Source organism: Alteromonas sp. 009811495, assembly GCF_028865455.1.
GTDB lineage: Bacteria > Pseudomonadota > Gammaproteobacteria > Enterobacterales > Alteromonadaceae > Alteromonas.
In genome coordinates this window covers 1,152,494-1,383,179 of the sequence record NZ_CP113972.1, presented here as the reverse complement: position 1 = coordinate 1,383,179, position 230,686 = coordinate 1,152,494, and the positions used below count along the sequence as shown (strand labels likewise).

Genomic DNA, 230,686 nt, shown 5'->3' with positions numbered 1-230,686 from the left:
TGCGCACCACATTACCTTGCCTAACGGTATGCGTGCAATGTTATGTCACACCCCATCCGCCACTGAGTCCTACGTTTCCATGGCGGTTAGAGCAGGCCATTTTTATGACCCCCAAGACTGTCAGGGGCTTGCACACCTGCTTGAACATATGTTGTTTATGGGCAGCCGACACTTACCTAAACCTAACGCAATTAACGGTTTTATTGAGCAGCACGGTGGCACAATAAACGCCTGGACAGGCACGGAGTATACAAACTACCATTACAGCTGCACTGGCGATGCCCTTGCGCAAACGTTGCCAGCATTTGCCGACATGCTTCGGCAACCTTTGTTTGAGGAAGACTCGCTAAGCAAAGAAATTAACAACATTCACGCTGAATTTGAGTTTAAGAAAAAAGATGATCTACGCAGGCTTTATCAAATTCATAAAGAAACGTGTAACCCTGCCCACCCATTTTCTAAGTTTTCAGTGGGCAATAGCGACACCTTTTCAAAACACTCTGCAACTGAACTTAAGCAACGTCTAAAAGCACTCCATTCAACATATTATTGTGCTAACAATATGTGCCTGTGTATTGCCAGTCCCATGCCGTTTGACCAACTATCATCATTAGTAAACCAGTGTTTTGGTTCTTTAGAGTCAGGAGCGTTGGCGAATGATGACTGGCCCGCCCTTTACACAGAAAATGAACTTGGCATTCAAATAAACATCCATCCTTTGCAGGATGCCAAGCGAATGATCGTCACCTTTGCGTTACCAGCGCTGCAAAATGACTTTAGAAGTAAACCATTAAATTACATTAGTCATCTAATTGGTGATGAAGGAGAAGGTAGCTTACTGGCTTATTTGAAAGAGCAAGACTGGGCACTTAACTTAATTGCGGGTTCCGGCATAGAAGGCGATCACTTCAAAGACTTTAATGTTAGCTTTCAACTCACTCAAAAAGGACTAGAAAACAAGACTGAAATACTACGTGCGCTATTTTGCTATATTGAGCTTATAAAAAAAGCAGTGGATGAAGCATGGCGTTACGACGAAAAAGCCAAGCTAAATGCACTTGCGTTGGAATATGAGGAAAATGTCAAACCGCTGGGCTTAGTTGCAGAATACGCTCAACATTTATTCGTTTTCAGTGCCGATGAAGTTAACATTTTACGCTCAACAATAGGCAGTTATGACAAAAGCGTATTGGTGCACGCTCTGTCATATTTTACTGGTCAAAATGTTCGAATAAAAGTTATTTCAAAAAGTGAGAAAACAACCAAAGTCTGCGCATTTTACATGGCAGAATATCACGTTGAAAAAATAGACCCCGCCGTATTGGATAGTCTTGCGACACCGCCGTTAATTGAGGCTTTAAGACTTCCCCCCCCAAACCCTTATCTTGGCGATGAATATCAGTTAATACTCCCCGAGCAAGGCTATAACGTGCCAAATAAGCTAATTGATGATTCAGGCTATCGCTTTTGGTTTGCACAAGATCAGCAATTTCACAGCCCTAAGGGCGACATTTATGTTTCATATGATGCCGACAGTTTTTCTAACACCCTTGAGTCGGTTGCTGCGAAACGAATTTGGCTAGGTGCACTTAATGACTATCTTCAAGCAAAATACTATCGCGCAGAAATAGCAGGGTTACATTACCGAATTTACGGCCATCAAGCGGGTTTTACGCTTCATACTCGTGGTTTTACGAACCAACAAACGCTGTTAGCCAATCAGTTGTTAAATGCAGTAAAAACCTATATTCCCGATGAACGTGCTTTTAATCACCACAAAGCGCTTCAAACCCAGAGCTTACAGAATTCATTGCTCAACAAGCCTACTAACAGATTATTTTCACGTTTAAGTGTTTTGATTCAAAGAAATACACAAGCGCCGGTTGAGTTACTGGATGTAGTAGGAAATATTAGCTATGAGCAAATGCTCCAGTGCAGAGAGCAGGCCTTTAGTCATTATTTTGTTGAAACCTTTATGCATGGCAATTGGGCTAGTGACGAAGCGAAGCGGTTTGCCAACAATGTGCGCGAACTCAATGACAGAGCAAATGGTAGCCCCCTATCGCGCGCGGTCTCTAAACTGCCAGTTGGTAAAGGCCTGTATCATGAAGTTTGCTGCGACCATGACGACTCTGCGATTGTACTTTACTTGCAAGCGCCGTCGTCAAGCTTAACGGACACAGCCTTGTGCATGGTATTAGAGCAAATGCTAGCAGCGCCTTTCTTTAACGCACTTAGAACAGAGCAACAGTTAGGTTATATCGTGGGTACCGGCTATGTGCCGCACAATCAGCACCCTGGCATGGCTTTTTATATTCAAAGTCCTCAGTGCAGTCCAAAGCACTTGTTAGACGCCACAACAGAATTTTTGTATCAACAATTGCAAGAAATTGAATTTTATCGTTTTTATTGGCCCAACATTCAGCAAAATCTTATAAAACAATTGGAAGAACGCGATCTTACCTTATCCATGAAATCACAACGACTATGGGTGAGCTTGGGAACTCAGGATTTCGGTTTTAACAGAAATGTGAAACTAGCGGAGCGTGTTAAAGCGTTGAGTTTTGAAGAAATTCAGGCCTTTGCAGAAAAATTAGCAAATCGCGAGTATTGCGGTGAATTGGTTCTTTATTCTCGCGGCAAATATGAAGATATTCCCAATCTAGAAAAACGTACAATCAACAGTATTTCCGAGTTCAAGCAAAAGATACCGTACTATTAAAGCGTGTTCACTTTTCCGCTATGCTTTTCGTTCATTCCAAGCGTGTTTCTGGCAATGAACGAGACGCGCGGGTTGTTTAATCCACTTAAGTACAGATAAAGCAGCAAACCCGACCTACTCGTCGTGAACGCATACTTTTCTCAATATTTACAACTTTTGGCCGATAGAATGAATCGAGAGAAAAGGATCTTTGATTAAGAAGTAAACCATCATTCCCTTAAACTTAAAAAATCCTTGTAGCGATGCGGTTAATTCGGCATATTTATTATTCTGGCTGTTAGGGAAGCCGCCAGTTAAAAACAAAAAATAATAAATGGCGTTTGCCAAAGGTGTGTAGGTGCGCTCAACCCTAATTTTTTCATTTTCGCTAATTTGGTTGGTTTTGTCGGGACTGTATGTTCATCCCGCAAAAGCGACTGAGGTTTCTGATCTTCATTTTACCGAAGTAAATAAAAAGCACGGTTTATCCAATACCGCTGTATTAGATATTGTCGAAGATAAACTCGGATATATTTGGCTCGCTACATCCAATGGATTGAATCGATACTCTGGCTACAATGTAAAGCAGTACCATCCCTCAGACATTGACACCCATTCAATACCTTCGGGCTACATACAGACTCTTTTCGTCGACTCCGACGGAAAACTGTGGATAGGTACTCAATCAGGCCTGGCGTTGTACCGCGCCGAAAGCGATGATTTCGAAGTTTTTGATAAAACCAATTCCGTTATAAAAAACGATTTTATAAGTGCCATTTCTGAGGCGAAAAACGGCGACATTCTATTCAGCGACACAAAGTTCCTCTATCGATTTTCGAAAGACACTTCCAAAATCAGCGTTGTAACTAGAGTTTTTGAAGAAGATAGCTTCATAAAAGTAATATTTGAGGAAGCTAATAGGATATGGGTAGGCTCAAATAAATTTGGTGCGAGAATCATAGACTCGTCAAGCAACGAGGTTTTCAGCCTAAGAAAAGTTAACCCATGGGCTATCTCATTAGATGTAAGAGCTCTCCATGATCTGCAGGTTATAAATGGAAATTATTGGCTGGCGACAAACGAAGGTATAAAAATCTACGCATCCAACGGCTTAATGGTCAAAGAACTTTTGGGTGAAGACTTAGGTATTGAAGGCGAGTTAAATTCGTTTTCAATGACGTTGGTTGATGGCGATATTTGGCTGGGGACTTTCAAAGGTCTATTTGTGTTTCCAGAAGCTGCAAAAATTGATATTCAGCGCTCTACATCTCTCGATTTTGTTCACTTAAACTCTGAAAACTATGACGTTACTGGACTTCCTTCTGCAATTCTAATGAAAGTTATGAAAGACAGAACAGGTGTAGTGTGGGCAGCAACATTTAAGCAAGGTGCATTTAGATATCACCCCGAATATGCCAGTGTCAATTTTCAACCGGTTTACAATTCCAATAGACGAGATGATGACAACTACTCAACGGTGTGGGGATTTGCTGAGTCAAAAGAAGGGGAAGTCTACCTAATCTCTCAACAACGCGGTGTGGGGAAAATTTCAAACGAGAATGGAGATGTTGAATTCTATAATATCTTCAGTTCATATGGCGATTCGCTTTCGTTTTGGGATTTAGAAATAGATGAATATGGTCGGTTTTGGGTAGCAACTTCTAATGGTCTAATGTTGCTGGAAAAATCTGGCAACGATCTAAGGAATGTAAGAACTTTCTTTGAAGGCGCTTTTATCGACCACATTTTTAAGAGCAAATCGGCAATTTGGCTTCAGCTTGGTGAAAGAAAAGTTTATTCAGTTAATTTAGGGTATGAGAGCTACACGAATATCCCTGATGACAACTTTGAAGTTAACTTAGAGGGTGATTTCGGAAGAATCTACGCGATTTATTCAGATGATAAACAAAGAGTCTGGTTTCGAAGCAGCGAAAAGTTAATCGTGTATTCTATTGACACTAACGAAATTGAAAAAGTCTTGGACGCTAAAGCCGGCGTGAAATCTATGGTATACGGCGTTCATGAAACAGATGACGGTATCTGGCTCACAACTCGTTCTGATGGTGTCCTAAAGTTAGACAAAACTACGCTTGAGGTAGTAAAAAAGCAGGACAGAAATAACAATAATGGATTTATCACCTCTACAACAGCAGTCGGGAATAGCATTTGGTATTCGGATACTGCGGGTATTCACAAAGTGTCACTCCCCTCGCTTACTCAATCAGATAGTATATCGAATGACCAATTAGAGTATAATTCGCTCGGTGAAGGTTCTGTCATTGCAACGTCCAACGATATTATTTATTTTGGTGGTAACAAGGGTATAAATAAAATTGCGACAACGCGTCAAGGCGCGGTAAGTAAACAACCTAGAACACTAAGTCCACAATTATATCGGTTCAGTATATTTGGCTCAAATCCTCAGAAGACGTTTGGTCTTTCTGAAATTTCAAGTGAAAACGCACTCGGTTTTAAGCCCCCTATTTCCAATATTTCGTATCAAGATCTTGTAGAACTAGATTATTTTGAATCTCGATTCAGTATCACTTTTGAACTTGTGAACCCAGTTTATCCAGACCAAGTCAACTATCGCTACAAGCTATCTAACATCGATAATGAATGGGTTTACATTGGCAATGAACGTACAGCTCAATTCAATAATATTTCATTCGGTGATTACCAATTCGAAGTACAGGCAAAGGAGCCTGGTAAATTGTGGTCGGAAAGTCGTTCTTTAAGAGTGAAGTTAGCTCGTCCACCCTGGCTACACTCTGTTGCTCTTGTATTCTACTGCATAATCGCGATGGCGGTTTTTGGTTTCATTATCCGTCAATATCAATTGCGCAAAGCAAACCAACAAGCCATTAAGGAGTCAGAGGAGCGTCTTAAGCTAACGCTGTGGAGTTCTGGCGATGAACTGTGGGATTGGGACGTGTATCGAGGACAAGTTTACCGTGCTAACACATGGGGAACACTCGATTTTCCGCAAGACGATATACGAACCACGGGCGCATATGATGCAAACATTCACCCGAATGATATCAATCGCGTTCAAGACGCATTGCGCGAGCATCTAGAGGGTAAAAGCGAATTCTACGAGCTTGCATACCGAGCGAAAACATTTAAAAACCAATGGGTGTGGATTCTGGACCGCGGAAAAGTAGTAGAGCGCGACCACAATTCACAACCGGTTCGAATGACAGGTACGCTTAAAAATATTCATCATCTTAAAGAAGCAGAAGAGCAACTAAACCTCTTTAAGCGCTCTATAGAGAATATTTCAGAAGGTGTATTTATTACCAATACACAGTTTAAATTCATCAGCGTAAACTACGCTTATTGCACTTACACAGGTGAAACACGAGATCAAGCGCTTGCCAGCTATATGCACTTTCATTTGTATCCTGATGCATTTACCGAAGAAATTAAAAAGACCTTGAAATCAAAAGGCAACTGGTCGGGTGAAGTTGAAAGCGTTCGTGTAAATGGCGAACGCTATGAAATGGAACTAAATATCGATGCAGTACACGATGAAGATGGCAAAATCAGCCATTTTGTTGGCGTATTTAGTGATATTACATCGCGCAAAAGTACCGAAAAAGAGCTACTTAAGCTTGCGAACACCGATCCGCTTACCGAGTTACCAAACCGCTCATTTTTCCAAGCAAGCCACCAAAACTTAGTACGTAAGGGAACACAGCATACCCTACTTTGCTTAGACATGGATAACTTCAAGAAGATTAATGATTCGTTAGGCCATCAAACGGGTGATATCCTCATTAAACAAATTGCCAAGCGTCTTCAACGTATAACTGGCAAGAGCGCTACATGTTATCGCCTAGGTGGTGATGAATTCAGTATTTTAATGGAAGATAATGCCGATATTCATACTGTTACCCATTACGCACAAAACTTGCTAGACACGCTATCTAGACCATTCATTATTAATAAGCAAGAGTTTGTCTTAGGGGCAAGCATAGGGATTGCATTTTTCCCTGACGATGGCACCTCACCACAAGAAATGCTAAAGAACGCTGATACTGCTATGTATTTTGCCAAAAATAATGGTGGTAATAGCTATCAGTTCTTTAGTGGTGAGATGAATCAAAACGCAGTGCGACAATTGCAAATTGAGAACCTTATTCGACAGGGCATAAAAGACGACCTTTTCACTGTCTACTACCAACCTAAGGTAGATATAGCATCGGGCAAACTAGTCAGTATGGAAGCCCTAGTGCGTTTCGAGCACCCTCAAAAAGGTATTGTCAGCCCCGGCCAATTTATCCCCCTAGCTGAACAAACTGGGCAAATTATAGAAATTGGCGAACAAGTATTGCGCAAGGCCTGTGCTGATACAAAACGTTGGGTTAACCAAGGTATGTTTAGTGGCCGTGTTGCTGTCAATATCTCGGCTAAACAATTTGAATTGCCAGATTTAGACGAGCGCATTAATAAGATATTAAACGAAGTAGGTTTGTCGCCGCTGCACTTAGAGTGCGAAATTACCGAAGGCACCTTGATGGAAAGCCCCGAAAATGGGCTTAGAATGATGAACCGTCTACGCGAACGAGGCATCCATCTTGCTCTTGATGATTTTGGTACAGGCTACTCATCGTTGGCGTACTTAAAACGCTTCCCACTTAATACGCTTAAAATTGATAAGGCCTTTATCGACGACATTGCAAAGAGCAATGTAGATAGGCATATGGCAGCAGCCATCATTAATATTGCACACAATCTCGGCCTTAAAGTGGTAGCTGAAGGTGTAGAAGAGGAAGCACAGCTTAATATTCTTCGTCGCTACGATTGTGAAATGCTGCAGGGCTTTTTGTACAGCCGCCCGTTAAACGCGGAGCGTTTCGAAAAGCTGCTCTCAGAAAACCAGAAACTTCACACACTGTTAGGCCAATCAAATTTCTAACTTTTAGTTATGCGGGCAGTTGATAACACCACTGCCCTTTCCCTTTGAACTTTAGATGACTAGGCACAGTTTTTCCCCTGCTATTCAAATATTTGGCACCTCATTGCCTAGCGTAACCCTACCATTTCTCTAGACACCGTCAAAACTGTGACAAATCAACAGCAATACAATACAAGCAATTGATTTAAAAACACTTTTTGAAACTGGCACAATAATAGCTTTAATAGAAATACCGAGTATAAAAACAATATATCGGTTTTGTTTGTTCGTTCAAAAAAATTAGAGGAATTTATTATGTTGAAAGAGTACGCGGTTGCACTAGTACTTTCTACCACCACGCCAGTAGCAGCAGATAAGCAAGAAGGTGCTAAACCTGTAAGCGACTCTCAAAAAGAGACTATTACTCAGCCACAAAATATTAAGCCAAAGTCAGGCGGTGGCGTTGGTGTTGGCTGGTAAGTCTACCCATTCCGAATTCTAAAAAAGAGAGCAAAGCTCTCTTTTTTTTCGTCTGCAATTTAACGGACTTTGATAAGAGGCTACAAAAGCCTAGGCGGCGATATAAAGGTTATTAAAGCCTACTGCATTGCGCCAATGAATATGTCGCGATATAGAGAACATAGGGAGTAATATAGGCCCTAGTATAAGGCCACCTAAAGCCCACTTTTTAGCATGCATTCCCCACTTGAACGCTTCCACGTAGAAATAGACAGAGCATATTGCGCTAAGTACAACAAGTGATATCACAGCGTCTCCTGAAACTTCAAATACACCCAAACTTATCAATTTAATTGATAGGTGCCTGATTAAGGTGCCAACAATTTGACTACTCAAAATTTAAACAGCGCGAATTTTACCCAAAAATGAACAATAAACCAGCGAAAACGAGCATTACATACAAAAAAACCGGGCAAAGCCCGGTTTTTAACACTATCTTTACTATTTAGTAAAAAGATTGATCAGATTCAGCCATCTTCACTAAAATGTCCGCAGGCGCAAATTTACCGCCTACTGCAGTTGCGTAATGATTTAATCTTGCGACCACATGCTTAATGCCAAGGGTATCCATGTAACGGAAAGGACCACCTAAGAATGGCGGGAAGCCAATACCGAAAATGGCACCTATGTCTCCGTCTCGCGCATTGCGAATCACGCCTTCATCAAGGCAACGAGCTGCTTCATTTAGCATCATAAGCACGCAGCGCTCTGCAACTTCTTTTTCGCTTAATTTAGCAGAAGGCGACAACCCAAGAAGCGAATAAATGCTTTCATCAACTTCTTTGCCCGGCTTTTTACCCTCGTAAGAATAAAAACCTTTTTGGTTTTTCTTACCCTTGCGGCCATCAGCTAACACCTTGTCAAACGCACTAGGTGCAGTAAAACGGTCGCCAAACGCTTCAACCAAGAAAGGAATAATCTTAGTGCCTACGTCAATACCTACTTCATCAAGCAGTTTTACTGGGCCCACTGGGAAACCGAACTTAACCAAAGACTTGTCAATATGTTCAATTGGCTCACCGTCTAGAATAAGGTTTGCGGCCTCGTTCATGTATGGGGCAAGTATGCGGTTAACATAAAAACCGGCACCGTCCTTAACAACCACAGGGGTTTTGCCCTGTTTCTTAGCAAATTCAACAGTTGAAGAAATAACTTGGTCTGAGGTTTTGTCATGAGCAATAACTTCAGCCAAAGGCATCTTATCAACTGGCGAGAAATAGTGAAGACCAATCACATTTTCAGGTCGCGCTGCTTTCGCCGCAATTTGCGTAATGGGAATAGACGAGGTGTTTGATGCGAAAATCGTACTTTCTTTGCAGTTAGTTTCGATATCATCAACCATCTTTTGCTTAAGATCTAGATCTTCAAACACCGCTTCAACCACGATATCAGCATCTTGATATCCACTGTAATCAAGCGTACCTGTTAATAAGGCTAGCTGCTTTTGCATCTCGCTATTGCGCATGAAGCGCTTTTTAACTTTCTTATTAAGAATGTCGTAGCTGTACTTCATAGCATTAGCTATGCCTTCGGCACGTACGTCTTTTATACGTACTGGCACACCCGCTTTAGTCGAGGTTACATAGGCAATCCCACCGCCCATTAAGCCGCCACCAAGAACACCAACTTTCTTCATTTTTTCTGGTTTTACGCCCTCAACGCCGTTTTCTTTCTTCATTTCTGTAGTTGCAAAGAAAATTTGACGAAGTTGGAATGACTCTGGCGTCATTACTAGCTTACCAAAAGCTTCTGCTTCAGCTTTCAGGCCCGCTTTCATACCATCATTCATGCCCGTTTCAATTACATCAATGATGTAACCTGGCGCAGGATAGTTGCCTTTAGTTTTTGCAAATGTAGCTTCGCGTGCCTTCTTGAATAACATGCCTCGGCCTGGACCTGTATTTTCCAGCATTTTATTCATAACGCCTTTTTGAGGCGCTTCGCGTTCAGGTTTGCGCTTAAGCGCAAATTGCTCAGCAACTTTTAATAGCACGCTGTGTGGAACCACATCATCAACAATACCGTACTTCTTCGCTTGCTTTGCTCGTGCTGGCGCACCAGTAAGCATCATTTTCATAGCTTGCTGAATACCAATAAGACGCGGCAGTCGCTGAGTACCACCACTGCCAGGTAAAAGCCCTAGCTGTACTTCTGGCAAACCTAATTGCGTGCTTGGTGAATCGGTACAAACACGATAGTGACAAGCAAGAGCTAACTCTAAGCCACCACCAAGCGCTGGACCATGAATGGCCGCAACAAATGTTGCTTTCATGCTTTCAATTCTATCGAATATGGCTTGGCCGCCTGCTGCGATAGTTGTGGCATCTTCAGCGGTCTTACACGCCGCCAGCATAGTAATATCAGCACCTGCAACAAATGAACTAGGCTTGCCACTGGTCAATACAACACCTTTAATGCTGCTGTCGCTCTCGATGTCATCTAGCATGGCTGATATTTCGTCACCGAACTCAGCCTTTAACGTGTTCATGCTTTCGCCAGGCACATCCATGCTAAGAATAGCAACACCATTGTCTTGCTTAGTAAGAGTAAAAGCGCCTGAAGCGGGTTGTGCTTCATTTGTCATGTCTTGTTCCTGACTCATCTTATTCTGTCTCCACAATCATTGCGGCACCAAGACCACCTGCCGCACATGCAGTCAGTAGACCTGTACCACCGCCACGACGGTTTAATTCATTCAACATCTGCGTGATCATACGCGTACCGGTTGCGGCAAATGGGTGGCCATAGGCAATTGAGCTTCCCATTACGTTGAATTTATCCATATCAATCTCGCCAGTTGCTTTACTTCTGCCCAGTTTCTCTTGAGCAAATTTGTCACTCGCGAACATTTTTACGTTAGCCAGTGTTTGCGCAGCGAAAGCTTCGTGCATTTCGATAAGCGTTAAGTCGTTAAGGGTCATACCCGCACGGTCTAATGCGATTGGCGTAGCATAAGACGGCCCCATCAGCATATCTTCCCATACATCGATAGCAGAAAACGCATAGCTCTTGATGTAGCCCAATGGCGTGTAACCCAGTTCTTTAGCGCGACTTTCTGTCATCATCAGCACCGCTGATGCGCCGTCGGTAAGTGGTGTAGCGTTAGCCGCAGTTACCGAGCCGTACTTTTTATCAAATACAGGACGAAGCTTCGCATACCCTTCTAGCTTAGAATCGAAACGCACGTTATTGTCGCGCTCAAGTGCACCTTTATATGGTTCTGCATAAGCCGTCATTACTTCACTAGACAGCTTTCCAGCTTCCCAACTTTCGGCCGCAAGACTATGAGAGCGGTGTGCTAGTTTGTCTTGATCTTCACGAGAAATTTGATGGGTTTTAGCCATTTGCTCTGCAGTTTGGCCCATTGAAAGGCCTGTTGAATATTCTGCTACTGCCGGAGGCACTGGCGCCAAGTCTTTTAACTTAAGACGCTTAAAAATATTGAGCTTCTGACCCAACGTTTTGGTCTTTTGAAGATCAACTAGTGCGCGAGCTAAGTTTTTTGAAACACCAATCGGCGATACCGATGTTGAATCTGCACCACCTGCGATACCGACTTGTACTGTACCTGCCATCATACTTTCAGCGATATTCACTGCAGATTGAAAGCTGGTCGCACACGCGCGAGAAACACTATACGCATCGGTATGTACGTTCATGCCGGTACCAAGCACGATTTCACGCGCAATATTTGGAGCTTCAGGCATTTGAACAACTTGACCATAAACAACTTGGTCAACCCACTCTTTTTGAACACCATGGCGAACGAGTAGTTCGTTTACGACCATTTTACCTAAATCAACAGCGGGTACGCCGTGGAAATATGTCGCCATTTTTGCAAACGGAGTACGTAACCCCGCGACAATGGCGATGCGATCACCCTCTCGGGTAGTAACTGATTGTTTTGTTGCCATAATGCACCTAAATTAATGACCTAATTGAGTTGAGCGATAGCACTCACATTAAGTGGTCAGACCTGTAATACACCCGATTTTTACAAACAATGAACAAAATAGCAAATTATGCCGTTAAGGTGTCATGATAAATGTAACATTTGTTAGATGGGTATACGTGCTTTCTGTTCATTGTTGATCAGCGTAATACGTCGCAGATTTATTGCGATTAAACGACTTGAAGAAAGATAGAATGAACCTTATATGGAAAACATAGTCTGTTTTGTGTCATTGTGAATGGTGTTTTAAACGTTTTCTTTAGAACATAAACCCATCGACTGACACTTCCTTAATAAAGATAACTCAAACGGAATTTTGCAAAATGGCAGCAGAGCAGTTTCAACAGTTACATGCTTATTTAAATCAACAAATCATTGGCCAACACGCGCTGACTAAAAGTCTTCTTATCGCACTTCTCGCCGATGGGCATCTACTTGTTGAAGGGCCTCCGGGACTTGCTAAAACACGCGCAATTAATGCACTTGCAAACGGTGTCGATGGCGACTTTCACCGTGTCCAATTCACACCAGATTTGTTACCCGCTGATTTGACGGGTACGGATATTTACCGTCCTGAAACGGGCGAATTCGTATTTCAAAAAGGCCCACTTTTTCACAATCTGGTATTAGCGGATGAAATAAACCGCGCGCCAGCAAAGGTTCAATCAGCGTTACTTGAAGCGATGGCAGAAAGACAAATAACGGTGGGTAGTAAAACGTACCCGTTACCTCCCTTGTTTCTAGTAATGGCTACGCAAAACCCACTGGAGCAAGAAGGTACTTACCCCCTTCCAGAAGCACAATTAGATCGCTTCTTGATGCATGTCGATATTGATTATCCAGGAGCGGAAACTGAACTTGAAATTTTACGCTTAACGCGCGGAGAGGCACTATCAGAGCCGCCAGTGACACCGCCTACCCTGACTCAAGACGACATTTTTACGTCGCGAAAAGAAGCCCTTTCGCTATACATGGCACCTGAGTTAGAGCAATACCTCGTTCAGCTCATTGTTGCCACAAGACAACCTGAAAAGTTTGACGCTAACTTGGCACAATGGATTGCAATGGGTACAAGCCCTCGAGCAACGATAAGCCTTGACCGCTGTGCCCGCGCCCATGCATGGCTAAGTGGGAGAGACTTTGTAGGTCCAGATGATATTCAAGCGGTGGTTCACAATGTGTTGCGCCACAGAATTATTCTGTCGTATCAAGCAGAGGCTGAAGGCGTAACGGTAAATGATGTTTTGGACAAAATTGTCACCACTGTAGCAGTACCGTAAATTATGATAAATGTTCAAGCACAGCTTCAGAAGTTGCTGAGCGATGGGGTGAATTTATCTACTGGTGAATTGTTGCGATATCAACAGCTCGCTAAACTGTTCAGTCTTGCGCCTAAACGAGCCCCTCAAGCTCGACTTGCTGGTAGCTATTTAACGAAGCACAAAGGCCGTGGTATGGAGTTTGATGAAGCTCGTCACTACCAGAGCGGCGATGATATTCGTGCAATTGACTGGCGCGTGACTGCGCGAACAGGAAAAACGCACACTAAGGTTTATCGCGAAGAGCGGGAACGTCCGGTTTTCTTGTTTTGCGATTACCTGCCTTCGATGACGTTTGGTACGCAACTGCTGACTAAAGCCGTACAAGCTTCACACGTGTGCTCACTGATAAGTTGGTCAGCTGCTGCACGCGGAGACAAAGTAGGCGCGCTTATTTTCAATGCCACACAGCATAAGGAAATTAAGCCACTAACCCGAAAAAAAGCAGTGCTTCGTGTATGTCATGAACTTCTTGAGCTACACCAGCAAAGCCAACAAAATAAGCCAAACAAGAAAAATGATGATGATGCGTTCGCGCAAGCCTGTGCCAGAGCACGTCGTCTCGCCCGCCCTGGCAGTTTGGTCTATTTAGTGTCTGATTTTCAACATCTAAGTACACAAGCTATTGGCCACTTAAATCATCTTACGCGACATTGTGAAGTGCGTGCGGTTGTGATCAATGATCCTATAGAATACAGCCTACCTTCTCTTACAAGTACGCAAGCTGTGAGTGTTTCTGATGGGAACACCCAGCAGCGATGGTTGCTTGGTGATGCAACCGAGCATGAACAATACAAGCAATGGCGAAATGAGCAAAATACGTTTATCAACGACATCCTGAAAAAAAATAATATCTCCCGTTTTACCGTTTCATCTGGTATTCCCCTTGATGACCAACTTCAAAGTATGCAAAGGGAGCAATTGTGATGCAGTCGCAGCAAATACCAAACGCTAACATATCTCCCCAGGCAACTATGCCAAATAGCTTACCGACTAATATCGCGCCAGTGGACGATCCTTTAGCACAGCTAAAAGATATTCACGTTCCAAGTGACGTAAACGCCTGGCCTCTTGATTGGGGGTGGTGGGCACTAGGTGCAATAATAATTGGCATTTTATACTGCCTAACTCGATGGGTACTAAACTACATTCGGTTTAATAAACCTCGTAAGCAAGCGCTCGCATTACTAAAAGAAATAAAACCTACTGATGATGATTGGCCGCTTGCGCTTAATGGCTTGTTAAAACGTACTGCCCTGACGTATTACGACCCACAACGCGTTTGTGCACTTCACGGTAACGCGTGGTATGCCTTTTTGCTGGAAAAAAGTTCAAAAGCCCACGATGATATTGCACAAGGCTTTGACTTACTTGCAAAAAACGCATACCAGAAGAGCTCTTTTGAAAGTGATTTCGAGCGCTGTTCTCAAGCAGTAAAACTGTGGCTGCTAAATGCTCGCTTTGAAAAAGCTGGTAAAGAAGCCGAAAAAGCAAGTTCAAGTAGCGACACTATGGAGGCTACCAATGCTTGAGTTTTCTTGGTGGTGGGTATTTTTTGCGCTCCCCCTCCCTTTTATTGTTCGATTGATTGTGCCAAAAACAGCAGATACTCAGCTAGCAGCGCTAAGAGTTCCTGCGCTTCGCCCACATGAAGCGGTATCTGATAATGTCATCGCCAAACGCACACTCCCGATGGTGTTAAGCGCGCTAATTTGGCTCTTGTTAGTTACTGCTGCCGCTCGGCCACAGTGGTTAGGTGAACCCATTAGTATTCCCAATGAAGGCCGTGAAATGATGCTGGCAGTCGATTTATCAGGGAGTATGAAAATAGATGACATGCAACTCAACGGCCGTCAGGTTAATCGACTAACTATGACGAAGTCAGTTGTTTATGACTTTATTCAACGACGTGTTGGCGACCGTATTGGTCTAATACTCTTCGCAGACACGGCGTACGTTCAAGCGCCTTTGACATACGACAGAGACACGGTATCAACCCTATTGAGTGAGGCCGTAATAGGCCTGGTCGGTGAGCAAACCGCTATTGGTGATGCAATTGGTCTAGCAGTGAAGCGTTTTGACGAACGAGAAGAGTCAAATAATGTACTGATATTACTGACCGATGGTCAAAATACCGCTGGTAATATCACGCCTGAACAGGCCAAAGAACTGGCAATCAACAAAGGCGTGAAAGTGTACACCATTGGTGTAGGGGCAGATAAAATGCTGATACAAAGTTTTTTTGGCAGCAGACAAATCAACCCGTCTCAAGAGCTTGACGAAGACATGCTAACCGATATTGCAACATCAACAGGTGGTCAATACTTCAGAGCTCGCAACGCACAAGAACTGCAGGCTATTTATCAACAGCTCGATGAATTAGAACCGATAGAGGGTGAAGCGAGAAAAATGCGCCCGCTAACAGCACTCTTTTACTACCCATTAGCGTTAGCACTTTTCCTGTCTTTATGCTGGGTTTTTGGCGCAATAGCAGCAAGCACTTTTCACTCTATAAACCAAAAGCGTGGATTGCGTAACGATAAGTCCATGGACAGTGAGGTGACAAGATAATGGATTTTTCGGTTTTACCTTCGTTTTTACAATTAGGTGACTTTCACTTTTTACGACCGGTCTGGTTTCTCGCATTGATACCTTTGTTATTATTGCTTATCTGGTTAAAGCGTAATGTTGCTACGCAGTCGGGTTGGCAAGCGGTCATCCCCCCCCATTTGTACCAACATATGATTATTGGCAAAACAGAGAAAGGACAGCGCCCCCCGCTTTGGATGCTCGCCTTGGTGTGGTTTATAAGCGTAGTTGCATTGGCAGGCCCTACGTGGGAACGACTTCCACAGCCTGTTTATCAATTAAAAATGGGGCATGTGATAGTGCTAGATATGTCACTATCGATGCGCGCCACTGACATGACACCCGACAGACTCACGCGTGCAAAGTACAAAGCCATAGATCTCGTCAATGCGCTTGGCGAGGGAGAAATGGGGCTTGTTGCTTACGCGGGTGATGCCTTCGTTATTTCACCCCTAACTGAAGATGCGAATAACATAACAGCACTATTGCCTAGTCTATCGCCAGAGATCATGCCAGTACCGGGCAGTGATCCTTTATTAGGCATTGAAAGCGCAGCACAACTGCTAACTAACGCAGGCTATAACTCAGGAATGATTTACTGGATTACAGACGGTATCGACTTTCAGCAACAAAAAGAGTTACAAGAGTATGTCTCGTCTATTCCCTTCACTGTAAATGCACTTACAGTGGGAACCTCACAAGGTGCTCCAATACGTCAATTAAGTGGTGAGCTACTAAAAGACGCCTCGGGCAGTATTGTCATTCCTAAACTCAACAATAGTGCGGTAAGTGGCGTTGTTAAGGCAAGCGGCGGTTCATTTGAAACATTCACGTCCAACGACAATGATATAAACGCCCTAGCCTCACTTTCTCTATCGCAGAGAAAAGCGTCAGATGAAGAAAAGCAAGAAGACAATAACCAAGGAGATCAATGGAAAGAAGTGGGCGCCTATTTGGTACTCGCGATGCTTCCGTTTGCAGCGTTGGCGTTTAGAAAAGGGCTACTGTTTGTTCTGCTAGTGGGAATACTTAGTCCAACATTACCAGTGCCCGCGCATGCGCAGCAAAATACGAACGTTGAAAACTCCCTTCCGGATCGCAAAGCAGAGACCTCGCTTTCTTGGTGGCAAAAACCTTTTTTGAACGACGACCAAGAAGCGCATTCTTATTATGAAAATGAACGCTTTGAGGATGCTTCGAGCCAATTTAACGATCCTTCTTGGAAAGCCTCTGCACTATACAAGTCTGGCGAGTACGAAAAAGCGCTTGATGCGTATGACGCTATTGAGGGCGCAGACAGCTTGTATAACCAGGGCAACGCGTTGGCTAAATTAGGGCGCTTTGGAGAGGCAATTAAGAAATACAGTGAAGCATTGTCTCTTGCACCAGATATGCAAGATGCAGCATCGAACAAGGCGCTTCTTGAAGAGCTTTTAAAGCAGCAAGAACAGCAGAATCAAGACAATCAGCAATCTGATGATCAACAACAAGATAGCGATGACAGTCAGTCAAGTGAGCAAAATGGTGAAAATGACCAATCTAAGGATGGGAGCGAGCAACAACAGAACCAAAATAGTGATGGGCAAAATCAACAAGATAATAATGACGATGCTCAACAAGATAATGGTCAAGACCAGAATCAACAAAAAGAGCAATCACAATCGCAAGAGAGTGAACAGCAGGATCAGGATGATAAAGATGCCTCGCAACAACAAGCAGAAAATCGTGAGTCTCAGCAAGACCAAAACGCGAATGCTGAGGCAATGCAAGCACAGCAAGGCGAACTAACGGATGCCGAAAAAGAAGAACTACAACGAATGGAAAGTTTAATGCGACGCGTGCCAGACGACCCTGCCTTTTTACTTAAACGCAAGATGCAATTAGAAGCACAAAAACGTCAACGACAGCGCATGCCTTCAAACCGGAGTGATTGGTAAATGAGAGTACTCTCACTATCTACTTATTTGATTTTATTTTTTGCCGTATTCGGTAACTCATCATACGCGGATGTTAACGCAGTTGAGGCCACTATCGATAGAAACCCTGTGATGTTGGATGAAGCAATTCGACTTACCATCACGGCCGATGGAAGCGTTGAACGAGACGCGTTTGATAGCTCTCCTTTGTTAAAAGATTTTGTTGTAGGTCGAACCTCTGTAAGCAGTCAAACGTCAATAGTGAATTTTGATACAAAGCGCACAACAGTCTGGACTACAACCCTTTTCCCTCGAAAGGAAGGCGTATTTACCATACCCGCGCTAACGATTGAGGGTAAACGTACAAAACCTATTGAAGTACAAGTTATTCCCGTCCAAGAACAAAGTGGTGTAGCTAGAGACTACTTCGTTACAACCGATATCGATTTAACTGAAGCGTATTTGAATCAACAACTGCTCTACACGGTAAAGCTCTATCTATCGAGCAATATCGAGCGCGGTAGTTTGCAAGCCCCCGAAATGCAAAATGCTGAAATCACTCAGCTCGGTGAAGATAAGCAATACACAGATATTGTCAATGGTAGGCGTTATCAAATCATTGAGCGTCAATTTGCTGTCGTGCCTCAGGCATCCGGAGAGTTTATTCTTCGCGGCCCAATCTTCACAGGTGAAGTCATGGCAGCAAATACAAATCAGCGCTTTGGTTTCTTTAATCGAACCCAGCAGATTAATCGCGTTGGTCCAGACATTACGGTAAATATAAAACCGATACCGTCAGACATTGATTATCCATGGTTGCCTTCTGAGATGGTGAGAGTAGATGAAGAATGGCCCCAAGGTGACGTTTTCGTTGCTGGTGAACCTGTCACGCGCATTGTGACGCTTACCGCGTTAGGTGTAGTAGAAGAGCAACTACCAGACATTCCTGAATTCTACCCGCCTAACTTTAAGTTGTATCCAGAACAGTCGAATACGACTACCGTCGAGCGCGACCAAAACCTTATATCTCAGCGTCAAACATCATTAGCTATTATTCCAACTGAAGCTGGCTCGTTTGTATTGCCAGAAATCACTATTCCGTGGTTTAACACGCTAACCGAGCAAACCGAATACGCCACTATTCCAGCGCGAACTATTACCGTTGCAGCCGCCAACACAAATAGCACTGCACTGCCGCAAGTACCTGATACTTCAAGCAACAAAAACGCCACCGACAACCCAACGTTGCAAACCGATACGAGTGCTCCTGTAACAGGTGAAGAAAAGCTAAACAATCAAACTGCGCACATTGAGGAAAGCGGCCAAAATAATTCCGTTTATTTTTACTTAATGCTGGTAATTGCCGTACTTTGGGCCCTTACACTAATCGCCTGGATGATAACTTATAAGAAATTAAAGCTCGCGAGTGTGGCTCCAATTAGCGCCGCAAGCTATAGCACGAATACGTTTCAGCATGGCGATGAGAAAAGTGCCTATAACCACCTAATATCTGTCGCTAAACAGGGAAAAGTGAGAGAACTCGACAATGCATTGCAGCAATGGCTAGCAACGCTTAATGATGGCAAAAGCCAACGAGCGATGCCTGGTGATATTGCTGAGTCAGCGCCTCTAAAGTCGCATATGGAACGAATTCACAAATTGCGCTTTTCTTCATCTGCTAAAAACAATAACAATGAACACAAAGAGTTGTCTGAAAACCTGAAATCGCTAGTACAAGACATTAAAGATACGAGGACAGCTTGGCTAAAGAGAACTAAAAAAGCGACGAACACGTTATCTAACTTATATCCGGCGTCATAAACCGCAATTCTATTGCACAGGGAATTGACGCCTCGTTATAACAGAAACGTCATAAATAAGTTGCGCGCCTTTGGCTTTGCTTAATGACAAAGCCAAATAAAGAACGCAGCGAAACGCACAGGGAAATTACATGAAAAAAATAATCACAACGTTAACGCCAATTGCCTTAGCAATCGCAACGCTGTCAGCTTGCAGTCCAGCGAGCGAGACGGCGAAAGTTGAAACGCCATCACAAGAAACTCAGCAAACCGCTGGTCAATCTGAATCACAAAGACTAAATGCTTTTTTCGAGCGAACGTTTGAAGAGGACTTAAAACGTTCGCCACTATTTCAAAGTTACTTAGGAAAAAAGTGGGATTACGATAAGTGGGATGATATTAGCGATGAAGAAGCTGATGCTAGTATCGCTATTGCAAAGAACCGATTGGAGACGCTGAATGGTTTTGATACCTCTAAGTTAAGCGAGCAAGAAAAACTAAGCTTGCGGTTATATAAACTCGGTATCGAACGCGACCTCGCCAACGACAAATTTCGTCATCATAGGTACATTGTTCATCAATTTCGCGCAGCTCATACTCAGGTACCAAGCTTCTTAATTAATATCCACCGAGTAACAAATAAAGACGATGCTATGGCGTACATCGGAAGATTGGACAATGTACGTACTTATTTTGATCAAGTCATCGATCAGATGAAGACGCGCGAAAAGCTGGGCGTATTCCCGCCTGCGTGGGCCTACGATCAAATGATAGATGCATCAAAGAACGTCATTAGCGGCGCTCCTTTTGATAACAGCGATTCACCATCCACCATTTGGGAAGACTTTCAAAACAAAGTCGAAAAACTCAATATTGACGACGCCGAAAAAGAGACGCTTTTAGGAGAAGCAAAAGCCGCACTAGTAACGTCGGTAAAGCCAGCTTATGAAAAATTTATTAACGAACTGGCTCACCAAAGAGAAGTAACACCTGAAGGCGACGGTGTATGGCGCTTACCTGATGGCGATAAATGGTACCAAAACCGCTTAAATTGGTTTACTACAACCGACCTCACAGCAGACGAAATTCACCAAATTGGTCTAGATAATGTTGAGCGAATTCACAGTGCAATGCGCTCAATCATGGAGAAAGTGGGATTTGAAGGCACCCTTCAAGAGTTTTTCGTGTTCATGCGAGAAGATGACCAATTTTATCTACCATCGACTGATACTGGCCGTCAGCAGTACCTTGATGATGCCAAAAAAGCCATCGACGAAATGCGAGAAGCTATTCCTGATTATTTCGGCATTCTGCCTGAAGCACCAATGGTTGTTAAACGCGTAGAAGCGTTCAGAGAGCAATCGGCAGGTAAAGCCTTCTATCAAAGTCCGGCCCAAGACGGAAGCCGTCCTGGTATATACTACGCAAACCTTTACGATATGAAGGCAATGCCAACCTATCAACTTGAAGCGTTAGCCTATCACGAAGGGATCCCTGGACATCACATGCAGCGTACCATCGCGCAAGAACTTGAGGGCGTACCGCAGTTTCAGAAGTTCCTTAGCTTCACAGCTTACACCGAGGGTTGGGGTCTTTATACAGAAGAGCTTGCGAAAGATATGGGCTTTTATCAAGACCCGTACTCCGATTTTGGCCGTTTGGCAATGGAGCTTTGGCGCGCATGTCGACTAGTGGTAGACACGGGCATTCATGCTAAGCAGTGGTCTAGAGAAAAAGCGGTAAACTACTTAGTGGAGAATACCCCAAACCCACAATACGATGCGCAGAAGGCAATTGAACGCTACATTGCGATGCCAGGACAAGCCACTGCTTATATGATTGGTAAGCTAAAAATTATGGAACTACGCGACAAAGCCATGACCGAATTGGGTGATAGTTTTGACTGGAAAGGTTTTCATGATGAGATTTTGAAATACGGTCCAGTGCCCCTTTCTATTCTTGAAGAAAATATAAACACTTGGATTGACTCACAAAAAATGGATAGCTAGTCCTCCTACCTGTGAAGTTAGTTTTAAAAACGCGCCTTTCGGATAACGAAAAGGCGCGTTTTTTATGTCATAGTGGAAAAAAGCGGAAATTTTGGATTTTTTTATGTTTGCGCGAAATAAAACCGATAATGCGCAGGTCTTATCGGGTATGAAAGCAAAACATCAAAGATATGAAGCACTGGTAAAGGCATTTCATGCCGATATTTATCGCTATGCGTATTGGTTAGTGAAAGACCAAAGTGTGGCGGAAGATATTGTGCAGGAAACCTTTTTGCGAGCATGGCGCTCACTTGACGCTCTAAATGACGAGAAAGCGGCAAAATCTTGGTTAATCACAATATTACGTCGTGAGAATGCCCGCCGCTTTGAGCGCAAGCAATTCGACACGGTGGATATTGATGATGTGAGCATTCACGACGATACGCAACAAGCAGACGGTGATATTAAAGACCGAGAGCTTCAGCGGTTGCTGGGCGGACTTAGCGTTGAATACCGTGAACCACTAATTTTGCAGCTTATTTTCGGCTTCAGTGGTGAAGAAATTGCGAACCAACTTGGACTTAACAAAAACACCGTTATGACTCGTCTATTTAGGGCGAGAAACCAGCTTAAAGAGGCGTTAGAGAAGCAGAATGAACAGAGAGGTCGTATAAATGGATGAGTTAGAATTTAGGCGAAGAATTTACGCCGATCCAGAAACGACTGACAGTGATGTTGTAGAAGCGGCGAAGGCAGACGAAAGTAAGCGCAGTTTCTGGAATGAACAAAAGCAGTTAGACAAACAGCTTAAACAAGCATTGAAAGTTGATGTTCCTGAAGATTTAGCGAGTAAGTTAATTTGGCAACAGTCAGCCGATGAATTTACACGATACAAGCGCAGAAGCCGCTGGTATTTAGCCATGGCAGCCTCAGTGGCATTTTCTGTGGGTATCGGCTTAACCATGTGGTATCACCAGCCTCTTAGCATTGGTGGTCAGGCGCTAGCGCACATGCAGTACGCTGAAATGGAGCATGCGCATTCGCTTTTACCAGTAGATCTCAATATGGTTAACGCGAAACTAGCAAGCTTCGGAGCGAGTTTTAACGAAATGCTGGATGGCGTTGAAGTGGCCAATTACTGCCACTTGAGCACGGTTAGAAGCCTTCATCTTATTGTTGATACTCCGCAAGGAAAAATGTCAGTGTTTGTTGTGCCAGAGCGCGGCGATGTGAGTGTGCCCAACGAATTCGCTGATAAGCAATATCACGGTGAAAGCATAAAGTTAGAGCGCGCGAATATTATGATTGTTGGTGACAAAGGTGCTGACTTAAGTGAGATGAAAAAAGCGGTGGCTAAGCGCATCCAGTTTTCAGCCTAAATTGCTAATTACACGGTGGCAGCCGCTGCCACCTAACCTACGGTATGTTTGTAAAAGTGTGCTAATGCACTTCCCCTTCAATCGGCCTATAAGGCCGATTTTTTTCACCTCAGAATTAACGTGAATATCTCGTACTTTAAATTTATACTCGCATACTTAATTTAAAACATACGTTTAAATTTAATTCGCGCTTGTCTGCAGTATAGAGGTTGCGTCCATCATGCCTATTTGGTTTAAGTGCTTTCGGTTAATTAGCATAATCGCTCTTTTATTTTTGGCGTTTGTGTCGCATGGCGCTCGTAGCGACGAGTTAACGACAGCGACACCACAGAAAATTAACGAGTATGCCGACCTTTTACACAAAGTAATTTACGATTGGAATTATCCTTCCGCTTTGTCGAACGAGGCTATTGAGCAGCAAATTATTAAAAGTGGTGTTCAGCAAGACGAGTCTAGTATAGGGGTCATTTTTCGACATCTAATGGCTTTAAGTACCGCTGAAACAGGAGAGCACGCTCGCGTTCCCGTTTATGTCAAACAACCACTTTTAAATAAGCATTGGGAAGTATTAGAAAAAACAGCACCTAAGACCTACGCCTATACACATGGCTATTATATCTACGTACAGGCAGCGAATGATTACAAAGGTTCTAGTAGACGAGTAGATTCTACCATCCCTGAATTAATTGGACTCAAAGAAAAGCTTCTTCGAATAGGTGATAAAGAAGCAGTTGCCATAGCTAGTATGTGGTTAGCAATGGAGTACTCTGAGTCAGCCCCACTTCGAGCGATAAGCGAAATAGAGTACGCATTACCACACTTGCCCGATGGTTCGGCCAAAAATGCATTAGAAAGCGAACTTGGCATCACTACAGCATTATCATGGCTGTCATCGAAGTATATGGAGCTTAATATACCAAGCAAATCTTATGAATATGTAGCTCAGCTTATCGAAATTAAAGGGAAAAAGGGCACATTAAAGGCTTGGGACTACAGTTACGCAGTTATAGCCCTGCTCAGCCTCAACCAATATTCAAATGCGATGACTCTCGCTGAAGAAGCAAAGTCAATGTCGTTAAACGATACACCTTTACAAGGTTTCATAGCACGTGCGCTTGAACTCGCGGTCTTGATAAAGCAATACGATGGAGAGAATTCGGATCTAATTATTGGATTGGCCAATGAGCTCTCAAACTATCACGTTGATTCAGTTCCAGTCCATTTTGCAGATATCAAACCGTATGCAAAAGCCGTTAGTCTTGCGTTTTCATCAGATACTAAAAATTTCAATTTAGCTATTGATGAGTATAAGAAAGTAATGCAAGAGCAAGAGTCTACCATTACTTTTTCTCGACAAATCGGGTTGAAAAAGTACCCTGCCCTTCGCGACATTTATTACCTTAAAGGCGATATGCAAAAGGCATTTCTCTACGAGAAAAAATACAAAGAAGTACTCATTGCTTACAACACTGAACAATTTAATCTATCAGACAGATTAGAAACGAGTTCGTTGTCAGAAGACATTGAATTAGCACAGTACAAGCAGAGGGAACTGAAGGCGCTTTTAGATGAAAAAGCAGGGCTTACAAACAACCTGGAACAGTTGCAACTCACCATCTTTGCTCTAGTTGTTACCATATTCGGCATATTGGCAATGTGGTTATGGCTAACCAAAAAACAAAATGCATCATCAAGTCAGTTCGATTCTCTGACTGGCGCGCTAACTCGAAGAGCGATGCTGAATAGCTTAAAAAAGGCGCTTAAGAGAGACAGTTCCTCTTGCGTGGCTCTGCTTGATATCGATAACTTTAAGCGGATTAACGAGAAATTTGGTCACGAAGTGGGCGATGAAGTCCTCGCAACATTTAGCCAAACCATTAGAGGCCGAATTAGAAAGTCAGATAAATTATGCCGCTATGGCAACGAAGAGTTTTTAATTTACTTTACAGATTCGAATGAAAGCCACGTCAAACGCGTGTTGGACGAACTAAACCAATCCTTATCCAAACTTACTTTATGGAAGCATACCAATGAACGCTTCGCTGTTTCGTTTTCATCGGGTGTGCTTAAAGTAAATGGTGACGCCAACTTAGATACGGTTATCCAATGTTGTGACAAGCTTCTTCAAACTGCAAAGCAAAAAGGCCATTCCCAAGTAGAAACGTACGCCCTATCAGTTTGCTAAGCTGAAATAAGTGACACTAAAGCGCCTAACCGCCAAACTTTTTTTACATTCAGCCGTATAGAAATCGTGCAAGGTCACTCACTGACGTAGAGAGTCTATGACAGAGGTGTTAGCATGAAAGAAAAAACATAGGGAATTTATATGGCTACAGGCACGATAATCTCGTTAGGTTTGTATTTCGTTGTAATGTTGGGTATTGGTCTTTTCGCTTACCGTCAAACTGACACTAACGTAGAAGGGTACATGCTTGGTGGCCGGCAGTTAGGTCCAGCAGTAACAGCTCTGTCTGCCGGCGCTTCGGATATGAGTGGTTGGATGCTTATGGGCTTGCCCGGCGCTATGTATGTGTCAGGCCTTTCAGCGGGATGGATAGCAGTAGGCTTAACGTTAGGGGCGCTTGCTAACTACATGCTCGTTGCACCACGCTTGCGCGTATACACCGAAGTTGCCAATAACTCCATTACGCTACCTGATTATTTCGAAAATCGTTTTGCAGATAATTCACGCTTGCTGCGCGTTATCGCTTCTGTGGTGATAGTTATCTTTTTTACCCTCTATACCTCATCAGGTGTTGTCGCAGGCGGTAAACTGTTTGAAACCTCGTTTGGCCTTTCCTATGAAATGGGACTGTATGTTACTGCTGGCGTTGTCGTTGCCTATACGTTAGTAGGTGGCTTTATGGCCGTCAGTATGACCGATTTTGTGCAAGGCTGTATTATGTTTGTTTCGCTTGTTATGGTGCCCATTGTGGTCATAAGCGAACTCGGCGGAATTGGTGCGTCCATAGATGCACTAGACAATATTAACCCTGCACTTTTTAATGCCTTCATGGATGCATCAACCAATGAAACACTCACATTCATTGGCATAGTATCATTGATGTCATGGGGCCTAGGCTATTTTGGTCAGCCGCATATAATTGTGCGCTTTATGGCAATTCGATCAGTAAGTGACATTCCCACTGCGCGTAATATTGGAATGAGTTGGATGATAGTGTCGATCATCGGAGCCCTTATGACTGGGCTTTTCGGACTCGCTTATGTTACAGGGAACGGCAACGAAATAGATCCAGAAACGGTCTTTATCTATTTGTCACAAATCCTCTTCCACCCATTAATTGGCGGTTTTCTTCTTGCTGCAATTCTAGCTGCAATCATGAGCACAATCTCTTCGCAACTTTTGGTTACGTCAAGCTCGCTAACCAGCGACTTTTATCAAGCGTTTTTGCATAAGAATGCGTCAGACAAAGAGCTCGTCATCGCTGGCCGGGTAAGCGTTGTTGTTGTAGCACTTGTCGCTATATATCTTGCGTATGATAGAGATAGCACTATTTTAACCCTTGTCAGTAATGCATGGGCGGGGTTTGGTGCAGCTTTCGGACCTTTGGTGTTATTTAGTTTGTTTAAACGAGAAATGACACGCCGTGCAGCACTTGGCGGGATGATAGTCGGTGCAGTAACCGTACTGCTTTGGATTTACCTTCCTGTTGAAATTGGCGGACAAAAATTAGGTGAATGGATGTACGAAATTGTGCCTGGATTCATCCTATCAAGCTTGACGATAATCATATTAAGTAAATCAGGAACACCTAGAGATGGCGTAATCGATACCTTCGATTCATTTCAAGCAAAATTGAATGAACGATAGTAGCGCCTAAGGTAGCAAAAACAAAACCCCGCACAGTTTACTGAGCGGGGTTTTGTTGTTTCTAGGCCTTTAAATGCAATGCTTATGCTTTCACTGTATTACATTTATATTTCTTGGAATAAGATAGCTATTTTAAATAGCTAAATCGCATACTACATTTGAAACTAAATATGCTATCGTTCTATGCAGAAAAATAACCCGCATATAACTTTTTTATATATAACATAAATTCGGACTTCAAAATGACTGCTAGTATCCCGTCTATAACGCATTTGAAACAACTCGAAGCCGAGAGCATTCAAATTTTCCGTGAGGTTGCTGCTGAGTTTGAAAACCCAGTAATGCTGTACTCAGTAGGAAAAGACTCTTCGGTTTTACTTCATTTGGCGCGCAAAGCTTTTGCGCCAGGCAAAATTCCTTTCCCATTGCTTCACGTAGATACAACGTGGAAATTTGGTGAAATGATTAAGTTTCGTGACGAGCAGGCTAAGAAGCATGGTTTCGACCTACTTGTTCACATCAACGAAGAAGGCGTTGAAGCGGGTGTTGGACCTTTTTCTCATGGCTCAGCAAAGCACACTGATATCATGAAAACACAAGCACTTAAGCAAGCATTGAACAAGTATAAGTTTGACGCTGCATTTGGTGGTGCAAGACGTGACGAAGAAAAGTCACGCGCCAAAGAGCGTGTGTATTCATTCCGTGATAGCAACCACCGCTGGGATCCCAAAAACCAACGTCCAGAATTATGGAATATCTATAATTCTCAAGTAAACAAAGGCGAAAGCATTCGTGTGTTCCCAATGTCTAACTGGACTGAGCTTGATATCTGGCAGTATATCTATCTAGAAAACATTGATATTCCTCAACTTTACTTGTCTAAGCCTCGCCCAGTTGTTGAGCGTGACGGTATTTTGATTATGGTTGATGACGACCGCATGCCACTTGAGGAAGGCGAAGTACCAGAAATGCGTTCAGTGCGTTTCCGTACCCTTGGATGTTACCCACTAACGGGTGCTGTAGAGTCAGAAGCAGCAACACTTCCGGAAGTTATTCAAGAGATGCTGCTTACTAAAACTTCAGAGCGTCAAGGACGCGTTATCGACCATGATAGTGCGGGCTCGATGGAGAAGAAGAAAATGGAAGGGTACTTCTAATGGCCACTGACAACGTTGTTTGGCATAAACACGAAGTTAATAAAACCACCCGTTCTGAACAGTTAGGTCAAACACCCCGCGTGTTTTGGCTGACGGGCTTAAGTGGTTCGGGTAAATCAACACTAGCAAATTTACTTGAGAAGAAACTGCACGAACAAAATAAGCATACCTATTTGCTTGATGGCGACAATGTGCGCCACGGTTTGTGTGGCGATTTAGGCTTCAGCGATAAGGATCGCGTAGAAAATATTCGTCGCATCAGCGAAGTAGCCAAGCTTTTTGTCGATTCGGGTACTTTAGTGTTAACCGCATTTATCTCGCCATTTAAAGCAGATCGTGATTTCTGTCGCAATTTGCTTGCCGATGGTGAGTTTGTCGAAGTGTTCGTCGATACCCCGCTAGAGGTTTGTGAAAAGCGTGACCCTAAAGGGCTTTATAAAAAGGCTCGCAGTGGTGAGATCAAAGACTTCACGGGTATTGACTCTGCGTATGAAGCACCAGAGTCGCCTGAGATTCACTTAACCTATCAGAATGAACCCGCAGAGCAAACAGCAGAACGCTTGTATGCTTTGCTTCAAGAAAAGGGATTGGTGTAATGACACAGCCTTTGAATGCACTTACACAAAAAGTGCTTACTATCGCCAAAGAAGCAGGCGACAAAATAATGGCAATTTACGAGAAAGATTTTGCCATTTATGAAAAGCAGGATACTAGCCCGTTAACCGAAGCTGACCTTGCTGCGCACAACGTCATCGTTAACGCGCTTGAAGCTGAGTCTGACTTGCCGATTCTTTCTGAGGAATCAGCCGATATCGCGTGGGATGAGCGCAAAACCTGGTCGTCATATTGGTTGGTTGATCCGCTAGATGGCACCAAAGAGTTTATTAAGAAAAACGGTGAGTTTACGGTCAACATTGCACTTATCGAAAATGGCAAACCGACTATGGGTGTGGTTTATGCGCCTGCATTAAACAAAAGCTATGTAGGTATTGTAGGTGAAGGTGCGTGGACCGAAGTAGATGGCGAATTTACGGCTATCACAGCACGCAAACACGACGGCGCTGAAGTGTGGAAAGTAGTAGGCAGCCGCTCGCACCAGAGCCCTGAAATTCAGAATTTATTGGCACAGCTTGAAGGTGAAACCGAGCTTGTGGCAATGGGTAGTTCACTAAAGCTTTGCTTAGTGGCTGAAGGCGAAGCACACCTTTACCCTCGTTTAGGCCCAACATCTGAGTGGGATACTGGTGCTGCACATGCCGTTGCATTAGCGGCCGGTGCAAACGTAACGGTACTAGACCCTGAAAATCCATTAGATGACAACGCTGACGCTCTTACGTACAACCAAAAAGAGTCTGTGTTAAACCCCTTTTTCCTTGTGAGCGCATAACATGAACAACGAAAACGAATTATTAAGACAGGACATTCTGTCTTACCTAGAGCAGCACGAAAAGAAAGATATGCTACGTTTCCTTACTTGCGGTAGCGTAGACGACGGTAAAAGTACCCTTATCGGTCGCTTACTTCACGATTCGAAGATGATTTACGAAGACCAACTCGCTGCCATCACTAAGGACAGCAAAAAAGTAGGTACTACTGGCGAAAAAGTTGACCTTGCCCTTCTTGTGGACGGTCTTCAGTCTGAGCGTGAGCAAGGTATCACCATCGACGTCGCATACCGTTACTTCTCAACCGACAAGCGAAAATTCATTATCGCTGATACCCCTGGGCACGAGCAGTACACCCGTAACATGGTAACAGGCGCGTCAACGTGCGATCTTGCTATTATTCTTGTTGATGCACGTGGCGGCGTTAAAGTACAAACGAAACGTCACTCGTTCCTCGTTTCTCTTTTGGGCATTAAGCACGTTATTGTTGCTATTAACAAAATGGACTTAATGGACTATTCACAAGAAGTGTACAACCAAATTCAACAAGACTATCTAAAGTTTGCTGAGCAGCTTGATATTCCTGACATTCAGTTTGTGCCGATTTCTGCTCTTGAAGGCGACAACGTAGTAGGTAAGAGCGACAAAACACCTTGGTTTGACGGCATACCGCTCATGGAAATGTTAGAAAACATTGAAATTGGTGAAGACGACAACCATGAAGATTTCCGCTTCCCAGTACAATACGTTAACCGTCCTAACTTAGACTTCCGTGGTTTTGCAGGTACAGTAGTTTCTGGGCAGGTAGCGCCAGGTGATGAAATAACTGCACTTCCTTCTGGCAAGAAATCAAAGGTGAAACAGGTAGTTACCTTTGAAGGTGACCAAGAGCGAGCGTACGTACCACAAGCGGTTACGTTAACGTTAGAAGACGAAATCGATATCTCTCGTGGCGATATGATTGTAAAGTCAGATAACTTGCCTTTGCTCAATACGCAATTTAAAACACACCTAGTATGGATGTCTGAAGAGCCGCTAATGCCCAACAAGCAGTACTTGTTCAAGTTCGCGACTAAATCGACGCCGGGTGTTGTTGCTCACATCGACAACCAAATTGACGTGAATACATTAGAAGAAACTGATGCGATGCACCTTAATCTAAATGAAATTGGTGTAGTTGATGTTAAGTTCACGCAACCCGTTGCATGTGACCCTTACAAGCGCAACCGCCCTACCGGTTCTTTTATCGTTATAGATAGATTGACCAATGGTACTGTAGGTGCAGGCATGATCATCGACGAAATTGCCGGTGACGCACAGCATACATCACCTAATTTTTCTGAGTTCGAACTTGAGTTCAATGCGTTAGTACGTAAACACTTCCCGCACTGGAATTCAGTAGATATCAGTAAATTATAAGTAGGACTGGTTCTATATGGACGTATCCCAGTTCATCGTACTGGCTATTTTTGCCAGTACGATTGGCGCGCTGATTTTTTCTAATCAGCGCCCTTCCACTGTGTTCTCAGGCGCAGTGCTTGGCTTACTGGTAACACAGCAACTATCATTAGACGATGTATTGTTGAATTTGCAGAACAAGGGGCTTATCACCCTTGTTTTATTACTTTTAGTCAGCAGTGCTATTGATAAAACCGCGTTGATAAAACGACTAGGTAGAAAATTGGTTAGCGCCAACTTTACCCAATCATACTGGCGGTTATTTTCACTCACATTTTTATCTTCAGCTTTGCTAAACAATACCGCTATTGTCGCCAGTCTTATTGGCCCAATTAAGCAAAACCAATATCACCCGGCATCGCGCCTGCTTATACCGCTTTCTTATGCGGCTATTTTAGGTGGTACGGTAACGCTTATAGGTACGTCAACCAACCTTATCGTTGATAGTTTTTTACAAGAGCATGGCCATCCTGGCTTCAACTTTTTTGACTTCACATTATACGGTACTGTTGCAGGCCTTAGCTGTGGACTATTGATGTTCTTAATGCTTCCGCTACTTCCTCAAATTGGTAATAAGAACAATGACTACCGAGAGTATATGGTAGAAGCTGAAGTTGAACCAGGTTCAGAGCTTATAGGCAAAACCGTAGAGCAAAACCACCTGCGAAACCTTCCCGAACTGTTCTTGGTTGAAATTGTGAGAAGGGGCAACTTGATATCGCCGGTTGGACCTGATGTGGTTATTCTTGAAAATGACAAACTCATTTTTTCAGGTAATGTTCAAAAGATAGATAACTTGAGTCACATTAAAGGCTTAAGTATGTTTGCTGAGACCGATGGCGTATTACGTGAAAGCCTTACCGAAGTCGTTGTAGCGAATCGCGCTCAAGTTATTGGCCAAACCATTAAAAACCTCGGGTTCAGAGCACTCTTTGATGCCGCCGTTGTGGCCATCCGCCGCGATGGTGAACAGCTCTCTGGTAAGTTAGGAGAGATTAAACTGCAAGCAGGTGATTTTTTATTACTCGCGACAGGGCCAGACTTTGCGACACGACAAAACTTGGGGAAGAACTTCTTCATTTTGTCAGAGCAAAAAATAGCGCGACCGCTTACAAACAAGCAAGAGTGGATAACACTTGGCGGCTTCCTTACTACTGTGGTATTGGCGGCAGCAAATGTTATTTCCCTTGCCATTGGTTTGCTTTTTTTAGCCGCAGTATTGGTAGGTGTTCGCGTTACCTCTAATGGCGAAATGAAACGCAACTTGCCGCTTAACCTTATTGTAGTCATTGTGGGAGCATTGAGTTTAGCAACTGCGCTTGAAAACTCTGGCGTTATTCACGCGTCTACACAAATGCTGATGCCGTTACTTTCAGGGACAGACTGGTTTGTTGCCCTTGCGGTTATTTATTTACTTACGCTCGTTCTCACCGAGTTTGTGACAAATAATGCTGCCGCTGCACTCATGTTTCCTTTTGCCTATGGGATGGTGCAAATACTTGGGGCTCCCCTTATGCCTTTTGCTCTTGCAGTGGCCTTTGCAGCAAGTGCCAGTTTTATATCACCTTTTGGTTACCAAACTAACTTACTCGTTTATAACGCGGCCAACTATAGATATGCGCACTTTATAAAAATGGGGTTACCCATTTCTGTTTTGTACAGTGCCATTGTACTGACATTGTTAAATATGACCTATTTATGAAGTGAGTAAGAAGATTGCATACAAGGGAAGCATAGGCTTCCCTTTTTGTTGATAAGAAAGAGAGGGGGTAAACCATAGGCAGCCAACACGTGCATGCGCTGAAACAGATTATTACAAATTAAGTCATGATTGATGAAGTAGTGCTGTACATAAATTTTTCAGCTAAGTACCCTTATGCTCAAAAGCAAAGCATTGGTTTTTACGCTCATCGGTTAAACCAATGACAAAATAACAACTTTTAAGGAGCAGTGGATGCACACCGTATCAAACCCTTTTCAGGCGTGTAACGATATCTTTTTTAAACCCAATGGCGTATTTAAAGCTGTTGGCGAAAATAACAATTGGAGCTGGATGCCCTTTATTTTAGTAATGGGGATTACGCTTGCGTCGCAGTATCTGTACGTGAGTTTTGTCGATATTGAGTGGTTTGCTAACCTAAATATTGCGGCACAAGGTGACATGAGTCCGGCCGAAGAAGAGCAGATGCGCGCATTTTTTGATCGCGGTACGTTGCTTTGGTCTCAACTTATCGGAGCCTTTCTAGTTCTCATTATTATTAACGCGGTGTATGCGGTTTATTTGAACCTTGCGACCCGCTCAGACGATAGCCACGTATTTGGTTTTACTGACTGGTACGGCTTTTCTTGGTGGTTGTCTATGCCGTATGTTTTAACTGGTTTAATTGGTGTTGCATTACTTATGTTCTCAGGCGATCATCAAGTATCCCCAGCCATCATGGCGCCAACATCACTGAGCTTTTTATTAAGTGTACCTATGGACTCGCCGTGGTTTGCGTTTACTCAGGCTATCCGTTTAGAGCTATTCTGGGGTATTTATCTTGCCATGGTTGGAATTTCACAGTGGACGTCGTTTAGTCGTCAAAAAGCGGCTGTAGTTGCTTGTGCCCCTTACGTTATTATTTACGGTATTTGGATTGCATCACTAATGCTCTTTTAAGCAGTCAAATTGATAAAAAGCCCTTTTAAGGGCTTTTTTTATACCCATAATGGAAGCTGTACAGTCGGTTTAGCATGTTGACGAAGAGGCCGAAAATAGGCCGTATTTTGATAAAACACGCTATCTTGAGAGTGATGCCACCCGGGTACGCCTAGCAGCGGGACAGGTTTCAACAAAGGGGCTAGCTCAAAATCATTAAGCGCTGTAATGCGTGCTACCAGCGAACTGTCAACAGTTTTACGTTGCTGCCACGGGGGCATTTTGCTAAACCCCGCAGGAACTGAAACCGCTAACCATTTTCCTGTTAACCCGATGAATGGGTTTAGCATCATTTCTAAATTCGCATGCCCAAAAACGACAGGGGTGATATTCCGGCGAAATACATCCACATTATCGATAAAAACGGTTTGCCAACGATGATGAGCAAGATCGGTGAGCCACTGTTCAATGCGGTTAGCTTCAATGTTATCAGTAGCTTCAGGTTGTTCTACCGCTAATACAACGCCACATTCATCGAAATGTGTAATACGGTTTCTGCGCGCTGTACGAGGGTTCACTCCGTAGCGTTCAATGTCGTTGATGTGCAACGCATTGAGCCGCTTTTTCGACTCTGGAAACTGCAACCAGATCAACGCATTAAATAAGTCATGCCAGCTATTTTCACGCGTTGGTACAACGTTGTCTTCACTTATAATCGTTTCGTAATATCGCGTATCGTTATTATCAAAGGTACTTTGCCCTTTAAACACTGGGCCACGCCACGAATCATGTACACTTAAAACGATATCGTTGAGTTGCCCCGCGGTGGGAAAGCCAGCGCTATCTAATAGACCGACTTCATCAAGCAAAGCGGTAACGGGCCTACTTGCATGGCTAAGTAAATATGATTTACTAAAGGGGATTAATTCAGATTGCATAACAACTATTGGTTCGCATAAACCTTTTCTCTATACTGAGGACGTATTGTAGAGCAAACAGAGACTAACAATGAAAAAAATGTTTTTGCCATTGCTTGTACCTACCCTACTAGGCGTAAGTGCATGCTCCCCTTCTAACGACACTAGCGTTGACGATAAAAAAGAAATGCCATCAGCGGAATCAAACTTCACGACTGTTTATAACGCTATTTCTGATAACGATATTCGCGAACCGCTAAAAGTATTGGCTTCTGACGAGTTTGAAGGTCGTTTGCCCACAACTGAGGGTGAAAAGAAAACAATAGACTATCTTGTCAATGAGTTTACCCAAGCTGGCCTTAAGCCCGGCAATGGAGATAGCTTCTTACAGAAAGTAGAACTAATGGAGATTACCGCAGACCCGGATATGACCATGACAATTGGTGACAACGCATTTGTTTACAAAGAAGACATGGTCGCATCATCAAAACGAGAAGTTGAAGAGGTTACCCTTCAGAATTCCGAACTTGTTTTTGTTGGCTATGGTGTCAATGCACCAGAGTATGACTGGAATGATTATGAAGGTCTGGACTTAACGGGTAAAACTGCGGTCATCTTGGTTAATGATCCTGGCTTTGAAAATCCAGAAAGCGGTAAGTTTCAAGGTACCACAATGACGTACTACGGTCGCTGGAGCTACAAATATGAAGAAGCTAGCCGTCAAGGTGCCGCAGGTGCAATCATTATTCATGAGACTGCGCCTGCGTCTTATGGCTGGTCAGTAGTGGCAAACAGCTGGAGTGGACCACAATATGGCTTGGTAAGTAAGGATAAAGGCGCAAGCCGTGTCGCGGTAGAAGGTTGGTTAACCCTTGACGCTGCCAAAAAAGTCTTTAACGATGCCGGATTAAACTTCGAAGAAGAAAAAGCAAAGGCAATGCAAGGGCCGTATAACAAAGCAATGGCAATTGAGGCTTCTGTGACGGTTAAAAACACGTTCAAAAAGTCTGAAAGTAACAATGTTATTGCCACGTTACCAGGTAGTGAGTTCCCAGACGAACACGTTATCTACACTGCTCACTGGGACCACCTTGGCAAAGATGACAGCAAAGAAGGTGACCAGATTTATAACGGCGCACATGATAATGCAACGGGTACCGCGGCAATTCTTGCTATGGCCAAGGCCTATGGACAGCTCACACCAGTACCTAAGCGTTCAATATCGTTCTTGGTGGTTACTGCTGAAGAACAAGGTCTTCTTGGTAGTAAGTATTATGCCAGCAACCCTGTTATACCAATCGAAAAAACAGTGGCGAATATCAACATGGATGCCATGAATGTTTTGGGTAAAACCAAAAATGTCGCTGTAGTGGGAATGGGTAAATCAGAGATGGAAGATTATCTGAAAGCAGCGGCAACTAAACAGGGTCGCACATTAACCCAAGAAGATAGACCAGAAGCCGGTTATTACTACCGCTCTGATCACTTCAGCTTTGCCAAACAAGGTGTACCAGCGCTATATGCTGAAGGCGGCAATGAACCTGCCGATGAAGAAACCGCTAAGTATCGCAAACGCATGAATGTCATTGTGACAGGGTGTTACCACCAAGTTTGTGACGAATATCGTGACGACTGGGACTTAAGCGGTATTGTTCAAGATACACAGATGTTATTCGATGTAGGCGTTAATGTGTCCAACGCGCAAGCGTGGCCCACATGGAACCCGGCGAGTGAATTCCAGCGTAAGCACTAAGTAAAAACAGCAAAGGCCCATTAAGGGCCTTTGTCTTTTTGTCCGTTACATCAAAATTGCTTTAAGCTCTTCAGCACCAAAAGTCGCTATTTCAAATGCGATTAATATGATAATTATCCATTCAAGAAATGACGAATGCTTGTGATTTAAGTCATCCGCCAACATTTCAAATAACTCGTGAATAACATCCAGCTTATTCGATAGCACTTCTACTCTTGGTCGAATATCCAAATAGCGCGAAGTCAATGTATAAGCGTATTCATATTCTGGGTATTCCCAGAAAAACTCAGGCGTATCTAATAACCCGTAATGCAAAAAGATATCACTTTTCGTGCTAAATAAATGACCACGAATCTTTGCGAGCGCTCTGCGTCCAAGCTTTATTTTTCCAGTTTCAGCCAATGCATTAGGCAGGTAGCCATACTGGGTGATGGTGTCTTGCGCTTTTTCTTCGTACTCATTTAGTTTAATGGATTGTGCTAAGCCATGACTAATGGAAAGACGAAGAAGTTCGTCGGCGCTTGGCAGTGCAATAAGATCGCGCTGAAGTTTAAGCGTGTCACCATCGATTACGAACCGCAAATGCTCCTGATGCTGCCCCGTCAATACTTCTTCATGCACTTGAAGACGATTCAGTAGAGCCATCTTTTCGTCTTCGTCTACGCCCCAAAAAACAATAACACCGTATTCAAAAAGCCACGCTTCTCCACCAAAGACATCAATTTGCACCGCATCGCGATAACGAGACCCCAAGCTTGCCATCAAATCTTGTGAAATAGTGAAATCAGGAATAATAAAAGCCGACACACGGTCGTTAGAAAATTGCATACCCATTACCAATGAGACTAAAAATCGGCGCGATTATGCGCTTAATTTTCACACTGCGATAGCAAATTCATGCGTTAAAAAAGTAATGGTTACGACGATAAAATTTAGTCAAAGTAGGACAGGCATAACAATAAATTCTCAGTTTGGAATAACTATTTCCATTTTCTCATCATAATGTGCTTGCAATTTCCTGTCAGACTGGCACATTCAAGGCACGCGAATAAACAATAACAACAAATCTTCGCTCACTCGTACGCGAGTACCCGACAGAAAAAGCCTCATTATTTTTTCAACAAGTGAACAGAGAGAATCCGTTTTATGTGTGGTATTTTCGGTATCCTTGATATCAAGACCGATGTGTCTGAACTCAGAACCCAAGCCCTCGATTTATCTAAACTTTTGCGCCACCGTGGCCCTGACTGGTCGGGTATCTGGAATAATGACAATACCATTCTTTGTCACGAAAGACTGGCTATTGTTGATGTTGATACAGGTGCACAGCCTCTTATCAGTCAAAACGACAAACAAATACTTGCCGTTAATGGCGAAATTTATAACCACAAGCAACTGGCTGCGAACCTAGATTCGCCTTACCCGTTTAAGACGCGCTCAGATTGTGAAGTTATTCTTCCTCTCTTTCAGCAAAAAGGCATCGACTTTATTGATGATCTTGAAGGAATGTTCGCGTTTATTCTTTATGATGAAGAACAAGATGCTTATCTGATCGCGCGTGATCATATTGGTATTATTCCGCTTTACACTGGTTACGATGAGCACGGTAACTTCTATGTTTCATCGGAAATGAAAGCGCTAGCGAGCGTGTGTAAAACCATTAGTGAGTTCCCTCCTGGTCATTATCTATGGAGTAAAGAAGGTAAGATCACTAAGTATTACAAGCGTGACTGGATGGAATACGATAACGTCAAAGACAACACAAGTGACTTAGAAGAACTTCGTGTGGCCTTTGAAAAGGCGGTGAAGTCACACATGATGTCTGACGTTCCGTACGCCGTGTTGCTTTCAGGCGGTCTTGACTCGTCACTTGTGTCTGCTGTAGCGGCACAGTATGTCGCCAAACGAGTAGAAGACGAAGATAAAACCGATGCGTGGTGGCCGCGTTTACATAGTTTTGCCGTCGGTCTAGAAGGCGCGCCAGATTTAAAAGCGGCGAAAAAAGTGGCAGACATGATTGGCACCGTTCACCATGAAATCCACTTCACTATTCAAGAGGGATTAGATGCCATCCGCGATGTTATCTACCACCTTGAAACCTATGACACTACGACAATTCGCGCCGCTACGCCAATGTACCTTATGACCCGTAAGATTAAAGCTATGGGTATCAAAATGGTACTGTCAGGTGAAGGCTCTGATGAAATCTTCGGTGGCTATTTGTATTTCCACAAAGCTCCTAACGCCAAAGAGTTCCATGAAGAAACAGTTCGCAAATTAGACCGCTTGCACATGTTTGATTGTGCGCGCGCTAACAAAGCAACGTCAGCATGGGGTGTTGAAGCTCGCGTACCTTTCCTTGATAAAAACTTCATAGATGTTGCTATGCGCCTAAATCCGCAAGACAAAATGTGTCTTGATGGAAAAATGGAAAAATGGATCCTCCGTAAAGCCTTTGATAACGGTGAAACACTTCCAGCGGAAGTACTATGGCGTCAAAAAGAACAGTTTGGTGACGGTGTAGGTTACTCGTGGATTGATTCAATTCGCGACTTTGTAGACAACGAAGTCACTGACCAACAACTTGCGACAGCGGAATTCCGCTTCCCTGTTAACACGCCTGACACTAAAGAAGGTTATTACTATCGCACTATCTTCGAGAGCTACTTCCCTCAAGAAAGTGCTGCGCGATGTGTACCTGGCGGCAAGTCGATTGCGTGTAGTACTGTTGAAGCCCTTGAATGGGATGAGAGCTTTAAGAACAATGCAGACCCTTCAGGTCGTTCGATGAAAGATGTACACGCTGGAGAATCATAACCTAGCACTTACATCAAAAAACGCGGCTACAAGCCGCGTTTTTTTATTACACCACTAACAATCTTTGGCCACGGCTTATTCGACGTCTGTGGGTGTTAGCTCGTCAGGTTGAACAGTATTTTTGTACCACAACCTATTATCATTTAGCGGCGTCTCAACAGGCAAAAGTGGATTTTCAAGGGTAAACACATTGCGTTCTTGCATGTTGAGTCCCTCTAAAATAGGCGAATAAGTCGTTTGAAAAAGTGATTCAAATGAGCCGTCATCAATCGCGCGATTGAGCCCAGTTTCAATAAGTCTTGCTAAGGTTTTATTACTTGAGCTTACAAAGTAGTACATCGCTGTTGGATAATAGAGCGCCATTTTAGGCTCTAAAAAAAGATTATTACGCCTACCCTCTTCTGCCAATTCCGCATCTACTTCTATGACCGAACGCGGGAAAAAATCGCCTTTACCTTGCTTGATCATATCGTATGCTTCTCGAAATTCTGGCACAGTGAAAACATTGAAACCATTGGCTTGCAATATTTTAGTGTCAGGCCATTCTTCACCTTGTACAGGAACGAGCTTGCGAATGTCAGTTAAAGACATAACATCCTCAAACTTAGAAGCTTTGTCTTGGTTTACCACGAAAACGCGTAAACCTATTAGCCCTTTAGCAATTGGAATACGAATAGCGGTAAGGTCTTTTTCACGCTGACTATCCGTCATGCTCCAAACCACATTAACCTCGCGATTTTCTCGCAGTTGACGCATCGCTTTCCCGGTTAAGAGAATTCTATCTGACGGGCGCAATTCATAATTAACGCCCGTTTTATCAAGCGCCAACTTTAGTAACGCGATGGGATACTGCGAGCGTTCGTCCGAATCATCAAGTGGTCGAGGGTATGTAATGGTCCACAATGCGCCACTTGCCTGCGTACTGCTTAGCAACAACGTAATACACGCCAAAACCACCCTAATCATTCTCAAATCCTTTCTCATTGAGCTCACAATGTGCTTGGTAGAAATCGTAAACTAAGACAGTAACTACTCAATGCCAATGTACTTATGTGTTTGTAAAGATAGCCGCCAGTTACGCGCAATACAAGTGCGCACGGCTAGCTCCGTCGCGCGTTTTTGTTGGCTAATGGGTTGTAAGCAAACCTGTTTTCCTTCAAGGCTTGATACTTTTGTAAGCAATGCATCAAGCTCATCAATGTGTTTTTGCATAGCGATAGGATGCTTAATCTCATTGGCACGCTCTAGTGCACTGGTGAGCACATCAAAGCCCCCTTTCATATTTATTTTGGGTGAAACTGTGACATAAGTGCGCTCATCACATAACACCTCAAACGTGCCACTGGTCTCAATTTGCGTGGTGTATCCGTTCTGATGCAATATGTTGGTTAGCGGACGTAAGTCATACATACATGGCTCGCCCCCAGTAATGACTACATGCTTTGCAACGTATCCCTGTTGCTCAAACAATGTCATCAAACTTGCTTCGTTAGATACAAAATACGTTTCAGATTCGCTACTTTTGGCAATGACATCTTCTGGTGAAACACTCAAGTCAGCTTTTATCTCCCACGTGTGCTTAGTATCACACCATGGACACCCTACCGGACATCCTTGTAAGCGGACAAAGATAGATGGTATTCCCGTATATGCACCTTCACCTTGGATAGTTTCGAACATCTCATTGATGTTTAATGTGGACAATACAGACAATTTGACACCCTTTAACGATTGTATGTTGGGATTTTACCAAGGATCACATAAAATTCGGTGATAATTTATCAATTAATCAAAAACTATGTCTGAAAACGTTGTTGTTATTTATTCAGGAGGCATGGACTCCTACACGGTTTTGCACAAAGCGCTGCGCGCGGGCAAAAAAGTACACGCTTTAAGTTTTAACTACGGACAGCGTCACAAGAAAGAACTCGACTACGCCGCCGCAGTTTGTCGCTCGCTTGACGTTCCGCATAAAATTGTCGATATCAGCGCCATCAATACCTTGATTGGTGGTTCTGCGCTGACATCTGACATAGACGTTCCCGAAGGGCACTATGAAGAACCCAGCATGAAGCAAACCGTCGTGCCTAATCGCAACATGATCCTGTTGTCATTGGCTGTTGGCTACGCAGTAAGTCTTGATGCAAACGAAGTTTACTACGGCGCACACTCAGGCGATCACGCGATTTACCCTGACTGTCGTCCTGAATTCGTTCATAGAATGAATGATGTATGTGGCATAGCCAACTACACACCTGTAAAAATTATGACGCCTTACATCGATGACAGCAAAACAGCAATTTTGACCGATGGCTTAAAAATGGGGCTAGATTACTCGCAAACCTGGACCTGCTACAACGGTCGTGAAAAAGCGTGTGGCAAATGCGGCGCGTGTGAGGAACGCTTAGAAGCGTTTAGCGAAAACAATGCAACAGACCCACTAGAGTACGAATAAATCCTGTAAAAATAGCGAAATTGAATAATAAGTAGCCACAACGTTGGCTACTTAATTCCTAAATTTGTGTAACGCGAACCTACAATTAATTCGAGTTTATAATTCGTGGGTTATACTTGCGATAGAGCCTGCCGCTTAAATATACAATAACAACAGATAGAAACGCGCAGACCCCCAACGCTCCCCCCATGCCATTTAATAGCGGGAGTATTACAGCACTCAGTACACCAAAAACTGATGCAGCCAATGTCACTCCCAACCACGATAATTTGGCACTTGAACTCATACCAACAAAGCTTCCACCGAAAAACAGCGCACCAAACGCATTGGCTGTACTACTGTCGAAAACGACCCAAAACACGGTATAGGTGACTAATGTTGCCAAGGTACTCGCTCGAATAGCACCAATAAATGGCACTAACGATAATGCAAACGTACTTAGCCCTCCCGCAACGGCGATAGCTATTGTGGTCAACATTTAAAGTATCAGCCCTTTTACTAACACAACGCTTGCCACAGCGGTAAATGCTATGGCCCCAAGTTTCCCCCCAATGCCCACAAACACGTTGCGCAGCAAGGTGTAAATAAGAGCACCAACTAGGCTTACAGTGATGATTTCACTTTGTGTTTGAATAATATCCTGTGAGCACATTCCCGCAAACGCACCAGCATAAACAGCGGCTTGCGGATGGCGCTTAAAGCGTGAGGTATAAGGAATAAAGCTGCCCAATAGCCCAACAGTTGCGGCACTGACTACAACAGGCACAGCAAACGCGTGATGAAGTATGAAACAACCGTAGAAACCAGCATAAAACGTTATAAGTTTACTAATGTAAAACAACCCAAGGGTTTTCACGTCGTATCCCTCAAACAAAAAAGCCTCGCAAGTTGCAAGGCTGTAGTGTGCATACCAATAGCAGAGCTTATCGATAAGGTTTTATTTCTGGCTTTCAGAAATAAAGTAGCTCAACTCTTTTATACAATGGCGCAGTACTGGGTTAAGGCGCGTATTTTTGCCATTCATCACAAATAATTCATGGCTAAAATTAAACAAACTTCCCTTTGCAATGGGAACAAGTCCTAGCGCAGCACCTTGCTCTTTTGCCATATAGTCTGGTAACAACCCAACATATTCACCAGTCATAATGGCTGACATCGCAGCATCATATGAATCGGAAAACGTTTGAATAGACAAACGAGATTCGTCTTCAATGTAATTTGCCGAAGACAAACCTGAAATGCCAATAGCAGGGTAATCTTCTATTTTTACGTTATCAGGCAGGTCTGTGTCACGGTATTTCGCTAACGGATGCGTTGGTGCACAGTACAAGCGGCCAGGTGTTTTCAAGCCAATAGGATGGAAGGTTACTGACTCTGGCTTGACCATATCGTAAGTAGATACGACCAAGTGACATTCACCCGACAAGGCAACATGCTCAACCTCATTGTATAACCGAGTTTGAATATTCACGTGAATATCATCAAACTTCTTCATGGTACTTTTGACCGCTTTACTCACTGCTAAATGCATAGAAAGCGGAAGGCCTGCCATAAGTACTAACGTAATATGGCCTGAATAGTCGTCGTGTAGCGATTTAAGATTGAAAACAAAATTGTCGAAAGCGTTAAATATGCGTTTGGTTTCTTGGAAAACCACTTCGCCTTCTTTAGTCATTTGAAATCCACCACGACCTCGGTGGCACAGGACCAAATCTAAACGTTCTTCTAATTTTTTGATTGCTGCACTAATATTTGGGCGTTGCATACGCAACACTGGCTCTGCCGCAGTAAATCCGTTGCAGCTCGCTACAGCGTAGAAAACACGCAATAGCTTTATATCTGATTCCTGAAGACGATTAAGCATATTTAGCACCTGTTTATAGGTATAGTTATCGATACTCAAACTAGCACTATATGAAACTAGCCGTGCTATTACAACGACAAATTACTGCTTTTTATCTCAAAATTGTAGACTTACTCACGCATTGGTCAAATTTTGTGTTATCGCGCCATATACTAAAGTTGTAAATAAACGAAAGCCTCCTGTGAGTCACCGGAGGCTTTCGTATTTTCAAATGCAATAGCAAATAAATAACATCGCTATGAAAGCGTCACCACTTGCTTACGCAGTGTTTCAATATCATCTCTTAACGACGCCGCTTTCTCGAACTCAAGCTCCCTCGCATATTCGAACATTTGTTTTTCTAGCTCAGCTATCTGATCCATAATTTCGGTGGCACTTGCCGCTTTTTGCTGTTTCTTCTTCTCTTCAACTTTACGCAATTTCACCTTGCCAGAAGCCGGGTGTGCACTATCGCCTAAGTCCATAATATCAGTGATGGGCTTGTTAAGGCGCATCGGCGTTATATTGTTTGCCTTATTGTGCGCAATTTGTTTTTCTCTGCGTCGGTCAGTTTCGTCCATGGCTTTTTTCATCGACTTTGTAATAGAATCAGCATACAAAATCGCCTTTCCGTTCACATGTCGAGCAGCACGGCCTATTGTCTGTATAAGTGAGCGCTCAGCACGCAAAAAACCTTCTTTGTCAGCATCTAAAATTGCCACGAGGGACACCTCTGGCATATCTAAACCTTCTCGAAGTAAGTTAATACCTACTAACACATCAAATTTACCAAGCCTCAAATCTCTAATGATTTCGATTCGTTCTACAGTATCGATATCCGAATGTAAGTATCGCACTTTGACGCCGTGCTCATTTAAGTATTCACTTAAATCTTCAGCCATACGTTTGGTCAACGTAGTTATCAGTACCCTTTCATCTAGTTCAACGCGTTTTTGGATTTCTGAAAGCACATCATCAACCTGTGTAGCAACAGGTCTAACTTCGATAATGGGATCAAGTAGTCCGGTAGGACGTACCACCTGTTCCACAATTTCTCCATCAGTCTTTTTCAGCTCATAGTCACCAGGGGTTGCAGATACATAAATGGTTTGGGGACAAATCTGCTCAAACTCTTCAAATTTTAGCGGTCGATTATCCAGCGCTGAAGGCAATCTGAAGCCAAACTCCACCAGTGTTTCTTTGCGTGACCGGTCTCCGCGATACATGGCGCCTATTTGCGATACGGTCACATGAGACTCATCAATGAACATCAAGCCATCTGCAGGAAAATAATCAAGAAGCGTTGGTGGTGGTTCACCAGGCGCACGGCCTGACAAATAGCGTGAATAATTTTCGATTCCGGAACAGTATCCCAGCTCCATCATCATTTCGATATCAAACTGCGTGCGTTGAGAAATACGCTGTTCTTCTATGAGCTTATTGGCTTCTTGTAACTGCTTTTTACGCTCACCAAGCTCATCTTTAATATGCTCAATAGCATTTAGGATCTTCTCACGTGGTGTCACGTAATGGGTTTTAGGGAATACCGTTGCGCGAATAACTGATTTATCTACAGCCCCTGTAAGCGGATCGAATAGGCTTATTTTATCGATTTCATCATCGAATAATTCAACCCTTACCGCCTGCTTTTCAGAATCCGCAGGGAATATATCTATTACATCGCCACGCACACGGAACGTACCTCGCTCAAAGGCCAAATCGTTACGCTTATACTGTAATTCAGCAAGACGCCTGAGAATATCACGCTGATCCATCGTGTCGCCTTGGCGAAGATGAAGAAGCATTTTCATGTACGATTCTGGGTCGCCCAAGCCATAAATGGCTGAGACACTGGCGACAATAACAACGTCGCGCCTTTCCATTAGTGCTTTTGTCGCAGAAAGACGCATTTGCTCGATGTGATCGTTTATCGATGCATCTTTTTCAATAAACGTATCAGTGCTTGGAACATAGGCTTCAGGCTGGTAATAGTCGTAGTACGACACAAAATATTCGACCGCATTGTTGGGAAAGAACTCTTTCATTTCACCATACAACTGCGCGGCTAGGGTTTTATTGTGCGCCAAAATAAGGGTTGGACGCTGAACTTCATTGATAACGTTGGCCATGGTAAAAGTTTTACCTGACCCCGTAACACCCAGCAACGTCTGCCCGGCCAAACCGCTATCTAACCCATCTACAAGGGCCTCTATAGCTGCGGGCTGATCACCAGCAGGTTTATACTTCGAATGTAGTTCGAATCCTCTACTCATCTAAACAACCTTATTTAAAACCGCATTATCGGACTCAAACTGCGCAATCGCGCGTTTAAATACAACAAACGAAATACTTGCCATAACGATATTGGCGATAATATTACCTGCAAAAAGGCCTTTTAAACCGAAAAGCATGCTACCCACAATGCTGATGGGTACGAAAAAAACAAAAAGTCGGATGACACTAAGTACCAACGCTGTCATGGGACGGTGCATCGCGTTTAATGATGAATTCGTTAGAATGATGATGCCTTGCATGCCATAACCTAGGGGTACAATCATTAAGAAAAGCTGAATAAGTACACTGACTTCTGCTTCATTAGCAAATGCCACGGCTATCCAGCTCGACATGGACCACATAACAAGAAAGATAATTAACTGCCAAACAAGCACAAACTTAAGGGTTAAAGAGTACGCCTTTTTCACGCGTTCAACTTGCATCGCGCCAACATTCTGACTGATAAAAGGAGGCAATGTCATGGACAAGGCCAACACAACAATACTGGCAATAGATTCCATTCGATTTCCCACGCCCCATGCCGCGACAGCTTCTGCACCATAGCCGGCAACTACTGCTGTCATTACACCACCAGCCACTGGCGTGAGCATGTTAGCGCCTGCTGCAGGAAGACCAATTTTTAAAATTTCTCTACTACTTTCCCTTAATTCACCAATGGTGAGTAGTCGTGGCAACATAAGCTTTCTGCGCACCGCGAGGATATAGAGAATCCACATCGCACCTACCACCCAAGCAATAAAGGTAGCTAATGCTGCGCCTTTTATTCCCATTGCGGGAATAGGACCTAAACCAAAAATAAAGATGGGGTCGAGTAATGCGTTTAGTCCACCACCTGCAGCCATCACTATACTTGGCGTGCGTGTGTCACCGCACGCTCTAAGTACGCTATTACCTACCATTGGCATTGCAAGGAATATACTCGACAAATACCACAGCCCCATATAGTCAGAGATATAAGGCATCAATCGTTCAGAGGCGTTGAGAAGCTTAAATACAGGCTCGATTGAAACGAAACCAATTATAGCAAGCGTGCCCACCAATAGTACCGAAAGCATGAGTGAACCGGATGCATACAGCTGCGACTTTTCGAGTGCTTTACTTCCTTGTAATTTCCCAATAATTGCTGATGTTCCAATGCCCAAACCTATATTTAAGCTAATAACCGTAAAGGTCACTGGAAACGTAAAACTTATCGCCGCGAGAGGGTCAGTGCCCAATAAACTAACAAAGAAAGTATCAATAAGGCCAAAGCTCATCATCATAACCATGCCTAAAATCATGGGTATTGTCATTCGTTTAAGCGTTGCGCCAATATCTCCTTGAAGTAAATCAGAAGCGTGTTTTTGTGTAGTACTTTTATTCACTTAAGCCTCAGCGTTGTATGCGGCATGAAAAATGGAGAATAGCAAAGTGTAAAAGAGTGCACCTCAATTGGCTATGTGTATTCGATAAACTAAACAATGGATGAGGGCACTGGTTAGCATTATCGCTTATGCGACAAAGAGTTTTCTACAAAAACCAAGAATAAGCCTGCTTTACTATGAACACTGCATAAAGCGATGTTTTTACGCTGCTATTGCACTGAACAGTGGTGACTGTTCACATTACAGTTAAATTTCTAATCTGTTTCAGTTTTACTAATCTCAAAGTAGCTACTTAAGGTTATTTCGCTATTCACAACCGTTGAGCAATTCACCGCCAAAATTGTTAATACAATGTAACACACTGAGAAATAACACGGATTCTTTTGCGTAGCTTTTGATCATTCGTTGAATTAACACACAAGCTACTTTTTGTTCAACCGATCAATTTCGATCAACACTTCCGATCACAAAACAACACCTAACCACCTGTTTAAATTAGATAAATACCAACATCGGTAACAATGTGATGATGATCATACCTATAGTGATCGCGTACAACATTCCCAACTTGGCAAGCTATCAACATAGTTATCCACAGATTTAGTGGATAACTAACGCTAGACCATATTTGGCGCGATGTTGTGACTCGTTTAAAAAAAAAGACGTAAGTGGTGACTAACCTTTTACTACGTAGGTACAGGTTACAGATTTATTAAAGACTGTACATAATACCAGTATCAAAGCTTTTTTTTATTCTATTTTGTTATAGTAGAAACATCATGCGAGATATAAAAAGAGTAGGCACTTAAATGGTATTCACTATTGGTCACATTATCCTTTTACAAGCGAAAGTGAGTGAGTTGCGTACATATTAACCATCACTTTTGTCTTTTTGATGACAAATTGAGCACAAAAGCGCTAAAAAGCTATTTTTTGCGCAGTCAGCACAATTATTTCATTTATGTTGTTGACAGCAACTAACTACCTCTTTAATATTCGCCTCCGTTGAAGCACAGGTCCCCCTTAGCTCAGTTGGTTAGAGCGACGGACTGTTAATCCGCAGGTCCCCCGTTCGAGTCGGGGAGGGGGAGCCAACTTCAGCAACAACTTAGGTGTCGATTCCCCCTTAGCTCAGTTGGTTAGAGCGACGGACTGTTAATCCGCAGGTCCCCCGTTCGAGTCGGGGAGGGGGAGCCACTTAGTTGGCTCTACGCTTTCTCATAGCTACATATCTCTATCTCCCCTTATATTTATCGTTTTTAATTAAATATCCCTAATTCAATCAAGTTGTTAATCCCGTACTAAAAAGGGATAATAGCGGCATATTTCTTTTTTTTAATTCGCGGGATTTTGCCTACATATAAAAACAGTAGTGTTTCCCCGTTAAATTCCTTGAGGGAATTGCGTAATTCATGACTGAATTTTTACTATTATTGATTGGTACAGTACTGGTAAATAACTTCGTTTTGGTGAAGTTTCTTGGTTTGTGCCCTTTCATGGGAGTCTCTAGTAAGCTCGAAACGGCTATGGGTATGTCTATGGCAACCACATTTGTGCTTACCCTCGCCTCTGCATCCAGTTACCTTGTGGAAACTTATTTACTCGCCCCTTTGGGCATAGGCTACTTACGTACGCTTGCTTTTATTCTGGTGATTGCCGTTGTCGTGCAGTTTACAGAGATGGTCGTGCATAAAACCAGTCCTACGCTTTACCGACTACTCGGTATTTTCCTGCCACTTATTACCACTAACTGTGCCGTATTGGGTGTAGCGCTTCTAAACTTAACTGAGCAGCACAATTTTATAGAGAGCCTCATTTACGGGTTTGGCGCCGCGGTTGGTTTTTCATTAGTACTCATACTTTTTGCGGCAATGCGAGAAAGGTTAGCAGCCGCTGATGTTCCTACCCCATTTAAAGGAGCTTCAATAGCAATGATAACAGCAGGATTAATGTCATTGGCGTTTATGGGATTCAGTGGGTTGGTGAAATTCTAATGACAGTATCTACAGCAATCATTTTTGCCGTAATTGCAATCGGTGTTTTAGCGCTCGGCTTTGGTCTAGTTTTAGGATACGCCAGCATTCGCTTTAAAGTTGAGGGAGACCCTCTCGTTGAACAAATTGACGCTGTTCTTCCCCAAACTCAGTGTGGTCAGTGTGGTTACCCCGGATGTAAACCTTATGCGGAAGCTATCGCTAATGGCGACGATATCAATAAATGCCCCCCAGGTGGCGAGGCTACAATTAAAAAGTTAGCTGATTTAATGGGCGTAGAGCCTAAACCTCTTGATGCAGCGCATGGCGAAGAAGATGTAAAAAAAGTCGCGTTTATTCGCGAGGATGAATGCATTGGGTGCACTAAATGTATTCAAGCTTGTCCTGTTGACGCTATTTTAGGGGCAGCTAAACACATGCACACGGTCATTACCGATGAATGTACTGGTTGCGATCTGTGCGTAGACCCCTGCCCTGTTGACTGTATTGATATGGTTCCTATCGTTCAAACCACGTCTACGTGGAAATGGGATTTTTCGTCATCTCCCAAAGGTGATATCCCAGTGAAAATGGTATCGTAATTGTGATGTATCCAAGTTTTGATTCAATTATAGAAAACCTGAACTCTGGGAAAATGTACACGTTTCCTGGCGGTGTACACCCGGATGACAAGAAGGCACTTTCCAATACAACACCAATAAAGCAGCCTTCTCTACCGGCCTTGTTGGTGATACCACTTCGTCAGCACATCGGCTCAGACGGAATTTGTTGCGTAGAAGTTGGCGACCACGTACTAAAAGGGCAAGTATTGTCACAGAGTTCATCGCCATTTTCTGTTCCCGTGCATGCGCCCACCTCTGGAGAAGTAGTGGCTATTGCGCCTCATGTCGTAGCTCACCCCAGCGGCTTGACCGAGATGTGTGTCAGCATTAAACCCGATGGCAGAGATACATGGTGCGACCTTTCTCCTCTTTCAAATTATACAGAAGTAGAGAAAGGCAAAATTATTGAAATGATTTGCCAAGCGGGTATTTCCGGAATGGGCGGCGCAGGCTTTCCTACGCACATCAAAACGTCGACGTCGAAGCCTGTTGAGTTCCTTATTCTAAATGGCATTGAGTGCGAGCCATACATCACCTCTGACGATCGGCTGATGCGCGAATTTGCATGGCAGATAAGACAAGGACTCGATATTCTTACGCACCTCATAGGTCCTAAAGCCGTCGTAGTTGCCATTGAAGACAATAAACCAGAAGCATTTGAAGCACTGAATATTGCCTGTGAGGACAAAAAGGAATACCGCGTAGTCAGCGTAGAAACCAAATATCCTGCTGGCGGTGAAAAACAGTTAATTCAGGTATTAACCGGGCGAGAAGTACCGAGAAACGGGTTACCCGCAGATGTTGGGGTGATGATGTTTAATGTGGGCACTTGCTTCGCCATTGCAGACGCAATTTTAAATGGTAAGCCACTGATTGAACGCGTAGTTACTGTTACCGGTGAAGCTGTTGAGTCGCCGTGTAATTTTAAAGCACTATTAGGTACACCGGTCTCTCACCTACTAAACGAAGCGCAATATAACCCGAAAAAACAGACAGCTCCCAAGGTTATTATGGGCGGTCCTATGATGGGCTTTACCCTGTCAGATGCCACCATTCCAGTGGTAAAAACGACGAACTGTTTGCTGGTCCCAAGTAAAAAAGAGCTTGTTGATGACAATGCAGAGCGCCCATGTATTCGATGCAGCGCGTGCGCCGACGCGTGCCCGGCTTCTTTGCTACCGCAACAAATGTTTTGGCATGCGAAAGCTAAAGAGTACGACAAAGCTGAAGAATACGACTTATTTGATTGTATCGAATGTGGGGCTTGTGCATACGTGTGCCCCAGTGAAATTCCTCTTGTGCACTACTATCGCCAAGCTAAAGCCGAAATTCGCTTGCAGCGAGATGAGAAAAACAAAGCAGAGAAAGCGAAACAACGTTTTGAAGCGCGCAAAGAACGTTTAGAGCGCGAAAAACGCGAGCGAGAAGAAAAACACAGAAAGGCTAAAGAGGCACGATTAGCCGCTAACAAAGCCAAAGAGCAACGTGTAACTGGCGAAGCGCCATCAGAATCTTCCACCAACGAAGCAAAAGACAAGGTCGCTGCGGCGCTAGCAAGAGCGAAAGCAAAGAAAGCCGCACTGCAAGCGCAAACAAACGATTCTCAGACAGCGCCGGCAGACGCAGCTCAAGATGACAAAAAGGCTCAAGTTGCCGCTGCTATCGCCAGAGCAAAAGCAAAGAAAGCAGCTAAAGCTAGCGATGCCAATGTGCCGACTCATGATTCTGATGATAACAGCTCAAGTACTATGGAAGTACAAAGCACTGAACAAGATGATAAGAAAGCCAAAATCGCTGCGGCTATCGCTAGAGCTAAAGCCAAAAAAGCATCACAAGCAAGCGCTGAACAACCTGCTGTATCTGAAAACGTGCTGACCGATAACACAGCAACAAGTGATGCAACAGATAGCGCATCAGCGCAAGATGAGAAAAAAGCAAGAATTGCTGCCGCGGTGGCGAAAGCCAAAGCGAAAAAGGCGGCACAAGAACAAACTAATGCTCGTCACGATGCCCCTGATGCTAATGGCGCAGACAGCGAAGTTGACGAGAAGAAAGCACGAATAGCAGCAGCAGTAGCAAAGGCAAAAGCAAAGAAAGCCGCTCAGCAAATGGGGAGTGAATCAGCAGTTCAGGCTTCAGACTCATCTGAGCAACTCGACGCTGATGCTCAAACGTCAATATCCAGTAGCGCCTCCACATCACCTAGCGCACCTGCTGATGAGAAAAAGGCTCGCATTGCGGCGGCTGTTGCAAAAGCGAAGGCAAAAAAAGCGGCTGCAGAAAGAGAGAATGAATCCTGATGAAGTTAAGTCTATCAAGCTCACCGCACCAAAGGGTTAAGCGCGATACAGGACAAGTAATGCGCATGGTTGTTTATGCGATGATCCCAGGCATAGTCGCGCAAGCATATTATTTTGGCTGGGGCGTGCTAATTCAAGCAATACTTGCGGTAGCAAGTGCTCTGGTCATCGAAGGAATAATTCTTTTTGTTAGAAAGCGTCCTATTGAGCGCACATTAACGGATTACAGTGCAGTATTAACTGCATTGCTTATTGCGATAAGTATCCCCCCAACGTTGCCATGGTGGATGACGGTAATAGGCGTATTTTTTGCTATCGCGGTAGCTAAACAATTATACGGCGGTTTGGGGTTTAATATTTTCAACCCAGCTATGGTGGCTTATGTGGTGTTGTTAATATCATTCCCTGGTGCGATGAGTTTGTGGCTACCCCCCACTACTCACGCGGCAATTACGCCAACATTTCTTGATTCCTTTTCGCTGATTTTTTCTGGATTTACCACCAGCGGATACGATGTAACTCAGTTAAAAACAATTGCTGATGGCGTAACTATGGCAACGCCGCTTGATACATTGAAAACCAACCTTACTCAAGGTGTTACCTATAGCGAATCGTTGTCGAACCCCATATTCGACGGTGGCATTTTTGAAGCAGCAGGTGCCGGCTGGGGCGTAGTAAGTGCGGCTTACCTTTTAGGTGGTCTCTTCTTGTGGAAAACGAAAGTGATCAATTGGCACATCCCTGGCGGCATGCTAATTAGCGTGTTGATTTGTGCCTCGCTACTACACCTTTTAGATGCCGATTATTACGCTTCACCAATTTTTCATTTGTTCAATGGCGCCGTCATGGTGGGAGCGTTTTTCATCGCTACCGATCCCGTGTCAGCCTCTACCACGCCAAAGGGACGTATTATCTTTGGTGCCGCTATTGGTTTTTGGGTTGTTATTATCCGCACATTTGGCGGCTATCCTGACGCTGTTGCCTTTGCCGTCATTATCATGAACATGGCCGTACCATTAATCGACTACTACACTCGCCCCCGCGTATACGGCAAAAATGTCGGACAACGTCGAGGTAAGCAGTCATGATGAAAGAGAGCTTAGCCAAGAATGGGCTTATGTTAGGTGCTTTCGCTGTTGTTACCACGGCGTTGATTGCACTTACTTTTTTTGGCACGCAAGAAAAGATTGATCAGCAAAAGCAACAGAAATTACTCAGCGTATTAAACGAAGTCGTACCCCGTGAGTTTCATGACAATGCTCTTTACGCAAACTGCACCGAAGTGAATGCAGATGAACTAGGTGGTAAGAAGACCCATAAAGTGTATCGCGCCTTACTTAATAACCAGCCAAGCGCGCTAGTGTTGGAAGCCACAGCCCCCGATGGCTATAGTGGCGATATCGATATTTTGGTGGGTGTTTCTTTAGGTGACACTAGCCTAGATGAGCGTAGCGCAACACAAATAAACAGCAATGAGCTTACTGTATTGGGGGTTCGCGTTATCGAGCATAAGGAAACGCCAGGTCTAGGTGATAAAATCGAACTTGCGGTTAGCGATTGGATAATGTCATTTAGCTTAAAGCCCTTCTCTAGCGACAACCTTTCAATTTGGAAGGTAAAAAAAGATGGCGGTGAATTTGATCAGTTTACTGGCGCAACCATAACACCAAGAGCAGTGGTGGGTGCTGTGCGCGAAACACTACTTTATGTGGAAGCGAATAAGAACGCACTTTTTGCAGCACCAAACCTATGTAAAGGCGTAGGTACTGTTGAGGCAAAAAAGATGGCTGACGTGAACGACGTCCAATCTCAACATGTGGAGGCGCTATAATATGACTGATTTTCGTGATCTTTCTCTACAAGGACTTTGGAAAAACAACCCGGCATTAGTGCAATTGCTTGGCCTTTGCCCACTATTAGCGGTGACAGCCACTTTTATTAATGGGTTGGGCCTTGGCATTGCTACCATGTTAGTACTCATCGGTAGCAACGTAACTGTATCCTTGGTTCGAAATGTAGTACGAAACGAGATCCGCATCCCCGTTTTTGTGATGATCATTGCTGCATTCGTCACCATTGTTCAGCTGCTTATGAACGCCTACACGTACGATCTCTATTTGGCGCTGGGTATCTTTATCCCGCTCATAGTGACTAACTGCGCCATTATAGGTCGTGCGGAAGCCTTTGCGTCTAAAAATGGTCCTCTAGCCTCGGCGTATGACGGTCTTATGATGGGACTGGGTTTTACCGCCGTGCTGGTTGTGTTAGGCGGCATGCGAGAAGTTTTAGGTGCAGGCACATTGCTCGTTGGTGCAGATCGCCTGTTTGGCCCAATTGCCCGAAACTGGACGATTACACTTTTTGAAACCGAGAATCCATTCTTACTTGCGGTTTTGCCCCCTGGTGCTTTTTTGGGAATGGGACTACTGATTGCAATAAAAAATAGCATAGACGCAAAACTAGCAGCACAACATAAAGCACCAATGGTTAAGGCCGAACGCGTGCGTGTTACAGCTGAGAGCTAGCGCCTCTTTTACTCAAGAAAAAGTAGATAGAAATGACTGAAGTAGTTACGCCAACAAAGCCAATTTCAAAACAAGAAAAAGTAAAAGAAATAATGCGTATTCTGGATGAACTCTATCCAGAAACTCCCATTTTTTTAGATCATAAAGACCCCTATACGTTGCTTATCGCGGTTCTTCTATCAGCGCAGTGCACCGACGAAAGGGTTAACCAGATTACGCCAAAACTTTTTGCTCGTGCAGATAACCCATTTGATATGGTGATGCTGAGTATCGAAGAAATTCAAGACATTATTCGTCCGTGTGGCTTATCGCCAATGAAGTCTAAAGGCATCTGGCACTTATCAGACATGATAATTAAACTGCACAATGGCGTTGTTCCGGCAGATTTTGAAGCGCTAGAGGCCATGCCAGCAGTTGGCCATAAAACTGCGGCAGTGGTTATGTCACAGGGCTTTGGTATTCCAGCATTTCCGGTGGATACGCATATACATCGATTAATGTATCGATGGGGGCTGTCAAATGGTAAAAGTGTCGAGCAGACCGAACGCGATGCCAAACGCTTATTCCCTAAAGAGAGATGGAACGACCTTCATCTTCAAATTATCCTTTATGGAAGAGAGTACTGCCCTGCCCGCGGATTCGACTTAAACAAATGCATCATCACACGAGAATTCGGTAGAAAGAGCTTTATTAACGAAGTGCTAAAAGAACAAGAGAAAAAGCAAAAAATAGCACTTAAGAAAAAGCGCAAGTAATACCATAAACTAAAAAGGAGCCGAACGGCTCCTTTTTGCATTTTGCTAATTGTCAATTCTGTGGACTAAAGAGTTTGAACTCATATGCCCTTGAGGAATGCTCTGTTGCTATCACAATTCCATTACTTTCATTGACGCCACCTTCATATTCAAACGGGAATACGCCATAGGCGAGAAGCCCATTGTATTCAAAGTTCTCAAAACAAGAATCTACCTGAATGGTTATATCAAACAGCCCATTAACGTTTGCTATGGGCTCGACATGGCCAGAATATACACAGCCTACAGTGTTAGAGCCACTAAGAAGACCGTCGCTGTCGATGGCAAAAGAGCGCATATATGAACTATCTGAAAATGATTGCGAATAATTACCTGCAATATCTTCAAGGGTAACTTCATCCTGTGACGCTATTCTTGAAGCGGAAAATTCAATCGTGTCATTAAATCCAACTCCTTCTAGCGTATCACCTTTGGCACTTGCTTGTAACGGCCCATTTCGCGTCATACCATCTTTAGGATAGTACATCACATCATCGGAAGTAACACCGTCTGTACTCAATGTACCATTGGTGATGAACATGTTACCCGACCCAGATGCATATAATATGGCCGTGCCATCAGGCGAAACGGCGATCACAACGCTTTCTTGCTCATCTTCAAAGGTTGTAGCTTGCCCAAACCAAACGCCAATCACCGAGTTAGTATCTTCGATGTCATTGTTGTCATTACTATCGCTACACGCACTTAAAAATAAAGTACTTAGCGTAACTGAAGCAATAATTGTAGACCTAAAAAGCACATTGCTATTCAACGTCGCTTTTTTAAATAGAGAATTGAGACTTTTCTTCATTTTACATTTCCTTGTAGTCAATCTTCCTTTATTCGAACGTTACCACCAATCTCCTCAGATGGATAGATGAACTTTGCGATAAATGAACAACTTAGCATCTTCGATTACCTCGAAAGCCTTCAACGAATTCGCTATGATGAAACGCATAGGCTTGCCTATGGCAAATAAAATAAAAATACCCACCTCGGAGAACACATGTCTCGATTGAATTCTGTCGCTAAAAATTTAGCGTTTGGTGCATTGGTAAGCGCTTGTAGTTTCGGCGTATTTGCTGATAGCTCACCCATTACCGATAAACAAAAGAAGAATGCAGAAATGCTAATTCAGAAGGCCTTAGAAAGTGACTTAGGCTATAAGATTGTAGAGTCTCTCACGACTGAAATAGGTCCTCGCTTAGGCGGCTCTGAAGCAGAAAAACGCGCAAGAGACTGGGGCGTGGTTGTTGGTAAGCGTCTTGGGTTTGATAACGTGAGCATTGAAGAATTCACTATGCCGTTCTGGGATAGAGGTCACCTACACATATCGCTAACTTCACCTTATGCACAGCCGCTTTATGGCACAGCGCTGGGTGGCGCGGCGCCTTCTGACGAAGAAATTAATGCCGATGTCGTGTACTTTCGCGATATTCATGCATTAACCGATGTAAAAGCGGGTGCACTTAAAGGTAAGATCGCCTTTGTTGACGGCGACGCCATGGTGAAAAGTCAAACCGGTGCAGGCTATTCCCAAGCCAATCAACGTCGTCGTATAGGTTGGCAGCATGCTCAGCGTGGTGGTGCGCAAGCGTTGGTAGTGCGCTCTGTAGGCTCTGACTCCCATCGCTTTCCTCATTCTGGCATGATGAGCTCTGACAACGATAAATGGGCTGACATTCCCGTTATTGCTATTTCAAACCCTGATGCCGATCATCTTCGCAGACTCCACAACCTTGGGAAACCGCTGTCACTTTCACTACACTCTGAATCAAAATGGAAAGGTGATGTGAGCAGTGGCAATGTAGTACTTGATCTCATAGGCAGTGAGAAGCCAGAGGAAATCATTCTCATTGGGGGGCATCTAGACAGTTGGGACTTAGGAACCGGTGCTGTTGATGATGGCGCAGGTATTGCTATTACAACTGCCGCGGCAGCATTAATTGCATCATTACCAGAGCGTCCTAAACGTACCATTCGCGTGGTAATGTTTGGTGCAGAAGAAGTGGGGCTTTTAGGTGCGTTTGCCTATGCCAAGCAGCACGAAAACAACTTAGCTAACCATGTATTAGCTACCGAGTCTGATTTTGGAGCACAAACAATTTGGCAAATCGTCTCTAACGTAAACCCAGAAGCTACTGCACTTGTAGATGAAATAGCTAAAATTCTATCGCCACTGGGTATCGTACGTGGAGGGTCAGATATCGCTGGCGGTGGCCCGGATATTATCCCGCTTGCCGCAAAAGGTGTGCCTACAATCAGATTGAATCAAAATGGCCATGATTACTTTGACCTGCACCACACACCAGATGACACATTAGACAAAATAAACCCTAATGAGCTGGCACAAAATATTGCGGCTTATGCAGCTAGCATTTATTTGTTAGCAGACACAGACGTTGAATTAAAGCGAGATTAACGGGTTACTGGATAATACTCTTTAGGATAGCGAGCGTTGCAGCAATTTGTCCAAAAACGCTCGTCTATCGCTTTTGTTGCTAAACTCAACGCGCTTCATGTTACCGACTTCGCGATAAGCAATACTATTTTTATGTACGGAAATATCAGAGATGGTATTACAAAGTTGGGGAGGTGTTATTGAAGATAGTATAAGAAATACTCCTTTTATTATTTTTATAAATATTCTTTCGTCCTTTTTTTGACTTAAAAATCATAACGTCATAAGCAAGCCCTTTGAAAAGACTTGCTCATGAAAGCAGTTACTTAGCGTACTACTACGTTTGCTGCTTGTGGGCCTTTTTGGCCTTGTTCTACTTCAAAGCTAACTGACTGACCTTCAGCAAGTGTCTTGAAACCTTCAGAAGCAATTGAACGGAAATGTACGAAAACATCTTTTCCGCCATTATCTTGTGTTAGGAAGCCGTAGCCTTTTTCTTCGTTGAACCACTTAACTGTACCGTTTACAGAATTAGACATAATAAAAACCTTTTAAAATTGATGTTGTGGTGAAATCTCACCGTAAGGCCATAGACATAACCAAACTAATAAAGTGATGTATTTCTGTAAATTAAACTTCAATTTGAAGGAATAACGAGAGGTACAGCGCAGTAATAGGAAAAGCATAAAACATATCTAAAGCGGCGAGGAGAATACAGCCTTCTTTAAGCAAAGTCCAACGGTTTGTCGTTTATTTTTTATTCACCTATCTTGAACAGTTTTCGCCGTACTTCACTGAATACGTATGTTTGTGGGGATTTCAAGCTAAGTACGCTAATTTTAAGTCACTGATTTTTTTGTGGAGTAATGTAATGTCAGATCGTTATGAATTGAAAAATAAAACGGCCATTGTTACCGGTGGTGGCAAAGGATTGGGAAAGACTATTGTTGCGCATTTATTAGCACAAGGAATGAAAGTTGCTATTTGCGGGCGAACAGAGAAAACGATTACCGAAACCGTTGCGCATTTTGATAGTCAATATCCTGGGAGAATCTTTGGCGATGTCTGTGACGTTGCCAACAGTGGAGCAGTCTCGCGCTTCGTAAAAGCCGTCCACGCCGAATTTGGTGACGTTCACGTACTGATAAATAATAGCGGGTTTGGCAAAGAAACGCGTATTTGGGAAACCAGTGAATCAGACTGGGATGAAGTGATGAACACCAACATCAAAGGCACTTTCTTAATGTGCAAGGCAGTTGTTGTAAACATGATAGAAAATAAAGAAGGATATATACTTAATATAGCCTCGCAAGCCGCGTTGAATGGCTATGCTAACGCAGGCGTATACTGCGCATCTAAATTCGCTATGGTTGGTTTGGGAAAGGCACTTCAAGAAGAAGTCCGCGAGTTTGGTATTCATGTACACTCCCTAAATCCCGCACTTATACAGTCGCAGAAATCTGACAGCGACGACATCGACCAAGGGTTAATTCAAAACGAAGACTTAGGTGAAATGGTTGTTTACTTACTATCACAACCACGTCGCTTGAAAATTGACAATATTGGGCTGTGGGGCTTTTAGTAAAGCCTCTTGTATAGTCAGTAGTGTCTTAAAGCGTTAACATTTCTCTTTTATCATTATGCGTTATGCCTTTGTTGAGCATTGCCAGTGTTAAGGCGGTTAGCGCGTATTGATAGGTATTAATGGGTATTGTTTGAAAACATCATTGAGAGAATAAAATGAGAATGTTACATACCATGCTTCGAGTTAAAAACTTAGAAGCGTCACTTCACTTTTACACCCAATTAATGGGTATGCGCCTACTTCGCCAGTCTGAAAACAAAGAGTATGAATATACACTGGCCTTTGTGGGCTATGGCGATGAAGCCAATAACACAGTCCTTGAACTCACCTACAATTGGGGGGAGAACAGCTATGACAAAGGTAATGCATACGGGCACATCGCTATTGAGGTTGACGACATATACGCATTTTGTCAGTCATTAGAAGCTAATGGTGCTGAAGTATACCGTAAGCCCGGTCCAGTAAAAGGTGGAACCACGGTTATCGCGTTTGTTCGAGACCCAGACGGCTACGCCATTGAGTTAATTCAAAACAAAGCGCGTTAAGCGCTTTGTAATGCTTTTTGCTCACGACAATAAATCAAAAGGGAGTTTGAGCCTGTGCTATCACTTTTATCACCCATAAACATTCGCCGATATACGTTAGACATAAAACGACTCTGTTCAGCCGCGCTTCTCAGCTTATCGACTGTCGTCAGCACAGGTGTTTTTGCCAACGGTGAAGCTTTAGAGTCAGCTGAAGCGCAATTTACAATCGTGGCACATCGCGGTGCCTCTGGATACTTGCCAGAGCATTCATTAGAGTCGACCACGTTGGCGTTTGCACAAGAGCCCGACTTTATTGAACAAGATGTGGTGATAACCAAAGACGATATTCCGGTTGTTTTACACGACATTCACCTTGAAACAGTGTCAAATGTTGAGCAGGTATTTCCACAACGACACCGCGAAGACAATCGCTACTATGTACGAGATTTCACACTCGCCGAGCTGCGTACTTTACGCTTACACGAACGCGCTGACGGTGAAGGTAAACAAGTATTTAGAAAACGGTATTCCGGCGCAAAAGCAAACTTCACTATTGCAACGCTTTATGAACACTTTGAACTTATCAGTGAACTAAACCGCGAATTTAATAAACGCGTGGGTGTTTACCCCGAGGTAAAGTCCCCCGCTTTTCACTTAAACGAAGGCGTAGATGCAAGCAAGATAGTGATAGAAGCTTTGCTGTCTTATAATTTTGGCGGCGAAAACGGTAATAGTTTCTTACAGTGTTTTGACTTTGAAGAAGTAAAGCGCATTCGCGAAGAATTGAAATACAGTGGCAAAGTCGTAATGCTAATAGGTGAAAACAGCTGGGCAGAAAGCTCGACTGATTACGATTGGTTGCGTACGAAAGAAGGGATGGAAGCCGTTGCTCAGTATGCTGATGGTATCGGTCCATGGTTGGGTCATTTATTAGACCCCGCAGCGCTTAAAAAGGGTGAAATAAAATCGGCGTCGTGGCTTGATAACGCCCATGCGAACCAACTCGCTGTTCACCCATACACCTACAGACAAGATGCATTACCCGAGGGAATGACAGGTCCACAGCTATTACAAATATTGCGCGATGTTATAAAAGCTAACGGTGTATTTACTGACCACGTTCCACCTGTTCACGACTGGCGACACCAAATTGAGAGTATGGGAAAGTGAGTTAATCTTTACTAAGCCCTGCTTTTAGGATTTAGATAGGCGTACAACGACCCTACGGTTTTGTGCGCGATTTTCTCGCGTATCATTTGAGGCAATATGGCGTTTTTCACCGTGGCCAGTTAACTGGATCCTATCTTCCGGAACGCCTAGTGTTGTAAGGTAGCTCTTCACTTCGTTAGCGCGGCGAATTGATAGCTGTTCGTTATTCCAACGGCCACCGTAACTATCGGTGTAACCGTCAAGTAGCACGAGTTCCAATTCGGTATCTTCTTTTAAATACTCTCCAATCATATTCAAGCGCTTGCGAGAGTATTTAGTTAATTCGGTACTGTTGTTTTTGTACGACAAAACGGTATAGGAAATATCGTCGAAACTAAATGGCAGCAGGTTAGACACACATTTAGCGAACTCGCGGTATACACCTGTAAAATTACTGGCGTTTAATGCTACCGCCACTTGGTCGTATTTATTATACCAATCTTGGTAGTAGATAGTCGGCCAAAAACCTTTTTCAAGTTCAGAGAGCATCGTCCAAGCAGCATCCCGCGGAAGGTCGCCATTGTATTGCTTGCGAATAGACATATCCGCTATTGGCTTAGGCGCGACGCCAGGCATCCATTTAGGTGGCACGGAATACACCGATGCCACTTCAAACTTACTTGGCAGTAAATACATATCCAGCTCAAATTCCATATTAAGCTGCTTAGATGCATAACTGGTAAATAAGGCTTCCCCGTATCCAGGTAATTCGTGATTCAAGGTACATTGCAAACGAGATGGGTTATCTACTTTCCAATTAGAAGTTTCAACGGTGGCAGAATACTGTCGCATAGCCGCGCTAGCTGATAGCGAACCTAAAAGCCCGACAAAGACAATATATTTTAATTTCGACACCATAACGAAAACCCAAACTGAAAACCAAGAAGACAAACTCAACACATAGACGCAATGAGCTTATTTATTCTATCGTCCGAAGTGTAGAAAAGTTTAGTGATTAAATCTACATCAGGTCAATTTTTTACACTTTTATATGCCCTTCAAAATGGCATGTAGCAGCACAAAAAAGCGCTACTGAAAATTCAAACTGGCAACTGGCAATTATCCTTGCGATAATTTGGCTTTAGCTGACTGGTGAAAAGCCCGATTGTGGCCTTCTCCGTCCCATTCATCCGATATTGTTCTCAAGAGTGTTTATGTCTTCAAACCCGCCCTTACTATCTCATCGCTTTAGAGGTTACTTTCCCGTAGTTATCGACGTTGAAACTGCTGGGTTCAATGCCGGTACAGATGCATTACTTGAGCTCGCGGCGGTGACGGTAAAAATGGATGAAAATGGTATTTTGCATCCTGACGAAACGTTTCACTATCATATAGATCCCTTCGAAGGAGCCAATCTAGAGCCTGCCGCGTTGGAGTTTAATGGAATTGATCCTCACTGTGCACTGCGCGGTGCCATCGCCGAAAGCGATGCAATGAAAGCCTTGTGCAAAGGCATTAGAAAAGCGCAGAAAAATGCCGATTGCCAACGTTCTGTGATTGTCGCGCACAACGCAACGTTCGATCAGAGTTTTGTGAATGCGGCGATTGAGCGTTCTAATATCAAGCGTACACCTTTTCACCCCTTCGTATCTTTCGATACCACCAGTCTGGCTGGTTTGGCCTTAGGTCAAACGGTGTTAGTGAAAGCGTGTCGTGCAGCAGGAATAGCCTTTGACCAAAACGAAGCGCATAGTGCGCTATATGATGCGCAAAAAACCACTGAATTGTTTTGCTTTATGGTGAATAGGTATAAAGCGCTCGGTGGATGGCCATTAGCAGAAAGCGAGTAAATACGCGCTAATATAGAAAGTACAACGCAAATAAAAACAGCGCCCGTAGGCGCTGTTTTTTTATCTTTGCAAAAGCTGTCTTATAGTTTATCAGCTTCTTCAGACAAGTACTTAGCTACACCTTCAGGTGATGCATCCATACCCGCTTTACCTTCAGTCCAACCCGCTGGACATACTTCACCGTGCTCTTGGTGGAACGCTAATGCGTCAACCATGCGTAGCATTTCGTCAACGTTACGGCCAAGTGGAAGATCGTTCACAACTTGATGACGTACAAGACCATCTTCGTCAATTAGGAAAGAGCCGCGGAATGCTACGCCATCTTCTGGGTGCTCTACGTCATATGCTTGACAGATTTCGTGCTTAACATCAGCAACCAATGTGTATTTAACTGGACCAATACCACCTTGATTTACTGGTGTATTTCTCCACGCGTTGTGAGAGAACTGAGAATCGATTGATACACCAATCACTTCAACACCGCGCTTTTTGAATTCGTCAAAACGCTTATCGAAAGCAATAAGTTCAGAGGGGCATACAAACGTAAAATCTAGTGGGTAAAAGAAAACAACCGCTTTTTTACCTTTGATAGCTTCACTTAGCGTGAATGAGTCAACGATTTCACCACTTCCCAACACTGCTGCAGCAGTAAAATCTGGCGCTTGACGGCCTACTAGTACACTCATGAGTCTCTCCATTTAAATTGGATTGTAATAATAAGAAGCGGCCAAATAGCATGGCCACTTTTTGAAATAAAATTTTGATGATTGGGTTATAGGTCCAAAACCTAAAATAACAACATGAAAACGTATCTTTTTTTACTGATCGTACCAATTTCAATCAAATAAGCGTTATGTACCAGAATGACTGTACACTTCTCACTCAAAAATTAAATTTATCTCGCCCCGCAAACTTTACTTGCCAAACAGATGAATAACAATTATTATCATTTACAGATTCATTTGGAGTACGTTTTAATGTTTGTTTGTATGTGTTACGGGGTAACTGATAAAAGCATTCGCGCAGCTGTTGAAGAGAATGGCGTGGGAAATATGCGTGAGTTACGTCAGCACTTAGAGCTTGGTTCACAATGTGGAAAGTGCATTCAAATGGCACAACAGATTATCGACCAGACAATCATCGATGAATCTCTTTTCAAAGATGTGGGTTAATTAATACCTTATTCCGCGCTATTTTTTCAAACGCTTTCATTTCTATAAAAATGCCAAATTTCTGGTGTCACTGCTAGCGTTTGCCACTATTTTTAACTACTTAAAGTTATACTCCAACCCTAAATAGTAAAACGCACCATTGATGCCACTTGGCGACGTAGGTGGATACAAAGCACCAACTTCACCGCTAAACGGATTTACATCTGGAAGCGAATCAAATAAGTTCTGTGCCCCTAATGTTGCACGTACGCTTTCACTAAGCTGCCAAGCGACTTGAGCATCGAAGGTAGTAAGTGCGCCACCTACGATATCCATACCCGCCGATGCATCCAGGTGGTCTTCGTAAAACTCGCCATAATAATTGAGACGCCACGTAAAGGCCCATTTGCCTCTAATCTGTTCAAGCGTAATGTTACCTCGATGCGCGGGTAAGTTATCTTCTAACATGCGAATACGCGCGTCGGTAAGGTTGGGCTGCATTGAAATAACCCCGTCGATTAGCGCGGGGTACAGCGTAACGCGCTCTACCTGAGTGTCAGTCCAGTTGTAGGCTAAAAGTAGTGTATTTTGCCAATCATTTAGTGCAAATCCGTAGTTCACTACAACGTCAATACCTTGGGTGCGCGTGTCAAAATCGTTAGTGAAATATTTTGCGGCATTGTATTTCACAGCATCAGGACGACCTTGAGCAATCAGGGCGTTGATGTCCTGCTCTGTCAGAGGGATCGCCGATGTTGTACTGATGCGATCGGTCAAGCGAATATTAAAGTAGTCGATAGTGGCAAAGAATTGCTCATTAAATTGCATTACACCACCTAAACTAAAGTTAACTGACTCCTCAGGCGTTAATGGTGTCGCACCAAGCTGAATAGATATCAGATCGGTTGGTGGAAGAGTAGCTTGGTCCTCTAAGCCATTTAATCCATAAGCGGTAGTTACATTAATTACATTACTTTGTCCCACGGTAGGCGCTTTGAAACCAGTGTTTATTGACCCACGTAGTGCAAACCTATCGTCGATTTTGTAGCGCGTACTAAGCTTGCCATCAAACGTTGACCCAAAATCACTAAAGTGTTCGACACGGGTTGCCACAGCGAACTGCCATGCTTCTGTTAAATAGAACTCCATATCCGCATATAGGGCCCAATTATTTCGACTCCAATGCCCTGCTGATTGTGGTTGGTATCCTGGGAAGCCATTGGAGCCAATAGAAAATCCTTGAACAAGACCAAGTGGTGGCTCTAGCGCGAAGGGCCCAGCAATATAACTAGCTTCATCACCAGCTTTTTGAAAATACGTTTCTTTGCGCCACTCTAAGCCCACCGCGATACTGACAGGATCCTCAAAAATAGTTTGAATAAGCTTGGCAAAATCTAGGTTTACCGTTCGCTCCACTTGCGACACACTGCCAGGAGAAAACTCAGTAGGAGACTGAGGGCCCAGTGACGGATTTACGGTATTTGCAATTGTATATTCTATATCGCTGTAACCCAGTGTCGCACTTGCGTCCATTGCCCAGCCTTGGGACAGTTCTTTGCGCATACCAACCACAATTGCGCCGTCAGTTATCGTACCGCCAAAGCGCGGGGTAAACCCACCAGGAAACCATTCGTTAAAGGCGAAACAATTGGCGCCAAGTGCTGTTGAATTGTCGGCAATAAGTAAATAGTTAGGGTCGCTCAACACATTGGCATTGCCTAACGTTATTGATGGGCAGGTAATACCATTATCAAGCCCATCTAAATCAGCCACAATGAGACGTCTTTCGCCCGTGGTGCTATCGGTTCGGCTAAATACCCCTTCTCGCGTTTGTGGGTTTCTAAAGTAAAAGCCTCCCTCAATATCGCGCTGAGCTCCTGTGGCAAAACTGTACAGTTCGCTTCCAGACGCGAGTGTTATACCTGAGTTGACGGCAAACTTAATATCTTCATTAACATCAAGCGCCCCCCATATTTGGGAAGGACTTGAGATAAAATTGTTGCCCTCGGCAATGAGTTCAGCAGCATCATCCCGTTGAACTGAGCGAGATGTGCCTTTTTGTTGTCGGTATTCAACCGTAGCGTTAATAAAGCCATTATCACCTAGAGCAAAACCTTTGTTGCCTTGGAATTGAACCAGTTCGCCGTCGCCTTCGCTATAAAGTCCGCTACGAAGTGCAATGCTGCCGCCGTGATTATCATCTTTTAATACAAAGTTGATTACACCAGCGATGGCGTCAGAACCGTATTGAGCTGACGCGCCATCTCTTAATACTTCCACTTGCTGTAACGCATAAGCTGGAATGACCGATATGTCTGGTCCCTGTGCACCATCCGATAGGCCACCGCCAAGAAACGTGATAACCGCAGAGCGATGACGCCGCTTTCCATTTAGCAACAATAAGGTGTGATCAGACGACATGCCTCTTAAATTAGCCGGCCTAACCAAACTACTTGCATCGTTGATAGGCTGGTCGTTAACGTTGAGCGATGGCACCATAACACTTAACATCGCAAGCACATCCGCATTGCCCTGAGAACTCAGCGCTTGCGATCCGATGATATCGAGTGGGACAGGTGAGTCGACGACACTTCTAGGAGCGCTTCTTGTTCCTACCACGGCAATTTTCTCTAGTGCGTTACCCGTGTCTTCAGGCGCTGACTCTTCTTCCTTTTTTTGGGGAGCCTCTGCAACCAATGACGCGCGAGATCGTATACTAAGTGCCCCAGACTCATCAGTTACAACAGCAAGTTCAGTACCTTCTAAAAGCTGAACGAGTGCTTCATTAAGTGTAAAAGTGCCCTCAAGTGCATTAGTTTTTACACGTTTAGCCAAATCAAACGGGAACAACAACGTGGTATTCGCTTGTTTCGCCAATTCTGTGAGCGCTTCATTAGCGTCTTGCGCGGGTATAGAGAAAGAAAAAGCGTTGCTCTGAGTCGAAGGTGAATCTGTGCCCTGTATTTGCTGTGAAAACGCACTATGAGCCGAGCTTAGACAAACAAGAGAAGCCAACAAAGGCAAAATGCGATGTGTTTTCCTACTCTGCTTCTGACTGTATTTTGCGGTGGTGAGCGGAATATTACGCGACGAGCACACGCTAGCCCCATTTCTTTCTGAAATCGGGCTGACAGTATGCGCTATTAATTGCTTGTATTTTGCAATATTGCTGTGTCGCAAGAGTAAAATCGGTGTGCTTATTATTTTAATTATATTGTCACATTAGTCGACACTATGGCAACTAAGAATGCCAACCAAGAATGGCCAAAAAACGCCTTGTTTTCAGGCGCCTTTAACCTTTTACAGCTTTAAGCTGGATACTATTTTCAGTGATTCTCTCATGCTCAATACTAAAACTGCTTTTAAGTGCAGACAATAGACCGTCAATGTCACCTACTTTGAAGTAACCTGCAACACGGCGCTTGCGTAAGCTTTCATCTGAAATACTAAACCTCATTGGCGTATAACGGCCTATTTCGGCTAAAACAGCTTCTAGAGGCTCGCCTTTGAATACAATCATGCCCTGCTGCCACGCCAAATCATCATCAATATCGTTTTGAGACAGATTCTCACGGGCCTCGACTTTGCCTTGAACCGTCGCTTTCTCTCCAGCGAACATTAAGAGGCCTTCTTCAGTAATCGACTTCTTGCCAAAAAGCAGGTCATTGGACGAGGTACTGAAGCGATCTTTCACTAATACTTTACCCTCAGTTACAACAAGTTCGAATGCATTATCATCTACATATTGCATGTTGAACGCTGTGCCTACCGCAGTCACCGTATTGCTACCAGCCGTTACAGAGAAGGGGCGCTGCTTATCATGGGCAACCTCAAAATGCGCCTCACCCCGCAACAACACTATGTTACGTGCATCTGAGCTAAAATCGACGGTGACAATAGAATTGGTGTTTAAATGAAGTTTGGACCCATCAGCCAAAACAACATTTTTCTGCTCCCCTACTCCGGTCTGTACTTTCTCGCTGATATTGGCGAACTGTGGCGCAGATTCAAACCAAGTGCGCTGAACAATAACACTTAGCGCCACAGCCATAACAAAGAATGTAGCGGCCATTCCCCACATCATTTGCTTAGCCATACCTTTGTGCTGTTTTGCTCCGCGCGTATGAGATTGTGGGAACAAACCACTCAATTCGTTCAACACCGACATATCATCCCACAGGCTTGCGGCATCTAGCAGCGCTTGACGGTGCGAGTTGCTCTCGGTTAACCACTCGTCTAACTGACTTTTCTCTTCGTCGTGCAAACCGCGGTCGAGACGACTCACCCACAAGCATGCCTGCTCTTGGATATCTTCTTTGCTGGAAAACTGGCGAATATTGTTCATGTTAACTACGGCTTATGTCCTGAGTCGCATTGGCAGTGACACGGGGGATTTCACTGTCTTTTGACAGCTCGGCAAGATACCTTGAGCACATCATTAAACCTTTGGCGACATGCTTTTCGACTGTGCTTTCACTTAGCCCCACAAGTTCAGCAATCTCTTTCTGTCGCATGCCATACACTTTTTTAAGAAGAAAGACGCGTTTTACATCCGCAGACAACGTATCTGTGGCTCGGCAAAAGTGAATAAAGCGCTCTTTGCTTTCTACATTTTTTTCTAAACTGTGCCCTACTAATTCGTATGGCAAATTATCCATATCATCTAACGGTTGCTTGTTTTTATTTTCCGCTTTAGCAATATGATTCAGCGCCAAATTGCGCGCTGTTTTGAGCATGTAAGTACGCTCGTACTGTATTTCTTGTTTTAATTCGGCCTCGTAGCTTTTTATGAAAGCTTCTTGAACGATATCTTCAATGTCGTCGGCGCCAACAATAGAACCTACCGCACGCATTAATTTCGAGCGGTATTTTAAAAAGGTTTCAGCTACTGTCGACTTTCTCGTCATAATTTTAAAATGTTTGTGTTTCGATTTGCTTACAACGGCATTCATAATGCCATGTTTTGGTTTTTTTTCACGTTTTTATCGGCGGCTATTACGCAAACATAGGCCGAAAATATATAAGGGGGCCTTAAGCCCCCTTGTTATTACTTAGAAAGTGTAAACACCTCTTAGGTAATAGAACCCACCGTTAATACCGATAGGTGATGTTGTCGGATACGCTGAGCCTGCAATCTGTGCATAGGTGATACCACCTGCATCAGTATTGTTTTCGTCAGGGTATTCATCAAACGCGTTCTTCGCACCTACAGTTACTGTGAACTCTTCAGTAAAGTTATATGCCACTTCAAAGTCGAACGTAATTTCAGAACCTACTTTGTCAATTGGCAATGCAGAGTCTAGGTGATCTTCGAAGATGCTACCGTAGTAGTTCATTCGCGCAAGGAAACGCCAGTCGCCATTAGTGTGGTTGGCCGTTGCACTGTAGCGTACTGCTGGAAGGTTATCTTCTAGCATACGAATACGGAAGTCAGAGATATTATCCGACGCGCGGTCAACTTCTGTCGATGTCCAGTTATATGCAAGTGAGAACTTGGTTTCACCGCCCATCATATCCATCGAATAGTTTGCTACAACATCAACACCTTCAGTTGTAGTGTCAAAATCGTTGGTAAAGAAGCTGATTTCAGAGAAGCTAGATGCATCGCTGATACCTTGAGCAAGTAGCGTTGCAATATCTTCTTCAGTCAGTGCAATACCCGACGCTGTACTAATACGGTCAGTTAGCTCAATGTTGTAGTAGTCAGCGGTAATGAACAGGCCATTATCGAAGTCAGCAACAACACCGAATGTGATGCTCTCAGACTCTTCAGGTGTTAATTGCTCACCACCTTTAAGTTGAGACACTGGATCCGTTGGAGGAAGCGTTGCACGGTCAATCAACTGGCCGCCAGTACCGAATGCCGTAGTAACGTTACGTACGTTGCTTTGACCAAGTGTTGGTGCTTTAAAGCCTGTAGAGAACGCACCACGGAACGCGATGTTTTCAAGGGCCTGCCAGCGGAATGCAATTTTACCTTTTGTGGTGTCACCAAAGTCAGAGAAATCTTCATAACGCAATGCACCAGCAAGCATGAAGTTTTCAGTGATATAGGCTTCTGCATCGATGTATAGCGCAATGTTGTTGCGCGACACACGGCCTTGACTATTGGCCGCTAAGCCAGGGAAACCATTTGAGCCAATGCCAAAACCTTGTGTCGCCAACGGACCTATTTCATAAGATGCAGTATCGCCTGCAAAGCTTTCGTAACTTTCGTTTCTATACTGGAAACCTGTTGCAACGAATAGCGGTTCGTACAAACCAATATCGAACGGCTTTGTAAAATCAATATCAAGCGTTTGTTCAGATTGCGTGTATCGACCAGGGCTGAACTCAAACGGTGTATCTGGACCTAACGACGGGTTGATAGTGTTGCTAATAGCAAAATCAACTTCGTTTTGGCCTAAGTTTAAGCTCACGTCATAGGTGATATCGTTATCTAGCTCGCCTCGTGTACCAAATACCAACGACATGTCAGTTACTGTACCACCAAAACGTGGTGTGAAACCGCCAGGTAGAATTTCGTTAAATGCGAAACAGTCAGGATTATTCTGAACTTCGTTAATGTAACGCGGGTTTTCTAAAACGTTGTCCCCTACTACGATATCTGTTGGACAGTTACCCGACATATCGCCTGTTAAGTCGCCAACAAGTAATAGTTGTTCGCCTGCTTCGTTTGTACCACCGTCGTTCACACCGCCACGGTTGTGAGGGTTACGAAAATAGAAACCACCTTCAACTTCACGCTCAGCAAAGTTACCAAACATGTATGCTTCCGCAGTGTTAGATAGCTCTAACCCTAGATTGGCGAATAACTTGATGTCGTGTTTAATTTCAGGAGAACCCCAGATTTGCGCAGGGTCAGCAACAAACGTGTTGCCCGCGTCAATCAGACCAGCAGCATCTGCACGCTGAACACTACGCGACGTATCGTCTGCTGTACGGTATTCCGCAGATAAATTAACAAAACCTTTGTCAGATAGTGGTAGGCCAATGTTACCCGCCATCTGAATCATGTCGCCGTCGCCCTCGTAATATGAGCCATAGCGAGCTTCAAATGAACCGCCTTCAGACGCATCATTTAGCACGAAGTTGATTACACCAGCGATAGCATCAGAACCGTACTGAGCCGCTGCACCGTCACGTAGTACTTCCACTTGCTTTAATGCTGCTGCTGGAATAACTGAAATATCAGGGCCTTGAGCACCATCAGACAAACCACCACCCAAGAATGTAATTACCGCAGAACGGTGGCGACGTTTACCATTTACCAATACCAACGTGTGGTCCGACGCCATACCGCGAAGGTTAGCTGGACGAACTAGCGTTGATGCATCGTTGATTGGCTGATCGTTAACGTTGAACGAAGGAACAACGGTTTGCATCATAGATACCATATCAGTGGCACCCTGCTGCTTAAACTCTTCGTCTGAAATAATGTCAATTGGTACTGCTGAATCAGCAACTGAGCGAGGCGCTGCACGAGAGCCAACTACCGCTATTTGCTCATAATCTTCAGCTTTAGCACTGTCTTCTGCTTCTTGCGCGTAGACTGGTGCCGTAGCCATTACTGAAAACGCAGCTGATGCAGCTAGTACGCCGCGCACGTTTTTGGTCAATAAAGACAAGGATGTATTCATGGTGGTTTCCCGAATTTTCTCTTCTACCTTGCTTGTTTTTTTGTGTGCCAAACATAGGTTGAGAGTGGTTGTTATTTTGTACCTTCAACACTGACTGATACGTCGTCAGTTAACTTTTTATAGAACGCAAGGTGCTAAAAAACAAACCTTTTTTGATAAAATAAAAATATTTTTTCATTGCATGGAGGATTTGTTTTTGTGACCTGTCTATATAGTTTTTACGGGAATTTGTGTGCGGTATTTTCGGGGCGTTTTAACCAAAAAAGCCGACTAAAAGCCGGCTTTTCAATCAAGTAATTAGAACTTCATTTATTCTGCTTCTTTGTACTTTGCAGCGGTTTCTTTAATAAGAGGTTGAAGTTCATTTTGCTGGAACATTTCGATAATAATATCGCAACCACCAACAAGCTCACCTTCTACCCACAACTGTGGAAACGTAGGCCAATTAGCATATTTTGGTAGTTCAGCGCGGATATCTGGGTTTTGCAGAATATCCACATAGGCGAATGGTTCACCACATGACATTAGTGCCTGTGACGCTTGTGATGAGAAGCCACAACTTGGCAGCTTAGGAGAGCCTTTCATATAAAGAAGAATCGGATTTTCTTCAATTTGCTGCTTAATTCTATCTAACGTTGATTGGCTTTCAGTATTATCCATCGGATCCTCTCAGCGGAAAAAGTGTGTTCCCTAGAAGTGGGAATGCTAAAACAATTTATCAAGTGCACAATACCATAATTTTGCTATGCACACGTTTAACTTTCGTTAACTGGTGAGTCATTCGCTCACAAGGTACGAGTGATCTAATTGCGTGAATTTGAGTAATGTATATCTAAGAACGAAAAAATTCACATTTTTGTCATTGAGTTATAGGACTTTATCCCCACATCTGCGTTATGCTAATAACGTATTAATTCGGGCTTACCCCCTAAACGCATGGGACGAACAGGCATCGCACATGCGTGAGTAATTAAGAATACTAAACCAACATGGAGACCGTCATGGCTTTTGAATTACCAGCATTACCATACGAACAAAATGCACTAGAACCGCATATTTCTGCTGAAACGCTTGAGTACCACTATGGCAAGCACCACGCTACTTATGTCACTAAGCTTAACGGCCTAGTTGAAGGTACTGACATGGAAAACAAAAGCCTAGAAGAAATCATCAAATCTTCTGAAGGCGGTGTTTTCAACAATGCAGCACAAATCTGGAACCACACCTTCTACTGGCACAGCCTAAGCCCAAATGGTGGCGGTGAGCCAACTGGCGCACTTGCTGATGCAATCAATGCAAAGTGGGGTTCTTTCGCAGACTTCCAAGCTGCATTTAACGACAAAGCAGTGAACAACTTTGGTTCAAGCTGGACGTGGCTTGTTAAGACTGCTGATGGCAGCTTAGACATCGTAAACACTAGCAACGCGGAAACGCCAATCTCTGGCGACGAGCTAACGCCAATCCTAACGGTTGACCTTTGGGAACACGCTTACTACATCGACTACCGCAATGCGCGTCCTAAGTACCTAGAAAACTTCTGGGCACTAGTAAACTGGGAATTTGCGAACAGCAACTTCGCATAATCTAGAGCGTTAGTTACTTAACGATTTGAAAGCCTCGCAACTGCGAGGCTTTTTTATTTTTAACGTTCGTATGTCAAGGTTCAATATTTATGTAGCCACGCACACCCTACCAAATACCCTAGCTGAGACATTAAATTCTTCAAAAAGTTGCCTTTTTCGTTAGACGAAATCGGATAAGCCTATGCGAAAGTCTACTAATAATTACTAACGTTTTTGTGAATTCCTACTAAGCTGAAAATACGGGGTTCCGTATTTAAGGGGTATTCATGGGTATTTTTGAACACTATCAGAATCGCTACGAAGAGCGAAAACAGGAAGAGTTCACCATTGGGGAGTTCCTTGATATATGTAAAGAGGATCAACTCGCTTATGCAAACGCGGCTGAACGTTTGCTAAAAGCTATTGGTGAGCCACAACTTATCGACACAGCAAACGACCCGGCATTAAGCCGTATTTTTTCAAACCGCGTTATTTCTCGTTATCCTGCATTCTCAGAATTCTACGGCATGGAAGAAGCTATTGAACAAATCGTTTCTTATCTCAAGCATGCTGCCCAAGGTCTGGAGGAGAAGAAACAAATCCTCTATCTCTTAGGGCCAGTCGGTGGAGGCAAATCATCCTTGGCAGAGCGGCTTAAAGAGTTAATGCAAAACGTGCCAATTTACATGTTAAAGGGCTCACCTGTTAACGATCACCCTTTTTGTTTGTTCGACGCCAAAGAAGACGGTGAAATTTTAGAAAAAGAATACGGTATTCCAAAGCGCTACCTAAAAACCATCATGTCACCTTGGGCGCGTAAGCGCCTTCACGAATTCAATGGTGATATTACGCAGTTCAAAGTAGTGAGAGTGTATCCTTCTGTACTTGATCAGGTTGGTATCGCTAAAACCGAACCGGGCGATGAGAACAACCAAGATATTTCTTCGTTAGTAGGTAAAGTAGATATTAGACGCCTTGAGCAGTTTGCACAAAACGATCCTGACGCATACAGCTATTCAGGTTCGCTGTGTAAAGCCAATCAAGGGTTAATGGAGTTTGTTGAGATGTTTAAAGCACCAATAAAGGTGCTGCACCCTTTGCTTACTGCGACACAAGAGGGAAATTACAATCCGACTGAAGGTTTTTCTGCTCTGCCCTTCGACGGCCTCATCTTAGCGCACTCCAATGAGTCGGAGTGGCAATCGTTTAGAAACAACAAAAACAACGAGGCATTTCTCGACCGCGTGTATATTGTGAAAGTCCCCTACTGTTTGCGGGTTAGTGAAGAAATTCGCATCTACAAAAAGCTACTTGATAGCAGTGAGTTAAACGGTGCACCTTGCGCACCAGACACGCTAGAGTGTTTAGCGCAGTTCAGCGTACTTTCTCGACTTAAAGAACCTGAGAATTCAAGCCTGTTTTCTAAGATGCGAGTATATGACGGCGAGAGCTTAAAGGATACCGATCCTAAAGCGAAATCGTATCAAGAGTATCGCGACTATGCTGGCGTTGATGAAGGCATGGAAGGGCTATCCACACGCTTTGCATTCAAGATTTTGTCTCGTGTATTTAATTTTGATCATCAAGAGGTTGCCGCAAACCCCGTACATTTGTTCTATGTGTTAGAGAGACAAATTGAACGGGAGCAATTTCCACAAGACACCGCAGACAGATATTTAGAGTTTTTGAAAGGCTACCTTATTCCGCGTTATGTAGAGTTTATTGGCAAAGAAATTCAAACCGCATATCTCGAATCATACTCTGAGTATGGACAGAATTTGTTTGACCGCTACGTCACCTATGCTGACTTCTGGATACAGGATCAAGAATATCGAGACCCTGAAACCGGTCAGTTATTTGACCGGGCCTCGCTTAACGCTGAGCTCGAAAAAACAGAGAAGCCAGCGGGCATCAGTAATCCTAAAGATTTCCGCAATGAAATTGTTAACTTTGTACTTCGAGCACGCGCCAACAATGCAGGCAAAAACCCTGCATGGACAAGCTATGAAAAGCTACGCACTGTTATCGAGAAAAAGATGTTCTCGAATACAGAGGATTTGCTACCTGTTATTTCATTTAATACTAAAGGTTCTGCAGAAGAACAGAAAAAGCACGATGACTTTGTCAATCGCATGACAGAGAAAGGCTATACACAGAAACAAGTTCGACTGCTGTGTGAGTGGTATCTGCGTGTTCGCAAGGCGTCTTAGCGCAATTGCTAAAAATGCGAACGGGACAAGTGTTGAGAGTGCATCTGCGCTCTTTGCACTTGTAGGTGTTATGTAAAACCTAACAAGCAGGTGAATATGGCCCATTTTATTGACCGAAGGCTGAATAGCAAAGGAAAAAGCACTGTTAACCGACAGCGTTTTATCAAACGCTATAAACAACAAATAAAGCGCGCCGTTTCAGACGCGGTGGGAAAACGTTCGGTAACCGATCTGGACTCTGGCGAAAAAATCAGTATTCCTACTAGAGATATTTCTGAACCCATTTTCCATACTGGGCGTGGTGGCAGTCGAGATATTGTTCACCCTGGCAATGACCAATTTACTGCAGGAGACAAAATTGAGCGGCCTCCTGGAGGCGGCGGCCGCGGTGCAGGCAGCGGCGATGCAAGTAACGAAGGAGAAGGCCAAGACGAGTTTGTTTTCTCAATTTCAAAGGACGAGTACTTAGACTTATTGTTTGATGATCTGGCCTTACCGAACCTCAAAAAAAATCAATTTGATAAAGTCACCCAATACGAAACATACCGAGCCGGATATCAAACTGACGGTGTGCCGAGTAATTTAGATGTTGTGCGTTCTCTAAAAGGGTCCGTTGCCAGACGCATTGCACTGAGCGCAACTGATAAACGAAAGCTTCGTGAGTGTGAAGAAAAGCTAGAAGCGTTGCTTAACGATAAACATGACAACACGTTAGAAGTGCTCGCGCTTGAAGAGGAAATCAAAGCGCTAAAGGCTAAAATAGCCCGCGTACCTTTTATTGATACGTTCGATCTACGCTTTAAGAATTACGATAAGCGTCCGCTTCCTTCGAGCAAAGCGGTAATGTTCTGCTTAATGGACGTGTCAGGCTCTATGGACCAAGCCACCAAGGATATGGCAAAACGCTTCTATATTCTGTTGTATCTTTTTCTTACCCGCACCTACGAAAACGTTGAAGTCGTCTATATTCGTCATCACACTCAGGCTAAAGAAGTAGACGAACAAGAATTTTTTTATAGCCAAGAGACCGGTGGCACCATTGTGTCGAGCGCCTTAAAGTTAATGGACGAAGTTGTCACAGAGCGATACCGCGATGGCAATTGGAATATATACGCGGCACAAGCTTCTGATGGCGATAACTGGGCAGATGATTCACCGCAATGCCGCGACCTTTTAGTTCAAAAATTACTACCTGCTACCCGTTACTATGCGTACATCGAAATTACCGAGAGGCAACATCAAAGTTTATGGCGCGAGTACGAGAAGGTAGCAGAAACCCACGACAACTTTGTGTGTAAGCATATTCAGTCTCAAGCGGACATCTATCCCGTATTTAGGGAGCTTTTCAAACGTTCAGAGCAAGATGCTAACGCGTAATACAAGGATAAGGGCTATTTATGACGACAGATACTACTGCTAGTGAAGTCAAAACATCGTCAAATACACCTCGCCATTTGTTAAGTGATGGTCCCGATTGGACCTTTCCACTTATTGAGGAATATGAACATCATATTGATCGCATTGCGAGAAAATTCAAACTTGATACCTACCCTAACCAAATAGAAGTGATCACTGCTGAACAAATGATGGATGCCTATGCCAGCATTGGTATGCCACTGAATTATAGCCATTGGTCTTTTGGTAAAAAATTCATTCAAACTGAGCAACAATACCGCCGTGGTCAAATGGGATTAGCCTATGAAATAGTCATTAATTCGGACCCATGTATTGCCTATTTGATGGAAGAGAACACCATTACTATGCAGGCGCTTGTTATGGCACACGCATGCTATGGTCATAATTCATTTTTCAAAGGTAACTATTTATTTAAAACCTGGACTGATGCGAGTTCGATTATCGATTACTTAGTATTTGCCAAGAATTATATTGCCAAATGCGAACAAAAGTTTGGCTTTGATGAAGTTGAGAATATGCTGGACTCCTGCCACGCTCTGATGAATTACGGTGTCGACAGATACAAACGTCCTCAGAAAATCTCACTGCAAGAAGAGAAAAACCGTCAAGAAGAACGAGAAGCTTATCTGCAATCGCAAGTTAATGAACTTTGGCGTACTTTGCCAGAAAGCAGTGCTCATAAAAACAAGGAGCAAATTCGATTCCCTCGTGAGCCACAAGAGAACTTACTCTACTTCATTGAAAAAAATGCCCCTCTGCTTGAGCCGTGGCAACGCGAGATAGTGCGCATTGTGCGGAAGATTTCTCAATATTTTTACCCCCAAAAACAAACCCAAGTGATGAACGAAGGCTGGGCGTGCTTTTGGCATTATCACATACTGAACCAAATGTATGACGAAGGTTTAGTAAGCGACAGGTTTATGATGGAGTTTTTGCACAGTCATTCCAGTGTGGTTATGCAACCGGAATACAACAGCCCCTATTACTCGGGTATTAACCCCTACGCACTGGGCTTTTCTATGTTTATGGATATCAAGCGAGTGTGTCAGTCGCCCACCGAAGAAGATTATAAATACTTACCTAGCATAGCCGGTAAAGACTGGCTTGAAACGGTACATTTTGCAATGCAGAATTTTAAAGATGAAAGCTTTATTAGCCAGTTTTTATCGCCTAAAGTCATTCGCGATTTTAAGTTGTTTGCATTGGAAGACGACACAGAAAAGCCGTTTATAAGCGTAAGTGCTATTCACGATGAGCTTGGTTACCAGACGATAAAAGAAAAACTTTCGGCACAATACAACTTAAGTAATCTAGAGCCGAATATCCAGGTGCATAACGTGGATGTACGAGGCGATCGCTCGCTTACGTTACGCTATATTCCTCAGCGAAAAATCCCGTTGGGAGACTCAAAAGACGAGGTAATGCGTCATCTCCATCGTCTGTGGAAGTTTGATGTGCGATTAGAGCAAGACAATGGCGACGACGGTATTGAATTAATAGCAGAATGCAGACGAACACCGCAGGCTGAATAAGCCTCGCGGTGAACGATGAAACATGTATATCGCCAAACATTAATGTTCTGGCGCAGTATCAAAACGCTTTTTGGCGCAAAGCAATAGTGACATTGCACCTAAAGCGGCAAATACCGCTGCCGTCACAAACGTAGCGTAGGCATTGGTACCTTGTGACCATTGCTGTCCGGCCATGTAATTACCAAAAGCACCGCCAAGACCAAATGCAATACTGATGTATACCGCTTGCCCTCGACTCTGGTACGCCTTCGGCAAATATAAGTGGATAAAATGAACAGACACCGCGTGGGTTAACCCAAAACTTAAAGCGTGGATAAGCTGGCTTAACATAATCACTGCCCAATAGTCAGCAAATGCCGCCATGGCATACCACCTAAGCGCAGTAAGTGCGAGACTGGCGAACAATAAGTTCCATACACCAAAGTGACTGATGAGTCGCCGTGCGAGTATAAATATTCCGACCTCTGCAAGCACGCCTAGCGCAATAAAAAAGCCCGTTTGTTGACCGCTGTAGCCTAAGTCACGCATGTACAAGGCAAAAAAGCCATAGTAAGCGCCAAAGCTTATTTGCAAACACGCAGATGCAAAAATAAAGACAGCAAACGGTTTTTGTTTAACAAAAGCCCAGATAGAACCAACGGCGCTCTCATGGGAAACCGTTTGAGCCGGCGCGCGAATAAACAGCGTACTAACAAACAAAAGTGCGAGTACCCCAATGCTGACATGAACAGGCGTTTCTGTTGAAAAACTATCTAAGGCCTTACCCACCATTACCGTCAAACAAATAAAACCAACACTTCCCCATAGTCTTACCTGACCGTAAGTGGCCTTAGTATTGGCGACGCTATTCATGGTGATCACTTCAAGTTGGGGAAGTACCGCCGTCCAGAACATCATCATTAGGCCAAATGACAAGGTCAGCCCCCAAAAGCTGTCAAAATACAGCACTGAACTGAAGGTTAGCACGGTTAGCAAACAACCCAGCCGCATTACACCAATGGCATTGCCAGTTTTATCTGCGACACCAGCCCATAAACCAGGGCCCAAAATACGTGCAAGGGTAATGACCGCAAACAACTCACCGATGTCAGCCGAAGAAAAACCGCGCCCATCTAGAAAGATCCCTAAATACGGAACAAGAACGCCTAGCTGGCCAAAGTAAAGCCAATATGTAATAGCTAAAATAATAAGTGATGAATTAGCACGAAATGCCAATAGAAATCTCCATATACAAAAACGCCATCAACGTTTTAGCATCGCGCTTAGACAAGCGTTAAAACTAGCTAAAAAGTTAATGGCGATGCACCTAGCACATGCCGGTTACCTTTAAGCGCGTTTACTCAAAGGTAACCGACTGAAAATAATCGCTACGCTTTACCTGCGATAGGTGCAGTGGTTGAAGCAATACCCTGATTCTGTGCGCGGTGGCGAAGCAAGTGATCCATCAAAACAAGGGCTAACATCGCCTCTGCAATAGGTACTGCACGAATGCCCACGCACGGGTCGTGACGGCCTTTCGTCACAATATCTATTTCTTCGTTATCTTTATTGATTGTCTTACCGGGTACTGAAATGCTTGATGTTGGCTTAAGCGCCATATGAACTTCAATGTCTTGTCCGGTAGAAATGCCCCCTAGCACACCGCCAGAGTGATTTGATGTAAAACCATCAGGCGTTAGTGTGTCGCGATGCTCACTACCTTTTTGATTAATCACGTCAAACCCATCACCAATTTCTACGCCTTTAACCGCGTTTATTCCCATCATGGCATGAGCAATTTCAGCATCTAAGCGATCAAAAACCGGTTCCCCTAATCCAACAGGCACGTTTTTAGCTACAACTGACACTTTAGCACCAATGCTGTCGCCCGACTTTTTGAGGTCGCGCATGTATTCATCAAGCGCTTCAAGTTTTGATTCATCCGGGCAGAAAAATGGGTTTGTATTTGTGACGTTATGGTCAACCGTTTCAACGGAGATAGGGCCAAGCTGAGATAAGTAACCCAATACCTCAATACCATGCATTTCTTTAAGGTATTTCTTAGCAATACCACCAGCGGCAACCCGAATTGCCGTCTCACGTGCAGAGGAGCGACCACCGCCGCGATAATCGCGACTTCCATACTTTTGGTCGTAAGTGTAGTCTGCATGACCTGGACGGAAGCGGTCTTTAATATTACCGTAGTCTTGGCTGCGCTGGTCTTTATTTTTAATTAAAAGGCCAATACTGGTACCGGTGGTTTTACCTTCAAATACGCCAGATAAAATTTGTACTTCATCATCTTCACGTCGCGCTGTGGTGTAACGAGATGTGCCTGGTTTACGTCTATCAAGGTCAACCTGAAGGTCGTCTTCAGTAATCCTTAAACCTGGGGGGCAACCATCTACTACGCCGCCAATTGCTATACCATGGCTTTCGCCAAATGTGGTTACAGTGAAGAGTTTTCCGAAGCTGTTACCTGACATAATTAACTATTAATCCTTACTACCAAAGTGTTCTACCAGTGTCTCTTTTCGCACAGCAAAAATGCCAGAGCCGCCGTTTTCAAATTCAAGCCAGATAACTTCTAGGCCAGGAAACCGCGTATTCATGTGCACTTCACTATTTCCCACTTCCACAAATAACCACCCACCATCATTGAGGTACGTGGGCGCTTGCTTCAACATTATATCAACGAGTTCAAGGCCATCTTCACCTGCCGCGAGCGCAAGCTCAGGCTCATGGTGATATTCCTCAGGTAAATCCGCCATATCTTCGGCGTCGACATAAGGTGGGTTAGACACAATAAGGTCGTATCGTTGACCTTCTAAACTTGAAAACAAGTCTGATTGAATGGGGTAAACACGGTGACTTAATCCGTGCTCCTGAATATTGATATCCGCCACTTCTAACGCGTCGGTACTGATGTCCACTGCATCAACTTGCGCTTCAGGATAGGCGTGCGCCAACGCAATGGCGATACAGCCCCCGCCCGTGCACATATCGAGGATACTCGAAGGTGCGGTTTCCACAAACGGCGCAAATTCATTTTGAATCAGCTCAGCAAAAGGCGAACGCGGAATAAGTACACGCTCATCAACATAAAATGGCATGCCACAAAACCACGCCTCATTGGTGATATAAGGCAGCGGCATACGGGTTTGTACGCGCTTAAGTACAAGCTCTGCAATTTTCTCGCGTTCACTTTTGGTTAACCGAGATGTCAGTACACTTTCACCGACTTGCTCTAAAATAGGGTGTGGCAAATGCAGCGCCTGCATAACCAAGCTTGTCGCTTCGTCCCATGCATTGTCGGTACCATGACCAAAATACAACGCCGCATCATTAAATCGACTGGTTGCCCATCGTGTCATATCTAACAAAGTATGCAGATCTTCAATGGCTTCTTCTAGGTAAAACTTATCGGTCATGGTGTTTGGGTACATCAACAATTACAAAGCTGGTATCATACTAACATTTAGTGTGTTCGCCCATGTTAATTTGCATATTGATTCATAATGAAAGCGTTTAAAAAAGAACTAAAAGCCTTAAAGAAACAAACTTTAGCTTCTAAACTGAACAATGCGGGTAGTATCGACCGTGTTGAAGAAGAGACCTTTTCATTTGCCGATGCAATGCAAGGCGTAAAACCCCTTCAGCAGGACAAAATTGAACCTGATAAACAAGTCGCGCTATTTAACAAACGCCAACAGGCTTCAACAGCACACCTCACTCATAGCAAACAACTTGCTGCCTCATTTAGTTTTTCAGACATGTATCAGGCTGCTTTGCCGCAAGAAGGACCAATGCGTTATTGCAGAGACGGCGAGTCTTCCCACATTGTTAAGCAACTAAGACGCGGTGATTACTCACCTGAGATGATGCTAGATTTGCATGGTTTAACAAGAGAAATGGCAAAAGCGGAACTGGCAGCACTTATTCACTCTGCTAGAAAATCGTCAATTGACTGTGTAAGCATTATGCATGGTTTCGGGCAAGGCGTTCTTAAAGCCGCCCTGCCACATTACCTTGTACAGCACCCTCACGTAAGAGCATTTCACCAAGCACCACTGGAATACGGCGGACAAGCGGCGCTGTTGGTATTAATTGATATCCCGTTGCAAAATAATAAACGTTAGAAAATTCAATGTAGCAGGTGATAAACGTTTATTTTTCCTCGTCAGCACTATTGTGCATAAACAGGTATGTGTAATACATCATCATGCCAACAATAATACCTATACCTAAAAGTGAGCCCCACACTACTGGGTCTTTAATCATTGTCCACAACATAATCGTTCTCCTCTTTAACTGCATTAATCATAGAGAAAGAACAGCAGCCTAAACCTGATCTAGATCAATGTGCCAAGCGCCAAACACTTCACTGTTGGGCATTGTTGATCTACATCAAATGATAGGTGAAAGTCGTGTTTCAGTTCTGTTCCTAACAAAGTAACCGCAATGCTATTTTTGTATTGGTGTACTAATCCTCTTTTCACTTTTCAGCAATTACCTTCGGCTTAGCAAATTTCTGGTAAATACATTTGACAGATAAAACTTAAACGATTAAGTTTTGATAACGAAATGTTACCAAATTATTAATAACGAGTTTTCAATATGAAAGATTCACTCAAGCCAACAATGAGCTTCTGGCAAATATGGAACATGTGCTTCGGGTTCTTTGGCATCCAATACGGATTTGGTCTGCAACAGGCCAACTTAAGTCCGATCTTTCGTTATCACGGTGCGGCAGAACATGAGCTTCCCATTTTGTGGCTAGCAGGACCAGTTACTGGATTACTTATACAGCCTCTTATTGGCGTGATCAGCGATGGTACTTGGACTCGCTTTGGGCGTCGTAAGCCATTTTTCATGATGGGCGCATTGGTAGGTTCTATTGCTGTTATGTTCATGCCCTACGTACCTGAACTGTGGATGGTTGTTGGGCTATTTTGGATGCTTGATGCTGCCATGAATACCGCGATGGAACCTTACCGCGCCCTTGTTGGTGATAAAGTAAATCACCAGCAAAGACCACTAGCCTACGCGTTACAGACTTTCATGGTGGCAGCAGGGCAAATGCTTGCGGGACTTATGCCGCTGATCATGATTGCATTTGGTGTTTCAATTGAAACTGACGGCAAAGAAATTCCCGAAGTTGTTAAATACTCTTTTATCGCCGGTGTAGTGGTCATACTGATTTCTTCGACATGGTCTTTTTTTACTACCAAGGAGATACCACCAGAAGATATAGCCGCCTTTCGCAAGAACCAGCAGCATAAATCGGTCGGTCACGTTTTCTCAGAGCTATTAAATGCAATGCTAGAAATGCCCAAATCATTAAAAGCAATTTGGTGGGTAAAACTCGCCACATGGTTTGCACTGCCATTAATGTGGCAATACCTCTCATTGTCAATTGCTCGCCACGTTTATAACGCTCCCACACCAGATAGCCCCGGTTTTGTAGAGGGAACGGCACAGGTAGGCATGGCATTTACTATCATGAATATCGCCACTATTGTGATGGCCTTTGTGATTGTTCGCTGCGTGAAACTTATTGGTGATGCCAACACCTACGCGCTTTTTCTTCTAATTGGCGGCGCTGGTTTTTTGTCGATGCAGTTAACTACCGACCTCAATATGACTTTCGTTTGTATGGCGTTGATAGGCGTTGGCTGGTCGGCTGTAATGACGGTGCCCTTTATTATTACTGCTGATGTTACCCCGGCAGCAAGAGTGGGTGTTTACATGGGTTTACTGAACGCCATGATTTGCCTTCCTCAAATTCTTGAAATGGTCACTATCGGCTATGTGTACGATTCTCTACTAGCCAGTGACCCTCGAAACGCACTAGCGTTATCAGGCGTACTATTCATCATAGGTGCTGGCTTAGCACTTCGCATTAATTCCAAGCCAGACCATATAGCCAATCAGGAGAAAGTAGGATGAAACTTAGCACTATCAGCCGTCAATGGTGGAAAGAAGGTGTGGTGTATCAGATATATCCTCGCAGCTTTCAAGACTCAAACGGCGATGGAATTGGTGATCTTAGAGGCATCATTCAGCGACTCGACTATATCGCATCCTTAGGCATAGACATCGTCTGGCTCAACCCTATTTATCAGTCACCTAATTACGATAATGGCTACGACATATCAGATTATCGCAACATAATGGATGACTTTGGCACCATGCGCGACTTCGAAGAAATGCTGGAAGGATTCCATCAACGAGGTATCAAGGTGGTTATGGATCTTGTGGTAAATCACTCAAGCAGCGAGCACGAATGGTTTAAAGCCTCACGGGCTTCACGAGACAATCCTTACCGCGATTATTATCACTGGTGGCCAGCTGAAAAAGGAACTCCACCGGAGCGTTGGTCGTATTTTGATGAAGAAGGCAGCGCGTGGGCGTTCGACGAGCAAACTAATGCGTACTATTTGCACTACTTTGATAAAACGCAGCCGGACTTGAACTGGGAAAACCCAACTGTACGCAGAGAAATTTTCGACATGATGCACTTTTGGTTTAAAAAAGGCATTGATGGGTTCAGGATGGATGTTATTACGTTTATCTCTAAGCACGACGGTTACCCGATATTTGAAGGTGTGCATGGAGATAAAATGATTGACGTATATGCCAGTGGTCCTCGTCTTCATGAATTTTTGCACGAAATGAACCGGGAAGTACTGCAACACTACGACATAATGACGGTCGCAGAAGGACCGGGCACTAATTTGTCGAATATTCACGATCTTGTTGATGAGGACCGACAAGAACTCAATATGAATTACCATTTTGAGCATGTTGAACTCGGTCTAGACGCCCGAAAAATCGTGAATAGCGACCACAAAAATCTTGTCAAGTTTAAGAAAATTATGAGTGACTGGGCAACAGCTTTTGACGAAAAAGGCTGGGGTACCCAATGGCATACAAATCACGATTTTCCTCGTCAAGTCTCATGGTTCGGCGACGATACACCTGAACACCGAGAACAATCCTCAAAGCTGCTTAGTACTTTTCTACTCACTATGCGTGGTACTCCTTATTATTACATGGGAGACGAATTAGCCATGACAAACGCTAAGTTTGAAAGTATCGATGAGTACAATGATTTGATGACAATTAATTGGTACAACCTCACATTGGCCGAAGGTGGTGATGCACAAAAGCTACTTGAGTCACACAAACTAAGTGGTCGGGACAATGCGCGAACGCCATTTCAATGGGATGACTCAACCAACGCGGGTTTTTCAAGCGCAACACCGTGGTTGAAAGTAACCGAAAACTACCCAGAGATTAACGCCGCTGAGCAAGAAACGAGAGATAACTCTCCGCTTAACTACTTCCGCGCGCTTACCAAACTTCGAAAAGACCACCTTTGCTTAGTATATGGTGCGTACGAACTGCTACTTGCAGATCATGAGTGTATTTACGCTTACACAAGAACACTGGATAGTGATGTTATTTTAGTATTGCTGAACTATGCAAGTTCTGCTCAAACTGCGTATTTGCCAAACGAACTGCAACATGGACAAGTTCTTATCAACAATGCTAACACCATTGAGAAAGTTGAAGGAGGCATTCGCCTTCAGCCTTGGCAAGCGATAGTACTAAAAATAAAGTAGCAGGCTTAACTAGCCCTCGTGTAAGAGGGCTAGAAAGGTTTTTATGGCTTAGGCCCAGCCCGCCCCAAGATAACTTTAAATAATCCCAAAATAGTTATTGAAAATAATTATCATTTAGATTATCTTGTAAATGCCTGTTCGACGTTGGGTAAAAAACGGTCTTGGCTTAGCGTCGCTAAGGGATAGACGCCCGTCTATCCCTTATTTTTTTCAAACACGACGCGAACACATAACCCGTCATTTTGTCTATTTTGTATCACCAAATGTCCACGATGCGCATCAGTAATCTCGCGGCATAATGCTAATCCTAATCCACTTCCTGTCGCTTTAGTCGAATAAAATGGCACTAGCGCATTCGCCATTACGCTCTCAGACATACCTTTGCCCTTATCCAACACTTCGATCACGACTTGCGATGTATTCTGTGTAATCACTAATTCCACATCGTCAGGTGCACTCCCCGATTCATGGGCATTTTTTAGCAAGTTAATGAGCAACTGCTCTAATTGGATGGCGTCGGCTTTTAAATCAACGGGTTCTGGCATAGACAACTTAAATGGATACTGCTGCGCTAATTGCGCTAAGACATCATCCCAGCTAATGGTGTCAAATACTGGTACCGGAAGTTTGGCGAATTTGCCGTATCCCTGCACAAATTGGTTTAGGTGGGCAATACGCTCTTCAATAGTGTCAAACACCCGCACCAAACGCGGATCACTATTTTGGTTACTCACTATCTTCCCACTGTGTAGCAGACTAGAGATTGGACCGAGTGAGTTATTGAGCTCATGGCTTATTACGCGAATAACCTTCTTCCAAACCGATACCTCTTGTCGATTCAACTCCCGTGTCATTTGTTTCAAGATAAAGAGCTTATGTGATTGGTTATTCAGTAAGAATGCGCCCTTTGCGATATGCCACGTTTCAACACCTTTGTCTTCAAGCGGTAGTGTAAATAGCCCTTCCTGACGGTTGTTCATCATATCGCCAAGTGCGCTTGGCTTTTGTGTCAAAAGCGTATCAATCGACTCACCTTCTAAGCGATGGGCCGCGTTAAAAAAGTGTCTCGCTTGGTAATTACTAAACACTATTCGATTATCACTATTTATAAGTAACAACACATCAGGAGACGTTTGTAGTACTTTGTCTAACATAAGTTCCCGCTGATGAAGCCACTGCTTTTCTTTTCTTAGCGTTTCTGCAGTTGCGTTGAATAAGGCGCAAAGCTCGCCAAACTCATCAGAAGAGGTACACGCCAACGTTGATGAATACTCACCGTCTTTAAAATTAAGTAGCCCTACATTAAGCGCTTGCAAGTTCTTATCAATGGGCTTTGTAAGTGTGTAAAAACAAAATCCGCTCAACGCAAGTACACCACTTGTAATCAGAATTTTGGTTTCAACTGGCAAAGAAACGAAATACAGCAAAGGCGCAATACCAAGGGCGGTAGATGCCATTGCCGCAGCAATCAGTTTATTTCTAATGGTATTCACGATTTGTAATCTATCGCGTACTTGTCTAAACGACGATAAAGTGCCTGACGAGACAGACCAAAATGTTTAGCGACCTTAGCGATTACGCCATTGTAAGTCACCAAAGCTGCCTCTATTTCTGCTTGTGTTGGCTCTGTTGTATTTGCTCTAGGCGCTGTGTTTTTTGTCTCGCTTGCCAACCCGAATGCGTCTGCACCTAACACGCCTTCAGGGTACAGAATGTCAACTCTACGACAGGCGTTTTCTAACTCTCTTACATTGCCTGGCCACATGTGCTGCGTGATAGCTTGTTGGGCGGTAAGACTCAGTTCCCGACCGGGTAGAAAATGTTTTACCAACGCTAACGCATCATCCCCACGCTCGCACAGAGGAGGAACATTTATCTCGATAACGTTGAGCCGATAAAATAAATCTTCTCGAAATGTGCCTTTCGCAATATCTGCCACAAGATCAGCGTTGGTTGCGGAGATAATCCTCACGGTAGTGCGCTGAGTTTTCACCGAACCCAACTTTTCAAATTCACCGGTTTGTAAGACGCGAAGTAATTTCACCTGACCAGATAGTGGTAAGTTTCCAATTTCATCTAGAAATAAAGTTCCACCATTAGCTGCTTCAAATCTGCCAATTCGGCTTTTATTGGCGCTTGTAAACGCCCCCGCCTCTGCACCGAACAATTCTGCTTCTATGAGCTCTTGAGGTAGTGCACCTGCGTTCACTTTAACGAAAGGCGCCTGATTTAACGGTGACTGTCGCTGAATGAGCTCTGCAATTTTCTCTTTTCCGCTACCATTAGGGCCAGTGATCAAAACTGGTACGTCAGACTTTGCCACTTGAAGTGCCATATCAACAACGCGCTGCATTGCGGCACTATCGTAAACCAGGCCTACACTTTGCGCCGCTTGCTTGGCGGTATCAAATACGTTGGCGTGCTGTTGTAGCGCCTTGTTCTTTGTATTGGCTTGCCCTAACGCGATTAGATTGTTTACTGTCGTCACCAATTTTGTATCGTCCCAAGGTTTTGGGATGTAATCTGCCGCCCCCGCTTTTACAAGTTCGACGGCCTGCTCAAGCTCAGTCCATGCGGTTATCAAGATAATCGGAAGCAATGGATTTAAGCTACGTAGGTCACTAAACAGCACTCTGCCCTCTTCGCCTGACGTAGTATCCGCACTAAAATTCATATCTTGGATCACTAACGCTATAGATTGGTAGTTAACTATTTGAAGTGCCTCTTTAGGCGAGGTGGCAGTGACTATTTGATATCCGTGGATCTCTAGTAGTAGCGACAACGCTTCTAGCACTGCAGTGTTGTCATCTACTATTAAAATCTTCGTCATTGAAATACGTATCCATTCTACTGTTTGTTTTTATTGTCATAAGCGCTGCTTACCCACAATAGGTAAGCAGCAATATTAGCGCATATTAAATACTTCTTGTTGCTATGCTAGGTGAAATGTTTGCGGCACGCATAGCGGGCAAAACTACTGCCAATAAACTCATTATCAGAATACACAAAGCAGTAACCAGCACATACTCTAACTCCAGCGCTTCAATGGAGTAGGCTTGCATTAGTCCTCGACCTAAGAAAATAGCGGCGATGCTACCTATCACTAGGCCTACTGTACATATCATGGCATTTTCAACCAAGAAATAACGCACAATAGCAGATTTTCGTGCACCTAAAGCTCGACGCGTTCCAATTTGTTTAGTGCGTTTGCTGATATTGAATTGGGTCAACCCAAAAATGCCCAGTGCGGTAACCAAAACCAGTATAACCACCAGCACAATTAACATACGCATCATGAGTACGTCAGTAGCATCATAGGCTTCTTTACTCTCATCAAGGCCGTCCACATTGATGATCACGCGCTTGTCATAGGCTGATAACATCTTGTCTTCTATGATCTTCATGATATTAGCACGCTCACTCGCATCGGTTCTTACAAGAAAATGCTGATAACTTTGCGCATTAATATAGGGAATAATACCCGTGGTATTACTATCTTCTGCACGAGGCCATGCACTTTCCATTAAGGCGACAACACCGATTATTTCAAGGGCTCTGCCATCAACGTAAATCGATTTACCCAGTGCAGACTCATCATCAAACATGCTCTTAGCGAGTGCCTGCGAAACGATAATAGTAGTAGGGCCATTGTCGTGATAGCTATCACTAATCATGATTTCCTCAGGCCTGAAATTTCTGCCTTCGATGAGTTCTACACCAAAGGTGTCAAGTGCATGTTCATCGCCGTAGAAGTACATCAAGCGGCCTTCTCTCGATTGCTCTGGAAGGGGTTTTAACCTAATTGAGGTAGACGAGCCACCGCCTGATAGCGGCACGGCCTGGGTAAGTGTGGCGTTAATAACACCCGGAATTTGGCGCAACATGGCCTCGTCTAATTCAGTCTGCTGTCTTAAATCAATGTCCTTTCCGAAGGTCATCACAGTAAAGCTAAAGATCTCTTGCTGAGGATAGCCAGTGTCTTCGCGCAAGTAAGATAAATTATCGTTAATCATAAAGGCCGCATTACTGACAATTGCGGTTGTCAGAGCAATTTGTAAAAACAGTAAAACAGCACCTACTTTGGAGCGCAGCAGCGCGCTAAATATTGGTTTTATATCAAGCATGATACGCCCTCCTATTGGCTCTTAAGGTAAATAGCTGGCTGAGTCTTACACACCAACCACGCAGGGTATAAGCCTGCTATAAAACTCGCGAGTAGTGAGATGGTCGGTGCAGCAAGTAGCATCGACCAATCCATCGTCGCAAGGGCATTGTAATAGTTGTTTGTCGTGCGTACTCCCCACAAACCTAACTGCGCAACAGCAATACCTAACAGACCACCTGCAACACCAATGACAGAGACTTCGACAATGTGCTGCAAAAATATCTGACGCTTGCTCGCGCCGAGTGCACGCCTTACCCCCACTTCAGGTGCTCTTTTCAAAAACTTCGCTAACAGAAGCCCAAGAATATTTGCTACACAAACCATTAAGAACATAAAACTAAGTGCGACGAGAATACGATTATCTTCAGATACCACTTCGGTATATTCCATCCACTCATTAACGTTGCGTAGCTTGTATTCTAAATTGTCACGTTGAAAGCGCCCCCGGGCTTTCTGGTCTTCCATGTAAGCCATTAAAAACTGGCCATAAGCCTCTTTTTGTTGTTCGTTCTCCAACAATACCCAAAATTGTGTCCAGAGCTTTTCAGAGGCCAGCAAATCTTGATACCCTCTCATCGCTTCTTGTTTCCAGCCGTTCATGTTGCCCCACGTGCCAACTTCTTCTAGTGGCGCTATGGTGAATGGAATGTAAATCGACTCTGATGAGTTAAAAGCACCGTTGTTTACATCATAGTACTTTACATGGTGGTCCCAATTTTCAGTTACCCCCACAATCCGATAGCTCTTGTTATCTAGGAATATTTCCTTGCCGACAGAGTTCTCTCCATTGAAAAAACGGTCGTTAATCTCCTTAGTGATAACGGCAACATAAGGTTTGTTCTCTTGCGCGTCACGCGACCAAGCTTGACCATAGATGAAAGGCCTATCAAAAATGTCAAAAAACTCTCTATTGACGAGTCGCGCCGGTTCCATGCGAGGCTTAACATCTGGCGTATTAAGGTGCACTGAAAACCCGCTGCGAAAGCTAGGGCTGCTCAGTACATCAATGTCCGCGTTATAAAGGTTTGTGGCATCTTGGTAAGTCAGCTGGCGAGGCAAGTTGTCAGAAGAATTCCATTCATTGCCCTCATCCATTAACTGCAATTGTGGGTAATGAATTTTGCTACTCTTGTGAGGAATTGGATCCATTGACATCATGTGGAACACTGACAGACTCGTCATGGTAATGCCAATTCCAATGGCGATTGCAAATACCATCAAGAAACTAATGATGGGCGTACTCTTAATGCTCCGCCAGCTTAAATCAATATAGTGAAGTAGCATATTACACCCCAGCCGCTTTCAAGCGTTCAATATCACCAACCGATGCAGAATCAGGGTTGCCTTGATATAGCGTAAAATCCGCCAGCTGCCCATCAACCACTTGAATGTTACGAGGTGCTCTACGCGCTAGTTCTGGGTCGTGCGTCACCATAACGATAGTTGCGCCATTGCGGTTAATCTCTTCGAGTAACTCCATAACCTGACGAGCCATCAAGGTATCTAGATTACCGGTAGGTTCATCGGCAAGCAAAAAGCGAGGATTACCTGCAAGTGCTCTAGCAATGGCAACGCGCTGTTGTTGGCCACCTGAAAGCTGCTGTGGAAGGTGTTTAGCTCGGCTCGCGAGTCCAACTTGCTCCAAGCATTCATCAATTCTGCGTTTTCTCTCTTTCGACGACACACCACGATAACGTAAGGGTACTTCGACGTTTTCAAAGATATTGAGGTCGGGAATTAGGTTAAAGCCTTGGAAGATAAAACCAATTTTTTGATTACGCAAATCAGCTCGTTGATTGTCAGACAATCCTCCCACATCAATGCCATCAAGGGTATATTGCCCTGAGGTGAAGGGCTCTAATAAACCTGCCATGTTGAGGAACGTAGTTTTACCTGAACCGGACGGGCCAGTAACTGCAATAAATTCACCTTCGTTTACTTCAAGCGAAAAATCTCTTAATGCATGGGTTTGAACACTGTCCGTTTGATACACCTTGCTAATGTTGTGCATTTTTAACATTTTATTATTCCTTGTCTTATCGAAGTAGCACCGAAGGCGCCTGTTTAAATTTGTCGTAGTTTGATGTAATGATTTGATCGCCTTCTTGAAGGCCTTCAAGAATCTCCACTTCACGCATACTGGTAGCACCTATTTGAATAGCCACTTTTTCTGCGATATCTCCGCGTACGATATAAGCGGTATGCCCACCAGATTGAAGAAAGCTACCTCGTGCCACTTTCAGCACATCACTTTTGTTTTCTAATAAAATACGCGCTGACACTTGTTGATTCTGACGGATAGATTGCACACTGTTTTCAGGAAAACGAACACGGGCAGTAACTTGGCGCTCGACGACTTCAGGCGATATAGACACTAGCTTGCCCAGTACAGTTTCTCCGCCCATGGTTAGCTCTACATCCATTCCAATACCGAGTTCGCCAGCATAACTTTCTGCTACATTGAGTTGTGCTTCATAGGCAGACAAGTCAACTAGCGTCATCAGCAGTTCATTTTTGGCCACCAGCGCATTTGGCTGAATAAGCACATTACCCACAATGCCAGAAACGCTTGCTCTTATGCGTAAGTTAGCCAATTGACGCTCAAGCTCTTTTACAATGAGAGCTTGCCTTGCAACTTTGTCTTCACTGGTTTTAAGCTCAAAGGCTAAGGTATCCGCCGCTAGCGCTATTTCACCCATGGCGTGTTTGTGTGTAACCCGGGCGCGTGCTAAATCGTCTTGCGCTTTTTCAAAATCAATTTGGCTGATGAGATGATTCTCAATTGATAACGCCGCACGCTTGTCTTCGCGTATAGCGGCATCAAGTTCGACTTTGGCCAAATCAGCTTGCTTATTTAGCAGAAGTGTTTGACGTCTGACATCAAGCTCCTGACGAGCTAGATCACTTTGTAAACTGGCGAGTACCAACTGTTCTTGCTTCAATGTACTTTGCAACTCCGGAGAGTCCACAACTGCTATGGTGTCACCTGCCTTGATAAAATCACCTGGCATAACATTGAGCATGACATAGCCTTGCTCTGGGCTATAAACTTGAGGGGCATTTGCGGCGATGATTTTGCCCGTGGTAATGATATCGCGCACCAAATCACCTTTAGAAACGGTGTGCACTTTTAACGACTCTTTAGCTAATGAAACATCAGCCGTCGGCGCAGACAGTAGCATGTACCCCAATACACCCGCTGCAACGACCCCACCCAATGACAGAATCCAATTCTTTTTATGTGTTTTGCGCTGTACAACGCTATCTTGGTTGCTTGTATCTTTAATCATCGAGTTTCCCTACCGAATAGCGTTTCTATGTTGGCCAGCACTATGCTGAATACACAGACCAACAAGGGTGCAGAAATATAATGAAGTAACATCATAATGGCCTTGATTCCTTAGTGGCATATACCGATTTAGTCGCGGTATGCGTTGTAATTGATTTTGATACTGAAGCTAATACCAATAGCATGCCAAAAGTTAAACATTTGAATTTAATAGAAATTTAAAAGGCAGGCATAAAAAAAGTGTCCGCGGCGGACACTTTTGACTGTCCGGCAGTTAACCGCGGACAGACACATTGGAAATAAATGACTACTCGCATAAATACAAGAAATAAAACTGAAATAGAAGAGATCTAGCTTATGAGCGTATTGAGCAGTCTGAAGAGTTTATTCATATCTATTGGCTTACTGAGGTGTTCGTCGAACCCTTCTTGCAAGTAATGCTTTACATCACTGACCATTGCATTAGCTGTAAGCGCCACAATAGGGATTGTGGGGTTTACTGCCTTAATCTTAAGCATTGCCTCTACACCATCCATCTCTGGCATTTGAATATCCATTAAAATAATGTCGAAATGTTTTTGTGTCGCGGCCTCTACCGCTAGTTTTCCATTTGTCACGGTGAGCATTTTTGCGCTCGTTTTTTCCAGCATTGAGCGCACAATCATACGATTGATTTCATTGTCTTCTGCTATCAAAATGCGCTTGCCACTTAACTGTGGTGTGTTAAAGATGTTATCCGGCAACGGTTTAATTACCTGTGTCGCTTTAGGTAATGGCAAATGCACCGTAAATGTGGTTCCGACGCCTGTTTGACTTTGAACATCGATAGTTCCCCCCATCATTTTCACCAAGCTCAGCGTGATAGACATGCCAAGCCCGGTTCCTCCAAACCTGCGTGTGGTCGAACTGTCCGCTTGCGAGAACCGCTCAAATACGCGCTTCAAAGCTTCTTCGCTCATGCCAATGCCAGTATCAATTACCGTTAGACCTATCGCTGCCCGGCTTTCTAACATGGTAGGGTAAAGGTTAACCGTTACATTGCCATGCTCAGTAAACTTAACTGCATTTGATACCAAATTTAGGCAAATCTGCTTTACTCTGACCATATCGCCAAGCCAGCCATCAGAAAAGGCCTCATCAATATTCGTAATAAGTTCAATACCTTTCTGACTCAAAATACCGTCCACTTCGAAGCGCACCGACTTAAGCACTTCGGTCATCAAAAATGGAGCCTGCTCAAGGTCGAGTTTGTTATCTTCTATCTTTGAGTAGTCAAGAATATCGTTGATGATAGTTAATAAAGATTGTGCAGAAGACGTTGCATTTTCCAACATGATTTGTGACCGCTTATCTAAGCTGCGCTGGTCAACCATTTGCAATCCACCCAAAATGGCATTCATTGGCGTTCGAATTTCGTGACTCATATTGGCCAAAAATTCACTCTTAGTTTTACTCGCCTTCTCAGCTTCGTTTCTTGCCCACTCTAGCGCATTTATCGCTTCATTCTTTTCGGTAACATCATAATTAACACCGATAACCCGCAACGCTTTTCCTTTCTTATTGCGAATAATTTCGGCACTCGCTTTAATGGTTCTAATATTACCGTTAGGGTGGACTACACGAAACTCGGGTTCAAATCGCACACCTCCTTTTATCGCTTCGGCAAGCAAATTATGACAGTAAGCAATATCGTCAGGGTGTACACTGTTTTGCCATGCCTCATAAGCGCCAGAGAAACAGCTTTCAGTTATTCCATAAAGGTTGTACATCCATTTATCCCAGATGAGCTCGTCTGTTTCGACATCCCACTCCCATACACCAATTTCAGCAGAATCGTTAGCCAGCTTTAGACGCAGTGCATTACTTTCGGCGTGCTCTTTGGCCGACTGTAACTGCGATTCAATCGCTTTTTGTTCCGAGATATCTTGTACAACAGAGCAGATAAACTCTTCATCTGTTGCGCTTTGAATTTGTACACCTGACAATTGAACGGGATAAACGTGCCCATCTTTGTGAATGTACTCTTTGACATAAGGGCCATAACGGCCTGTTTTAGTAAGTGAAGTTAACTGCTCTTGTTCTTGCTTATCATATTTTTTGGGTGTCAGCTGCCAATAATCCATCTGATTTAATTCATCAACATCGTACCCGCTAAAACGGCTAAACTCTTTATTCACATAGTCAAATTCCCCACTACTCATTTTATTTATGGCAATGCCTACTGGTGCGAGGTTTACGAATAGTTCAAACTTTTCCTTTTCTTTCAAATAAGCCGTTTTAACACTTTCAAAATCAGACACCACATCATTCAACTTGCCCTTTGTTGCCAGTAGTTCGGAAATATCCCTCCCAATTGCAAGTACAAGCTGCTTGTCTTTAAGAGGAAGCGAAGTAAGAGACACTAAACACTGAAAGGTTGAGCCATCAAGGCGACTGTGCACCCATTGAAAAAGTTGAGGGCCATGAACAAGGGTATCTTCAATATATTTTTTTGCTAGTTCATCTGAACGCCGACCGCATGGCTGGTACTCAGGTGACAAATCGGAAGGTGAAAGGTTTAAAAAATATTGAGCACTGCCAACGCCGTGAAGGTCAATGGCAGCTTGATTACATTCAATGAACTTGCCCGACGCTAGATCAATTATTGAAAGCGCGTCACCAGAGACATCAAAAAGTGTTTTATATTTTGTGTTTTCGGTCTCAGCACGTTTTAGTGCTAGTTTTAGCGCTTCTACTTCTTGTTCTAACGCGCGTAATCGCTCACTCATACTTCCACGTTGCCCCTACCATTACAACTACATCAAACTATAGCAGTATTTGTGCAAGGCTCTACATGAACACATAGTTAAAAGTAAAAATAAGGCCTATTGGTTATGCACTGAGCCTTGTGCACTTTGCTTGATGAGCTCACCATAAAATTGAATTGCACTAATATAATCTGTAATAGGAATTTGCTCATTTACCCCATGAAACTGTTTAAGGGTTTCGGGGTTAAGCTCTACCATCATAAATCGATAAATACTGTCTGACAGTGCGGTGAAGTGTTTTGCATCTGTGCCGCCTTGAACTAAGTATGGCGCGACCAGCGTCTCATTTTGCATAGTCCTGATAGTGCTCTCAATTAAGCGATACCCCATACTATCCATGGTAGACACATTACTGGCTTCATTTGCCATGTAGGCTTCAACACCCACACGAGGATCATCAATAGTTCTGTTTACATGCGCCACCAAGTCATCGATAGTCATGCCTGGCATAAGCCGGTAATTGATTACGCCAACTGCCTGAGTTGGCAATATATTAGACTTTGAACTTCCTTCAACCATAGTTGCGGCGGTCGTGGTGCGAATGCTGGCGGCAGAGCTTGGCTTGCTCAACATCGCGCCTTCGATAAGCGGGGAAAGCAACCACAAATTAGCCATAGCCATGCGGGTTGGAAAGTCGGTGTAGTAACCCATTTTTTCGAACGTTTTGTTGATGAACTGGAAATCTGTAGGCAATTGGTTATTTTCAAGCTTTACAATGGCCTGACTGAGAACACCAACTGCGGTATGTTCAGGAGGTTGCGATGAGTGCCCGCCATCATCATTCACTGTTAAACGAATATTTGCATAGCCTTTTTCTGCAATACCGACCACTGCAACTGTGCGCTCTGTTCCCACCATCAGGCCACGTGTAATCGCACCGCCTTCATCAAGCACAAATTCAAATTCAATATTCTGCGCTGCAAACCACTCTGCAACTTTTGCGGCGCCTTGCTCACCGCCAATTTCTTCATCGTGCCCAAACGCAAAGTAAATAGTGCGTTTAGGAGTCAGTCCTTTGGCTAACAAATGTTCCATTGCTTCTAGTAATGCAAACACTGTCACTTTGTCATCGAGAGTGCCTCGCCCCCATATCGCCCCGTCACTTATATCCCCACTAAAAGGAGCGTGAAGCCATTGTGATTCAGTCGCAGAATCTACAGGCACTACATCCATATGCCCCATAAACAAGGCTGGCTTTAGCGTCGAGTCGGAGCCTGCTAGTTTATAGACCAAACTGTATTCACTGATGACAGTTTTGCTCATTTTGTTGTGAACGAGGGGATAGGAAGATTCTATGAATGCATGCAATCCTGAAAACGCTTGGTGGTCGAACTTAGTAGCGTCTTCATGCGAAATTGTTGGAAATCGAATAGCCTTGGCAAAACGCTCTACCACTAGTGACTCGTCAATAATAAGTGGTGAAAATGACGCATTGGGGGAAACTTGATTATCGCTAAACACGGTGAGCGCGCGGACAACCAGTAGAGACACCAACACTAACAACGCTAAAACAGCTATCCCAATTGCTTTTTTCATTTTCACATCCCTTATTATTGTTATTGGTAGATGAACAAGCGCTAGCTAAATAACTTCATGAACCAACCTTTTTGAAGGTCTTCTTCACAGGTTTTTAATTGCGTGGCATAACGCAATGATCGCGCTTTCACTTTAGAGGCCACTTTCTTCAGCCAAGGTTTGCGGTCATAACTTCTGCGCTTATACCCTCCCCACCCTTCGTGGTAGTTCAGGTACTGTGCATAAGCATCCCACTTAGACACGCCATTTACTTTTTGTGATTTATAAATAAACCACCCCATGAAATCGATGGCATCATCAAAATCATCCCTATCTGCGCCGCTATTGCCGGTTTCGCGAATATAGTCTGACCACGTTGGCGTTTTAGCCTGAGAATAGCCGTATGCAGAACTTACACGTCCCCATGGGATCAACCCGAAAAACACGTAATCTCTCGGAGGGAGGGCATCGTGCCTAAACGAGCTTTCTTGATACATCATTGCCATTGGCACGTGAATGGGAACACCCCATTTATCTCTCGCATCAGCAGCTGCATCATACCAATCGTCCTTTTCGTAGAATATTTCGCATAAATTACTAATGTCTTTAGGAGGCGTAGTTGCACACCCCGCGATAAACAGCGGAAAAAGAACGATGAAAGTTGATAAAAAAATAACCAATTTTTTGAACTTTTGGTTCATAACTTGTCTTAATTAATGTTCTAGTAAAATGTGTGTTTCCCTGGAACCCTTTAATGCCTGACCCTTGTCAGGCATTTTTTTTTGCTGGCGGTTCTGAAAAATAATCGCGTATGAAGCTGTCAAAGTCTTTGGTATCAGCCTCTTCAACCTCTTTTTGCGCCTGCAAAGACACTTCCGCCTGCGCCATAAAACTAGCGGCGTCGGTATACTGATAGTTAAACGCTTTCATCTCACCTTGGTACATTTTCGCGAGTTCAAGGCCAAACACACCGTTATCTTTATCATTCTCTAACAACGTGTTTAGCAACATACCTGAAGGCGTAAGGTCAGGGTTTCCTACTTTCTCAAATTCGCTGGCCACGGCCTGAGAATAGCGTTCGGTTTCATTTGCTTTATCAAGTAAATCAGCGGCTTGCTTGAAGTAGCCAAATAAAGACTCACTCCACGCTCGCAATGACACGGCTTTACCGTTATTGCTTAACATTAACTCAGGATCACGTCCTTGAAGCACGACCTTGTTCATATTCTCTTTGGCTTCATTAAGCTGAGCCTCGTCTAACTCGCCACTGGGTATCAACAGACAGGCAAGCAAAAAGACATCTAAGAAGTCGAATTGGGTCTGCGTTATTCCCAGCGCTGAGAACGGATTCACATCCAATGCTCTCACCTCAATGTAGTTAATACCTCGACGCACAAGTGCATCTGTAGGTTTCTCCATTGACTGTGTTGGCTGCTTGGGTCGTATGGGTGAATAAAGCTCGTTCTCAATTTGAATAATGTTGCGACTTAATTGCTGATAATTGCCCTCTTCGCCCGCAGCAAACTGACTAAATCGTGCAGACGGTGTTGTCATTGCGCTTCGTAACAAGCGGACATAGTTATCAAGTTGGTTATAACAAATCTTAAGTGAAGACTGCTCGGCGCTGGTATACCCTAAATCGCTCATGCGCAACGACGTGGCATAAGGCATATAAACCGTACCTTTACCTACTTTTTTGAATGGCAACGCATGTTCTTTGCCTTTTAGGAATGAACCACACAACGCTGGAGATGCGCCATATAAATAGGGAATCAACCAACAAAAACGTCGATAGTTTCGAATAAGTCCAAAATAGTCTGCTGATGTTTGATCTTGTGAGTGCGTGTTGCCATTAAGTTCAGCCCACAATTTCCAGAAACTCTCGGGCAGAGAAAAATTGAAATGCACACCCGCTATTGCTTGCATCATGCTGCCATAACGATTTTTAAGCCCAATGCGATAAACGCGCTTCATTTTGCCCACATTTGACTCGCCAAAATAAGCAATAGGTATGTGAGTTTCATCATCAATGAAACACGGCATACTTAACGGCCAAATATATTCATCGCCAATGTTATCGATAACAAACTTGTGAATATCCTTTAACTGGGCAACCGTTTTCGCTGCACTGTTCTCAGGTGGCGTAATGAATTCAAGCAACGATTCTGAAAAATCAGTGGTGATTGATTCATGTGTTAAGGCAGAACCCAATGGCAAAGGATGCGGTGCCTGAGACAAAGTACCATTAGGGTTAATGCGAAGAGCTTCGCGTTCTACGCCACGCTTTATATCTTTTAGCGTCGTTAAAAACTCGGGAGACTTAAGCGCTTCAATTCGCGCGTCGAAACGGTTTGAGTTTGCAGTCAAAATGATGGTCCGTTATGTCATTATTGCCCCTTGTTATGGGGGGCAATAAGGTAAATTCAACAATGATCAATCTATCAGTTTAACGTTTCTCTGGTGTTACTCTCTACTGATAACTCGACAATTGGCATTGATAACGCGTTCAATTGAGGCAGAACCTTCGTTTTATCGCCTACTACAATAATTTGCATTTTATCTATATTCAAATATTGCTTCGCGAGCATGTCGAGGGTGGCTTTGTCGATGTTATTGATTATCTCAAGTTGCGCTTTGCGATACCCTTGAGTTAAATCATAACTAAGCAACTGCCTTAAGAATCGCGCTTTGCTGGTTGGCGTTTCAAACTCTAGCGCATCGCTTAGTGTAAATGCATTGCGCATAAAGTCTATTTCTTGCTGGGTTACCCCTTCTTTGCGATAGCGTTTTATTTCGCTAAAAATTTCTTGAATGCCCTGCGCAGTGTTCACCATATTAAGGTCGGCGCTTGCCTCAAACCACCCCAGTGTCTTTCCGCCTACGAAGCCACTGTTTGCGCCGTAGGTGTACCCTTTATCTTCTCTTAGATTAAGATTTATTCGGCTGTTAAATGCGCCACCTAATGGGAAGTTCATTAAACGCGTTTTAAAGTGTTCACCCGTTGCATCAAAAGGAAGACTTCTATCCACAATATAAACAACCGATTGCACTGCTTCAGGGCTATCGACTAAATAAATGGTGTTTTCGTTATAAGAAGGAAATGCATGGTAATCACCAATCGCATAGTCTTCGCCTTGCCACTTACCGATAAAGTCGATGGTATTAAGCATTTGTGCCTTGGGAAGATTACCAACAACTACAATGCTGGCCTTTGACGGTGAGTAATATCGTTCATAAAACGCTTTTACATCGTCAAGCGTTATGTTTTGAACGGTTGCCAACGTACCTTCATCTGGCAGGCTTACACGGTTTTCAGCGCCAAACAACACCAAATCTCGTGCGCGGCGCGCCAAGCTAGACGGCGTTTTAGCTTGCTGCTGCAGTCCTTGAAGCACTCGCTCCTTCATTCTATTAAAATCATCTTCGTTAAACGCAGGGTTAAACAATTTTTCTTGTAGTAGCGCCAGTGTTTGATCAAGGTTCTTCGTCAACGTAGACACATAAACTTGTGAATAACGTCCCGCTGCACTGAAACGAATACTACTCCCCAACTTGGCAAGTTCGCTCGCTAACGCTTCATTGGTGTAGTTCTTTGTTGTTTCGTTCATCAACAGTGCGGTGAGATAGGCTGTTCCTGCTTTTTCTTTGCTCTCAAGTAGTACGCCACCGTCCATACCTAGCGTCAGAGTGACCGTTGGCGTTTCACTGCTAGTAACGCCTAGCACTTTAATACCATTTGATAAGTGTGCTTCCCAGTATGCTGGCACCTCTACCACTGGCGCTTTACCCGCTTGAGGCATTATGCTGCGATCAAAACTGGTTGGCGCGCTTTCGAAGTGTTCATCGTTAACGTCGGTATTGTCACTCCCATAGTCAGGGATGGTGCGACGCGGACGCTCAAAGGTTTGTTCTGCCGCCGCAAGTTCAGGCTGCCCTTTGGGCACAACACTCAGTACAATACGATTAGCACCTTTAATGTACTTGTTATATACGCGCATCACGTCTTCGCCGGTGACTGCATTATAGCGCGCAATATCTTCAGCAATTAAATCTGGGGTTTGATGGAAGGTTTCATTTGCCGCTAGCGCTGATACTTTTCCAGACACACTCTGTAGTCCAAAAACTGTTCTCGCTTCAATTTCGCCTTTAGTGCGAGCCAGATCATCTTCAGTAACCCCACGAGTTTCAAACTCTTTCAGCGTCGCATCTAATACCTCTTGAAGCGCGGCTAAAGACGTAACTTTTGCAGGGTTCGCCAATGCAAGAAGCTGGAACTCACATGCGAGTTCTCTGCACGGGTGAGACACTACGGCCTGTACTGCCATACCTTGCTTCACCAAATTTTTGTAAAACAGTGACGTCTTTCCGCCGCCCAAGATATCGGAAAGTACATCAAGTGGCGCTTCATCTTCGTGTCGCGCATACACCGTTGGATAAGTAATTTGTAGCAGTGGAAGATGCACTTTATCTTCAAGCGTCATGTAGCGCGTTTCATCAAGGGTAACTAGCGAAGGAACAGGCTGCGCAACCTCTGGCCCCCTTGGAATTTCACCAAAGTATTTTTTAATCCACGCCTTGGTTTTGGCTACATCAATGTCGCCGCCAATTGTTAGCACAGCATTGTTTGGGCCATACCAGCGCTTAAAAAATGCTTTTAAGTCATTGACGTTAACACGGTCTAAATCTTCTACATAGCCAATGGTTAACCAAGAATACGGGTGTCCTTCAGGAAATAACGCTTCACCGTTTAACTCAAATCGCAATCCGTAAGGCTGATTATCAACCCGTTGTGCACGTTCGTTTTTAACGGTTTCTCGCTGGTTTTCAAATTTCTCCTGATCAACAGCCTCAAGTAAATAGCCCATTCTATCTGACTCAAGCCACAAGACTTTTTCAAGTTGGTTGGCGGGTACCGTTTGGAAGTAGTTAGTTCTATCAGTATTCGTGGTACCGTTGAGGTTGCCACCTGCTTCGGTAATCACCTTAAAATGCTGCTCGTCAGCCACATGCTTTGAGCCTTGAAACATCATGTGTTCAAAAAAGTGTGCAAAGCCAGATTTACCCACTTCTTCACGCGCAGAGCCTACATGATAAGTTACATCGACATGCACTAACGGGTCGGAATGGTCTTCGTGAAGAATTACGGTAAGACCGTTGGGTAACGTGTATTTCTCGTAAGGGATAGATACCGAAGTATCATCTAAAGCTGGTTCAATTTGCGTGCGCTGACACGCCGAAACCGAAATAATCGTCATTAAAACAACTAAGGTACGAAAAGTCAGTTTTCCTGACATGCTTATTCCTTTTTAGTTACAACATTTATCAAAGGACCACCCTTTGTCTGATCTTCGAAAGATTACCAGACTTTTTAGCGCTTTACCTGCTCTGACTTTGCTATGATTGTATTAATTTGTGTATTTCTGAAATACACTTACGCTTATAGTCTACAGATTCACTCGAATACCCAAGCGCGATGCGCTGAGTAATCGAAAACAGCTGGCGAAACGTCTCATCGTGATAAATAGAGGCACTGCAGTTAAAAGGATGGTTGCATGGAACAGTCAACGACAGTAATTGATATCGATTTTGGAATGTCTCAGCTAAGTGGTAATGAAAAGCTACTGTTCACCTTATTAGGTAAATTTACTGATGAGTATCAGTCTACGGATACGGAACTTCAGGCGTTGGTAGAAAAAGGCGAATTTGATGAAGCCTATTCACTCGTTCATACCCTTAAGGGCGTAACGGGTAACTTGGGACTTTTTGCACTTCACAATGCCAGCAAGCCTGTTGAAAGTAGTATAAGAAATGATAAGCGCATACCTGACGATTTTGCCCAATTTGCCAACTGTCTTCATGAAACTATTACTGCGGTAAAGGCGCTTACAGCGGCCCCCTCTGAGCAAGCTAGCACAGAGAGCAATACTGAAAATGAAAGCGCTGCAGCGCAGCAAGCCAAAAAGCAACTATTAGCTGCGCTTAAAGCCAGTGAATTTATTTCAAAAGATAGACTCGACACTTGGCTCGACACGATAGGTTTTGACAACGCCAAGCGCACCGCTATTGTAGATGCGGTTGATGAGTTGGACTACGAACAAGCCATTGAGAAACTGGAAAGTAACTAGGTTCAAGCATTGCGCGACATTCCCATACTTTACGAAGATGACAATCTGTTGATTGTTAACAAGCCTTCAGGCGTCAGCATGCATGATGACGCCAACAATAACACAAGCCCTCAGCAGTCAAACAACAGCGCCGATTTAGGTGCAGGCGTAGTTTCTTTATTAAAAGCGCAACTGGGTATCGCCCAACTACACCTATGCCATCGATTAGATACGGGGACTTCTGGTTGTTTGTGTCTTGCCAAAACTGACAACATGGCGCGGGAAATTGGCGAATTATTCGCTTCGCGACAGGTCAACAAATATTATCTTGCGCTAAGTGCACAAAAGCCAAAGAAAAAACAAGGGATTGTTATTGGCGATATGAAAAACCGTCGGGGTGGCCAGCGTATCTTGCTTAAAAGTACACAGAATCCAGCGATTACCCAATTTTTTAGTCAATCAGCTAGCCCCGGTATTAGAGGCTTTATCGTTAAACCTTATTCGGGCAAGACTCATCAAATTCGTGTAGCGCTCAAAAGTATTGGCGCACCAATATTGGGGGATACATTATATGGTGGTCAAGATGCTGACAGACTGCATCTTCATGCCTGGAAACTGGTACTTCCTCTATCGCACGATACTGTATCAGTAACCGCTCACATGCAAAGTGGCGAGATGTTTCTACACGAGGATGTCCAAACGTGGTTTGCATCACTGAATAAACCTGAAGCATTTCCATGGCCAAACGTACCTGCTCGCTATCAACAACAAAGCGTTTCAATACGCGATAGTAGTGAACTAAACGAAAACAGGGATTAGCGATTATGAGTAAGCTTCATATCGTAGGTGCAGGAGCCATAGGCAGCTTGGTTGCCGCAGGCGCGCATAGAGCTAACATGGTTTGCGCGCGTTATCCTCGAACGCTTGATAACGCGCCAAGCATTGCAAGGTGGTTGGATGGAACTCAGTTTCCACTGCCTCCAGCACAATCTTCTCTTGAAGTGTTAGACGAGGATGACGTGTTACTTTTACCGTTAAAAGTCTATCAGCTTAGCGAGGCGCTCACTGAATGGCTTCCTTTCCTTAAGAATAAGCCCACGGTTGTGTTACTGCACAATGGCATGGGTGGACTTGAAGTTGCACAGCAGGTATTGCCCTTCAACTATCCCTTATTACTTGCCACCACTAGCCATGGGGCGTTTAAGCGACAAGATGAAAACAATCACAATGTGGTGGTATACAGTGGTGCAGGTACAACACAAATTGGCGTCCCTGATTCATCTGCTGAACTAGATCATACAAAAGAGATGGATGAACTCACACCTAAACTGCGTAAGGCAATAGCCTTACTTAATAATGCTTTACCTGATGTTACCTACACACCAAATATATTGCGGGCGTTGTGGCACAAGCTAAGTGTGAATGCAGTTATCAACCCTCTTACCGCCCTTAACAATATTCAAAATAAGTGCATTGTTCACGACCAGTTTAGCTATCTACGTCACGCGGTTTGCCAGGAATTTGTCGATGTTGCCAGCGCATACGGCTTCAAGTTTTGCGCACAAGATATTCATCAGAATGTCATCAAGGTGGCAAAGGCAACAGGAAATAACTTTTCAAGTATGCATCAAGATGTGAAGTTGGGGAGAAAAACAGAAATATCAGCGATCAATGGCTACATTGTAGACAAGGGTACAAAAAAGGGCATCGACGTTCCCGTCAATGCCCTTTTGGTAGAAAAGGTAAACGCGCTTTAACCTGCACGCTTATCCTTACTTTATTCCTCTGCGTCTTGAGCGTCTTTAGACACTTGCGGTTTCATGTGAGGGAATAAGATAACGTCTTTAATTGTTGAGCTATCAGTAAATAGCATCGCTAAACGGTCAATCCCGATACCTTCACCCGCCGTTGGCGGCAAGCCGTACTCAAGCGCGCGAATGTAGTCGTCGTCAAAATGCATGGCTTCATCGTCGCCTGCATCTTTCTCTTCAACCTGCTTAGCGAAGCGCTCTGCCTGATCTTCTGGGTCGTTTAGCTCGCTAAAGCCGTTCGCTAGCTCGCGTCCACCTACAAAGAATTCGAAACGGTCAGTAATGAACGGGTTATTGTCATTGCGACGCGCAAGCGGCGATACTTCCCACGGATATTCGGTAATAAACGTAGGCTGAATAAGCTTCTCTTCCGCTGTCGCTTCAAAGATTTCGCAAAGGTATTTACCTGCGCCCCAAATACCATCAACTTCAGGCTCTTTAATGTGAAGCTGTTTTGCCATTGCTTTAAGGGCGTCTAGATTCGCCTCAGGGTCGCGAATTGCAGCTTCATTGGCCTCAGGCCAGTATTTAAGGATAGCTTCGCCCATGCTTAAACGGTCAAATGGCTTACCGAAGTCGTATTCTACTTCGCTAGTCACATTGCCTTCAGCATCTTTTGTGGTATTGGTAATAATAGTCGTACCAAGAATATCTTCCGCTAACGTGCGAAGCATATCTTCAGTAAGGTTCATCAAGTCGTTGTAGTCTGCATAGGCTTGATAGAACTCAAGCATAGTAAACTCTGGGTTGTGACGAGTTGATAAACCTTCGTTACGGAAGTTACGGTTAATTTCGAACACGCGCTCAAAACCACCCACTACAAGACGCTTAAGGTAAAGCTCTGGGGCAATACGCAAGTACATATCAATGTCTAGCGCATTGTGATGTGTAACGAAAGGCTTCGCCGTTGCGCCACCCGGAATAACTTGCAGCATTGGCGTTTCAACTTCTAGGTAATCACGCTCTGTAAGGTACTTGCGAATACCATTTACTATTTTACTGCGGATCATAAAGGTTTTGCGCGTTTGCTCACTAGTGATCAAATCTACATAACGCTGACGGTACTTAGTTTCTTGGTCACTCAAGCCATGGAATTTTTCAGGCAATGGGCGAAGTGCTTTAGTCAGCAATTCGTATTGCTCCATATTCACATACAAATCGCCCTTACCTGACTTGTGTAGGTCACCGGCAACACCAATGATGTCACCAATATCTAGCGCACCATATTTGGCCTTAAGGTCTTTTTGTGTGTCTTTGTCGGCGTATGCCTGAATGCGACCAGTCATATCTTGTAATAGCAAGAATGGGCCACGTTTAGCCATAATACGACCAGCAATGCTTACCTTGTTACCCTGCTCTTGCAGAGTTTCTTTGTCGAATTCACCGAACTTTGCTTGAAGTTCATCAGCATAGTTTTCACGACGGAAGCTGTTTGGGAAGCCATTTGCACGGCACTGTTCGCGAATAGCGCTTAACTTTGAGCGGCGCTCTGCAATCAATTTGTTATCGTCAGTTTGTTGGTCAGTCATAACCTTGTCACTTCGTTGTTCGGTTTACAGCCCAGATTTCAGGCTGGCTTGAATGAATTTGTCCAAGTCGCCATCTAGAACGGCTTGAGTATTACGTGTTTCCACGCCTGTTCGCAAATCTTTAATGCGAGAGTCGTCTAGTACGTAAGAACGTATCTGACTACCCCAGCCAATATCTGACTTGCTGTCTTCCATCGCTTGTTTTTCGGCGTTTTGTTTTTGCAGTTCAAACTCATAAAGTTTGGCTTTTAACTGCTTCATCGCCTGATCTTTGTTTTTGTGCTGCGAGCGGTCGTTCTGACACTGCACCACAATGCCTGTCGGTTCGTGAGTAATTCGCACCGCAGAGTCTGTTCTATTTACGTGCTGACCACCCGCACCTGACGCGCGATAGGTGTCTATACGTAAGTCAGACGGATTAATCTCAATATCGATGTCGTCATCAATTTCAGGGTATACAAACGCAGATGAAAACGACGTATGACGGCGGTTGCCCGAGTCAAACGGCGATTTACGTACTAAGCGGTGTACGCCTGTTTCTGTGCGTAGCCAACCAAACGCATATTCGCCCTGAACGCGAAGTGTGGCACTTTTAATACCTGCTACTTCGCCTTCCGATACTTCTATCAGTTCGGTTTTAAAACCATGAGCTTCACCCCAGCGCAAGTACATACGCAATAGCATGTTTGCCCAATCCTGCGCTTCTGTACCGCCTGACCCCGACTGAATGTCAATATAGCAGTCGTTCTCGTCATTTGGGCCAGAAAACATGCGGCGAAATTCGAGCACTTCTAGTTGCTCAATTAAACCTTCGAGCTCACTTTGGGCCTCAACGAAGGTATCTTCGTCTTCAGCTTCAACCGCAAGCTCAACCAAACCTTCTACGTCTTCCGTACCTTGGTCAAGTTTGTGAATAGTTTCTACTATTTGCTCTAAAGCCACTTTTTCTTTGCCAAGTGCCTGCGCTCTGTCTGGCTCGTTCCAAACATCAGGGCTTTCTAACTCTCGGCTAACTTCTTCTAAACGCTCTGACTTTGCATCAAAGTCAAAGATACCCCCTAAGCGCTTCAGTGCGCTCGCGGATATCTTTTATCGCATTAGTAACGGGGTTTATTTCAAACATAGTCCGCTTATTTCATTAAAAATTTAAGACCGCGGATAGTACCGAATTTACGTTAATTTTGATAGTGGTTAACGCAAATAAGGTACATTTGTTATGTGATAATTTAGGCCTAGTGCCTTCACGTTGACGTGAGGCGCAAAAGGCAGCGAGATATGAACTTATCGATGCGTTGATCAAAGTCGTTCAACGGTAAAATCTTACCGATGAATTGCGGCCGTTAAGGGTTGTATACCAGCCGTTTATGCCTATATCTTTAACATACTCAGAAAAAACGGACTGTTTCAGTTTTTACACCAATGTCTCTAAATAATTTATCTTCAGCCATTATTGGTGTGCTTATTGGGCTGCTGCTATTGGCAATCGGTCCAATGGTGGAGTGCGATAATCTCGCAGGCTCTGCAATGACTTTGCAATGTCCCGATGGTGTGCCAGTGTCATCAGTATGGCCTACTCTATCCGTTTTAGTGGCGGGTATTGGCATTGCAAGCTGGCTTTATCGCAACAGAAGTAGATAGTATTTTTACCCACCTATTTGCGCGATACGCCACCAAATCACGCCACAAAACTATTAAATGGCACAGGCAATATCTCTTCTAGTAGATAACTCTTTTGAATGCCATTTAAGTTGCCTAAGTAGATAGGCATTTTGGGATCGTAAAACTCAGAAATTACCTGCAAGCACAATGCACACGGCGGAACTGGCTCGTCTTGGTCGGCAACCACAATGAGATATTCCATATCGCGCTTACCCACCGCCGCTACGCCGCTCCAAATCGCATTACGTTCTGCACAAATAGTGGCGCCGTAACTCGCGTTTTCCACATTACAGCCAACAAAAACATCGTCACAATCTTTAAATTTAACCGCAGCACCTACCTTAAAATGCGAATAGGGAGAATATGAATTGTCCCTCGCGATTAGGGCTTTTTTATAGGCGGTTTGAACCTCTGGGGCTAGTTTATTTGTCAATTTTTTGTACCACTTTTTCAAAGGGGGTATGAAGACTAAAGACATTTAAAAAGCGATGCAACACTCTCTCATTCGTTTGCACACTATCTACACAAAACAATTCACTTGATCTTTTTTCATTTAAGCTTACACTTGTTCGCTCAATCAGCGTACAAGTGTGCGCTCAAATTTAATTTTCGTCTTTTTAGGTGTGACAGACGCCGTGAATACTATTTTCAACAAAATTACTCATCAGCTTTTTCATCACACCACGTGGAAGGGGTATTGGGAGCCCATCATTCAATTATTCCTTCCAGCGTGGCGCGATAGCTATTACCGGGCAAAAGTAGTAGCGATTAAAAGTCAAAGAGCAGATGTCGTTCAGTTAACGCTGTCGCCAGAAAAAAAATGGCCAATACATAAGGCTGGGCAGCACATAGCGTTGACCGTTGAGGTTGATGGGAAACTAATCACACGCATTTTTACCATCGCATGCGGTACAACGACACGAAAGAATCAAGGCGTTATTCGTCTTATTATTAAAGTAAAAGATGATGGAGCACTCACGCCTTTTCTGAGCAATTTTGGCAAGGGCAATTGGGTAAACATTTCGCTCCCGATGGGTTCGTTTTTACTTCCACATAGTGAATCAGTACTGATGATTGCTGGCGGGTCTGGCATAACCCCATTTATCGCGATGCTAGAGGACTATCAAGCCAATAAAAAAGGTAGCCTAGAGGATAAACAGCCCATTCATCTTATTTACTATGCCAAAACACATGAGCACCTTTTGGTTGAAGAGTTAACCGAATTTGCAAACAACAATGAATCTTTCAGCTTTCAATTGCTAAGCCGGATGCATGACGGCGATATAGAACCTTATCTTGCCCAACATGGCACTTCGCACTGGATGGTATGTGGTCCTTTCGAGCTGTATCAACAAGTGGCACAGACCGCCAAGTTAATTAACTTGCCGGTTGATAGTGAGCACTTTGTCGCATTCCCGCATCTAACTGACAACACTAATTCGCCGAAACAACAGCTTATCGTTAAACACAACAAGACCACACTGACTGTGAGTAATAAGGAAACACTGCTAACACAGCTACAAAAAGCAGATGTCCCTGTTAGTTATGGCTGTGGCATGGGTATTTGTCACCAATGTCAGTGTATTAAGAAAAGCGGTGTTGTGCGCGACGTTCGCACAGGTGAATTATCAGATAGCGCAGAGCAGCTTATTCAACTTTGTGTATCGCAAGCTGCTACCGATTTGGAGTTACAAGCATGAGCACGACCGTTCTTCGAGAACAACCACAAACGGACCACACGGTGGCTTCTACTTCAACAACAATTTGTGAAAAGAAAATGTCAACTCAGCCCAATTTTGATCTACTCGCCGTACAGCTTGATGAGTTGAAAGCTGACGTAAAGCGCAAACTTGGCCAAGAAGATGCCAACTATATCCGTCGAATCATTCGCATTCAGAGGCTGTGTGAATGGACGGGACGTATTCTATTAATGCTCGGTTTTTTACAGCCTGCTTTATGGGTCATTGGCGTATTGTCCCTAGCCGCTGCAAAAATACTCGACAACATGGAAATTGGTCACAATGTTATGCATGGTCAATATGACTGGATGAATGACAAGCATATCAACTCAAAATCCTATGAGTGGGATATTGCCTGCGATGGTTCAAGTTGGAACAGAGTCCACAATTATGAGCACCACACGTACACCAATATTATTGGGAAAGACCGTGATTTTGGCTACGGCCTATTACGCCTTTCCAATGATTTTCGCTGGCGAGTAAAAAACCTATGGCAACTGGCGACTTACGCCGTGTTAAGCATAATGTTTCAGTGGGGCGTGTCTTATCACGAAATGGCCGCTGAGCGCGTATTTTTTGGTAAGAAAAAGGAGAATCGAAAAAACACGCTGACGCACAAAGAATTAAAGAGGCGTTTTTTTAGTAAAGGCGCTCGCCAACTAGCCAAAGATTATGTGCTCTTCCCACTTCTAGCTGGCCCTTTATTCTTATGGGTACTAACGGGTAATCTCGTAGCAAATCTACTTCGTAATCTATGGACATCAACCATCATATTCTGTGGCCATTTCACGGGCGATGTGGAAACCTTTAGCGAGGCAGATTGTAAAAATGAAACGCAGGGTCAATGGTATTATCGACAAGCACTGGGGTCGTCAAACATTAAAGGTGGTAACCTATTTCACGTGCTAACGGGTCATTTGAGCTTTCAGATCGAGCACCACCTCTTTCCAGATATTCCTGCTAAACGCTATAGAGAAATGGCACCAAAGGTACGGGCAATTTTTAAGCAACATGGCATGCATTACAATACTGGCAGCTTTATGCGCCAGTACGCCAGTGTAGTGAAAAGAATAATACGCTATTCTTTTCCTTAGGCATTTTTAATAAGCATGCCAATGTTTTAGCAAAGTCACTTGAGAAAAGTTACTTGAGCAAACTACGATGGGCGGGCATCGTGGCGAAGCAGTTGGAATCCAAGCCATCCCGCCATTGCACTCGCACTGGTTAGAAAGGTACCCCACCCCCAATCTATCGCCATGATAAAGAGTGTAAACCCGTCTATTATGCTATAGGCAGTAAGGTTGTATGCGCCATAACTCGCCAGTCCTAACAAAGCCCCATCTATGCCCGCATAAAGCAGTGACTTATCTCTATTGGCAACCACAGCTAAGACAAATACGACAAAACCATACATCAGATAAAAGACTAACCAAGGCCAGGTAATAAACTCACTGCGAAGCAATGGTGCCATTTCAGCTTGGTACCAACTGTCAGCAATAACGCCAAGCCACAGGAAATCAAGCACAGCAAAACAAACGAAAATCGCCAATAACGACGCAAAAATACTCTTCGCATAAAGCATAATTTTGGACAACATCTAACATCTCCCTGTTGCAACCTTAATAAGTGGAAAACGTTAGTGTGTCACGATAGGACTATTTACAACAATAGTCCTATCTAAAATTACAATAGAGGGTCAGTTATTTGTTTAGGGCACTGTCTAAGGAGGACTGCAATGACGTAGTCGGCCTTCCTATCAAAGCAGACAAGGTGTGACTGTCATCGTGAAGCCATCCTGTTGCGGCGTAATGCTCAGAATCAGCTATCGCAACGGCCATCGCTTCAGGCAAACCGGCGTCAATAAGTGCTTGCCGATATGCTTGCTCGTCCATGTCAATAAAATCGATGTGCTTGCCAGTCGCCTCTGATATTGCCTGTGCGTATTCACTTAGTGTAAAGCCGCTATCACCCGCAAGCTCTAGAGTTTTACCTATATAATCTTGCTTTGTCACCAACACAGCGGCTGCCGCTTCAGCGTAATCTTGACGACTTGCTGTAGAAATCACGCCTTGTTTAGCCGCACCAGCAACCGCCCCCATTGCCAAAACACTTGCCACATTTTCAGTATAGTTTTCGGTATACCAACCATTACGCAATATGACAAAAGGCGCGTTTACGTCCTTCAAATAAGCTTCCGTATCTTTGTGTTCTTGTGCTAACAATAGTGGAGACGTGCTCGCTTTTATCAAACTGGTATAGGCAATAAGTGAAACATTTTGGCGAATAGCGGCATCAATAACAGCTTTGTGTTGCTCGACGCGCTTGCCAAATTCAGTACCTGATATCAATAGTAGTTTACTCACGCCGTCCAATGCATCCGTCAGCGTTTCTGGTAAGTTGTAATTTGCCTTTCTTACTACAACCCCCTTTTCTTTAAGCGAGCTTGCGTTGTCTGGGTTTCGCACCAATGCAACGATATTGTGTGGGGCTTGCGATACTAAAAGCGCATCGATAACCATTTGACCTAACTGGCCGTTTGCTCCTGTTACAGCAATCATATTCATATCCTCTTCATTACAAATCATTGTTTCAAACACAACTTCATTATGTGCGCCTTAAACTGTTATGATAAGTAGACCAATTCAGAATGGATTGTAATAAAAATGAGTACAATTGAATTTTCACAACTCAAGGGACTTGCGATATTCGCGACCGTTGTCGACAGCAATAGCTTTGCAGAAGCCGCGAGACGACTTAATACAAGTCGTTCAAGGGTGAGTGAGCAGGTTGCTAACCTTGAAGCGGTACTCAATGTGCGCCTACTACAACGCACTACGCGACAACTCGCCCTTACCGAAGAGGGAAAGGCAATATATGAGCATGCAAAAAAGTGCCATGAAATTCTGCATGATGTTGATGAAAGCCTGAATCAATCGTTACCGAAAGGTCGAGTATCGATAACCGTTACAAACGATATTGCACACAAATTCTTGCTCCCGCTACTTCCAGAATTCAAGCAGCGATACCCAGACATTGAACTTCATATTATTAGCAGTGATGAAAAGCTAGATTTGATTGCAGAAAATATTGATATCGGTTTACGCATCGGGCTACCCAAAGACGACTCTTTGGTTGGACGAGTATTATACCAAGAGCGATTTGCATTATATGCAAGCCCTGATTACCTCTTAAGATATGGTACCCCAGATGACATCGCGTCTTTGCAGCAACACCGTTGGATTTTACTCTCCCAACTAAACAATCGCACTATGCAATATTTGATGCTAGACGACTCCCCGATAGAAATTGTCCCTCAGCAATACGAACTTTGTAATTCACCATACTTGGTACAAGAAATGGTAAAAACTGGACTTGGGATATCAACATTACTGCCTTCCACTGTGAAGCAAGAAGTAGCACGTGGTGACTTGGTTCGAATATGCCCACGCATAAGTAGTGATAATTTACTATTCACGCTAGTTTATCCTTCACGTAAACACGTACCGAGTAGAACGCGAGCTCTCGTCGACTACCTTATTGAAAGATGCCGCTTTTAGATTAAATCTTGCGGTATTTTATCGCAACGGCTTCATCTAATATCGTCAATCGACGCACAGAGTAGGTTCTACCACGCCGTTAGATACATACGCGCGACAACCAAATAGGTCTGTATTTTCAAGGCATATCCCTGTTGTGTGCTCACCGGCAACGGCCTCACTATTAGCCACAACACAGCCAACCTCACACTCTTTATTACTTGAACAGGCTTTGCCGCCATCACGTGTGTCGAGAATGCACGCATACTGCTGTTGCCTGCCTACTCTTTGCCATCGTCCATCATGCTTTTCACAGACTTCCTCACTTTCTATTGAGTAAGCTTGTTGAACTAGCGGCAGCGATGTGTCCACTTCAAACTCAAGCTTTTCGATTTCTAGAGGGCTGGGTATATCGACAGGTGCTTGTGCCCCACATCCTCCTAATAAAAGCAGGCCCAATAAATATAATTGTCGCACAACAATATCCTTTAGTGATTTAGGGGGTATGAGAGTATGACCACATAATCTGAACAAGTTCTTGTATCACATGAATAATAACGCAAAGCAAATGGCTTTTTACGATGCTTTTGAGCAAATAATTGAAATATGAATGCATTGAGCAAGGTCTATATTTGCCTGATGTACTACGCGGAATAATGATGACACTTAAACAGACAGAAAATCTCGTCACTTTCTTACTGGTGTTTAGCCTAGGCTTATTAGGGCTGACATTTTTGCTTGGCGCCAGCCCTGGCTCAATAAAAGCGACACTCCATTTTTACGGACTATCAAGTGCGTTTTCAGACGCCACAATGGGTGTTATTGCAGGTGTAGCGTTTTTGATGATCGCTCTTTTAGCGGTAGCCGCTAGGCTCAAGCTCGTCTCAATAAAACTCGCTACCTTATTTACATTTATCATCGTAAGCATACCACTATTAACCTTACTTTCACCGAGTAGATGGATGGCAGACCTTGGAGGGTTCCCTATTATTGGCAGCGGTCAAGGCATTATCAAATACGTTGCTGTTTTCCCGTTATTTTTCTTTCTTTTTTATCGACATAAGTTTACCGATAAGCAACTCGCGTGGGCAAATTATGTCCCCGTGGCTATGGTGCTTTTGTGGATTGGTGGCATGAAATTTTATGAATTTGAAGCAAACGGCATAGTGGGACTTATCGAAACATCACCCTTCATGTCATGGTTGTATACACTATTTAGTGTTCAAGGTGCGTCAAATGTTATTGGTGTATTCGATGTCTTTTTTGCCCTCGCATTAGGTATTGGTTTATTGCTCAATCAGAAAACTATCATCAAAGTAAGTGGACTTGCTGCCCTGTCAGTTTTCTTAATGACGCAAACCTTTATATTTACGGTTCCAGATACGCTTAGCAGCGAGACGATTTTTAATCGCCTAGGACAATTTGTGATTAAAGATCTTTGGTTTATAGCAAATTTAGTTGTAGTGGGGTATTACACGCTTTGGACCAGCGCGACTAAAAGTCGCAACTAACAACCACGCTTTCTGCGGGCGAAAGGCGCTAAACCGCCGCTCGCCCTTTCGTGTGTTGTAACAGTCTATTGTGACAGCGAAAGTGTTGTCCAAACTAATCGGTGATCTGAACTTGCTTGCCTATCTTTAACTAGCCTATGTAGATCACTTGTTTTCGCGGGCCAAAACACACCGGCGTCAACAACTTCAAAACCGTATGAAGAAGGTAGCACATAATCCGCTCTAGCCCCCCAATAGGCAGTGTAACGTTCACTGTAGGTTTCTGCAGATGATTCAGCACCGCCGGCACTTTTCGGGATCACGCTATTGTTGACGTATGGGCTATTAGTTAACTGCTCAATCACACCTTCACGGTATTTATCGCCAATATCTGCAGCATTAAAATCGCCAACAAGAACAAAACGCGAGTCCGCTTCTAGAGTGACTTTGTTGCTATTGTCATCGTAAATATACATTCCTTTATCGGGCGTTAGATAATCGGCCATCAACCTTATTTCATCGGCATTGCGCTTGCCGTTTCTATCTTCTTCACCATCGAAGGTAGGTGGGGTTGGGTGCATCGCCAATATATGTACAACCTGATCGCCTACGTTAATGGGCACATCCCAATGAGACTTTGAACTAAGTCGAAAAGCTGCCCATTCTTCATCGTCATACCACGACTCGCTCTCTTCCGTCTCGCCGCTTGCGCTAGGTAAAAATGGCTTTTGCGGGTGCGGCATATGGTGCCATTTGAAAAATTGAAAGGTGCGCACGTGAGTTTCATCTATTGGGTATTTCGACAGCAGTGCCATTCCATATTGCCCTTCGTACAAGCCGTAGCCAAAGGCATCGCCGCCAAACCGCTCGACTTTACCATTATTGTCGAGGTCAAAGGGTGTCGGTGCGCCCGTGTTGACAGGCGCTATGTACGTATACGGATAGTCAATGGGTTGCTGCTGCGCCTGAGACACATTCAAGTAGTTCTTCACAAACGCATTAATGCCCTTATTCTTGTCCTTAATGTAATCAAATTCATTGAGTAAAATAATGTCAGGCCGAACGCGTTGAATAATTTCAGCAATATTTCTAACTTGGGGGTGTTCGCCATTGCTTAGTATGTGCGCCAGTACTTTATCGCTTGGCGCCATGCCCAATGACTTGTAATTAGTCGACTCCATACTTACGTTGAAGGTAGCTACCTTGAGCGTTTGCGCAAAAAGCATAAACGGCATTATTAAGAAGAGCGCAAAAAATGCTTTTATTTTCATAAGATGACCCGTGCAGTGAAGGAACATTTAAGATATCAGGGTCGTCAAATCTGTTCTAGTTTAAGATTTCCACTCCTCTGTGTCCCCTTCATTTGAGGTGTTATCAGCTTCTCGCTCACCACTCACTTCTTTTTTCGACTCAACCACCATCTCTATGGTTTGCTCTACTTTAGGATCGGGTAAAAACATTTGAACTAACATGCCAAAGGCCATTGCCGCTCCTTTTTGCTTTTTTGCCCATTTGTACATCAGTGCAAAAAAGCCAAGACTAAGAAGTGTGCCCAGACATACCAATAAACTCACCAAAATTGCATACGTTTCTAAACTCATGTTGCTCCCAGCACCTGCAGCTTTGTGTGATATATGTAATGGGTTTATTTTCAGAAAAGACAATGAACAAAAAACACACACCAAAAAAAATTACTACACTTTTAACCATACGAAGAAATTTTTACCTCAAAAAAACCTTCAAACCATAATTTTTTAGGCGTTTTTACTCATCCAACATTGATATTGTAACTAGGACCTGTTGATGTTTGTTGCACAGTAAAGACCAACAGGCCTTAGACAAAAACGCAGGGGAGAAACAATGTCAGACTGGGTAACGAAAGCCATAAAAACCATAAATGCAGATTACCAACGCTCTGCGGACACGCATTTAATCAAGCTAGAACAACTTACGCTAAAGGGTATAGACATCTATTTGAAAGATGAAAGCACCCACCCTACCGGCAGCTTAAAGCATCGTTTAGCTCGCTCGCTTTTTCTGTATGCCTTGTGTAACGGAAAAATTAATCAAAATACCACGGTAATAGAGGCGTCATCGGGCAGTACCGCCGTATCAGAAGCGTACTTTGCCAAAATGATTGGTGTTCCGTTTGTCGCCGTTATGCCCCGTTCGACGGCGCAAAGTAAAATTGCGCTTATTGAAAAGTATGGTGGTACATGCCACTTTGTCGAGTGTCCAACGCAAATGCACTGTGAAGCTCAGCGTATTGCACAGCAGCTAAACGGGTACTTCATGGACCAATTTTTGTACGCAGAGCGCGCGACAGATTGGCGAGGAAATAACAATATTGCAGAGTCAATATTTGAACAAATGAAAGCAGAACCTCACCCTATTCCTCACACAGTCGTGATGAGTGCAGGTACTGGTGGTACGTCTGCGACTATAGGTCGTTATATTCGTTATAAGGGCTTACCCTCTAAGCTTATGGTTGTTGACCCAGAACACAGTGTCTTTTTTGATAGCTATCGGCAAAGAGATTCAACGCTTACCGCCAGTAGAGGCAGCCGAATTGAAGGCATAGGACGCCCAAAGGTAGAGGCTTCATTCCAGCATGACGTTATTGATTCTATGATGCGAGTGCCGGATGCAGCCAGTATCGCTACGATGCACTGGCTCAACAACACGATGGGGATTAAAGCTGGCCCTTCGACGGGAACTAATTTGTGGGGCGCATTACAGGTTGCCGCCTCGATGATAGAAAAAGGGGAGTCTGGATCTATCGTTACGCTCATGTGTGACAGTGGAGAGCGCTATTCAAATACCTATTACAATGCCGATTGGGTTAGTAGCGAAATAGGTCCAACCGAAGAGTATGATGAGCACTTACAAAAAATAAAGGTGGCGTAGCGCCACCTTTATTCCACAATATTTGAAAGCAACACCCGACTTACTCGGCCGCTTCTTTTTTACCAAATATCTTATTTCTCAACCAATACAACGGCAGCAATATCACAAACCAGAACTTTTTCAGAAACACCAGAGCCAGTGCTAAAAAGCCAGTTTTGGCAAGTACTTTACCCGCTATAAGTCCACCTATGCCATAAGCAGCAACCTTGTCGATGTCAGGATCGAACTCACTGTATTTATGGCCATCGTTAAAGCTGACCATTGCGAGCACTTCGTCTCGGGCAGCGTTAACTTCTTCGAGTTGACCCATATTGGCAATAAAATTCATTACCAAATAACCTTGTCTACCCAGAGCTCGAACATTGTAATTCAAGGTATGCGCTTCATTACCGCCAAAAATAAGCTCTTTAGCCCAATACAACTTATGTGTATTTGCATCGTAGTAAGGCTGCTCAGCCCACCCAACTAACTCAATGCTAGGGTAGCCCTGCTCTAAGCGCCATTCAGACTCTTCAGCAGTATCACTTTTCATTTCTTTTAGAAGATCATCATAATCTATATCTTCTGCATCTTCGTCAGAAACATAACCATCTTCTGCATATTCTATGGTGACGCCCCATGATGCATTATCGAGTACACGGTATTCCTGCGGAAATAACATTCCAAGCATAGGCTCCCCTTCAGGATTACCCCATGCTTCTTCTAGTACACGCTTTGTATCTTGTGGTGACAGATAATAGTAATCTTCGGGTACGTTAAGTGTTGCCTTACCGCCTGGCAGTGTAATTTTCCCAGTTTGATAAGTGAGCGACGCTTCAAACTCTTCTGCCCACTTCAGGTATTCTTGCTGTTTAATTTCATCTTCGGATAGTGCGGCGACAGGCTCTACAACGTCATTCGGCGTTTCAGGTTCTAATGCTTGCCCATATAGTGCGGTTGATAAAAAGAGCATTGAGCCAAGCCCAGATGCAATTAAGGACTTTTTCATAGGACATCCCTGTTTTTCTTATAAGTATTAGACAATTCAGGCACAGCAACACAAAAATCGCTATTGCCTCTACTCGCTAATGTCTATTAGATAACCCACCTTGTCAATTTTTTGTTTAGCGTCTTTTAAGAGTATGGCTTGGAAAACGGTTGAGCTGATTGCTACACTGATGAGGTCAATGGAAATAAGGTATCAGGATGATGATCAAGACAACGGGCACAATACTCATCAGTGTATTAGGTTCATTTTCGGCACTAGCAAATAACCTACCTACTAGGCCTGACACTCAGGTTGAAGTGATAGAAGTAACAACGTCAAAACCACTTACACTTCTGCGTGAACAATACGAAGCCGCAACATTTGCTGTATTTGACACGTTTAACACGTTAGTTGGCGACTCTGATTTACATTATGTCTGTGAGAAAAAGAAGCGTCCGAATTCACGTTTAACGTATACTGTCTGCCAAGATGCCTTTGAAATTAGAATTAGAAATACGCTTTTCAAGCAAAAAATGGTGTCTAATCGCTCAAACTCGTTTATGGAAAGAGCATCACTTGCTCAAGCTTCAGCGGAAATGGGAACTGCTGAAATTGGAGAACTTGAAAAGTTAAAAGCAACGTTAGTCTATGAACTTGCGCAAAAAAACAGTGTATTCAAGGAGGCTTTGGTTAACTTAAACGCCGCCAAACGGAAGTACGAAGAAGCGCATGTCGCAACCTACGGCGAATTAAGTTCTTTTGCGTCAGAAAACGAACCGAGCGAGAAGTAAATTCACATAACGAGTAGTTTCACTTCTCACCCCATTTTACGACCTTTTCCATGGCGACGATTATTTCAGTTACAAACCAACCTGTTTAGCTAACCGCAACGCGATGTCGCCCACTTTAATTCTGGCATTATTCAAAGACGCTTGATGTCGTGCATCACCAAACTCTTGATATTCCGAGGCAACTTCATAAATATTTTCTACGCCCAAATAACGGCTTAGTGTGCGAAGATGAGGAACCAAGTGACTGGCCTCTTCGTTAACTCCTCCTTTCTCAAACCCGAACTCTCCGCTTGACGTTACTATCACGAGGGTTTTACCAGAAAAGAGAGGAGCCAAAGGCTTATCGCCACGAGATAGATCGAAATCAAACGTTTTATTGATACGAATAATTTGATCAAACCATGCCTTTAGCTGAGCAGGCATACCGTAATTGTACATGGGTGAAGAGATGACGATGATATCGGCCCTTTCCACTTCGTCTATTAAGGTATTCGATTGAAGCAACAATTCGCGCTGCTGTGGCGTTTGCTGTAGCTCTGGTGTAAATACGGCACCAATCCATTCTTGGGTAATAAAACCCGGAGGGTTCACACCAACATCACGATAAATATACTCATCTATAGCATTATGTTCTTGAAGTGCTGAAACTAACTGCTTAGCTAGATTTTTGGAAATAGAATTATGATCGGTATTGGCGTTAGAGATATTTCTGACGCTTGAATCAACATGTAATAAAACACTCATTTTAGAAGTCCTCAGCTATTAAATATGTGTTTTATTTTTGCGCTTACGCCACTAGCTGACAAACGACTAATACGCATTTACAGATGAATAAAAATCACCTATCTTTTAGCATTCATGTAGCACGAGTAGAGAAAACCTATGCAAGTGTCCTTACCTGCCCTTAAAGCCTTCGAAGCCGCTGCTAGGCTCGGCAGTTTTAAGCGTGCTGCTGAAGAGTTATCGCTAACCCCTACGGCAGTATCTCACCACATAACTAATCTTGAACAACGATTAGGCACAACGTTATTTGTTAGGCGTGCTAGACAGATAACATTAACCGACAACGGCAAAGTGCTGTCATCAGCGGCTACTCAAGGGTTTGCTACTATTGCTATTGCACTTGAAACGGTTGTTGCCAGCGAAAAAGACATTAATGTTGCTACTACCTCTTCATTTGCGGCACTCGTTCTTATTCCTGCACTACAGCAGTTCTACACTGAACACCCTGAAATCAAGGTAAACATAACCAGTGGCGAAAATATTGAAGCCAGTAAATTTACGTTGCCAATAAGGCTAGGTGATATTGATAAACAGATACCTTCGGACATGCTTAAGCGTGAACGATTTAATCTGTTTTGCGGCCCTAACGCAGAGCTAGACTTCAGCCACAGACGCTATTTACCTATCTATACAACAGAATGGAAAAACAGCGCGCTGCCTAAAGTCCCTTTACAAGAGTGGATCCTCGCCAATAACCTTGACCATCAACAATTAAGCATCAAGTACTTCGACCAAGAACTTTTCGGGATTCAACAAGCACTACTAGAAAATGCCTACGTTTTTTGTTCACAAACGCTCGCCCAGAACTATCTCGCATCAGGCGTACTTCGCGAGGCGCACACCACTGCTGTAAACTCGTCGCTTTGCTACTATATCGCAAACAAAGAAGCGCTCACTTCAAGGCACAATGTAAAGTTTATTGAATGGTTAGAGAGCTTGCTTGAAGTGCGCTAATTCACATTTACGTTGCACTGCTGTTTTGTAGGCCTTCAGACATACCTTCCTTGAATACAACAACCTGATTTCGGCCTGAACGTTTAGCTGTGTATAAAGCATGGTCTGCTTGGCTTACTAAACCATCATCTGACAAACCTTGTGTCATAGTCGACACGCCAACACTACAGGTGACTTCTATTTCAAAGGGCAAAGACAGTTTTTCAACACCTATTCGTATGCGCTCAGCAAGATCGATAGCGATGCTCTGTGGCGTTTCTGGCAATATAACGAGAAACTCTTCACCGCCATAACGGCCAATAGCGTCAACTGAGCGGATATTATTTGAAATACATTCTGCCATTAGCGATAGCACCTCATCACCTGCTTGGTGGCCATGGGTATCGTTTACATCCTTAAAGTGGTCTACGTCTATCATCAGAATTGAAAAAGGACGGCCGTACCGTTCGAAAAGCCCACAGTTGTGATTAAGCGTTTCCATAATACAAAAGCGACTTGCTACACCGGTCACTGCGTCAGTGTTAGCTTGCTGTTCCAATTCTAATGTTCTCTCTTTTACCTTTTTTTCAAGAGAGTGGTTAGCTTCTTCTAGCTGTGCTCTAAGCTCTTCTAACGCTTTATTACGTTCTTCCAACATAGTAATGCTTGGTATGTTGATAAAAACAGGCATCAGTTTCCACAAATAGTAGGCCGTTACTATTGATATCAAACCCGTAGCGAACTTAATTGCTCCTTCTATAAAATAGTAGCCATTCCAGATATTGACGATACCAGCTAAATGCGACAAGCCACAAAATGCGATAAAGCAAGCGAATAAGGCTGCCAAACCATCAAATTTGATGTCTTTTCGTTTATACAGGAAATAGAAAATACCAAGGGGGATTACTGAATATGCGACAACTGTCATCAAATCGCCACCGAGATGCAGAAACAACAAATCCCACCGCCAAAGTAAACAATGACCATGTGGCATTAGACTACCGTCAAATAGTCTGTCGAACATCAAAGCCTCCGTTCTATCGAATCAGGTACTACGAAAGTTTAAAGTCTAAAGTTTTTTATTTTAGATTAGTCACATAACAGTATTTCAGCCAATTAAAAAGCATGTATTTTGTTTGGCTGAATGCGATCGATAGCAAAAAAGTGGAGAACCTATTTTGGAATCATTTTACTTAACAGTTTGCGATGCGAAAAAGTCAGCAATAATGTCTCGTGTTTTGACTGGGTCGATAACGGCATCTATTTCTAATACTGACGCAACCTCACTCGCCTGCCCTTTTGCATAAGCCTGTTTCAATAAGGTGTCAAAACGTGCATGTCGTTCTTCATCGTCAGATATTTGTTCTAGTTCAGTCTTAAACCCAAGCTTTACTGCGCCTTCAAGACCCATTGCTCCGAATTCACCGCTTGGCCAAGACACCGTATAATCAGGCTTTGATGTACTGCCTCCTAACATGGCTTGCGCTCCAAGCCCGTAGCACTTCCTTAAAACAACGGCGATAAAAGGCACATTCAGACTAGCCCCAACTGAGAACATACGATTCAGGCGTCGCACTGCCCCCAGCTTTTCGTGCTCAGGCCCTACCATAAATCCAGGCGTGTCACACAAACTGACAACGGGCAGCGAAAAATGCTGGCAAAGCGTAAGAAAGTCAGCGCACTTCTCGGCAGCATCTACATCTATTGCCCCGCCTAACACTTTGCAATTACTCGCAATCATGCCCACCGCTTTACCTTCAAAGCGACAAAAACCAGTAATAATTGCGCCACCGTATTGTGCTTTTAGTTCAATAAAACTGTTGGTGTCCACCAATGTGTTAATGATCTGTCGAACGTCATATGCAAAACGGCGATCATCCGGTAACAACGAAAAAATGTTCTCTTGCGATGAAGCTTGCCATTGCTCAATATCACCCTGAAAGAAGGATAAACAAAACTTGGCAATATCAATGGCATGGTTTTCGTCATTAGCGACAATATCGACAACACCGTTTTTGGCTTGGGTTTCAATAGGGCCAATTTGTTCTGCTGAAAACACACCGAGTCCACCGCCTTCAATCATGGCGGGACCAGCCATACCAATACTCGACGATGAAGTGGCAATAGTGATATCTGCAGAGCCAAAAAGCGCTGCGTTGCCTGCAAAGCAATAACCGTTATTTACCGCTATTCTAGGCACAACACCCGATAGCGATGCCCAATTTGAGAACGACTGGCACTGAAGTCCCGAATTAACGGTAGTAATATCAGTATCGCCAGGCCTTCCTCCCCCACCTTCGGTAAACATGATAACAGGTAGGTTTCGTTGTTTGGCAACGTCTATCATTCTGTCTAATTTTAAGTGGTGAAAATACCCCTGCGTACCCGCAAGCACGCTGTAATCGTTTATCACCAATGCCGTTGCGGTTTGTCCGGTGGGAAAAGCCCCTGCATTTACATGACCGATGCCCGTAATAACGCCGTCGGCGGCGGTATCAGACTTTAGCTTTTCATAGTCTTTGCGTTGCCTTTGTGCAGCAACGGCGAATTGCCCGTACTCTTGAAATGTTTGCGTGTCACAAAGCAAAGCTAGGTTTTCTCTAGCGCTGTTAAAACCTTTACGTTTTCGCTTTTCGATATGATGTTGACGGCCGTCGTCAAAGGTTTGGTGGATACGCGCGTTAAGCGCTAAAAGCATGTTTTGCTTTACGTTATTGTTTTCTTCCATGGCTTTGGTAACTCCGCATATAACGCGCAAGGTAGATTTCTACCCTACGCGTTTTTTGCGTAATTACCAGTGTTAGCTAAGTTTAGCCGCCATTTCAGCGGTTTCTTTACCTAAATTTTTCAGTTGTTTAATGGTTTTTTCGTCAGATATTTCGCCATCATCATTCATTAACGTATTCACTTTGGCGATAGCTTTTTGATTAGGAATAACCATGGTGCCTAAGTTTTCCAACAGCATTCTTAGCACGACTAGAACGCGCATGCCGCCTAATCCACCAGCAGATGCAGCCATAATACCAGCTACTTTGCCGCGATAAGCTTGTAGCGGCTTTTCACCTTCACTCATACGCGATGCCCAGTCGATAGCATTTTTAAGAAGAGCGGGATAGCTTGAATTGTATTCAGGAGAAGCGATAAGAAAGCCATCATGGCTCATTAGCAGCTCTTTGAAGGCCTGCGCTTTTTCAGGGGTGCCAAATTCAGCTTCTTCATCTTCGTTGAATAGTGGCATTTGGTAATCGGCTAAATCGATGACAGTGACTTCAGCGCCAGCTTCGCGCGCACCTTCTGCAGCGACTTTCATGATAGCTTGGTTAAATGAACCTTTTCGGGTACTGCCTGCAAATGCAAGGATCTTGGTCATGTGGGATTCCTGTCGTTATTTTAAATGTTTTTCTTTATAGGTAACAATAGTACTAATGGTTCTGTGAGATAGCATATATTTACGCCACAGACACTATTAATAGCTAAGCATAAAAAAAGGCTGACAATAATTGTCAGCCTTTTTCGATATCACTGCACGTGTTGTACCGCGAACACTACATTTTTTCTAGTGTTTCTATACCAAGTAGCGTTAATCCTTGCTCGAGTGTTTTGGCAACCAACGCTGACAGGGCCAGACGGCTATCACGAACCTGAGGCTCAATCCCGTCTTTTAACATAGGGCATGCTTCATAGAAGGTCATAAACGCAGAAGCCACATCATAAAGGTATGTACACAACACATGCGGTGTTGCTTCACGAGAGACCATACCAATCACTTCTTCAAATTGAAGTAATAATACTGCAAGGGCATGCTCTTGCTTTTCAGCAACAGTGATGTCCACTGGCATGCTTGCCATATCCACACCCGCTTTTCTGAACAAACTCTTCACACGAGTATACGCATATTGAAGGTAAGGTGCGGTATTACCTTCGAAGCTTAGCATCGAGTCCCAGTTGAACATGTAGTCTGTGGTGCGGTTTTTAGATAGGTCTGCGTATTTAACCGCGCCAATACCCACTTTACGCGCCACTTCTTTAAGCTCCGCTTCCGTTAGGTCATTATCGCGCTCGGCAATTAATTTACCCGCTCGTTCAACGGCTTCATCCAGCAATTCTACCAACTTAACCGTACCGCCAGTACGGGTTTTAAATGGTTTACCGTCACTGCCTAACATCATACCGAATGGGCAATGCTCGTAAGTCTGTTCTTCTTTCATAAAGCCCGCTTTACGACCCACAATTTCTGTTTGCTTGAAGTGCAGTGCCTGACGAGCATCAGTAAGAATAAGGGTACGATCAGCATTAAGTTTGCCGCTACGATAGCGCATTGCTGCAAGGTCAGTGGTTGCGTACAAATAGCCGCCACCTGATTTTTGTACAATGTACACCGCAGGGTTGCCTTCTTTGTCGGCAAGTTCTGGGATAAACACCACCTGCGCACCTTGGTCTTCTACCGCAATACCTTGTGCTTTTAGGTCGCTAATAACATTGGCGAGATCGTCGTTGTAAGCCGATTCACCCATAATGTCTTTGCGCGTTAGGCTGACATTTAGCTTATCGTACACCTCTTCTGAGTGTGCAATTGATACATCGATGAATTTTTCCCATAGCGCTAAGCACTGGGCGTCGCCACCTTGCAGCTTAACCACGTATTCACGCGCACGATCGGCAAAACCTTCTTCTTCGTCAAAGCGCACTTTGGCTTCACGATAAAAGTCTTCAAGGTCAGACAGGGCTGTCTCAGCCACCTCGTCTTGAAGTTTGTCAGAAAGGTGCGCGAGTAGCATACCAAACTGCGTACCCCAGTCGCCCATGTGGTTCTGACGAATTACGTTATGCCCTAAAAATTCAAGAACTTTTACCACTGCATCGCCAATGATCGTGGTACGTAAGTGACCCACGTGCATCTCTTTGGCCAAGTTAGGCGATGAGTAATCTACTACGATGTTTTGTTCTTGTGACTTTGCAATGCCAAGACGCGAATCGTTTAACGACAATTCACACTGGTTTGCAAGCCAAGCATCGCTGAGGTGTACGTTGATAAAACCTGGGCCGGCGACTTCAAGTTTGCTGGCAATGTCGTCAAGCTTTACTGTTTCAACGATCTTTTCGGCGATATCACGAGGCTTCTGTTTTAGCTGCTTAGCCAGCGCCATGGCACCGTTGAATTGGTATTCACCAAACTCTGGTCGAGCGCTGCGCGACACTGGCACGGGTGCATTGTCTACGCCCATTTCTTGTAGTGCATCAGTGAAACGGTTAACTAATAGTGCATGTATGTTCATAATATATTTTGTCTTTTTTGCTCTTTGCTCGCTTTACTCTTAGCAAGCTTTGACTTCTATAAGTTTAATTTTCGCGCGTGCTTGTAAACTGGATATCTGGATAACGCTCTTGCGCTAGCTGCAAATTCACCATAGTGGGCGCAATGTACGTCAGGTTGTCACCACCATCTAGGGCAAGGTTTTGCTCACCCTTGCGTCTAAATTCATCCAGCTTTTTCTCATCGCCACTGTATACCCAACGCGCAGTAGCGACGTTTACATGTTCGTAAAGTGCATCAACGTTGTATTCTGCCTTAAGGCGAGCAACAACGACATCAAACTGCAGCACACCAACCGCACCAACAATCAAATCGTTATTCGCCAGCGGACGGAAAACCTGTACCGCACCTTCTTCAGACAACTGGATAAGGCCTTTTAATAATTGCTTTTGCTTAAGCGGATCTTTTAGGCGGATACGTTTAAACAGCTCAGGTGCAAAGTTAGGAATCCCCGTAAAGCGATAGTTATCGCCCGAAGTAAAGGTGTCACCTATACGAATAGTACCGTGATTGTGCAAACCGATAATATCGCCGGCATACGCTTCTTCCAACAAGGCGCGATCACCTGCCAAAAAGGTTAAAGCGTCAGAAATACGCACGTCTTTACCTAAACGACTATTGCGCATTTTCATGCCTTTTTCGTACTTACCCGATACAATTCGACAGAATGCAATACGGTCACGGTGTTTAGGGTCCATGTTGGCTTGAATTTTAAATACAAAACCACTGAACTTGCCGTCAGTACTTTCAATCGTGCCTTCTTCAGTGTCGCGGCCTAATGGTGCAGGAGCCCACTCCACTAAACCGTCTAGCATATGGTCTACACCAAAGTTACCCAATGCCGTTCCAAAGAATACTGGTGTTAACTGACCTTCCAAGAACAATTCTTGCTCAAATTCATTTGACGCACCGCGCACAAGTTCAAGTTCATCACGAAGCGTTTCAGCCAGATCGCTGCCTACTGCCGTATCAAGCTCTGGGTTATCCAACCCTTTAATGATACGTACATCTTGAATAGTGTGACCTTGGCCGCTTTGGTACAAAATAGTTTCGTCACGATGTAAGTGGTAAACGCCTTTAAAGCTTTTTCCACAGCCAATAGGCCAGGTAATTGGCGCACACAAAATATCCAGCTCGGTTTCTACTTCGTCAAGTAGCTCCATAGGGTCGCGGATATCTCGGTCGAGCTTGTTCATAAAGGTAACGATCGGCGTATCACGAAGACGCGTTACTTCCATCAACTTGCGCGTTCTATCCTCAACCCCTTTTGCGGCATCGATAACCATTAGGCAAGAGTCAACTGCAGTAAGTGTACGATAGGTATCTTCAGAGAAGTCTTCGTGCCCCGGAGTATCCAGTAGATTGACGAGGTGATCGCTGTATGGAAACTGCATGACAGAGGTAGTTACAGAGATACCACGTTCTTTCTCCATTTCCATCCAGTCTGACTTGGCATGTTGACCAGACTTTTTACCCTTCACGGTGCCGGCAGTTTGTAACGCGCGTCCGAACAACAATACCTTTTCAGTAATGGTGGTTTTACCCGCATCGGGGTGCGATATAATCGCGAACGTACGTCGCTTTTTAATCTCTTCTAACAGCTTTTTATCTGACATCAATACTTATCTTCGTTATCTATTATCTCTGCAAACAACGTATTTGCAGGCGCGTTTTGTAACGGATAAGCATGGCTTTTCCGCGCAAATCTACAGTTGCGATAAAACGCTTGATACGGCATGGAATTTATTGGCGCGGATTTTAGCATTTTACAACGCGTAACAGTAGAGCGAATTGGCAAGAAACTTTGTCATCTTTATTGAGCAAAATACGTTATTTAATCCACTCAACCATTTCAACAAATACGCTTTCACGTTTTCAGTTGACAAGCGCCTCTAGCTTGGCACTTGTGTTGTGATATAGTGAGCCAATGATGTTGTGGTTAAAAATCACTGTAGTGACTAAAGGTTCAAACAAGGACGTTGCATGACAAGAAGTTGGTTTTTGCTTATTACGCTATTGCTCTTTTGCAAAAGCGCGGCAGCCGCAGTCAATTTCAATCCAGTTAATACTTCCCTTCCAATAGATGACCATATGGAGTTTGCACTGAGCGACTCTCCCTCTTCAGACGATCTTCATTGGGTAAAAGATGCCTCATCGCTTGATAGACAAGCACATCAATACCTGCATTTTCGCGTCAACATCAAAAACACCACAAAAGACGCCATTCCCGTATGGTTCAGTATTGGTTTTCCAGCAATGAAAACATTGGTAGTACAAAGTGGTGAGAAGGTATGGAAGACAGGTGACGCTTACCCTTTTACATCCAGAGAAATTCACGTTTCAAACTATCACTTTCCAATCTTACTCAACGAGATGGAAACCGCTAAGATACAAGGGTATATGGCAGGAGAAATCCTACGCTATTCTTTTGTGGTAGGCACGCCTGAATATTTTACCAATATGTATGTGAATACTATTCAGCGGGATATGGCATTTTTTGGTGCTATGGCATTACTTACCGTGCTGTGCCTGTTAGGGTTTGTTGCTAGCCGAAATGTTGTTTTTTTGAGCTTTGCGACCTTTATTTTTGCAACGACGTTTTGGTTTTTTCGCGTATTTGGATACGCCTTTGAATTGTTATGGCCGCAATATCCAGGTTTGAATGATATTAGTTACGCGATAAGTATTTATGCCGTTTTGCTTTCTTCATTTTGGGTAGTATTTGCCAGCTTAGCGAAAGAAGGACATCACGTTTTCGGTTCAACGTGGGTAAAGCGATTCTGCTTTTCGCTACCCATAATTGGCATTGTCGTATGGCAAAGCGTCGGACTCGACTTTGCACTAAGACTTCCCGTTTTACTTTTCTTTTTGTTTATCGTTGTCGCTGTGGTCGTTATCGTTGTCGAGCATCGCCTAGGCTCTGATCGCGCAAAATGGCTGGCATGCGCTATGTTTCCGGTAACACTCAGCACCTTTTTCCTTATCATTGTGGCTTTATTTGATGTGGACATACAGTTAGACCCTGTAGCCACCTTTATGTCTGGGGTTGTGCTAACGTGTTTGTTCATTGTCGCCCTTACCACGCGCTATATGGTTAACGTTGTACAAAGAGAAAGAGACGCGCAAAAAGTGGCAGCTCAAACCAAAGCGCAACAAGCGGCAAAACTAGAACAGTTAGTCAAACAGCGAACACTCGAGTTAGAAAAAACAAATGACGTATTGGCTAAACTTGCCTCTTACGATGCGCTGACCGGCCTACCTAACCGAAGAAGTATCGACTTTTTCGTCGATGAAAGCTTTGCTTCAGACAACGAAAACGCCACGGAGTTATTCATTGCCCTACTCGACCTAGATCACTTTAAAAATATTAACGATACCTATGGTCACGAGACTGGCGACATCGTGCTGAAGGCCGTTGCTAAAACATTAGCCCCTTTGAACAATGACAATCAAATTGCTGGCCGATATGGCGGCGAAGAATTTGCCATAGTGCAACGTATTGATAAGCGTATTGATAAGCCTACGGCTGAGCCTAAACACCCATCACAAGGAAAAGCACCGGTTTCGCAAACTTCTGAAAGTGCTACCCAAGAGCATGAGCACTTCTTATCTCAGCTTCAGAAAGTCCACAAAACAATTAATTCCCTTGTGATAAATGACGTTGAAGGTAAACATGTAGGCGTAAGTATTGGCTGGGCACACTGCAGTAATGCAGAAAATATTGTGGATACCTTTAGGCGTGCAGACAGCGCCCTTTATCGTGCAAAAGACAAAGGACGCAATCTGATTATTGGTGCTTAAAAAGTGGTTAGTCTGAGCCAATATGACTGTTGAAGCGCTAAACCGTAACCACCGCTTTGCGTTTTTCCTGCTTTGAAAACTGAAGCGCGTCATTGAGCTTTTCAAATTCAAAGATGGTAGGGATCTCAACAATTATCGACTGTTCAGCGACGCTCTTCAGTAAGGCTTCGCCATCTCGCATAAGACGTTGCCATTGTGCAGCATCGCCATAGTCGTGTAGCGCGCCAAGCGCAATTTCATGGTACGAGATAGTGCGTGTAAAAGGCGCATCAACCGGATCTTCTATTCTGCCCAAAATGCTTACCACGTGTCCATTGGCTTCAAGTAATGGCACAAGCGTTGAAGCATATTCAGGGCCGTTTGCATCGAACAGTGCATAGAATGTTTGGTCTTTAGGCGCATTGCGAAACACACTTTTCACACCCATTGCTTCTGCTTGTGTTTGAGTAAAGCTTCCCGAAATAACATGCACATTAAAGCCGGCGGTCGATAATAGCTGAACAAGTAGCTTGTTAACTGCTCCCATCCCCGTGACCAACACATCAGCGCCCTCTCTCACAGGGACTTTGCTAAAGGCTTGCCACGCGGTAAGCATTGGACACGGCATTGCTGCTGCAAGTGCAAAATCAACACTCTCAGGAATGTCCATAACGCGGTTAGCGTATAAAGACGTATGGTCGGCAAAGCTTCCGTCTTCACCAAGACTATGATGATAGGCTACGCGCTTTCCTAATAATCCTTCATCAACGCCTTCACCTACAGCAACAACGATACCCGCACCGTCTACGCCAGGCACATGACCCTGTTGCCAATTGCGAGGGTTATCGTCTATAAATTTCCAGTCCACAGGGTTAACGCCAATTGCATAATTGCGCACAATAATGCGCCCTGCACTCGGCGATGGTAATGTTTGTGTAGATTTGACAAGTGGCATTCCTGCTTTGTCAAACTGCCAAATGTTAGCTTGCATAACTTTTCCTCGCAGAATATTGCAATTCGTTTGCTTTAAATGTCGATAGCAAAACCCCGCTTTCCCTTAGTCCCATTGAGGTGAGAAATCGGGAGCAGCTTGGCGATCGCCACAGTCCAATGCATCAATCTTTGCAATATCTTCAGCATCTAAGGTCAGTGATAAGGCATTGAAGTTGATTTCCAAGTTTTTGCGCTTTGTAGAAGATGGGATAGTAACTAAACCATGCGCGAGCTCCCATGCCACAACCACTTCGGCAGCGGTTACACCATGCTTGTCAGCAATTGCAATAATGGTGTCATCTTTTAGCACTTTTCCTACTGCAAATGGCATATATCCAGTTACAGTAATACCCAATTTCTCACACGCCTGACGTACTTTCTCGTTGGTTAAATATGGGTGAACCTCGACTTGGTTTGTAGCAATTTCACCATCGCCCAAAATACGCACAGCCTGTTCAGTTTGGGCTACTGTAAAATTAGATATGCCAATAGCTTTTGTTAACCCTAGCTCTTTGGCACGTCGTAATTCACCAAGATATTCTTCCATCGATTCTCCGTTTTCCGGCGATGGCCAATGAATAAGAAGCAAGTCGACGTAAGACAGTTGAAGCTTAGCTAAACTTTCCTTCACACTGTCTATAAAACCTGCCTTGTTGAGCTTGTCGTTCCATACTTTTGTCGTAACATAAATATCTTCACGAGGCACGCCACTGTCCTTTATGGCACGCCCTACGGCCTCTTCATTGCCGTAAATTTGCGCCGTATCGATATGCCTGAAGCCTACATCTAGCGCCATTGTCACCGAGTTGTACGCTTCATCATCTTTGAGGCGAAAGGTGCCTACACCTAGCGAGGGAATAGCTGATGATTGAGTTACTGTTGGCATGAAGCCTCCTTTTGAAAATTATTTGTCGTGAAAATGGGGAAATACGTGCTGCGCAATGCGCTGCATGGCAGCGTCGACAGAATGTGTATTACGCCTAAAATGTAAGCCTATGTGGTTAACGCCCGCGTCCTTCATCGCGTGTAGTTCTTTGATAAGCCCATTTACGCCGGTTTCAATCCCAAATCGATGGCGTTTTATCGGCGCTTCGTCGTTTTCCAACAAGTTTAAGTGAATAAAACTGACATAGGGCTTATTACCTGCAACACTGCGCCACATCGCAACGCGTTTAACGTGATCATTTGGGGTACCCGGATATGCCAACCAGCCATCCGTATTTTCACCAACCCACTGCGGATTTTGCTGGGCAAGACCTGCCACATATAATGGAGGCGGCGCGACTTCTGGTAGAAGCGCCATGCCGTTACTCAACCGATCATTACCACTTTTTACAATGTCGAGCGCCTGCCTAAACTGCTCTCCTCTTCTATCGAAATCGACACCGAACAGCGGATATTCTGAAGGCCTATCGCCACTTGCCACACCAAGTATTAGGCGGTCATTACTTAGATGTTGTACCGTCGCAGCAGCTTTTTTTACCAACCATGGTTGGCGAAGCGGTAGCACAACCGCCGCGGTTCCCAACAAAATATTTTTTGTTATGCCGGCCAAATACCCAAGATAGCTAAAGGTTTCGAATACTTGTGCAGCATCACCGAAATTTGGGTCATAAATGGGTACATCACGCACCCATGCGGCTTTAAAACCCAGCTTATCAGCTAGCTGAATACGCTCGTGATGCTTACTTATATCCGGTACGCCAAATGGCGTACCTTTTGTCGCATCAAAATGCGCCCAATCATTGTCTAATGGCAACTCAACGCCAATGGAAAATGCGTGCTGTGACAGTTTGTCAAAGGTTGTACTCATCATAGCTCCTTAGGCGTTTGTAGCGTTTTTAACGTTCGCTAGCGCGCGCTTATCTAAGTGGCCGCTATAGCGTGTTACGACCAGTGCAGCAACGGATATAAGCGCACCTATCCACGCGGTGTCAGACAGTGTCATGCCATCTACAATGGCGCCGCCTAATATAGACCCCACAGCAATACCAATATTAAACGCCGCAATGTTTAGACCTGAGGCAACGTCCACTGCATTAGGTGTAAACTTCTCAGCCAGCTGCACTACGTAAACTTGAAGGCCTGGCACATTACCAAATGCAAAAGCGCCCCATACCAATACTGTGATCACAGCGGCTATTTTGCTTCCCATGGTAAACGTTAACGCGAATAAGATAACGGCAAGTGCAGAGAAAATGATGGTTAGTGCGCGAATTGGGCCTTTTTTGTCAGCCAATTTGCCACCATAAATGTTACCGACTGCAACAGACACGCCGTACACGAGCATGATTAAACTTATTGCCGACGGAGCAAAGCCAGCTTCTTCTTGCAAAATAGGCGCTAAATACGTAAACGCGGTAAATGTGCCGCCGTAGCCTAAAATCGTCATGAGATAGACCAGCACAAGACGAGGCTGAATCAGCACTTTCATTTGCTCACTTAAGCTTGCAGGCTTACTTTGTTTTAAATTGTTTGGCACCAATAGCGCACTGCCAATAAGTGCAATTGTGCCCAACGCTGAAACCACTAAAAATGTGGCTCTCCAGCCAAAGCTTTGACCAATCCAGGTGCCAAGCGGCACACCCGTAACTAGTGCAACTGTTAAACCTGTAAACATGATAGCAATAGCACTGGCTTCTTTTTCTTTTGCAACCAGACCGGTGGCAATGGTTGAGCCGATAGAAAAGAATACGCCGTGGGCGAGCCCTGTTAGTATCCTAGCCACAATAAGGCTTTCATAGCTTGGTGCTTGCCACGCCAACATGTTGCCTGCCACGAACAGCGCCATCAGGCTGAGTAAAACGTGTTTTCTGTTCCACTTTCCAGTAAGTGCAGTAAGCACTGGTGCACCAACGGCGACACCAACAGCGTACAAGCTTACAAGTAAACCCGCACTGGGTAATGTAACGCCAAGGTCTGTCGCTATAGTGGGTACTAACCCCACTATGACAAACTCAGTGGTACCAATAGCAAACGCACTTAACGTTAATGCAAATAATGCAATAGGCATTGTTTATCCTCACAAAAGTTAAAGTGAACGTACGCTGTAGTGAAAATAGAAGCATACGTTCCTAGGGTATTTAACAAGTGCATACAGTGTGAGGTTATTTTTATTTGCAAAAAACAGCACTAATGACAAAATACTTTTGTGATTTTTGAAAATATTAGAGAACGCTATGCCTGTAAAAGCAAAAACCGAAGACTTAGAAGCCTTTCTTACCGTTGTCGATACCGGGAGCTTTTCGAGCGCAGCAAACTTGTTGAATCAACAGGTTGCCAAAGTGAGCCGCGCAGTTACACGTTTAGAAAGTACTTTAGAAGCAACACTGTTAAATCGAACCACACGCAGGCTAGAACTGACAGAAGAAGGAGAAATGTTTTTACGCTATGCGCGAGACGGCCTCAACAAGTTGGAAAAAGGCGAAGAAGCGCTACGACTGCTTAAGCGTGCACCGTCAGGAAAACTACGTGTCGATGCCGCAAGCCCTTTTGTGCTTCACCAGCTAGCCCCACTGGTAAAGGCATTTAGCGAAACCTACCCCGATATCGCACTCGATATTACCAGCCACGACAGTATTATTGATTTATTGGAACACAAAACGGATATCGCTATACGTATAGGCGATTTGAGTGATTCAAACTTACATGCCCGCAAACTGGGAAAAAGTAAGTTGCATATTGTGGCTAGCCCTGACTACTTAAAAGCGCGCCCGGCGGTTGGGGATGTCAGTAATTTAGCTCAACATAAGCTAATTGGTTTTAGCGACTCGCCAAAGCTTAATCGTTGGCCGTTAAAGCAAGATGTAGAGTTGCGCTATCACTTACATGCATCAAGTGGCGAAACCATTCGACACTTATGCCTTGCGGGACAGGGCATTGCGTTGTTGTCTCATTTTATGGTGTACCGCGATATTGAAGCTGGGTCACTTGTACCTATTTTTGAAAATGACCTAGTGTCGCCGAATCGACGCGAATCAGTACAGGCGGTGTACTACAGAAACAGCGCGGTATCCTCTCGAATATCAGCATTTCTCGACTTCATTCAACCGAGACTTATACTTTAAGAACGTTTAGCCTCGGCCTTTACCTAAAATCCTCTTCAGGGTGGTGTGCGGTAAGCCATTCACAATGAGTGCCGCTATCATCAAAACAGCACCCGCCACCACCATAGGCAGTAAATTCTCGCTCAATATAACAACCGAACTAACGTAGCCAACAATAGGTGTAAGCGTGCTAATAAGCACAATCTTGTCTGGCGCTAGTTTAGGGCCTGCTGCTACCATTAAGCCGAATCCCAACCCCGTTGCTACAGGTCCTATATAGGTCAACAATAACCAATCTTGCCACTTGTAGTTTATAAAGTCAGGCGTAGGTTCGAAAATAAGTGCCAAACCAAGCATCGCCATGCCAGCGATAGAAAACTGCCAAAAAACCGCTTCAATTACGCTGCCCTGCCACTTGTGAAAAGACACTCTGCGAATAGCCACAGCCCATAACGCAGACGCCAACAACATGCCAAAAAGCGGCAGCCACGCGCCTGGCTCACCCGACGCAAACAAGATCATTGCGCATCCAATGGTTGATATGCCAGTGAGGATAAGTCGTTTTGAGGGCGGCTTTTGTCGATACCACAAAGTATCAATTAACAACATCCAAAGCGGTGTTGTATAGATAAGGATACTCGCGGTCCCCGCTGGAATAAATTGCAACGACACGGTAATCAAACCCATAGACAAGATAAACTGGAAAAACGCAACGACAAAAACCACGGAACGGTCTTTTCTATTTAGGCGAGGTAAGCGTTTCTTCGTTATAAGTACAAATAACGCAAGCACAGGTAGGCTCAACAAAAAGCGTAAACACACCATCCAAACCGGGCCTACAATTTCCAAGCCCACTTTCATACCGGGCCAATTGAGTCCTAGGCACAATACCGCAACTAAAAGCATTTTAATGCCTTTTGATTGCTCTTTTTCTATCAATGATGTTGTAGACATTTATTTGTCGCCTTGAGACACGCCACTGCGTTGGAGAAAAACATAAGTCTTGTTGCCACACTGCATGCATGGCAAGACTTTTAAAGGGCGCAAATATAAGTGAAATAAGGCAGGATTGAAACCACTGGAGACATAATTCGTTGCGATTTATTGACCAACTGGTCAAGTTTTCACAACCAAAATGGAAAGAAAAGATTACACTACTGGCGACAATACCAAATCTTACAGAATTTACACTAACACAACTACGCCATAGCAACATTTGGCCACTTCATGATCGCAGCATTTTCTTTCCCATTTTCAGTAGGATAGTAGTTTTTACGCAATTCTATGTGTTCAAAACCGTGTGTTTCATACAAATGAATTGCAGCAAAGTTACTCTCTCTTACCTCTAACCACACCTCACGCATACTGCGCGCTTTTGCCTTATCAAGTACGCGCTGAAGCAATGCCTTTCCCACGCCCCTTCCTCGGCAATGCTGTACTACGGCAATATCCATTAATGTGGCTTCATCAAGTACCTCAAGCACAATGGCATACCCAACAAGCTCGTTTTCATCAAGGGCAAATAAACCATAATAAGGTGGGGTAAAACAGTCAGCGAATGTACTGAGTTTCCACGGCGAAAACTGAGCTTGTACGTGAATGGCATGACCACGTTCAATCAATGCAGCTGGTGTGTCTGCAGTAACAAGTTGAATATTCAAGGCTGTTAACTCTGTGTTTTTGCCAAGGTAGTTAGCGCTAGCCACAGGGCGCGTTTTTGTGAGGGGGTTAACGACAGCGGTTCAGCAGGCAAAATAATTGCTTGTTCATCGACCGCTAGGGTTTTGCTTATCATCACTTTACTTGCTAACCCAGAAGGTAAGCCCAGTTGCACGCAAGCTAACCGTAAATCATCGAGCCACTTAGCGCACTGCTTGGTCTGCACAGCACTTAACGGCAGTCCTTCAGGCGAGTCAGGTAACGAGAAAGGCGCAGCTTGAGGTGTGCTCGTCGCGATATGCTTTTCTTGTTGAATAGCGTGTGCTGGTTTTGCAATGCTTTTATCATCTGCTTTGCTCGATTCAGATCCCATTTGCGCGCGTAACTGAGCCAGCCTTGACTGTTTTTGCTCTTGTGTTATCGGTTTGCTTTCTGCAGGCATTGCAGCGTGATGAGCATTGGTAAAGCTATCAGCTGCACGGACTCCTGTTTCTTCAAGCTTTGCTTCATACACAGCTTTCGGCACCCAAACTGGAATGCCCATCTCTTGTAAAATAGCTTGTTGATAAGGAGACAGTGACATAGATTTCACGCTAGTAAGTTAAGACCTGTAAGTTTACGTGATGTTTTGCTGACATTAAATAGCTTTTGCCCGAATGACAAGCCTACTGTTTTTTATTGTCGACGCTGCAGACATCCGACGATGTCATGCCATAACTGTTATTTGGTTAAAAAGACAGTGAAGATACTAAATATGCTTTTGATAGATGTTTGCCTAGAGACGACAATAAGGAAAAGTGGCAGGGGTGGAGGGACTCGAACCCCCAACCATCGGTTTTGGAGACCGCTGTTCTACCAATTCGAACTACACCCCTAGCGCGCTGTGCATTATACGGATGACATCTAAAAGGTAAAGCCTTTTTGTCGCCCTAACGCATCACATGCTCAATTAACATGCAATGCGATGTTTTTTCAGACTAATTCACGCCAATTGGAAAATAAATGGCATAAACATGTCATTAGATTTCGGCTAGCAGCTCATTCGGTGTCGATTCAGAAAGCGCCTCGAACCAAAGCGCATTGGTTGTGCTAACAATGTCTTTGTGAAGACTAAACTTTTCCTTTGCTTCACCGTGTGAAATAGAAAGGATATCCGCATAGCAAACGACAAGCTTATTACTTGTTGCGTCGTCGAGCTCGTTAATCAAACAACAGCTAGCCAAATCAAAATAACGGTTACCCATTGCTGAATATTCCCAATCGATAACCACCGGCGTATTGCCTTCTCGACACAATACGTGACTGTATAACAAATCGTTGTGACACAACACCAGGTCTTCATAGACCTGCTCACTACGCAAAACTGCGCTTCTAAGTGCCGCTGCTCGGTCATACAACGCATCGCCCTCAGACAAACTTGCAACGTGTAAGTAGTGCTGCCATCTGGCGGCAAGGTTTAACGGACGTGCGGTAACAGGTAGCTGATGAATACGCGCCAACACATTTGCCAGAGTTTCAGGGTTGCGCTGAGCCAATCGCGTATTTGGATGCCAATACTCTACCCAAATACGCTCATCGTCGCTCAACCAAATAGGCTTTGGCGCAATATCTACCTGGCACAGCTGTTGTTGTAACACAAACTGATGCGTGCGGTTAACTCCACTAAAATTGTCATCACCTAACCACTTTACTGCGTAGTCAATGTGCTGCGCATTGTCTTGCAGCCGATAAACATGGTTTACCGCACCAGATGGATGACGCGAGAGAACCACGTCGCTGCTTAAGTTAAATGCGTTGTGAAGCTGCGCCAGAATAGTCGATGTGTCCACGTTGTTCCTTATACTCTACTCGCCATTGGACATAGCCGAATACGGAAAACCCAACATAGCCCAAAAACAAGCAAGCAGAAAGTGCATAACCTACCTGTAAATACAAATAAGCAGACGCAATGTTAATGAAGAACCAGTATACCCAATTTTGCAGTATTTTGTGTGCCACCATAAACGTGGTAATCACACTCAGTAAATTAATACTTGCATCTAAAAGAAGATGTTCACTGTTAAACTGAGACGTGGCGACTTCAGACATTACCCAAGCCGCACAGAGCATAGTAGGGACGATGATAGCGTGCACCCACCATGGCCAAAAGCGAATCGGTTTTGCCTCGCCATTTTGACCACCTTTTGACCATTGATAATAGCCATACCCCGCCATCACCATATAGAAAAAGTTTAACGCGGCCTGAAACGGTAAAGTAACTTGCCAAAATAACCACGTGTAAATCGCTGTGCTAATAAATGCACACAGCCAACACCAACTACTTTGCTTGGCTGCCAAAAACACATAGGCCATGGCCAATACCACCGCGCACCATTCCAAAGGTGACGTGGTGGTAATTTGCTCAACAAATATTGAAAGAAAGTCACCCATTATGATGACTTTCTTGCCTGCATGGCGTCGAAGTTAAGGAATTTGGCAACAAATATAGCCTGACCAACTTCTTCATGCGTTCTCTGCATTTCAGTACCTAGTATACCCATTACATCAGCATACTCTCCGGTAACTTGTGTGCTCGTTGAACTCGTTGACACAGATAGCTCAGCGTAACTGTTCAATCTATCGATGAACGATTGAATTGGCGGAATGTATTCATTTACCAAAGGGTATAACGACAACTCGACCATAACTTGCATACCAAAATCCTCTTATTAAAAAGCGTATTTCACTGTTACGCCAAACTGTCGTCCATTGCCAATTTGGTAGTACGGCTCGTTAAATGCGTATTCGTCGCGTGGATCGTTGCTAAACCCACCAAAGCCTCTGGTGTAATATTCACGGTCAAACGCATTTTGCACCCACAAAGACGTTTGCCAATTCCCTGATAGCATCACAACTTCTGAATTAAACAGTGCTGTACTCGGTGCAGTTACATCATGTCCGTCAGAGAATCGATACTCACTCTTAAAGTCCATATCAACACGCCACAATAAAGTATCGGTGAAGGCATACTCACTGAATACATTAGCAGTCCACTTAGGCGCTTGCGCTTGTCGCTGCTCTCGTATTTCTGTGCCATCTGCTAGGGTATACCCTTCAAATGTAGCACTTAAATACCCCACGCTGACACTGACCTGCCACGCATCATTGGCTAACCAATTAAGCTCTAGTTCTGCACCTTTATTTGTACCTAAGTCTGCGTTATCAATAATATCAACAAATCCAGCAGTACCATCATCACGAGTAATAACATCAAAGTCGCTAACTTGTGTGTCGGTTCTATCCATGAAGAATACTGCGGCGCGTGCAGTAAGGTTTGATGTTAAGAGTGGCCCCTTCACACCTAACTCGTAGTTCCAGTTGTACTCTTCGTCGAAGAAACGCTGGTCGTCGTTCACACGATTATCAGGGTTAAATCCAGCCCCTTTGAAGCCACGCGACACACTAGCATAGTAAAAATGGTCACCCATTGTGTATTGGAGAGCCACCTTACCGCCTAACATTGTGGTATCAAAATCACGTGTTAGCCCGTTATTGTCGGCAAATTCAAAATCGTAGTTTTCTGCGCGAATTCCCGCAACCAAGGTAAGATTATCTTGTAGCTGTGTTTCGGTTTGAAGATACAAAGCCGTTGTTGTTGGCGTGTATTCACTAGCATAGTCGTTACTAAGGTACGTGTACTGACGCAATAATTGCTCTTGTGAGTTTTTGTAGAACGCCCCTACTGTCCAGTCAGTTTTCCCATCAAATAGTGCCGCTTCAGGTGAGGATACAAATCGTATTTCTCCTGTTTGGGTGTCTACATCGCGATAGTAGGCGTCAAATGATGTATAGCCCCACGGGTGAAAACCTGTGAACGTCCAATCTTCGTCATAGCCATATGCAATATTATGGGAAGCATGCGTAGCAATCAGAATAAGATCGCCTTTGGCAGTGCGTGTTGTACTGCGGGCGCTTATCGCATGTGTCTGATGTTCGTCAAAACCTGGCTCATCAGAACGGGTTTTGTTGTCATTATCTAAAGAAAATGCATCGTACCCATTATCGATGTCGTACCAACGATAAGTTACCGCCAATGTGGTGGTATCGTCTAATTCACCTTCCAATGCAAAGCGCAGAGCAGTTTCATCAATATTATTGGTGTCATCGCGATTTAAAAAGGTATTTTCAACAAATCCGTCACTGCGATTGTGTACTAGCGCAACGCGATAACCCCAATCTTGATTAATATCGTTACCCGTTGCACCTTCAATACGGTAACTACCTTTGTTTCCAGCGCGCGCCTCAACATAGCTTGGCGCGTTACTGCCTACTTCATTACTAGTTAGTTTTACAGCCCCTGCTAGCGCACCAGTACCGTATAAAGTAGCTTGCGGGCCGCGATAGACTTCTAACTGTTTGGTGTCAAAAATAATGCCTGCTGCCGCCAGACCAGAAAAATCAAATTCATCGACAATAAAACTAACCGACGGATTGATGGGCTCAGCAAACTGACTGCGCTCACCAATACCACGAATTTGAACGAAGCGACCGCGAGACGCACCTGCGGCAAAGTTAACATTGGGAACTGTATTAAGTACGCTATCGATGTGGGAAGGCTGTCTACTGCGTAAACGCGCTTCGCCTAAAATAGTTGCGCTTGCGCTCAATTGGTCAAGTGTAGTCTGACGAAAGTCACCCGTTACCACAACGCGTTCGATATCTTGTGCTTGCTCGCTAACTTCATTGGTATTTTGAGCATAAGCAGCCACTGAACTGGCGAGTAAAGAAAGAGTGAAAAATGATTTGTACATGGGATCTCTTGTTCTTGTTTTAAGAAAAAAGATCCGGCTTTAACGGCAGGTGATAAGGCTATATTGTGAACCATCCCTACGCCGGTATTATCCGGATCAGGTTTAAGGGTTCCCACACAATGTGGATCTCAGACCGAAATACGGACACCCCTTGGCATATGTAAGTACATACTTAAGCGTATGGCTTACCAACTAGGCGGAGTCTACCAGTTGGGTAAACGCCGTCAAGCGAAGATAACGTTAAGTACTATTTAATAAATATCTATGTTATTCAAACTTAACTTTCTTCAATATTCAGGTTGAGTTTTCTAACCTCGTCATCGGTTTGTGCTTTAAGTCCTTCCAGCGTTTTGCCGTGCGCGGTGGGCTGACGGGTTTCTGGGTCTACTTTTACAAACACAATATCATCAGCAAAACAGATTGTTTTCTTCGTTGCCTTATTACGCACCAAACAGCTTACGGTAATAGACGTGCGACCAACCGCTTTTGTCTCAAGCCCAAACTCAACAATATCCCCCTGCAATGCCGGAGACTCAAAACTTATTTCACCTATATGCTTGGTCACCAAACAGTTGGTTTCAAGCTGGCAAATTGCCCAAATTGCGGCTTCTTCGTCAATCCATTCCAACGCGCGGCCACCAAATAAGGAGTTGGCATAATTGAGATCATTTGGCATAACTAAACGCCGAGAAAGAAAGCGCATTCGAATTCCTCTTAATAAATCGCTACTATAGTCACTTAATTATACCGAAAAAACACTTTCATGGCGTTACAACAATTAGCCGATTGGTTATTTACTCCTTTTCTCGAATACGCTCACGGCACTACGCCTCGTTATCACAGACGTATACTCGTGATAAGCGGTACAGAGTCATTTTGCGATTCGTCTTGCTATGCATTAATTGCATTAGCCCCACAATCAATAACCATTGCGCAATTTGGCGATAGCAAGACCCGAAAGCATGTACTTGGCACTGAGTGTGATATTGCATTTTTTGATTGCCAAAAATCGTTTTCCGCTGGAGATATGATGGCAGTAGCGGGCACCATTAAACACGGTGGTTGCCTTGTTCTGATTTGCCCCGACCTAAAGCAATGGGCTAGCAAAGTTAAAACGTCCTCTTTATCCCACGGCTATACGCTAACCTACAGTAGCTATATAGCGCGCATGGTGGAAAAACTTAAGAGTAATGCTGATGTAGCAATTTACAGCGATTCACAGTTACATCTTCCGACACTGCGCCAGCCTCTCATACCCGCGCTAGATAACTGTCACTATGATAAGCAGATTTTTGCATCTGACGAGCAAGCGCGTGGATTTAATGAATTGACCACATTTGACCAATCAAAACCTTGTCGAGCTCTTGTTACAGCACCACGCGGTAGGGGAAAATCATCGCTACTTGGGATTGTTGCCAGTGAATTGGTGCGCCAAGGAAAGCGTATTTTACTTACCAGTAGCTTATCTGATAACGTCGCCCAAATATTTAAATTCGCGAACAAGCAACTTGGCGTGGCGTATATTGGCAATCATCACATTCACTGTAACCAAGGTGAACTTAAATGGGTCGCTCCTGATAACGAACAACTGACGGCTCAATTGTCACAGCATACTGACTTCATCATTGTTGATGAAGCCGCTTCTTTTCCCCTCCCCTTACTCAAAACTATAATCGGCTCTCATCAAAATTGGATTTTAAGCACTACATTGCAAGGCTATGAAGGCAGTGGTAACGGGTTTGTACAAAAACTATTGCCTACGCTGCTTTCCTCTAAAGCAGAAGACTCTGAAGGAAAAGACTCAGAAGGAAAAGGCCCAGATACGGAAGGCAACGCCCCCTTGCCTAAGCATATTAAACTGACAACACCACTGCGATGGTACGATGAAGATCCAATTGAACAATTTATATTAGACACATGTTTGTTTGAAAAATCAGGGAGCAATCACGTTCAACAAGAATACAGTGAACGAATCAGCGTTAATATCAGCGATACCACCTTTACATTGAGCGAAGTTAAGTCACTAAACGACGATATGCTATGCCAAGTAATGCAATTGCTTACATTAGCCCACTATCAAACCACACCAGATGACTTGATGCGTCTTGTCGATAGCCCTGACATTCAACTTGCCACGTTAACTTACTCAAATAGCGTTATTGCTGCGGCTATTATTAACGTAGAAGGTGGAAAACCATTTGCTTCACTCGCTCAGCAAATTGCTACTGGTGAGCGCAGACCTAAAGGGCACTTGAGCGCCCAAAGACTGGCCTTGTTGGCCGCAGATGCTTCCTTAGCTACATTAAAATACTGGCGTATAAACCGTATCGCCGTGTCCCCCGCCTTGCAAAGCAAGGGGTATGGCTCTTTTTTACTAAGCGAAATAAAAAGCTGCGCAAATCAACACGCTATTGATGCACTGACAACATCGTACGGAACCACCACTGCCCTAGACAGTTTTTGGACTAATAATGGCTTTAGCATTGTCGATAAAGGGAGAAAACCGAACAAAGCAAGCGGAGAAACGAGTGCGTTAGCCTTTTGTGCCATGACTGAAGCGGCCAACCAATCACTAAAGCTCTTGATGAGTTTATTTAAATGGCAAAAAGATAGAATTGATATAGCAACAGTACCCGAGGAGATTCAGGCTATATTAATGAAAAAACTACAGCATTTTGTTGCTGGGAGCCGCCCTCTTGATGATGTATGGCTAATACTCACACTTCTCTTTGCTGCACTCAAAGACAACGAAAACGCATTTTTTGGTCATGCCATTAACCAGAAGAAAAAAGGGTCTTTACGCTATTTAAATAACAATGATGTGCTCACTGCAATGAGTAGTCATGAAATCAACATAGCGCAACTTAAGAGACAACTTAACGCCAATGGCATCAAAGACATTACACGTATACTGCGCGAAGAAATAAAGCTGTTATTTATGTAGCCTAGACGACTGAATGGTAATGGCTTGCACTGCGTTGTACCAACACGCTTTACGGTGGGTAAAATGCTGTTCTCACCGTATTTTTCACTGAATTGAAAGCAATAAAAAAGCCTCCTAAAGGAGGCTTTTCTTTCGCTAATGCGCGGAATTAAATGCTAATACCACGGTTCTTCGCTTTTTCCTTGATGTAAGGTTCCCACGCAGCAGCATTGCGGCGTAGTGAGCGGTCTTTCTTAGCTTCCTGTACATGTCTGTAAGCAGACTTGAAGTTACCCGCATAGAAATTCGCTTCCATAAGTGTGAAGTGAATCTTCTCTGGGTCTTCAGCGCCGCGCTCAAGAGCATTTTCAAGTGCTTTGATTGCGCCTTTGTAGTCTTCAGCCACTAACAATAGTGTACCTTGCTTGCGGTAATGCTCTGGGTCAGAACTTTTCGCTGCTGCACGTGCGTACATGTTCGCAGCTGTTTTGTAGTTCTTCGCCTGGTGATATGCGTTTGCAATATTCGCTAGCATATCTGCATCATCTTTAAGCAAACCTTCTTTCATATGCTTTTCAAGCAGTTTAGCTGCTTTATAAGGCATACCGTTAGTTTGATAAAGCTGTGCAAGCGTTTTAATTTCACTGTCTTTTTTCAAGTAATCTTGCATATAAGCAAGTTCAAACGTTGAAAGACCTTTCTTGTAATCTTCTACAAGTAGGTAGAAGAAACCAAGTTGAGTCCACCAGTTAGGTGTTTCAGGAAATTTACGTACAAGTTCTTCTGCTACTGCAACCGTCTCAGGGAACATCTTACGCTCGTAGTACGAAGTAAGCTTTAGTACATACGGGTTTTTGTTTGGCTCTTCGTACAAAGCAATTGCTTTATCCGCTGGCTCTACAATCTTCGCTAATTGCTTAGATTCATAGTAAGCCTGTGCCAAACGCGTATATACATCAGCGTCTTCTTTACAAGTGAATGTCATCCACTCGTTATACCACTTAATCGCGTCAGTGTACTTATTCTCTTGCATGCTTAAGTCACCAAGTAACTTAAGTGTTTGAGAATGTTCTAAGTCGTTAAGAACTTTAGGCTGAACTGAGTCTTCAAGGTAGCCATACGCTTTTAAGCCTTGGCCTTCTTGAGAAGCCAAAAGGTTACCAATAAAGCGTTTAACGTAAGCTTTATCGAAATCGTCCGACGGATCGATTTCATATAATACGTTTAGTGCTTCGGTAACTTGGTCTTCGTTGTAGAACTCAAATGCTTTTTGAACCTTTTTACCGGTACGCTCGCCTACAAGCGTTGTTTTACCCTTTTGATATCCAGGACAAACAACAGGCGAAGACTGCGCCAGTGCAACGGGTGCTGAAAGCACCGCGCCTGCACCAAGCACTAAAGCAACGGCTGTCATTTTGAATGAACGTTTCATCATGATCTATTGCTCCAGTTTAAAGTCTAGCTGTACGAACATGCCAGGTTGTTTAACCGGCTTGCCATCTACGATCTTAGGCTTATATTTCCATTTACGCAAAGCACGACGTGCTTCACGGTCGAAAATACGCTTAGGTTCAGCATCAATAACTTCGATATCGTCTACACCACCAACTTCGTTGATAGTGAATGACAGTCTTACCCAACCTTCACGGCCGTCACGGGCTGCATCAGGCGGATATTTCGGGTCGATACGAACGATAGGTGTAGCATCACCATCGCGCTGCATTGCACCAACACCACCAATGTTTACACCAACACCACCTGTATCTACAGCAGGAATAGCTAGGCTAAAACCATCTGCATCAGGTTCTGCTGCTTCCGGCTCAACTTGCTCCATTTTTGGAGGCTGAGGCGGTGGCGGCGGAGGCGGAGGCGGAACACGAGTACGCGTTTGCGTCTGGTCGTCTGGTTCCTGCATTACAATATCGATCACCGGTGCAGGCGGAACTTCGTCTGCTGGTCTAGATGAGTTCTCAATCAACTTTGCCATTAGAACGAACAGGGCGAATGCAACACCAGCACCTAAAAATATAGATACAATTATACGTAACATCTTATCCCCTTGCCGCTACCGAGACTCGGTTAACGCCAGCGGCTTTAACCTGATCCATAATCTCAACTACTAAACCATGCTTCGCTTTAACATCAGCTTGAATGATTACGTAGTCAGTAGGCTGCTCGGTAAGCAGTCTTTCAATATTCGCTCTTACGCTGTCCGGCGCTACTTCACGTTTATCTAACCAAACATTTCCATCTTCCGTTACGGCGATAAAGATGTTTGCATTTTTGTGAAGAATCGCCTGGCTCGCATCTGGCTTGTTAACTTCAATCCCTGCTTCTTTAACGAAAACAGTGGTAACGATAAAGAAGATAAGCATGATAAACACGATGTCCAACATGGGCGTCATGTCGATCTGTGCATCTTCTTCCTCGGTTCTGACTTTTCGAGCCATAATCTCTCTCTCTAATGATGTGGCAGGCTATCAACTAGCCCTTCTCTTGCCAGCTTCACTTTCGCTTCAAGACGTGAACTGATGAACAGTCCAGATAGCGCAGCAACCATTCCCGCCATCGTCGGGATTGTTGCCATAGAGATACCAGCGGCCATAAGACGAGCGTTGCTGGTGCCCTGTGTTGCCATAGTCTCGAAAACACCGATCATACCGGTTACTGTTCCCAGTAGCCCGATTAGTGGACACATTGCAATAATGGTTCTAATAATCAGCATTCTAGCGTTTAGGTCGTCTGACGCTTGAGAAATCCACGCGTCACGGATTCTATGCGCATACCATGAAGTGGTATCAGCTCGGGCATCCCAATTGGCGATGATGTTTTTCTTCACCTTTGGAAAGACCGAGGTTAAATACCAGTAACGCTCAATCATTAATACCCACATGAGAAAGAGCGCGGCAGCAACGAAGTAAAGTACGTCACCGCCGGTAGCGATAAAGTCCCTGACCGATTCAAATAATCCAATCAGGTAATTCATATTACGCCTTCTCCGACTCTGTGTGAGCAGCTACGATACCCGCAGTTTGCTCATCAAGAATGTGGATGATTGACTTGCTACGAGACGCTACGATGCTGTGAGTAAGGATTAGAGGCAGAGCCGCGATAATACCTTGAGCAGTAGTTACAAGCGCCATTGAGATACTTCCTGCCATCATACGTGGGTCACCAGTACCGAATAGTGTGATAGTTTGGAATGTCTCGATCATACCAAGTACTGTACCAAGTAGACCTAGTAGAGGAGCAATCGCTGCGAAGATCTTGATTACGTTGATACCGCTTTCGATACGTGGAAGTTCACGTAGGATAGCTTCATCAAGCTTAAGCTCAAGGTTTTCAGCGTCAGCATTTTTGTTCTCTTGGTAAACCTTAAGAATGCGACCTAGTGGGTTGCCTTCAGAAGGGTTACTTACGTTCTTAAGCTGTGAACGCATTTTGCCGCCAACGATAGTTAGCGTAATCATTTTGTAAAGACCGATTAGTAGACCAACCGCTAGCATTAGCGTGATTGTGTAACCTACTGGGCCACCTGCGTGATAACGCTCAGACATTGTCGCTTTCTGCTTCAATAGACCAAGGATCGCACCTTGAGAAGGGTCAGCGAAGAAAGGAGTGAAACCTGAAGTCGCTTCCATTAGGTCTTGAGTAGACGCAACGAAGTGACCATCTGGTTGACGACCTAGAGGCTGAACAATTTCACCTTCAGCGTCGTACGCTAGGTAACCTGCTTCACCAACAAGGTTAAATGTACCAACACGTAGTACTTCTTGTTGTGATGAACCACCGTCAAGATTTACAACTTCTGTAGTGAACTTAACTACTTCACCACCTTCAGTCATTTCTTTTTGAAGTGCGAACCATAGGTCTTCTAGTTCTTTAATGTTTGGAAGACCTTTAGAGTCTTCAGACATTGCAGCTAGGAATTCACCACGGCCAGGGAATTGTGCACTTACGATTGAAGTTGAGATACGACCAAACGCTTCAGAAGACGCTTGACGTACAACACCGAACATTTCACCAAGCGTACCTGTCGCTTGATCTAGCTCAGCTGCTTTTTCGTTCAATGTAACTTCGTTGTCAGAGAATTGCTTCTGTAGACGATCGCCACGCGCTTGTTCAGCTTTAAGGTCAGCTTGCGCTTTGCGAAGAAGTGCTTGTTTGTCAGCGCGTGCTGATTGGAATTCAGCTTCGCGTTGCTTGTCTAGACGTGCTTCAGAAACACGGTTTTGCTGTACTTGATCAAGAAGATCTTTAAGGCTCTTTGCTTCCTGAGCTTGTACTCCGGTTGCTGTAACCGCAACTGCTACCGCGGCTAAAAGAGTTTTGAATACTGGTTTCATTAACTATTACTCCGCTGCGCTAACTGGAATTTTAATTAGGTCCGCTGGGATTGAACCGTTAGCCATTTTAACTGCTTCGATTACTGAAGACAGGTACTCATCGCCTAGTTTTTCCCAAGAGCGAGTTTCATTATTCCAAACCCATGCGTGAGTTTGATCTAGTGAAAGTGCAGTAAGAGCTGTACGACCTAGGTTAAAGAAGTCAACAGTTACTTCTGTACCTGCGTCGTTGATTGTACCTTGGTAAGAGTTAATCTTCGTACCGTACTCAACTTCAACTAGGTATGCTTCTAGTACCTGACGGAACTGTTCAGAAACAGTAACGTTTGAGTTAGCCATGATGTCACGAAGACGCTCTACACGCGCAAGACGCTCTTCCAAGTGAATTGGACGGTCAAGCTTGATGAACTGCTCTAGGCTATCGATCATGCGGAACATAAGAGGAACGATGCCCTGCTTAGTTTCTTCGATGCTGTCGATTTGACGCTGAAGTGAATCGATACCGCGTTGTTGGTCTGCAACAAGGCTAGCGATGTAATCGTTGTAGATCTTAAGGTTTTCTGTCTCATCTACTGTTTGACGATACTCAACAAGTAGTTCCTGAGATTGCTCAAACAACGTGTTGATTTTTTCTTGAGATTTCGCTGCAGCCGCGTGGATTTTCGCTTCTTCTTTATGAAGATCTTCTAGCGTATCTGCAGAGACTGCGCTACCTGTTAGTGCGAATGCACCCATAACAGTAGAAGCAATAAGAGTTCTCTTGCTCATTTTGGACATAGTTCCCAACCAAATTTCTTATTTGAATCCTCGCCGATAGGAAAATATTCGGGCAAGGGGCGTATAAAACTTTCACAATTTTGTTTCAGGAATGCAGTACTAACGTCAATCGTCAGTACTACGAACGTAGTATACTCACACGGATTGGTATAACGAGTCAAGTAACAGGCTGTTTACACCATGTGGTTTTTAAATCAATTGATTAATATACCAACAAATAAGATTGTTAATTAATTACGTCACTCCAGTTTGATACTTAATCGATTAATTCAATTCCTCAACAAAAGCGCAACATTTAACAGTTGTGGCACTTGTAACTGTGAACCCTGTGGGTGCGCTTTCAACTAATAATAGCATCAAACGCAATAGTTAAACGGTTTCCTTCTCGTTCGGTAGGGAAAGTACCATGCCACGCATGTGAGGGAAATAGGACCAGTTTGCCATTTTCTGGCTTAACCGTTGTGAAATGGTCAATTTGGTAGAATGGTGTTTTATCTACTCTTCCTAAATGCAGGTGCCCACTTACATCGTGTTCGCTCAAGTCTTTCGGAACGTCCACGTAGAAAACACCACTCACCAGACCATTTGAGTGGTAATGCGGTACGTGATATCCATCAAACTTATTTAATACGGACCACGAACCGCTGAACTCAATCATTTCTGCAGTTAACGTGTTGTTATTTTCAACGCTGAGATATGACGCGTTTTCACTGATAAAATCGACAATCTGGTGTTTTATAAACGCCTCAAGCGCGTTGAGGTTGCTATTTTTCGTGGGGAATAAGTTTCCTCTCGTTTGCGTACCTCTTTGAACCGACTGATTAACTGGTGATGACAAATCACCGTGTAATGTTTCCAAATGTTCTCGAATAGCCGACAATGGTACTTCAGTCTCACTCACAGTTTTTTGCCACACTGCTTGTTGTAGCGCTGGCGCTATTGGTAATTCAAGTAGTCTGTCTACAATGTAGGCGTTCGACTTTACGATTTGCTGCATTGCAAAATTAAGTGGAGCGCTTTTCTTAACAGCTTCCAACTGCTGCGCTGCTAACGCTGTGTTCTTAAGCGTTAATGCAATTTCAGAAAGTTCTAGATTAATTTCTGCAATATTGCGCTGTGAAAACGGTTCAAGCACCGCCAAGGCGTCATCTGGTTTATTGTCTAATCGTAGCGCCTTTGCCTTTAATAACGCATAAATAGGTTGGTTATTTTCATCTGCCAACTGCTCAATGATGGTGATGGCTTTTGAATAGTCCTTTCCTTCAATTAATAAATTAATATAGGCAATACAGTGTGCAACAGAGTTCGCCTTTTGTTTTATTATTTGCTCAAACAAATTCAGCCACGTTGTTGTATTACCTAACTCAAACGACACCTTTGCATGATTAACTAATGATTCTACATAGTCTGGATTGAGTCGTATGGCCTTTTCGTAGTACACGAGTGCCTTTTGCAGTTCGCCATTATCTGAATACACATTGGCCAGGTTATGAAACACGGCAAAATGGTTTATTGATGAAGTCAATTTCTCAAGTAACGCTATAGCATCTGAGGGACGATTTAAAAAGCGAAGTGCAATTGCTTGTTCAATAATGAAAGTATCTTTTTTTAAGCGTTGATAGAGCTTATTTGAAATGGTTAACGTTATTTCCCACAACTGAGCTTGTTTTGCACTATGCAGTAACTGACTGAGCACCTTTTCGTCATTACCGTAACTCTGTTGACTATTGCTATAAATAGCACTTACTACACTTTTTACCGCATAGCGTCGCAATGTAAATTCTCGCAATAAAAAAAGCAGTTCATGAACATGTGAAGCGTTGAATAAAGTTTGTGGTGTAAATCGCGAAACTGTTTTACTCGCATTTTCAACATCGCCACTTTTAGCGTACGCGAAACTCAAACTAATGAGTAATCCAACATCATCTTTAAAACGAATAAGCGCCTGCGAAAGTCGAGAAATGGCTTTTTCAAATTGGGTAGTATTCACTTCGCAGAAGCTGGCTATTTTTACTAACTCGCTCGAGGGAAGATGCGTGGGAAAGGCTTTGTTTAAAAGTTTGAGTACATCGTGATATTGACCCGCCTTAAGAAGCTGGCCTATTTGATTTAGGTCATTCATTATTTTTTATTATTTCTAAGATGCTTTAGCGTTGTTCCTCACTGATACATTAGCAATATTCGCAATGAATAATAAGCGCTAATCGCTAATTCCTTGCTCTTCATCAAACGCGATCAAGCGCGGCTAGGTTCAAAAAACCGGGTTTATCTTTCACATTTATATTTACGCTAATGCGTAAAAGGAAACGACAGGCATAAAAAAAGCCAGCTTTTCAGCTGGCTTTTTAGATGCTTTAACTAATTTTTAAAAAATTAGAAAGAAAGCGTAACGTTAGTGAACAGGTAACGACCTAGTGTGTCGTAGAAGCCTGCTACAGTGTTAGCGTTAGTGCTTAGTGAACCACCAACCATTGGCGGCTCTTTATCAAGAACGTTGTTCACACCAGCAGATACTGCTAGGTAGTCGTTGATTTGGTAGCTACCAGTAAGGTCGAAGAACGAGTATGAAGATAGACCACCTTCACCTTCGAAGTCTACGTCACCGTAGTATCTCCAACGTGCGATTGCTGACCAATCGTCCATTGAGTAGTTAGCAGTCAACGTGTGACGCCACTTAGGCTGTGCGAAACACTGAACGCTTACAATACCAGAACAGTCATAGTCTAGAGAAGGATCAGATAGTAGTGGCTGATACGTCTTATCTAGGTTGTATGAACCAATTAGGTTTGTACGAAGTGTACCGCCTGCTAGGTCCATGCTGTAAGCCATATCAAGGTCAACACCAGCCCACTTACGACCACCTACGTTGTCAGAAAGGTTAGTGATGAACGCGTCTTGGCTAATCCACAAGCTACCAGCTGCACTACGGTTTACGTTGTCACAGAATTCGCCACGAGTTGCACACAATTGAAGAATTGTTTGCGCACCAACAGTACCGATAACTTCTTCCATGTCGATCTTCCAGTAGTCGATCGCGAAGTCGAAGTCTTCAAACGGAGATGCAACAAAACCGACTGTAAACGTATCAGCTTCTTCTGGGTCTAGGTTCGGATTACCACCAGAGAACTGGTTGTACTGGTTAGCAGGGTTAGCTGTGATTGAACCGTACTGAGCAGCAGTTACACCAGTAGCAGCACACTGTGCTTCTGAGTAAAGTACGCCACCGTCTTCACCAGAACCGTTAGCACAACCATCTACACCACCCCATAGGCCGATGCTCTGACCAGCGAATAGTTCGTTGATGTTTGGCGCACGGATAGCGCGGTTGAAGCTTGCACGGAATTTGTAATCTTCAGTGATAGCCCAGTCAGCCGCTACTTTATAAGTAGTTGCATTACCAGACGTTGTGTAATCAGAAATACGTAGTGCTAGGTCAACTGTTAGGTTTTCAACACCTGGCGCATCTTCAATCACTGGTAGGCTAATTTCTGTAAATACTTCGTTTACGTCGAATGAACCTACTAGGCTTTCAGTTGGACCACCTTGACCTACTAGTGAACCTTCTTGGTATACCGTATCAGAAACACGCTCGAAGTCAGTTTCACGACGCTCTAGACCAAATACTGCCGCAACTGGTGTATCGGCACCTGGTAGAGAGAAGTCGAATTCACCAGTAACGAAACCGTTATAGATGATTAGTGACGTGTTACCAGTAAGAACAGCAGTACCAGAAAGCTGGCCAGCCATTTCAGGTGTTACACCGTATGGCGTGTATACTTGGTACAACAAGCAATCGTCAGTACATTCTGTACCTACTTCACCTACACGAGGAGAAATTGAAGGTAGGAACAAATCGTTGATGTATGCAGAAGACGAGCTAGTTTGTGAGTACATGTAGCTTACGTCGTAAGACCACATATCGTTAATCACACCTTCAACACCAGTAACCATACGGAACGAGTTGTGCTCTAGGTTATCGGCACGAGGACCACCTTCAACGTTACGCTTACCGATGTAAGCTACGAATTGGTCTGCGTCAGTGTGACCAAATGCTGCCTGAAGCTGCGCTTTTTGCGCGTCAGAAAGAATTGGGTTGTTGTAATCGAATAGGTACTCAGCACCATAGAACGTACCAGACTCAGCAATTTGACCTGCTGTTCTGTCGTTCATGAAGTTAGTTTCCATGTATACGCGCGTGTCGTCGTTGATGTAGTAATCAACAAATGCACCAATAGTGAAACGCTCGTTTGGACGCATGAAGTGGTTAATTGGCGCGTAGTTGTAAAGGTTTGTACCATCGTACGGAGAGAAACTACCGTCTTCGTTCAAGCTCCAGAACAACTCATTACCGTAGTCAGGCGCACCGTCTACAATTGGGTAGAAGAATGAGTTAGGTAGTACTGCAGTAGATGAACCACCACATGATGTACCTGCTGCGTTCAATGCACATGATGAGTAATCACGCTCGCCTTGAAGCATTTCGTTGTTACGACGCCATGTACCGTAAACTGTCGCGTGACCTTTATCACCTGCGAAGTCGCCACCAGCAGTAACAGAGATATCATAAGACTCACCGCCAATACCGTTAGAACCTTCTGGGTAATCGAAACCACGATCATCCATAAGACCTTGGATGAATTCGTTATCGTTGTCGTGTTGGTAACCTGCAGCTGTAGCAGTGATTTCAAAACCAGTGAAATCAGTATCCATGATGAAGTTAACAACACCCGCTACCGCGTCAGCACCGTATGTAGTAGATGCACCACCAGTTAGAACGTCTACACGCTTAACAAGTGCTGCTGGAATTTGGTTAACGTCAGACGCTTGGCTGTATACACCACCTGGCTGAAGACGACGACCGTTTACTAGCACAAGTGTACGGTTTGGACCAAGACCACGAAGGTCAAGGTTAGCCACACCAGAAGCACCGTTAGCTTGGAAAGCGGTTTGCGCTGCTTCGATTTGTGGCAACGTGTTCATCACGTCTTCGATACGAGAGAAACCAGTTGACTCGATTACTGAAGCATCGATTGTTACAACAGGGCTGTTTGATTCTAAAGAAGCACGTTTAATACGTGAACCTGTAACAGAGATTTTCTCTACTGCTTCATCAGCTACCTGCTCGTCTTCTTGAGCAACAACTGAAGTCGCAGTCATAGACGCAGAAAGTGCGCCGAAGGCACAAGCCAGCTTAACTGACTTAGCCAATCTAGAGTTTGTAAACATGTATTGTCTCCCTGGACCACTAATAACTCTTAGTGTGTTTTTAATCGTTCGTTTTATTACGACTTGTTATAAGTAAGGACTAATCCTCATTAACGATAATAACCATATCACTGAGGGGGGGTCAACTGCGATCAGTCACACAGTTCTGTAAAAGTTCAATTTTTTTTCATTTAATTTCCGCAATATGTAACAAGAAAGTTACAAAACAGATAAAAACATGGAAATTTAGCGATAAAGCGCACAAAAATCATACAGCGCAGTGGGCGTAATGAGTGATTCTAGAGAATTTAGTGGACTAATACTGAATCGAGTGAAAAAAGAAAAGACTGCTCAAAAAGCAGACAAAAAAAGAGGCGATACACGCCCCTTTTAGTGAAAATGGAAAGACTACTAACTTAGCTTTACTTCTCTTAATTCTCGTCTTTTGACTCTTTTCCAGTAGCTTCTTTCTCTTTAAGATCTTTTATTGTCACTTGACCATTTGTCACTTGATATTGCTTATTAATACCCTGTAGCAGTTCAAGTTCATCAGCAGTGAATCTCACATTCAGTTTCGCTTTAGAGATCATACCTTCAGCCACGAAATTTTGTGTAGCAATTGGACCTGCAATATCCCCTCCCCTTTGCTCTACTCTCGCAGAATCAATAAGTGCGGCATTATTAAAAGAAACACCTGCAGCGTACACTCTATCATCACCGATAGTGGCCGCAGAAAAGTCTTTAATATCCATTTCTAAATCTTCAGCGGGTGTATTGGCGATATCAGAGTAGACCTCGTCATCAAGATAAGACAATAAATGGTCTTTAACCGCTTCCTGATTACCGTCAAAGAAGTCACTGTATCTATCGTAAAGTACCGATATGCGTCCATCATAGTAGGTACCTCTGTTAGAATTAACAAAGTCTGCGGCGGCTTTTTCTAACTGGCGCCAAATATCTTTGCCTCTAAATGCATGCGTTTGTATACTCGGTGCGCCAATAACCCCGCCAAAGAACCCGTAAATCACTTCTTCACGACCTTTGTATTTGTTCAACACAATGTCGTATTTGATATCGTTCAAACTAAGTGATTTACCTTCGATGTTGAGAACGTCGTCATTAAAGAAGTCAGACTTTTTCTCTTTTGAGAACTCTTTACCAATATCAACTTTCGGGTAGTCTTGTGCTATCTCTTTAAGCAAAGTGAAGTTGTAAAGGTTCAACCAATAGGCCAGTTGTTCATTACTGTTAAATTGGCTAAGCGAAACTTCTTGCGGCAATGCCTCAAGGCTCTCTTGAATGGCATATAAGGCTTCTACATATTTTGCGTTATCAAAATTGTCGAAATAAACACGGTTACCTTCTAATGCCGTCAGTCTATTTATGCGTTTTTTCATTCGGGTACCTGTATTACCCGAAGGGCGCGGCGCTTTCTCTCTGTTCGAGCGACCAACATCTAACACAGTAAGTGCTAAAAAGTCGTCAAGGTCGGTATAGCCAATTTCAAGTTCGCTACTTTGCGTTGAAGCTGCAAAGGTCTCGCTTAGTGATTCAGCGGCAAGTGTTTTAGTCATTGGCAACACTGTCATTGCCGCGACAAAGGTCAACGTGGTCAGTTTCGACATAATTAATTCCCTATTTCCCATCAACTTCTGTTGTTTTGCTTATTTTTTGTTTATGTATTGCCCAACCTGAAGCGCTATTAATCGTTTATTGGTAACTTATGCTTTGCACGTAACACGAGCATACTTCGCATGGAAAATAGGTCAGGTAAGCATTACACTTTAGTATAGTTACCATACCTTTTTACCAGTTGTCGGAAATTCAATCAAACTTTCAACGAGAATTTTTTTAGTACAGCAAAAGGCAGGCTAACATTTTATGTAACGCGTTGTTGAAGATAAAAGTTGAAAATAAGAAAGACAGAAACGAGACCGCTTCTGCCTTTTCCTTGCCCCATTATTTTTCTGCAGACGTTGCTTCACTTTCTGATAGGTCATTAACTGTAACTGCACTTCTGGCAGTATTATATTTGCGATTAATTTCCCTCAATACCTGGATATCATCTAACGAGAATCGAAGGTTGTCGAACCCTGTTGTTAGTACTGGATGTGTCGCCATTAGTGCAGCTCTATTATAGGATAAGCCCGCAGCGTAAACCCTGTCGTCAATGATTGCTGCTTTTGAAAAGTCAACAATATCCATGCTTAGTTCAGAGGGAGCAGCTTGCTCAATGCTTTCACGCATATCGTCCTCAATAAACTTGAGAATGTGAGCTTGAATTAATGCCGGTTTATTTTCGCCATTAAAAAAGTCGGCATAGCGTGCGTAAAGCGCTGACACTCTGCCATTGTAATATGTGCCTCTGTTTGAATTAACAAACTCTCGGCCTATGGACTTAAGTTGGCTTAGCACGTTCTTGCCAGTAAATGCCCTAGACTGCAAGCTGGGTCCGCCGATAACGCCGGTAAAGAAGCCATAAATAACGTTCTCATTACCTTTGAAATTATTAAGAACGATATCGTACTTAATGTCGTTAAGACTCAGCGCTTGCCCCTCAATGGTAAGCACATCTCGATTGAAAAAGTCAGAGTTCCTTTCATTGGCAAATTCGTATTTGATGTTTTCATCAGACTGGTTGTACGCCATCTCTCTTAATAGCGTCATATTGTACAAATTGAGCCAATACGCCAGTTGCTCATTTTTGTTGAACAATTTAAGAGGTGCTTTATCAGCCAATTCAGCCAAGCTTGCGGTTACATCATCGAGATGTTTTCGATAATTCTGTTTGTTAAAGTTTTCAAAATAAACACGATTACTTTCTAATGCTGTTAACCTGTTTATTCGTTTTTTAAGACGGGTTCCTGTACTGCCCAGCGGGCGCTCAGCAAGTTCCCGATTAGATGCGCCCATTTCTATTACAGAAATGTCGAGGACCGCATCGACATCAGGATACTGTATTTCAACATTACTGCTAGAGGTATATTGAGCGAATTGGGTGCTTGACGACGGCGTGGCATTAACCGTAGTAGCGGTAAAAACAGTGAGAATTGTTGCAAAAAACGCAGAGTAACGTGGCTTGTGAACTAAACGTTGCATATATGACTCCTTGTCTTGCACCAGCCACTATGGCTAGTGCATTCCACTTTAAGTTAGCACATGAACATTTTTTGTCCACCTAACACAAAATTACAACTTGCTTACTGAGTTTTACTAGAGCGTGTTGAGCTTTGCCGTACGTTTTTGCAGCAAAGGTCAACACGCTCTATTGTTCCCTATCCCCAGAAACTCTGCGCTTTCGTTAGAAACCTAACTTTCTTTTCACTGACTCAGGCAGCTCAGGAAGTGCATTTTTGGGAAGAAGAAACGTGGCCATATTAAAGAAATCGAGATAAATACGGTTTGATTCTGTTGTTTTTTTCAAATAGTGATGACCCGAAGAGCCGCCAGTGCCTATCTTTGTACCTAACATGCGCTGTACCATCATGGCATGTCGGTATCGCCAAATCGTTAGCTGCTCGTCTATTTCAGTAAGGGCAGTTATGAGTTGAAACGGCAGGTTGAAAACAGGCTCTTCCGAGTATTGTTTAATAAAGAGCGCCGATAACAGCGCGTTATGGCTCAGCCTGAACTTACCTTCATCTCTTAACGCTTCAAATTGGTCGTGATCAAACAATGCGTCAAAGTTATCCTTGGTCGCTTGCCAGTCTTTGAGTTCTTGACGCATCTCAATGTCAGACAACATCTCGTTACTCGCGATAGTGTCGTAGTCGTCCTGCAGCATTTGGTCGGCTGCGTTTTTGTAGTACTCCCAAAAATCGAAGTCGTCCATTTTAAGCAGCGGCATACGCGAAAGCCATTTATCAACAAGCTCAAATAAACTCGGTTTCTTTTCTAAGCCTTCAAGCAAAGCACGATCTTTGTCGTTCAAACGGTTATAAAAACTTTGCTGATCAAAATCGATTCTGAATTCGCGCTTTAGCCCCAGTGATATTTCTAATCGCTTAAACTGAATGCTTTGAAAACCCGAAGCAGGTACTAGGTAGTCTCTAAATGATAGAAATTGTTGTGGTGTCATCGTCTCCATAATGGCGATTTGGTCGTTCATTAAACGCTGAATTGAAATAACCCGCTGTAAGCGCAATACCACCTGAGGAAGTTGCTGGTCTTTTACTGTGTCTTGGTTGAAGGTATCAATAACCGCATTAAGTTCGTGAAGGACTTGTTTAAACCACAGCTCGTATACTTGATGCACAATAATAAACAAGGTTTCTTCATGTGCTGCCTCACCATACTTTTCACTCTGTAGCGCTTGGGCCCCTAAGATTTTGTCCAGTTGCAGGTAGTCGCCGTAATAGCATGGCTCAATATTCTTTTTCATGTCGTTCTCGCGTTTTGCATGTCTGAATGTCGTTTTGACTGCTGGTTTTTATTTTGACGGTGTAATTCTAACACCCCTTACTCGACAACCACAGAATACAAGCTATACCTTTATAGTGACAGGCTTCACATTGTTCAGTAGTTTATACTGTGTTGTATAAAAATATGTCCATTGGGCACAAATGACTGTAAGCAATGCGCTATTTACTGCCCAACGCGCTAGAAGGAAAAGGTAGGTTGCATGAAACTCGATGATGATATTCATAATTATTACGAACATCTTGTTTTGGAAAGAATTAGCAAAATGGGACTAGATAAAACTAAGACGGCTGATTATTTAGCTGACTTGTGTTGTTTAGCATTAAATCAAGTGCCGCCCCGCTACATTCGCTATGAAGTTGATATGGCATTTTATCTGCCACAAAGTGAACGCAAGCAAATGGAAATGAACGTAGAGCATGCCATTAGTAAAGCACTTAAATACTTAGATGAATCAGAAAAAACAAAGAAAGAAGAATCCGCATAGGGAATTGATGGAGGTTTGGGTGGCGGGCCTCCAGCCACATCCCGGCACATGAGTCGTCTGCTGCGGCTGCTCCCTTCCAGGCCTGACCGGGTTCACAGAGTATCATTGCGGGAGGACCAAAAGCCCACCATAGAAAAAGCGACTAATGCAGTGTTGATTATCTAAATGATAACGCCCTGCGTCAGTGCGGGGCGCATTATGACTATTTGATTAAGAGTTTTCAACCCTTTAAATTAAATCTCTCTTCAGCAATAAGGTTAGCAACACGGTTTGTCGCGGCTCCCTCTTGCTCAGCACGTACATAAATTTCTTTTAGCGTGTCACCGATTTGCTCAATATGTGCGCGCATTGCTTCGTTTGAGCTTGATGGCATTCTTTGATGGAAGATATCAATCACGCCACCGGCATTAATTACGTAATCTGGTGCATATAAAATGCCGCGCTGGGTTAGTAACTCGCCAATATCTTCTCGCGCCAATTGGTTATTGGCAGCACCAGCGATAACCTTGGCTTTGATATCTGGAAGCGTTTGGTCATTTATAGCTGCGCCTAACGCACAAGGGGCTAACACATCGACATCTAGGCTTAGGATTTCTTCAGGTGCAACTGCCGTAGCACCCAATTCAGCAACGGCTTTTTCAACACCTTCAGGATAAATATCAGCAACGTACAAAGTAGCACCATGCTCGTGAAGGTGTTTTGCGAGTCGATAGCCCACATGTCCCATTCCTTGGATAGCAACAGAAACGCCATCTAAACTGCGTTTAAGGCCATATTCAACCGATGCTTTTAACCCCACAAAAACACCGTAGGCTGTCGAAGGTGCAGGATTTCCATCTGGCACTTCACCCGCGTAGTGATATTTTGCATGCACACCAGCGATGTAATCTGATTCTGTTGCCATGGTTTGCAAGTCGGTTACTGCAATGCCTGAATCTTCAGCGGTGAAATATTTGCCACCTAACGATTCCACAAACTTGCCCATCGCCTTCATCATTTCTGGCGTTTTGGCCTTTCTTGGATCGCCGATAATAACCGACTTGCCACCGCCCAACTCAAGATTGGCCATGGCCGCCTTGTATGTCATACCACGCGAAAGACGCAACACATCAGTGAGTGCTTCACCACTATTTACATATGGCCACATACGGCAACCGCCGAGCGCTGGGCCTAGGTTTGTATTGTGTACAGCAATAATGGCACTCAAGCCCGCTTCTTCGTCGTGGTAAAACGCTACATGTTCGTGTTTATCGAACTCTGGGTGATCAAAAACTGACATACATTCCCTATTATAACTGTGGTGAAATTAACTCAACGAGACCGCTTTATTACAACAGTAGTTGTCGTAGCAGGATCCCTATCATTTCAGCAATGTTAGCTGATTATTTTGAGGACAGGCCTTGCAAAGTTTGTTAATGAAATTTACAAACTGAAACAGAATGGAATTGAATACTATTTTTCTAGGACAACTATCCTAGGATTTTTTTTTATATATAATAAACATCATAAAAACGACGGAAACAGTGTTCATGAAATTGGATAAATTTGATCGTGAGATATTGCGGGTATTGCAGCAAGACGCCACAGTATCTATGGCTGACCTAAGCCAGCGCGTGGGACTTTCTCATACACCTTGCTGGCGCAGGGTGAAGCGTATGGAAGCAGATGGCATCATTTTAGGCAAAGTAACCTTGCTAAACAGCAAAAAACTCAATCTAGGTGTGTCTGTTTTTATTTACGTTACGCTAAAAAACCACGATGGCGATTCGTTGACGGATTTTGAAAATGCCGTTCAAAATATTGATGAAATCGTAGAATGTCATACTACAAGTGGTGAGAAAGATTATCTATTGAAGGTTATTGTGGAAAGCATTGAAGAGTACGAGTTTCTACTCAAAACCAAACTTACACATCTACCTCTTGTTGATCACCTAAGCTCTACGTTTGCGTTGAAGCAAGTTAAAAATACCACCGAGCTACCTATTAAAAGACAGTAGTTGATTAGCACGAAAAGGCCGCATTGTGGTTTGACTCTAACGTTTTAGAGTCACTCCAAATGCGGCCTTTTTTGTTTTGGATAAAAAATGCGAAACCTTAGTTTGCGTCGACTTGATTCTCAGGCTTTGCCTTGATGAATGCATCTAATGCATTGCAATTATCGGCTATTTTGCTTATCAATGGATACTGAGACATATCAACATTAAAGCGTAAAGCGTTGTACACTTGAGGCACAAGGCATACGTCAGCCATGGTGATATCGAAATCAAAGCAATATTTCCCTGCTTGCGTCTGCAAACGCTTTTCTATGCCATCAAACCCAACCTTAATCCAATGCGAGGCCCAGCGTGCCACATCGTCTTGTTGTGCATCGAAATTTCCCTTTAACGCATTAAGCACTCTAAGGTTACCCAAGGGCTGAATATCACAGGCAATATCCTGCGCCAATGCTCTAACCCGAGCTCGTTCAGTGCGATGCTCTGGAATAAGGCGATGTTCCCCGTCATATCGTTCATCCAAATACTCGATAATAGACATTGACTGGTTAAGGATGATGTCTTCATCCTCATCGACCAAGGTAGGAACCAAATGTGAAGGATTTAGGCGTGTATAATTTTCCCCGTGCTGCTCACCACCATTATTCACTAAGTGAACCGGCACGTATTCGTATTCCACACCTTTTAGATTAAGCGCAATACGCACTCGATACGATGCTGTTGAACGCCAGTAACCATACAATTTGATGCTCATAAAACCACCTAGAGTTTCAGTTAAAATGGTTGTGGAATTGCAGCCTTACTCACGTAGCTGCAATTTCACATTTTTGCCTTGCACCACACTGTGCGATTAGCTAAGTGGCTTTACTTGCTGTTCAATGGCACCAAACACACTGTTACCGTCGTTATCGAGCATTTCAATACGAATACGGTCGCCAAACTGCATAAATGGTGTAGATGGCTTACCATCTCGAATCGTCTCGATCATACGCACTTCAGCAATACACGAGTACCCTAGCCCACCTTCAGAAATCGCAGAGCCATGTTCGGTGCCTTGTTTGTTCGACACCGTACCTGAACCAATGATAGCACCGGCACCTAAGTTGCGACTCTTCGCGGCGTGCGCAACCAATTGACCGAAGTTGAATGTCATATCTTGACCGGCTTCGGGCTTACCAAACAATTCACCGTTGTAGGTAGAACGAAGTGGAAGGTGTACTTTGCTATCACTCCACGCATCACCTAACTCATCTGGCGTCACTGCAACGGGTGAGAAGCTCGACGCAGGTTTCGATTGGAAGAAACCAAACCCTTTCGCCAACTCACCAGGGATGAGGCCGCGAAGCGATACATCATTCACCAACATCACTAAGCGAATACGCTCTGCAGCCTGCTCTGGCGAACACGCCATTGGCACATCGTCAGTGACCACAGCAACTTCGCCTTCAAAATCTATTCCCCAATCGTCACTTGGCAGAATAATATCATCGTTAGGTCCGATGAAATCATCAGAACCACCTTGATACATTAGAGGGTCTGTCCAAAACGTTTCTGGCATTTCAGCGCCGCGAGCTTTGCGCACTAACTCTACGTGGTTAACGTAGGCACTGCCATCAGCCCACTGGTAGGCACGCGGAAGCGGAGATTCGCAGCGCGTGGGGTCAAATGCCACACTTTCGCAACTATTGTCGTTAAGCTGCTGATAACGCATTTGTAATTGAGGAGCGATGTCTTGCCAGTTATCCAATGCATCTTGCATTGTTTTTGCAATATCTTGTGCGCTACACGCTCGAGAAAGATCGCGCGACACCACCATTAAGCAGCCATCGCGAGTTTCATTCTTATAAGTAGCCAATTTCATTTGTCATTCCTCGAATCTACATTGTCTTTTCTATAACTATAGTTATGCCACTAAAGACGGGGTATTGAGAAGCAACAAACATGCGAAGTTTTTGGGCGCTGTAAGAAACCCTGTACGCAAAAAGTGTGACGGATTCCTCTAACCCCTTATTTATTGAGGGAAACGCGTGTTGTAAATAAAACGTAACACGCGTTGAGAGACTGATTTTTCACTAAGTTGTGAACAGAACCACTATTTAGAAGCGGGATTGCTACAGTTTAACAGTGGCCTTATTAATACCATATTCCCGCAGTTTATTAGCAATTGCCGTATGGCTTAACCCTAACTTTTTCGCCAACTGACGAGTACTTGGGTAGAAAGGGTAAAGACGTTTTAGCAGATCCTTTTCAAACTTTTTCACTTCTTCATCTAACGTGCCATCGAAGTTCTCATCAATGTAAGTAACACTAGGCGCACAACTAGGCAGTTGAATGTCTTCTTTGGTAATTTCTTTTCCATCAAGTAAAGACAATGCACGATATAAAGCATTCTGTAATTGTCTGACATTACCCGGCCACGGGTATTGTTGCAGAAAGTCAACGCATGATTTACTCAGTTTCGCTGGACGTCGGCCCAATTTCGTACTGTGTTGAACTATAAACGACTCTGCCAGAGGCACAATATCTTGGCGTCTGTCTTTCAAAGACGGCATCACTAAACTCAATACGTTAAGTCGATAATATAGCTCTTTTCTAAATCGGCCTTCTTCAACAAGCTGTCCTAAATCGCGACACGTGGTACAAATAAAGCGTACGTCAACTTTAACTGGCTCTGCATCACCTACACGCCTAAACTCGCCGTCTTCCAATACGCGTAGTAATTTAGCCTGCAGTTGTGAAGACATATCAGCAATTTCGTCAAGCAACAGTGTTCCGCCTTTAGCCTGCTCAAGTAACCCAACCTTTGCATTTGGCTGATTAAAAGCACCTGCTGCATAACCAAACAATTCAGTTTCTGCCACGCTATCAGGTAGAGACGCACAATTAAGCGCTAGAAACGCACCTTCACTGCGACGACTCGATTGATGGCATGCTCTTGCGATCATTTCTTTACCCGTGCCCGTTTCGCCAAAAATTAGAATTGGCGCGTCGAGGTCTGCGACACGCTTGGCCTCATGCACTACGCGTTTCATAAAAGGAGAGTGCGTAACAAAGCGGTCAAAACTGTCTGTGGGTGATTGGTGAAACGCGGTAAATTGCTGTCCTAAACGCATTTCTGATTTAAGAATAACCACCGCCCCTGCCATAATTTTGTTTTGATCACCATCGGGTACAGTAATGGGCAACATATCAGCAAGGTAGTCTTGCTGAATAAACTTCACTTTCGACGTTTGAGGGCCGGGGGATTTACCATCCATCCATTTGATGAAATTGAAACCTTTCACCACTTCACTAATATCAGTGCCTTCAATCTCACTGCTGGCTATCTCTAAACCAGCACAGACAGCTTCGTTACACAATAAAATATTGCCTTTAGCATCAATTGAGAAAACGGGATCGGGCAACGTGCGTAGAATCGCAGAAAGCTGGTTTTTTTCACGCTCACCAGGCATAAACAGCGTAGTCTTTACATCATCGATTCCGTCGATGCGACGAATCTGAGGCATCAAATGCTGAAAATCGGCAAACTCGATATTGGGAAAATTAAGGAAAATTTTACCTGCCGGATCAATTTCGATACCTCGCAGGTCGATTTCTTTGGTAACTAGAATATCTAAAACGTCTTGTGTAATTCCAAGACGATCCTGACAACTGATTTCTAAGCGCATAGGGTGTTATAGTAAGGTTTGTAAACTTATATGTACAAGATACCATACTTTTACAAAAAGATAACAATATAATTGTTACAGAAGTTGAAAAATGCGATGAATGACGCACAAATAATCTGGAAGGCTTTCAGATACAAAGAATGCCGCGTCTTCGAGCGGCATCCTATAAAAAGTACAATTATTTAACAAGCACTGTTTAACGCACTAGCTTGCTTTCTTCTCTTTAGGAGGGAAAAGTGGGGAAAACAAACCTAAAGACTTTGCCTCTTTTACCAAAGCCATGATGTCCATTTCTGCCAACTCAAACAAGTGATCAAACTCAGGCAAGATATAATACAAAGGTTGCATTATATCTATGCGATAAGGTGTTCTTAACGCATCTATTGCGGTTAATGGGTTGCGAAGTGGTTTATCACTATCAAGCGCATAAATGGTTTCACCTGGAGATGAGAGGATCCCGCCGCCATAGATTTTAAGGTCACCTTTTGCGCGCACTAAACCAAATTCAACCGTAAACCAGTACAAACGCGCAAGGTATACCCGGTCTTCCTTGCTCGCCTCTAGCCCCAACTTGCCGTAGGTATGCGTGAAATGCGCAAAGGCTGGGTTAGTTAAAAGCGGGCAATGCCCAAACACTTCGTGGAAGATGTCTGGCTCTTGCAAATAATCAAACTCTTCACGTGTGCGGATGAAGGTGGCTACTGGAAACTGTTTATTGGCCAATAGGCGAAAAAACTCTCCAAAGTTAATGAGTGCGGGCACTTCAGCTGTTTGCCACCCCGTTTTTTCCATTAACACGCGGTTGATGTCAGGTAGCTGTGGAATTTTATTTTGGCTGAGATTTAACAGCTCAAGACCATCGAGATACTCCTGACATGCACGTTCTTCCACTAAAGGAATTTGTCTAGCGTACAATTCAGACCAAATCTGATTTTCTTCATCGGACCATGCGATAAAGCCGTTTTCATCAGATTCTCTTGATTGGTACTGGGTCGATTTTGGCATAACTTCAATTAACCAATTTTCCGTAAAAAGTATGCACATTAGTCTAATGAAAAACAGACTTTGGAAAAGTAGCGATGCGTTTGGAGCATTGCTTTTTGCTGTAACAAGAATTTTACATCAAAGATTTAACGCGCTGATTTCGAAAACAAAAAAGCCGCTCTTAGAAAGCGGCTTTGTGAGTTATTACGAGGCTGTTATAGGCGACTAATTTCTTTATTGAGCTGATACTCTCTAGACGTAACATACGTCTCCATTTTACGTAGTCGACTTTCTGCTTTTTCGAAACGGTTGCGAATGTCGTGAAAGGCTTGCTTTGGCGGCTCACCTGCTTGCCACACTTTTGTTTTCACTTCCACTTTAGGGCTTTTCACCTGGCCTGCGTTAGGATTTCTCCAACCTTTACCTTTCGAAAATACAGGCTGTGGCTGCTCAGTTTCCAATCCGCTAGGCTTTTTATCTAAGATGAACCATGCTGCGACATAAGCGACTAACATAAATGGTCCAGCTAAAAGGAAAAATCCGGTTACCACTAAAATTCTTACCAACCATGTTTCTAGACCGAAGTATTCTGCTACGCCTGAACATACACCGGCAATTCTTGCATTGTCTGGGTTGCGATAGAGCTGTTTACCGTTTCTCATGCTCTATTCCTCCACTCAGGTGCCTCGCTATCTAGAATGGCTTCAAGGGTCTCGATACGTTCACTCATTTTTTCAGCTTGCTCTGCAAGCACTTGGAGTGTGGCGTACTCTTCGGCACTTAACCCTTGGCTAACTTGTTTCTTGCTGCGGTAATGCAAGATTAACCAAATTGGCGCAACAAAAATTGTGAATACAATTAACGGCGTTACCAATAATGCAATGATACCTTCTTCCATCTCGTAATCTCCAACAAACCCCGATCAGTCTGCCTCACTCTTATCCTAACTGGTGAGGCAGCACCCTATTCTTATTATTCTGACTTTTCAGTGCTTTTATTCGCACCTTTAACTTTAGCTTTTAATGCCGCTAATTCGTCTTCAACTTTGTCGCTAGCTTCTAATTCAGCGAACTCGTCTTGTAACGTTTTCTTGCCTAGATCGTATGCTTCAACTTGAGACTCAAGGTCATCAATTTTACGCTCATACTGTTCGAAGCGGCCCATTGCGTTATCTACTTTACTGCTATCAAGCGTCTTTTTCACCTCTAATCGCGAACTTGCGGTTTTTTGGCGCATGATGATCGCTTTCTGGCGTGTCTTAGCGTCTGCTAGCTTTTCTTGAAGCTGACTGATTTCATCTTGAAGCTTGCTAATTTGCTCTTCAACAATCGTTAACTCTTTGCTCAACGACTCAGCCGCCTCTGCTGATTTCTTCTTCTCTTGAAGTGCCGCACGAGCCAGGTCTTCACGGTCTTTGCTTAGTGCCAATTCCGCTTTGGCTTGCCAATCACTTGCGTCACTTTCGTATTTCGCAATTTGATTAACGATATCTTTTTTGTTCGCTAGTGTTTTCGCTGAAGCTGAACGCACTTCTACTAGCGTGTCTTCCATTTCCTGAATGATTAATCTAACCATTTTTTCAGGATCTTCCGCCTTATCTAAAAGCGCATTTATGTTTGAATTCACAATATCTGTGAAACGCGAGAAGATACCCATAATAATTACCTCTTGCTAAATATCTGGTTGTCGAAACAACTCATTTGATAAACACGGTTACTCTTGCCATTAATATATACAATATGCTTGCCAACCTGCAAAAACTTGTAAACCTCTGATTAAAATAAGCTTTTATTCATTTCAAATAATGCTCGTTTATCCATATATTTTGTTCTACACTATTAATTGGTCGAAATGACTAACTTTTGAGGGATTTAATGAGTAGGTATCGCCAACAGGACAATTTGCTAGGCCAAGCAAATAGTTTCTTAGAGATTTTAGAGCAGATTTCACAAATAGCACCGTTAGATAAACCCGTATTAGTTATAGGAGAACGTGGTACGGGTAAAGAGCTTATTGCAGCGCGTTTGCATTTCTTATCGAAACGCTGGGACCAAAACTACGTAAAACTAAATTGTGCTGCGCTAAGCGAGAGTTTGTTAGAAAGTGAACTCTTTGGTTATGAAGCTGGTGCATTTACGGGAGCTTCAAAACGAAGAGAAGGACGCTTCGAAGTTGCACATAATGGCACGCTATTTTTAGATGAACTTGCTAACACTTCAGGGCTTATTCAAGAGAAACTACTACGCGTTGTTGAATACGGCGAATTTGAACGTGTCGGTGGCAGTAAGTCAGTTAAAACTGACGTACGTTTAATTGCCGCTACCAACGAAGACTTGCCCACATTGGCAGAGGCTGGAGAATTTAGAGCCGACCTACTCGACAGACTGGCCTTTGATGTAATCACAATCCCTCCGCTTCGCGAGCGCCGAGAAGATATAATGATGCTTGCTGAAAACTTCGCAATTAACATGGCGCGCGAGATGGAAATGGAGTTATTTAGTGGCTTTACCGAGAAAGCTAAGCGCACACTACTTGATTACGATTGGCCAGGTAACATACGTGAGCTAAAAAACGTGGTTGAGCGAGCAGTTTACCGCACCAATAACCCTCACCTTCCTGTGCATGAAATTGTATTAGATCCGTTTGAATCAGTTTTCCGCCCTACAAGCCGAGTGAAAACAAACGATCGAGTAAGTACTGAGAGTATTGCCACACCTGCAGCACCCCAGGCTAGTGAACCAAGCCATTCTATTGAGTCAGTCGCACCAAAAGCCGCCGACATACCCGAAAATATCGATTATCCTATTGATTTGAAAGAACGCTCTCAACAATATGAGATAGATATGATAAAACAGGCACTTGCTGACAGTCAGTTTAATCAAAAGAAAACAGCCGATAAGCTAAGTCTGACGTATCATCAGCTTCGTGGTTACCTTAAAAAGTACAATTTACTAGATTCTTCCGCTGAGAACGTCGAGGCGTAAAGCATGTTAAATGGTTTTGTAAAGCGTTTGGCCCTGTGCCTATGTAGCGCACTGCTTGTCGTCTCCTGCGGCAAGCAAAATAAACAAGCGTTTTACAACACTGGTGTTATTTACTGCTCAGAAAGTAACCCTGTTACATTTAACCCTCAGCTAGACACATCAAGTACGACTTCTGACGCGACGTCTCATCAACTTTATGACCGCTTGTTAGACTTTGATCCAGACTCAGGACGCATTGTACCGAGCTTAGCGAGTAGTTGGTTGGTGACAAACGATGGCTTAACCTATGCGTTTCAATTACGCAAAGATGTAGCCTTTCACACCACTGACTATTTTACGCCAACGCGTAACTTCAACGCTGACGATGTTATTTTTAGTATTGATCGATGGCGATTGAACTCACATTCGTATCATTATGTATCAGGTGGTCGCTACCCCTATTTTGAAAGTCTTGGGCTTGCGCAGAATATTGCGGCCGTTGAGCGTGTCAACGGCTACCGTGTCGAGATAACACTCAAGCGCAGAGACAGTTCTTTTCTAGCAAACCTTGCCACTGACTTTGCCGTCATTTTATCTGAAGAATATGCCACACATCTGGCAGAACAAGGTACACCGAGTAAAATTGACCAACTCCCCATTGGCACTGGTCCATTTAAGTTCGACAGCTACCGTAAAGACCACTTTATCAAATACCTCCGCCACTATGACTATTGGCGGTTAGCTGAACTGCAAAAGTCTCAACAGCTTGTGTCGGTTGATTCACCGGAATTCGACGAGCAACTTGAAGAGCAACAACCTCAAGAGGCAAAGCCGCAACATGTTGAACAGCTTATCTTTGATATTACGCCAAAGAGTTCCTTGCGTTTGGCTAAGCTTATGACTGGCGAGTGTGATGCTACTGCCTTTCCCGCGCAGACAGAGCTTGAAGTCATCCGCACAAGAGACGACCTAATTTTGGCAGAAAAACCTGGACTTAATATTGGTTTTTGGGCGTTTAATACACAGCGACCACCGTTTGATAACCCCATTGTAAGAAGAGCCTTAGCCGCGGCTATCGATAAAAACACGCTGCTTGAAGCGGTTTATTTTGATAGCGCAACCCGCGCGAAAACTTTATTACCAGCGGCTAGCTGGGCCTTTCAAAACGATGCAGACGATACCGCTTATAACCCTGTTCTTGCGAGAAAACTACTGGCTGATGCCGGTATTGAGCAGGGCTTCACAATGACCATATGGGCGATGCCCGTAGAGCGAGCATATAATCCAAACGCCAATAAAATGGCTGAACTTATTCAACGTTACCTGCGTGATGTGGGGGTTGAAGCCACTATTGTAAGTTATGATTGGGCAACCTTCAGGCGCCACCTTTTGGAAGGTCTCCATGACTCAGTGCTTATTGGCTGGTCGGCGGACAATGGCGATCCCGACAACTTTTATCGACCATTATTAAGTTGCGACGCCATACCCTCCGGCACAAACAGAGCCATGTGGTGCAATGAAGATTATGATAGATTGCTCAATGAGGCACTACAGACTGACGATATCGATGAGCGCAGTGCTATTTATCAGCAGGTAAACCGCTTACTGTATGAGCGCTTGCCTCTTGTACCCATTGCTCATGCCTATCGCTACCAAGCGTATCGACAAGAACTTGAGCATATGACAATTAACCCCTTCGGTGGTGTTCGCTTTGGTGGAGTTGAGAAAACGCTGTGATCCAAATCCTCGTTAGATATTGCACATTACTTGTACTCACCCTTTTGGTGTTAGCTGTGATGTCGTTTTCGTTAGCCTATTTATTCCCCGGCGACACATTGGAAAATCTCACAGGTTTAGTACCGCAAAATGAGATACAGCGTCAGGCATTAGAGCGACAGTTTAAGCTAGATAGCGGTTATGTGGTTCAATTCGTTAATTATCTGGGAAACCTACTCACCGGCGAGTGGGGCTATAGTTTCACCTCAGGACTACCGCTTCGCGACGAGGTTGGCGTTGCCATGCCTGCCACTATAGAGTTAGCCACCTATGCAATGTTGATGGCATTATTTGTTGGCATTCCATTAGGATATTACGCAGGCATTCGCTGCTATTCAACGTCAGATCATTTAATAAACAGTGCAAGTATCACCACGTATTCTTTTCCAGTGTTTTGGTTTGCGCTGTTACTCATATTAATCTTCAGCTTGCAGTTAGATGCTGCGCCCTTGTCAGGGCGAATAAGCCTGCTTTATGACATTGAACCGGTAACTGGTTTTATTTTGATAGACATACTAGTAAGCAATGTCGAGAATAAGTCGTTAGCATTTAAAGATGCGCTGTCACACTTAGCGCTGCCCACATTCGCCATTGGTGCAATTACCACCGCCTCGATGATACGGATAACAAGGCGCTCTGTTATCGATGTAAAGCATCGTCCTTACATTGCAGCCGCTGTTTCTCGCGGACTTTCAAGTTGGCAAATTTTCTTTCGTCACGTGTTGCGAAATGCTCTGCTTCCTATATTGCCATTGATGGCAATACAAATCACAACGCTAATTACCAATGCCATGATTGTAGAGACCCTATTTTCGTGGCCTGGCATCGGTAATTGGTTAATACAGGCTATTTACCAGCGAGATTATCCGGCGCTTCGCATAGGCATGATGGCGGTATCAACCCTAGTTATTACATTGACTATACTCGTCGACTTATTTAATCGATTGATAGACCCAAGCAGAGAGAAATACGAACGTGCCACAGTTTAGTTTATACGACGAAGAGTTCCATCCGTCGCCGTGGCAGCGGACATGGGCTGCCTTTAAAGCGAGTCACATCGCTATGGTTGGCTTGTTTATGCTGGGCTTATTTGTCTTTTGTGCACTTTTTGCGCCTGTTATCACCCCATATGATGCAATAGAACAAAACATCGATGGCTTGCTGGTCCCCCCAAGCTGGATGGCTAATGGTGCCATTTCACATTTTTTTGGTACTGACGCACTGGGTAGAGACCTTTTTACACGTATTATTTATGGGTGTCGTATCACGTTGGGAACGGCGTTTATAACGGTTGTTTTAGCTATGCTTGTTGGCGTAAGTTTAGGAACGTTTGCAGGCATGCTGCGCGGTGTACGCTCAAGTATTGTGAATCACTTGCTTGATGCACTTATGGCAATACCTACACTACTTATTGCTATCATCATTGTCGCAATTCTAGGAACGGGATTGGTTAACAGTATGTGGGCCATAACATTGGCGCTTATTCCACAGTTCGTTCACCACACCCGAAGCTTTGTCCGCCAAGAAATGAAGAAAGAGTACATTATTGCATCGAAACTTGACGGTGCCAGTAGGTGGCAACTTTTCGTGCATTCTATTTTGCCCAATATGACAGAGATGCTTGTGGTCCAAGGTACATTGGCACTTTCTATTGCTGTTATCGACATTTCAGCGCTGGGCTTTTTGAGTTTAGGTGCGCAGTCGCCACTTCCAGAGCTTGGTGTTATTTTAGCGGACGGTTTGGACGTGGCCTATCTGGCACCATGGAATGTAGCTGTGCCTGGTATGGCAATTTTCTTTCTTGTACTGTCGATTAATATTGTTGGCGACGGTTTACGCTCAGCACTAAGAAAAAGAGTGAGTCACTAAAATGCCAATGCTTGATATCAAAAACCTCACCCTTGAAATGCAAAGTAGTGATGGAACAATTAAGGCATTAGATAAAGTCAATTTATCAGTGAGCAGTGGTGAAATCAGAGCGCTTGTAGGTGAATCGGGGTCAGGAAAAAGCTTAATTGTATCGGCAATTTGTGGCGCGCTGCCTAATCAGTGGAACCTTACTGCAGATCGAATGAGTTGGAACGGTGAAAACTTATTAGGCATGTCGGTGCAACAGCGCAGAGAAGTCATGCGCAGAGAAATTGCTGTGGTATTTCAAAACCCGCAAGCCAGCCTCGACCCGTCGGCCACATTAGGCGAACAGTTGGAAGAGAGTATTCCCGATGAATTTGTCGAAGGCACATGGTTCTGGCAAAGAGCACAACACCGTAAAAAGATTGCGATAAGCACGGTACATAAAGTAGGGATCAAGCACCACAAGCATTATCTAAGCGCCTTCCCTCACCAAATTCCCGCCGACATCGGCCAGAAATTTATGATTGCCATGGCGTTGGTATCACAACCAAAGTTACTTATTGCCGACGACCCTACGCGCGGAATGGAGCCCACTACCAAAACGCAAATTCTTAAGCTTTTTACGCGGTTAAATCAAACTCGCTCATTGTCGATTTTGTTTGTAAGTCATGACTTACTTGCGATTGCTAGCATGTCTCATTCAATGACAGTGCTTTATGCAGGGCAAACTGTTGAATCTGGCAAGATGAAGCATATTAAAAAGCGGCCATTGCATCCGTACACCAAAGCACTACTTGATAGTGCACCGAGTTTTCGAAAAGATTTACCACCAAAATCGCATTTACCGACACTTGGTGGTTCTATTCCAACTCTTCAGCATTTACCCATTGGATGCCGGTTAGGGCCTCGATGCCCAAGAGCGCAACGTGCCTGCGTGCAAACACCTGCAGTACGCCGTATTCATGACCATAGCTATAGTTGCCATTACCCGTTGCATATGGAGAAGCTGTAATGGACATCATGCAGGTTAAACAACTGACTTTTATTCACAACGAGAAAAAACGCTGGCTTAAGCGACCAGAAATCTTTCAGTTAGGCCCTGTGGATTTAAGTGTGAAACGAGGAGAAACCATTGCAATTATTGGTGAGAATCGTTCTGGAAAATCGCTGCTTGCTAAGCTTTTAGTTGGTGCCATTCCTGCTGATGCTGGCGAGATAGAAATAAATACGCATAAATATTTGGCGAAGTATCAATCTAAGGAAAGCCAACAAAAGCGTACGCACGACATCCGCATGATTTTACAACACAGTAGTGAGTCGATGAACCCGGCTGTGCCAGTAGGTAAAATTCTCGATGAGCCTCTTCGCTTAAATACGGATTTAACCGAAGCTCAAAGAAAACCCATAGTGGAAGATATGCTGGTTAAAGTCGGCCTACTTCGCGAGCATTATTATTTTTACCGACATATGCTGTCAGACGGTCAGCAACAACGCGTGGCGCTCGCTAGAGCTATTGTACTCAAACCTAAAGTACTTGTCGCAGACGAGCCTTTCGCGGCCCTAGACCCCTCGATTCGCTCTCAAACTGTCAATTTGATATTGGAGTTGCAACAAGAATTAGGGCTCGCCTTTATTTTTATTAGCCACAATTTGGGTATTGTTCGTCATATTGCCGATAGGATAATCGTGATGGAGAACGGTGAAATTGTGGAAGAAGGCAAAACTGAAACCATTTTCAGGTGGCCACAGCACGTGAGAACAAAGAAGTTAGTCACCGCTTACCAATCTTTAGTGCCCCAACATACTATTCGATAGCCGTTATTGCGTTTACATGGCGTTTACGTGGGCTATTGAGTAAAGAAAAGGGCAAGTAATAAAAAGGGCAGCTTCGCAGCCGCCCTTTTCATTATGTCGTTTTTAACCTTTTAAACTGCAACTTGGCTAGCCTACCAACGCGAGCAATATCCCCGCCGCTACCGCGCTACCTAACACACCCGCCACATTTGGCCCCATCGCATGCATTAACAAGAAATTGTGTGGATTAGCTTCAAGTCCAACTTTGTTAACCACACGCGCGGCCATAGGAACGGCAGAAACCCCTGCAGCACCAATTAGTGGGTTAATGGCTCCGCCTGACAATCTACTCATGAGTTTGGCCATCAGTACGCCTGCTGCAGTACCAATTGCAAACGCGATGGCGCCTAGCCCTAAAATTCCAAGCGTCTCGACAGTCAAAAACTTATCTGCTGAGAGTTTTGAGCCCACGGCAAGCCCTAAGAAGATTGTTACTGTATTGATAAGCTCGTTCTGAGCCGTCTTACTTAGCCTGTCGACCACACCACATTCTTTCATTAAATTGCCAAAACAAAACATGCCAACTAGTGGCGTGGCCGCCGGTAGGAACAAGATTGTTAAAAACAATACGGCAAGCGGAAAAATTATTTTTTCTCTTTGCGATACCGGACGCAACTGGCCCATTTTTATCTCGCGCTCTTCTTTAGTGGTTAACGCTTTCATTATTGGCGGCTGAATAATAGGCACTAACGCCATGTATGAATAGGCGGCAACCGCAATAGCGCCGAGCAAATCGGGAGCCAAACGTGACGCTAAAAAGATAGCTGTAGGCCCATCTGCGCCGCCAATAATGGCAATAGCGCTAGCGTCTTTTAGCGTAAACTCGAAACCGGGTACCCAATTAAGGGCAATGGCCCCAAACAATGTAGCGAATATGCCGAACTGTGCAGCAGCACCTAACAATAACATTTTAGGGTTTGCGATAAGTGCACTAAAGTCAGTCATCGCGCCAACACCCATAAAAATAAGCAAGGGAAACACACCCGTGTCTATGCCTATTTTGTATATGTAATACAACAGTCCTCCAGCCTCAGAGAAGCCTGCTAGAGGAATATTAGTAAGTAACGCACCAAAACCTATTGGCAATAATAGAAGCGGCTCAAATTTCTTTACGATGGCTAAGTACAATAAGCCAAAGCCCACCGCCATCATCACTAGTTGGCCCGCCTCAAAGTGCGCAAGCGCTGTGCTATCCCAAAGCACCATTAACTTGTCCATGAACTACCCCAATGCAATCAGCGCTTGCCCGCTACTTACGCTGTCACCCTCTGCGGTCATTATTTGGGTAACCGTGCCACTGAACGCGCTTCTGATTTCAGTTTCCATTTTCATGGCTTCAAGGATCATGACAACGTCCCCCTCCTCTACCACATCGCCATTTGAAACAAGTACTTTAAACACATTACCTGCTAGAGGCGCATCTATTGTTTGTGCACTAGCTGGCGTTTTTTCAGTGGTAGGCGCGGCTTGCGTTGTTGCAACTTCAGATACATGGCTTAGCGCGCCGCTAGGTGCAACTTGAACACGGTAGACTTTACCATCCACATTGACATCGTAAGTCTCTGCTTTTTGCTGTGATTGTGCTTCAGACGATACTGCTGTACTTGATGTCGCTCGGTTAGGTCCAGATTCTTCCTTTTCACTGGTCGTCGGAGCAGGCTCAAACGCATCAGGATTACCTCTATTTTCGAGGAATTTAAGCCCGATTTGAGGAAACAGTGCATAAGTCAATACATCGTCAACCTTCGCTTCGCACAGGCTAATGCCTTTTTTCTCTGCCAACGCGTCGAGTTCTTCACTTAATGCATCCATCTCAGGCGCAATATTATCAGCAGGTCGGCAGGTAATTGGTTCAGCACCGTCTAATACTCTTTGCTGCAACGCCTTATTCACCGGCGCTGCGGTTGCTCCGTATTCACCTTTGAGTACGCCGGCAGTTTCCTTGGTAATACTTTTATAGCGTTCACCCGTTAGAACGTTCAACACAGATTGTGTACCCACTATCTGTGATGTTGGGGTTACCAGCGGTATAAATCCCAAATCTTCACGGACACGAGGGATCTCTTTCAACACCTCTTCAAATTTGTCTTCGGCCCCTTGTTCCTTAAGTTGACTTTCCATATTCGTCAACATTCCACCAGGTACTTGAGCAAGTAAAATACGTGCATCAACGCCTTTTAAACTGCCTTCAAACTTACTGTATTTTTTTCGCACGTCTCGAAAATAGCTTGCGATTTCTTCAAGGTGAGGGAGGGAAATGCCCGTGTCGCGTTCAGTACCTTCAACGATAGACACCATAGTTTCGGTAGCAGAGTGGCCATAAGTCATGCTCATAGACGATATGGCCGTATCCAGCATATCAATACCCGCATCAATAGCCTTTTGGTACGTTGCTGTGCTAAGGCCAGTTGTCGCGTGACACTGCATTGCAATAGGTACGCTGACCGACTCTTTTAAACCTTTAATCAACGCTTCACACTCATAAGGCTTAAGTAGTCCAGCCATATCTTTAATACAAATAGAGTGAACCCCAAGATCTTCTAGCTGCTTTGCCATATCGAGCCACAACTGCAAGTTGTGTACAGGGCTGACCGTGTATGAAATAGTACCTTGAGCGTGAGCACCGCAATCGATAGTTGCTTTAATGGCGGTCTTAAGGTTACGAATGTCATTCATTGCATCGAAAATGCGAAATACGTCAACACCGTTTTCGTGTGCTCGCTCTACAAAACGCGTTACCACGTCATCTGCATAGTGACGGTAGCCCAGTAAGTTTTGCCCGCGAAGTAGCATTTGCTGTTTTGTGTTAGGCATCGCCGCTTTGAGTTTACGTATGCGCTCCCAAGGATCTTCTCCTAAATAACGAATACAGGCATCAAATGTGGCGCCTCCCCATGATTCAACCGACCAAAAACCAGCTTTATCCAGCTTTTCTGCAATCGGAAGCATGTCTTCTATGCGCATGCGAGTGGCAAGTAGAGACTGGTGAGCATCACGTAAAACTAGCTCGGTTAAGGCCAGTGGCTTAGACATGGTATCTCCCAAATTAATTATTTTTGTGAATTCTGACGATGTGTGTGAATAGCAGCAGAGATAGCGGCAATAACATTGCCATCAATACCGGGTTGGATAGCTTGATTGGGCCGTTTAGTCGTAATTGTGGCCTCTGAAACGTCCCCAGGGAATGCTTCACAGAAGCGTGCGATAAGATGTATACCAATGATAAGCAAGCCTAAAAAAGAAAATACAAATAGCATCCCTATTAGCATTAACGAGCCGGCTTCCAAAAGCAAACTTGCAACGGATTGTGAATTCATGTTCAACCTTGTTGTAGTGTAATATCAATGCGCACAAGTAGTGTGATTGCGTAAGCTGGACGCAATTCACGCTCATAAATGCGCTGATATAAGTATCATGGCAATACTAAAAAAACAACGAAATAGAATAAAAAACCACTATTTTGTCATAAAAACGCATTTTAAATCATTTTTTGATGCTTAAAATACATAATCTTGCAAAAAGAAAACTTACGACTGACTTGCATAGTCTATTTAGTATGCACAAGTATGAGAGAAATAAACAAGGAAAAAGAAAGAAGATAAACATAAAAAAACCCACCTCAATGAGGTGGGTTTTCTTATATGGCGCGTGTGGGATTACTCGGGCAATCCTGCCCTCGCCCCTTCGGGGCCGCGCTGAAGCGCGTTCAAATTCGTTCCCGACGAATTTGTCGAACCTCTTGTCGGTTCAAATCTTTCCAAACAAACATAAAAAAACCCACCTCGATGAGGTGGGTTTTCTTATATGGCGCGTGTGGAAGGATTCGAACCTCCGACCGCCTGGTTCGTAGCCAGGTACTCTATCCAGCTGAGCTACACACGCGTTAACTTGTATACTTTTGAATTTTACTTCAAAAGGTGACGCTTTTAAATAAGTGGCGCGTGTGGAAGGATTCGAACCTCCGACCGCCTGGTTCGTAGCCAGGTACTCTATCCAGCTGAGCTACACACGCGCAAAACTTTTTGTTGACTGCCACTATCAACGAATAATGGCGGAGAGGGAGGGATTCGAACCCTCGATACGCGTATATGCGTATGGTTCCTTAGCAGGGAACTGGTTTCAGCCACTCACCCACCTCTCCGGAAGTGCGGTGCATTTTACGGATTCACGGGCGCGAGTCAAACCTTTTTTATAAAGAAATTGTTCGCTCGCTGGCATTTTAACCGATTCGTTCAAAAAAAAGGTATTTTGTTTACCTTGCATACAGTTTTCTTTGATATTTCAACGCTAACCTGAATATTAAAAGCGAAAAAAACATGTAAAGCTAATGAACACTTCTTAAAAATTTAGCTCATTTTTAAAATTTTTTGGATTTTTTTTGAAAATATTAAGCGAATAATGCAGTCACTATTTTCAAAGCTAACTAACGCTGTTTATTTTACCTACAAAAAAGGCCAGCTATAGCTGACCTTTTCACTATGAAGACTTTGATGCCTTTATTCTGCAGATCCTGGCTGACCGCCTTTTTCCGCTTGAATACGCATATAAATCTCTTCACGGTGCACAGAAACTTCTTTTGGTGCGTTAACACCGATACGTACCTGATTCCCTTTTACACCTAAAACGGTAACAGTCACATCGTCACCAACCATAAGCGTTTCACCAACTCGACGAGTCAAAATAAGCATTCGCTTGCTCCTGTTCCTTAATACTGAACATATCCATTTAAGTTTGCTGCCACTGGCACGACCCAGTGATAGCGACAGTGATTCCCTGTTTCTGTGTCACTTCAAAAACCCACTGTTATATACAGAAATAATTATAGCTTATCCTGTAACCATGCGTTAACTGATTCTAACGCACCAGCAAGGTTTTCCGGCTTATCACCACCCGCCTGTGCCATATCTGGGCGACCGCCCCCTTTGCCACCAACTTGTGATGCGACGAAGTTTACAAGTTCGCCCGCCTTAACTTTGCCAGTTAGGTTTTTAGTTACACCAGCAATAAGATTCACTTTTGCTTCGTTAGCTACACCTAATACTACGATACCTTCGCCAATTCGGTTTTTAATGTCGTCCATCATTGCACGCAATGACTTGGCCTCTACACCTTCCAAATTTGCAACCAGTACTTTAACGCCATTTATTTCTACTGCATTACTAAGCATATCAGCACCTTGCTGACTCGCCAGTTTTTGTTTTGCAGAATTGAGCGCTTTTTCTAGTTCTTTAGTCTGATTTTGCAACGCTGTAACGCGCTCAAGCACATTTTGCGTATCAGTTTTTAACATTGCAGAAAGCGATGAAAGCGCAGCTTGCTGAGATTGTACTAAGGCAATTGCTTGCTCTCCGGTCACTGCCTCAATACGGCGAACCCCAGAAGCAATACCGGCTTCACTGGTAATTTTAAACAGGCCGATATCACCTGTGCGAGTAACGTGTGTGCCACCACAAAGCTCTACTGAGAACGGCCCCATTGTAACAACACGTACTTTTTCGTCGTACTTCTCACCAAATAATGCCATTGCACCTGATGCTTTTGCTTCTTCAAGCTCCATCAACTCAGTTGCAAGCGCGTGGTTTGCACGAATCTCTTCATTTACGCGGCGCTCGATATGTGAAAGCTGCTCTGCTGTCACTGCCTCAAAGTGAGAAAAGTCAAAACGAAGACGCGGCGCTTCTACCAATGAGCCTTTCTGAGTAACATGTTCACCCAGAATTTCACGTAATGCCGCATGAAGTAAGTGAGTTGCACTGTGATTCTTTTTAATGGCTTCGCGATTAGCTGCATCAATGGCCGCCGTTGCGGTATCGCCTTTAGTCACTTTACCTTTCGCTATACCCTTGTGCGCAAACGCATTCCCCATTTTTTGCGTATCAGTTACCACAAACTCGCCGTTAGCAACACGAAGTACGCCCTTGTCGCCCGCTTGACCGCCGCTTTCGGCATAAAACGGTGTGCTGTCTAGCACCACAACACCTTCTTGCCCGTCGTTTAGTTCATCAACAAACGCATTGTCGGCAATAAGTTCAACAACATTTGCACTACCTTCAACATCGGTATAACCAGTAAACGCTGTTTCGTGTTCTATAGCCAGTTTAGTGTTGTAATCTGCGCCAAAGTTGCTCGCTTGTTGAGCACGAGCCCGTTGCGCTTGCATAGCAGCTTCGAAACCTTCTTCATCAATTTTCAGGTCGTGTTCACGGGCTACGTCGTTTGTTAAGTCTGTAGGAAAGCCGTATGTATCATAAAGTTTAAATACCACATCACCTGGGATAGTATCGCCCTCAAGACCTTCTAACGTTTCATTAAGCATCGCCATGCCACGAGCCAATGTTTTGCTAAACTGCTCTTCTTCAACACGAAGTACTTTTTCTACAACAGGTAATTGGTCAACAAGCTCTGGGTAAGCCTCGCCCATTTCTTTGGCCAGTGATGCCACAAGCTTATAGAAGAAAATGTCATTCGCGCCCAACTTGTAACCATGACGTACTGCTCGACGAATAATACGACGCAATACATAGCCGCGGCCCTCATTCGATGGCATAACGCCATCACAAATAAGAAAACTACATGAGCGAATGTGATCAGCGATTACACGTAGCGACTTATTTTCTAAATCATCAGAGCCTACAATTGACGCCGCTGACTTGATCAGATTTTGGAACAAATCAATCTCATAGTTGCTGTGTACGTTTTGCAAAATAGCAGAGATACGCTCAAGCCCCATGCCTGTATCTATTGACGGTTTTGGCAATGGTTCCATGGTGCCATCAGCTTGTTTGTTAAACTGCATGAATACCAGGTTCCAAATCTCAATAAAGCGGTCGCCATCCTCTTCAGGTGTTCCTGGAGGACCACCCCAAATATGCTCACCGTGATCGTAGAAAATTTCTGAACATGGTCCACACGGCCCCGTGTCACCCATTGACCAGAAGTTGTCAGAGGTGCTGATGCGGATGATTTTCTCTTTTGGCACACCAATTTGGTTTTCCCAAATATCAAATGCCTCATCATCTTCTGAGTACACGGTAACGAGTAACTTTTCTTTCGGAAGGCCAACTTCTTGCGTCAAAAATGTCCACGCAAATTCAATGGCTTCTTTTTTGAAGTAATCGCCAAAGCTGAAGTTACCCAACATTTCAAAGAACGTATGGTGGCGAGCTGTATAGCCCACGTTTTCTAGATCGTTGTGTTTACCACCAGCACGCACACAGCGCTGAGAAGATACAGCGCGTGTGTAACTGCGTTTTTCCGCACCCAAAAAGGTATCTTTAAACTGATTCATACCCGCATTGGTGAAAAGAAGCGTGGGATCATCTGCTGGGACCAGTGACGAACTGGCCACTGCTTGGTGACCATGACTTTTGAAATATTCGATAAACTTGTTACGCAAGTCAGCAGTTGATAATGTCATTGAAAACCTAACTTCCTTTATTCGATTAATATGATGTGTAACGCCATAAATTTACGATGGCTTCGCGAATTAATGCAGCATGCTGCACTGCGTGATAAACACGTATCGTAAAACGCGCACAGATTTGCGCAACGATATCACGGATAGCGCGTTTTTGTTAAGTCAAAGCACGCACTCTACCACACAAAAATGCCCATAAATGCGTCAAAAATGGCCATCATTCACTGAATCAATCGCCACTTACTGCATATTCGATGTGTTCTTGGTAAAAGCCTCTGTACTGAAGAAATTGCTTTTGTTTTTGACGAAGCCCAAAATCTGATTCAAAAAAGTCACCAAATTTTTTAATTTTTACGGCTTTGGCACTTTCAAACCAGTCTGGTTCTATTTCATCAAAAGCGCGACTAACACAATGCTCACTAACACCGTATTGCTGCAAGTCCAGCTTGATTGCACGTGGCCCTTTACCTTTCATATACAGTGCCCGTGCTCTGCTTTCGGCAAAGCGTTCATCACTTTGAATGTCAGCGTCACGGAATTCCTCTAATATGGGACTAAATGCTTCGCTTTCTATCCCTTTTAGGGAGAGTTTTCGAGCAATCTCGCTATAGCTATGCTCTCGTCGTGCCAGCATGCGAGTAATCGCGTCGGTAATGATTTTTCGATCAAACTCTGACATTTTGTGAACTTACTCTTTAATTGTTTACGTATTAAGAGCCGAAATTCGGCGCAACTGACCTCATTGAACTTCGCGGTTCATAGGTTCGGTAAAAATGAGTTAAACGTGCGTGTTGGCAATGAATTACACCATAAAAATAATCGACAATTTTGCGCAAATTAACGAGGCACAATGGAATTCGCTCGCACGTGATGCCGGGCCATTCTTACAACACGCATTTTTGCGTGCACTAGAACAAAGCCAATGCTGTACTAATGAAACCGGCTGGCAGCCATGCCATATTGTCCTTTTAGATAATGAACGCATTGTAACGGCAATTCCCGGCTATCTAAAGACACACAGCTATGGAGAGTATGTTTTCGATCACGCATGGGCTAATGCCTATCATCAACATGGTTTAGACTACTACCCCAAATGGATAAGTGCGATCCCATTTACACCAGTTACAGGGAAGCGTTTATTGGTTGCTAAGGGCATAACGCTATCTCGCCATTTACTTACTGAAATTGAAACAACGTTAAGACAATATTGTGAGAACGTTTACGGCGTGAATTTGTCTTCGCTTCACTGGCTATTCGACGATCAACGGTCCCCCTATCTTTCTAGCCATTCAGATTATTTATCTCGCTATAGTGTTCAGTTTCAATGGCATAACTATGGTTACGACAGCTTTGATGACTTTCTTCGCACACTGACTTCTCGAAAGCGCAAAGAGATAAAAAAACAACGGCGGGTACATGCAGAAAATGGCATTCACTTTAAGCATGCTTCGGGGAGCGACATTACCCCAGAGACGTTAATGTTTTTTGTCCAATGTTACAAAGCCACCTATCTGAAACGAAGTGGTCATGAGGGCTACCTGAATGAGACATTTTTTGAGCGCTTAGTAAAAACTATGTCCCAAAACATGCATATTGTTACAGCATTTGAGCACGAAAAACCTGTGGCGTCTGCATTGTTTTTCTTCGATGAAACTGGGCTTTATGGTCGATACTGGGGTTCATTGAAAGACATTAGCGGGTTACATTTTGCGTGCTGCTATTTCGAGGGAATTGAATTCGCAATTGCGAAGAAACTGCCTTTATTCAACCCCGGCACACAAGGTGAGCATAAAATACTGCGCGGATTTGAACCTATTTGTTGCCGTTCGTACCATCGTCTTTTTGAGCCTGCGTTTCATCAAGCTGTTGCGCAGTTTTTACAGCAAGAAACACAACATCTTGCTGCCTATTTTAATCAGGCACGGAATGCTTTACCGTTTAACAAGGAATTTGTGCCTACTTTAAAAACAACAAGTGTCATTAACCCTAACGACGACACTCATCATCACAACGAGAAAAACTATGAAACATAAACTTCTTGCCGTAGCGATAGCGGCCTCACTTGGACTTGCGGGCTGTGGTCAGTCAGAACAAGTAAAAGAACAAACAACCGCTGCCAAAACCGAAATGCCAAAAGGTGAAGCTGAATTAGGCTCTTTTGGTGTAGATTTATCAGCCCGTAATGAAGCCATTAAACCAGGCGATGATTTCTTTATGTACGCAAGTGGTACTTGGTATGACAATTACGAGCTCCCGGCTGATAAAACGCGCTTTGGCGCATTCACGGCATTGGCCGAACGCAGCGAAGAGCAAGTTAAAAATATTATCGATGGCTTAATGGAAAAAGAGTCACTCAACGCAGAAGAAAAGCTCGTTCATGACTTCTTCGTGGCCTACATGGACACTGATACTATCAATGAAAAAGGTATTACTCCCATTGAAGACGTGTTGACTTCTATTGATAGTATTCAAAATACAAAAGACTTAACTGCCGCATTTGGTAATAGCTGGCTTGTGGGTTCAACGTCGCCTATTGGCGGAGGTATGTGGTACAACCGTTTAGACCCCAATGAATACCAACTAAGCGTTGGCGTTGGCGGCCTGGGTTTACCAGACCGTGACTACTACCTAAGCGATGCAGAGCGTTTTGTGAAAATTCGCGAAGCCTATGTTGCACACATCGAACAAATGCTTGGTTTTGCTGGCGAAGAAAACGCGGCTGAAAAGGCGGCTAATATTCTTGCACTAGAAACCCAAATTGCAGAAGTACAATGGCCTCGTGAAAAGCGCCGTGACCGCGACCTTACCCTCAATCAAATTGAGCGCAGTAAACTGTCAGACGAGTACCCGGGCTTTGATTGGGATACCTATTTCGCGCAGACAGGTTACAAGGTACCTGAACTTAATATCACACAACCTGAGCCAGTTAAGGAAGTCATCAAAGTCATCAACGAAAATGATTTAGGCGACTGGAAGTCATACCTTAAATATCACACTATTTCGAACAATGCAGACCTTCTTTCAGAAGAGATTTACCTTGCGAACTTTGACTTCTTTGGACGCACACTTAATGGTCAGCAAGAGCCTCGCCCTCGCTGGAAACGTGCGGTAAGCCAAATGTCTGGCACAGAATCACTGGGCTTTGCGATTGGCAAAATTTACGTAAACGAGTACTTCCCAGAAAGCTCAAAAACACAAATGGCCGAACTCGTTGAAAACCTTCGCACTGCGCTGGGTGAGCGTATCGACAACCTTGACTGGATGGGTGAAGAAACAAAAGTTAACGCCAAAGAAAAACTAATGGCGTTTAATCCTAAAATTGGCTATCCAGATGAGTGGCAATCGTTTGAAGGACTAACCATTAGCGACAAAGACCTTATTGGTAATGTTCAGGGCCTGCGCAAGTTCTTCCACGAACAATCTGTCGAGCGTGAGCTTCAAAAAACAGACCGCAACCGTTGGGGCATGACCCCACAGCGTGTAAATGCTTACTACAACAGTTCATTCAATGAAATTGTATTCCCTGCAGCAATTCTTCAACCGCCATTTTTCGATCCTAATGCTGATCCAGCGGTAAACTACGGTGCCATTGGTGCGGTTATTGGACACGAAATGGGTCATGGTTTTGATGACCAAGGTTCAAAGTCAGACGCTAACGGTATTCAACGCAACTGGTGGACTGATTCTGACCGTGCCGCTTTTGAAGCGAAAGCTGATATGTTGGCAGAGCAATACAGTCAGTACGAGCCAATCGAGGGTAACTTCGTAAATGGTCGCAATAGCTTAGGTGAAAACATTGGTGACGTAGGCGGCCTTTCAATGGCATACCACGCATACAAGTTAAGCCTGAACGGTAAAGAAGCGCCAATCATCGATGGTCTGACCGGCGATCAGCGTTTCTTCCTTGCTTGGGCACAAGTATGGAAAGAGAAACGTACTGAACAAAGTATGCTTAACCAACTGCGCGCAGGCACGCATGCCCCGGGCCGTTTCCGTGCTCAAGCACCGCGTAACCATGACGCATGGTATGAAGCTTTTGATGTTAAACCTGGCGATGCACTCTACCTTCCACCTGAAGAGCGCGTTCGCATTTGGTAATAACTTAGTAAGTAAGTTACAAAAAAGGTAGGCTTTAAACGCCTACCTTTTTTATGTGTGAATTATTTGAAAAGTGCAATTCGTTATGTTGAATTTACTTCCCGTATTGACTGACAAGGTCCCTCACGTACTGCTTTACTCGCTCAACAGCAGGTGAAAAATCCCCACTTCCCACACTTCCCATCGCGTATCGCAACCAATATCCATCAATTAATGCCGCAGTAGACGAGGCTGCGTTTTTCACATGCTCTTTTTTGAGCAGTTTGCGATAGCTTGACGCTAAGTTACTTTCAAGTCGTTTGTGGTTTACGCTTTGCAAGCGATGGAGTGTTTCATCGTGCAATGACAGCGCCCAAAAATTAAACCAAGTGTTAGTTGCTGAGCTCGCACCTTGGGTTTGCGAAAAGTTGTTTTCGATGATGAAGTCGATTCTTTGTAGCGGATCGGAAATTGGTTGAGTTATTTTCAATGCATCGAGAAGGTGACGCATAGTTGCTTCAATCAACCCCTGCTTATCGCCAAAGTAATGGCTGATGATCCCTGACGATAATCCCGCCTTTTTGGCGATTAAGCTAATTGTTGTACTGTGGTATCCCACCTCTGCCATAACGTCTAACGTGGCTTCAATCAGCTGCTTTTTGCGAACTGGTTCCATTCCCACCTTGGGCATGCTACAACTCCAAACCTTCTAAATTAGCGTCTTTATTATCACTCTTTTTTATGCAGAGTCTCAAAAAATTCGCTCAAAAATTAACTATACCTGCGAAAGACTAGCCTTCGCAGGTATAGTAACACGATTAAAAGGTTAAGCGTGCGTTTACTGCAACGGCGCGCGGGGCGCCAATCCAGAATGCCCCTGGGGCAATGGTAGAGGCATAATCCTCATCAAATAGGTTATTTACGGTAAGACGTACTTCCAATTCATCAATGCCTTGGCCTAGGTTTTCTACAAACCCACCAATGTACAAGTCACTCACAATGTAATCTTCTACCTCAGCACTGTTATAAATATCAAGGAAGCGGCTATCGACATACTTTGTAGAAATACCCGCAAAGTAATTATCTTTTGCCCAATCTAAGCTCACTACAGCCATGGTATCTGGCGTACCAATAACGGTGTTACCCTCAACCGCTACCAATGAACTTTCAGGGTTGTTTTCATCAGCAATGGCGGTTTGAGCATCTGCTAAGGTGTCATACTGTGTGCCCGTTCCTCCGATAGTGGCAATGTACTCAGACTCACTGACAGTAACAGAGGTGAACAATGAAAGTGTGTCGGTTAGCATTACGTCAGCAGAGATTTCAATACCACTAGACTCGATACCACCCACATTTCGATAACCACCGGCAGCAGCTTCAAGGAAATCGATACCTGCTGAAGTTTCGTTACTGGTAAACTGAATACGGTCGTTAAACTCAATATTGTAGTAAGTCACACTTGCATTGAACCCCGGTGATGCGTATCTGAAACCCACATCGATATTGTCCGCAGTTTCAGGCTTTATGAAACGCAAATCCGTGTCGTCGCGTTCCAATTGTGCATCTTTAATGGCCGCGAAGTTTTCGCCATAACCTGCGAATACTTCCAGACCTTCTATAGGTAGTGGTGCCACAATACCTGCTGAAAGTAGCGTATCTGAGTCAGTATTCACATCTAGATCATTACTTGCATCAAAATTATCGTTCTTGGCAATATCAACATTGAATTTTTTCGCACCAAGTCGCACTCGCGCAAATTCCAGATCGAGTTCATCTTCGATGTAGTACATTAAGGTATCAACAGGGAAGCTTCTGTCATACTGCACCCAATATGGTGTCTGGTTGAAGTCGTAGCTGATCGCAGAGTTTGTTATCTTATGCCAGTCACGAGACTCGTCGCGCTCATAGTCTTCCCACCAGATACCAAAACGCATGGTGTTATCAAACTCACCAATCTTGGTGTACCAAATAGCATCGGCGTTAAAGCCAATACGTTGTTTGTTGTAGTGCGTATGGCGATACGAACCAACTGGAATTGCACCTTGCTCGTGGCAACCAGGGTCATACTCAGCACCAGCGCCACCATACGGGAACGTTAACGCACTTACGCAACCTTCAATTGGACTTAATTGATTGCCTGCCCTATCAACGAAATAGAACTGCCCGAGCGCTGCGCCGCCAAATACAGTATTGCCATTAATAAGTTCAGAGTGACCCGCATCACCATCATTAGCCACGTCAACTAAGTAAGGTGGCACCCAGTCTCCGCGCCCTTCATTATCGTGGTAGTAAGCATTTGTGGTGACATCCACTGCACCAACTGAGAAATCAGCTTGTAAGTAAGCAAATAGGTTTTCACGAAGTGTTGACCAACCGCGGCGGTAGGCTTGATCTTGATATGGAACACCTGTCCATTCATCCGTTAACTGATCCCAATGCGGATTTTGTTCATATTGTGCCAAGCCATAAATTCGCTGGTAGTTGTCTTCATGGGTATCGTCATATGATACATAGCCCGTTAGCGCCACGTCGTTAACCGTTGATATGATTTTCATCGCAACGTGATCGCGGGTATTTTCGGCAGCCTGCTGCATGAAGTCAGAACTTTCTTGGCTCGAAAGACTTATCCACGCAAAAGTATCTTTGAAAATTTCGCCGGTTTCGTAGCGTAGATAATATTTCGATGCATCAAATTCACCAGCAGTTACGCTGGTCACCAAGCCTTGTTCCATTGCAGGGTCTATCGTGGTGAAGTTTAGTGTGCCGCCTAACGCTTCATGCGAGCGCGATGCGATATCAGCAGTACCTTGCGATACTTCTACACCTTTTACATTTTCAGTGTCGATATAACGGTTAGCTTTCGCACCGCCACCATAGTTTGAATTGCCATTGGCTATACCGTCTACGGTCATACCGATTTGCTGCTCGTTCAAGTTAACTTGGAAGCCACGAATAACAATAGACGTCGACCAGTCATCTGCACCAAATGTATCACCCTCGTTAATTAAGACGCCCGGCAAGTTGTCTACCGCGGCCAGCACGCTACTCAAATTAGCCTGCTGCTTAAACATATCTTCACTAGTCGCATTGTTTGCATAAGAGACGCTACGCCCTACAACCGTAATCTCTTCTATTCGTTCTTCACTGTCAGCCACAGCTTCTTCAGCTGTTGCAAGTGACATTGACGATAAGGCAGCGAGTACTGCCAACGATACTTTGTGATGTGTTCCCATTGTGTGTTCCAGTCTTTGTTGTGTAATGTTTGGACCACACACTAAAGGAGCTTTGTTACAGTTACGTTAAGTTTAATTGAACAATCAATTAATAAAAATAAGGCTGTTCGAAAAATGATAAGTGATAAGCAAAAAAAAGCCCTCCAAAGGGAGGGCAAAGTAAAGGGAAAGGTATCAGTTTGTTTACGATTGCGCTGCGGCTTGGAAACTATGATGCTCGCTTCCAGTCCCGGCTACTTGCTTTTTTGCAAAAAGCAATGCCTCGTGCAAGGTGTCAAAATTAGGAATACCTGGGTGTGCTTCATTCACACCTTCCAACACTTTATTCACTTCTGCATTGGCACCGCAAATTACCAGTTGTCGCCCAGCAGCAAGGGCATCAGATGTTACTGTATCGACGGCCATTGCAGCTGACACATCCATTAACGGCACACGAGAAAAGTCTAATATAGTCACTTTAGAGCCTGGTTTTACGCGCTCGCGCACATGGTGACCAAGGTCGGCCGCCGCCCCAAAGCTTAGTGGACCACCAAAGCTAAAGATCGACACCTTATCTTTTAGTGATTCTAATAACTCATTCTCTTGTGGGTCATTTAATGACTCAGGTATTTTCTTAAGCTCTTCAATTTGCAGCTGTGCAATTTGCTTAACATACGCTAATGCTGCGAATACCACACCCACGCCAACAGCGGTGATAAGGTCAACAAATACAGTAAGCGCAAGAACCATAAGCATTAGGCCGAAGTCCCAACGCGGTCCTTTATGAGCTCGTTTCAGGTAACTCCAGTCAATAATATCCAAGCCTACTTTAACAAGAATACCCGCTAAAACTGCGTGAGGAATTTGCGCTGCAAGTGGGCTAAGGCCTAAAACAATAGCCAAAAGCACTAGCGCGTGAACCATGCCAGAGATGTTGTATTTACCACCACTTCGGATATTTACAACCGTACGCATTGTCGCGCCCGCACCTGCAATACCACCAATTAAACCAGCGAAAGTATTACCAATGCCCTGTCCAATAAGCTCTTTGTTGCTATCGTGACGTGTGCGCGTCATGTTATCAGCCACTAACGAGGTTAATAGACTATCAATTGCCCCTAGCACAGCTAGGATAAATGCAGCTTCTAGAATAAGTAATGCTTTGCTTTGGTCAAAAACTGGCAAGTGTAAGCTTGGCAAACCGGTAGGAATATCGCCCAACACAGGAACGGTCAGTGCTAAACTCACCAAGGTGCCAATAATAAGTGCTGCCAGCGCACCTGGTACGTATTTGCCCAGTGCAGCAGGCCACTTGTACGCAATCACTAAGGTGCCAAGACCAAGCGCAAGGGTAGCAAAATCAATATCTGCAAGTGCCGTAGGTAAGTAAGTTAGCGCGCCAATAGTTCCACCTGGCGGTTCGTGGCCAAGCAAGCGCCCTATCTGCAAAATAATAATGATGGCACCGATCCCCGACATAAAGCCTGATATAACCGGATAAGGAACAAGGCGAATATATTGGCCTACCCCTAAAACACCAAATATTATTTGGAAAATACCAGCAAGAATAACGGCAGTAAAAATAAGGCTAGCGTCGCCCGATAAGCTTGCGAACAAACCCGCAAGTACAACTACCATAGGCCCTGTAGGACCAGAAATTTGCGCTGGCGTACCGCCAAATAATGCGGCAAAGAAACCCACTGCAATAGCACCGTAAAGACCAGCCATAGGGCCTAGGCCCGACGCTACGCCAAGTGCAAGTGCCAGTGGTAAGGCAACGATACCGGCGGTCAAACCACCGGTAAAATCGCCACGTAAATTCGAAAGATTAATTTTAACCATAGCGACCGACCTTACTCTGCGCGAGCCAGTTGCTCTTCAGCAGCGGCTTGGTCCATAGCTACAAATTCACCGTTTTCACCGTTGTAGCACAAGACTTCACCCGATCCGATGTTATAAACCCAACCGTGAAGCATCACTTGGCCTGTTGCAATTTTCGCAGCAACAGCAGGATGGGTACGAAGATGCTGTATTTGCTGAACAACATTTTCTTTGGTTACTGCTTCTAAGTCTTCTAGTGATAATTTGTCGTGACCGCAACGTTCTTTTACTACGTCTGTTGCTGCACGGCAGTGTCCTAACCATTCTTTAACGTGTGGAAGCGAATCAAGACCCTCTGGATTAATTGCACCTTTCATCGCACCGCAGTCTGTATGACCACAGATAACAATATGAGATACACCAAGGGCTGCTACAGCGAACTCAATCGATGCTGTCATACCACCAGTTTGATTGCTGTGAGGAGGCACAATGTTACCCGCGTTACGGCAGATAAACAGTTCACCTGGATCTGTTTGTGTAACCAAGTTAGGGTCGATGCGAGAATCTGAACATGTGATGAAAAGGACTTCTGGATTTTGGCCAGTGGCAAGTTTCTGAAACTTAGCCTTTTTGTTCGGGTACACTTCTTTCTGGAATTTCGCTACCCCTGAAAATACATGATCCATAACTTACTCCCAATAATTTAATATTTATAATGATTATGTTAATACCTCAGTGTCACTTGATAGATTAATAGTTTAATATACCAGTTCGCGATAGCCATTTACTATCAGCACGTAAATAATCACTAGTACAAGCTTAGTAAAAGAACGGAATTAACACTATGCAACTCAACGGCAAAACCCCGTCAATCAACCAAATCAGGTACTTTGTTGCGGTTGCGAAATATTTAAGCTTCCGGCAGGCAGCAGGGATTTTGGGTATTAGCCAACCTACTCTGACCAGTCAGATTAATGCGTTAGAAACGACATTGGGTCTTAATTTATTTGAGCGTTCTCGAACTGGTACCCTGCTTTCGCCACAAGGTAAGGCGTTATTATCTGTTGCTGAAGAGGTATTACAGTCTTCACAGCGCTTTGGTGAAATAGCCCGAGACTTGTCAGAGGGAAATGTAGTGACCTATCGCTTGGGGATACCACCGACGCTAGGGCCTTATTTGCTGCCATTTGTACTTCCCGATTTACATAAACGCAAACCGGGCTTGCGATTTTATGTGCGCGAAGGTGCTCCAAGCGCACTTCAGCACGGCTTATTGCGGGGCGAGTACGATTTAATTTTATCTCCCATGTCAGGGGAAAACTCGCAGCTTATTACTCAGCCTTTATTTAACGAACCTTTGAAATTTGTTATTCCATCAGATCATCATTTAGCTGGGAAAGCGTACGTACGTCCTGAAGAAATTAGTGGTGAAAAAGTACTGACATTAGAAGACCGTCACCACTTCCACCACCAAGTTCAGCGTATTTGTGACGAAATTGGTGCCGATCTCCAACGAGATTACGAGGGCACCAGCTTAGATACATTGCGCCAAATGGTAGTAATGGGAATGGGCGTTGCGTTTTTACCAGGGTTATACATTCACTCTGAGTTGCACAAGCCAGAAGCGCTCCATGTTTGTGAAATCGCTGATATGCCAATTGAAAGACAACATTCTCTAGCCTGGCGAAATACCGCTCCGGGAAGACAAACATTTAGAGAAATCGCCGTCATTGTTAAGAATATTATTGAAACGCGACTTTCCAATGCGGTCGCAATCATCGACAAATAAATGGAAAGGGAACCGCAATGATTGACAGACAACACTTGCGAATCGTAAAAGCCATTGAAACACATGGCACGGTGACTCAAGCTGCGACCTCGCTGCATTTAACACAATCTGCGCTCAGTCACGCTATGAAAAAACTGGAACAAACCTACCAAGTCACATTGTGGGAGAAGGATGGGCGACGGCTACGACTCACGCAAGCCGGACAGAGTGTACTCGGGCTCGCCCAACGCGTGCTCCCTCAATTTGAGCACGCGGAAGCACAACTTGCGCGCTTCGCTCAAGGAAAACAGGGGATATTGCGTATAGGTATGGAGTGTCACCCTTGTTTTGAGTGGTTATTAAAAGTTGTTGCGCCATTCTTAAAGGCATTTCCCGATGTGGATGTGGACGTCATGCGCGCATTTTCGTTTGGCGGCCTACAAGCGCTTCATGGCTATGATATCGACATTCTACTCACGCCCGACCCGTTGCAGCTCGATACAATAACGTACACTCCCATATTCGATTACGAACAAGTGTTAGTAATGCACAATACTCACCCTCTAGCTGCACAGGCCTATATCAAGCCGCAAGATTTATCACAAGAAACCCTAATTACTTATCCTGTTGAGCTAAGTCGCCTTGATATCTTCACCCAGTTTTTAACGCCTGCTAACTGCACAGTTAAGCAACATAAAACCATTGAAACTACCGAGATTATATTGCAAATGGTGGCCGCTAACAGAGGCGTTACTGCCCTGCCGAAATGGCTTATTGACGAACATGATGATACTGACGTTTGCTATCGATCACTTGGGGAAAAAGGTATAGCAAAAACACTTTATCTCGGTCATAGGAAAGCTGAAGACGCGTTAGGGTTTGTCGATGAGTTTATAGATATGTCGCGGTGTCACCACCCTCAGTAACACCGCGGTTTAGGCGTGAATTAAATCTTAAATTGACTAACGATTTCCTTCAATTCACTTGAGACACTGCTCAACTGGGTTGCTTCAACCGCTAACTCCTCAGCGTGTTGGCTAGTGCGATCACTAAGCCCCGTTATAGCTACAAGCGACTTATTGATATCGTGTGCCACTTCCGTTTGCTGTTCAGTTGCTAGCGCAATATGTGTACTTTGCTCCTGCACAAGCCCGATAGACTGAGTGATATCCTGAAGGGTTAATACCACTTTCTCTGTTTTCTCTAAGCCTGTTTCTGAGCGCATTTTTCCTTGTTGCATAACGCCGTCAGTTTGCTCTGCCATGTGCTGCAGTCGCTCAACCATTCTTCTTATGTCTGTTGTAGACTCTTGAGTGCGGCTTGCCAGTGAACGAACCTCATCGGCAACCACAGCAAAACCACGCCCTTGCTCGCCGGCGCGTGCTGCTTCTATAGCGGCGTTAAGCGCTAACAAGTTGGTCTGTTCGGCGATGCTATTGATGACATCAATAACGGCACCTATATTGTCAGACTCTTTACTTAAACCACTTACTACTTCAACACCTTCATCAATGGCAGCGGCAAGCGCTCTTATTTCAACGACTGCTTCTTGTACTTGTGCGCTTCCACTTTGCACTAATGTGTCGGCTTTTGTTGCTGCCTCACTCGATTGTGCAGCGTTTTTTGATATCTCGACAACGGTCGCAGCCATTTCAGTTACCGCGGTAGATACATTATCTACTTGGCTGCGTTCCTGATTAATTTCTTTACTTGTTGATTGGCTAACGTCGCGCAAGTGTACTGCCGCTTCAGCCACCATTCGAGTATTAGCTGCTGTCTCGCGCAGAATAACCCTTAACTTGTCAGTAAACCTATTGAACTCCACTGCTAAAGCACCAATCTCATCGTTGCTGCTAACTTCTAATCGCTTGGTAATATCGCCATCACCATTGGCAATCTCTGACATTGCATTACGCATTTTTACCAAAGGCTGAGTTACCTTTGCGCTGGCAATATAAGTAATCAGCACAATAACCCCAATGATGACTAACGCTACTACTGTAGCCATTGTCATTGCGGTATTAATAGGGCTGTTGATCACACTGGCTGGAACTAAAATCCCAAGTGACCAATTCATTTCTGGCGAATTGATTTTGGCGTGTTCAAATACAACGAAATAGGCTTCGCCTTTCCAAGTAACTGGCACTATACCTGACGGCTTTTGTGCAATGTCAGCCGCCAATGCTCTAAAGCCTTCCGACTCGCTAAATACCTTATCAAAATCACTGATGGGGGAACTCAACGGCAAGTCAGAGGATTGCTTAGGGAAATACACGATGTTTTGGTTATCATCCAATAAAAACGCCGTTCCCTGCCCTTCGTAGCGAATAGAGTCGATGACTTTTCCTACGGTACTAATGAGAATATCAACGCCGCCAACACCTAATAGCTTTCCATTGCGAAAGATGGGCGTTTGTACAACGGCTGAAATACTGCCATCCTGAGAGTCAACCGCAGGCGGCGTAACATACAACTTGCCTTTCTCAACCGCAGTTGTGAACCAAGGGCGTTTAGTTGCAAAATACCCAGCATCAGGGTTTCCTGCATCCGGACCAGAAGTATCCACGCCTACTCGGCCTTCTTCGTAGAAATACTCACCTGTAATAGCAGAACCAAAAAAAGCAGACTTAATGACAGGATCAGCACTACTTATATTGTCAAACAACGTATAAATCGTTTTTGCATCGCTAAGTTGCGATTCTGATGCGCCTCGCTGAGTATGTTGCTCAAAAAAATCTTGAAAAAACGGACTACTCAGAAAAGCTCGCGCTACGCCACCATAGGTGGCAAAAAAACCCTCAACATCATTAGCTTCTCTTGCCACTAATGCGGTGACTTCTTTTTCAACCCGGCTTCTCGTGTTGTCTGCAACAGTATTAACGAGGAAAAATGCGGTGATAAGCAGCATAAGTGCAATGCTGCCACCGACGATTAGCATAAATTTTTTCTGTAATGATATGGACTTCATTGGTACTTCTCATTGTTATTAGTGGCACTACACAATGCTGCTGAGGAAAAATTGAGCGGAACACTGCGTATGCTTTATAGTTTGAATTTTGTGTATTGCGATTTGGCAGAAAACAACACCTAAAGAGGTGTTATACAAAGAGAAAAGAGAACGCCAAAACACATCCCTTACTTTGGAATAGATCGTGGCGTTTTACAACCCTGAAATTTTTTAAGACACCTTTAAGTATCGGTTAAATGCGCAGTACTTTGAAGCTTTAAGTATTACCACACAGCTATGGATTACGGCTTTCTTCACTTGCTCGACTGGCGTTATCTATGCGTTTTTGAATCATAGGGTGAGATTGGAACCAACTATTTGCTTCATGCTCATTACCAACTAGCGACTGAAGCACGCGCATAGCATTGGCGAAATCTTTGGGGTCTCGATTTAACACTCGAAGCTGCGCGATAGCATAGTTATCTGATTCCCACTCATGCGCTTGAGAAAACTGATTGTGCACTACACTCGAACCTACACCTAAAAATGACTCTAACGCACCACTTAAATCGCCAAAGAAGTAACTAATTGCCAAGGTAGCAAAAAGCGATTCCGCAACAAGCTGCATTGAGTGGTTATTCTCTACATGGCCAACCTCATGTAAAAAGATGGCGTCAAGAAGTGCTTGTTCTTTATCAACAAGGTTTACCAGCTCGTCGGTAAAGACGATTGTGCCGTCAGGCAAAGCAAATGCATTTGGCCCAAAGGACTCTGATGCCCTAAACATTACTCGGTAGCGCGGATTCTTCGTCGATATCTGTTCAAGCAACTCGTTAAAGCTATTCTGCATTGACTGTATTTCTTGCTCTGAGAGCGTTGAGACATCAAGCACGGAGTAATCAAGGGCACTCAGCGTTTGGTCGGATGCAATTTGTTTAACGCTATATGGAACATACGCTGCCAATGATATAGCAACTTGTGGGATGACATGTGCAAACACTACATAAAGTAATAGCGGGACTAGAATAACGCTGCCAATAAGCCAAGACGTTTTGCTTTCAATGCGAAAAATAGTCGCGCCTGACGGCCCATCAAGCCAATTGTCTAGCGGGCCAGTCGATGGGCACATCAACATATCGCCATTAGGCAACACTATCTCTCTGGGTAAGTCACCAAGCTTAGATTTCACTTTCACATCGCTTCGTGCCAATGTTAAGTGTTCATCGTCATGCCCTACTTTAACAATTAGCACATCGTCTGTAATTTCACAGATAGCATCAGAGGACGCCACACTGCCACTGTGATAATACTGAGCCTGGTACATCGCTGTTAACCCAATGCCACATCGACATCAAACAGTGTGGCAGCCTCTTCAGATACTGCGCTTGCCGAGCCTTGCTCACCGGCAGAGACTTCATTAATGCCCTCTAATACTTTGACTTGCGTTGCGTCAGCAAAAAACGCTGCGGTTCTTATTTTTACCCAAGGAATAGCGAAGCCTAAAGAGAATACGGTGGCGAGTATGTTGGTCAGACGCAATGTAATAAGGTCTGTTGCTGTCACCGTAGAGTTGAACAATGCAACGTTTTCTAAACGGCTATTCTGATAAATATGGTTTCGGATGCGAGCATTATAGAAGCCAGAAACAATTGCGTAGACAAACAGGTACATACCAAACATGGCAACTGTGAATACACTAAAGCCGTCTTCAGCGGTTATCGTTGACGACCCTGTTAATAGGCCCACAACAAAGCCTACACAAAGAAATAGCACAATTGAAATCAAAGCCGCAGCAAACACTACACCGTAGTATTCACCTGTGGAAAGCTTACTGCTAAATACCTTATCACCAAAGCCAGACTCGTCGACTAGAAATGCATCAATCTTTTTAAGTACCCAAGGCATAAGCAAATAAAGAGTAAATACGCTAGCTATTGGAAGCAATACAAACAACATGAATGCTTCACCATAACGCCCTTTAAAGCTGAAACGCACATTTCTATATGCGGTCATTCTCATTCTAAAGCGCATGCTCAGGATAACGAGCATAGGTGAGAGAAACATCATAACAACAATCAGTGCGAATGCCGCCGCTGGGCTAACCGCGGATAACAAAAAGTAGGCACCAAACAAACACGCCGCAATTATGCGCCCTTTCAAAATTTGCAATGGTTCGGCAAGGTACGCAAAACGGTGGCCATCCAATTCGGTATTACTATAAAAGTAACGATTTGTGCGCACTTTGGCCCACGCGGAGTAGATACCTAATGTCACTATGCTTAGCAGCAAATTCACTATCCAAATAGCAAAAAACTCTTTGGTATTACCGTGAAATTTTACTTGCTCAGTACGGATCACTACATCATTTTCTTGATGTGATAAATCACTGTTGGCTTGTGCTTTACGCTCTGCAATAAGTGCGGTGATCTTAGCAGCACGTTCTGGAAATGCCTCTGCGTCAATTGACGATAAAGCTTGAATAAGCTCATCGGTAGAATAGGTTTCATAGTTAGGGAAAGTTGTGTTGCTATCATCCATAGGATACCTCTCGTCTTCCTTGATTGACGTTATTTGCTAACGCTCTTGTTAAATTTTGATGTTTCAAATTACGAGAATCAGCTGAAAAAAGCAACTCTCCACATCATTAATATGCCGTAATCAAGCGCCCAACTTACCACGTTCAATATTATTTTTTCCAAATGAGCATGTGGTTGTTTGCGGGCATGTCTATCACTTCAGCCAACGACAGTAGCCCTGCCCACTCACGCAGTTCGTCAATATCGCGATACCCTCCATACCCGCGTTCAAGCAGCGAGTGGTGAAACTCTTCATTGCTTTTAGCATTAAACTTACCATTTTGGGTAAATGGACCGTACTGACAAAATACACCACCCGGTGGCAACTGCTCACTTATCGAGTGCATTAACAACATCACTTCCTGCTTTTGCATAATATGTGCAGTATTGGCAGAGAAAAATGCATCGGCTCCAATATCAGGAAAACTATCTTCTCCGACTTTAAGTGGCCTTGGCCTTATTATGTTGGTTAGTGACAGCTCATCTATGTAGGCATTTATCCCTTGATGATATTGGACTTGGTCACTGGTGTGCCATACAAGGTGCCCTAAGTGTTGTGCAAAAAAAGTGGCGTGCTGACCTGTTCCACTGCCTATTTCAAGCACAACCTTTGAATTTGCAAACGCCCTTTCCAGTACTGCTAGAATGGGGCGCTTGTTGTTTTCACAGGCTTGACTAAAGGGTTTCTCAAACATAGCTGTATTATCAAATTCCGCTAGTCACTTAAATTGGGGCCAAGCCATTTTTCGGCTTCTTCCAGCGTCCACCCTTTGCGCTTTGCATAATCTTCAACCTGATCAGATTGAATTTTTGCTACCGCAAAATATTTGGCCTCAGGATGAGCGAAATACCAACCAGATACTGAAGCTCCTGGCCACATAGCAAAGCTTTCTGTAAGTTTCATACCTGTATGGGCTTCTACCGATAGCAAATCCCATATCAGCTGCTTTTCAGTATGCTCAGGGCAGGCCGCATAACCGGGCGCCGGTCTTATGCCGCAGTATTTTTCACGTATCAGCTCTTCGTTACTGAGATCTTCATCAGCAGCATACCCCCAATAGTGCTTGCGCACTTGTTCATGAAGGTATTCTGCAAATGCTTCTGCCAGCCTGTCGGCTACCGCTTTCACCATGATACCGTTATAGTCATCGCCGGCATCAATATACTGCTGAGCCAATTCATCTTCACCAATACCACCTGTGACAGCAAACGCGCCCACAAAGTCTTCAACGCCACTTGCTTTGTCAGCAACAAAATCTGCTAGGCAGTAGTTTGCAAACTTATCTTTTAGTGTTTGCTGACGAAGATGATGAGCAACACCTTGAAGCGTGCTGCGTGTTTCATCAGCGTAGATTTCTATATCATCACCCACGCGATTAGCAGGAAAAAGACCAATCACACCTTTCGCTTTAAGCGAGCCTGACGCTATTACTCTATCTAACATAGCGTTGGCATCGGCAAACAATGACGTGGCTTGTTCACCAACCACTTCATCTTGAAGAATACGAGGATATTTACCCGCCAATGACCATGTGAGGAAAAATGGCGTCCAGTCGATATACTGTCGAAGTACAGATAAATCCGCCGTTACCGGGGTTACACCTAGCGCATTTGGCTTAACTGGTGGCGTCGAAAAATCAGGCTTGAAAGCGTTATCTCGGGCCTGCGCCAAAGTAACAGGTTTGCTTCTTGGCTTTTTACGCGCATGTTGTTCGCGAACAGTGTCATACTCTTTGGCTAATTCGGCTGCATAGACATCTCTAGACGTCTTATTAAGTAAGCGCTGACATACCCCAACAGCGCGACTTGCATTAGGCACATATACCACTGGCGCATGATAATTCTGCTCTATTTTTACCGCAGTATGCGCTTTCGATGTCGTGGCACCGCCGATAAGCAGCGGTATTTCAAAGCCTTGTCTTTCCATTTCTTTGGCCACATGTACCATTTCGTCGAGCGATGGCGTAATAAGACCAGACAAACCTATCATGTCTACATTTTCGTCTTTTGCGACTTGTAAAATCGTTGCCGCTGGCACCATAACGCCTAAGTCGATGACTTCGAAATTATTACATTGAAGTACTACACCAACGATGTTTTTCCCTATGTCGTGAACATCACCTTTCACCGTCGCTAGCAAAATCTTACCGTTACTCTTCGCATCATCTGACTTTTCAGCTTCGATAAAGGGCTGTAGATGCGCCACCGCTTTTTTCATTACACGGGCCGATTTAACGACCTGTGGCAAAAACATTTTCCCCTCACCAAACAGGTCACCAACCACATTCATGCCGTCCATTAGTGGACCTTCAATAACATGTAACGGGCGTTCGGCCTGTTGGCGCGCTTCTTCAGTATCTTCGACGATGTAGTCGGTAATGCCCTTTACCAGCGCATGCTCTAAACGTTTATTGACGTTCTGCTCGCGCCAGCTCAAATCTTCTTTTGCCGCCGCTTTGCCATCACCTTGATAGTTTGGTGCAATATCCAGCAGGCGCTCTGTCGCATCACTGCGTCGGTTTAGAATGACATCTTCAACCGCATCGCGCAGTTCAGCAGGTATTTCATCATACACCTCGAGTTGACCAGCGTTAACAATCGCCATATCCATTCCTGCGCGTATCGCATGGTACAAAAACACCGAATGCATTGCTTCGCGAACCGGATTATTACCGCGGAATGAAAAAGAAATATTCGACAAGCCGCCTGAGATATGTGAATACGGACATGTTTGTCTAATAACACGAGTGGCTTCGATAAAATCTACAGCATAGTTATCGTGCTCTTCAATACCGGTTGCTACCGCAAAAATATTGGGGTCGAAAATAATATCTTCAGGTGGAAAACCAATTTCTTCAGTTAACAACTTATAGCTGCGCTGACAAATTTCGATTTTACGCGCTTGCGTATCAGCTTGACCGGTCTCATCAAATGCCATAACAACCGTCGCTGCACCAAAACGCTTAATCTGCTTAGCTTGACTTAAAAACTGCTCTTCGCCCTCTTTAAGCGAAATAGAATTAACGATAGCTTTACCTTGAACACACTTAAGGCCTGCTTCAATAACCTCCCATTTCGATGAATCAATCATAATAGGAACGCGACTGATGTCAGGCTCAGAAGCAATAAGGTTCAAGAAGGTGATCATGGCCTGCTTAGAATCAAGCATCGCCTCATCCATGTTGATATCGATGATCTGTGCACCGTTTTCAACTTGCTGCCTAGCAACATCAAGTGCTGCTTCATAGTCGCCTTCTAAAATAAGACGTTTAAATCGCGCCGAGCCTGTGACGTTGGTACGCTCGCCGATATTAATAAAGGTAGAAAATTCTGCGCTCACATGGCCTCCTAATGTACAAACGGCTCTAGGCCCGACAGACGCATTTTGGGTTCAAATTCAGGAATACGGCGCGGTTCCACGCCTTCTACTGCTTGCGCAATTTTTCGAATATGATCAGGTGTACTACCGCAACATCCGCCCACAATATTCACCAAGCCCGACTGTGCCCACTCTTTTAGGTGTTCGGCCATTTCAGGGCCTTCCATGTCGTACTCACCAAACTCATTCGGTAGGCCAGCGTTAGGGTGTGCTGAAATTAGGCATTCACTGATGGCCGCTACTTCATCAACATACTGTCTTAGTAAATCAGGGCCAAGTGCGCAGTTGAGACCAAATGAGAACGGGTTAATGTGGCGCATTGAATAGTAAAACGCCTCAGCAGTTTGTCCTGATAACGTACGACCAGACGCATCGGTGATGGTGCCTGACACCATCACTGGCAATGATATACCCAACTTATCGAAAACCGTTTCAACTGCGTAGGCGGCGGCCTTTGCATTAAGCGTATCGAAAATAGTTTCCAGCATGATAAGGTCAACACCGCCTTCAATAAGCGCTTCGGTTGATTCGCTGTACGCTTCTACTAGTTCGTCGAAGGTGACATTGCGTTTACCGGGGTCGTTAACGTCCGGCGATATAGACGCAGTTCGATTTGTTGGACCAAGCACCCCCGCAACATATCGCGGTTTATCAGGTGTTTTCGCAGTATATTCATCTGCCGCCTTTCGCGCTAAGCGTGCAGCCGCTAAATTAATATCGCGAGAGTGGGCCTGCATGTCGTAGTCTGCCATTGCAATCGTTGTGGCATTGAACGTGTTGGTTTCAATGATATCGGCACCCGCTTCGAAGTAGTCGCAATGTATTTGATAAATAATGTCAGGCTGAGTAATGACGAGTAAGTCGTTGTTGCCTTTAACATCGCAATGCCAGTCAGCAAATTGCTTACCTCTATAGTCGGCTTCTTCCAGTTTGTGACGCTGGATCATGGTTCCCATTGCGCCATCCAAAATAAGAATGCGTTTTTTAGCAGCCTCGCTGAGCGTTGCTCTAGCGCTAGAAACTATCTTGTGACTCACGTGCTACCTCTTTGGCTGTGATTTTTCAGCAAGCTGATTAAGATCATACGGGGTGGTCTGGTAAACGTAATAGTTTAGCCAGTTAGTAAACAACAAACTACCATGAGAACGCCATTGGACAATAGGCGATTTCGACGGGTCATCACCTTCAAAGTAGTTCTTGGGAATCGCGGGCGTCTGGCCCGCGGCGATATCTCTAAAATATTCGTCTTTAAGCGTTTCAGGGTCGTATTCAGGATGTCCCGTTACAAAAACCATGCGCTTATCATCTGATGCCACAACATAGGCACCCACCTCATCCGACTCTGCCACTACACTCAAACCGTCGACACTGTTGTACTGCCAAGTGTCAATATGACCGTAGCGAGAATGTGGCGCGTAAAACGAGGGGTCAAAACCACGTAATAGTTCATTATGAGGGTCATTAACCTGATGCTGATAGACGCCTGAGAACTTTTCTTTACGAAGCTGTCGCGTAATACCATAGAAGTGATACATGGCAGCATGGGCAGCCCAACATAAATATAGCGTAGAATTCACATGACGCTGTGCCCATTCGAGTATGGTGGTCATGGTATCCCAGTACTTTACTTCTTCATAATCAAGTAGTGCTAACGGAGCCCCGGTTACAATCAAGCCGTCGTATTTCTTATTCGCAACACTTGAAAAGTCATGATAGAAGGCGTCCATATGAGATTGTGGTGTATTCTTGGGCGCTTGATTGTCTATACGAATTAAATCGACATTTATCTGAAGTGGCGTATTAGATAGCAAACGAAGCAACTGTACTTCGGTTTCAATCTTATTTGGCATTAAGTTAAGTATGCCCACTTCAAGAGGTCGAATATCCTGATTTGCCGCTCTATCCATATCCATAGTGAATATATTTTCACCTAACAACACATTTTGTGCGGGCAATTGTTCAGGAATACGTATTGGCATAACAGGCTCCAGTCATAAAACACTATGACTGTATTGTGACTATTACCAAGAAGATGTCAACATCTTTACGTCTAGACGTCTAAACGCCCTTTTGAAGTAGTATGGTGCTTTATGGCGTTTGTCGATGAACCATCATCAACATTTCGGCTTCGGCACGAGGGATATCACAAGCTTCAATGATTTCATCAATGCTTGCCCCTTGTTTAACGAGTTCGGCTGCTCGCTGATAAAGCCTTAAGGAGGGGTCTTGCAGTTTCTGTTCACGAAGTTGATTTTCTAACTCCGTTTGTTTTTCATCTAACGATTGAAGGTGGCGGGTAATCACTAAACTTCGCGCCTGCGCTTCCGATTGCTGATTATTTGCACTATTAGCGAGGGCTTCAATACGCGAGAATTCAGCGCCATGAGATGTAGTCAGGTTATCTAAATCGGCGCGAAGACGGTTGTGCTTCACTGTCAAAAACCCAACCATCAACACAAGTATGCCAATGATCACTATCAGAATTAAGTCAATTGCGGTAGGCGCTACAAGCTGCCAATCCATGGGCATAAAACCTTTGAAGAAATGAAAAAAGGCACTAACAGTGTAAGTTAGTGCCTTAAATTACTAAATGTTACTTAGCTCATCCCATTCTTCATCGCTAAGCAGCTTATTCAGGTCAACAAGGATAAGCAGTTCGCCATCGCGGTTGCTCACTCCCTGAATAAATTTAGCGCTTTCTTCAGTGCCAACATTTGGTGCACTGTCGATTTCAGAAGATTTCAGGTAAACCACCTCAGCAACACTATCTACCAAAATACCGACCACTTGCTCGTCAGATTCGATAATGACAATACGTGTGTTGTCGGTAATTTCAGTGGGTGGCAACCCAAAGCGGGCGCGTGTGTCAATGACAGTAACCACATTACCGCGCAGGTTAATAATACCTAGCACATAATCAGGTGCACCGGGTACAGGGGCTATTTCGGTATAACGCAATACTTCTTGAACTTGCATTACATTAATACCGTAAGTTTCTTCACCTAAGCGATACGTTACCCATTGAAGGACTTCGTCGTTGCTGTCAGTGGCATTGTTATTTGTACTTTTGTCGCTCATGAACCTGGCTCCCAATACTATGGCGTCTGGTCGTTACTGCCTAAGCCTTTGTTAAGCATAGATATTAATTCTTCAACGTCAATTAACGCGCACATTTTTTCTTTAACCATCCCGGCTAACCAAGGACGCTTACCTGTGGACTCGCGCCATTTAACGTCATCACTTGTTAAACTGACCGTATTAACGAGCTTTTCACTCGCTAATCCCCACGCACTCTCACCTAACATTATAAGATATCGGTAGTTTAGCGATTGTGCGAGGTTTTCGTCATATTTTTCTGGCATTACCCATTTTGCTGAGTCAACTACATTCAGTTTAGACTCTCTGTACAACATTACACCCATAAACCAATCAGGCTTGCCGAATAATGGGCCAATTTTTTCAATCTGATGAATACCTCCAAGTGTAGTCAAAGGTACTGCTAATGTTAAACCTGCAACCTCAAAGAATAACGCTTGGAAATGAGAACCGAGACTATCCTTTAGTGGTATTTTTGCAGGCGCTACATATTCGCCCGCCTTTTCGTCTTCTTGAGAACGCGTTTCAGTGACGGGAACTTGCTCATCACTATGGCTACTTTCTTGTACTGGTTCCGCTAAAAATGAGGTAACGTCTTGTACAATTTTCTCTTGCTCGTCATCCACTGTATGAAAGCGCGTGGTAGCGCTTAATGCCTCTTCGGCCATTTTTTGGGATGCTTGCTCAAGCAATCTAGCCGTACGCGCAGTAACATCTTCCGGTGTTTCTGGCTCTTTTAGTAGGCTATCAAGATATGCCTCCATGACGTCTTCACGGGCAAAAGGCGATTGCTTGGTCATTCTTTGTTACTTCTCCAGCACTTTTAATAATTTTGCATAAGCCGATACACCGCGCGTCTTGGGATACGCCGCCGAAATTGGCAACTGAACTAAGCTTGCATCTCTGAAATGGGTATCAACAGGAATAACACCATGCCAAACCCGCTCGCCATAATCATTCATCAACCGTTTTCTTGATGCCAAAGCCGCGTTGGTGCGCTTATCAAACATCGTTGGAATGATAATGGTATCAAACGTTTTATCTAGTGAACGCCCCATTATTTCCATCGTGCGTATCATTCTATCGAGCCCCTTTAATGCAAGGTACTCGGTCTGCGTTGGCACTATTACCTTATGACAAGCCGCCAACGCATTCACCATCAAGACCCCTAACACGGGAGGGCAATCTATAATGGCTACGTCAAATTCGTTCTCTATTTTAGCGAGTGCTTTTTTCAACACTAGCCCCATTCCCTGCTCGCTCCCCATGGTTCTATCAAGCGTAGCTAGGGCCATGGTTGCAGGTAAGACATAAAGATTGTCGATTTTCGTAGGACTTAAACAGTCCATTACGTTATCGGCGGTTATGTTATTAGATTTAATAAAAATATCGTAAACAGAATGACTTGAAGCTTCAGCGTCGATACCAAAGTAATAGCTTAAGGAAGCATGAGGGTCGGTATCGATCATCAATACCCGCTTGCCTTTTTGCGCAAGCAACCCTCCAAGGCTTACCGTAGTGGTTGTTTTACCTACGCCGCCTTTTTGATTTGCTACCGTCCACACTTTCATGTCTATTATTCCATTACACGCTTGTCTAGCGCATTTCAGATTGTATACAGCTACTTATATCGTCGATATTGATACTCTTAGACGATATATTTTCTACCGCCACAGCTTGAGGCATGCCATATACGACACAAGAATCTTGATCCTGCGCCCAAATGGTCGCCCCTAAACCTTTAAGCGTGCGACAGCCTTCTCTTCCGTCTGCGCCCATGCCTGTTAATATTACGCCAAGTACATCACCGCCATAAGCGCGAGCAATTGAGCTAAACGTTAAGTCAACACTGGGTTTGTAACTTACTTTATCGGCAGCACTGGCTTCGACAATGGTAATCGTTTTGTTTACACCGGCAGATTCAATGATCATTTGCTTGCCACCCGGCGCTAAGTACGCGTGTCCCGGTTTAAGTACATCGCCAGTTTCGGCTTCTTTTACACTTATTTTGCAATTGGAATCTAAACGCTGAGCAAACGCAGACGTGAATGTACCCGGCATATGCTGAACAAGGACAATTGGATAAGGGAAGTCTGCAGGTAGCGGCGACAATACCTTCTGTAACGCGACAGGCCCTCCAGTTGATGCACCTATTGCTAAGCACTTATAGTGCTTGCCGCTTGGCCTTACCGAAGACACCGTTGGCTGTGTTGCCGCGTCTTTACGGCCAGACAACAAACCTGAACTTCTAAAAAAAGCCGGTTTAGGCGCATTTTCTGGAAGGCGTCTTGTTTCTACAGAGCGCATAACAGGGCGTTTAAGACCAACACCGCGTCGCGCAATAAGACGAACTTTTGTACACAATAAACGTGTCGCATCTTTTCTATCTTGCGCGATGTCTTCAAATTTCTTTGGCAGAAAATCGAGTGCCCCCGCTTCTAACGCATCAAGTGTGGCTTGCGCGCCATGATGGGTTAGCGAGGAAAACATCAGTATAGGAGTTGGACGCTTCTCCATAATGGCTTTTACCGCAGAAATTCCATCCATGATCGGCATTTCCACGTCCATTGTTATTACGTCTGGAGTGAGGGTTTCTAACTTCTCGAGCGCATCTCGCCCATTTCTCGCTTCGCCTACTACTTCCAACTCTCTATCGGCATCGAGAATTTCTTTCACTCGACGTCGATAGAAAGTAGAGTCGTCCACGACCAGGACTTTAAAGACCATGGATTACTTTTCCTATTATTACAGCCCTACTTTATGGGCTTACGGGCGTAACGCTTCAGTAGACTCGGTATATCCAATATAAGTGCAATACCACCATCAGATGTTATTGTCGCACCAGCCATACCCGGCGTGCCCTGTAAGAGCGCATCTAACGGCTTAATAACCACTTCTTCTTGACCAATTAATGCATCAACCACAAAGCCGACTTGCTGCGTTCCAATCTGTACCACAACAACGTGTCCTTTTTCTTTATCGATGTTCTTAGGACCACGAATCAGCCATTCCCCAAGGAAGAACAGCGGAATAGCTTTGGAGCGGACAATCATCGTCAGCTGACCATCAACCGTATTGGTTTTCTTGATGTCCATGTTAATAATTTCATTAACTGCACCAAGCGGTAACGCAAAGGTTTGTTTGCCTACCACAATCATTAAGGTTGGAAGTATGGCTAGAGTAAGCGGTACTTTGATGTCTAATCGCGTACCTTTACCAAGCTGCGAGTCGATATTAACGGTACCGTTTAGTTGGTTAATCTTGGTTTTAACCACATCCATACCCACACCACGGCCCGAAATATCACTAATTTCAGTTTTGGTTGAGAACCCAGGGGCAAAGATAAGATTAAAAGCTTCCACGTCTGACATACGAGCTGCAGCATCTGCATCAAGCACACCGCGGCTTATCGCAATTTCTTTAAGCTTTTCGGGATCCATACCTTTACCATCGTCTTCGATAGTAAGAAGGATGTGATCGCCTTCTTGTGATGCAGACAGCTGAACCGTCCCCATGCGCGGTTTACCGGCCGCTGCGCGGTCATCAGGCATTTCAATACCATGGTCCACTGAGTTTCTCACCAAGTGAACCAACGGATCGGCCAATGCTTCAACCAAGTTCTTATCTAGATCGGTTTCTTCACCAACCAACTCAAGGGTAATTTCTTTCTTGAGGCTTCGAGCGAGGTCGCGTACAACGCGGGGGAATCGACCAAATACCTTTTTGATTGGCTGCATGCGGGTTTTCATTACCGCGCCTTGCAAGTCGCCTGTTACAACATCAAGGTTAGCAATAGCTTTCGACATACTTTCGTCATTGCTATTAATACCCAAACTAATAAGGCGATTTCGAACCAATACCAACTCGCCGACCATATTCATAATCTGATCTAAGCGTTTGGTGTCAACACGCACTGTAGTCTCAGCCGGAGGTGCTGCTGGTGCGGCTTTTTTATCGTCTTTTTTGGGTGCTTCTTTCTTCGCTGCCCCAGCAGGCGCTGGAGCAGGAGCGGCTGCTGCAGCCTTTTGCGGCGCTGGACTAGCCTTAGGTGCTGCTGGCGCTTCGCTTTTCGCTTTGTTAATCGCGTCGGTAGCCGCTTTATCTACCACTGGCTCAGCGGGCGTTGACGATTGTTTGGTAGGACCTTGCCCCGAACCATGCAATTGATCAAGTAGCGCTTCAAACTCGTCGTCAGTAATTTCTTCATCGCTTGATGCAGATACCGGTGCCGCTGGCGCAGGTGCTGATGCAGGTGCTGCATCTTCGCTACCGCCAAATTGACCTTTACCGTGTAAATCGTCAAGAAGCGCTTCGAATTCTTCATCGGTGATGTCATCGCTATCACCGCCTGCGCTTGGTGCAGGTTCAGCGGCTTTCGCTGGCGCTGCCGCTTTTGGTGCAGACTGACCGGGAGCACTTGAACCATGAAGTTCATCTAGCAAGGCTTCGAATTCATCTTCAGTGATTTCATCAATGCCACCACCGTCACTTGACGACGATGTAGGCTCTGACTCTTCAATAACAAGTTCAGGCTCATCCTCAACCTCTGCAGGCTGAGTTGCACTGGGTGCAGTATCGCCAAAGATATTTTCGTCAGGAGATTCTGGGCGACTTAGTTTGTGTAATAAGTCGACAAGATGTGCATCTGCAGGTTCTAGAGGATCACGCGCTTTAACACGTTCAAACATCTCTACCACCACATCGGTGGCCTGCAAAATAATATCCATTAACTCCGGCGTGAGTGTACGTTGCCCGTTTCGCATAACATCGAAAACGTTTTCGGCCCCGTGGCATATTTCAACCAACTCAGTCAGGGATAGAAACCCTGCTCCGCCTTTAACAGTATGGTAGCCGCGGAAAATTGCATTCAGCAAATCCGCGTCTTCTGGATTGTTCTCAAGATCAACGAGCTGTTCTTGTAATTGTTCAAGTATCTCTCCAGCTTCTACTAGAAAGTCCTGTAATATATCCTCGTCAACATCAAACGACATGCGCCCGCTCCCCTAAAAACCTAAGCTAGACAAAAGATCATCTACATCATCTTGGCCAGAAACAACATCATCGCGATTTTCCGCGTCGATAATTGGGCCTTCCGCTTGTACACCATCATTTTTATCGGCCTTAACGCTAGAAGGTTTAGAATGTTCTGAACCGTCGCGCTCGCCAAACATGGTTAACATGTTTACTAGGCTGTCCTCGACTTCTTTTACCAAGTCGATAACGCGGCGAATTACCTGACCAGTTAAATCTTGATAACCCTGTGCCATCAATACTTCTGTCAGTAACTGTGTGAGCTTAGTTGATTGCTCTGCGCTTTCTTCAAGTAAGTTATCTAAATCTGCACAAAGCGCTTTGAACTCGCCTAATTCTATTTGGCGGCTCATTAGCTTTTTCCACTCAGGCATCACTTTCTCGATGCGCTCAGCGAGCGTTTCTGCAATTGGCATGCTCGCTTCTACTGCATCCATAGTAGTATTAGCAGCTTTTTCAGTTTCTTCAATGACGTATGTCAGACGAGACTGTGCATCAGGCATATCTTCGGTCGCAAGATTCTTAATGCGATCGTCAATCTGAAAATTATTGAGCGCATCATGAAGTTGACGCGTCAGTTTTCCTACTTCTGCAAACAGCTCAACATTCTCCTTCATTGAGGCTGCTTCAAGTAGCGCATTGGCAGAAGCGTTGTCACCCTCTTCAAGATAGGCAACAAGTTGTTTAGCTTCGTCCAATGTAATCGGAACGTTTACATTTGGTGACATCCAGTAAACCTCGTTTCTCTGGTGAGCGTCTGGATCAACCTAAACGTTCGAAAATTTTATCCAATTTTTCTTTTAATGTTGCAGCTGTGAAAGGCTTAACTACATAGCCATTTACGCCGGCTTGCGCTGCCGCAACAATTTGTTCTTTCTTGGCTTCAGCAGTAACCATTAGCACAGGCAAATGCTTCAGTTTGTCATCGGCACGAATAGCACGTAGCAAGTCAATTCCTTGCATGCCCGGCATATTCCAATCGGTAACGACAAAGTCAAAGTCGCCTTGCTGTAGCATTGGCAACGCCGTACTTCCGTCATCCGCTTCCTGGATGTTGGAGAAACCCAAGTCTTTAAGTAGGTTTTTGATGATACGTCTCATGGTAGAAAAATCGTCAACCACGAGAATTTTCATACTTTTATCCAAAATAGCCTCCAGTGAGGGGTTAATTGTTATTAATATCTATTCTTCGTCAGCTTGCCACGACTTCATTCGTGATTTGAGTTTTAACATGGCCTGACTGTGAATTTGGCTTACTCTCGATTCACTAACATCAAGTACTTCACCTATTTCTCGTAGGTTTAGCTCTTCATCATAGTATAAAGAAAGCACGATAGCTTCTCGTTCAGGTAATGTTGTAATCGCATGGGCTAACGCCTTTTGGAAAGCACCTTGCATCAAGTCTTCAAGTGGTGCGTCGCTACCCCGATTTTGTTCAGTCGAAATAACGTCCTCAGACACACCTAAATCTTCAATGCCAACCAACTTACCAGCATTTACTTCATTCAACATTTGATGATAGTCCTGCAAACTCACATTGAGTTTAGCAGCAATATCAGAATCTCTGGCATCGCGTCCAGTCTCGCCTTCTACTTGCGAAATGGCTTCTGTTATCGCGCGACCGTTGCGATGCACTGACCGCGGCGTCCAATCGCCTTTTCGAATCTCGTCCAGCATAGCACCGCGGATACGAATACCCGCAAAGGTTTCAAAGCTCGCACCTTTCGAGCCGTCAAAATTGCGAGCAGCTTCTAATAAACCAATCATGCCTGATTGAATTAAATCGTCAACAAGTACACTAGCGGGCAAACGCGCCATCAAGTGATGAGCGATACGTTTAACCAAAGGCGCATGTCGTTCGACTAACTGCGACTTATCGGTTTGTTGTTGATAAGCTGCTGCCTTGCTATTCAACGCTGATTTCCTACTGCTTTCTCTGCAACCAACTGTTCAATAAAAAACTCTAAATGACCACCTGGCTGAGCCGGGATTGGCCATGACAATGCCTTGTTAGCCAGTTGAGTAATTGCAACGGCAGCAGGCGAACCTGGGTAGGCATCGACGATAGCGGTTTGTTTGCGTACCGCTTTACGAATATTTTCATCAAACGGGACAGTTGCCACTAATTCTAGTGCAACATCCAAAAATCGACCTGTTACTTTACTTAATTTACTAAACAGCTCTTGCCCTTCCCGCACGTCGCGCACCATATTGGCGACCACTTTAAATCGAAACACACCGTGTTCGCGATTCAAAATTTTGATCAGCGCGTAAGCGTCAGTTAATGATGTAGGCTCGTCGCACACTACAACCATAATATCCTGCGACGCTTTAGAAAAGCTTAATACCATGTCTGAGATACCCGCTGCGGTATCGACGATGAGAACATCAATTTGTGAACGTAATTCACTAAAGGCGCGTATTAAACCCGCATGCTGAGTAGGTGATAACTCTGCCATTGACTGTGTACCCGATGTCGCTGGCGCAATCTTGATTCCATGCGGACCAGTGACGAGTACCTCATCAAGCGTGCATTCACCCGATAATACGTGAGAAAGATTTTTCTCGACGCGAAGACCTAACATCACATCGACATTAGCCAGACCTAGGTCTGCATCGAGAACCATTACACGCTTACCCTGCTTAGCCATAGCAATGGCGGTGTTTAGTGTAATATTTGTTTTACCGACGCCACCTTTACCTCCGGTGACGGCAATAACTTTGATTAACCTTGATTGCTTCATTTTTCTTAAGCTACTCGCTTGGTCGTCAATCATACTGCTTATGCTGTTTTAATGGCGTTGTTACTACTAGTATGATTCAAACCGTACTTTTTATAAAGCTTTGCAGCAGCAGAAACCAAAGATTTTGCTTCTGCAATCTTAATGTCTTCTGGTACTTTTTGCCCATCGGTGACATAACTAACCGGTAACTGGTACTCAACTGCAGCACTAAGCACCTCTCCTAAAGAGTAGCACTCATCTAACTTTGTGAAAATACAGCCACTTAGTTCAATTTCATCATACGCTTTAATTATTCTTTGCAGTGCAGGATATTGTGTATTTGCCTGCGCTACCAAATATTTTTTCACTTGTGGCATTTGACCATTGTCAAATTGCTTAATTTGTTTAATCAAACGGCTATCTCGCTGACTAAACCCTGCTGTATCAATCAATACTAGACGCTTGTGACGCAGTTGGAAAAGTAAATCTGCTAACTCTTCGCTGGTTTGTGCTTTTCTTACTGTACAGCCAATTATCTTTCCGTAAGTAGCCAGTTGTTCAAACGCAGCTATTCTGTACGTATCAATGGTGATCATTGCCACTGATTCTGGGCCGTACTTTTGGGCATATCGCGCAGCCAATTTTGCTACCGTGGTTGTCTTTCCCGTTCCAGTAGGACCCACCAATGCAACAGCGCCTTGTGCGGTAAGTATATCGTTACCTGTTACATTTATGCGATTAGCCAATAGGTTAAGAAGGTAAACCCACGCTTCGCGCTCATTGTAGTGAGCAGGCGTGTAATTTATTAGCTGAGTCGCAAGCGCATGACTTAAACCCATATCGGTTAAACGCGTTATCAAATATTGATGAACGGGTTTTTGACGCTTATTCTTCGCTTCCATCAAATCAGCCACCTGATATTGCAAGACGTTTCTTAGCGAGGCGAGTTCTTCTTTGATTTGAGCAAGTTCGTCTGATTGATTAGGCGCAGTTTCATCTATGCTTGATGCTTGATGTGAAGGAAACGCATCTGCTTGCTCATAGCGGCTCGCACGGGATTGAGGTTGAGGCTGAGCAGCTTCAACTTCATCAATAAAGTCATCAGAAAAGTTAAGGTGCGATGCAATTTCATTAGCATGCTGCGCATTGGCAGAGGTATCTTTTTGGCTTTGCGGCTGAGCGCTTGAACCATGTTGCTTTTCAAGTAGCGCTTTTAAACTGTCTGGGCCGTCATCACCGATGATTTCACTTAAGCTAGGAACAGCTTTCTGACCGGGCGCTTTAGAGGCGGGTTTTGGCACTGACAACTTAGCCTCTGGCTCTTTATCGTAAGCTGCAACAAGCTCAATACCGTCAGCCACTTTGCGGTTTGACATGATAACCGCATCGCTACCCAACTCAGCTTTTACTTGGCTTAACGCCTCACGCATATCTTTGCCGAAGAAACGTCTTATTTTCATTGCAACCTCTCCAATCGCTCAGTGTCAGATTATTGACCGACCGAACTGACTATTTTTATCTGCTTATCATCAGGCACTTCTTGGTACGAAAGTACGTGGAGCCCAACAACTGAATACTTTAAGAAGCGTGACAGCACAGGTCTTAGCATGCCTGACGTCAGCAATACCGCAGGTTCGCCTTCGAGCTCCTGCTGCTGACTGGCTTGTTGCAATGATTTTTGCAACTTGTCTGCTAGTCCTGGCTCTATGCCAGCACCATCTTCACCGCCCGCTTGAAGAGACTGGTGCAACATCTGTTCCAACTCTGGCGCCAAGGTTATGACAGGTATCTCTTTGGCGCCTTGTGTAATCTCTTGAACAATCAGTCGTTTCAACGAAATACGTACTGCAGATACCAGTACATCAGGGTCTTGGCTACGCGTACCATACTCACTTAAAGTTTGAACAATAGTACGCATATCACGAATTGGTACGCCTTCGAATAGCAACGTTTGCAATACTTTAACTACGGTACTAAGCGGTAAAATATCCGGCACCAGTCCTTCAACAAGTTTAGGATGCTGTTTTGCCAACATATCAAGAAGTTGCTGAGCTTCTTCATGACCTAATAGTTGATAGGCATTATTAGTCAGAAGCTGACTCAAATGGGTTGCCACAACCGTTGCGGCATCGACCACAGTATAACCGAGTGTTTGAGCATGCTCGCGCTTATTCGGTTTTATCCATACAGCATCGAGCCCAAAAGCGGGATCTTTCGTTGCGCGTCCTTCAAGCTTGCCGAACACCTGCCCTGGATTAATCGCAAGCTCCTCGTCGTGACTAATGAGTGAGTCGCCAATGGTCACGCCGAGCATGGCAATAGTGTAAGTATTTGGTTCTAAATCGAGGTTATCGCGAATATGTACAGGAGGAATAAGAAACCCGAGTTCTTGCGACAATTTTTTACGCACGCCTTTAATGCGTGTTAATAACTCGCCACCTTGTGACTTATCGACAAGCGGGATAAGGCGATAGCCAACTTCTAACCCAATGGTATCGACTTGCTGTACATCATCCCAACCCAGCTCTTTGACTTCTGGCGCAACGGTTTCATCCTTAACCACGTCAGGGACTTTAGGCTCGGCAGCTTTTTTCTTCTCTTGTAGTGATTGCCAATAAGCAAAGCCTGCAATCAAAAAAGAGAAACCAAGAAACGCAACGTGGGGCATGCCAGGAATAATACCCATAACAAAAAGTACACCAGCGGCAATATACAAGGCTTGATTATTACCAAGTTGACCACGTATCTCTTTGCCCATCTCCTGAGTTTCGTTTTCACGAGTAACGATAATCGCGGTTGCGACTGACAAAAGTAGCGATGGAATTTGCGCGACAAGACCGTCACCGATAGTCAGGATAGTGTAAATTTCAATGGCGTTTCCAAATGTAAGATCATGCTGAATCATACCAATGAATAACCCACCAACTATATTGATGAGCATAATGAAAAGGCCCGCTACCGCATCGCCTTTTACAAATTTTGACGCACCGTCCATCGAACCGTAAAAGTCGGCTTCTGCGGTAATTTCTTCACGACGTTGGCGCGCTTGATCTTGGTCGATATACCCAGCGTTCAAGTCAGCATCAATTGCCATTTGCTTACCTGGCATAGCATCAAGAGTAAAGCGAGCACTTACTTCTGAAATACGACCTGCACCTGCGGTTACCACTTTAAAGTTGATAATGAGCAAGATAGCAAACACCACGATACCCACCGCATAGTTACCGCCAATAACCACCGCGCCAAATGCTTCAATTACCTTACCGGCAGCGTCGCCGCCTTCGTGTCCATATAGGAGTACTACACGGGTAGATGCCACGTTAAGCGCCAGTCGCAAAACGGTCGCAATAAGGAGTACTAAAGGGAAAATACCAAAGTCGACAGGACGCTGTGTAAGCACCGCGACCAATATGATGACAAGGGAAAGTGCAATATTAAAACTGAAGAGTACGTCTAACAAGAACGGCGGCATAGGTAGAATTACCATGCCCATAATTGCCAAAAGTACGATTGGCGCACCTAAACCACTGGTAAAATTTTGCAGCTGATTTTTGTCGAAACGCTGAAGATAACCGGATAACTGCATCGCTTACTGTCTCACTATCAGAAAATTGACGCTTTTCACTATTCTGATAGGAACATTTCAACTAACGTGCCAGCTTTGATGAATAGCTACCACAGTCGCGTTGGATAAATAAAACGACGGGAATCCCCCCTAGAAATTACCGCCTGTATTCAGGTGGTATAGGCAAATCCCGTTTGAGTGGTCTGGGTCGTTTCCCCTTACCAGCGCGGTGCGCTTTAAGCTGATAAACATGGGCAAGCACTTGCGCCACTGCCATAAACAGCGCATTAGGTACTTCTTCATCGACTTCGGTAGAGTAAAAGATAGCACGAGCAAGCATAGGCGAAGGGATAAGAGGGACATCGTTTGCGGTAGCAATTTTTCTTATATGCATGGCAAGTTCATCAGCCCCTTTCGCCACGACAACAGGGGCGCGGTTGCCGCTTTCATCATATTTTATAGCAACCGAGAAGTGCGTTGGGTTAGTTACTACCACGTCGGCTTTTGGGACTTCCTGCATCATGCGTTTAGTGGCAGCTTGATACTGCAAACGACGAATACGGCCTTTAACCATAGGGTCGCCCTCGGCATTTTTGCGCTCGTCTTTAACCTCTTGCTTGGTCATTTTCATTTCTTTGTTGTGCTTATACATCTGATATGGCACATCAATAATGGCAATGGGGATCATACCGCAAGCAAGAATAAGAAATGCCCACTTAAGCATATCAAGGGCGTGAAAGATATTGCCGGGATACAACTCCATATCAAGGTGGAGTGCTTCATCTTGAAAGTACAATAGCGCCCCAATGGCCATGCCAATAATAAGCACAACTTTGGCGATGGACTTGAGTAACTCAACCAAGCCATTCATGCCAAACATGCGCTTAAACCCTTGGATTGGGCTCATTTTGGACCCTTTGGGTTTCGCTCCTTCCCACGTAAAGTTATAACCACCAAGGGCTATTGACCCATAAATTCCCGCTATCATGGCCACGACCATATACAGCAGAACAGGCGCACTTATAGTAGAAAAGGCTTCGCCCCATGCACCGAACATATGGGTAGTGTCATAGGTTTCATCGCGAGAAAGAATAAACATGCGCTGTGTCAGTTTAAACACCGACTCGGCTATCCAGCCGCCGAGAAACAGGAACATGAAAGCACTCACCACTAATACTAGGGTGGTTGAGAGTTCACGGGATCGCGCAATCTGCCCTTTTTTCCGGGCATCATCGAGTTTTTTCCCCGTGGGGTCTTCTGTTTTTTCGCTTGAATCTGCCATTTGTTTGCTCTATTTGCCTTTGTTGCGATAGGAGCAGAGCAACTTACAAGCACGCTGTAAACCCATCCTTGGGCGCTCTGCCACCGCATCCATGCGGTGGAAGGCTTGCAAGTCGCCCCGCTCCTCTCGACTAGTTTTTCATTTAGCTTGCTCGCAAACCTGTCATTTTCCGCGAACAATTTCTACCGCGACTTGTCTTATTTAAGGACAAATATTTAATAGCTCACACATAAACTGTTCAGCGCGAAACCATTGGGTTTCAAAGTGAGCGGTAAAATTATCGAGTGTTATCCAAATAATAATTAACCCCATTACCTGAGCAATCGAGAAACCAATACTAAAAATGTTGAGCTGTGGCGCCGCTTTGGTCATAACGCCAAACGCCAAATTTACAATAAGCAACGACACAATAGGCGCGAGGGATAAGGTCAATGCCGATACGAACATCCAGCCAGCCCAATGTGCAATGTCTCTGAATTGCTCACCTGTCCACCATGCTTCACCAATAGGAAACGCCTCGAAGCTCATCACAATCATATGGATCATGGATAAGTGGCCGTCAAGCGTCCAAAACAACAGCGTCGCTAAAATAAGATAAAACTGACCTACCGCTGGTACGTTAATACCATTAACTGGGTCGACAATCGAGGCAAAGCCCAAACCGGTTTGCATAGCAATAACTTGACCGGCTAGTACAAAGGTGTTGAGAACCATCATAGAAATAAAACCAATAGCAACACCAATGACAAGCTGCTGAATAACCACCACAAACGTACCCACATCGACCAAATTATTAATCGGAGACGGTGGAACAACGGGCATGATGATTAGCGTCAGCATAATACCCAACAGTGCACGTACCTGTGGTGGAATCGACTTAGCACTTAACCCAATCATAGCAACGAATAAGCCACTAATACGCATAAACGGAAGCAGCATGTCGGCTAAAAATTGGTTAATAACGGATAGTTCAACGTCCACGTAAGAAAAGCCTTAACCCACAACTTGTGGAATTAAATCAACCATGCGAAACGTAAAGTCCATGAGCTGCTGTACCAGCCAGTTGCCGCCCCAACTGAGAGCCAACAAGGTCACTAATAGACGAGGCAGAAAGCTCATTGTCTGTTCGTTAATACTGGTTGCGGCTTGAAATACCGCTACAACAAGACCAACAATAAGGCTCGGTACAATTACCGCCGACACGAGTACAATTACCATGTACATTGCCTCACGGAGTATTTCGACAAAGACTTCTGGTGACATAAGCCCTCCTAGACGCCCATACCGAAACTGGTGGCAAGGGTACCGAAAATAAGATTCCACCCATCAACTAACACAAACAACATAAGTTTAAACGGCAGCGATACAATCATGGGTGACAACATCATCATACCCATTGCCATTAGAATTGACGCTACAACTAAGTCTATGATCAGAAATGGAATGAACAACATAAACCCAATTTGAAAGGCAGTCTTTAATTCACTGGTTACAAAAGCTGGGATTAAAATAGTTAAGGGGACCTCTTCAGTATCGGCATATTTGCCTTCATCACCAGCAATGCGTACAAAGGTCTCCAAGTCTTTTACGCGAGTTTGCGATAGCATAAACGCACGCATAGGCCCTTTGGCCTGTTCAAATGCCTCTTTACTGGTCATAGCCTCATTAAGGTAGGGTTGTAATGCTCTTTCGTTCACCTCTTCAAACACCGGCGCCATAATGAACATAGAAAGAAACAAGCTTACGCCAATGAGGATCTGATTTGAGGGTGACTGTTGTAACCCGATAGCCTGACGTAAAATGGACAACACCACGATAATGCGCGTAAACGAGGTCATCATCATGATAAATGCAGGTATTAGACTTAGCGCTGTCATGATAAACAACGCTTGTAATGTCATGCTGTAGTCTTGGGTCCCATCAGCATTGGTGGTAACGGTAACGGCAGAGATACCTTGTTGTGCGTATACTGGCTCTACCATGAAAAAAAGAGCAAATACGGCAAAAGTTAACAACGCAAACTTACGCATCGGAAGATTCGTCCTTTTGATTTTTCTTATTGATATCAGGGTTCAATTTGCCTGCCATCGCAGCGACCAACTTTTGTTTAAAGGCGTCACCGCCCCCTGCTGCAGTTGTCCCCATCCCTTTTGAAGGTACGTCCAGGTTTTTCTCCAACTTGCTTAAATGGGAGATATTGTGACTGGTAACGCCGATAAGGTGCTGTTCATCCCCAACTTGAATGACCATGATTTTTTCTTTGGCACCAGCCACCATGCTTGCTACCACTTTCATTTGCCCACTGCCCATGGCGGTGACATTAAACCGACGCATTATATAAGCAAGCGCAAAAATAATAGCGACGACCAGTAAAAGCGATAGAAAAATTGACAGTACCGATGTGGGATTGGTAATGGATTGGGTAGATTGGGCGCCAGCAACTTGGCTAAATAACAGGGGCAGCATTGCGCAACCCCTTAGTAAATAAGAAGTTTTATCTGAGCTTCTTGATTCTCTCAATTTGACTAATAACATCCGTTAATCGAATACCGAATTTGTCGTTGACCACTACTACTTCACCATGAGCAATCAACGTGCCATTTACTAAAACATCTAATGGCTCACCGGCAACACGATCCAGCTCCACCACAGAACCCTGGTTCAACTGTAGCAGATTTCGAATACTAATTTGACTACGACCTACTTCCATCGAAATAGTCACCGGAATATCTAAAATAGTATCCAGCTTCTTTTTCTCTTCCTGAGTAATAGGAGCATCATCGGTCAACTCGTCTAGTTCAGCAACCTGAACGTCGCCGTTGTCGCCATCTTGTTCAGCTTCTGACTCGGCTTGTTCGGCCATTGCCGCTGCCCAATCGTCCATACCGTCTTCACTCATGGGAACTCCCCTTTACCTTACAGGTCTTCTTCGAGTACTTGTAGCTCGGCATCATTATCAATAATGCGCCCGCCACGGGTTAATAACTGTAGCTCAGACTTCACAGAAGTCGGTCTTGCAATTTTTTCCACTATTTTCAGTGCTAGGTTATCGCGCGAACGACCTAACTTCGCTCTGAACGTAGGTAAATCTTCAATGAGTACCGTAATCGTCTCGGGCATCTCAACCGGGATAATATCACCGGGTTTAAATTCCATGACTTCTCTTAGTGGTACATTCACATCAAGCATGTGCGTGGTCAGCGCCACTTTCACATCCATAATTTCATCACGCAGCGCCTTGCTCCAGCGCAGATCCGTGTCTTCTTTATCACTTTGCACACCGGCGTCGAGTAATTCTCGAATAGGCTCTAGCATTGAGTATGGTAGTGACACGTGGAAATCGCCACCGCCACCATCTAGCTCAATATGGAATGAGCTGATTACAACCACTTCGGTAGGACTAACAATGTTTGCCATGGCTGGGTTTACTTCTGAATCAAGATATTCAAAAGATACGTCCATAACCGGTGCCCATGCTTCTTTATAATCTTCGAAGATGATTTTAAGCAGCATCTGAATAATGCGGCGCTCTGTTGGTGTGAATTCACGGCCTTCAATTTTTGCGTGATAACGTCCGTCACCACCAAAAAAGTTATCTACCAAGATAAACACCAAACGGGCTTCCATGGTGATAAGTCCCGTGCCTTTTAAGGGACGAAAACGAACCATGTTAAGACTGGTAGGCACAAATAGCGTATGAATATATTCGCCAAACTTGATCATTTGAATACCGTTTATCGATACTTCAGCAGACCGGCGCATCATATTGAACAAGCTCACTCGCATGTGACGAGCAAAACGTTCATTCACGATTTCCAGCGTAGGCATGCGCCCACGCACAATTCTATCCTGTGAGGAGAAGTCGTATTCTAGTGTAGACGCATCGGAGTCGCCTCCACCGCCAACTTCATCTTCCTCGACATCATCTACCCCGTGTAACAGGGCATCGATTTCGTCTTGAGATAATAAATCACTCACAGTATTTACCTATTTAAATGTGTGATTAGCCACTTGAGAATTGTCACAGCGTTACTGCATGACAAAGCCAGTGAAAAGCACACGTTCGACAACATCTTTGCCTTCAATTTCTTGGAGTGCTTTTTGCACTTCACTCACCGCTTGCTCGCGCAATTCAATTTTGCCAGCTTCGGTAATAAGATCGTCTGCATTTGACATACTAAATGCCTGAAGCAAGGTCCCTTCGATAAGCGGAATATGTGTCTTTGCCAATTCTTCGTTATCGGAGCCTCGTACCAAAAGCTGAACTTTAATTTGCACAAGTCTGTCTCGGCCACTTCCCGGCACATTGAAAACAAACGGCCTAGGCATGGCAACATAAAGCGCGGTACCCATTTCTGCTTTACCACCAGCTGTCGCGCTCGCGGGTGCTGCAGCGGCATCGGCTTCAGCAAGTTGTTCGGCTGCTGGCTCATCACCACCGGCAAACAGCAAAAAGTACGCCGCGGCACCACCACCCACTAAAACCACCGCAATAATGATGATTAACATCATCTTGCTTTTGCCTTTACCACCTTCCTCTACTTGTAATTCTTCTTCAGCCATGTGCAACTCATCAATTAAAACGCGAAAAACCGTATTATCGGGTTTCGGCCAAAAATGGCAATGTTTTACCCATCAAATACTCTGTAAGCAACACCTCAAAAATAGCAGTTTGCGCGCAGTATAACCATGCTACCAATTGCTAACGCATATCAAGCGGACAAATTTTATGCATAAAAATCGATACCGCCTTTTAACTCTCGCGTAACTGACTGCTCAATCACGCTGGTTCCACCCATTTCGTCGTCCATACCGTCATTATTTCCACGGTTTCCTCGACCCGATGAACTTCCGTCATTGTTATTTGCAAGTTGCTGGCCATTTTCACCGCTTGATGAATTGTCTTTTCTTACCTGCGCATCACCTAACTCGATGCCCTGTTCTTGCAACATATCCCTTAGCTTAGGCATTGCATCAGCTAGGGCCTCTTTGGCCTGTTGCGATTGAACAATAAAACTTACACTTGCGGCATCACCTGCCACATTTACGCGAACCTGCATGCTGCCAAGTTCAGGTGGGTCAAGTCGAATTTCGGCCATGGTATTGCGCGCGTTTACCATCCAACGAATCTTCTCATTGAGCTGTTGCTGCCCTTCAGGCTTATGAATATTGACAGCCTTGTCGAAACCTTCGAACTGCTGCTGTGATTTTGACGCCTCGGCGCGCAGCTGATTGTTTTCGTTCATAACGGTATCAACTTGTGCCAATTGCCCCTGCATTACCTGATGAACACTTTGCTGTGTTGTATTCATCAACTGTAAAAACTGAGAAGCCTGACTATCTACACGCGCTGTTAAGCTTGCCGCCACATCAGATGATACCGCGGCTTCTTTAGCAGCATCCGCAACAATGGCAGACAGGTCAATTCCAGGCTCTCTGCCTTGCTGAACTTGCTGCTGGAATTCGTTGATGCCCGCAATAATATTAGCCTTAACACTTTGCTGTTGAGCACCGTTTGGCATAGTCGCCACTATTCGGTCGGCTAACGCTTCAGTAGCCTTTTGCGCAGTTTCTGTAGGAAGCTTAGCAATTGCATTGAGTAATGAACCCGCTGCATCATCAGCCCCTATCGACACGTCATTTGCATTGTTTTCATTACCTGCTTTAATTTCGCTACCACCGCTCTGTTTACCGTCTGTTGCTTTGGCTTGTTCAGTTGCTTGCGCTAACAGCGCTTCCAAACGGCTAGCACTATCACTCCCCTCAGCCCCTTCACTCGTTTCACTACCGTCGACATTAGCAGCCTGTTGAATAAGGCTAAGAATAAACTCTTCTTCAGCGGTAAGGCTCAACGACTCAGAGGAGTCACCTTCAATCATTCTTGTTTCAGCGGTACTCGTTGCTTGGCTAGACTCCGTCTGCTCTGTGTTGAGTAACTGCGCAATTAGCGAAGCTAAGTCGTCTTCGTTTTTTACGTTAGTATCTGTGATGGTAGTGAGCTCACTTTGAACCGCTTGCTGCTCATTGTGTTCAGGCTCACCGTCTTTGCGGTTACTACCTCGCAATAAATCACCTAACGTACGTAGTGTATTTAACAGTTCATCCCCCACAGCATTTAATGACTCACTGTCGCTCGCGCCTTGCTCCTTAGCGGTTTGCAATTGTGACAATAAATGCGCTAAGACAGAGTCAACCGACTCGCTATCTACGTCTTCAGGTAGCTTCCAAAGTCTGCCACTCTCCTTAACTTTTATAACGCCATCCAAATCAGTTGCGCTGGTTACATTGTTTTGTGATGACCCGTCGGCGGCGCTGTCTTTTTGACGATTAGCAATGGTTTCCACATAAGCTATCCAGTCAGGCTCTCCCGACTCTTCTTTATCTGGCTTACCGTCGGGTGTACCGGGCGTAGTGATGACGCCAGCATCAGGATCTTTTTTCCCGCCCTCACCCAGAATATACGTTGTCTCGGTACGGTGACTAACGACGACATCCCCCTCCACTTCAAGCGTATCCTGTGGCTGAACGACATCTTCGCTTTCATTGTGCTGCGCTAGCTCAGGCGATTCTGAGTTGTCTTCTCCAAGCACACCACTCGCGGGCTTTGCCTTTACTTCTGTTTCGTGAGTTGGTGTTGGTGCGTCTGAGACCTTCTCGTCACTTGGTAAATTGGTATGCCCAGCATCCTTGTCCTTCCCTTCGCGAACTACAGAATGAGTTGTATTTGCAGGTGTATTTGAGGACGGTGAAGTTCGCTTTGGCTCTGCCTGGTTTACCTGAGTTTTTGCAACTTGGTAAAGACTATCAAACCCATTGCCTTTTTGGCTTTCGGCTTTTCCGTCAATTCCAGCTTCAACAGCTTGAGCTGTGCTGCTTGCAGCAAAAGGCAAAGCGGCAATGTCTGTTTTCTGTGCGGCAACTTGTTGCATAATCTTCTACCGTCCTACTTAGATAGCACTTTTATAAACGTGTGGTAACAGCGTTTGAAAGGCATTTGTACAATATATACAGGCGCTTACAATAAGGTACTGCGCCCGACTTGGCGCTTTGCGGCCATACCGCAAAGACTCATCCGTTTGTTCTTCGTAATGGTTTCAATAATCGTCTTTAAAGAGGCACTGCAAAGGGCGCGCCAACTGGTATTTAAATGGGAGAGCGCCATCAAAATCACATCAACATAGGTACAAATAGTGTTATAAATCAGTAAAATAGTAAAAATTTTAGAAAGGCGAATTCTTGGCGCGATAAAATCGCTGGGTGGCAAACTCGTCCATCATTGCTTGCTCTTCCTTTGCCGCTTTGCGTTGTGCTGCCACTTTCTTTTTATCCAGCAGTAAATTAACGGCCTTTACCTTTTGCTGCTGCTTAAGCCACATCTGCTTGCGCTGATCTGCCGCCATTTTCGCTCGTGCAATAACTTGCATCTGTTGTTCACACGCTTTGTCTAATTTGCCCACAAATGACAGATGTTGCTGGTAGTAAGTAGCCGTTACACCACCTTGACCTGTTTGTTGAATGCCTTTTATATAGTCGATGCGGTATTGTTCGAGACTAGACAGTTTTTGCTTTTGTTGATTTACATTTTGCTGAGCTTGTTGATAGAAACGCGCCTCACGTTCTTCTTTTTCTTTTTCAAACTCTGCAAGACGTTCTAGTTGTTTAGACATAGCGAGTCACAACTTACCCTTAACCTTGCCCAAGGCCTTTGGCAAGAGCGGCCATACCTTCTAAACTTTCGTCATAAGGCAGTACTTGCTTCATACCCTGCTGCAAAAACGCATTAATCGCCGGCTCTGCACGGATTGCTAAGTCGATGCGAGGATCAGAGCCCTTCGCATAGGCGCCAATTGAGATGAGATCTTGGTTTTGCTTGTAGTTCGAGTATACCTGCCTAATTCTTCGCGCCATCAACTGATGCTCTTCACTTACCACCATAGGCATTACGCGGCTGATAGATGCTTCGATATCTATCGCAGGATAGTGACCACTGTCCGCTAAGGTTCGTGACAAAACAACGTGACCATCTAAAATGGCGCGCGCGGCATCAGCAATAGGATCTTGGAGGTCATCACCTTCTGTCAGTACGGTGTAAAACGCCGTTATTGAACCTTGTCGCTCACTCCCATTCCCTGCACGCTCCACCAGCGCAGGTAAGCGTGCAAACACTGATGGCGGATAGCCTTTCGTTGCAGGCGGCTCACCCACTGCAAGCGCTATTTCACGTTGCGCCATGGCGTATCGCGTCAGTGAATCAATTAATAAGAGTACCTTCATGCCTTTGTCGCGAAAATACTCGGCGATAGTCACTGCTGTTTCACAGCCCTTTAGTCGCATCAGTGGGGAGGTATCGGCCGGCGCTGCAACAACCACTGCCCGTTGTCGTTCTTCTTCGGTTAAAATTTCATGGATGAACTCTTTTACTTCTCGACCCCGTTCGCCAACAAGCCCAACAACGACAACATCGGCTTCGCAGCCTCGCGTCATCATGCCAAGCAAAACACTTTTACCAACACCACTACCAGCAAATAGCCCCATACGTTGCCCAACACCCACGGTATTAAGGGCGTTGATTGCCCGTACGCCAACATCCATTGGTGTATTAATGGGGCGGCGAATAAGCGGGTTCATAGGTGGGCGTGTCGTCGGCGCGCGAGCTTCTGCCTCAATTGCACCTAAACCATCAAGGGGTTGGCCATTTCCATCCACTACTCGGCCGAGTAACCCCATGCCAACAGGTAATCCGCTTTGTCGATTAAGCGGCATAACGCGGCTACCTGGCACAATACCGCGCACGGCTTCTGTGGGCATTAGATAGGTGATGTCATCGCCAAAGCCAACAACTTCAGCTTCAATTTCGCCTTCGATGGTCTGAACCAAGCATTGACTTCCAACCGGTAATTGGCAGCCAACCGCTTCTAGCGTTAGTCCTATGCCTCGCACTAATTTGCCAGCAGCGACCACGGGAGGAGAGGTAACCTGTTTGGTCAATGACTCAAAATGATTGTGCCAAGGGCTAGTCATTTGATAGACCTTGGTTTAAAAGGAATTGTTCGATAACGTCGCGACAGCGCCGTTCAATCGAGACGTCAACCGCATTATGAGCTGTCGCGATGTCACAACCTCCTCGTTCCATTGCCGCAGATTCGATAAAGTTCCAGCCTTTTTTTGCAATCTCTTCTTCACCAAAATGCGCTTGCACAACGGCGATATCTTCAGGGTGCATGTGTATTTGATATTCAGTTTGGTTGATAGGAAGCGCTTTAATCCCTTCACTTAATGCTTGCTGGATAACCTGCGTGTTAGTGGTAACTTCTGTTTTAATCACCGCTTTAGCCAATGTAACTGCGAGTTTTACAAGCTGATCACGGGTTTCATCGTTAACTTGCGATAAGGGATCATGAAGTTTCTCCGCCAATAGTTGCCACACCTCAGCTTGAGTAGCAACTTGCTGCCTTCCCTCTTCCAACCCTTGCGATAGTCCTTCTGCCTGTCCTTTCTCTAACCCTTCGGCGTACCCTTTTTCTAATCCTTCGGCTTTACCTTCATCAAAGCCTGTTGTCTTACCCTCTAGGTGTCCTTCGTCGAAAGCTGCTTGTCGAATAGCTTCTATTTCTTGTGCCGTGGGCGGTAAGATCTCTTCCTCTTCTTCGGGGGGCTCGTATTTCCAATCAGAACGGCGATTTAGCGCGTTAGTGGGTTCGTTATCTCGTGGCGCATGAGGGTCGTCCACAAAAGGTAAATCCCACTTTTTAGCTTCACTTGCTTCGCTTTCTGAAAAACTTTTCTTTGCCGTCATTCTTTTACCTGACTTTTACGCCGTGGCACTCGCCCAGTTTGGCTAGTGACCAACCACATCTATTCGCTTACAGGAATTCTTCGCCGCCACCGCCGCCAAGCATAATTTCACCAGAGTCAGACAGGCGGCGAGCCACAGACAAGATTTCTTTTTGAGCGGTTTCCACTTCACTAATACGTACAGGACCGAGTGCTTCAAGGTCATCGTTAAGCATCTCAGCAGCACGTTTAGACATGTTGCGCATGATCTTATCTTTAAGCTCTTCGTCCGCACCTTTAATGGCTTTAAGTAGCGCATCTTGTTGTACTTCACGCAATATGGCTTGAATGCCTTTATCATCGACATCCACCAAGTTGTCAAAGACAAACATAAGGTCTTGGATTTGCTGGCTCATTTCTTCATCTTGCTCGCGGATAGCATCCATTAACTGCCCTTCGATTGCAGTATCTAGGTAGTTCATGATGTTTGCCGCCGACTTCAAGCCGCCCATTTTGGCTGCTTGTGTACCCGCTTGACCCGCAAACTGTTTCTCCATAATTTCGTTCAGTTCTTGTAGTGCCGCCGGTTGAACTTCTTCAAGGTTAGCAATTCGCATGAGGAGATCTAAGCGCACTTTCTCTGGGAACTGCGCCAAAATTTCTGCACTTTGCTCTGGCTCAAGGTAAGACAATACAATGGTTTGGATCTGCGGGTGCTCATTTCTAATGATGCTGGCAACCTGCTTCGAATCCATCCATTTAAGTGAATCGAGACCTTTGGCACCGCTTCCCATCAATATTTGATCAATTAGGTTAGCCGCTTTATCTTCACCAAGTGCCGCGGTTAGTGCCCGTTTAACAAAGTCTTGGCTTTGGAAACCAATGGTGCTGTAGTTCTGAATTTCTTCGATAAAGTGTTTGTGTACCGCAGTTATTTTTGTCTGCGTCATATCATCCACTTTGGCCATTTCAGTACCCAGTTTCTGTACTTGCTTTGGCTCTAAGTGTTTTAAAATTTGTGCTGCATCTTCTTCAGACAAACTCAATAGTAAGATTGCAGCTTTTTCGACGCCTTCTAATTTACTGACGTCGTATGATGGTTCTTCAACCTTGGCGAGTTCTTCAGCCATAATTACTCTCTCACTACTCGTCTTGCATCAACCAGCCCTTCACTACTTGGGCTGAGAGTTCTGGTTCATTCGCTACAAGTGCTCTTACTGCTTTAAGCACATCTTCATCTTTGTGTAGGTCTGGCAACATTAACGAGCCATCCGGTGCAAAGCCGACTTGACCTTCATCGAATTCTGAGGTCAGCATGCTTATTGTATCATCACCAAGATCTAAACCTTCATCCGCATCAAACTCTTCTGCGTCATTCGACTCATCAGGGTTAATTAAACGGCGTAGCATTGGACGAATCACAAAAATGATAAGTACTATTATAACTAACCCACCAATAACTAGCTTAAGAATTGGTAGAAAACCTGGCTGCTCCCACAAAGGTACATCTTCTATCTCGCCTGCATCCATACGAGTAAAGGGTACGCTTACCACTTCTAGCGAGTCCCCTCGCGTTACATCGAAGCCAATACCGCCTTGTAATAATCTGCGAATATTAAGTATTTCTTCCTGCTTACGTGGTGTTGGTGTTATCGCGCCGTCTTCACCTGCAACTTGCGTGTAATCAACCGCCACAGATACGCTAAGTCTACGAATAACACCCGTTTGTTTTTTAGTATGGCTAATTGTGGTGTCGAGCTCGTAGTTACGAGTCGATTCTTTGGCTGTTCGCCCTGGCATGGTCTGCTGACTGGCTGAGCCAGGGTTTTCAGGAATTGTTGAGTCTAATGGCGGTTGGTTTGATAGTGCGCCAGGAATGCCGCCAACACCACCACCCACACTATTTTCTTCCATGATCATTTCACTGCGCACTGCAGGTAAATCAGGGTTATAGCTACGTTGCGTTTGTTCCATGGCGGTAAAGTCCATGGTGACATCAGCTTGCGCAGTATAATTGCCAATGCCTAGTACAGGAATAAGAATGGCATCGATTTTCTCAAGATATTCTTGTTCGCGCTGACGTTCAATTTCGTACTCTTTACGCGCTCGCGCACTCATCGAGTCTTGTGATCCAGAGTTTAACAGACGACCATTGCTATCGGTAACCGTTACTTTTGACGGCTCCATGTTTTGGACTGCTGATGCAACAATATCAACCACTGCATCTACTTCTTCACCGGCAATCACTGAACCGCGCTTTGCGGTGAGTACAACGGTAGCCGAGGCCTTTTTCTCACGACGGGCAAACACATTCTCTTTTGGCATGGCCAACAATACTCG

The 230,686-nt window shown here is 44.2% G+C and carries 194 protein-coding genes, 6 tRNA genes, 1 other RNA gene and 1 riboswitch (2 of these 202 cut by a window edge); of the genes, 71 read left to right on the top strand and 130 right to left on the bottom strand.

Translation table 11 applies throughout. The annotated features are described in order from the left end of the window. The 3 genes from OZ660_RS06230 to OZ660_RS06220 form a co-directional block, all read left to right on the top strand. On the top strand, positions 1-2,722 hold the 3' portion of the coding sequence (locus OZ660_RS06230) for an insulinase family protein (protein ID WP_274742908.1). The gene continues 26 nt to the left of window position 1, outside the view; the window shows 2,722 of its 2,748 coding nt (coding positions 27-2,748); its start codon lies off the left edge, out of view; its stop codon occupies positions 2,720-2,722. 337 nt (positions 2,723-3,059) lie between these two features. Further along, positions 3,060-7,622: an EAL domain-containing protein gene (locus OZ660_RS06225; RefSeq protein WP_274742907.1), complete on the top strand. Its 4,563-nt coding sequence runs from the start codon at positions 3,060-3,062 to the stop codon at positions 7,620-7,622. A 294-nt stretch (positions 7,623-7,916) separates the two neighbouring features. Next, on the top strand, positions 7,917-8,081 hold the full coding sequence (locus OZ660_RS06220) for a hypothetical protein (protein WP_202264475.1): 165 nt from the start codon (positions 7,917-7,919) through the stop codon (positions 8,079-8,081). A 90-nt stretch (positions 8,082-8,171) separates the two neighbouring features. Here the strand turns inward: OZ660_RS06220 and OZ660_RS06215 are convergent, their stop codons facing one another. The 3 genes from OZ660_RS06215 to fadI all read right to left on the bottom strand — a co-directional run bounded on the left by OZ660_RS06215 (position 8,172) and on the right by fadI (position 12,034). Continuing rightward, positions 8,172-8,369, bottom strand: coding sequence for a hypothetical protein (locus OZ660_RS06215; protein WP_159623151.1), 198 nt, complete (start codon positions 8,367-8,369; stop codon positions 8,172-8,174). 196 nt (positions 8,370-8,565) lie between these two features. Beyond that, positions 8,566-10,704, bottom strand: a complete 2,139-nt coding sequence (gene fadJ / locus OZ660_RS06210) for a fatty acid oxidation complex subunit alpha FadJ (RefSeq protein WP_274743435.1) — start codon at positions 10,702-10,704, stop codon at positions 8,566-8,568. A 19-nt stretch (positions 10,705-10,723) separates the two neighbouring features. Next, positions 10,724-12,034 carry an acetyl-CoA C-acyltransferase FadI gene (gene fadI / locus OZ660_RS06205; RefSeq protein ID WP_159623153.1) on the bottom strand — a complete coding sequence of 437 codons (1,311 nt, stop codon included), beginning with the start codon at positions 12,032-12,034 and terminating at the stop codon, positions 10,724-10,726. A gap of 361 nt (positions 12,035-12,395) precedes the next feature. Between fadI and OZ660_RS06200 the strand changes: the two genes are divergently transcribed. The 17 genes from OZ660_RS06200 to OZ660_RS06120 all read left to right on the top strand — a co-directional run bounded on the left by OZ660_RS06200 (position 12,396) and on the right by OZ660_RS06120 (position 33,553). After that, positions 12,396-13,352 (top strand): AAA family ATPase, encoded by a 957-nt coding sequence (locus OZ660_RS06200; protein WP_159623155.1) that lies wholly within the window; start codon positions 12,396-12,398, stop codon positions 13,350-13,352. A 3-nt stretch (positions 13,353-13,355) separates the two neighbouring features. Next, entirely contained in the window at positions 13,356-14,318 is a 963-nt protein-coding gene (locus tag OZ660_RS06195; protein WP_274742906.1) for a DUF58 domain-containing protein, read from the top strand. Then, complete coding sequence (locus OZ660_RS06190; RefSeq protein WP_274743434.1) at positions 14,318-14,923, top strand: DUF4381 domain-containing protein; 606 nt, start codon at positions 14,318-14,320, stop codon at positions 14,921-14,923. The genes OZ660_RS06195 and OZ660_RS06190 overlap by 1 nt, the downstream gene beginning before the upstream one ends. Further along, the gene (locus OZ660_RS06185; RefSeq protein ID WP_274742905.1) at positions 14,916-15,962 is read left to right on the top strand and encodes a vWA domain-containing protein; all 1,047 of its coding nucleotides are present in this window, start codon (positions 14,916-14,918) and stop codon (positions 15,960-15,962) included. The genes OZ660_RS06190 and OZ660_RS06185 overlap by 8 nt, the downstream gene beginning before the upstream one ends. Further along, positions 15,962-17,917 (top strand): vWA domain-containing protein, encoded by a 1,956-nt coding sequence (locus OZ660_RS06180; protein ID WP_274742904.1) that lies wholly within the window; start codon positions 15,962-15,964, stop codon positions 17,915-17,917. The genes OZ660_RS06185 and OZ660_RS06180 overlap by 1 nt, the downstream gene beginning before the upstream one ends. Continuing rightward, a complete protein-coding gene (locus OZ660_RS06175; protein ID WP_274742903.1) occupies positions 17,918-19,717 on the top strand; it encodes a BatD family protein in 1,800 nt (599 codons plus the stop codon). A 130-nt stretch (positions 19,718-19,847) separates the two neighbouring features. After that, positions 19,848-21,704: a DUF885 domain-containing protein gene (locus OZ660_RS06170; protein ID WP_274742902.1), complete on the top strand. Its 1,857-nt coding sequence runs from the start codon at positions 19,848-19,850 to the stop codon at positions 21,702-21,704. A 103-nt stretch (positions 21,705-21,807) separates the two neighbouring features. Then, entirely contained in the window at positions 21,808-22,365 is a 558-nt protein-coding gene (locus tag OZ660_RS06165) for a sigma-70 family RNA polymerase sigma factor (RefSeq protein ID WP_226432736.1), read from the top strand. Beyond that, entirely contained in the window at positions 22,358-23,062 is a 705-nt protein-coding gene (locus tag OZ660_RS06160) for a DUF3379 family protein (RefSeq protein ID WP_159623171.1), read from the top strand. Before OZ660_RS06165 ends, OZ660_RS06160 begins: the two co-directional genes overlap by 8 nt. Positions 23,063-23,345: 283 nt before the next feature. Continuing rightward, positions 23,346-25,247 carry a GGDEF domain-containing protein gene (locus tag OZ660_RS06155; protein ID WP_274742901.1) on the top strand — a complete coding sequence of 634 codons (1,902 nt, stop codon included), beginning with the start codon at positions 23,346-23,348 and terminating at the stop codon, positions 25,245-25,247. 141 nt (positions 25,248-25,388) lie between these two features. Next, the gene (putP, locus tag OZ660_RS06150; RefSeq protein WP_202264457.1) at positions 25,389-26,894 is read left to right on the top strand and encodes a sodium/proline symporter PutP; all 1,506 of its coding nucleotides are present in this window, start codon (positions 25,389-25,391) and stop codon (positions 26,892-26,894) included. Between the two features lie 242 nt (positions 26,895-27,136). Then, positions 27,137-28,051: a sulfate adenylyltransferase subunit CysD gene (gene cysD, locus OZ660_RS06145; RefSeq protein ID WP_159623177.1), complete on the top strand. Its 915-nt coding sequence runs from the start codon at positions 27,137-27,139 to the stop codon at positions 28,049-28,051. Next, a complete protein-coding gene (gene cysC / locus OZ660_RS06140) occupies positions 28,051-28,647 on the top strand; it encodes an adenylyl-sulfate kinase (protein WP_274742900.1) in 597 nt (198 codons plus the stop codon). Before cysD ends, cysC begins: the two co-directional genes overlap by 1 nt. Then, the gene (gene cysQ, locus OZ660_RS06135; protein WP_159623181.1) at positions 28,647-29,438 is read left to right on the top strand and encodes a 3'(2'),5'-bisphosphate nucleotidase CysQ; all 792 of its coding nucleotides are present in this window, start codon (positions 28,647-28,649) and stop codon (positions 29,436-29,438) included. The genes cysC and cysQ overlap by 1 nt, the downstream gene beginning before the upstream one ends. A gap of 1 nt (position 29,439) precedes the next feature. Beyond that, a complete protein-coding gene (gene cysN, locus OZ660_RS06130; RefSeq protein WP_274742899.1) occupies positions 29,440-30,855 on the top strand; it encodes a sulfate adenylyltransferase subunit CysN in 1,416 nt (471 codons plus the stop codon). Positions 30,856-30,871: 16 nt separating this feature from the next. Then, entirely contained in the window at positions 30,872-32,596 is a 1,725-nt protein-coding gene (locus OZ660_RS06125) for an SLC13 family permease (protein ID WP_202264449.1), read from the top strand. A gap of 252 nt (positions 32,597-32,848) precedes the next feature. Then, a complete protein-coding gene (locus tag OZ660_RS06120) occupies positions 32,849-33,553 on the top strand; it encodes a YIP1 family protein (RefSeq protein WP_274742898.1) in 705 nt (234 codons plus the stop codon). Positions 33,554-33,591: 38 nt separating this feature from the next. Here OZ660_RS06120 and OZ660_RS06115 read toward each other — a convergent pair whose 3' ends face one another. Continuing rightward, complete coding sequence (locus OZ660_RS06115; protein WP_274742897.1) at positions 33,592-34,470, bottom strand: DUF3025 domain-containing protein; 879 nt, start codon at positions 34,468-34,470, stop codon at positions 33,592-33,594. 70 nt (positions 34,471-34,540) lie between these two features. Here OZ660_RS06115 and OZ660_RS06110 point away from each other — a divergent pair, with 70 nt between their 5' ends. Further along, positions 34,541-36,202 carry a M28 family metallopeptidase gene (locus tag OZ660_RS06110; protein ID WP_274742896.1) on the top strand — a complete coding sequence of 554 codons (1,662 nt, stop codon included), beginning with the start codon at positions 34,541-34,543 and terminating at the stop codon, positions 36,200-36,202. A 45-nt stretch (positions 36,203-36,247) separates the two neighbouring features. Here OZ660_RS06110 and OZ660_RS06105 read toward each other — a convergent pair whose 3' ends face one another. After that, a complete protein-coding gene (locus OZ660_RS06105; protein WP_202264441.1) occupies positions 36,248-37,030 on the bottom strand; it encodes an RMD1 family protein in 783 nt (260 codons plus the stop codon). Positions 37,031-37,348: 318 nt separating this feature from the next. Here OZ660_RS06105 and asnB point away from each other — a divergent pair, with 318 nt between their 5' ends. Beyond that, positions 37,349-39,019: an asparagine synthase B gene (gene asnB / locus OZ660_RS06100; protein ID WP_202264439.1), complete on the top strand. Its 1,671-nt coding sequence runs from the start codon at positions 37,349-37,351 to the stop codon at positions 39,017-39,019. Between the two features lie 75 nt (positions 39,020-39,094). Here the strand turns inward: asnB and OZ660_RS06095 are convergent, their stop codons facing one another. Both OZ660_RS06095 and queE read right to left on the bottom strand, forming a co-directional pair. After that, positions 39,095-39,985 carry an amino acid ABC transporter substrate-binding protein gene (locus OZ660_RS06095; protein WP_274742895.1) on the bottom strand — a complete coding sequence of 297 codons (891 nt, stop codon included), beginning with the start codon at positions 39,983-39,985 and terminating at the stop codon, positions 39,095-39,097. Positions 39,986-40,048: 63 nt separating this feature from the next. Then, entirely contained in the window at positions 40,049-40,723 is a 675-nt protein-coding gene (queE, locus tag OZ660_RS06090) for a 7-carboxy-7-deazaguanine synthase QueE (RefSeq protein WP_202265935.1), read from the bottom strand. Between the two features lie 94 nt (positions 40,724-40,817). Here queE and queC point away from each other — a divergent pair, with 94 nt between their 5' ends. Beyond that, a complete protein-coding gene (queC, locus tag OZ660_RS06085) occupies positions 40,818-41,474 on the top strand; it encodes a 7-cyano-7-deazaguanine synthase QueC (RefSeq protein ID WP_159623198.1) in 657 nt (218 codons plus the stop codon). 85 nt (positions 41,475-41,559) lie between these two features. Here queC and OZ660_RS06080 read toward each other — a convergent pair whose 3' ends face one another. The 5 genes from OZ660_RS06080 to OZ660_RS06060 form a co-directional block, all read right to left on the bottom strand. Beyond that, a complete protein-coding gene (locus OZ660_RS06080; RefSeq protein ID WP_274742894.1) occupies positions 41,560-41,952 on the bottom strand; it encodes a hypothetical protein in 393 nt (130 codons plus the stop codon). After that, the gene (locus OZ660_RS06075; RefSeq protein WP_274742893.1) at positions 41,953-42,330 is read right to left on the bottom strand and encodes a hypothetical protein; all 378 of its coding nucleotides are present in this window, start codon (positions 42,328-42,330) and stop codon (positions 41,953-41,955) included. 81 nt (positions 42,331-42,411) lie between these two features. Beyond that, entirely contained in the window at positions 42,412-43,338 is a 927-nt protein-coding gene (locus OZ660_RS06070; RefSeq protein WP_202264433.1) for a LysR family transcriptional regulator, read from the bottom strand. A gap of 236 nt (positions 43,339-43,574) precedes the next feature. Next, complete coding sequence (uvrB, locus tag OZ660_RS06065; RefSeq protein ID WP_274742892.1) at positions 43,575-45,590, bottom strand: excinuclease ABC subunit UvrB; 2,016 nt, start codon at positions 45,588-45,590, stop codon at positions 43,575-43,577. Then, a complete protein-coding gene (locus OZ660_RS06060; protein ID WP_446698971.1) occupies positions 45,591-46,904 on the bottom strand; it encodes an MATE family efflux transporter in 1,314 nt (437 codons plus the stop codon). Between the two features lie 1,089 nt (positions 46,905-47,993). Between OZ660_RS06060 and OZ660_RS06055 the strand changes: the two genes are divergently transcribed. The 9 genes from OZ660_RS06055 (at position 47,994) to OZ660_RS06015 (ending at position 55,152) form a co-directional block, all read left to right on the top strand. Beyond that, a tRNA-Asn gene (locus tag OZ660_RS06055) sits at positions 47,994-48,070 on the top strand. 26 nt (positions 48,071-48,096) lie between these two features. Further along, a tRNA-Asn gene (locus OZ660_RS06050) sits at positions 48,097-48,173 on the top strand. A gap of 215 nt (positions 48,174-48,388) precedes the next feature. Further along, positions 48,389-48,970, top strand: coding sequence for an electron transport complex subunit RsxA (rsxA, locus tag OZ660_RS06045; protein ID WP_202264427.1), 582 nt, complete (start codon positions 48,389-48,391; stop codon positions 48,968-48,970). After that, complete coding sequence (gene rsxB, locus OZ660_RS06040) at positions 48,970-49,551, top strand: electron transport complex subunit RsxB (protein WP_202264426.1); 582 nt, start codon at positions 48,970-48,972, stop codon at positions 49,549-49,551. The genes rsxA and rsxB overlap by 1 nt, the downstream gene beginning before the upstream one ends. 5 nt (positions 49,552-49,556) lie before the next feature. Continuing rightward, positions 49,557-51,872 (top strand): electron transport complex subunit RsxC, encoded by a 2,316-nt coding sequence (gene rsxC, locus OZ660_RS06035; protein WP_274743433.1) that lies wholly within the window; start codon positions 49,557-49,559, stop codon positions 51,870-51,872. Continuing rightward, positions 51,872-52,960: an electron transport complex subunit RsxD gene (gene rsxD / locus OZ660_RS06030; RefSeq protein WP_274742890.1), complete on the top strand. Its 1,089-nt coding sequence runs from the start codon at positions 51,872-51,874 to the stop codon at positions 52,958-52,960. The genes rsxC and rsxD overlap by 1 nt, the downstream gene beginning before the upstream one ends. Then, positions 52,957-53,703: an electron transport complex subunit RsxG gene (gene rsxG / locus OZ660_RS06025; protein ID WP_274742889.1), complete on the top strand. Its 747-nt coding sequence runs from the start codon at positions 52,957-52,959 to the stop codon at positions 53,701-53,703. The genes rsxD and rsxG overlap by 4 nt, the downstream gene beginning before the upstream one ends. Before the next feature lies 1 nt (position 53,704). Beyond that, positions 53,705-54,397, top strand: coding sequence for an electron transport complex subunit E (locus OZ660_RS06020; RefSeq protein ID WP_274742888.1), 693 nt, complete (start codon positions 53,705-53,707; stop codon positions 54,395-54,397). 32 nt (positions 54,398-54,429) lie between these two features. Beyond that, the gene (locus OZ660_RS06015) at positions 54,430-55,152 is read left to right on the top strand and encodes an endonuclease III domain-containing protein (RefSeq protein WP_274742887.1); all 723 of its coding nucleotides are present in this window, start codon (positions 54,430-54,432) and stop codon (positions 55,150-55,152) included. A gap of 52 nt (positions 55,153-55,204) precedes the next feature. Here OZ660_RS06015 and OZ660_RS06010 read toward each other — a convergent pair whose 3' ends face one another. Next, the gene (locus OZ660_RS06010; RefSeq protein ID WP_274742886.1) at positions 55,205-56,002 is read right to left on the bottom strand and encodes a hypothetical protein; all 798 of its coding nucleotides are present in this window, start codon (positions 56,000-56,002) and stop codon (positions 55,205-55,207) included. A 195-nt stretch (positions 56,003-56,197) separates the two neighbouring features. Here OZ660_RS06010 and OZ660_RS06005 point away from each other — a divergent pair, with 195 nt between their 5' ends. Continuing rightward, on the top strand, positions 56,198-57,613 hold the full coding sequence (locus tag OZ660_RS06005; RefSeq protein ID WP_274742885.1) for a M20/M25/M40 family metallo-hydrolase: 1,416 nt from the start codon (positions 56,198-56,200) through the stop codon (positions 57,611-57,613). A 305-nt stretch (positions 57,614-57,918) separates the two neighbouring features. Here OZ660_RS06005 and cspE read toward each other — a convergent pair whose 3' ends face one another. After that, positions 57,919-58,131 carry a transcription antiterminator/RNA stability regulator CspE gene (gene cspE, locus OZ660_RS06000; protein ID WP_159623236.1) on the bottom strand — a complete coding sequence of 71 codons (213 nt, stop codon included), beginning with the start codon at positions 58,129-58,131 and terminating at the stop codon, positions 57,919-57,921. A 332-nt stretch (positions 58,132-58,463) separates the two neighbouring features. Between cspE and OZ660_RS05995 the strand changes: the two genes are divergently transcribed. From OZ660_RS05995 to glpQ, 3 genes are all read left to right on the top strand, one after another. Continuing rightward, positions 58,464-59,174, top strand: coding sequence for an SDR family oxidoreductase (locus tag OZ660_RS05995; RefSeq protein WP_274742884.1), 711 nt, complete (start codon positions 58,464-58,466; stop codon positions 59,172-59,174). Between the two features lie 158 nt (positions 59,175-59,332). After that, positions 59,333-59,722 (top strand): lactoylglutathione lyase, encoded by a 390-nt coding sequence (gene gloA, locus OZ660_RS05990; protein ID WP_274742883.1) that lies wholly within the window; start codon positions 59,333-59,335, stop codon positions 59,720-59,722. 75 nt (positions 59,723-59,797) lie between these two features. After that, a complete protein-coding gene (gene glpQ / locus OZ660_RS05985) occupies positions 59,798-60,874 on the top strand; it encodes a glycerophosphodiester phosphodiesterase (protein ID WP_446698970.1) in 1,077 nt (358 codons plus the stop codon). 24 nt (positions 60,875-60,898) lie between these two features. Here the strand turns inward: glpQ and OZ660_RS05980 are convergent, their stop codons facing one another. Beyond that, positions 60,899-61,771, bottom strand: a complete 873-nt coding sequence (locus OZ660_RS05980) for a flagellar protein MotY (protein ID WP_274742881.1) — start codon at positions 61,769-61,771, stop codon at positions 60,899-60,901. A 296-nt stretch (positions 61,772-62,067) separates the two neighbouring features. On the opposite strand from OZ660_RS05980, the gene rnt reads away from it, so the two are divergent. Then, entirely contained in the window at positions 62,068-62,703 is a 636-nt protein-coding gene (rnt, locus tag OZ660_RS05975) for a ribonuclease T (protein ID WP_159623244.1), read from the top strand. Positions 62,704-62,783: 80 nt separating this feature from the next. On the opposite strand, the gene OZ660_RS05970 is transcribed toward rnt, so the two are convergent. Next, entirely contained in the window at positions 62,784-63,389 is a 606-nt protein-coding gene (locus OZ660_RS05970) for a peroxiredoxin (RefSeq protein ID WP_159623246.1), read from the bottom strand. Between the two features lie 291 nt (positions 63,390-63,680). On the opposite strand from OZ660_RS05970, the gene OZ660_RS05965 reads away from it, so the two are divergent. Then, positions 63,681-63,875 (top strand): bacterioferritin-associated ferredoxin, encoded by a 195-nt coding sequence (locus tag OZ660_RS05965; protein WP_159623248.1) that lies wholly within the window; start codon positions 63,681-63,683, stop codon positions 63,873-63,875. A 96-nt stretch (positions 63,876-63,971) separates the two neighbouring features. Here the strand turns inward: OZ660_RS05965 and OZ660_RS05960 are convergent, their stop codons facing one another. The 5 genes from OZ660_RS05960 to OZ660_RS05940 all read right to left on the bottom strand — a co-directional run bounded on the left by OZ660_RS05960 (position 63,972) and on the right by OZ660_RS05940 (position 72,154). Continuing rightward, on the bottom strand, positions 63,972-66,818 hold the full coding sequence (locus OZ660_RS05960; RefSeq protein ID WP_274743432.1) for a TonB-dependent receptor: 2,847 nt from the start codon (positions 66,816-66,818) through the stop codon (positions 63,972-63,974). A gap of 328 nt (positions 66,819-67,146) precedes the next feature. Continuing rightward, on the bottom strand, positions 67,147-68,199 hold the full coding sequence (locus OZ660_RS05955) for a FecR family protein (RefSeq protein WP_274742880.1): 1,053 nt from the start codon (positions 68,197-68,199) through the stop codon (positions 67,147-67,149). Position 68,200: 1 nt separating this feature from the next. After that, positions 68,201-68,806, bottom strand: coding sequence for an RNA polymerase sigma factor (locus OZ660_RS05950; RefSeq protein ID WP_202264408.1), 606 nt, complete (start codon positions 68,804-68,806; stop codon positions 68,201-68,203). Positions 68,807-68,905: 99 nt separating this feature from the next. Further along, entirely contained in the window at positions 68,906-71,494 is a 2,589-nt protein-coding gene (locus OZ660_RS05945; protein WP_202264406.1) for a TonB-dependent receptor plug domain-containing protein, read from the bottom strand. Positions 71,495-71,803: 309 nt separating this feature from the next. Next, positions 71,804-72,154, bottom strand: a complete 351-nt coding sequence (locus OZ660_RS05940; protein ID WP_202264405.1) for a Grx4 family monothiol glutaredoxin — start codon at positions 72,152-72,154, stop codon at positions 71,804-71,806. Between the two features lie 341 nt (positions 72,155-72,495). On the opposite strand from OZ660_RS05940, the gene sodB reads away from it, so the two are divergent. The 4 genes from sodB (at position 72,496) to OZ660_RS05920 (ending at position 78,214) form a co-directional block, all read left to right on the top strand. After that, positions 72,496-73,077, top strand: coding sequence for a superoxide dismutase [Fe] (sodB, locus tag OZ660_RS05935; RefSeq protein ID WP_159623258.1), 582 nt, complete (start codon positions 72,496-72,498; stop codon positions 73,075-73,077). A 266-nt stretch (positions 73,078-73,343) separates the two neighbouring features. Continuing rightward, positions 73,344-75,266, top strand: a complete 1,923-nt coding sequence (locus OZ660_RS05930) for a PrkA family serine protein kinase (protein WP_202264403.1) — start codon at positions 73,344-73,346, stop codon at positions 75,264-75,266. Positions 75,267-75,362: 96 nt separating this feature from the next. Next, entirely contained in the window at positions 75,363-76,643 is a 1,281-nt protein-coding gene (locus OZ660_RS05925) for a YeaH/YhbH family protein (protein ID WP_274742879.1), read from the top strand. Between the two features lie 20 nt (positions 76,644-76,663). Then, a complete protein-coding gene (locus OZ660_RS05920) occupies positions 76,664-78,214 on the top strand; it encodes a SpoVR family protein (protein ID WP_274742878.1) in 1,551 nt (516 codons plus the stop codon). Between the two features lie 39 nt (positions 78,215-78,253). On the opposite strand, the gene OZ660_RS05915 is transcribed toward OZ660_RS05920, so the two are convergent. The 3 genes from OZ660_RS05915 to prmB form a co-directional block, all read right to left on the bottom strand. Then, positions 78,254-79,429, bottom strand: coding sequence for an MFS transporter (locus tag OZ660_RS05915; RefSeq protein WP_274742877.1), 1,176 nt, complete (start codon positions 79,427-79,429; stop codon positions 78,254-78,256). 152 nt (positions 79,430-79,581) lie between these two features. Beyond that, positions 79,582-80,679: a chorismate synthase gene (gene aroC, locus OZ660_RS05910; RefSeq protein ID WP_274742876.1), complete on the bottom strand. Its 1,098-nt coding sequence runs from the start codon at positions 80,677-80,679 to the stop codon at positions 79,582-79,584. Positions 80,680-80,688: 9 nt separating this feature from the next. Next, positions 80,689-81,624, bottom strand: a complete 936-nt coding sequence (prmB, locus tag OZ660_RS05905) for a 50S ribosomal protein L3 N(5)-glutamine methyltransferase (RefSeq protein ID WP_159623268.1) — start codon at positions 81,622-81,624, stop codon at positions 80,689-80,691. Positions 81,625-81,711: 87 nt separating this feature from the next. Here prmB and smrB point away from each other — a divergent pair, with 87 nt between their 5' ends. Further along, positions 81,712-82,332, top strand: a complete 621-nt coding sequence (gene smrB, locus OZ660_RS05900) for an endonuclease SmrB (RefSeq protein ID WP_274742875.1) — start codon at positions 81,712-81,714, stop codon at positions 82,330-82,332. Positions 82,333-82,360: 28 nt separating this feature from the next. Here smrB and OZ660_RS05895 read toward each other — a convergent pair whose 3' ends face one another. Beyond that, positions 82,361-82,486 (bottom strand): DUF3149 domain-containing protein, encoded by a 126-nt coding sequence (locus OZ660_RS05895; RefSeq protein ID WP_159623272.1) that lies wholly within the window; start codon positions 82,484-82,486, stop codon positions 82,361-82,363. A 324-nt stretch (positions 82,487-82,810) separates the two neighbouring features. Between OZ660_RS05895 and OZ660_RS05890 the strand changes: the two genes are divergently transcribed. Both OZ660_RS05890 and OZ660_RS05885 read left to right on the top strand, forming a co-directional pair. After that, positions 82,811-84,142, top strand: a complete 1,332-nt coding sequence (locus OZ660_RS05890) for an MFS transporter (RefSeq protein ID WP_202264393.1) — start codon at positions 82,811-82,813, stop codon at positions 84,140-84,142. Continuing rightward, positions 84,139-85,821 (top strand): glycoside hydrolase family 13 protein, encoded by a 1,683-nt coding sequence (locus OZ660_RS05885; protein WP_274742874.1) that lies wholly within the window; start codon positions 84,139-84,141, stop codon positions 85,819-85,821. The genes OZ660_RS05890 and OZ660_RS05885 overlap by 4 nt, the downstream gene beginning before the upstream one ends. A gap of 194 nt (positions 85,822-86,015) precedes the next feature. Here the strand turns inward: OZ660_RS05885 and OZ660_RS05880 are convergent, their stop codons facing one another. From OZ660_RS05880 to OZ660_RS05830, 11 genes are all read right to left on the bottom strand, one after another. After that, positions 86,016-87,278, bottom strand: a complete 1,263-nt coding sequence (locus OZ660_RS05880; RefSeq protein ID WP_446698969.1) for a sensor histidine kinase — start codon at positions 87,276-87,278, stop codon at positions 86,016-86,018. A 32-nt stretch (positions 87,279-87,310) separates the two neighbouring features. After that, entirely contained in the window at positions 87,311-88,651 is a 1,341-nt protein-coding gene (locus OZ660_RS05875) for a sigma-54-dependent transcriptional regulator (protein ID WP_274742872.1), read from the bottom strand. Between the two features lie 85 nt (positions 88,652-88,736). Continuing rightward, the gene (locus OZ660_RS05870; protein ID WP_274742871.1) at positions 88,737-89,945 is read right to left on the bottom strand and encodes an ABC transporter permease; all 1,209 of its coding nucleotides are present in this window, start codon (positions 89,943-89,945) and stop codon (positions 88,737-88,739) included. Positions 89,946-89,956: 11 nt separating this feature from the next. Then, the gene (locus OZ660_RS05865; RefSeq protein ID WP_202264386.1) at positions 89,957-91,270 is read right to left on the bottom strand and encodes an ABC transporter permease; all 1,314 of its coding nucleotides are present in this window, start codon (positions 91,268-91,270) and stop codon (positions 89,957-89,959) included. Position 91,271: 1 nt separating this feature from the next. Next, complete coding sequence (locus OZ660_RS05860) at positions 91,272-92,006, bottom strand: ABC transporter ATP-binding protein (RefSeq protein WP_274742870.1); 735 nt, start codon at positions 92,004-92,006, stop codon at positions 91,272-91,274. A 16-nt stretch (positions 92,007-92,022) separates the two neighbouring features. Beyond that, positions 92,023-93,276 carry an efflux RND transporter periplasmic adaptor subunit gene (locus OZ660_RS05855; protein WP_274742869.1) on the bottom strand — a complete coding sequence of 418 codons (1,254 nt, stop codon included), beginning with the start codon at positions 93,274-93,276 and terminating at the stop codon, positions 92,023-92,025. Positions 93,277-93,625: 349 nt separating this feature from the next. Then, positions 93,626-96,043, bottom strand: coding sequence for a PAS domain-containing hybrid sensor histidine kinase/response regulator (locus OZ660_RS05850; protein WP_274742868.1), 2,418 nt, complete (start codon positions 96,041-96,043; stop codon positions 93,626-93,628). A gap of 96 nt (positions 96,044-96,139) precedes the next feature. Further along, positions 96,140-97,618, bottom strand: coding sequence for a M20 family peptidase (locus OZ660_RS05845; protein WP_274742867.1), 1,479 nt, complete (start codon positions 97,616-97,618; stop codon positions 96,140-96,142). A gap of 41 nt (positions 97,619-97,659) precedes the next feature. Further along, positions 97,660-98,298 (bottom strand): transglycosylase SLT domain-containing protein, encoded by a 639-nt coding sequence (locus OZ660_RS05840; protein ID WP_159623292.1) that lies wholly within the window; start codon positions 98,296-98,298, stop codon positions 97,660-97,662. Between the two features lie 67 nt (positions 98,299-98,365). After that, positions 98,366-99,964: a glutamate--cysteine ligase gene (gshA, locus tag OZ660_RS05835; protein WP_274742866.1), complete on the bottom strand. Its 1,599-nt coding sequence runs from the start codon at positions 99,962-99,964 to the stop codon at positions 98,366-98,368. Positions 99,965-100,038: 74 nt separating this feature from the next. After that, positions 100,039-102,891, bottom strand: coding sequence for a M16 family metallopeptidase (locus OZ660_RS05830; RefSeq protein ID WP_274742865.1), 2,853 nt, complete (start codon positions 102,889-102,891; stop codon positions 100,039-100,041). A 258-nt stretch (positions 102,892-103,149) separates the two neighbouring features. Between OZ660_RS05830 and OZ660_RS05825 the strand changes: the two genes are divergently transcribed. The 3 genes from OZ660_RS05825 to OZ660_RS05815 are packed head-to-tail and all read left to right on the top strand — an operon-like array spanning position 103,150 to position 105,458. Then, on the top strand, positions 103,150-103,722 hold the full coding sequence (locus tag OZ660_RS05825; protein ID WP_274742864.1) for an Hpt domain-containing protein: 573 nt from the start codon (positions 103,150-103,152) through the stop codon (positions 103,720-103,722). A gap of 9 nt (positions 103,723-103,731) precedes the next feature. Further along, positions 103,732-104,520 (top strand): pseudouridine synthase, encoded by a 789-nt coding sequence (locus tag OZ660_RS05820; protein WP_274742863.1) that lies wholly within the window; start codon positions 103,732-103,734, stop codon positions 104,518-104,520. A gap of 5 nt (positions 104,521-104,525) precedes the next feature. Further along, positions 104,526-105,458 carry a ketopantoate reductase family protein gene (locus OZ660_RS05815; RefSeq protein ID WP_274742862.1) on the top strand — a complete coding sequence of 311 codons (933 nt, stop codon included), beginning with the start codon at positions 104,526-104,528 and terminating at the stop codon, positions 105,456-105,458. A 20-nt stretch (positions 105,459-105,478) separates the two neighbouring features. Here OZ660_RS05815 and lysS read toward each other — a convergent pair whose 3' ends face one another. Then, positions 105,479-107,041, bottom strand: a complete 1,563-nt coding sequence (lysS, locus tag OZ660_RS05810; protein ID WP_274742861.1) for a lysine--tRNA ligase — start codon at positions 107,039-107,041, stop codon at positions 105,479-105,481. 24 nt (positions 107,042-107,065) lie between these two features. Then, positions 107,066-108,164, bottom strand: a protein-coding gene (gene prfB, locus OZ660_RS05805) for a peptide chain release factor 2 (protein WP_202264366.1) whose coding sequence is annotated in 2 segments (ribosomal slippage) — positions 107,066-108,088 and positions 108,090-108,164 — 1,098 coding nt in all. Because the reading frame shifts where the segments join, the coding sequence is not laid out codon by codon here. A gap of 296 nt (positions 108,165-108,460) precedes the next feature. On the opposite strand from prfB, the gene OZ660_RS05800 reads away from it, so the two are divergent. Then, positions 108,461-108,679, top strand: a complete 219-nt coding sequence (locus OZ660_RS05800; protein ID WP_274742860.1) for a hypothetical protein — start codon at positions 108,461-108,463, stop codon at positions 108,677-108,679. Between the two features lie 37 nt (positions 108,680-108,716). Here OZ660_RS05800 and cdd read toward each other — a convergent pair whose 3' ends face one another. Next, complete coding sequence (gene cdd, locus OZ660_RS05795) at positions 108,717-109,133, bottom strand: cytidine deaminase (RefSeq protein ID WP_274742859.1); 417 nt, start codon at positions 109,131-109,133, stop codon at positions 108,717-108,719. A 202-nt stretch (positions 109,134-109,335) separates the two neighbouring features. Here cdd and OZ660_RS05790 point away from each other — a divergent pair, with 202 nt between their 5' ends. Together OZ660_RS05790 and OZ660_RS05785 are read left to right on the top strand one after the other, a co-directional pair. After that, complete coding sequence (locus OZ660_RS05790; protein ID WP_274742858.1) at positions 109,336-110,400, top strand: flavin reductase family protein; 1,065 nt, start codon at positions 109,336-109,338, stop codon at positions 110,398-110,400. A gap of 77 nt (positions 110,401-110,477) precedes the next feature. Further along, positions 110,478-111,533: a fatty acid desaturase family protein gene (locus tag OZ660_RS05785; protein WP_274743431.1), complete on the top strand. Its 1,056-nt coding sequence runs from the start codon at positions 110,478-110,480 to the stop codon at positions 111,531-111,533. A 62-nt stretch (positions 111,534-111,595) separates the two neighbouring features. Here the strand turns inward: OZ660_RS05785 and OZ660_RS05780 are convergent, their stop codons facing one another. Further along, complete coding sequence (locus OZ660_RS05780; protein ID WP_159623314.1) at positions 111,596-112,036, bottom strand: DUF2177 family protein; 441 nt, start codon at positions 112,034-112,036, stop codon at positions 111,596-111,598. A 103-nt stretch (positions 112,037-112,139) separates the two neighbouring features. Then, positions 112,140-113,003, bottom strand: a complete 864-nt coding sequence (locus OZ660_RS05775) for an SDR family oxidoreductase (protein ID WP_274742857.1) — start codon at positions 113,001-113,003, stop codon at positions 112,140-112,142. A gap of 99 nt (positions 113,004-113,102) precedes the next feature. Here OZ660_RS05775 and OZ660_RS05770 point away from each other — a divergent pair, with 99 nt between their 5' ends. Then, entirely contained in the window at positions 113,103-113,996 is an 894-nt protein-coding gene (locus tag OZ660_RS05770) for a LysR family transcriptional regulator (RefSeq protein WP_202264362.1), read from the top strand. Positions 113,997-114,041: 45 nt separating this feature from the next. Here OZ660_RS05770 and OZ660_RS05765 read toward each other — a convergent pair whose 3' ends face one another. Further along, positions 114,042-114,452: a hypothetical protein gene (locus OZ660_RS05765; protein ID WP_274742856.1), complete on the bottom strand. Its 411-nt coding sequence runs from the start codon at positions 114,450-114,452 to the stop codon at positions 114,042-114,044. Positions 114,453-114,634: 182 nt separating this feature from the next. On the opposite strand from OZ660_RS05765, the gene OZ660_RS05760 reads away from it, so the two are divergent. Next, on the top strand, positions 114,635-115,486 hold the full coding sequence (locus tag OZ660_RS05760) for a DUF417 family protein (protein ID WP_202265918.1): 852 nt from the start codon (positions 114,635-114,637) through the stop codon (positions 115,484-115,486). A 65-nt stretch (positions 115,487-115,551) separates the two neighbouring features. Here OZ660_RS05760 and OZ660_RS05755 read toward each other — a convergent pair whose 3' ends face one another. Then, positions 115,552-116,736: an endonuclease/exonuclease/phosphatase family protein gene (locus OZ660_RS05755; protein ID WP_274742855.1), complete on the bottom strand. Its 1,185-nt coding sequence runs from the start codon at positions 116,734-116,736 to the stop codon at positions 115,552-115,554. A 60-nt stretch (positions 116,737-116,796) separates the two neighbouring features. Next, a complete protein-coding gene (locus tag OZ660_RS05750) occupies positions 116,797-117,066 on the bottom strand; it encodes a hypothetical protein (RefSeq protein ID WP_274742854.1) in 270 nt (89 codons plus the stop codon). A 259-nt stretch (positions 117,067-117,325) separates the two neighbouring features. Here OZ660_RS05750 and OZ660_RS05745 point away from each other — a divergent pair, with 259 nt between their 5' ends. After that, complete coding sequence (locus OZ660_RS05745) at positions 117,326-118,372, top strand: PLP-dependent cysteine synthase family protein (RefSeq protein ID WP_274742853.1); 1,047 nt, start codon at positions 117,326-117,328, stop codon at positions 118,370-118,372. A 40-nt stretch (positions 118,373-118,412) separates the two neighbouring features. On the opposite strand, the gene OZ660_RS05740 is transcribed toward OZ660_RS05745, so the two are convergent. Beyond that, positions 118,413-119,360 carry a DUF2167 domain-containing protein gene (locus OZ660_RS05740; RefSeq protein WP_274742852.1) on the bottom strand — a complete coding sequence of 316 codons (948 nt, stop codon included), beginning with the start codon at positions 119,358-119,360 and terminating at the stop codon, positions 118,413-118,415. A 197-nt stretch (positions 119,361-119,557) separates the two neighbouring features. Between OZ660_RS05740 and OZ660_RS05735 the strand changes: the two genes are divergently transcribed. After that, the gene (locus tag OZ660_RS05735; protein ID WP_274742851.1) at positions 119,558-120,130 is read left to right on the top strand and encodes a hypothetical protein; all 573 of its coding nucleotides are present in this window, start codon (positions 119,558-119,560) and stop codon (positions 120,128-120,130) included. 69 nt (positions 120,131-120,199) lie between these two features. On the opposite strand, the gene OZ660_RS05730 is transcribed toward OZ660_RS05735, so the two are convergent. Beyond that, positions 120,200-120,874 carry an FMN-dependent NADH-azoreductase gene (locus OZ660_RS05730; protein WP_274742850.1) on the bottom strand — a complete coding sequence of 225 codons (675 nt, stop codon included), beginning with the start codon at positions 120,872-120,874 and terminating at the stop codon, positions 120,200-120,202. A gap of 138 nt (positions 120,875-121,012) precedes the next feature. Here OZ660_RS05730 and OZ660_RS05725 point away from each other — a divergent pair, with 138 nt between their 5' ends. Further along, a complete protein-coding gene (locus OZ660_RS05725) occupies positions 121,013-121,867 on the top strand; it encodes a LysR family transcriptional regulator (protein ID WP_274742849.1) in 855 nt (284 codons plus the stop codon). Between the two features lie 7 nt (positions 121,868-121,874). On the opposite strand, the gene OZ660_RS05720 is transcribed toward OZ660_RS05725, so the two are convergent. The 5 genes from OZ660_RS05720 to prfC all read right to left on the bottom strand — a co-directional run bounded on the left by OZ660_RS05720 (position 121,875) and on the right by prfC (position 128,776). Then, positions 121,875-122,870: a GGDEF domain-containing protein gene (locus OZ660_RS05720; RefSeq protein ID WP_274742848.1), complete on the bottom strand. Its 996-nt coding sequence runs from the start codon at positions 122,868-122,870 to the stop codon at positions 121,875-121,877. 165 nt (positions 122,871-123,035) lie between these two features. Next, on the bottom strand, positions 123,036-124,574 hold the full coding sequence (locus OZ660_RS05715) for an acyl-CoA carboxylase subunit beta (RefSeq protein WP_274742847.1): 1,539 nt from the start codon (positions 124,572-124,574) through the stop codon (positions 123,036-123,038). A 72-nt stretch (positions 124,575-124,646) separates the two neighbouring features. After that, positions 124,647-125,216 carry an NADPH-dependent FMN reductase gene (locus tag OZ660_RS05710; RefSeq protein WP_159623334.1) on the bottom strand — a complete coding sequence of 190 codons (570 nt, stop codon included), beginning with the start codon at positions 125,214-125,216 and terminating at the stop codon, positions 124,647-124,649. Positions 125,217-125,391: 175 nt separating this feature from the next. Then, a complete protein-coding gene (argS, locus tag OZ660_RS05705) occupies positions 125,392-127,122 on the bottom strand; it encodes an arginine--tRNA ligase (protein WP_274742846.1) in 1,731 nt (576 codons plus the stop codon). A gap of 64 nt (positions 127,123-127,186) precedes the next feature. After that, positions 127,187-128,776 (bottom strand): peptide chain release factor 3, encoded by a 1,590-nt coding sequence (prfC, locus tag OZ660_RS05700; protein WP_274742845.1) that lies wholly within the window; start codon positions 128,774-128,776, stop codon positions 127,187-127,189. A 367-nt stretch (positions 128,777-129,143) separates the two neighbouring features. Here prfC and OZ660_RS05695 point away from each other — a divergent pair, with 367 nt between their 5' ends. Beyond that, positions 129,144-130,961, top strand: coding sequence for a diguanylate cyclase (locus OZ660_RS05695; protein ID WP_274742844.1), 1,818 nt, complete (start codon positions 129,144-129,146; stop codon positions 130,959-130,961). Between the two features lie 37 nt (positions 130,962-130,998). Here OZ660_RS05695 and OZ660_RS05690 read toward each other — a convergent pair whose 3' ends face one another. From OZ660_RS05690 to OZ660_RS05675, 4 genes are all read right to left on the bottom strand, one after another. Then, positions 130,999-131,931, bottom strand: a complete 933-nt coding sequence (locus OZ660_RS05690) for an alcohol dehydrogenase catalytic domain-containing protein (RefSeq protein ID WP_274742843.1) — start codon at positions 131,929-131,931, stop codon at positions 130,999-131,001. Positions 131,932-131,997: 66 nt separating this feature from the next. Beyond that, entirely contained in the window at positions 131,998-132,819 is an 822-nt protein-coding gene (gene dkgB, locus OZ660_RS05685) for a 2,5-didehydrogluconate reductase DkgB (RefSeq protein ID WP_274742842.1), read from the bottom strand. An 18-nt stretch (positions 132,820-132,837) separates the two neighbouring features. Further along, entirely contained in the window at positions 132,838-133,746 is a 909-nt protein-coding gene (locus OZ660_RS05680; protein WP_274742841.1) for a TIGR03571 family LLM class oxidoreductase, read from the bottom strand. A gap of 9 nt (positions 133,747-133,755) precedes the next feature. Beyond that, entirely contained in the window at positions 133,756-134,946 is a 1,191-nt protein-coding gene (locus OZ660_RS05675; protein WP_202264323.1) for an MFS transporter, read from the bottom strand. Between the two features lie 166 nt (positions 134,947-135,112). Between OZ660_RS05675 and OZ660_RS05670 the strand changes: the two genes are divergently transcribed. Then, the gene (locus OZ660_RS05670; protein WP_274742840.1) at positions 135,113-136,000 is read left to right on the top strand and encodes a LysR family transcriptional regulator; all 888 of its coding nucleotides are present in this window, start codon (positions 135,113-135,115) and stop codon (positions 135,998-136,000) included. Between the two features lie 6 nt (positions 136,001-136,006). Here OZ660_RS05670 and OZ660_RS05665 read toward each other — a convergent pair whose 3' ends face one another. From OZ660_RS05665 to OZ660_RS05625, 9 genes are all read right to left on the bottom strand, one after another. Then, positions 136,007-136,933: a DMT family transporter gene (locus OZ660_RS05665; protein WP_274742839.1), complete on the bottom strand. Its 927-nt coding sequence runs from the start codon at positions 136,931-136,933 to the stop codon at positions 136,007-136,009. A gap of 245 nt (positions 136,934-137,178) precedes the next feature. Continuing rightward, positions 137,179-137,640: a ribosomal protein S18-alanine N-acetyltransferase gene (gene rimI, locus OZ660_RS05660; protein ID WP_264180907.1), complete on the bottom strand. Its 462-nt coding sequence runs from the start codon at positions 137,638-137,640 to the stop codon at positions 137,179-137,181. 5 nt (positions 137,641-137,645) lie between these two features. Continuing rightward, positions 137,646-138,221, bottom strand: a complete 576-nt coding sequence (locus OZ660_RS05655; RefSeq protein ID WP_274742838.1) for an alanine acetyltransferase — start codon at positions 138,219-138,221, stop codon at positions 137,646-137,648. 215 nt (positions 138,222-138,436) lie between these two features. Then, a tRNA-Trp gene (locus OZ660_RS05650) sits at positions 138,437-138,513 on the bottom strand. 144 nt (positions 138,514-138,657) lie between these two features. Beyond that, entirely contained in the window at positions 138,658-139,467 is an 810-nt protein-coding gene (locus tag OZ660_RS05645; protein WP_274742837.1) for a choline/ethanolamine kinase family protein, read from the bottom strand. Further along, the gene (pnuC, locus tag OZ660_RS05640) at positions 139,424-140,068 is read right to left on the bottom strand and encodes a nicotinamide riboside transporter PnuC (protein ID WP_202264312.1); all 645 of its coding nucleotides are present in this window, start codon (positions 140,066-140,068) and stop codon (positions 139,424-139,426) included. The genes OZ660_RS05645 and pnuC overlap by 44 nt, the downstream gene beginning before the upstream one ends. After that, the gene (locus OZ660_RS05635; RefSeq protein WP_202264310.1) at positions 140,068-140,331 is read right to left on the bottom strand and encodes a YkoF family thiamine/hydroxymethylpyrimidine-binding protein; all 264 of its coding nucleotides are present in this window, start codon (positions 140,329-140,331) and stop codon (positions 140,068-140,070) included. The genes pnuC and OZ660_RS05635 overlap by 1 nt, the downstream gene beginning before the upstream one ends. 15 nt (positions 140,332-140,346) lie before the next feature. Then, a complete protein-coding gene (locus tag OZ660_RS05630) occupies positions 140,347-142,428 on the bottom strand; it encodes a TonB-dependent receptor (protein WP_274742836.1) in 2,082 nt (693 codons plus the stop codon). A 56-nt stretch (positions 142,429-142,484) separates the two neighbouring features. Continuing rightward, positions 142,485-142,590: riboswitch (TPP riboswitch) on the bottom strand. 115 nt (positions 142,591-142,705) lie between these two features. Next, on the bottom strand, positions 142,706-143,131 hold the full coding sequence (locus tag OZ660_RS05625; protein ID WP_159623377.1) for an acyl-CoA thioesterase: 426 nt from the start codon (positions 143,129-143,131) through the stop codon (positions 142,706-142,708). A 60-nt stretch (positions 143,132-143,191) separates the two neighbouring features. Between OZ660_RS05625 and OZ660_RS05620 the strand changes: the two genes are divergently transcribed. After that, positions 143,192-145,372, top strand: coding sequence for a GNAT family N-acetyltransferase (locus OZ660_RS05620; protein WP_274742835.1), 2,181 nt, complete (start codon positions 143,192-143,194; stop codon positions 145,370-145,372). Between the two features lie 148 nt (positions 145,373-145,520). Here the strand turns inward: OZ660_RS05620 and OZ660_RS05615 are convergent, their stop codons facing one another. The 11 genes from OZ660_RS05615 to OZ660_RS05565 all read right to left on the bottom strand — a co-directional run bounded on the left by OZ660_RS05615 (position 145,521) and on the right by OZ660_RS05565 (position 160,060). Next, positions 145,521-146,786: a tetratricopeptide repeat protein gene (locus OZ660_RS05615; RefSeq protein WP_202264304.1), complete on the bottom strand. Its 1,266-nt coding sequence runs from the start codon at positions 146,784-146,786 to the stop codon at positions 145,521-145,523. Positions 146,787-146,789: 3 nt separating this feature from the next. Further along, positions 146,790-147,401, bottom strand: a complete 612-nt coding sequence (locus OZ660_RS05610; RefSeq protein ID WP_159623383.1) for an energy transducer TonB — start codon at positions 147,399-147,401, stop codon at positions 146,790-146,792. A 1-nt stretch (position 147,402) separates the two neighbouring features. Beyond that, the gene (locus OZ660_RS05605) at positions 147,403-147,801 is read right to left on the bottom strand and encodes an ExbD/TolR family protein (RefSeq protein WP_012517737.1); all 399 of its coding nucleotides are present in this window, start codon (positions 147,799-147,801) and stop codon (positions 147,403-147,405) included. Positions 147,802-147,812: 11 nt separating this feature from the next. Next, positions 147,813-148,337, bottom strand: a complete 525-nt coding sequence (locus OZ660_RS05600; RefSeq protein WP_159623385.1) for a MotA/TolQ/ExbB proton channel family protein — start codon at positions 148,335-148,337, stop codon at positions 147,813-147,815. Between the two features lies 1 nt (position 148,338). Then, on the bottom strand, positions 148,339-149,697 hold the full coding sequence (locus OZ660_RS05595) for a MotA/TolQ/ExbB proton channel family protein (RefSeq protein WP_159623387.1): 1,359 nt from the start codon (positions 149,695-149,697) through the stop codon (positions 148,339-148,341). A gap of 6 nt (positions 149,698-149,703) precedes the next feature. Further along, positions 149,704-150,465, bottom strand: coding sequence for a DUF3450 domain-containing protein (locus tag OZ660_RS05590; protein ID WP_159623389.1), 762 nt, complete (start codon positions 150,463-150,465; stop codon positions 149,704-149,706). A 349-nt stretch (positions 150,466-150,814) separates the two neighbouring features. Further along, positions 150,815-152,596, bottom strand: a complete 1,782-nt coding sequence (locus tag OZ660_RS05585; protein ID WP_274742834.1) for a tetratricopeptide repeat protein — start codon at positions 152,594-152,596, stop codon at positions 150,815-150,817. 251 nt (positions 152,597-152,847) lie between these two features. After that, the gene (locus tag OZ660_RS05580) at positions 152,848-155,700 is read right to left on the bottom strand and encodes a TonB-dependent receptor domain-containing protein (protein ID WP_274742833.1); all 2,853 of its coding nucleotides are present in this window, start codon (positions 155,698-155,700) and stop codon (positions 152,848-152,850) included. A gap of 410 nt (positions 155,701-156,110) precedes the next feature. Next, positions 156,111-157,304, bottom strand: coding sequence for a DUF547 domain-containing protein (locus tag OZ660_RS05575; protein WP_274742832.1), 1,194 nt, complete (start codon positions 157,302-157,304; stop codon positions 156,111-156,113). Positions 157,305-157,638: 334 nt separating this feature from the next. Further along, on the bottom strand, positions 157,639-158,778 hold the full coding sequence (locus OZ660_RS05570; RefSeq protein WP_274742831.1) for a DUF547 domain-containing protein: 1,140 nt from the start codon (positions 158,776-158,778) through the stop codon (positions 157,639-157,641). Positions 158,779-158,980: 202 nt separating this feature from the next. After that, positions 158,981-160,060 (bottom strand): tryptophan 2,3-dioxygenase family protein, encoded by a 1,080-nt coding sequence (locus tag OZ660_RS05565; RefSeq protein WP_202264294.1) that lies wholly within the window; start codon positions 160,058-160,060, stop codon positions 158,981-158,983. Positions 160,061-160,300: 240 nt separating this feature from the next. Between OZ660_RS05565 and OZ660_RS05560 the strand changes: the two genes are divergently transcribed. Beyond that, positions 160,301-160,585, top strand: a complete 285-nt coding sequence (locus OZ660_RS05560) for a late competence development ComFB family protein (RefSeq protein WP_226432243.1) — start codon at positions 160,301-160,303, stop codon at positions 160,583-160,585. Positions 160,586-160,610: 25 nt separating this feature from the next. Here OZ660_RS05560 and ffs read toward each other — a convergent pair. Then, positions 160,611-160,707, bottom strand: an RNA gene (ffs, locus tag OZ660_RS05555) — signal recognition particle sRNA small type. A gap of 98 nt (positions 160,708-160,805) precedes the next feature. Beyond that, positions 160,806-161,864, bottom strand: coding sequence for a Glu/Leu/Phe/Val dehydrogenase dimerization domain-containing protein (locus OZ660_RS05550; RefSeq protein ID WP_226432244.1), 1,059 nt, complete (start codon positions 161,862-161,864; stop codon positions 160,806-160,808). Positions 161,865-162,114: 250 nt separating this feature from the next. On the opposite strand from OZ660_RS05550, the gene OZ660_RS05545 reads away from it, so the two are divergent. Further along, positions 162,115-162,582, top strand: a complete 468-nt coding sequence (locus OZ660_RS05545) for an Lrp/AsnC family transcriptional regulator (protein WP_014948689.1) — start codon at positions 162,115-162,117, stop codon at positions 162,580-162,582. Positions 162,583-162,679: 97 nt separating this feature from the next. On the opposite strand, the gene maiA is transcribed toward OZ660_RS05545, so the two are convergent. From maiA to pspA, 7 genes are all read right to left on the bottom strand, one after another. Then, a complete protein-coding gene (maiA, locus tag OZ660_RS05540) occupies positions 162,680-163,333 on the bottom strand; it encodes a maleylacetoacetate isomerase (protein WP_202264288.1) in 654 nt (217 codons plus the stop codon). 96 nt (positions 163,334-163,429) lie between these two features. Next, positions 163,430-164,440, bottom strand: coding sequence for a fumarylacetoacetate hydrolase family protein (locus tag OZ660_RS05535; RefSeq protein ID WP_274742830.1), 1,011 nt, complete (start codon positions 164,438-164,440; stop codon positions 163,430-163,432). 250 nt (positions 164,441-164,690) lie between these two features. Next, the gene (gene tyrR, locus OZ660_RS05530) at positions 164,691-166,247 is read right to left on the bottom strand and encodes a transcriptional regulator TyrR (RefSeq protein ID WP_202264276.1); all 1,557 of its coding nucleotides are present in this window, start codon (positions 166,245-166,247) and stop codon (positions 164,691-164,693) included. Positions 166,248-166,451: 204 nt separating this feature from the next. Further along, positions 166,452-167,252: a phenylalanine 4-monooxygenase gene (gene phhA / locus OZ660_RS05525; RefSeq protein ID WP_274742829.1), complete on the bottom strand. Its 801-nt coding sequence runs from the start codon at positions 167,250-167,252 to the stop codon at positions 166,452-166,454. A gap of 194 nt (positions 167,253-167,446) precedes the next feature. After that, on the bottom strand, positions 167,447-167,893 hold the full coding sequence (gene pspC / locus OZ660_RS05520) for an envelope stress response membrane protein PspC (protein WP_202264272.1): 447 nt from the start codon (positions 167,891-167,893) through the stop codon (positions 167,447-167,449). Continuing rightward, positions 167,890-168,129, bottom strand: coding sequence for an envelope stress response membrane protein PspB (gene pspB / locus OZ660_RS05515; protein ID WP_159623409.1), 240 nt, complete (start codon positions 168,127-168,129; stop codon positions 167,890-167,892). The genes pspC and pspB overlap by 4 nt, the downstream gene beginning before the upstream one ends. Before the next feature lie 74 nt (positions 168,130-168,203). Beyond that, the gene (gene pspA, locus OZ660_RS05510) at positions 168,204-168,887 is read right to left on the bottom strand and encodes a phage shock protein PspA (RefSeq protein WP_202264270.1); all 684 of its coding nucleotides are present in this window, start codon (positions 168,885-168,887) and stop codon (positions 168,204-168,206) included. A 218-nt stretch (positions 168,888-169,105) separates the two neighbouring features. On the opposite strand from pspA, the gene pspF reads away from it, so the two are divergent. Genes pspF through OZ660_RS05480 form a run of 6 tightly spaced genes read left to right on the top strand, consistent with a single transcriptional unit; the run spans position 169,106 to position 175,639 of the window. Further along, a complete protein-coding gene (pspF, locus tag OZ660_RS05505) occupies positions 169,106-170,215 on the top strand; it encodes a phage shock protein operon transcriptional activator (protein WP_226432249.1) in 1,110 nt (369 codons plus the stop codon). Positions 170,216-170,218: 3 nt separating this feature from the next. After that, complete coding sequence (locus tag OZ660_RS05500; protein ID WP_274742828.1) at positions 170,219-171,931, top strand: ABC transporter substrate-binding protein; 1,713 nt, start codon at positions 170,219-170,221, stop codon at positions 171,929-171,931. Continuing rightward, positions 171,928-172,959: an ABC transporter permease gene (locus OZ660_RS05495; protein WP_274742827.1), complete on the top strand. Its 1,032-nt coding sequence runs from the start codon at positions 171,928-171,930 to the stop codon at positions 172,957-172,959. The genes OZ660_RS05500 and OZ660_RS05495 overlap by 4 nt, the downstream gene beginning before the upstream one ends. Then, positions 172,946-173,839: an ABC transporter permease subunit gene (locus tag OZ660_RS05490; protein ID WP_202264262.1), complete on the top strand. Its 894-nt coding sequence runs from the start codon at positions 172,946-172,948 to the stop codon at positions 173,837-173,839. The genes OZ660_RS05495 and OZ660_RS05490 overlap by 14 nt, the downstream gene beginning before the upstream one ends. Before the next feature lies 1 nt (position 173,840). Then, positions 173,841-174,836 (top strand): peptide ABC transporter ATP-binding protein, encoded by a 996-nt coding sequence (locus tag OZ660_RS05485; RefSeq protein WP_202264260.1) that lies wholly within the window; start codon positions 173,841-173,843, stop codon positions 174,834-174,836. Beyond that, entirely contained in the window at positions 174,836-175,639 is an 804-nt protein-coding gene (locus tag OZ660_RS05480; protein WP_159623421.1) for an ATP-binding cassette domain-containing protein, read from the top strand. Before OZ660_RS05485 ends, OZ660_RS05480 begins: the two co-directional genes overlap by 1 nt. A 126-nt stretch (positions 175,640-175,765) precedes the next feature. On the opposite strand, the gene OZ660_RS05475 is transcribed toward OZ660_RS05480, so the two are convergent. The 9 genes from OZ660_RS05475 to OZ660_RS05435 all read right to left on the bottom strand — a co-directional run bounded on the left by OZ660_RS05475 (position 175,766) and on the right by OZ660_RS05435 (position 183,774). Further along, a complete protein-coding gene (locus OZ660_RS05475; protein WP_226432252.1) occupies positions 175,766-176,896 on the bottom strand; it encodes a sodium ion-translocating decarboxylase subunit beta in 1,131 nt (376 codons plus the stop codon). Between the two features lie 3 nt (positions 176,897-176,899). After that, positions 176,900-178,711, bottom strand: coding sequence for a sodium-extruding oxaloacetate decarboxylase subunit alpha (gene oadA / locus OZ660_RS05470; RefSeq protein WP_202264248.1), 1,812 nt, complete (start codon positions 178,709-178,711; stop codon positions 176,900-176,902). 17 nt (positions 178,712-178,728) lie between these two features. Continuing rightward, positions 178,729-178,995 carry an OadG family protein gene (locus tag OZ660_RS05465; protein ID WP_202264246.1) on the bottom strand — a complete coding sequence of 89 codons (267 nt, stop codon included), beginning with the start codon at positions 178,993-178,995 and terminating at the stop codon, positions 178,729-178,731. Positions 178,996-179,483: 488 nt separating this feature from the next. After that, positions 179,484-179,560 (bottom strand) — tRNA-Arg (locus OZ660_RS05460). Positions 179,561-179,613: 53 nt separating this feature from the next. Next, positions 179,614-179,690 (bottom strand) — tRNA-Arg (locus OZ660_RS05455). 37 nt (positions 179,691-179,727) lie between these two features. Continuing rightward, a tRNA-Ser gene (locus OZ660_RS05450) sits at positions 179,728-179,819 on the bottom strand. A 355-nt stretch (positions 179,820-180,174) separates the two neighbouring features. Then, on the bottom strand, positions 180,175-180,366 hold the full coding sequence (gene csrA, locus OZ660_RS05445) for a carbon storage regulator CsrA (RefSeq protein WP_012517705.1): 192 nt from the start codon (positions 180,364-180,366) through the stop codon (positions 180,175-180,177). 131 nt (positions 180,367-180,497) lie between these two features. Continuing rightward, positions 180,498-183,095, bottom strand: a complete 2,598-nt coding sequence (alaS, locus tag OZ660_RS05440) for an alanine--tRNA ligase (protein ID WP_274742826.1) — start codon at positions 183,093-183,095, stop codon at positions 180,498-180,500. Between the two features lie 229 nt (positions 183,096-183,324). After that, positions 183,325-183,774, bottom strand: coding sequence for a regulatory protein RecX (locus OZ660_RS05435; RefSeq protein WP_202264242.1), 450 nt, complete (start codon positions 183,772-183,774; stop codon positions 183,325-183,327). Between the two features lie 118 nt (positions 183,775-183,892). Between OZ660_RS05435 and OZ660_RS05430 the strand changes: the two genes are divergently transcribed. Together OZ660_RS05430 and OZ660_RS05425 are read left to right on the top strand one after the other, a co-directional pair. Further along, complete coding sequence (locus OZ660_RS05430) at positions 183,893-185,128, top strand: GNAT family N-acetyltransferase (protein WP_274742825.1); 1,236 nt, start codon at positions 183,893-183,895, stop codon at positions 185,126-185,128. Further along, entirely contained in the window at positions 185,118-187,193 is a 2,076-nt protein-coding gene (locus OZ660_RS05425; RefSeq protein WP_274742824.1) for a M13 family metallopeptidase, read from the top strand. The genes OZ660_RS05430 and OZ660_RS05425 overlap by 11 nt, the downstream gene beginning before the upstream one ends. Before the next feature lie 94 nt (positions 187,194-187,287). On the opposite strand, the gene betI is transcribed toward OZ660_RS05425, so the two are convergent. The 4 genes from betI to OZ660_RS05405 form a co-directional block, all read right to left on the bottom strand. After that, positions 187,288-187,863 carry a transcriptional regulator BetI gene (betI, locus tag OZ660_RS05420; protein ID WP_274742823.1) on the bottom strand — a complete coding sequence of 192 codons (576 nt, stop codon included), beginning with the start codon at positions 187,861-187,863 and terminating at the stop codon, positions 187,288-187,290. A gap of 127 nt (positions 187,864-187,990) precedes the next feature. Next, on the bottom strand, positions 187,991-190,405 hold the full coding sequence (locus tag OZ660_RS05415) for a TonB-dependent receptor domain-containing protein (RefSeq protein WP_274742822.1): 2,415 nt from the start codon (positions 190,403-190,405) through the stop codon (positions 187,991-187,993). Positions 190,406-190,588: 183 nt separating this feature from the next. Beyond that, a complete protein-coding gene (locus OZ660_RS05410) occupies positions 190,589-192,226 on the bottom strand; it encodes a SulP family inorganic anion transporter (protein WP_274742821.1) in 1,638 nt (545 codons plus the stop codon). 11 nt (positions 192,227-192,237) lie between these two features. Continuing rightward, positions 192,238-192,891 carry a carbonic anhydrase gene (locus OZ660_RS05405; protein ID WP_274742820.1) on the bottom strand — a complete coding sequence of 218 codons (654 nt, stop codon included), beginning with the start codon at positions 192,889-192,891 and terminating at the stop codon, positions 192,238-192,240. Between the two features lie 158 nt (positions 192,892-193,049). On the opposite strand from OZ660_RS05405, the gene OZ660_RS05400 reads away from it, so the two are divergent. Further along, a complete protein-coding gene (locus tag OZ660_RS05400) occupies positions 193,050-193,994 on the top strand; it encodes a hydrogen peroxide-inducible genes activator (RefSeq protein ID WP_274742819.1) in 945 nt (314 codons plus the stop codon). Between the two features lie 17 nt (positions 193,995-194,011). Further along, positions 194,012-194,899, top strand: a complete 888-nt coding sequence (locus tag OZ660_RS05395) for a LysR family transcriptional regulator (protein ID WP_202264230.1) — start codon at positions 194,012-194,014, stop codon at positions 194,897-194,899. Positions 194,900-194,919: 20 nt separating this feature from the next. On the opposite strand, the gene OZ660_RS05390 is transcribed toward OZ660_RS05395, so the two are convergent. From OZ660_RS05390 to fliF, 33 genes are all read right to left on the bottom strand, one after another. Next, positions 194,920-196,941 carry a methyl-accepting chemotaxis protein gene (locus OZ660_RS05390; protein ID WP_274742818.1) on the bottom strand — a complete coding sequence of 674 codons (2,022 nt, stop codon included), beginning with the start codon at positions 196,939-196,941 and terminating at the stop codon, positions 194,920-194,922. Positions 196,942-197,215: 274 nt separating this feature from the next. Then, positions 197,216-198,244, bottom strand: a complete 1,029-nt coding sequence (locus OZ660_RS05385; protein ID WP_274742817.1) for a M48 family metallopeptidase — start codon at positions 198,242-198,244, stop codon at positions 197,216-197,218. Positions 198,245-198,249: 5 nt separating this feature from the next. Beyond that, on the bottom strand, positions 198,250-199,458 hold the full coding sequence (locus OZ660_RS05380) for a YjgN family protein (RefSeq protein WP_274742816.1): 1,209 nt from the start codon (positions 199,456-199,458) through the stop codon (positions 198,250-198,252). A gap of 148 nt (positions 199,459-199,606) precedes the next feature. After that, on the bottom strand, positions 199,607-200,191 hold the full coding sequence (locus OZ660_RS05375) for a DUF938 domain-containing protein (RefSeq protein WP_274742815.1): 585 nt from the start codon (positions 200,189-200,191) through the stop codon (positions 199,607-199,609). Between the two features lie 20 nt (positions 200,192-200,211). Next, complete coding sequence (gene metH / locus OZ660_RS05370) at positions 200,212-202,836, bottom strand: methionine synthase (RefSeq protein WP_274742814.1); 2,625 nt, start codon at positions 202,834-202,836, stop codon at positions 200,212-200,214. 8 nt (positions 202,837-202,844) lie between these two features. Next, a complete protein-coding gene (locus OZ660_RS05365) occupies positions 202,845-203,912 on the bottom strand; it encodes a homocysteine S-methyltransferase family protein (RefSeq protein ID WP_274742813.1) in 1,068 nt (355 codons plus the stop codon). 3 nt (positions 203,913-203,915) lie between these two features. Then, on the bottom strand, positions 203,916-204,854 hold the full coding sequence (gene metA, locus OZ660_RS05360; RefSeq protein ID WP_274742812.1) for a homoserine O-acetyltransferase MetA: 939 nt from the start codon (positions 204,852-204,854) through the stop codon (positions 203,916-203,918). Positions 204,855-204,963: 109 nt separating this feature from the next. Next, positions 204,964-205,398 carry a DUF2802 domain-containing protein gene (locus OZ660_RS05355; RefSeq protein WP_274742811.1) on the bottom strand — a complete coding sequence of 145 codons (435 nt, stop codon included), beginning with the start codon at positions 205,396-205,398 and terminating at the stop codon, positions 204,964-204,966. A 63-nt stretch (positions 205,399-205,461) separates the two neighbouring features. After that, positions 205,462-205,953: a chemotaxis protein CheW gene (locus tag OZ660_RS05350; protein WP_131092554.1), complete on the bottom strand. Its 492-nt coding sequence runs from the start codon at positions 205,951-205,953 to the stop codon at positions 205,462-205,464. Between the two features lie 17 nt (positions 205,954-205,970). Further along, the gene (locus tag OZ660_RS05345; RefSeq protein WP_274742810.1) at positions 205,971-206,771 is read right to left on the bottom strand and encodes a chemotaxis protein CheW; all 801 of its coding nucleotides are present in this window, start codon (positions 206,769-206,771) and stop codon (positions 205,971-205,973) included. A gap of 6 nt (positions 206,772-206,777) precedes the next feature. Beyond that, the gene (locus tag OZ660_RS05340) at positions 206,778-207,542 is read right to left on the bottom strand and encodes a ParA family protein (protein ID WP_159623467.1); all 765 of its coding nucleotides are present in this window, start codon (positions 207,540-207,542) and stop codon (positions 206,778-206,780) included. A 25-nt stretch (positions 207,543-207,567) separates the two neighbouring features. After that, positions 207,568-208,698, bottom strand: coding sequence for a protein-glutamate methylesterase/protein-glutamine glutaminase (locus OZ660_RS05335; protein WP_274742809.1), 1,131 nt, complete (start codon positions 208,696-208,698; stop codon positions 207,568-207,570). Between the two features lie 26 nt (positions 208,699-208,724). After that, positions 208,725-210,962: a chemotaxis protein CheA gene (locus OZ660_RS05330; RefSeq protein WP_274742808.1), complete on the bottom strand. Its 2,238-nt coding sequence runs from the start codon at positions 210,960-210,962 to the stop codon at positions 208,725-208,727. A 12-nt stretch (positions 210,963-210,974) separates the two neighbouring features. Continuing rightward, positions 210,975-211,730 carry a protein phosphatase CheZ gene (locus tag OZ660_RS05325; protein WP_202264202.1) on the bottom strand — a complete coding sequence of 252 codons (756 nt, stop codon included), beginning with the start codon at positions 211,728-211,730 and terminating at the stop codon, positions 210,975-210,977. A 34-nt stretch (positions 211,731-211,764) separates the two neighbouring features. Beyond that, the gene (gene cheY / locus OZ660_RS05320; RefSeq protein WP_012517682.1) at positions 211,765-212,148 is read right to left on the bottom strand and encodes a chemotaxis response regulator CheY; all 384 of its coding nucleotides are present in this window, start codon (positions 212,146-212,148) and stop codon (positions 211,765-211,767) included. 36 nt (positions 212,149-212,184) lie between these two features. Next, the gene (locus tag OZ660_RS05315; RefSeq protein ID WP_202264200.1) at positions 212,185-212,916 is read right to left on the bottom strand and encodes an RNA polymerase sigma factor FliA; all 732 of its coding nucleotides are present in this window, start codon (positions 212,914-212,916) and stop codon (positions 212,185-212,187) included. Then, positions 212,913-213,779, bottom strand: coding sequence for a MinD/ParA family protein (locus OZ660_RS05310; protein WP_159623477.1), 867 nt, complete (start codon positions 213,777-213,779; stop codon positions 212,913-212,915). Before OZ660_RS05310 ends, OZ660_RS05315 begins: the two co-directional genes overlap by 4 nt. A 5-nt stretch (positions 213,780-213,784) precedes the next feature. Next, positions 213,785-215,185 (bottom strand): flagellar biosynthesis protein FlhF, encoded by a 1,401-nt coding sequence (gene flhF, locus OZ660_RS05305; protein WP_274742807.1) that lies wholly within the window; start codon positions 215,183-215,185, stop codon positions 213,785-213,787. 29 nt (positions 215,186-215,214) lie between these two features. Next, positions 215,215-217,311 carry a flagellar biosynthesis protein FlhA gene (gene flhA, locus OZ660_RS05300; protein WP_274742806.1) on the bottom strand — a complete coding sequence of 699 codons (2,097 nt, stop codon included), beginning with the start codon at positions 217,309-217,311 and terminating at the stop codon, positions 215,215-215,217. A gap of 136 nt (positions 217,312-217,447) precedes the next feature. Continuing rightward, the gene (gene flhB, locus OZ660_RS05295; RefSeq protein ID WP_274742805.1) at positions 217,448-218,572 is read right to left on the bottom strand and encodes a flagellar biosynthesis protein FlhB; all 1,125 of its coding nucleotides are present in this window, start codon (positions 218,570-218,572) and stop codon (positions 217,448-217,450) included. A gap of 201 nt (positions 218,573-218,773) precedes the next feature. Further along, the gene (gene fliR / locus OZ660_RS05290; protein ID WP_274742804.1) at positions 218,774-219,553 is read right to left on the bottom strand and encodes a flagellar biosynthetic protein FliR; all 780 of its coding nucleotides are present in this window, start codon (positions 219,551-219,553) and stop codon (positions 218,774-218,776) included. A 12-nt stretch (positions 219,554-219,565) separates the two neighbouring features. After that, positions 219,566-219,835, bottom strand: a complete 270-nt coding sequence (fliQ, locus tag OZ660_RS05285) for a flagellar biosynthesis protein FliQ (protein WP_131092542.1) — start codon at positions 219,833-219,835, stop codon at positions 219,566-219,568. An 8-nt stretch (positions 219,836-219,843) separates the two neighbouring features. Further along, the gene (gene fliP / locus OZ660_RS05280; RefSeq protein WP_446698968.1) at positions 219,844-220,554 is read right to left on the bottom strand and encodes a flagellar type III secretion system pore protein FliP; all 711 of its coding nucleotides are present in this window, start codon (positions 220,552-220,554) and stop codon (positions 219,844-219,846) included. A gap of 40 nt (positions 220,555-220,594) precedes the next feature. Next, on the bottom strand, positions 220,595-221,038 hold the full coding sequence (gene fliO, locus OZ660_RS05275) for a flagellar biosynthetic protein FliO (protein WP_274742802.1): 444 nt from the start codon (positions 221,036-221,038) through the stop codon (positions 220,595-220,597). 28 nt (positions 221,039-221,066) lie between these two features. Then, positions 221,067-221,471, bottom strand: a complete 405-nt coding sequence (gene fliN, locus OZ660_RS05270; protein WP_159623493.1) for a flagellar motor switch protein FliN — start codon at positions 221,469-221,471, stop codon at positions 221,067-221,069. Between the two features lie 17 nt (positions 221,472-221,488). After that, positions 221,489-222,550, bottom strand: coding sequence for a flagellar motor switch protein FliM (gene fliM, locus OZ660_RS05265; protein WP_159623495.1), 1,062 nt, complete (start codon positions 222,548-222,550; stop codon positions 221,489-221,491). A 51-nt stretch (positions 222,551-222,601) separates the two neighbouring features. Then, the gene (gene fliL / locus OZ660_RS05260) at positions 222,602-223,135 is read right to left on the bottom strand and encodes a flagellar basal body-associated protein FliL (protein ID WP_159623497.1); all 534 of its coding nucleotides are present in this window, start codon (positions 223,133-223,135) and stop codon (positions 222,602-222,604) included. A 164-nt stretch (positions 223,136-223,299) separates the two neighbouring features. After that, on the bottom strand, positions 223,300-225,501 hold the full coding sequence (locus tag OZ660_RS05255) for a flagellar hook-length control protein FliK (RefSeq protein WP_274742801.1): 2,202 nt from the start codon (positions 225,499-225,501) through the stop codon (positions 223,300-223,302). Between the two features lie 291 nt (positions 225,502-225,792). After that, on the bottom strand, positions 225,793-226,239 hold the full coding sequence (fliJ, locus tag OZ660_RS05250; protein WP_159623499.1) for a flagellar export protein FliJ: 447 nt from the start codon (positions 226,237-226,239) through the stop codon (positions 225,793-225,795). A gap of 19 nt (positions 226,240-226,258) precedes the next feature. Continuing rightward, the gene (fliI, locus tag OZ660_RS05245; protein ID WP_159623500.1) at positions 226,259-227,593 is read right to left on the bottom strand and encodes a flagellar protein export ATPase FliI; all 1,335 of its coding nucleotides are present in this window, start codon (positions 227,591-227,593) and stop codon (positions 226,259-226,261) included. Then, positions 227,586-228,368 carry a flagellar assembly protein FliH gene (gene fliH, locus OZ660_RS05240; RefSeq protein WP_274742800.1) on the bottom strand — a complete coding sequence of 261 codons (783 nt, stop codon included), beginning with the start codon at positions 228,366-228,368 and terminating at the stop codon, positions 227,586-227,588. The genes fliI and fliH overlap by 8 nt, the downstream gene beginning before the upstream one ends. A gap of 67 nt (positions 228,369-228,435) precedes the next feature. Next, the gene (fliG, locus tag OZ660_RS05235; RefSeq protein ID WP_274742799.1) at positions 228,436-229,476 is read right to left on the bottom strand and encodes a flagellar motor switch protein FliG; all 1,041 of its coding nucleotides are present in this window, start codon (positions 229,474-229,476) and stop codon (positions 228,436-228,438) included. Positions 229,477-229,489: 13 nt separating this feature from the next. After that, on the bottom strand, positions 229,490-230,686 hold the 3' portion of the coding sequence (gene fliF, locus OZ660_RS05230) for a flagellar basal-body MS-ring/collar protein FliF (RefSeq protein ID WP_274742798.1). Its footprint extends 498 nt past the window's final position; the window shows 1,197 of its 1,695 coding nt (coding positions 499-1,695); the start codon falls outside the window, past its right edge; its stop codon occupies positions 229,490-229,492.

Coding starts and splice junctions, on each gene's coding strand:
- OZ660_RS06220 (WP_202264475.1), top strand. CDS start 7,917: ATGTTGAAAGAGTACGCGGTTGCACTAGTACTTTCTACCACCACGCCA.
- fadJ (WP_274743435.1), bottom strand. CDS start 10,704: ATGACAAATGAAGCACAACCCGCTTCAGGCGCTTTTACTCTTACTAAG.
- fadI (WP_159623153.1), bottom strand. CDS start 12,034: ATGGCAACAAAACAATCAGTTACTACCCGAGAGGGTGATCGCATCGCC.
- OZ660_RS06200 (WP_159623155.1), top strand. CDS start 12,396: ATGGCAGCAGAGCAGTTTCAACAGTTACATGCTTATTTAAATCAACAA.
- OZ660_RS06195 (WP_274742906.1), top strand. CDS start 13,356: ATGATAAATGTTCAAGCACAGCTTCAGAAGTTGCTGAGCGATGGGGTG.
- OZ660_RS06190 (WP_274743434.1), top strand. CDS start 14,318: ATGCAGTCGCAGCAAATACCAAACGCTAACATATCTCCCCAGGCAACT.
- OZ660_RS06185 (WP_274742905.1), top strand. CDS start 14,916: ATGCTTGAGTTTTCTTGGTGGTGGGTATTTTTTGCGCTCCCCCTCCCT.
- OZ660_RS06180 (WP_274742904.1), top strand. CDS start 15,962: ATGGATTTTTCGGTTTTACCTTCGTTTTTACAATTAGGTGACTTTCAC.
- OZ660_RS06175 (WP_274742903.1), top strand. CDS start 17,918: ATGAGAGTACTCTCACTATCTACTTATTTGATTTTATTTTTTGCCGTA.
- OZ660_RS06170 (WP_274742902.1), top strand. CDS start 19,848: ATGAAAAAAATAATCACAACGTTAACGCCAATTGCCTTAGCAATCGCA.
- OZ660_RS06165 (WP_226432736.1), top strand. CDS start 21,808: ATGTTTGCGCGAAATAAAACCGATAATGCGCAGGTCTTATCGGGTATG.
- OZ660_RS06160 (WP_159623171.1), top strand. CDS start 22,358: ATGGATGAGTTAGAATTTAGGCGAAGAATTTACGCCGATCCAGAAACG.
- putP (WP_202264457.1), top strand. CDS start 25,389: ATGGCTACAGGCACGATAATCTCGTTAGGTTTGTATTTCGTTGTAATG.
- cysD (WP_159623177.1), top strand. CDS start 27,137: ATGACTGCTAGTATCCCGTCTATAACGCATTTGAAACAACTCGAAGCC.
- cysC (WP_274742900.1), top strand. CDS start 28,051: ATGGCCACTGACAACGTTGTTTGGCATAAACACGAAGTTAATAAAACC.
- cysQ (WP_159623181.1), top strand. CDS start 28,647: ATGACACAGCCTTTGAATGCACTTACACAAAAAGTGCTTACTATCGCC.
- cysN (WP_274742899.1), top strand. CDS start 29,440: ATGAACAACGAAAACGAATTATTAAGACAGGACATTCTGTCTTACCTA.
- OZ660_RS06125 (WP_202264449.1), top strand. CDS start 30,872: ATGGACGTATCCCAGTTCATCGTACTGGCTATTTTTGCCAGTACGATT.
- OZ660_RS06120 (WP_274742898.1), top strand. CDS start 32,849: ATGCACACCGTATCAAACCCTTTTCAGGCGTGTAACGATATCTTTTTT.
- OZ660_RS06115 (WP_274742897.1), bottom strand. CDS start 34,470: ATGCAATCTGAATTAATCCCCTTTAGTAAATCATATTTACTTAGCCAT.
- OZ660_RS06110 (WP_274742896.1), top strand. CDS start 34,541: ATGAAAAAAATGTTTTTGCCATTGCTTGTACCTACCCTACTAGGCGTA.
- OZ660_RS06105 (WP_202264441.1), bottom strand. CDS start 37,030: ATGCAATTTTCTAACGACCGTGTGTCGGCTTTTATTATTCCTGATTTC.
- asnB (WP_202264439.1), top strand. CDS start 37,349: ATGTGTGGTATTTTCGGTATCCTTGATATCAAGACCGATGTGTCTGAA.
- OZ660_RS06095 (WP_274742895.1), bottom strand. CDS start 39,985: ATGATTAGGGTGGTTTTGGCGTGTATTACGTTGTTGCTAAGCAGTACG.
- queC (WP_159623198.1), top strand. CDS start 40,818: ATGTCTGAAAACGTTGTTGTTATTTATTCAGGAGGCATGGACTCCTAC.
- OZ660_RS06080 (WP_274742894.1), bottom strand. CDS start 41,952: ATGTTGACCACAATAGCTATCGCCGTTGCGGGAGGGCTAAGTACGTTT.
- OZ660_RS06070 (WP_202264433.1), bottom strand. CDS start 43,338: ATGCTTAATCGTCTTCAGGAATCAGATATAAAGCTATTGCGTGTTTTC.
- uvrB (WP_274742892.1), bottom strand. CDS start 45,590: ATGAGTAGAGGATTCGAACTACATTCGAAGTATAAACCTGCTGGTGAT.
- OZ660_RS06060 (WP_446698971.1), bottom strand. CDS start 46,904: ATGACAATACCCATGATTTTAGGCATGGTTATGATGATGAGCTTTGGC.
- rsxA (WP_202264427.1), top strand. CDS start 48,389: ATGACTGAATTTTTACTATTATTGATTGGTACAGTACTGGTAAATAAC.
- rsxB (WP_202264426.1), top strand. CDS start 48,970: ATGACAGTATCTACAGCAATCATTTTTGCCGTAATTGCAATCGGTGTT.
- rsxC (WP_274743433.1), top strand. CDS start 49,557: ATGTATCCAAGTTTTGATTCAATTATAGAAAACCTGAACTCTGGGAAA.
- rsxD (WP_274742890.1), top strand. CDS start 51,872: ATGAAGTTAAGTCTATCAAGCTCACCGCACCAAAGGGTTAAGCGCGAT.
- rsxG (WP_274742889.1), top strand. CDS start 52,957: ATGATGAAAGAGAGCTTAGCCAAGAATGGGCTTATGTTAGGTGCTTTC.
- OZ660_RS06020 (WP_274742888.1), top strand. CDS start 53,705: ATGACTGATTTTCGTGATCTTTCTCTACAAGGACTTTGGAAAAACAAC.
- OZ660_RS06015 (WP_274742887.1), top strand. CDS start 54,430: ATGACTGAAGTAGTTACGCCAACAAAGCCAATTTCAAAACAAGAAAAA.
- OZ660_RS06010 (WP_274742886.1), bottom strand. CDS start 56,002: ATGAAGAAAAGTCTCAATTCTCTATTTAAAAAAGCGACGTTGAATAGC.
- OZ660_RS06005 (WP_274742885.1), top strand. CDS start 56,198: ATGTCTCGATTGAATTCTGTCGCTAAAAATTTAGCGTTTGGTGCATTG.
- cspE (WP_159623236.1), bottom strand. CDS start 58,131: ATGTCTAATTCTGTAAACGGTACAGTTAAGTGGTTCAACGAAGAAAAA.
- OZ660_RS05995 (WP_274742884.1), top strand. CDS start 58,464: ATGTCAGATCGTTATGAATTGAAAAATAAAACGGCCATTGTTACCGGT.
- gloA (WP_274742883.1), top strand. CDS start 59,333: ATGAGAATGTTACATACCATGCTTCGAGTTAAAAACTTAGAAGCGTCA.
- OZ660_RS05980 (WP_274742881.1), bottom strand. CDS start 61,771: ATGGTGTCGAAATTAAAATATATTGTCTTTGTCGGGCTTTTAGGTTCG.
- rnt (WP_159623244.1), top strand. CDS start 62,068: ATGTCTTCAAACCCGCCCTTACTATCTCATCGCTTTAGAGGTTACTTT.
- OZ660_RS05970 (WP_159623246.1), bottom strand. CDS start 63,389: ATGAGTGTACTAGTAGGCCGTCAAGCGCCAGATTTTACTGCTGCAGCA.
- OZ660_RS05965 (WP_159623248.1), top strand. CDS start 63,681: ATGTTTGTTTGTATGTGTTACGGGGTAACTGATAAAAGCATTCGCGCA.
- OZ660_RS05955 (WP_274742880.1), bottom strand. CDS start 68,199: ATGAACAATATTCGCCAGTTTTCCAGCAAAGAAGATATCCAAGAGCAG.
- OZ660_RS05950 (WP_202264408.1), bottom strand. CDS start 68,806: ATGAATGCCGTTGTAAGCAAATCGAAACACAAACATTTTAAAATTATG.
- OZ660_RS05945 (WP_202264406.1), bottom strand. CDS start 71,494: ATGAATACATCCTTGTCTTTATTGACCAAAAACGTGCGCGGCGTACTA.
- OZ660_RS05940 (WP_202264405.1), bottom strand. CDS start 72,154: ATGGATAATACTGAAAGCCAATCAACGTTAGATAGAATTAAGCAGCAA.
- sodB (WP_159623258.1), top strand. CDS start 72,496: ATGGCTTTTGAATTACCAGCATTACCATACGAACAAAATGCACTAGAA.
- OZ660_RS05930 (WP_202264403.1), top strand. CDS start 73,344: ATGGGTATTTTTGAACACTATCAGAATCGCTACGAAGAGCGAAAACAG.
- OZ660_RS05925 (WP_274742879.1), top strand. CDS start 75,363: ATGGCCCATTTTATTGACCGAAGGCTGAATAGCAAAGGAAAAAGCACT.
- OZ660_RS05920 (WP_274742878.1), top strand. CDS start 76,664: ATGACGACAGATACTACTGCTAGTGAAGTCAAAACATCGTCAAATACA.
- aroC (WP_274742876.1), bottom strand. CDS start 80,679: ATGTCAGGTAACAGCTTCGGAAAACTCTTCACTGTAACCACATTTGGC.
- prmB (WP_159623268.1), bottom strand. CDS start 81,624: ATGACCGATAAGTTTTACCTAGAAGAAGCCATTGAAGATCTGCATACT.
- smrB (WP_274742875.1), top strand. CDS start 81,712: ATGAAAGCGTTTAAAAAAGAACTAAAAGCCTTAAAGAAACAAACTTTA.
- OZ660_RS05895 (WP_159623272.1), bottom strand. CDS start 82,486: ATGTTGTGGACAATGATTAAAGACCCAGTAGTGTGGGGCTCACTTTTA.
- OZ660_RS05890 (WP_202264393.1), top strand. CDS start 82,811: ATGAAAGATTCACTCAAGCCAACAATGAGCTTCTGGCAAATATGGAAC.
- OZ660_RS05885 (WP_274742874.1), top strand. CDS start 84,139: ATGAAACTTAGCACTATCAGCCGTCAATGGTGGAAAGAAGGTGTGGTG.
- OZ660_RS05880 (WP_446698969.1), bottom strand. CDS start 87,278: ATGGCATCTACCGCCCTTGGTATTGCGCCTTTGCTGTATTTCGTTTCT.
- OZ660_RS05875 (WP_274742872.1), bottom strand. CDS start 88,651: ATGACGAAGATTTTAATAGTAGATGACAACACTGCAGTGCTAGAAGCG.
- OZ660_RS05870 (WP_274742871.1), bottom strand. CDS start 89,945: ATGCTTGATATAAAACCAATATTTAGCGCGCTGCTGCGCTCCAAAGTA.
- OZ660_RS05865 (WP_202264386.1), bottom strand. CDS start 91,270: ATGCTACTTCACTATATTGATTTAAGCTGGCGGAGCATTAAGAGTACG.
- OZ660_RS05860 (WP_274742870.1), bottom strand. CDS start 92,006: ATGTTAAAAATGCACAACATTAGCAAGGTGTATCAAACGGACAGTGTT.
- OZ660_RS05855 (WP_274742869.1), bottom strand. CDS start 93,276: ATGATTAAAGATACAAGCAACCAAGATAGCGTTGTACAGCGCAAAACA.
- OZ660_RS05850 (WP_274742868.1), bottom strand. CDS start 96,043: ATGAGTGAGCGATTACGCGCGTTAGAACAAGAAGTAGAAGCGCTAAAA.
- OZ660_RS05845 (WP_274742867.1), bottom strand. CDS start 97,618: ATGAAAAAAGCAATTGGGATAGCTGTTTTAGCGTTGTTAGTGTTGGTG.
- OZ660_RS05840 (WP_159623292.1), bottom strand. CDS start 98,298: ATGAACCAAAAGTTCAAAAAATTGGTTATTTTTTTATCAACTTTCATC.
- OZ660_RS05830 (WP_274742865.1), bottom strand. CDS start 102,891: ATGTCAGGAAAACTGACTTTTCGTACCTTAGTTGTTTTAATGACGATT.
- OZ660_RS05825 (WP_274742864.1), top strand. CDS start 103,150: ATGGAACAGTCAACGACAGTAATTGATATCGATTTTGGAATGTCTCAG.
- OZ660_RS05815 (WP_274742862.1), top strand. CDS start 104,526: ATGAGTAAGCTTCATATCGTAGGTGCAGGAGCCATAGGCAGCTTGGTT.
- lysS (WP_274742861.1), bottom strand. CDS start 107,041: ATGACTGACCAACAAACTGACGATAACAAATTGATTGCAGAGCGCCGC.
- OZ660_RS05800 (WP_274742860.1), top strand. CDS start 108,461: ATGTCTCTAAATAATTTATCTTCAGCCATTATTGGTGTGCTTATTGGG.
- OZ660_RS05785 (WP_274743431.1), top strand. CDS start 110,478: ATGTCAACTCAGCCCAATTTTGATCTACTCGCCGTACAGCTTGATGAG.
- OZ660_RS05780 (WP_159623314.1), bottom strand. CDS start 112,036: ATGTTGTCCAAAATTATGCTTTATGCGAAGAGTATTTTTGCGTCGTTA.
- OZ660_RS05775 (WP_274742857.1), bottom strand. CDS start 113,003: ATGAATATGATTGCTGTAACAGGAGCAAACGGCCAGTTAGGTCAAATG.
- OZ660_RS05770 (WP_202264362.1), top strand. CDS start 113,103: ATGAGTACAATTGAATTTTCACAACTCAAGGGACTTGCGATATTCGCG.
- OZ660_RS05760 (WP_202265918.1), top strand. CDS start 114,635: ATGACACTTAAACAGACAGAAAATCTCGTCACTTTCTTACTGGTGTTT.
- OZ660_RS05755 (WP_274742855.1), bottom strand. CDS start 116,736: ATGAAAATAAAAGCATTTTTTGCGCTCTTCTTAATAATGCCGTTTATG.
- OZ660_RS05750 (WP_274742854.1), bottom strand. CDS start 117,066: ATGAGTTTAGAAACGTATGCAATTTTGGTGAGTTTATTGGTATGTCTG.
- OZ660_RS05745 (WP_274742853.1), top strand. CDS start 117,326: ATGTCAGACTGGGTAACGAAAGCCATAAAAACCATAAATGCAGATTAC.
- OZ660_RS05740 (WP_274742852.1), bottom strand. CDS start 119,360: ATGAAAAAGTCCTTAATTGCATCTGGGCTTGGCTCAATGCTCTTTTTA.
- OZ660_RS05735 (WP_274742851.1), top strand. CDS start 119,558: ATGATGATCAAGACAACGGGCACAATACTCATCAGTGTATTAGGTTCA.
- OZ660_RS05730 (WP_274742850.1), bottom strand. CDS start 120,874: ATGAGTGTTTTATTACATGTTGATTCAAGCGTCAGAAATATCTCTAAC.
- OZ660_RS05725 (WP_274742849.1), top strand. CDS start 121,013: ATGCAAGTGTCCTTACCTGCCCTTAAAGCCTTCGAAGCCGCTGCTAGG.
- OZ660_RS05720 (WP_274742848.1), bottom strand. CDS start 122,870: ATGTTCGACAGACTATTTGACGGTAGTCTAATGCCACATGGTCATTGT.
- OZ660_RS05715 (WP_274742847.1), bottom strand. CDS start 124,574: ATGGAAGAAAACAATAACGTAAAGCAAAACATGCTTTTAGCGCTTAAC.
- OZ660_RS05710 (WP_159623334.1), bottom strand. CDS start 125,216: ATGACCAAGATCCTTGCATTTGCAGGCAGTACCCGAAAAGGTTCATTT.
- argS (WP_274742846.1), bottom strand. CDS start 127,122: ATGAACATACATGCACTATTAGTTAACCGTTTCACTGATGCACTACAA.
- prfC (WP_274742845.1), bottom strand. CDS start 128,776: ATGTCAGATAAAAAGCTGTTAGAAGAGATTAAAAAGCGACGTACGTTC.
- OZ660_RS05695 (WP_274742844.1), top strand. CDS start 129,144: ATGACAAGAAGTTGGTTTTTGCTTATTACGCTATTGCTCTTTTGCAAA.
- OZ660_RS05690 (WP_274742843.1), bottom strand. CDS start 131,931: ATGCAAGCTAACATTTGGCAGTTTGACAAAGCAGGAATGCCACTTGTC.
- dkgB (WP_274742842.1), bottom strand. CDS start 132,819: ATGCCAACAGTAACTCAATCATCAGCTATTCCCTCGCTAGGTGTAGGC.
- OZ660_RS05680 (WP_274742841.1), bottom strand. CDS start 133,746: ATGAGTACAACCTTTGACAAACTGTCACAGCACGCATTTTCCATTGGC.
- OZ660_RS05675 (WP_202264323.1), bottom strand. CDS start 134,946: ATGCCTATTGCATTATTTGCATTAACGTTAAGTGCGTTTGCTATTGGT.
- OZ660_RS05670 (WP_274742840.1), top strand. CDS start 135,113: ATGCCTGTAAAAGCAAAAACCGAAGACTTAGAAGCCTTTCTTACCGTT.
- OZ660_RS05665 (WP_274742839.1), bottom strand. CDS start 136,933: ATGTCTACAACATCATTGATAGAAAAAGAGCAATCAAAAGGCATTAAA.
- OZ660_RS05655 (WP_274742838.1), bottom strand. CDS start 138,221: ATGTCACTGTCTCCTTATCAACAAGCTATTTTACAAGAGATGGGCATT.
- pnuC (WP_202264312.1), bottom strand. CDS start 140,068: ATGGGTGACTTTCTTTCAATATTTGTTGAGCAAATTACCACCACGTCA.
- OZ660_RS05635 (WP_202264310.1), bottom strand. CDS start 140,331: ATGCAAGTTATGGTCGAGTTGTCGTTATACCCTTTGGTAAATGAATAC.
- OZ660_RS05630 (WP_274742836.1), bottom strand. CDS start 142,428: ATGTACAAATCATTTTTCACTCTTTCTTTACTCGCCAGTTCAGTGGCT.
- OZ660_RS05625 (WP_159623377.1), bottom strand. CDS start 143,131: ATGCGCTTTCTTTCTCGGCGTTTAGTTATGCCAAATGATCTCAATTAT.
- OZ660_RS05620 (WP_274742835.1), top strand. CDS start 143,192: ATGGCGTTACAACAATTAGCCGATTGGTTATTTACTCCTTTTCTCGAA.
- OZ660_RS05615 (WP_202264304.1), bottom strand. CDS start 146,786: ATGATGAAACGTTCATTCAAAATGACAGCCGTTGCTTTAGTGCTTGGT.
- OZ660_RS05610 (WP_159623383.1), bottom strand. CDS start 147,401: ATGTTACGTATAATTGTATCTATATTTTTAGGTGCTGGTGTTGCATTC.
- OZ660_RS05605 (WP_012517737.1), bottom strand. CDS start 147,801: ATGGCTCGAAAAGTCAGAACCGAGGAAGAAGATGCACAGATCGACATG.
- OZ660_RS05600 (WP_159623385.1), bottom strand. CDS start 148,337: ATGAATTACCTGATTGGATTATTTGAATCGGTCAGGGACTTTATCGCT.
- OZ660_RS05595 (WP_159623387.1), bottom strand. CDS start 149,697: ATGAAACCAGTATTCAAAACTCTTTTAGCCGCGGTAGCAGTTGCGGTT.
- OZ660_RS05590 (WP_159623389.1), bottom strand. CDS start 150,465: ATGAGCAAGAGAACTCTTATTGCTTCTACTGTTATGGGTGCATTCGCA.
- OZ660_RS05585 (WP_274742834.1), bottom strand. CDS start 152,596: ATGAATGACCTAAATCAAATAGGCCAGCTTCTTAAGGCGGGTCAATAT.
- OZ660_RS05580 (WP_274742833.1), bottom strand. CDS start 155,700: ATGTTTACAAACTCTAGATTGGCTAAGTCAGTTAAGCTGGCTTGTGCC.
- OZ660_RS05575 (WP_274742832.1), bottom strand. CDS start 157,304: ATGTCGAAACTGACCACGTTGACCTTTGTCGCGGCAATGACAGTGTTG.
- OZ660_RS05570 (WP_274742831.1), bottom strand. CDS start 158,778: ATGCAACGTTTAGTTCACAAGCCACGTTACTCTGCGTTTTTTGCAACA.
- OZ660_RS05565 (WP_202264294.1), bottom strand. CDS start 160,060: ATGAAAAAGAATATTGAGCCATGCTATTACGGCGACTACCTGCAACTG.
- OZ660_RS05560 (WP_226432243.1), top strand. CDS start 160,301: ATGAAACTCGATGATGATATTCATAATTATTACGAACATCTTGTTTTG.
- OZ660_RS05550 (WP_226432244.1), bottom strand. CDS start 161,864: ATGTCAGTTTTTGATCACCCAGAGTTCGATAAACACGAACATGTAGCG.
- OZ660_RS05545 (WP_014948689.1), top strand. CDS start 162,115: ATGAAATTGGATAAATTTGATCGTGAGATATTGCGGGTATTGCAGCAA.
- maiA (WP_202264288.1), bottom strand. CDS start 163,333: ATGAGCATCAAATTGTATGGTTACTGGCGTTCAACAGCATCGTATCGA.
- OZ660_RS05535 (WP_274742830.1), bottom strand. CDS start 164,440: ATGAAATTGGCTACTTATAAGAATGAAACTCGCGATGGCTGCTTAATG.
- tyrR (WP_202264276.1), bottom strand. CDS start 166,247: ATGCGCTTAGAAATCAGTTGTCAGGATCGTCTTGGAATTACACAAGAC.
- phhA (WP_274742829.1), bottom strand. CDS start 167,252: ATGCCAAAATCGACCCAGTACCAATCAAGAGAATCTGATGAAAACGGC.
- pspC (WP_202264272.1), bottom strand. CDS start 167,893: ATGAGAAACGGTAAACAGCTCTATCGCAACCCAGACAATGCAAGAATT.
- pspB (WP_159623409.1), bottom strand. CDS start 168,129: ATGGAAGAAGGTATCATTGCATTATTGGTAACGCCGTTAATTGTATTC.
- pspA (WP_202264270.1), bottom strand. CDS start 168,887: ATGGGTATCTTCTCGCGTTTCACAGATATTGTGAATTCAAACATAAAT.
- pspF (WP_226432249.1), top strand. CDS start 169,106: ATGAGTAGGTATCGCCAACAGGACAATTTGCTAGGCCAAGCAAATAGT.
- OZ660_RS05500 (WP_274742828.1), top strand. CDS start 170,219: ATGTTAAATGGTTTTGTAAAGCGTTTGGCCCTGTGCCTATGTAGCGCA.
- OZ660_RS05485 (WP_202264260.1), top strand. CDS start 173,841: ATGCCAATGCTTGATATCAAAAACCTCACCCTTGAAATGCAAAGTAGT.
- OZ660_RS05480 (WP_159623421.1), top strand. CDS start 174,836: ATGGACATCATGCAGGTTAAACAACTGACTTTTATTCACAACGAGAAA.
- OZ660_RS05475 (WP_226432252.1), bottom strand. CDS start 176,896: ATGGACAAGTTAATGGTGCTTTGGGATAGCACAGCGCTTGCGCACTTT.
- oadA (WP_202264248.1), bottom strand. CDS start 178,711: ATGTCTAAGCCACTGGCCTTAACCGAGCTAGTTTTACGTGATGCTCAC.
- OZ660_RS05465 (WP_202264246.1), bottom strand. CDS start 178,995: ATGAATTCACAATCCGTTGCAAGTTTGCTTTTGGAAGCCGGCTCGTTA.
- csrA (WP_012517705.1), bottom strand. CDS start 180,366: ATGCTTATTTTGACTCGTCGAGTTGGTGAAACGCTTATGGTTGGTGAC.
- alaS (WP_274742826.1), bottom strand. CDS start 183,095: ATGACATTATCAACTGCTGACTTGCGTAACAAGTTTATCGAATATTTC.
- OZ660_RS05435 (WP_202264242.1), bottom strand. CDS start 183,774: ATGTCAGAGTTTGATCGAAAAATCATTACCGACGCGATTACTCGCATG.
- OZ660_RS05430 (WP_274742825.1), top strand. CDS start 183,893: ATGAATTACACCATAAAAATAATCGACAATTTTGCGCAAATTAACGAG.
- OZ660_RS05425 (WP_274742824.1), top strand. CDS start 185,118: ATGAAACATAAACTTCTTGCCGTAGCGATAGCGGCCTCACTTGGACTT.
- betI (WP_274742823.1), bottom strand. CDS start 187,863: ATGCCCAAGGTGGGAATGGAACCAGTTCGCAAAAAGCAGCTGATTGAA.
- OZ660_RS05415 (WP_274742822.1), bottom strand. CDS start 190,405: ATGGGAACACATCACAAAGTATCGTTGGCAGTACTCGCTGCCTTATCG.
- OZ660_RS05410 (WP_274742821.1), bottom strand. CDS start 192,226: ATGGTTAAAATTAATCTTTCGAATTTACGTGGCGATTTTACCGGTGGT.
- OZ660_RS05405 (WP_274742820.1), bottom strand. CDS start 192,891: ATGGATCATGTATTTTCAGGGGTAGCGAAATTCCAGAAAGAAGTGTAC.
- OZ660_RS05400 (WP_274742819.1), top strand. CDS start 193,050: ATGCAACTCAACGGCAAAACCCCGTCAATCAACCAAATCAGGTACTTT.
- OZ660_RS05395 (WP_202264230.1), top strand. CDS start 194,012: ATGATTGACAGACAACACTTGCGAATCGTAAAAGCCATTGAAACACAT.
- OZ660_RS05390 (WP_274742818.1), bottom strand. CDS start 196,941: ATGAAGTCCATATCATTACAGAAAAAATTTATGCTAATCGTCGGTGGC.
- OZ660_RS05385 (WP_274742817.1), bottom strand. CDS start 198,244: ATGTACCAGGCTCAGTATTATCACAGTGGCAGTGTGGCGTCCTCTGAT.
- OZ660_RS05380 (WP_274742816.1), bottom strand. CDS start 199,458: ATGGATGATAGCAACACAACTTTCCCTAACTATGAAACCTATTCTACC.
- OZ660_RS05375 (WP_274742815.1), bottom strand. CDS start 200,191: ATGTTTGAGAAACCCTTTAGTCAAGCCTGTGAAAACAACAAGCGCCCC.
- metA (WP_274742812.1), bottom strand. CDS start 204,854: ATGCCAATACGTATTCCTGAACAATTGCCCGCACAAAATGTGTTGTTA.
- OZ660_RS05355 (WP_274742811.1), bottom strand. CDS start 205,398: ATGGATTGGCAGCTTGTAGCGCCTACCGCAATTGACTTAATTCTGATA.
- OZ660_RS05350 (WP_131092554.1), bottom strand. CDS start 205,953: ATGAGCGACAAAAGTACAAATAACAATGCCACTGACAGCAACGACGAA.
- OZ660_RS05345 (WP_274742810.1), bottom strand. CDS start 206,771: ATGACCAAGCAATCGCCTTTTGCCCGTGAAGACGTCATGGAGGCATAT.
- OZ660_RS05340 (WP_159623467.1), bottom strand. CDS start 207,542: ATGAAAGTGTGGACGGTAGCAAATCAAAAAGGCGGCGTAGGTAAAACA.
- OZ660_RS05335 (WP_274742809.1), bottom strand. CDS start 208,698: ATGGTCTTTAAAGTCCTGGTCGTGGACGACTCTACTTTCTATCGACGT.
- OZ660_RS05330 (WP_274742808.1), bottom strand. CDS start 210,962: ATGTCGTTTGATGTTGACGAGGATATATTACAGGACTTTCTAGTAGAA.
- OZ660_RS05325 (WP_202264202.1), bottom strand. CDS start 211,730: ATGTCACCAAATGTAAACGTTCCGATTACATTGGACGAAGCTAAACAA.
- OZ660_RS05310 (WP_159623477.1), bottom strand. CDS start 213,779: ATGATTGACGACCAAGCGAGTAGCTTAAGAAAAATGAAGCAATCAAGG.
- flhF (WP_274742807.1), bottom strand. CDS start 215,185: ATGAAAATAAGACGTTTCTTCGGCAAAGATATGCGTGAGGCGTTAAGC.
- flhA (WP_274742806.1), bottom strand. CDS start 217,311: ATGCAGTTATCCGGTTATCTTCAGCGTTTCGACAAAAATCAGCTGCAA.
- flhB (WP_274742805.1), bottom strand. CDS start 218,572: ATGGCAGATTCAAGCGAAAAAACAGAAGACCCCACGGGGAAAAAACTC.
- fliQ (WP_131092542.1), bottom strand. CDS start 219,835: ATGTCACCAGAAGTCTTTGTCGAAATACTCCGTGAGGCAATGTACATG.
- fliP (WP_446698968.1), bottom strand. CDS start 220,554: ATGGTAGAGCCAGTATACGCACAACAAGGTATCTCTGCCGTTACCGTT.
- fliO (WP_274742802.1), bottom strand. CDS start 221,038: ATGCTGCCCCTGTTATTTAGCCAAGTTGCTGGCGCCCAATCTACCCAA.
- fliN (WP_159623493.1), bottom strand. CDS start 221,471: ATGAGTGAAGACGGTATGGACGATTGGGCAGCGGCAATGGCCGAACAA.
- fliL (WP_159623497.1), bottom strand. CDS start 223,135: ATGGCTGAAGAAGAATTACAAGTAGAGGAAGGTGGTAAAGGCAAAAGC.
- OZ660_RS05255 (WP_274742801.1), bottom strand. CDS start 225,501: ATGCAACAAGTTGCCGCACAGAAAACAGACATTGCCGCTTTGCCTTTT.
- fliJ (WP_159623499.1), bottom strand. CDS start 226,239: ATGTCTAAACAACTAGAACGTCTTGCAGAGTTTGAAAAAGAAAAAGAA.
- fliI (WP_159623500.1), bottom strand. CDS start 227,593: ATGACTAGCCCTTGGCACAATCATTTTGAGTCATTGACCAAACAGGTT.
- fliH (WP_274742800.1), bottom strand. CDS start 228,368: ATGACGGCAAAGAAAAGTTTTTCAGAAAGCGAAGCAAGTGAAGCTAAA.
- fliG (WP_274742799.1), bottom strand. CDS start 229,476: ATGGCTGAAGAACTCGCCAAGGTTGAAGAACCATCATACGACGTCAGT.